Genomic DNA, 230,686 nt, shown 5'->3' with positions numbered 1-230,686 from the left:
ATCAAAAAGCCTATATAAGCTTTCGGGTCATTTAAAGGGATGGACACCGCTGTATTCCTGGTATTATTAGGCTCTATCTCTTCATTATTTGCAACATTAAACGAGACGGGCATCCCATAAATCCCATGATAGGAATCATTCCCTTGACCCCTTATATAGTACGTCCCCGGTTCAAGATCCACATGTGTTTCCCATTGTATTAGCGGTCCTTGGTAGAAACCTAAAGTATTCCAAAAAATCATAGTTCCTTTCAAATCGTATACATAGACAATTCCATTCACTTGAATTGGCATCCCTTCTGTGAATGTTTAATTCGGTTCAACTTCCGTGTTGTGGGCAGGATCAAGTGTTACTTTCAAGTCATGATTCCCAAAACTGGTTTTATTAAAATCTTTGACAAAAACAGTATACACACCGGGTTCTATATTAACATCTTTGTGAAGAAGTCGGACGTTCCGGGCGACCGTGAAAAACGCCTTCAAAATTACCGACTAGCGCGTTATTCGAATCTCTTAACTCAATTAAAGCAGCAGAAAAGTACACGTTAACATCAATTGATAAAACCCCTGCTTCATTGATAGATACAGTGTATGCATCCATTGGCTCCTGCTCTGATATAGAGCCTGAAACGATCGAATCCAGTGACAGAATGGTATCCGCCTGAACGATTGCGGGTATAGATGCCCCTGATAAAAACAGTAAAAGGTTGTAATAATGATGTTAGTTTTCTTCAATATGTGCCCTCTTCCATATAAAGTCTTCTATCATTTTTATAGTACAGCACACTTTTACTAGTCAGCAATAGACTAATTGTCTTTTTTTAGTGGCCCCCTGTCTAAACACTATGGATATATCCTATTGGTCTCCTTTTCTACTTGGATCTCCACAGTAAACGTATTAAAACCTACAAGTTACAGGTGTAATCGGATCTTTTTACCTATAGATATTCGACTGTTTTAATGAAAAGTTTTAACGGACTGCGACATAATAATTTTATTTTTCTTTCCTATTTAAGACTTTATAATGTGTATAAATGGGGGTGTTGAAATGAAAAAAGAAAGTAAATTATCTAAACTCAAGAGTTATGCAAGAAAATTAAAACAAAATTTATTCGTTCTATATTTATCTTATAAAGACAGTAGAACACCATGGTATGCAAAAGTCGTAGCAATTTGTGTTGTCGCTTATGCATTTAGCCCAATCGATTTAATTCCAGACTTCATTCCGATTTTAGGATATTTAGATGATTTAATCATTGTCCCCCTTGGTATCTCATTAGCTTTAAAATTAATTCCACTTCATGTTATAGAAGATAACAGAGAAAAGGCTGAAGAGATGAAAAAGAACGGTAAACCTAAAAATTGGTTTGTTGGCATTCTCTTTCTGCTAATTTGGTTATTAGTTGTAGTTTGGATCTATAAACTTGTTATACAAGCGTTTTATTGAAAAATGCTTGTTTTTTATTTAGTTAACTAACCTCCTTGTTACACATTATGAGTTAACTGTCGATTATAACGATAGGTTACTTAAACATTAAATCTAGAATATAAAGAACGGAGGAGTATTAGGTGTTAACAGAAGGAAGCATAGTCAAACAATAAATGCCCTAAAAAAGCGCCTTGAGCAAAATGATAATGTAATTGATGTCCAAAGCGAACAGGGGCATATATATAATAAAAGGAGGCGGTAGAAATGGGCATTATCAACGGAAAAGATTTTATTGAACGGTTAAATAAGTTAGAAAATGAAATTTGGCTAGAAGGTGAAAAAATAAACGGAAAAATTTCTGCACATCCTGCCTTCAAAGGAATTCTTCAGTCAAAGGCTTCCCTATATGATTTACAACACGATCCCACCCTAAAAGAAGTTATGACTTACTTTTTACCAGATAAAAAAGAATTGATTGGAACCTCTTATTTACAGCCAAAAACAAAAGAAGAATTGAGGAAAAGAAGAAGGATGACAGAACAATGGGCGAGAGTCACTCATGGAATGATGGGAAGAAGTCCTGATTATATGAATACGGCTGTCATGAGCCTTGCCTCTTCTGCCTCCTTGTTGAAAGACAGAGAAAACTGTTTTCCTGAAAATATCACTTCCTTATATGAACGGGCGATCAAACAAGACCTCTCGTTTACACATACTTTTATTGCTCCGCAGGTAAATCGTTCCCAACTTTACTTGGGATTTTCGAAGGAACCTATCTCAGCCAGGATTATTGATAGAAATCAAGAAGGAATTATCATAAAAGGTGCCCTCCTCCTAGCAACTCAAGGCGGTTTAACAGATGAAATATTAGTTATTTCTTCTCCGCGTGTATTATTTAATAGTGATGAAGCATTTTCCTTTTCCATTCCTTCAAATACAAAAGGATTAAAATTTATTTGTAGACAATCGTTTGTGGGTGGGGAATCGCCTTTTAATCATCCACTTAGCTCAAGATATGAAGAAATGGATTCGATTGTTGTCTTTGACAGTGTATTAGTACCGTGGGATCGAGTGTTTTTACATGATAACGTTGAAGCAGCTGTTGATCTCAAAAATCAAAGCTCCTTTCATACCTTTGCATACCATCAAGTAGTCACCAGACAAATTGTAAAAACGGAATTCATTTTAGGCCTTACCGAGCTTCTTATCGAGACGATTAATGTTAGTGAGTATCAGCATATACAAGAAAAATTCTCTGAAATAATTATTGGTCTTGAAACAATGAAAGCTCTAATAGAGAAGTCAGAATATGATGCGGAGATTGATCAGTTTGGATTAATGTGTCCTAGTATGGTTCCCCTTCAGGTTGCCAGTAACATATTCCCTAAAATTTATCCCCGCTTCTGTGAAATTATTCAATTAATTGGAGCTAGCGGTATGGTTTCTTTGCCTACCGAAAAAGACTTTAATTCTGACATAAGGGCTGATTTAGACAGGTATCTTCAAGGAGTTAATCAAAATGGTGAAGAACGAGTTAAAATATTCCGTCTTGCATGGGATCTTACGATGAGCGCATTTGGCACAAGACAAACCCAATATGAAAGATACTTTTTTGGCGATCCTATTCGATTATCCAGCAGCTTATATAACAACTATCCAAAAGACAGATATGTAAAAGAAATAAGCACATTTTTAGATCTAAACAATTAAGAGTGTCAGATCCAAAAAAACTCCATTTGTATTTCAGATTTTTATATTACTAAATTTTAAATATCTGCAAACCACATATACCCTACATTTATCTCTTGTTTTAACATTGTCATAACCAAGAGAAGCAATTCATTCATATGATTAAAAATAAAAAAGCACCTTCATCAATTACAGAACTTTCTTCATATCTATCTATAATTTTATCTAGAGTTAAAATTGCAAAAAGAAGTTTAAAAATGCTATCTAGACCTTCTTAACAGCCAATCGCTCTACCCGGGGTTCCACAAACAAAACACGGTTCGCTGGCGGTACCTCAGAAGACTTATTCACCTAACTTTACCATTTAAACTGTTCTCTTTTCCAAACATAATCGTTATTTTTGAACCCTTCTAATAATGTTGTTATAATTTTCTAAAACTATTATCAGGTGAAACCATGCGAAAACGATATACGAATTTAGACGGTGTGACAAATAATAAATCATTTAAGGATATGCTCAAGTGGAACAAAGAAAGACGCAGCAAGGTTAAAGATTTATCTGTCAATATCCCGCATTGCCCGAATAAACAAGTTAACGCAATACGTGCAAATCGATCCCAAACCTCTTATACCTGGATCGGCCATTCCACATTTTTAATTCAAATGAACGGGCTGAATATTTTGACCGATCCAGTGTGGGCAAAGCGAATGGGCTTTCAAAAAAGATTAACGGAACCGGGGATTTCACTGACTGATTTACCTGAAATTGATGTAGTTGTTATATCACATGGCCACTATGACCATTTGGATTTCCCCACTTTAAAAAAATTAAAAGGTAATCCTCAGTTCTTTGTACCTGCGGGGTTAAAGTCTCTATTTGAAAGAAGGGGCTATAAAAAGATAATTGAAATGAACTGGTGGGATTGTGTAGAGTACAAGGAAATTGCTATTCACTTTGTCCCTGCCCAGCATTGGACACGAAGAACGATGACCGATATGAATACTTCTCATTGGGGCGGCTTTATTTTTCAAAGCCTTAGTGAAACAATGTATTTTGTTGGAGATACGGGTTATTTTTCAGGGTTCTCAGAGATTGGTCGGCGATTTAATATTGACACAGTGTTTATGCCAATCGGAGCCTACGAGCCTGAATGGTTTATGAAAGAATCTCATATTAATCCAGAGGACAGTGTGAAAGCTTTCTTAGAACTTGGGGCAAAGCTGTTTGTCCCGATGCATTACGGGACCTATTGGCTGGCGGACGACACCGGCACCGAGGCATTGGAGCGGTTATACCGTGAATGGGAAAAGCAGCAGCTGCCAATGAAACAACTAATGGTTCTATTGCTTGGAGAAACGGTGATTTCGTAATTTGTTCAAGGCGCATCCGCCCGGTATGTTACCGACACCAGCTTGAGAGCAATCGGGTATGTACTCCAAGCAATATACCCTCATTTATTTTTTTGAACTACCTAATTTTTACTGCTAGCTGAGGATCAATTTTTAATCTTGTTTTCTTACGTGGCCGAACAGGAGCGCAAAAAGAATAAACAACATGTAACACTTTGTCATTAAACTGTTTTGTAGGATCCCGGAATAAAATGTTTACACTTCTTTAAACCATCACAATATGCAATTAACACCAAATACTTATAATAAAAACCAGGTGAGATAGCACGCGTGGCTATCACAGTATCTGGCGAAAGTGGGGCCGATACTCTTTTGCTGTTTGCTTATCTATTTTTAATCGCTTCCAATTGTATATTGCAACCCTCCCAAGTGATAAAATAATCACTGAAACTCGAAAGAAAGGCGATCAGCATGGAAGAGAAATAAATATAGCCTAACAATCGTTTACGACTATAAAGAGCATCTTGATATCGTTTCTTGCTGACAATTACAGGAACGCTCAATTTAAAAGCTCAATGAACAATAAAATTTGAGCAAACAACAGATAGCCATCCAACTGATTTTCATATACCTACGATGAATCCTGGCTCTGCCTAGTCCCTATGTGATAGCACTTATGCTCTTCTCTATTTTGAAAACAAAAAGCTGAGTACCTTTTAGATACTCAGCTTTTTGTTTTCTCTTGCTTAAAGTATAACCCTTTAGGAGATATTCAAGCTCTCGGTTAAATAAACTGATCAACCTCTAATCCGATAACGCTAACCCTCTGCGCGCAAAAAAACAAGGTAAAGTAAGTGTACTTTGGCGAACATTCTGATAGAAGCTCTTGATAATTAACAATAACATGGTTTGATCACTATAACTATATTACCTGTGAATTTTTCCAAAAGAATGTAAATTCCCTCTGGAAATTAAGCATGCGTTAATAAAAGTTTTGATACACAAAGACTTGTAATATTGATTTTCTTAATAAAGATCCTAAGAATACTGCATTTGAAAGTGTCGATAAATTCATCTCAATATTTTTATAAATGTACAAATTTGTCTAACAACATACATTCAGTAAAAAAGAGGATCCAGTCAAAAATTAGGATCCCCTTTCTATTACTTTTTATCTTTCCTGCCTGCCAAGAAGTTACACCTTAAACTGCCCAACAAGTATTTGTAACTCTTCCGCCATTTTAGACAATGACGAAGCGGAAGATGCGATCTCCTCCATAGACGCCAGCTGTTCTTCTGAAGCCGATGCCACATTTTGAGTATTAGATGCGGAAGACTTGGCTATGCCAGCCATTTCTTCTATAGAAGCATTAACCTGTTCCGCGCCAGCCGCTATTTCTTCCGATATGGCCGAAACCTCTTGCACCTGAGAAGCCACCTGTTCAACCGAACTTAGAATCTTTTGAATTCCTTCACCTGTCTTATAGACAATATCCGTCCCCATTGCCACTTCTTGGCTCCCTTTATCCATTACATCTACTGCTTGTAGTGTATCTTCTTGTATTTTTCCAATAAAACCAGCTATTTGATCGGCAGATTCCTTCGATTGTTCGGCAAGCTTTCTCACTTCATCCGCCACCACAGCAAAGCCTTTTCCATGTTCACCGGCTCTAGCCGCTTCAATTGCGGCATTAAGTGCCAACAAGTTCGTTTGATCAGCTATCCCTGTAATGATTTCAGTAATTCTTCCGATTTGTTGCGAGTGTTCTCCTAACCGTTTAATAACATTAGCAGCCTCTTCCACAGACATGCTTATATGATTCATTTGTTTCGTCACTTGTTGAAGTGACTCATTTCCAAGACTTGCTTCTTTACTCGTTTCTGTCGCTGCTTCCGACACAGTGGCAGCCGTTTCAGCAACTTGTTGGATATGAATCGTTATATCTTGCATCGCCCTTGAACTTTCCATTGCCCCATGCCCCTGGTTCTCTGCACCTATGGATACTTTCTGGATAGATGTAGCGATTTGGTTCGTTGCTTGTGTTGTTTGTTCCGCACTCGCCGTCAGCTCCTCAGAAGATGCAGCCATCTGTTCAGATGTCAAACTGATTTGACGAATCATCTCCCTCAGATTATTAATCATTTTATTAAATGAACCAGCTAGTTCACCAACTTCATCTCGCGATTTGATAGAGAGTTCTTTCGTGAGATCTCCTTCTCCCTCTGCAATCTCCGCTAATTGTTTGTTTATATCTAAAATGGGACGTACTATAGACCGGGTGAATAATACGCTACAAGCAATAGCAACTACTCCTGAAATCACCAACACGGTAACTATCATTGAAAGCAATGTTAGTATACTCTTATCAATAACCTCGATTGGTGCTCCTACGAACCACATGCCAATAACCTTCCCATTTTGATCATTTATAGGTTGATACATTGTTAAATATTCCTGCCCGACAACATCAGCTTTTCCTATATATGCTTTTCCTGTTTTAAGTACAACTTCCGTTACTCTGGGATCAGCTTTTGTACCAATTGTTCTTTCTCCATTGTTCCTTACGTTAGTCGCAACTCTTGTATCTCCCTGAAAAATCGTTGCTGCTCCCTCAGTGATCTGCCCTATTTGGTCAACTAATTCATTATTATCATTAATTTTTACATTTCCTTTGTACAATTCTCCCTCTTTAATAGACCACTTACCTTGATGAGTTTCATTTAACCAATTATAGCCTAGCCCCGAAACAGCCTTTATCCGTTCCGTAAACACCTGCATCATCGCTTTTTCGATTTGATACTTAGCTACTAAACTGATATTGACAGATAAAAAAAGAATAATTCCAAGTACCAGAATGTTAAATTTACTACTAATTTTGAGTCCTCCAAGTTTCATTAGCCTTTATCCCCTTATTTGCTTAGTCTTTATCTTAAATTGTTCCCCTTCACTTTTTATCATTTCAAGGTCCATGGGTTACCGATATGTATGTCATTCCTCCAAAAAAATCATATCACAGACCTATTCCCCATGCATATCTATCTACCTAGCCTCTCTAAATATTCAGTCATATGATATAAGACAAGTCAAGTGATACATTTTATCCTTCTTCAATCAGCACTTTTCCTGATGGAGTCAACAAATACATCGCTTTCTTCAACTTTTAAGAAACGACAGTTTCTAAACAAACAAAAAGGACGCAGACTGCGCCCCCTTTACTTAACCATTTATTTGTCCATTTTCCCTAGCGTTCATTTCATCTTGTATTTCTGCCTGCATACCGGCAATACTTTCTTCGCGGCGTGCATTTTTCTCTCTAATTGCTTGTTGCTCTGCTGGTGCAGCATTCATCATTGTTTCTTCTGCCTTTCTCATGTTTTCCTTCGTATTTTCTACCGCATTTTGAAGTCTTTCTACATTGTTAGATCTGTCATCTGGATTTGGTTTGTTGTACATATCATTTTCCTCCTTTTAATCATCGTACAAGCGATATCTTTTCCTATTTCTATTGTTTTTAATGATGTCATTTATAGGTAAAATAATTTTGAATTTTGCACATAGTTTTATTTTCATTAAAGTCACGAAAAAACCTTTGTTTTTTTAGCATTTTCAGCCAGTTTATTCGTTATTCCACTTAACGGTTTTTTTAATAACAGAGCGAATAGAATCGTGATAATAAAGAAAAACAGAAGAGCTAATAAATCTTTTTCCACAATGTCCGATACGATCCCTCCGACAGCTTCACGCAGCAAACTGACTGCATAGGTAAATGGAACAAATGGACTAATTTGTTGAAACAATGGAGGGGTTAAACTAACTGGGAACGTCCCCCCTGAACTTGAAAACTGCAGAACAAGCAAAATAATAGCCACCCCTTTCCCAATATTTCCAAAAACAGAGACAAGCGTATATGTCACAGTAACAAAAACAATGCTTATTAATACAGCAAATACAACAAACCAAAATTTCTCTGCCACATAAGCATGAAGAAGAAAAATATCACCTATGCTGACAATGATCGCTTGAAACACACCTATTGTTAAAAACGTCAGCAGCTTTCCAAAGTACACGTGATAGCTTTTGTAACTGTTATCTGGATCCTCTACATCCGTTCTGAACAAGGAAATCAGCAGTGTCGCGCCTACCCAGAGTGAGAGCGTTGTGTAAAATGGCGACATAGCTGATCCATAATTTGGGATAGGAAATACTTTTTCTTCTTTCAATTTAATTGGATTAGCTAAAAAGTCACTTTCTTTTTGGACATCATGTTTCAAGCGTTTAACGAGGTCCTCCAAATCTCTCTCCGCTTCAAATTTTCTAATCTTATCAGCAGCCTGTCGAATCGATTTTTCTAATTCGGGCAAATCTGATCTAACGAGATGAGCAGCTTGATGAACCGCATCTTCTACCGCAGGCAGTTTCTCTTGAATAAAATAAGAAGCCTGCTTAATATCCTGTTCCACAGCAGGCAAATCACTCCTCACAAAATCTGCCGCTTGATGAACCTTCTGTTCAGCTGAGGGCAAATCATTCTGCACAAAGAAAGCCGCTTTATTTACAACTGTTGTAAATGTGTCCATCTTTTCTTCTATATTGAGAACAGCTTCATGAATGTCCGCTTGTATTCGCGGAAATTCTTTTTTTTCCGCTTCCAGCTCTTGTAGGCCGAACTGTACTCCTTCTTGCGCATTCAGTAAAGCCGATTTTACATCCGGCAGTTTTTCTTTTCCCTCTTTTGAAAATTCCTGCTGGGCAGCAGTGATCATGTCACTCGCTCTCTGAGCGCCTTCTATCCCCTCCTCTAATGCTTTTGCGGCTTTATCAAAATTCCGATCGACTTCTGCGGCCTTTTCGGCTGCCAATTGAACAGCAGGAAGTTTGTTTTGAATAAATAATACGTCATTTCCTACTTCCTTTAGTTGAGACATTCGTTCTTCTACCTTTAAAATATCGTTGCCTGCCCCATTAATTTTTGGCAGTTGTTTTTCAAGCTCGACAATTTTTTGGCTTTTCTCTTTGATTTTCGGCAGCTTTTCTTCAAGCACCAATACCGTCGTGCCCATCTCTTTTAAATGAGGGAGCCGCTTCTCCAGCTCTAAAATTTTACTTTCAATATTTCGTATGGACGGAAGTTCCTTTTCAAGTTCAATTCCCGCTTCATTAAACGCTGTTAAAACAGCTTTATCGACTGCTTTAGTAAAGTGACTGCTCACTTTTTCGACGACACCCGCAGCGCCCTTTTCTGTAATTTTCGGGGCAACTGCGTTTAGCTTTTCATTTACCATATAATCAATTTCTGCCTGCTCGGGATTTTTAGATAAAATACTTGTCATTTTCTTTGAAAAATCGGCAGGAATCAATAAACCGGCATAATATTCTCCGTGCTTCACTCCCCGTTCCGCTTCTTCCTGACTGACAAATGTCCAGCCCAATTTTTTATTTGTATTCAAATGGTTCACTAATTCTTTTCCAATGTTTAACTCTTCCCCCCGCGCTGCAGCTCCTTGATCAAGATTTGTCACCGCTACCTTTATTCCAGACGTATCTTCATACGGGTCCCACATTGCCTTTATATTGACCCATGCATAAATAGCAGGTAAAAACATAACGGCTGCGGCAAGCATAATCCCTGTTGAAACACTAAAAATCCTTCTCCAGTCTGTTTTATAAATTTGAAAAACTTTCCTCATAGTTTTCTCATCAACTCTCTATCAAATGGTTATTTGTATTTTGGATATGAATAGAAAATCTATTCCTTCTGCTTTTTCATAAGGCTATGTTAATAATTATTGTTGATAGACGAGGGGTCTTCCGGACCGCCCGCGGAAATCAACAGAAAAGTGTAACAAAGCCTTTTATAAAGTAAAATAACCCTTTGTTACGACGTTGAATGAACGAAGGGAAAATGAGAGCTCTGCCTATTATGTATGATCACAAATCTCACTTCCCCCTCCCAAATATACTCATTAATCACGATAAATAATTATTAAATTCTTCATTTTGACAAAAAATACATTACTTTTCACCTATTCATCTATGAGTTTAAATGCTTATAATTAATATATACATCATGGAAGGAGCTGAAGTGAGTGGAAACAAAGTCTAATTTAATGAAGAAGCTTTTTCCGCTGTTCGCTTTAATCGTCGTCCTTGTAGGAATGATCTCCTGGTCATTGCATAATTCAGACAAAGCGGTCACTGTTTCTTTTTCGTCGATGGAAAAAATTATTAAGCAACAAAATGGGACACCTGTTTCATTACAGGAAAAATCAGATGGAACTCTTTACCTCACAACAAAAGATCATGAATATGTCTCCTATATTTCTCCTGGGAGTTCATCAATAGATAGATTGGTTGAAACATATAATATCCGTTACTCCTATTCCAATAAAGGACCATATGACCGTTGGATTATTGGCGGTGTCGTTCTATTGCTCGCTATTGCAGCAGCTGCTCTTTATAAAAGGGGACAAAGCGGTACTAGCGGAGTAAAAACGATGAAGAATAGTTTATCGAAAGCACAGCCTCTGCCTTCTATTACCTTGCAAGATGTCGGCGGACTTTCAATAGAAATGAAGGATGAAATTAAACAGACGCTTTCTATTTTAAAAAACCCTGAGGATGTGGCAAATATCGGGGTAAAACCGCCAAAAGGCATTTTATTCTATGGTCCTCCAGGAACGGGGAAAACACTGCTTGCCCAAGCCATGGCTAAAGAGCTCAATGCGAACTTCTTTTCAGCAAGCGGATCTGCATTTACTGAATTATTCGTCGGTGTTGGCGCCTCTCGTGTACGCAGCCTTTTCCAGCAAGCGAGAAAGCAAAAACCCGCTGTTATTTTTATTGATGAAGTAGATGCACTTGCTGGCCGCCGTAAAGCTCATGGCGGCGAAGAAGCAGAGAAAACGTTAACTGAACTCCTTGTTCAGCTAGATGGCGGACATGCAAATGATGATATATTATTTATTGCTGCTACGAATAGAAAAGATATGCTTGATGAAGCTTTCTTGCGTCCAGGACGAATTGACTTTTCTTTCCTTGTTCCCCTGCCGGATACAAAGGGAAGACGAGAAATCATTGATATTCACATTAAAGGAAAACAACTCGCTGACGATGTACGATCTACACTTAGTGATTTAGCGGAAAGTACATCTGGATTTTCAGGTGCCGAGCTAAACTCACTTTTTGAAACAGCCAGTCGAAGTGCTATCCGTCAGAATCGAAATACGATCGAAAAGAGCGACCTTGATTATGCATTGGATCGTATTATACTGGGCAGTACTTCCCGTACACTGCATGATCCGGAAACAAAACGGCGGGTAGCCATTCATGAGGCAGGCCACGCGTTAGTCGCTGCAGCTACAAAACCCGGTTCAGTACGAAAAGCAACCATTATTCCAAGAGGACAAGCCCTTGGATATGTCGCGCCCATTCCTAAGGAGCTTCACTTGTCTACTGCTAGTGAATTGCTTGATCAAATAGCAATGATTTTATCAGGTGGTACAGCAGAGCGAAGGTTTCTTGGGGAACATAGCATCGGTGTAAGTGGAGACGTTCAGCAGGCGAAACAAATAATTGAACAAATGGTGGATATGGGTGTGCTGCAAGACGGCTTTACGTTAACATTTGTTAACCAAGAACGTGAGACGAAAATGCAAGAGTTATTCCAGAAAGCATTATCGATATCCGAAAGTTTAATACAAGAACACGAAAAACAATTCCATCAATTAGTGGATGCTTTACTGAAAAAGGAAACGTTGGAAGGATGGGAAATAGAACAAATTGTGAATGGTACGTATACATCAGAAACGAGAGAAGCCGTACTCGTCTAATTCCCCCTTTCTTTATTTAATACTTAAGAGGCTGACTCGAAGTGTCTAACCTCACCCGCCGTATATTGCGAGTGAGGTTAGACACATGGGAGTCAGCCTCTTTTCATTGCATAGCTTGTCCTATTTAGAAGCATCCAGTTTGAATTCTGCTAACGCTTCGTCTTCCGTACGATTATTTTCCGCAGGTCTCTCTTTTCCAAGAATATAGTAATCAAGAGTTTCTTTAGACACCTTTTGGAAATCTTTTGCTTTATACATATAGAATGCTATTCCCATCAATACCCAAGCTGCCAAAGCAATAAGTGATGGGGTGCCAAGAGCCGATGGAGAACCTGGTACAAGAAGCAAAGCGAGAAATGCTACACTTGATAGTACCCCTAAAAGACAGATGAGTTTCTTTACAGGAGAAACCGTTCTTTCATCTTTACCTTGCGCTCCTGCTCCCCCTTTAGAGTAACCGCTTTCAAATCTCCAGACAAATTGTTTGAATGCAGTTAGACACGTATATAAATAAGCAATGGTTACACCAATTGCGGACATGTCCACAATCCACAATAAAACGGGACGTCCAAACCAAGGGGCAATTAAGCATAAGATGCAAGTAAAAATGATCCCGTTGTGAGGGGTTTTATGTTTACTATGCAGTTTGGTGAATGCTGCTGGAAGAATTTGCGCTCTTCCCATCGCAAACATTAATCGGCTTGCCGAAACGTAAAAACCGTTTAATCCTGTAAAGATACCCATACAAACTGAGATCGCAAGACAAACGACTCCAATCGTTCCTAAACTTTGAGAAACCACGTCTCCTGTTCCCCAAATTGGCTTACCTGCAACTAGCTGCTGCCATGATCCTCCGGCAGCTGTAGCGATAACCATGAACGCATACAAAAATATAGCAACAAGAATTGAATAAATGATTAAGGAAAAAGCTTTCTTAGCTGGAAAGTTAAACTCTTCTGCAGCCTGAGGAATGTTATCAAAGCCGACAAAGGCCCATGGTGCCACAGCCAATATGGCTATAATACCTGTGATTGGTGCAATGCCCGGCTTAAAAGCAGGAGTCATGTAGCTAAAGTTGAAATCCGGATGTAAAAGCATGCCCGCCGTTAAGAAAATGATACCCAGGACAAGAATGACGCAAAAAATAAATTGTAGCTGACCTGATAATGAAGCACCTTTAATATTAAACCAGGCAAAAAAGATAAGAGCAGCACTTGCAATCAGCACTTCTCCTAAATAAACTTCCCATCCATTGATTTCATAAAGAAACATCGTATTCGTTATGGAAGGAAAAAGAAATTTTCCGAGAAGCGCCATGGCTGATGCATTTAAAGCGACGATACAAATATATCCTAATGTTAAAAACCATCCGCAAAAATATGCATGAGTCCTGCCAAAACCAAGATAAGCATAAGTAAATCCTCCGCCTGACACCGGGAATTTATTTATGAGAATGCCGTAGCTTACAGCGATCACCATCATGATTAAACCACCGATGAACAGTCCGGTGATTACACCAAGCGGACCTGCTTTCGCCATCCACTCCGTTGGCAAAATAAATGCCCCCCAACCGATAGCCGATCCTAGCGCAATTGCCCAAACCCAGTGCTGCTTAAATGTTTTGTCGAGCTGAACCCTTTCTTCCATCATATACCTCCTGTATTGCGGGATTTCCATTCAAAACGTCACTTGGCTCTTCTATTAGCATCTACAATCCCATATTAGCCCTTCAGAAAGACCTTCTTTTTTAGGCAGGGGGACATTTTTTTGAAAAAAAAGGGGCTTTTTTAAAAAGCCCCTTTTTCTTTTTACCAGTTTTTATGATCAAGATGTGCATATTTTTCAAGAAGGCGAGTTGGCATTTGCAGGGCATCTTTTCTAAATGGAGGTGCCAGCTGCGTACCGTCTACTAAAATATCAATAACTGTTGGCTTTTTAGAAGCAAGTGCAGTTTCAATCGCTTTTCGCAGATCTTCTGGATTATCTACGCGAATGCCTTCTGCTCCCATGCTTTTTGCTACTTCAGCAAAGTTTGGTCCCTCAATGTCTGCTCCTACAAAGCGGTTGTTATAGAAGTCCACTTGGTTTTTCTTCTCCGCACACCAAGCTCCATTATTGAATACACAAGCAATAACAGGAAGCTTTTGCTCTACAGCTGTGCTCACTTCATGAAGGCTCATGCCCCATGCCCCATCCCCAACAATACAGAAGGCTGGAGAAGACGGATCAGCAAGAACAGCACCCATTGCAGCCGGATAAGCAAATCCGCAGTTTCCAAATGTCAAAGCAGCTAAGTGTTTACGCGGTTGATTAAATGTTAAATACGCGTTAGATGTAGATGATGTATTACCGATATCAGAAGCCACAACAGCGTTATCTGGAAGAGCACGGTTAATTTCAAGGAGTGCTCGTCTAGGGTTCATCGGATTGCCTGGTACCATTGCCAAGTCAACAAGTTCTTGTTCCCATTTTTCTTTTTCAGCAGCGATTTTTTGCAGTCGTTCTTTATTAGGTGCAAAAGAAGCTCCGCTGTCTTGTAAGCGCTTTAAGATTTCTGCTGTAGAATCATACGCATCACCTAGAATACCTACCTCCACCGGATGAGTTCTCGCAATATTCCGATGATTAATATCAATTTGAATAATTTTAGCATTTTTAGGGAAATAGTCAATATCATAGCATGGTAAAGTTCCAAATACAGATAATCTTGTTCCAATAGCTAGAAGCACATCAGCGTCTTTCAAAGAGTGCATCGCTGCTTTTGATCCCATGTAACCGATTGGACCAACTGCCTGCGGATGATCTGCTGGGAAAGCATCATTATGCATATAAGAAACAGCAACTGGTGCGCTCAATTTCTCTGCCAATTCTTTCACTAGTTCAATAGCGTCAGCGTCAACGGCTCCTCTTCCAGAAATAATGGCAGGATTTTTCGCTTGTTTCAACAATTCTACTGCTTGATCAATAGCTTGAGAATCTCCGAATCCTTTTTTCTCTACACGGTATTGAGATGGCTTTAAAATATAATCTTCTACTTCGCCATAGAAGTAATCACGTGGAATATGATAAAGAACCGGGCCGCGTTCTGCATAAGCAAGACGGAATGCTGTGCGCAAACAATCTGCCACACGGCTTGGATGAGTTACTTTCACTGTCGCTTTTGTAATTTTGTCGAATACAGAAGCTTCATCACACTCTTGGAAACCATCCCATCCAATTGTTTTTGTACCGGCAGACGGCGCAATAACGATCATCGGCGTATGTGCCATGTTTGCAGCGGCAACTGATGTGACCATATTTGTAACACCCGGTCCATTCTGTCCGATTACTACGCCTGCTTTTCCAGTGACACGTGTAAATGCATCTGCCATATGAGCAGCACTTTGCTCGTGGCGAACCGGAATGAATTTAATGCCTGCTGTTGGCAGTAAATCCAGCATATCCATGAACGCTGATCCTAAAATTCCGTACATTTGATCAATGCCCTCTGCAAGCAATGTTTCAACGATTGCCTCACTCGGTGTCATTTTTAATTTCTTTCCTTGCATAACCTTTAATTCTTTTTCTGCTTTAACCATTTGAACCCAACCTTTCTGTCCAGTTATTTTTTATTTTGTATGATTAAAAATTATTTCGTGCTTTCAAAAACCTCAACAATTGTATTAACTAAGAAATGCAAGTCATCTTCCGTAGATGAGAGCGGCGGCGCTACGATCAGTACATTGTTAAAGCCCGGAACAGTGTCGCCATTGCGGCCAATGATTAATCCCTTTTCCTTGCACTTGGCAATAATACCGCCAATGATCTCATCTGAAATTGGCTCTTTCGTTACTTTATCTTTTACCAATTCCAGTCCATATAAGAATCCTTTTGAGCGCACCTCTCCAACAAATGGATGGTTCTCTAGCTCATTCAACTTGCCTAAAATGACTTCTCCGAGCCGTGCTACTCTTTCTACGATGCCTTCTCTTTCAATAATTTCGATATTTTTCAATGCAACCGCGCAGCTTGCTGGATGTCCCCCGTATGTCGATACGTGACGAAGATGATTGTCTGCACCCTTCTCTTTAAACTTTTCATAAATTCGGGAATGGACAGCCGTCGCCCCGAGCGGCAAGTATCCGCTTGTCAGCCCTTTCGCCATCGTAACAATATCTGGCTGAACACCTTCTGAATGCATAAAGCCAAACATTTTACCTGTACGGCCAAACCCAGAAACGACTTCATCAATAATCAAGAGCACGTCATGTTTCTTACATATCTCTGCTACTCGCTGTAAATATTCGCTGGAAGGAATAATGACCCCTCCTCCGGAAATAAACGGCTCCATAATTACTGCAGCTACTGATTCGGCACCTTCCCATGTAATCATTTGATCAATTTGATCAGCCGCCACTTTGTCACAATTTGTCACTTCTTCACCAAATGGACAGCGATAGCTATATGGAGGCGGAACATGAAGGAATCCTGGTACACCCGGATCGTATTTTACCCTTCTATTTGCTTGTGCTGTTGCACTCAGAGCTCCTAGAGTTGATCCATGATAAGCACGATATCTGGAAATGAATTTATATTTACCTGGATTTCCATTTTGCTGATGATACTGTCTGGCAATCTTGAAAGCTGTTTCATTGGCTTCTGATCCGCTATTCGAGAAAAATGTTTTATATGAGGCCCCTAATAATTCACTTATTTTCGCGGATAATTCAATAGCCGGCTGATGGCTTAACGTAAGAGGGAAATAAGAAAGCCTTTTCATTTGTTCTGCTGCAGCTTCGACAATTTCCTCACGTCCATGTCCTAAGTTCAAGCACCATAACCCCGAAACACCATCTAAGTATCTTTTGCCTTCAAGGTCTGTGAACCATGCACCTTCGCCTGACTCAGCGATCATCGGCTGGCCGCCTTCTACGTGACGGCTCATCGCGTGCCACAAATGCTCATTATCTTGTTTAACCAGCTTTTGATTATCTTGCACCTTCAATTGAGTCATCATGTTTGCCCCCTTTAACTAGTATTTATAAGTGACTAATTATCTATTAAACTCAGCTGCATCAACAGCGAATTTACTAGCACTTAACTTTTTAAATTGATCGTTGTTTATGGCTCCCCTTTCTTCTTCTCTTCTTTCATGTGTACTCTTTTGTACTCTCTTGTCGTGTCATGTCGTGTCGTCGTGTCATCCGTACCAGTTTGTGTTTGTCTCTTGGTGTTAACCTTATTAAAACACATGTTTTTAAAATATTCAATAAATTCTAAAAATATTACTTATTACTTTTTTAATTCATACTTATTTACATTCTTGATAAAAGATAGTCTATTTACTAATTGACAGATTCATCGTTAGGAAGCAGCCTTATGTTATCCTAGCTGCTCCTTAACTAGTTGCTTTTTTTACTTAGTTTTATTCGGAAAGAATACATATCTGATCTAAAAAAGGCAACATAATACTCAATCAGCCGCCCCGAATGATCCATAAGCTTCCGCTCCGTATTTAATACATTAAACGAATCCGAAACACCTAATAGCTCCGCATCTTCTTTACTTAAAAAGCTACTTGTAATCAGCTGTTCTGCTTCCGCTAATTTGATGCCGAGATTTTCTTCTATCAAGTCAAAAAGAGTCCCTTTATCAATATCTAGTTGAGCCAGCTTCTCGCCAATTTCAACCGGGTAATATTGTAGCTCAATAGCCAGTGGAATATCGTTTGCATATCGGATTCTTTTGATAAAATAAGCTTTTTCAAGCCCTGTCGCTTCTACAATCTCATGAGGAGGAATAATCGTTCCATGCGTAACAAGTCTGGCCCCTGGCTCCATCCCCATTTTCCTGATGGTTTCGGTTGTACTTGTTAATGATCCCAGCCAATCTTGAATAGCTTTCGATGAAATAAATGTCCCCTTGCCATGCACTTTCTCCACAATACCTTCCCGAACGAGATGGGCTACTGCTTCCCTCACTGTACTTCTACTTACCTCATACTCATCCATCAATTGCCGTTCACTCGGAATTTTATTACGGTAATGGCCCTCGTTAATTAATCCTTCTATTTTATTTCTCAATTGAATATGAAGCGGTATGGGGTTTTTAGGATTTAACTTTTCCATATAAACACCTCTTTCTCTTTTTTTCATCTTATGATGATTTATCCCTCTTGTAAAACAATTATATAACAAAAACGAGTACCGATTGGGTTCTTCTTAAGAATCCTGATCAATACTCGCTGTTAGAACTAACTGCCAGCCTGAGAGAAAACAAGCTCAATCAATTTTTCGCTTGTCAGCTGTAGTGCTTCTTCAAAATACACCATATAAAATTGTCTTATTAGTTTGACTCCATCAATCTCTATCTCTTTTAATGTTCCCAGCTGCAATTCTTTTTTCACAGCTGATTTCGAGATAATAGAAATGCCAATGTCGGCTTCTACTGCGCTCTTAATCGATTCTGTATGTTCCAGTTCCAGCACAGTCCTTAAAGCTGCAGGATCAACCCCGCTTTTTCTTAAACTTCCTTCAATAACCTGTCTTGTACCAGATCCTTTTTCTCTAATGATAAACGGCAGAGAAGTAAGTTCTTCCTTGGATACACTATGCTCACTAATTATTTTGGAACGGCTTGAAGCGATTAAAACTAATTCATCTTCTTGAAACGGAATTTGTTTTAAATTAGGGTAGGACAGCATTGATTCAATAAAACCAAGATTTAATTCATGTTTATACAGCTTTTCAATAATTTGTTCTGAATTACACATTCTCAAATGAATATCCACAAGCGGATAATTCTTTTTATATTCCGCAATTAGGAATGGCAGAACATGCTCGCCAATTGTTAAACTGGCTCCAATATTTAAATGGCCTGCTACCTCTCCTTTAAGCTCTTGTAGTTCATTTTGAATTTCATTCATTAAGAAAAGCATTTTTTCTGCTTTTTTGTATAGAATTTGTCCTGCTGGTGTTAAATCTACCTTCTTAGTGGTACGGTCAAATAATTTTGTTTGCAGCGTCTCTTCTAAATGCTTAATTTGCAGACTGACAGATGATTGAGATATATGTAGTTCTTTTGCCGTCTGTGAAAAGTTTTTATTATTTGCCACTGCATAAAATAAGCGTAAATATTCTAAATTCATTTTCCTTCTCCCCTCTGATCCCCCTTTCATTATAAAGGAGTGAGAGGAGATTTTTTAGTTAAATCATGCGAAAGATGAATAAAATCAGCGGAGCAAGTGCCAATAAACCCACGAAACCAACAACAGCAACTCCCACTGGCTTAATACCTTCTTTTGCAAAGTCTTTATAATTGACATTCAGTCCAAGACCTGCCATGCCCATAGCGAGCAAATAAGTGCTTAATAGAAGTAGATAGCCAACAACACTATCTGGGATAAAATTTAATGTGTTAATAAAGCTGGCAAATAAAAATCCGAAAATAAACCACGGAATTGGCAGACCTTTCAAACCTTTCTCTGTCAATTCTTTTCTGTTAATAACAAAACTGATCAATAAAGCAACTGGTATTAACAAAAGCACTCTGCCTAGCTTCACAATGACAGCTGATTGACTGCTTTCTACTCCTCCCGGAACAGCTGCTGCAACAACATGAGCCAGTTCATGGAGGGTTGCCCCTGTTAAGACGCCATATTCATAGTTGCTAATTGGCAGATAAGGAAATAGGAAGATATAAATAAGTGCACCTATTGTTCCTAAAATAGCGATACAAGAAACAGCAATCGCTGTATGCTCTTGTCTATTTTTAATGATCGGTGCAACAGCAATGATCGCTGCAGCGCCGCAAATAGCTGTACCCGCTGCTATTAACATTGACAAATGCTTGTCTAGCTTAAATACTTTTCCTAGCAAAAGAATAAACGACATCGTAAAAGCAATAACAAGTATATCTGTTACTAGAACCGCGTAACCTGCTGCCACAATATCTAACAGATTCAAGCGGAAGCCTAATAAGATAATTCCCGCCCGCAGCAGTACTTTACTGCTAAATTGAATTCCCTCCTGATAGCCGGGCTTTACTTGAAGTGTATTTTTCCAAGCCATCCCAATTAAGATGGATAAAATCATAATACCCATTATGCTAAAAAAAGGTAGTTTAGCAATTAAGCTGGCAGTAACCGCAATAAATAAAGTTAACATGACTCCTTTTACAACGGTGCGGGACTTCCCTTCTTTTCCTGGCCCGGCTTGTTTGTACGTTTGTATTTTTTGTGCTTCCAACCCAATCACCTCCACATTAATTAGATTAAACGTAACATAGTTTTTGTTAATTATTATTTTGATTATGTGATAAGTGTTATTGCATTCTCTCATGGAAAGAAACATTCCTTGTTTTCAGATCTGCCGCCAAACAAAAAAAACGACCTAAAAAGGCCGCTTTTTTTGTTATGTTCTACTTCCTGTCTCTACAATTTCCTTGCCATCCCTTACAATTCTTTTCACTTTCTTTACAATCATCTTCTCTTTTTTTACAACTTTCTTCTCTTCTTGGACAGCTTCCCCACCAAAACTCGTGAATACGCCGCATTCTTTCTTCACGTTCTCTATCCGTCATGCCACATCTTTTTTCCTGCTTACGATAATTATCCATTTTTTACTCCTTCCACAGTCAGTGATTAACACATTTTATGTGCGAAGGAGAAAAAAGTGCGGGCAACAGACAGGCTAATAGAAGGTTGTTCGCCCTTTTATCTTTTAGCTGCCCTAAATCCGGCTGCTTCTGCTTCCTCTTTTGTACAAAATATTTTCTCTGGTTTAGTTACCTCGTATGACTGATTGCCGGGCATATGATAGATTTTCTCTCCTGAACTTGAGATGTTCCCTTTAATCTCACAATCACCTGTTGGGGCAGCAGCCTTGTCTTCTTTCTTTATTTCCGTATTATACCCGCGGTCTGTTACATAGTCTTCTAGTGACCAAATTCCCATCCTTTGTTCGCGGGCCTTTTGCTGTACTTCTTCGAAACGGTCGACATATTTCGTATTCGGTGGAAAAACAGCTACACGTGCCAGTCCTTTCCTAATCAGCTGCTCATTCACTAATTGACCATCAAGCCACACATAGGCAAGAACACGTCCATAACGGTCACGCTCTTGTACATCCAATTCTAAAGATACCTTCTTATCAGTTAATAACTTTTTAGTAAAAGCAGAGGCTTCAGGACCAAAAGGCTGAACACCGAGACGCGGATGTTTTGTTTCCGGTGTATCAATGAGTGTCATGCGAACGCGCTCTTCCTGTCCATTCGACAGCTTGATATCGAATGTATCCCCATCTACCACATAAGTAACAATACCTGTCAACTCTTTTTTCTCTGCTATATCCGAATCAGACGAATCAACTGCAGAAGAGAGATTCTCCCTCTCTTCTGTTGCATGGTCGCTCACCATTTCGGACGATTGATTTACCGTTTTTTCCGGCTGTTCTACCGCTGTACAACCCCCAAGTAACAGAAAAACGGCAATCAATAAAGACCCTTTCTTTTTGATCACCATACATTTCTTCCCCCTGACTCTTATTCTTTTGATGTGTATGTGTAAAAATAATGAAGCACTTCGTCTACATATTGCTGACTATGATTATAAGCATAGATCGCTTCCTTCAACTCACCATCGGCAGCTCCGTGTGCCTTTAAATAGGAAGCTGCACTAAAAACAGCGTCTTCCAAATTGTAAGGATCTGCTTTTCCATCACCATTGGCATCGACACCGTAGCCGCCATATTTCTCAATAACAGCTGGGTTGACTTTATCTTCATCAGAAATGTCTCCTTTTCCGAGGCCGCTGCACGTCGGATGACTCCAACCCACAAAAGTACATGGCATAAACTGCAAAGGTCCTTCTGCGCCGACCGGTGACACCATAGGATCCATTTTGGAAAACCTCGTTTCTACCCGGTGATGGGCAGCCAATAGTTCCCATGGCACACCGTATTCTTGCTCCGCTGCTTTATATATTGGAATGAATTCCTGTGGGACAGGTGATTCAAAAATGAGGTTGGCCGATCCATTCTTTTGACTGACCGCCACGTACAATATAGCAAACATAAATAACAGAAAGAACAATTTTCTTTTTACTGATTTCTTTAATTTTCTTCTTTTCATGTTGTTCTCCTAAAATATAAAATCGGTTCGCATCTATATTAGGGAAGTAACAGAGAATACGCAAGCACTAATGATATATTCTAAAAAAAGACCGCCCTGCGCCTGGCAGGACAGCCTGTCTAAAGTCTTATTTCATGGAAAGCTTCTCTTCATCAACTGTCTCTGTTGTTCCAGCTCCACCCTAAACGTACAATAGGATTCAAACCTGTCTGTGCTGCACAATTACGGATGATTAACATAAGAAGTTGTTTCTTTTTCCATCTCACTTCTATATATTTGCGACAATCCATATGTCCGTTTTTCAGCTGCTGAAATATTCTCTCTCATTTCCTTTTCCTGACGCTTTACTTCAGCCAATTTTTCTTCGAACTTTTCAATTTTACGCTGTATTTCCTGTTTATTGCGATCGACTTCTGCCAGTTGGTCGTTTGAACGATGTATTTCATAAATCAGCTGCGGTTCGTAGTCGTGGTATTTTTCTAACACTAATAGAGTCATCTCGTTGAAAACTTTATCAATTTTCTTTTCAAGCTGGACTTTCTCAGTCTGATAATAACCAGATTTAATAAACGAGGAGACAGACTTGATCACTCCCCGCTTTGCGTTCTGCTGCTTCGCTAACTTCACTTCAAGCTTCATTAAACTTTCCTGCAGCCGATTATTTTTCACACTAAGCTCGCCGAAATACGGCCGCGCCGGATCTTTTTTTAACAGCTGCGTCAGCTGATGATATAGCTGTTTATTATAAGTATCTATTTGAACAAATGCTGCCTCTTCCTCTTTCAGCTCTTCCTTAAGAATCGCTAGTCCCTTTTTCCAGTCGTTTTGCTTCTGCACCATTTCATTCACTGAGCGAAGCATCTTCTTATAATTAATCAAGCGCTTGTTCCATGAATGAGTAATAACTGCAAGCTCTTCATGATCTTCTGATTCTGTCCTGCTGTCTGCCAAATAGGGCAATATTGTTTCAAGTAATACGACAGGCAGCAAACCTTTATTAAAAAGAATGTTCTGGTACCGATAAAACAAGCCGCCACTTTTAAAAATAAGGGATAAAAGCAAATCGGGATTGGTCATCCACGAAAAATAAGCTGGCTCTTGTGATTCTTGAGAAGCCGATGGGCTTTCGCTTGAAAAACACTGAAGCAAATATTTATAAAAACCAAATCCTGTTTTTTCCACAATGGCAGTAAAAACAAGGAATGTATCTTCCATCAAAGACTTTTCTAATTCGCTTGTCGTCCACTCATCTATGTGCATTTGCTGTTTAATTTGCTCTTGCTGATAAGATGGGAGCCGCTGGATAAAACTCAAAATCTCCTCCACCCAAATCATAGATGGTAGTTCTTTCTCCTCTTTTTGCTGTCGGGCATTGATATGAGAGTATAATTCCGTCATTTCCCAATGAACGAGAAACTCTGTTTGATTACTTGCAGGAAACCGTTCAAATGTTTGAGAGAACCCTTTATATTGTTTTTGTAGTTGTTGAAACATCTCTTCGATGATCTCTTCACATTGTCTAATCGTTCTATAATGATCATCAAGTGAACGCATCGGAAGTTTTAAGGCTCTGCTTAATTCAAGTAATAAATCAAGCTGCAGCTCATGGTCTTCCACTACGTTTAATTTATCTGCTTCCCGCTTGATCCAGTTATAAAAATGAGCAGACTGCTCTCTCGAAACAAGTTCTTTCGTTTTTGAAGAAATGAGATCCCAAAAGTTTAAATCATGAAGCATAACATACACAAAACGTAAATGTGTCCCTTTTAGGGATACGAGTGAATGTGCTAATTGCCTGCCTTCTATCATAGTTAATCCGTCCAATCTGTTCAAATCATTTATGTATCATTATATACCAAAACAGTGGAAGAATGTATGCACGCAAAGGAAGTCTCTCATAAAAAAAAGAAAATTGTCGGATATTGTTTAAAACTAATTAAGAGGTTTTTATATTAATAATTGCATGTATGGGGAATTTTCTTATTGGAACTGTTATTATTAGCACCATAGGCAGACGAACATAAGCATTTGGCAACAATCCGATAGAGTGCCTCGGCAGACCATTCTTTATTAGCATTTATCCCCCTACCCAAAAATAGACTGTCCCGAAAATTAGTGATTCACTAATTTTCGGGACAGTCGTTTACACATATATTTATAAAAACACTTTCCTCTGTTTACAAGTTACTGTGCACCGTACAAGTCAATTCATCGATCGCTTTGTATTCATATCCAAGATCCTTAGCTACTGCTTCATATGTTACATAGCCTCGATAAGTGTTGACACCCAGTTTCAATGCAGGGTTGTCCTTAATTGCTTTCTCAATCCCTTTGTTAGCAATTTGCAGAGCGTAAGGAATTGTCACATTCGTTAAAGCGACCGTTGACGTACGTGGAACAGCTCCTGGCATGTTCGCCACTGCATAGTGAAGAACACCATGCTTTACATATGTTGGATTATCATGTGTTGTTACGTGATCAACTGTTTCAAAAATACCGCCCTGGTCTACTGCCACATCGACAATGACAGAGCCTGGAGACATTGTTTTTACCATTTCTTCTGTGACAAGCTTAGGCGCTTTAGATCCCGGGATTAATACTGCACCGATCACAAGGTCAGATTCCTTGACCGCTTCCGCAATATTAAATGGGCTGGACATTAACGTTTGGACACTGGAACCAAAAATTTCTTCAAGCTGACGCAGACGATCCGCATTTAAATCAATAATTGTTACATCCGCTCCAAGTCCCGAAGCAATTTTCGCTGCGTTAGCTCCAACTGCACCACCGCCGATCACTGTTACTTTCCCCTTTTTAACCCCTGGTACTCCGCCAAGAAGGATACCTTTGCCACCTTTGTTCTTTTCAAGGAATTGTGCACCAATTTGTGCTGACATACGGCCAGCTACTTCACTCATTGGAGAAAGTAAAGGAAGAGTACGATTAACCGAAACTGTTTCATATGCTACGCCTGTTACACCGCTCGTTACGAGCGCTTCTGTCAGATCAGGCTCTGCTGCAAGGTGAAGATACGTAAATAACAATAAGTCTTTACGGAAGTACTGATATTCTGATTCAATTGGCTCTTTTACTTTTAGTACCATATCAGCTTTACCCCATACATCTTTAGCTGATTCAATCAGTTCTGCACCAAGCTGTTGATATTCCTCATTAGTGAAACCGCTTCCAATTCCTGCGTCTTTTTCTACTAACACTTTGTGTCCTGCTCCAACTAATGTACTAACGCCAGCGGGTGTGATAGCAACGCGATTCTCATTGTTTTTAATTTCTTTAGGAACACCAATAATCATATGAACATCCCCCTTATTTTCGGTATAAGTACATAATAGGACATATTCCATTTCATGTCATCATTATAAAAGAAAAATTCAGGGAGATGTTTTTGTGATTTTTTACAAGTTAGCTTTTTCCAGCTGTTGAATGAGTAAATCCAAATATAAAGTAATTTTTTGATTGGCATCCTTTAAATTAAGCTGGGCTATTTCCGATATCCTTTTCAGCCGGTAAGCGAGTGTATTCGCATGGATGTGCAAAGCTTTGGCTGCATCATTCATATTGCCATCGTGCTGTAAAAAAATAAAAATCGTTTCTTGTAAATTGGAATGATGGTCACGGTCATATGCTGCCAGCTTGTTAATCATTGGATTTTCATAACCTGATTTCTTTCTGCTGACAGCGAGATCTTCAATAAATTGAAATACACCTAACTTTTCATAACTATAAATAGAAGCTGCAGCCACCGGAAATTGCTGTTTCATTTTTAAAACGGACAGCGCTTCTTGATAGCTTCTGGATAACTCAAGCGGATTGTCAGTCACGCTTCCTAAAGCGGCTGAAACCCCCTCTATTTGCTGGCGTTCATTGATTTTAGTAATAAAACTTTCAACAAAATCGGACAAGCTTCCTGTCTGCTCTTTTTCCGGCAGCCTTGCAAGCAGGATCATCTGATTGTTATCAAACGTTCTTGCGATCACAGGCAGCTGCTGGATGGTTTCCACTAAATAATTCATTTGCTGTTCAATGGATTGATTAATTGGCTGTGGAAAATCAATCACGATAACAACGAGTGATCCTTTTAAGCTTAAATGATGGCGCTCGCTCACTTGCTCTAAATCTCTCAGTCTAGTAAAATGACCCGTTAATAGCTTCCAAAAAAGTTCTTGATAATTCTTTTCCGTTTCTTTTTTTTGCTTTTGATGTTGGATTAACTGGTTTTTAACAGCTTTTGCGGCTTCCTGTAAAATCATAATCTTCTCTTCAGTAAAGGGTACACGCGGCTGTGCCCAAATAAAACCGACCACTTCATTATATTTGCGCACGGAAATAGCTACCCGTTCACCGAGTCCAACTTGGTCAATCCGGGGAATAATGACCGGTTTTTCATTCTCAAACAGCTTTGGGATCGCTCCAGCTTTCCATAAGCTATTGATGATGTTTTCTGGCACACGCCTGCGCATAATTGTGGCAATTCTAGCAGGATCAACTTCATCTTCATGCCGGCTGTATGCAATGATGCGATGGTTAGCATCCTCTATTGTAATAGGACATTCAAGCTCCTCACTGATCAAATCAGCGAGTACCTCAAGAGATTCATACTCTTTAGAAAAGAAATTTCCGGTTACTTTTTGCATATGACCACTTTCTTTCATTGATTTCATTTTGTATAAACAATTATAGTATTGAAGCGCCCAACTTGAAAGCTATTTTTAGTTTATTGACAGCACATGTATAGATAAAGAGGCAATTATGCAAAAACATCAATATACTTCCCCTTTAATAGGAAAACGGAGCCGCCATGAATAGGCACACTCCGTTTAAAAGACTGAAAGTAAGAAATCGGCAGGCAATCTAATAGATTGGCAGGCATATGGGAAATGAATACTAGAAGGCAATTGATCGGGAGATTGATTAATACTTTCTTGAATCGCAATTCGGGCAAATATATACGTCTTCTGCGTCAAAAATGGAGCCGCACTTCGTTTGCTCAAGAACCACGAACGCTTTCTTTAAATCAGCGCGGACTCCTTCCCACCCGCATTCACACTTAATATGGTTAAATGATCCGAATTTGTAAACACCATACTTCATAAGTTTCACCCCTTTTAAAATTTTCAGAAAAGTTCCTGTGTAATTATATTATACAAATTAGGCGAAAAAATCAATTAAATGATTGTGAATTTTTTGTTAAATTTCAAAAAAGTCAAGTACTTTTTTTATCTTTTACTATCCTATATTTCGACAATAACCCCCTTATGAAAGAAAGAGCTGTCTTACCGTTCTTGGAAGACAACTCTTTACATAAAAATAATTACTCTTGTTCAACCAACGTTTTTACATCTTGAACAATTTCTTCGAAAGGAACATCTGCTGCTCCATCATAATTTTTCACAACGGTTCCCTCTTTATTAACTAAATAAAAACTCGTACCATGCATCACCTGATCAGAATTAGGATCAGGTATAGCAAGTGTTTGAAAATTTTTCTCCGCAAATTCTCGAATGTATTCTTGCTCGTAGCCTGTAAGCAGGTCCCATTTGCTTTCATTAGCCTCAAAGTAAGAAAGATATTCTTTTAACTTTTCAGGTGTATCGACCTCGGGATCAACGCTGAATGAAACGATGCGATAGTCGTCCACTCCTTCTTTTTCAAGCATCTTTTGAATGTCTGCCATGTTTTTTGTCATCGGCTGGCAGACCGTCGTGCAATTCGTAAAAATCAAATCAGCAAGCCAAACCGTTCCTTTTAAATCACTAAGATTGACTTTCTCGTTATTTTGATTGGTATGTTCAAAATCTTGCATTTTGACATCCATATTGCTTTCGATCGTTTTATTGCCGCAGCCAGCTGCAAGCAGAAGCATGGATAGAGCAGCAAATAATAGTAAAAAACGCGCGTACGTCAAATATGGTCCCTCCTATAATATTATAATGCATTTTTAGTAATGTTATTCCATGTAGGTGGTAATTACAACAGCAGGTCATTGTTTATTCTGAATAATTTATGAACGATCTCGCTGGTTCATGCCTTGTATCCCGGATTAACTAGGAATAAGTCCCCCATCTCAGGACTTCAGATTATTTCCATTGGCTCTGTTCCCCCCCTGTTGATTTCCGCTGCAGGCGCTCGCCTTCCGCCCTAATCAGCAAAGCGGCAAAACTAACACTCGTCATTAATATAATCTTTCCAATAGGAAAAGGCAGCAATGCATTTTCCATAACTGCCCGATCCATTTGACTAGCTATCAGCCCTCACTGATGGCAGTTTCATTTTAAATGAAGGTAGAGGATAATTGAAATCGTGTATGACTGCCGCTTTGTGTCGAAATTACTTCTAATCTAGCATCAATTCTTTCCTTCAACTCTGGTACGTGAGAAATAATACCGACAAGCCGGCCTGAATCTTGTATTTCCATTAATGCTTCGATCGCCTGGTCCAATGACTCCGGATCAAGTGTACCGAATCCTTCATCAATAAACATCGTTTCTAAAGACACGCCGCCTGCGTACCGCTGAACAATTTCTGCCAATCCAAGCGCCAGTGCAAGGGCTGCTTTGAAGCTTTCTCCTCCTGATAATGTCTTCACATGTCTTTCTTGACCCGTGTACTGATCAAAAATCAATAATTCCAATCCGCTTTGTGCATTCCCTTTAGCCCGGTCAGTTTTACGGTGCATCGTATAACGCCCGCTCGTCATTTTAGCAAGCCGCTCATTCGCCACTATTAAAATGTCATCAAGAAAAGAAGCGAGTACATATCTTTCAAATGTTAACTTGTGTACATTTTTCCCATGAGTGATGGCATAAAGATGGCCAATCGCACTGTATTCTTCTTCTAATCCAAGCAGCTGCTCATTAATCATTTCCACTCTATCTTTAATCCGCCGACAATTGCTGATTAAATTGTTGACAGCAAGCCGCTCTTGATCTTTTTCAGCGATCTGCTTATCGATGCTCTCTTTTTTAGCTATCAATGAGGGAAGATCAGGTTTCTCCATTCCAGCAAGGCTTTCCGTAAATTCCTGCAGCAAATCTGATACCGAACGGAATTGCTCGTTAAACGCGTTAATATCCTCCTGCAGCGTCTTCAATTCAATGACAGTTCTCTTACTGCCTATGTAATGCTTGAAATCGTGAAATCCATTTTCCTCCATCAGTTGTTTAAACTGTATGCGTTCCGCTGCCAGCCGTTCCTTTTGCTGTGCGATGATGCTGCATATTTCGTTTAATCCCGCTTCCGCTGCCGCGAGCGCCGTTTCTGCAGCTTGTTTTCCTTGTACAGCCGCTTCTAATTGTGCCGCTAATTGACGCTTCTTTTCTTCGGCCTGCTTGACGGCACGTTCATACGCTGCCTTTTGTCGAATGGATTCAGGGATATTCTTTAACAGCTCTTTTACCTGCGACTGCTTGCCTGCATATAACTCACGCGCTTTCGTCTCATGATGCTGACAGTCAGCTGCTTCCTCGCGCAGTTTTTTCCATTGTCCGTTCAACTGACTCCGTTCTTCTGTCCACTCCCTTTTTTGCTGCAGCTTTTGTTGAGCTTGTTGAATCATCTTTTCTGCAGCTGCTTCCACAGCGGATAACTGCTCTTTTTGGCCGGCTGTATTGATCCCATTTATTTCGAGATCGGCCTCTGCAGCTTCTTTCATCAGCTCCGCCAGCACCTCTTCTTCCTTTTGTACATGAATTTGAAGATGAGAAAGTTCATGTGCATTTTTTTGCTGTTCTGTTTCCAGACGTGCCGCTTCCTGCTTGGCCGCTTCGATTTCATCTTTTGTCGGTGCATCTGCATGAGCTTCCGCTGGGTGGGGATGATTGTCAGAGCCGCAGACGGGGCAGGGCGCTCCCACAGCTAATAACTGGGCTAGAATGCCTGCTTGTTGTTTCTGCCAGTTTACTTCTAGTTTTTCCACATATCGCTTAGCCACTTCTACCTGCTGCACCTTCTGTTCATTGAGCTGCTTCTGCTGCTGTTCCTTCTCTGTTAAATGACGGATTCGCTCGTTGACTTTTTCGATCTTATCAATAATCTTTCCCTGCATCTCAGCTAGCTGTTTTCTTTTTTCTTCGTTATAAACAACCTGCTGCCAATGATCAAGTGAAGCTAATTCTGCGTCCAAATGCTCCAGTCTTGTTTCCATTTGTTCATATCGAGCGGAAAGTGCCGCTCTCATTTGCTCGTACTCTTTCACCTGCATGCTCAGACGGTGAAGGACAGCTTTTTCCTCGTCAAGCGAACATACAGCTTCTTTTAATGCTGACAGCCTGCTCCAGTCTTCTGCAGCCTGCTCTCTCTCTTCCTCTTTGGCATCTTCTTCTTTCCATCGTAAAAGAGCCTTTTCAAGCACTTTTTGATTATTTACATATGTTAGACGTATTTCTTCTGCTCTTTTTTCGTCTTTATCTAGATTTATTTTCATTTTCATACATAAGTCTTCTTGCTGTTCAAGCTTTTGAGATTTTCCAGCCCACTCTATTTCTTCCTCTTTTTTCTTGATTTCAGACTTTTTGTATTCTAGTTCCTTTTTCTCCGCTTCTAATTCTTCCTTGCGGGTCATTTGTTGAATAATATGCTTCGCCTGATGAATATTTTTAGTCAGCTCATCCCGGACCGCCTGCTGCTGATCCATTTTCTCTTTCATTTCCTCTAATTTGTTCACTAAAAAATGAATGTCTATTTTTAATTGAGCCAGCACCGCTGTTTCATTCCGAGGCTCTTGCTTAAGCAAGTCGATCATTTCCGCTGTTGCCGGCTCGATGCTGTCTACTAATTGAGACCGTTCTTTTCGTTTACTCTCCACTTTCTTTACTAAGTCATCTGCTTCTTGCTTCAGCTTATCTTCTATTAATTTATAAAACTGAGTATGGAACAAACGCTGCAGCACTTTTTCCTTCTCCTTGCTGTCAGAAACGAGCAGTTTCCTGAACTCCCCTTGGGGAATCATTAATATTTGTCTAAATTGATTAGCATCAAGCTGAATGATTTCTTTGACTTTCTCATCAACATCGCGAACGTTCGCTGCAAGCAGTTTTTTTTCTCCTTCGCTGCTGATTTCATATAGTTCCGCTTTCGCTGTCACGATTCGAAACCCATCTCCCCGCTCCTTTTTCTTTTCCTGCTGCGGAGAGCGATAAATTTCATAAGTACGGCCTTTTAGCGAAAACTCCAGTCCGACTTCCGTTAATACATCATCTTTAGCAAATTGACTGCGCAAATCACTTCCTGCTCTTTCCTCACCGCTCGCTCGGCCGTATATAGCAAAGCTAATTCCATCAAAGATTGTCGTTTTACCGGAACCTGTTTTTCCGGAAATGACAAACATCTTCCGGCTTTCCAGTTTTCTAAAGTCAACCTCTTCCTTTCCAGCATACGGACCGAATGCCTGCATCGTTAATTTAATTGGTTTCATTTCTGATTCACCTCCAATAAGGCCTCCTGAATCACTCTTTCCATCACTTTTCTTTTTTCAGCCGTAAACGAATCCGTCGTCATCTGGTAATAGAAATCAGCAAACAGATCGAGCTCGGATTTTTTTTCTTCCCGTTTCATCCCATAGCTTTCTTTTTTACGCTCATCTATCACATCTAATTGTCTTTCTAAATGCAAAACATTAGGATACGCTTGACGCAGCTTTCCCATCGGGTCAACGATCGCTCCACGGTCAAGGAGAGTTACCTTTAAATAGTCCTCGGTCTGCTCGCTTTGAATGCGGACAGGATCTAGCAATTCTTCCATCGTTCCTTCGATGATCCGCATATCTCTCTTTGGTTTAAGTACTTTTTCTTCAATAGAGAAGACACCCTTTTCATCGATTGTCACGATAGAAATACTCTTGCGCTGTTTCGCTTCAGAAAATGAATATTTTAATAATGACCCAGAGTAACGAACCGTCTCATGTTTAATGGCATCTGGACTATGCAAGTGACCAAGCGCTGTATAATGAAAAGGAGCGAATAACTCAGCTCCGACGCATCCAGACCCTCCAACCGATAATGTTCTTTCCGATTCTGACGTTTTCCCGCCTAGAACAAATGCATGACCGACAAATACATTCACTTCCCGATGATTGATTTCTTTTTCTATTTTTCCTATTAAGGCCTTCATGGCATCTTGATGAGAGTGAATGGAATCATCTCCAAGCAGCTGCCGGACGATCCCTGGCTCTGCATATGGGACACAATAAAAATTAACCCCATTAATCCGAACAGGCGAAAATTGGTCGTCTACCTTTCCTTTTAAATAAAACTGACTGTGCTGAAACCAAGAAGATCCAAACGACAGCCGCTCAGCACTGTCATGATTTCCGGAAATTGCTACAATGGGTGTTTTCAATTCTACGTTTATTTTAAATAACATCTCGTTTAATAATTCCACCGCACCTGTGGGCGGCACAGACCTGTCGTATAAGTCACCGGCAATCACAACCGCATCGGGCTTCTCTTCTTCTACTATGTTAACAAACTGGTACAGCACTTCTTTTTGTTCTTCTGTCATATAAACTCCATGAACGAGCTTCCCTAAATGCCAGTCCGCCGTATGTATAAATTTCACCTATTTCACCTCTATTAATGTCTGTCTCTTCCATAGTATCGAAAATTAATCAGAAAGCAAATCGCTTTAAATTCTGGTAGACTAGGAGAAAAAGGAGAATAGGCATGTCTTATTTGTTACTAGCCGTTGCTATTGTGAGCGAAGTAATTGGAAGTTCTATGTTGAAAGCTTCAGAAGGATTTACGAAATGGCTGCCTTCGCTTATCGTAGCAATCGGCTACGCTGCCGCTTTTTATACTTTATCACTAGCCTTAAAAACCATCCCCTTAAGTATAGCTTATGCTATCTGGTCTGGCGTTGGTACGGCACTCACTGCTATTATCGGAATACTTATTTGGAAAGAGGCATTCACTCTTCAAACTTTTTTGGGTCTGTCTGCCATTATTTTAGGTGTGGTAATTTTGAATTATCCTCTGAAAAGTTAGTTTATTTATAGATACACACCTGGTCTTTATTGTTGTATCCACTTTCCCCTTTGTCTATAATGAGTAGCGATAGAAGAGAATTTTGGAGGTTGCTATCATGCTGCAAGGTTGGTTTTCTTATTTCATACTTTTTTGGGTCATCATATTGGTCGGAAGTTTCGCCATTGGCGGTTTTTTCATGTTTCGTAAGTTTTTAAAAAGACTTCCAAAAACAGATGGAAAATCAGATATGGACTGGGAAGAATATTATGTTGCTCAAACCCGAAAGCTGTGGGAACAACCGGAGAAAGACTTGCTTGAAGAACTAGTCAGTCCTGTTCCTGAGCTTTTTCGAGATGTCGCCCGTCAAAAAATCGCTGGAAAAATCGGTGAGCTGGCATTAAAAGAAGAGTCTGGAAGAGTTACACAAGATTTAGTCATTCGAGGATACATCATTGCCACGCCGAAGAGAGACCATAAATTTTTGCGTAAAAAATTAAATCAGATGGAAATTGATGTGTCACCATATGAACATCTGTTTTAAAAGAAAGGCTATGTTAATAATTATTGTTGATTGGAGCGGAAAGTGGGAGACCTTAGCGGAACCAGCAAGCAAGTTTAACAAAGTCAAAGGAAAAGAGCCTGCGGTATCCGCAGGCTCTTTTCTTTATAGAACAGTATTTTTATTAACTGGCTCCTTACCTAGCTTCGCACGTAGGCTGCGGTACTTCCAATACATAGAAATACGCCATGGAACAATCATCGAAAACGCAAGAATAAAAAACATCCCGCTTAATTCACCAAGATGAACAGTTGAGCTCAAAACAACCTTACCTATAATCCGAATAATGAGAAGGCTGATTAGAATGATTGGAAACGCTTTTGAACGTTTTAAATAAATATCTTCATCACGAATCTCAAAATTCGATGTTTTGATTAATAAAATCGAAAATAACATGCCCACTATCATGGCCTCTAGCAATTCCATTGAGGTAATTCTGAACTCGGGTATAACAAACATCAAAGCCCCTGTACTCATAAAAAGCGGAGGCAGCATAATCTTAGCAGCTGACGTTGGCTTTTTGGCAGCTTTCATGCGAACAAATATAGCCGCAATTCCCATAACAACCGCCAAAACCGATGAGGCAGCAAGCAGCATCTTCATCATCCCTTATCTTAATACGTTTGCTACGTTATTATAATCGATTTTCTCCTCAAATACAAAGAGCGTGACTCGAAACTTCGTTGAAAACGGCTGTTTGACTCACACTCTAAAAGATTAAAATCCAGTAAAATCACCGAAAAGCGGGCTTAAGAAAATGATGATTTTTGTCATCCAATCAAAAAATAGCACGACACCCATGACAATCATAACATAGCCGCCCACTTTCATAATCGTTCCGCTATGTGTTCGAATCCATTTCATGCGGCTGATAAAGAAAGAAAGAATAAAGAAAGGAATGGCGAATCCAAGCGTATAAGCAATCATATATATAAGCCCTGACCCCGGATTGCTTGCTGCAAGTGCAAAGACCGATAGTAAAATAGGGCCAGTGCAAGGCGTCCAGCCAGCAGCAAAAGCGAGGCCGATTAACAGTGAGCCTGCATAGCCGCTCGGCCGGTTCTTAAATTCGAATCGGCGATCAGTCATCATAAACTTCGGCTGAAGAATCCCCGTAACGACAAGACCGAAAAATACGATAAAAATGGCGCCAATCTGCCTAATTAAATCCTGATATTGTGACAGCAAACTGCCAATAAAACTTGTAGCAAAACCTAGTGATATAAATATTAGCGAAAACCCCAACAAAAAGAACAGTGTATGCAGCATGCTCCTTCTTTGCAGCATTTTATTCTCTTGTTTTAATTCATTTACACTCATGCCGGTAATATAAGAAAGAAATGCGGGATACAGCGGCAAACAGCATGGTGAAATAAAACTGAGAAATCCTGCTCCAAAAGCTAGAAAAAGATTAAGATCACCCAATAAAATCTCCTGCCTCTCCATTGATATTGTAGCAAAGATTAGAACAGGAAGCGAAAAAAACGATATGAATACTTTGTGACTTTCCAGACAAAAATGAAAATGACTTTCTTTTGAAAAAATTGATTTTATTTTTGAAAAAAAGTAAAAGTTTGGGTATACTAAAGAAACTGACAAGGGCTAGCTTATTATTACATAGAAAGGATTTTCTCCTGTGCACAAAGACGATTTACTAAATGCGATCGAAAAAAAACGGTTGGAATTATTTAACATTGTCGCGGTTAATGGATTAACTTCTCCGTTCGCTGTAAAATGCAGTCAAGAGCTTGACCTTTTATTAAATGACTATGACCGTCAATATATTCGCCCTCTTCCCCCTTCTTCTTCAAAAAAAAATACTCAATTAAAAATGAGCAGAGTTCGATGAATCGTCTGCTCATTTCCTGTTTTACCAACATCGTACAGTGAAAAGAACACTAAACCCTATATACTTTTCAAAACTCGATCATTAAGATAAAATACAAAATCAAGTTTACATAATAAAGTTATGTTAAATATAAATATTCCAAATTGCGGAAATCTCTCGCTATGATCGTTTTGTTACGACCTCTTTACAGTCTTTTTCTTCTTTCATCATTTCTTTCTAATGTTTCATTCATACGAGTGGCAGCGAAAACACCTGCAATTAAAGGGACAAGGGCAACTAGACCAATCGACCAATTAACATTAAGCATATCTGCAATAACTCCTCCCAGCAGGGCGCCAAAAGCATAACCGCTATCACGCCAAAAGCGGTAAATTCCCACTGATGTAGCCCTCCAATTAGGATGAGCTACATCAGTAATGGATGCTATTAACGTCGGATAAACCATAGCTGTACCGACTCCTAAAAGAATAGCTCCCATTACCCATAATACATAACTATCCGCAAATAAGATCCACCAAAGGGAAACGGCCTGTATCCACATTCCAATCGTGATTAACCATTTGCGGCCAATACGATCGCTCAATACACCTGTAAACAATTGAAAGAATCCCCATGCTGCTGGATAAACCGCTGTAATGGTTCCAATTTGTGCCATCGATAATCCACTAGAGATAAAAAATAAGGGAAACAATCCCCAGACCATACCATCCTTTAAATTAGTTGATAGTCCTGCAAAACTAACACTTGATAAGTTCTTATCTTTCCAGGTTGTCTGTTGAAAGACTTCCTTTACATCAACCGATTCATTGATTTTTTGTTTTTGGGCTTGAAGTTTTAAATGTTCTCCCGTATCTTTAACCATTAATGAAAGAATAAATCCAACAATTACAATACCGAATCCCACATAAAATGGTTCAGGTCGTAAAGAATAAGTTGATGCAATATACCCTGAGATAACAGCCATTAGCGCCACTCCAATATAACCAGCAAATTCATTTAATCCAACAGCTAGTCCCCTTTGTTTGGATTTGGCTAAGTCTACTTTCATGTTGACCGTCATCGACCATGTTAACCCCTGGTTAATTCCTAAAAGAATATTTGCCAACACAATAACCCACCAAAATTGAGCAGAAATTACAAGCAATGGAACAAGCAAACCAACCATCCATCCTAACAATAGAACCCGTTTTCTTCCAATTCTATCAGCAATATTTCCTGCAAAGAAGTTAACGATTGCTTTTGAAAATCCAAAACTAATGATAAAAGACAGGGCCGCACTTGCTGATGTAAGTGCAAAGTTCGCTTCCCCAATAATAGGAAGAATCGTTCTTTCAAGCCCGACCATTGAACCAACAAATAAGTTAATCATAACTAATAATGAAAATTGAATACTATTTTCTCTTATTCCTATTTGTACTTTATTGAATGATTTTCCCAATATAATCACCTCTCATTAAAAACAACCATACCTTTTCATCCGTTCCTCTCCTGTATTAAATAAAAGGATGTCATTATATTGGCACCCTTTCATACTAATTAATATGCATGGTGAACCATACAACGGTTTAGTCTGATTTTCAATTCCTGTTGTTCTCTCCTTTTGTCTATCTTTCATAACACACCAAGCTTTTTCTCATAACCCTTATGCGTATATTATAATACCATATAGGGTATGTAAATTGTTTTTTAACCGATACAAAAATAAACGGTGACTTAGCACAAAAGAAACCCGCATTAATGATTAAACATTAATCCTTTAAGTCATTAGTTCAGTGATATTGTTATTTAGCCCTTACTTCTAACCACAACAAAAAACCACCTTTCCCATTGAAATTGAACCTTTCAACAGAAAAAGTGGTTTTGGTTTGATTGAAAAATAAAGAAACTTTCGGATGTATGGACAAAAAAGATCAACTTCTTTGACCTTTTTTCGTATAGGCTCGTCCGAAAAAAATATATTAAATCAAACAAGAATCCCTTAAACGGTAAGGGTTCAGCCGTTTATTTTTTATCAAACTGCTTGTTCATTTGTGACATCATTTGATTTATTTTTTTCTGCGACGGCTTTTGCCCCATTTGCATCATCATCATTCGCAGCATTTGTTCATTGATTGGCGGATTCTTTTTTAAATAGTCCATCATATATTTACGGGCTATAAAAAATCCAAGCGCAACTCCGGCAGCTAAAGCCAGAATTCCGACGAGTACATATAACATAAAATACTTCCTCCTTCATGTCGTCTACTAAAAGTTTACTAAACCAAAAGCCATTATACAACATGAAAGAGAAATTTTCCTTATCTAAATAAATTTTCTTTTCTGATCGGCTCAAGCCAACCGTAATTCTTGCGTTCAAAATCGACAGCAAACAAACAAGCATTTAATTTCTTTAATGAAGAGAAGAAAATCGTTTCAGCCTCATAACTTCCCAATGCCTTTAAATGAAGACATTTAGATTCGGCAGATAAAAACGCTTTTCCCTTCTTTTCCGGAAGTTCAATGATGAAGAGATTATTTTTTTCAACTGAAAAGCTATCCCTGCCCGTTAAAGATTCTTTCAATACAGAACAAAGTGACCGTACAGGGAATTCTTTTGTAATGTATTGAATTTGTTTTTCAATGACACTTTTTTCTCCATCTTTATTCGTAAAGCTTTCAAAAAACAACTGAAAAAAGTTCTGCTCACGCCCATAAAAATAATGAGCAAACTCATCCCCAATCCAGTAAATTTGATAGCTTCTCATTCATTCTACCCCCTGCTTGTCCTTTTCTTTATTATAATAAAGAATAGTTGTCAAAGTTGTTGAATTTTAGGAAAAACTACCACTAGTTTTGTCGATTTAACATCAATAGGTATAGACAACATCCTGTACAAGTAGAATACAGCCTTCCAAATATCGCTTTATACATGCCCAAAAGACCGGTTAGCTAAATAGCAAAAACGGTCTTTTGGCTTATAATTTATTAATTATTTACTAACGCTTTTGCACGTGAAACAACGTGGTCGACAGTGAATCCATATTCCCTCATCACTGTTTCTCCAGGAGCAGAAGCACCAAACTGGTCAATGGCAATAATATCCCCTTCGTCACCTGTGTAACGCTCCCAGCCAAAAGAAGATCCCATTTCGACAGCGAGACGTTTTTTCACATCTTTAGGAAGGACTGACTGTTTATATTCCTTACTTTGTTTTTCAAAACGATCCCACGATGGCATGCTGATCACAGCTGCATCGATTCCGTCTTGTTGAAGCACCTGCTGAGCCTCTACTGCCAAACCTACTTCTGATCCCGTAGCCAATAACAATAGGTCAGCTGTGTCTTTCTGAGCCGGCGAAATAACGTAAGCCCCTTTCGCTACACCTTCCTCCGCAGTTTGAGGAGTTCCTTTAATGGTCGGCAAGTTTTGACGAGTCAGTACAAGTGCAGTCGGTGTTGATTTAGAAGAGACCGCTAGTTTCCAAGCAGCAGCTGTTTCATTGCTGTCTGCCGGCCGGATGATTGATAAGTTAGGCATCGAACGCAGGGCAGATAACTGTTCAATTGGTTCATGTGTCGGCCCATCTTCCCCTACGGCGATGCTGTCATGTGTAAATACATACGTGACAGGCATACCCATTAAAGCAGCTAGACGAATCGCTGGGCGCAAATAATCAGAGAACACGAAGAATGTACCGCCAAATACTTGAAGCCCACCGTGAAGAGCCATTCCATTCATAGCAGCTCCCATCGCAAACTCCCGTACACCGAACCAAATATTTCGTCCTTCATACGTGCCCGGTTCAAAATCCTGTTCATTTTTGATCGTTGTTTTGTTCGAACCTGCCAAGTCAGCAGAACCGCCGATAAATGTAGGCAAGTTCTTGGCAATCGCATTTAATACCTCACTTGATGAAGCACGGCTTGCCAGCGACGTGCCTTCCTCATACACCGGTACGTCTGCATCCCATCCTTCAGCCAGCTCCCCATTTATTGCTGCCTCTAGCTGATGTCCGAGTTCAGGAAAATGTTTTTTATAATCTTCAAACAATTGATCCCATTCCTGCTCTGTCGCTTTCCCTTTTTGAACAATGAGTTCTTCAAAACGGCTATAGACTCCTTCAGGAACATGGAAATCCTGCTCGAATGTCCATTGATAATAGTCTTTCGTCAATTTCAATTCATCTGCACCAAGAGGAGCACCGTGTACGTCTGACTTGCCTGACTTATTAGGAGATCCGTACCCAATGACTGTCTTTACTTCAATAAGGGTTGGACGTGTCTCATCCTGCCGTGCTTCGTCAATGGCTTTAGCGATCTCTTCCATATTGTTTCCATCTTCTACACGGAGATATTGCCACCCATAAGAAGTAAAGCGGCCTTCCACACTTTCAGAAAAGGACTTGTCTAGATCACCATCAAGAGAGATATCGTTGGAATCATAAAGAACAACTAAACGGCCTAATTTTAAATGACCAGCAAGAGATGCGGCTTCAGAAGCAACACCTTCCATCAAATCTCCATCACCGCAAAGCGTATATGTAAAGTGATTCACGACCTCATAGTTATCTTTATTGTAGACAGCAGCTAAATGTCGTTCAGCCATCGCCATACCTACAGCCATTGCAATTCCTTGGCCTAGTGGTCCAGTCGTTGCTTCTACACCATCTGTATGTCCATATTCTGGATGCCCAGGTGTTTTACTTCCCCATTGGCGGAAATTTTTAATTTCATCCATCGATAAATCATAACCTGACAAATGCAATAGACTATATAAAAGCATGGATCCATGCCCCGCTGATAAAATAAAACGGTCACGGTTAAACCACTTTGAATTTTTAGGGTTGTGGTTCATATACCGAGTCCAAAGTGTATAAGCCATAGGAGCCGCTCCCATTGGCAGACCTGGATGTCCAGAACTTGCTTTTTCAATCGCATCTATAGAAAGCGTGCGGATCGTATTCACTGCTAATTGATCAACTGTATCAAACATGGCAAACTTCCTTTCCTCAACAAATATGATTCTTTCTTAATATTATAGGTGTTTATCAAAATATACAAGATTTCTATGAATATCTATTTAGGTTCTTTTTAATTTTTAGAAAATACATTCAAAATAGACTTTATCGACAAATAAAAAAGGCCGATGAAACCGGCCTTTCAGACTGTAGACAAACTTGAAGTGACCCCTAAAAGTTTGTCCGCAGTCTTTTTATTTTGCTTGTGGATGGGGGCTGTTGATTTCCATTCCAGGATGCTTCGTTTTCCGCCGGGCGATGAGCCTCCTCGCCGCAAAAGTGCCTGCGGGAGTCTTCGCGCCTTCCATTCCAATCAACAAGGTTTACAAAGTTAGAGCAGCCGTATAATGATTACCTGTTTTAAAATAAACAGATAAAATGCTTGAGGGATAAAGATGCTGTCGAGACACAATCTAATCCAACGGGACCAACTAGAAATGATCTCTCTAGATCACCTTGTACCAGAGAATCACCTGGTTCGTAAAATGGAAGCAGCGATTGATTTCTCTTTTATTTATGACTTGGTGAAAGAGTTGTACCCGGAAGCGGGCCGCCCAAGCATTGATCCTGTTATTTTAATTAAACTAACTCAATATACTTTTGGCACCCGCTCTATGTGCAAGACGATTGAAGAAGTAGAAACAAATATGGTCTAAATAACGGACTCAGAGAGATCTATCCTTCTCTCAAACAGCTTTAAAACCAATAAAAAATCAAAAAGGGGTTCGGAATGAGACCATTCTGAACCCCTTTTGTCGACAAACTGAAAGGCCGGTGAAACCGGCCTTTTAATGCATTTTTTTCCGTTTTTGAATGTCCTGAACTTTCTTCGGTGTTACTTCATTGCCTTCCGGATCAAAAATACGAACAGTTTCCACTGTATTTTTCATAGATGAACGAAAAACTTTTAAATATTCTTGACGCAGATTGGCCTGCTCTGTTGCTTCTTCAGCGGTCAATCCTTCCGCTTTTGATTTCTTTGAAAGTTCATTAATACGGGCAAGTTTATCTGGAGAAAGCATAAGTAGTTGCTGCTGAGTGATTCATCTTCTTACTATTAAGAAGCACGCAGCAGACTCTCCTTTCGTTATTTTTCATTATGACCTCTATTCTATAAAAAAAGAAATAGAGAAACAAGAAGGTTGCCTATTTAATTGTTTCATCCTCTTGCTCCATATACTCCTTAAATCGTCTATGTACAGTTGCTTTTGATACTTGATAGCCGAATCCTCTTAGTGTAGCCGCAATCTCATCAAAAGTAAGATCATTTCGGCGCAGACGGATGATCTCTTCCATCGGTACTTCTTTTCTTTCCCTGCCAGCTGGATTCCCCCTATTTTTCAGGTTCTCCTCAGGACGAAAGCCATTTTTCACCGCTCGTTTCATCCCGCGCTTTATTTTCAAATTGTGAATTTTCCGCTGATATTCCTCTACCATACTAACAATTTGCATCACCATCGAATCTGATTCAGACAGCTGTAATTCCCCATCGTCCGCAATGCTGAAGACTTTCACTCCTTCTTTAAACAGACAATGCAATAACGCTATTTTTGCGTTTCCCCTTCCAATTCTTGTTTCATCTTGGATCAGCACAGCATCAATGGGCTCTTTTTTAATTAAATCCAGCACATGGAGCATACCCGGTCTGTCCAAGTCATAGCCGCTGATTTGATCTTTTACGATAGCAGCTACTTCATATCCTTTTCTCGAAGCAAGACTGAGCAATTCCTCCTCCTGCCGTTCAAGCGACGTTGCCTGTGCCTCTTTCTTTGTGCTGACACGACAATAAATAATAGCTCTCACCTGAAATTACTCTCCTTTAAATGCAACTTCTTTGTCTAGATAGGCTGAGGATGAAGCGATTGGTATAATCAGCGTATCTCCTGGGACTATTTTAGCAGAACGCAGCTTATTTTCTTTTTGTACCCACATAATAAAGTCCTCTTCATCCATTCCATTCACTTTATTGTATTGTCCGGCGATGCTCCACAGAGAATCCCCTTCCTGCACGACAATTTCTTTATAAGAATGCTGTTCTTCACTTATGCTAAAGATTAGTATGATTCCTGCTATTATTGTAACAGCCATAAATAAAAGAACAAAAGAATTCTCTTTAACAAATGCTTTCATCATTAGGAATCTCCTTTCAAACGAATGTTCGTTCGCTTATTGATATTATTGTAATAAGAACATTTGTTTCAGTCAAGGTTTCATTCGAACTTATGTTTGTATCCTAAAAAGTGTCATGTTATAATATAAAAAAAGAGATAAACTCACGAGGTGCAGAAGAATGCTAAAATTATCGAAAAGGCAGCAGGATATTTTGAACTTTATAAAGCTTGAGGTCAAAACGAAAGGCTACCCTCCTTCAGTACGGGAAATAGGTGAAGCAGTCGGGCTGGCATCTAGTTCAACTGTTCATGGGCACCTTGCCCGCTTAGAAAGCAAAGGCTTAATCCGCCGTGATCCAACTAAGCCGCGTGCGATTGAGGTATTAGAGATGGAGGATACAGTTCCGAAACAAAATGTAGTCAACGTCCCTTTAATTGGAAAAGTCACAGCCGGAATACCAATTACAGCAATCGAAAACGTTGAAGAATACTTTCCATTACCAGAGCGTCTTGCACCGGCCGATGAACATGTATTTATGCTTGAAATTATGGGTGACAGCATGATTGAAGCAGGTATTCTAAACGGTGACTACGTAGTCGTCCGCCAGCAGCAGACCGCAAAAAACGGCGAGATTGTCGTGGCAATGACGGAAGAAGATGAAGCAACTGTAAAACGTTTCTTTAAAGAAAAAGATTACATTCGTCTTCAACCCGAAAACTCATCTATGGAGCCGATTATTCTTCCGTCCGCTACCATTCTTGGAAAAGTGATCGGTGTCTACAGACATATCCATTAATACCCTGTCAAGGAGCGGCCTCCTAATGGCCTAACAGTTTTGTTTTGGGCAGCTCCTTGTTACTTTTCAAAGGTTAATAGAATGATAGGTTAATGTATCATATGAACGTGCACGATAGGATATGAGTATTTTCATAGAAATCATTCTATAATCAAAAAAAACCCTTTGTGCCTTTGAAGCCAAAGGGAGTGTAACGCCTGTTACATTTAACATTACATATAATCGCATAATACTCGTCTACTACTCCCTTTTTCTATCCCCATTTTCGTTCCTTATCCACACTCTTACTATTTATTTTTTGGGGTTGTTTTGTCTTTGTATCTCCTTTAATTGTACCTGCATGTCGAGCAGTTTTGCCTTAAATGGATATGGGACAGAAAACGACAGTGCATAATGAATAGAAACCAAAGCCTGATCGAATTTTCCATTCCTTATTTGTGCATCCGCTAAATAATACCAGGCTAGATAATCATTCATCATTTTCTTCATACCGCACCTCTCCCCTCTATCTTTCAGTACATTATTATATGCAAGAAAAGGAAAAGAGACTTTCTGTCACTTGCTCACAACACTAAAAATCCCCGCCAACACATGTGACAGGGATAAAAACAGCTTATTCTCCTCATTCATCGGATATTTCCTTTGTTTACGCAATCGTTTCCCGTTTATTTTCAAACTGTTTATACTGCCCTTCTTCCATGATTCTCTTTAATATGTGAACAGCTCTCCATATCTCGTCATACGTATTATAAAGGGCTGCTGGTGCAAGTCGAATGCCGTTTGGTGCCCGAAAGTCAGGAATGACTCCATTCTTTTTCAACGCTTTGCAAATTCGTGCAGCTTCGTTATGCTCTAAATAAATATGCCCTCCGCGCCGCCCGTCTTCCAGAGGATTTCCAAATACAAACCCCATTCCTTTTAATTCATATGAGATGAGGTCCATCATATATCTCGTCATGTCTAAAGATTTTTTGCGAAGATTCTCCACTCCAGCCTCTTCAAAGATTTCGAGTGAACCAAGCAACGGTGCTGCGCTTAATATGTGAGGTGTCCCCATTTGATAAGCCCCTGCATGTTCAGCAGGCGTCCATGTATGCTCCATGTCAAATTGCTTATCTTTGCGGGAACCAAACCAGCCGGCAAGCCCAGGTGTCCTTCCAAAATGTTTCTTGTTCACATACAATCCCCCAACACCGCCCGGCCCGCTGTTTAAGTATTTATAGCTGCACCAAACTGCAAAATCAACGTCCCATTCATTAAGCTTGTGGTCAATTGCCCCGATGGAATGACAAAGATCAAAGCCGATGACAATTCCTCGCTTATGGGCCGCTGCCGTTACGCGCTTCATGTCAAGAATTTGTCCACTCCGATATAGAACACTCGGCAAAACAATTAAAGCGACTTCATCTGTCATCCCTTTAATCACATCATCCTCCTCAATCATACGGCCATCTCTGCTTTTCACCTGAAGTAAATGTGTTCTTGGGTCATATCCCTTTAATTTCAGCTGACTTTGAAGAGCATAAATATCTGAAGGAAATGTAAGCTCATCAGCAAGGATCTTGACCTTTTTTCCTTTCGGTTCATAAAAGGCGGCCGTCATCTGATGAAGATTAGCTGTAGTAGAACCGGTCACAATGACCTCTTCAGGCGCCGCACCAATCAGTGGAGCTGTCTTAGCTCCCAAATGTTCAGATAGTTCGTACCATGGGTACTCTCCCTTCATCCATCCATCAATCCCAAACTGCTTCCAAGAATTCAGCAGTGTTAATAATGATTTTTCTGCTCGTTTAGATAATAGACCGAGGGAATTGCCATCAAAATAAATGATTCCCTCTTTCATATAAAACTCATCCCGAAATGACGCTAACCGATCCTGCCTGTCCAGCTGACAAGCATAATCATACGAAGAATTAAATGTACTATCGTTCATTTGTTTATTCCCCCGTCCTGAGTCTATTCTGTGTATCCATCTGCCGCCGCAATCACACCATTAATCATTTCATCCTATTATCATAACAGTAAAAATAGTATCATCTGTAAAGAAACCTTCCTTAGAAAAAAGTTTTAAAAAGCAATTCCCATTCATTCTTCCTATAAAAAAACAGACTGCCCTCCGTCAGTGAATCACCGACAGAAAGCAGTCCTGTAAAAATATTAATACATTTGCAGATATTGTTCACGTTCCCACGGATGGACTTGCGTGCGGAACATTTCCCATTCAATCTCTTTCGCTTCAATGAAGTGTTCGAGAATGTGTTCACCAAGTGCTGTTTTGATAACTTCATCTTCCTTCAACATGCGAAGTGCTTCCGCCAATGTTCCTGGCAGATCCTCTACACCTTCTTGTTGTCTTTCCTCTTCGTCCATTGTGTAAATATTTCGATCCACAGCAGGCGGCGGCGTCATGCTATTTTTGATGCCGTCGAGCCCTGCTTGAAGCAGAACAGCCATTGCCAAATATGGATTCGCTGCAGGGTCAACACTGCGCACTTCCACACGTGTACTCATGCCGCGGGCAGATGGAATCCGGATAAGCGGACTACGGTTTTGACCAGACCATGCAACGTAACAAGGCGCTTCATAACCAGGTACAAGACGTTTGTAAGAGTTCACCGTTGGATTTGTGATCGCTGTAAATGCTTTTGCATGTTTCATTGTACCGGCAATAAATTGATAAGCAGTTTCACTTAGTTGCAGTTCACCGCGCTCATCATAAAAGGCGTTATCGCCATCTCTAAACAAAGACATGTTACAGTGCATACCTGAGCCGCTCACTCCGAAAAGCGGTTTCGGCATAAACGTCGCATGCAAGCCATGCTTTCTCGCGATTGTTTTAACGACGAGCTTAAACGTTTGAATTTCATCACAAGCCGTTAAGGCATCAGCATATTTAAAGTCAATTTCATGCTGGCCTGGAGCGACTTCATGGTGAGAAGCTTCAATTTCGAAGCCCATTTCTTCTAATTCCAGCACAATATCACGACGGCAGTTTTCCCCAAGATCTGTTGGCGCCAAGTCAAAATAACCGCCATTATCATTCAGCTCTAACGTAGGTTCGCCGTTTGCATCTAATTTAAACAAGAAAAATTCCGGTTCAGGCCCTAAATTAAAGTTAGAAAAACCAAGTTCCTTCATTTCATTCAAAATACGCTTTAAATTACTTCGCGGATCTCCCGAAAAAGGCGTTCCATCCGGCATATGAATATCACAGATTAAGCGGGCAACTTTGCCTTTTTCTGCTGTCCACGGAAAGACTACCCACGTGTCAAGATCTGGAAATAAACGCATATCAGATTCTTCAATGCGTACGAATCCCTCGATAGAAGATCCGTCAAACATCATTTTATTATCAAGTGCTTTTGGCAATTGACTCACTGGGATTTCCACGTTTTTAATCGTTCCTAGAATATCCGTGAACTGCAAACGGATAAATTTAACGTTTTCTTCTTTCGCTAAGTTCAAGATGTCTTCTTTTGTGTACTTGCCCATAAAAATAAATTCCTCCTCAAGATCGTTGGATGTTTCTTTCTTTTTTAATGAAAATAACGAAATTTTTCTCCTGACGGAAAATCATCTCGGTGAAAGCGGCCAGCATTAATCAATTCTCTGCGCAGAAGTTTCCTCACTTCTTCATTCGTAAATTCTTTCTTCTCTTTCTTTAGATGGTCCTTCACATTACTATATACGGGCTCATCTTCTTTCAACAGGATTTTTTTCACTCCTGCCATATTAATGCCTTCGTCAAGCAAATCTTTAATCTCCAACAAACGATCAATATCGTATAAAGAAAAGAGCCGGCGGTTGCCTGCAGTCCGTTCAGGACGAATCAATTGATGTTCTTCATAATAGCGTATTTGCCTGGCAGATAAATCTGTTAGTTTCATTACCGTTCCCATAGGGAATAATGGCATCGAACGCCGAATTTTACTGCTCATCAATGACCCTCCTTTCTTCACGTCGTTTATTATATACCCTGTTATTTTATCTGTCAAACCCATGTAAGGTTTCCTTACATCACTATTCTTTATAAACAGATTCAGCCGTCAACTTTTGTCGTTGACGGCTGAATGTCCTATAATAATTTTTTTTCAATTAACTCATTTAAGGCATAACAAACCGCAATTTTCACATGGGCGTACGTTAATCCTCCCTGTACATAAGCGGCAAAAGGAGGTCGCAGCGGTCCGTCAGCAGAAAGTTCAATACTTGCTCCTTGGACAAATGTTCCTGCCGCCATAATAACATCATCTTCATACCCCGGCATGTAGCTTGGATAAGGAGTGACATGAGAATTCACAGGGGAAGCATATTGAATAGCTTGACAAAAGGCAACCATCTTGTCACGATCATCAAATTGAACCGCTTGAATCAGATCCGTTCGTTTTTCATTCCATTTCGGGGATGTGTTCATGCCCATCTTCTCTAGCATAGCTGCAGTGAACACAGCTCCTTTTAAGCTTTCAGCTACTACGTGAGGAGCTAGAAAGAAACCTTGATACATCTCTAGAAGACTGTATAGGCTCGCTCCAGCCTCCGCTCCTATGCCAGGAGATGTCATCCGGTAGGAACAGCTTTCCACATGTGCTGCTTTACCGACGACATAGCCGCCCGTTTTAACGAGGCCGCCTCCTGGGTTTTTAATTAATGAGCCGGCCATTAAATCGGCTCCCACGTGGCAAGGTTCTCGATCTTCCGTAAATTCACCGTAGCAATTATCAACGAAAACAACGACATCGCTTTTTATTTCTTTCACGAACCCAATCATTTCTTCGATTTCAGCAATAGAGAAAGAAGGGCGGACAGCATATCCTTTAGAGCGCTGGATACCAATCATTTTTGTGTTCGGCTTAATGGCCGCTTTAATCGCCGAATAATCGGGCCGGCCATTCTCATTAAGCGAAACACTTTGATAGGAAATGCCAAATTCCTTTAACGATCCGTTTCCCTTACCAGAAATACCGACAATCTCCTCTAACGTATCATACGGATTTCCCGTAATATAAAGAAGTTCGTCACCAGGGCGCAATATGCCGAAAAGAGCAATCGAAATGGCATGTGTCCCCGAAATAATTTGCGGCCGAACGAGCGCCGCCTCCCCGCCAAATACGTCTGCATATATCCGTTCTAACGTATCACGTCCACTGTCATCATAGCCATATCCAGTAGATGGAGTAAAATGAAATTCGCTGACTTGATGTTTCCTGAAACTTTCAAGTACCCGGAATTGATTGAATTCGGCCATTTTTTCGATGCTGCGGTGTACATCTGCGATTTGCGCTTCAGCCGCTTCAGCAATGGGCTGGATTTTTTGTCCTTGTGTAAGTAATTCAAACATGAAAATTCTCCCTTTATGTTATATGTATTTATTAATTTCCCCTGCGATTGGGTGATCTTTGAAAGCAAATCCTTTCACATGATAAAATTGCTCTTCTTCATCGAAAACAATAGAATCTACGATCGTTTCCGTTCTCAAAAGAGCAATCAGCTTCCCTTCAGATGATGGAATGCGGCCATTGTAAGGAGACATTTGGTCTTTCATCATTTTTTCAATCGCTTCTTTTAATATCAGCCGGTCACCTTCAACAAGCGCGCTGATCAATATGTTCTCTGAATCGGATGACGGAACAAACTCTTCATGCCTCATATCTTTTTTGTTATACACAGTCAACTCCGGCAAGTGATCCATCTCCAGCTGATGCAGCAGATTTTTAACTGTTTTCTGATGCTGGGCAAAATCAGGATTAGAACTGTCTACAACATGCAGCAGCAAATCCGCTTCACTGACCTCTTCCAGCGTCGAACGAAAGGCAGCCACAAGTGTTGTCGGCAAGTCTTGAATAAATCCAACTGTATCCGTCAAAATCGCCTGGTACCCGCTTGGAAGAACAAGCTTTCTCGTTAATGGATCGAGGGTGGCAAACAGCTGATTTTCCTCGAGCGATTGGGCAGCAGTTAACCGGTTAAACAGCGTAGATTTCCCCGCATTTGTATAACCAACAAGTGCTATCTGAAAGGTTTTATTCTTTTTCCGGCGGCTGCGGTACCGTTCGCGGTGATGAACAATCGTTTGAAGCTGCTGTTTAATTTCATCTATGCGGCGGCGAATGTGACGGCGGTCGCTCTCGAGCTTCGTTTCCCCCGGGCCTCTCGTACCAATTCCTCCGCCAAGACGGGAAAGCTGGACTCCCTGCCCCGCCAGCCGCGGCAGTAAATATTGCAGCTGAGCAAGCTCCACTTGCAGCTGACCTTCACGTGACCGGGCACGGCGGGCAAAAATATCAAGAATTAACTGTGTCCGGTCAATCACTCTAGCATTCAGTTCAGCAGACAGGTTTCTAATTTGGCTCGGAGATAATTCGTCATTAAAGATAATAAGATCTGGCTCCAATTCTTCCTCCAGCCTTTTTAGTTCTTCTACCTTTCCCTTGCCAATATATGTCCCTGGGTGAACACGTTCTCTCTTTTGGGTGATCATCGCTGCTGATTCACCTTGCGCTGTTTCCGTCAGTGACTTTAATTCCTCCATTGAATATAAAAACTGTTCCGTGTCCTCTGTTAGTTGACACCCCGCAAGAATCGCTCTTTCTTTTTCATGTTTTTTCAATCTATACCCTCCTTTTCCTGCGATTTTCTACCCCTCATCTTACCAAAAAGGCAGGCATATTACTAATACTCAGGCAATAACCGGCAAAATTCACAGCTGTTTTTGTTCACTATCAAAAATCCTACAAAATAAAAAATCACAAACATTGATCTATCAACGTTTGTGACCTACAAAAGGAATTGTTCTCAGCCGGAATGTCAGCTAGGCCAATCATCCATTAAAATGCATGCAGCTTTACTTTCTTCGAAACTGTTATATCTGCTTCTGTGCATCGGATAATGTCATCGGCTGAATACCCGACTGCTGTTTCTATCAGAACAAGGCCTTTTGGGGTGACATCCATCACTGCCCGATCCGTAATGATGCGCTGGACGACTCCCTTTCCAGTTAAAGGCAGTTTACATTCTTTTAAGATTTTGGATTGTCCATGTTTGTTAACGTGTTCCATAATCACGATCGTTTTACGGGCTCCATGGACAAGATCCATCGCCCCTCCCATCCCTTTCACCATTTTCCCAGGAATCATCCAGTTGGCCAGATCACCGGCTTGTGACACTTCCATTCCACCAAGAATAGCGACATCAATATGACCGCCTCGAATCATAGCAAACGACTCGGAGCTGTCAAAGTAAACGGAACCGGAAAGGGCAGTGACCGTCTCTTTGCCGGCATTGATTAAATCAGCGTCCACTTCTTCTTCACGAGGATAAGGCCCAATGCCAAGCAAGCCATTTTCTGACTGCAATACGACTTGCTTATTATCGGAAATAAAGTTGGCAACGAGTGTCGGCATTCCAATTCCTAAATTTACGTAGTTGCCATTCTCAATTTCTTTTTCTGCCCGTCTTGCAATTTTCTCTCTCGTATCCACCTCTTTCCCCTCCTCTATGGACGAACTGTCCGTCTTTCAATTCGTTTTTCTTGCTCTCCTTGAATCAATGCCTGCACATAAATACCAGGCGTATGAATCACATGCGGATCTAAATCGCCTGCTTCTACCATTTCTTCGACTTCAGCGATCGTCACTTTACCGGCCGCAGCGATCATCGGATTAAAGTTACGGGCCGTTTTGTTATAAACCAGGTTCCCCATCTTGTCGGCCTTGCACGCGCGGACAAGGCTGACGTCAGCTGTTAATGCCTTTTCGAGCAAATACTCCTTGCCTTCAAACTCTCGAACTTCTTTCCCTTCAGCAATCGGAGTTCCTACGCCAGCCGGTGTGAAAAAGGCGGGAATACCGGCACCGCCCGCACGAATTTTTTCCGCCAACGTTCCTTGAGGGGTTAATTCTACTTCGATTTCTCCCGCAAGCATTTGCCGTTCAAATTCTTTATTTTCTCCCACGTAAGAGCCTATGATTTTTTTAATCTGCTTGTTTCTTAATAACAATCCGAGACCCCAATCATCTACTCCACAGTTGTTTGAAATCACTGTTAAATCTTTCACTCCAGAATCAGCTAAAGCTTTAATTAAATTTTCTGGTATCCCGCACAATCCGAAACCGCCAACCATAATCGTCATTCCATCTTTAATGCCAGCTACTGCTTCATTAAAACTAGCATACATTTTTTTCATCCCGTTTTCCCCCTTTTTTAAACAGGATTCACCCCATGTTTACGATCGGTAAAGACGACATATTTGGACATATACACATCGAGTCGGGCAGATAACTCTTCACGCAGGCGGTTTGGCTCTACGACGTCATCTATAATCATCTCGGAAGCGAGACGGTACACATCAATATCCCGGCGATATTCTTCTCTCTTCTCATGAATGAAAGCCGCTCGTTCTTCTTCTGGCAGAGCCGCAATTTTATTCGCATACACCGCATTGACTGCTGCTTCTGGTCCCATCACAGCAATTTGCGCCGTTGGCAGGGCCAGGCAGCAATCCGGTTCAAAAGCCGGGCCCGCCATGGCATAAAGGCCCGCACCATAGGCTTTACGAACGATGACGGTAATCTTTGGCACAGTGGCTTCACTCATTGCAAATATCATTTTTGCCCCGTGACGGATAATACCGGCTTTCTCTACATTCGTGCCGATCATAAAGCCGGGTACATCGGCTAAAAACAAGAGCGGAATATGAAACGCATCGCAAAGACTAATGAATTTAGCCGCTTTATCAGCCGAATCATGGAACAGCACGCCGCCTTTAACGCGCGGTTGATTCGCAATGATGCCGACTGGTTGTCCGTTGATCCGGCTGAGGCCGGTAATCAGTTCGGGGGCAAATAATTTTTTAATCTCGCAAAAACTGCCTTCATCAATTAAACGTTCAATGAGCTGGTACATATCAAATGGTGTATTTTGATTTTGAGGGATCAATTCTTCAATTGACTTATCGAGGACAGCGGGTGCTCTATGCTCCTTAGGAACCGGCTTCTCCGTGTAGTTATCTGGAAAATACGTTAAATACTTTTTAGCATATTCGATGGCTTCTTCTTCTGTTTTGACAAGAACGTCCCCACAACCGGAAACGGAACAATGCATCTTAGCACCGCCCATTTGTTCGAGCGTGACTTTTTCGCCAATCACCATTTCTGCCATACGCGGCGATCCAAGATACATAGAGGCATTTCCTTCTACCATCACAACGATGTCACAAAATGCCGGAATATAAGCACCACCAGCCGCTGATGGACCGAATAACAAGCAAATTTGCGGCACTTTCCCGGACATCTTTACTTGATTGTAGAAAATCCGGCCCGCTCCCCGGCGGCCGGGGAACATGTCAAGCTGATCGGTGATCCTCGCTCCTGCCGAATCCACGAGATACAGCATGGGACAGCGAAGTTTTTCTGCTGTTTCTTGGATGCGGATGATTTTCTCTACTGTTCGTTTACCCCATGATCCTGCTTTCACAGTTGAATCGTTGGCCATTACACAAACTGTCCGCCCATTGATTTTCCCTATGCCAGTGACCACACCATCGGCTGGTAAATCCCCAGCTGACACATTGGCAAATAGACCGTCTTCTGCCTGCAGTCCGTTGTCAAAAAGCAATTGAAGGCGGTCGCGGACGAATAATTTTCCCTGTTCTTTATTTTTTTCATGATATTTTTCTCTTCCGCCTTTTAAAACCGTGTCCTTTTTTTGCTGATAGCTTGCCTTGTGCTCTGTTTCATTCATTGCAGATTTCCTCACTTTCTTTTGTCTGTTGATAGATACTTTTCAACCAATCTCACAATAACGAAACCGATCAAGCTGACGATTCATTTCGCCGCAAGCTTTATCACTTGCCTCCCCTGCGGTGTATCTCCATTTGCCTGCTTTTCAGCGGTTTTCCTAAAATAGATTCCATCAGTTCACCCGCTGCGATCAGCCCTTCCATGCGTACGCCTGATTGTATGCCCATTGCGTCGAGCATATACAGCAAATCTTCCGTCGCCACATTTCCGGATGCCCCTTTAGCATATGGACAACCTCCGAGACCTCCTAAAGAACTATCAAATATCGTAATCCCCATTTCAAGAGATTTTGAGATGTTCGCAAGCGCCAGGCCCCTCGTATCATGAAAGTGCATTGCGAGACGCTCAGCAGCGAACTCCGGCAGAAGCACTTCAAGCAGCCGCTCTACTTCCGGCGGTACAGCCACTCCTATTGTTTCACCGAGCGATAATTCATCAATGCCCATATCAAACAGCCGGGCGGCAATATCCTTTACCTGCTCTGGTGATACCTTTCCTTCATACGGACAAGCAATAATCGTCGACAAATAACCGCGTACTGTTTTTCCTGAAGCTTTTGCTTCTGATACGACTTCTTTAAGCACGGGAAGCGTTTCCGTGATCGTCTTATTAATATTGTTTTTGTTATGTGAGTCACTTGCGGACATGAACACACTAATTTCATCTATATTCGCTTGAAGCGCTCTCTCCAGCCCCTGCCTGTTCGGTACAAGGGCGGCATATGTAATGCCGGGCTGCCTTGTAATAGAAGAGAGCACCTCCGCAGCATCAGCCAGCTGCGGAATCCACTTCGGATGAACAAAAGAAGTGACTTCAATGTAAGACAAGCCGCTCTTTGACAAACGATCAATCCAGGCTGCTTTATGTTCTGTACTTACTTGCTGTGGTTCGTTTTGCAAACCATCCCGGGGACCTACTTCCTTAAGCGTCACTTTTTTTGGCAGCTTCAAAAAGGGCTCCCTCCTATTTCACATCAACGAGTGCATCTGCTTCGTTGACAAAATCTCCTTCATTGACGTAGACTTTTTGGACGATCCCATCTTCCTCTGCCGAAATCGGTATTTCCATTTTCATTGATTCCAAAATGACGACATCCTGACCAGCCTTTACTTCCTCCCCCTCTGATACAAGTATTTTCCATACACTTCCTGCCATAGTTGCCTGTACTGTTGCCAATGGCCTTTCCCCCTTTTACTTTGCTGCCGTTCATCCCGGCAAATAATATTCATTGACAAAATGAGTCGTTGTTGAGCCTTTTAAAAACTGCTCATGGCCGATAATTTTTCTGAGCATCGGCAGATTGGTTTTAATGCCCTCAATTTTATAGCGTTCAAGCGCATGTCTCATGCGGGTGCATGCTTCCTCTCTCGTTGAACCCCAGGTAATAAGCTTGCCGATCATCGGGTCATAGAAGGGGGTCACAACCGATCCTGCCTCAATCGCATGTTCATTACGAATCCCTTCTCCCTGTGGCGGTTCAAAAGCGGTAATTCTCCCCGGCGACGGGAAAAAGCTTTGTGGATCTTCCGCATAAATCCGTACTTCGATCGCATGACCTTTACGCTGAACCGTGTCCCGTGTAAGCACCAGCTTCTCACCAGCAGCTACTTTTAATTGCTGCTCCACAAGGTCAAGACCGGTAATTTCTTCCGTCACCGGATGCTCGACTTGCAGCCGGGTATTCATTTCTAGAAAATAAAAATCTTCTTCATCATCCACTAAAAATTCAATCGTACCGGCATTCGTATAGCCGATATGACGGGCTGCTTTCACAGCCGCATCAAGCATTTTCGTCCTCGTTTCTTCACTAATAAACGGCGAAGGGGCTTCTTCCACTACTTTTTGGTGGCGGCGCTGAATAGAACATTCCCTCTCCCATAACGGAATCACTTGACCGTGAGCATCAGCCAGTATCTGCACTTCAATGTGATGAGGTTTGTGAAGATACTTTTCAAGAAACATCGCTCCATCCCCGAAAAAGGATTCCGCTCTCTTTTTATTGCCGGCAAATGCCTTTGCAAGCTCTTCATCGGAATGAACGAGCTGCATGCCAATCCCCCCACCGCCAGCCGATGCCTTCAGCATAATCGGATAGCCGATTGTTTTTGCTGCGAGTTTTGCCTCCTCTTCATTTTCTAGTGGTATATTGACTCCTTCAATGATTGGAATACCCGCCTGCTTCATCGTTTTTCGTGCGGCGATTTTGCTTCCCATTGCTGAAAGAATATCGGGGGCAGGGCCGATAAATACAATCCCTTCGTTCATACACTTTGTTGCAAATGAAGCATTTTCAGATAGAAGCCCGTATCCCGGATGGATCGCCTCAGCGCCGCTTTCTTTCGCTGCACGGATAATTTCATCCATATTTAAATAGCTGAGATGCACCTGCGATTTGCCGACATAGAAAGCCTCATCCGCCTGACGGACAAATAAAGCATCCTTATCCGCCTCCGAATAAATAGCTGCTGTCTTGATCCCTAACTTTTTACATGTGCGAATCACACGTGAGGCTATCTCCCCACGGTTGGCAATTAAGATTTTTGAAAACAAACGGATCGCTCCTTTAGCTATAACATATAATTATTTCCTCTTGGTACCGTTTATTCCTTATAGCTTTTATGATTTTCATCCATTCGTTAGACCTCACCCTGTTCGTTCAGATCTTTTAACAGCCAAGATGCCTGGCAATGACTAAACGCTGAACTTCCGATGTTCCTTCACCAATCTCAAGCAGCTTCGCATCACGTAGGAACCTTTCAACGTCATATTCACACATATAACCGTAACCGCCATGGATTTGAATCGCTTCATTGCTCGTGCGAAAACTCATTTCTGATGCGAAAAGCTTTGCCATCGCTGCTTCTTTTCCAAATGGTTTTCCCTGATCCTTTAACCAGGCAGCCTTATACACGAGATTGCGGGCGAGCTCTACTTCAGTTGCCATATCCGCCAGTTTAAATTGTATCGCCTGGAATTTAGAAATAGGCTGACCAAATTGTACCCGCTCTTTTGCATATTGCAGCGCTTTATCTAAAGCAGCCTGGGCAATACCGACAGCTAGAGCTGCGATCGAAATACGTCCGCCATCAAGCGTGTATAAAAACTGGCTAAATCCTTTTTGGCTGTCTCCTAAGAGATTTTCCTTTGGTACACGGACATTGTCTAACACAATTTCACACGTATTTGAAGCACGGACACCCATTTTGTCATAGTTGCATGAAATCGTCACACCCGGTGCATCAGCCGGCACAATAATAGCAGAAATGATATTTTTTCCATCTCCCCTTTTTCCTGTGACAGCGGTTACAATAATTTGACGCGCATAACCGGCATTCGTAATCCAGCACTTCTCGCCATTGATTACATATTCATCACCATCAAGCACAGCCTTCGTTCTCGTGCCCCCTGCATCCGATCCAGCATTAGGCTCTGTTAAACCAAAGGAGCCTAGTGCTTCCCCTTTTGCCATCGGTATGAGCCATTTCCGTTTCTGTTCTTCCGTTCCAAAGTAAAAAATAGGACTGGCTCCAAGGCTGATCGCGGCTGCATAGCTTAAACCCGTACCGCCGCACGCTTTCCCAACTTCTTCTACTGCAATGGCATAGGAGACGGTGTCACCGCCGGCACCGCCGTATTCTTCTGGAAATGGAATTCCGAGCAGTCCGAGTTCTGCCATTTTGTCAAACGTCTGTTTGCGAAACTGTGACGTTTGGTCAAGTTCTTGAGCATACGGCTTAATTTCTTTTTCGGCAAAACTTTTCACCATTTCTTTTAACATTTGCTGCTCTTTTGTTAATTCGAAATTCATGTGAAATCCCCCTTGTTTTTGCCATTTACCGAAAGACAGACTAGTCGGTCTGTATCTATCATTCTTATTTTTTAATAGACTGACTTTTTAACAAATAGAATGGAGTCTCTTGATTTGCCATCCCTTTTTCCGTCACTAGTGCATGTATGAGGAGATCATTGAATATTTCCCCAATATTCTCAATCGACAGCTCTCCTTCTTTCTTAAACCATTTATACGTCCAGTTCACCATGCCCATAATAGCCATTGTCGCAATCTCAGCAGAAACTTCAGAGCGAAACTCTCCACTTTCCTGGCCTTCCTCAATCACTCGTAAAATGATTTGACGATATTCTTCCCGTTTTCCGTTAATTTTCTCTTGAAAATGATCTTTTAAATACGTACTCTCCTGATAAAAAACAGTAATGTATGGCTTATACAAATCAAATACTTTTGTAAAAGACAAGATCATCGCGCAAAGCTGCGATACTGGTGTACTGTAATTAGCATATGCTTCCTTGGCGCGGTCAAGTACATACGAAATAAACACATCATGAATATGATATAGAAGCTCGTCTTTAGATTTAAAATTGTGGTAAAATCCTCCCTTAGACGTCCCGCATTTTTCCACAATCTGGTCAACCGTCACCCCATGATATCCATGCTGTTCGAACATAACGAGTGAAGTTTCTATGATTCTTGCTTTTAATGTTTTTTTCTCCATTTTGATCACCTTAAAAAAATAGTAGCACAATACATATCACAGCGCTATAGTTGTTAGAAAATTCGAACACGTGAAACGAAATGTCAATGCAGCAGCAGAAAAGCCAGGAGTGTATATGTAGATAAAAAGGTGACTCAACGATAGAATTCATCTTAGCTTCTCTGCTTACTGCCTGCCTTTTTAAATGAGCTATTTAAATTGAATATCTTGTGATTGAATCATCATTAATTCTTCATGTTGATAGCTTCCTTCATTAAGCAGACGAACAGCTTGCATTCGCACCGCTTTCTCAATTAAGTTACGAACATATCTGCCATTCGAAAATGGCTGGTAGTTTTCCTGTTTCACTCGAGTAAAGTGGTCACGCAGTTTCATTTTTGCTTCTTTACTAAATACATATTCTTTTTCTGCCGCTATTTTTTCAGAAATAGCCATCAATTGCTCAGGCCGGTAATCGGGAAATTGAAAAACGAGTGGAAAACGGGACTCCAGTCCTGGATTCAGTGTAAAAAAGTGATTCATTTCCCTTGGATACCCGGCTAAAATTAAAATAAAATCATTTTGCTTATCTTCCATATGCTTGACAAGGGTGTCGATGGCTTCTTTTCCAAAGTCTTTCTCTCCTCCCCTGCCAAGCGAATACGCTTCATCAATAAACAAAATGCCCCCCATCGCCTTTTTAATTAAATCTCTCGTTTTCTGTGCCGTGTGGCCGATATATTCACCGACAAGGTCGGCACGCTCTGCTTCTATTAAATGCCCTTTCGATAATACTTTCATTTCAAAAAACAGTTTCCCTATAATGCGGGCAGCTGTTGTTTTGCCTGTTCCCGGATTTCCTTTAAACATCATATGCAGTACTTGCTTTCCCGCTTTCAAACCGCTTTCTTCCCTTTTTTTGTTCACAAAGATCCAGGCGTAGATTTCCCGGATCATCTTCTTTAAATCTTCAAGTCCAACTAAGGCATTTAATTCACTTTCTACTTTCTTTAATATCGCGTGCTCAGAGGAGCTGGACCATGCATAAGGCCGCTCTTCACGAACAGGCTGCTGAATGCGGTCATTTTTGGTATGCAGCACAACATTAATTTGGCCGTTGTCTTTCATTCGAATTGGCTGCTTCATTTCTATCACCCCATCAAACTTGACGTAGGCCGTCGCATATTGTCTTTTTTTGCGCTTTCCCAAGAAATAATTTCCCTCTCTACATTCTATTCATGCCAAAGGCAAACATACGTCTTTCCACATATAAAAAACGTGTACAAAAGTATGTACACGTTTAAATCAAGCTGTTGGCAAACGTTCGCTTTCTACGTTGCTTGTCTGTCTGCGGTGCTCATGACCCTTTCAGCCACTCCGCTTCTCACCAGGTTTCACACCTTGAAAGACAAGCATTTTCAATCAGCCTGGGAATATCTAAACTAGGCATTGTCTACAATCTGAATTAGAAGATGTTTATTCCTGTTCTTCCAAAGATATTTGTACGTTTCGTTGAGGAGCGAAGGTAGAAATGGCATGTTTATAAACAAGCTGCTGTTTTCCATCTGACTCAATTAAGACGGTAAAGTTATCAAATCCCTTTATATAACCCTTCAATTGAAATCCATTTAATAAAAATACAGTAACGAGCGTCGCATCTTTTCGAATTTGATTCAAACATTGATCTTGAATATTGATCCCTTGTTTCATATCTTTTCCTCCTCTTTCTATCTGTACTTATAACTAATTCTATTTCAACTGCAGCTTTCCTGCTATAAAATCTGAAATTTCATTTATTTTCTCTTGACGATTCTCCTCATCCGACAAATCAAACCAGTCTACCTGCATTTTATTGCGGAACCATGTTAGCTGCCGCTTAGCATAATTTCTCGAGTTTTGCTTTAATTGCTCGACAGCTGTTTCCAGCGTTTCTTCCCCTCTTAAATAGCCAAACAGTTCCTTATACCCAATTGCCTGTACAGCCTGACCGCTTCGAATGCCTTGTTCCCAAAGTGTTCTTACCTCTTCAAGCAAGCCTTCTTTCATCATCATATCCACTCTTGTATTGATGCGGTTATACAACTGATCCCGTTCCATCATCAGCCCGATCAAAACGGTCTCATATAACAATTCATTAGGCTGTCTCTCTTGCTGCTCGGACATCCGTTTTCCTGTCGTATAGTACACTTCAAGTGCGCGAATGACTCTTCTTACGTTATTTGGATGAATCCCACCCGCTGCTTGCGGATCAATCTGCTTAAGCTTTTCATAAAAAGCCTCATTTCCTAATTGCTCCGCTTCTTTTTCCAGCTTTTCACGCAGTGATGTCTGACTTCCCGCCTCGGAAAATTGATAATCATAAATCACCGATTGAATGTATAATCCTGTACCGCCGACAATAATTGGTACAGCTCCTTTATTCGTAATTTCCGTTATCTTCTTTCTAACGAGCTGTTGAAATTCAGCGGCTGAAAAAGATTCATTCGGATCTTTAATATCGATTAAATGGTGAGGGATGCCTTCCCTTTCTTCGAGAGTGGCTTTTGCTGTACCGATATCCATTCCTTTATAAATTTGCATGGAGTCTCCGCTGATGATTTCTCCTCCGAACCGTTTAGCTAGATGAATGCTTAATGCCGTTTTGCCGACCGCTGTCGGACCGATGATCACGATAAGTTTTTCTCGCTGACGCAATTTCTTCACTGCCTTTGCCGATTTTTTCTTATCGTACCATACGGATCATCATTGATTAAAGCTAATACTTCATTCTCACCTTTTTTTTCATTTTTAAACGTCATTTTACATTTTAAATATTGGCTTTGTTAAACTCCCTCTGTTGATTTTCGCTGGAGCGCTTCAATCAACAAAGAGGCAGAATCAACACTAGTCATTAACATAGCCTAAATTTTAAATGTTAAAGCCGCTTTTATGGCTTTTTTCCAGCCTTTATATAACTGTTCTTGCTCTACTGTGTCCATATGAGGACTAAAGCGTTTCTCCATTTGCTGCTTAGCAGAAATTTCATTTCGATCCTTCCAGAACCCGACAGCGAGCCCGGCAAGATAAGCTGCACCTAGAGCCGTTGTTTCGTTAATCATCAGCCGTTCAACCGGCACTTGCAGCATATCGCTTTGAAACTGCATGAGAAAGTTGTTTTTCACGATTCCGCCGTCGACACGCAATGTTTTTAATGAAATACCAGCATCCGCTTCCATCGCATCCAATACATCTTTCGTCTGGTAAGCAAGGGACTCAAGCACAGCACGGATAAAGTGTTCTTTTTCTGTGCCTCTCGTCAAGCCGAATACAGCACCTCGTACGTCACTGTCCCAGTAAGGAGTACCGAGCCCGACAAAAGCTGGAACAACGTATACTCCTTGGGAAGAAGCGACTCGAACAGCGTATTTCTCCGTGTCGGCCGCCTTCTTGATCATGCGCAGACCATCCCGAAGCCATTGAACAGCTGCACCTGCGATAAAAATACTGCCTTCGAGAGCATATTCTATCTTTCCATCTATTCCCCAGGCAATGGTTGTCAATAAGCCATGATCGGAAACAACAGCTTTTTCGCCTGTATTCATTAGCATGAAACAGCCGGTGCCGTATGTATTTTTTGCCATGCCTTCTTCATAGCAGGCTTGTCCGAATAAAGCTGCCTGCTGATCACCGGCCGCTCCGGCAATTGGCACTTCTTTTCCAAAAAAATGATCAGGAGCCGTCTTTCCGTAAATTTCCGAAGAAGGACGCACTTCTGGAAGCATCTTTTTAGGAACGGTTAATATGTTTAATAATTCCTCATCCCATGCTAAGTCGTGGATATTGTACATGAGCGTTCTCGAAGCATTAGAATAATCGGTTACATGGGCTTTCCCGCCGGATAGCTTCCAAATAATCCATGTATCTATCGTGCCGAATAACAGTTCGCCTTTTTCCGCCTGTTCACGGGCACCGCTCACATTGTCTAAAATCCACTTCACTTTCGTCCCTGAGAAATAAGCATCAATAAGCAAACCTGTTTTGTGACGAAACAAAGAATCATAGCCTTGTGATTTTAACTCATTGCAAATGTCCGCTGTCTGTCTTGACTGCCAAACAATCGCATGATAAATCGGCCTTCCTGTTGACTTTTCCCAAACAACGGTCGTCTCCCGCTGGTTCGTAATACCGATTCCGGCAATTTGCTCGGGACTGATATTATTTTCTGACAAAACGGTTGCAATACAGGCAAGAATCGTTCCCCATATTTCGTCCGCATTGTGCTCAACCCATCCTGGATGAGGGAAATGCTGAGTGAACTCTTTTTGTGCAACATGTGCTATTTCACCCTTTTGATTGAAAAGAATGGCTCTTGAACTTGTTGTTCCTTGGTCAAGCGCTAAAATAAATGATTCCATCTTCTTTCTCTCTCCCTTTATTCATTTTAGCTTGAGCGATGCGAACTCAAACAGCTTTCAACTAACGAAGCGGCAGCATTTCTTTCTTTTCCTCTGCCTTTCCCTTCCTTCCGTAAGACAAAAAAGTAAGGGTAACGAGCAAAAAGACACCGCTGACTATTGTAAAAAAGCTGACATCTTTAAAGATTTGTAAGACAAGCCCTCCTACATACGGGCCACTGAGGCTGCCCATGCTGAACGCCATGCCACACAGCAAATTGCCTGTCGGCAGCAGCTGCCTTGGCATCAAATCGGTCATAAAACTGATTCCTAAACTAAACGTAGAACCAACTAACATGCCAGCTATAAAAATACAGACCAACAACAGAGTATAAGAATGATCAATCAGAGAGGCGGCGGCAAACAGGATTGTACCAGCTGACAACACAATAAATAATACGCGTCTTCGTCCATACTTATCACTCATCATTCCTAAAGGAAATTGAAAGACAATGCCTCCAATGGCAAATGACATGAGAATAATAGAAATCTCTTGAACAGACCAGCCTGTTCGAATGCCATAAATAGGATACACCCCATTAAAAGAGGTTTCGAGAAACCCATAGGCGAACGGCGGTAAAAACGCAACCCAGCCATATCGGGAAGCTTCTCTAAAACGCTTTAATGTTTCCCACATGGAATTGGTTCCTGCTTGCTGTTCAGGAAAATCGTTCTTCAGAAGAAATAAAAACCCCCAACAAATGAGACACAGTACCCCTGAAGCAATAAACGGTAAAGATTTACCATAATGAAGCAGGCCAGTCATAAGGGGGCCGATAGCAAATCCCAGGCCGAAAAATAATCCGTACAGGGAAATATTCCGGCCGCGGCGCTCTGGTGAAGAAAAGGATGTAATCCACGTCTGCGTACCGAAATGAAGTGCATGATCTCCTATTCCGACTAACAGCCGCAGTACAAACCAAAACCAGAACGATTGCCATAAAGGAAAAGAAAAGAGAGCAATAATGACGAGCAGCCCTCCTCCAATAATGATCCACTTATAACCAAACTGCCGCAAAGGCCTTTCCATAAACGGGGAAACAAGCAAGATCCCTATATATAAACCAGTTGCATTCAATCCATTTAACGAAGCAGGCATCCCTTCCTGCTCAAACAAAACAGCGATCAACGGCAGCAGCATCCCTTGGCTAAACCCTGAAATCGCGATAATACTAACAAGCACACGAAATCGAAAAGCTTCCCCTGCATTTATCATAACAACCTTCATTCACCTCTTAACATTAAAGCATCAGACCCGGCGGCAACATACGAACATGTTTAACATTGGCGATATATATCGTTTATCCCAAGCGGGGTCAGACCTTACATTCATTTCTTTTCCCATCCCCTGCGAACCTCTTTACATGATGCGCTTGAACATTTTTTCGATTTCAGATGTAGAATAGTGAATAATGATCGGGCGTCCGTGCGGGCAGGTGAATGGATCACTGCTGCAGCGCAAATCATCGAGCAGCTGCTGGATTTCATCATTGCGAAGATGATGGTTCGCTTTTATAGATGCTTTACAGCTCATCATAATGGCAGCTTCTTCCCTCAATTTCTTAATATCTACTTTTTTCATAGACAGCATCTGCTCAATAATGTCTTCAATCATTTGCTGTTCTTCTCCTTTAGGAAACCACTGAGGGTGTGTGTTGACAATAAAAGCTCTCTCACCGAATGCTTCTAGAAAAACCCCGACATTTTCTAACTCTTGAAGATGCTCACTAATTTTAATATAGTCATCAGCGGAATATTCCAATGTAAGCGGCACGAGCATATCTTGCAGTTCTTTTCCCACTTGTCCTACTTTTTCACGGAAAAATTCATACTTCAGCCTTTCCTGGGCAGCATGCTGATCGATCATATACAGTCCTTGTTCGTTTTGGGCAAAAATATACGTCCCGTGCATCTGTCCAATGGGATAAAGAGGAGGAATGCGGCTCTTGCTTTCCTCCCTTGTCCCGTTCTCTTCTTTCCGTTTGTCAGATGGCGGTGCCGGCATAGATTCTGAAAACCTCTCCTTTTCTTCCCTTGCCTCCATCGGAACATACTCTTCCTGCTGATCAACATCCGTTTCATAAAGTTCTCTCGTATACAATTCTTTCATTTTATCTGCAGGCAGCAAGTTTTCCCGCCTTAATTGTGGAGGAGACGACATCGTTTTTATAGGAGATGCTTCTTTTTTGTCCTGTTTATCACCATTATCAAAAGAAAATTCCTGCTGACTAGATACCGTTTTTGTTTGCTTAGGTGCTGGCGCCGCAGCAGGGATTAATGTTTCTTTTTGAAAGGCGGACCGAACCGCCTCTGTTACTAACTCCTGCAGCTGCTGTTCCTTACTAAAACGCACTTCCAGCTTAGCTGGATGAACATTGACGTCCACTAACATAGGATCCATTACGACATTTACTAACGCAATAGGATATCTTCCAATCGGCAGCAGCGTGTGATATCCTTCTTGGATGGCCTTTGCCAAGCTGTAATTTTTGATAAAACGCCCATTCACCATGACAGACAGATAATTTCTAGAAGCCCGCGTCACTTCAGGCAAAGAAATCCAGCCGCTCACTTGAAAATCCAGCGAAGAAGCAGAAAACGGGATCATTTTTTTTGCTGTGTTTAACCCGTAAATCGCTGTCAGTACTTGACGGACATCGCCATTCCCTGTTGTCTGTAAAAGTTCTCTTCCGTTGTGACGAAGGCGTATTGCTGCTTCCGGATGAGCTAAAGCAATCCTGTTCACCACATCTGTGATATTTCCAAGCTCTGTATGAATCGTTTTCATATATTTAAGGCGTGCTGGTGTATTAAAAAACAGCCCTGACACTTTTATATCTGTTCCTTTGCGGCTTGCCGCAGGCTCATGAGACTGTACAACGCCTCCTGAGAGAACGACTTTTGTACCTGGTCCTTCACCTGTTCCGGTCGTCATCGAGAGTTCAGACACAGAGGCAATGCTTGGTAATGCTTCGCCCCGAAAGCCAAGCGTCCGAATGCGAAACAAATCATTTTCATCTTTAATTTTGCTCGTCGCATGGCGGGAAAAAGCTTTCAATACATCATCCGGCTCAATCCCTGCTCCGTTATCCAGAATACGAATGCTTTCAAGCCCCGCTTCTTCTACATCAATTTCAATGACTGTACTGCCGGCATCAATCGCGTTCTCCACAAGTTCTTTAACGACAGATGCAGGACGTTCCACTACTTCTCCGGCCGCAATTTTATTCGAAAGGATGTCATCCAGCTGAATAATTTTCCCCATTTGATCACCCGCTTTCCTCTATCTAACTATTTCTTCACCTTTTTTTGCAGCGCATACAGCACATTCATGGCGTCTAGAGGGGTCATTTCCAATAAATCATATGACTTCAATTCTTCAAGCACTTTTCTTTCTTTTCCCTGCAGCTGAGGTGGAGCCGAGACGGACTCATGGAAAAAGGATAGCTGCTCCAGAGGCTCAGCGGTTTGGCTCGGCTGTTCCTTAGGCTTTGCCTCTTGTTCTTTCACATTGGGCTTTCCTTTCTTCTCCAGTTCCATTAAGATTTCATTGGCTCGTTGAATTAATTCCCGCGGAAGCTCTGCCAGCTCTGCCACATGAATACCATAGCTTTTATCTGCAGCCCCTTCTTTTATTTTATGAAGGAAAACAACGCGGCCATTTTGTTCTACTGCACTAACATGCACATTTTTCAATTGTGGCAGAGTTTCTTCTAGAACAGTCAGTTCATGATAATGGGTAGAAAATAGCGTTTTCGCTTCAATCTGTTCATGAATATATTCAATGATTGCCTGGGCGAGAGCCATTCCATCATAAGTGGACGTACCGCGGCCGATTTCATCAAATAAAATTAACGATTGATTCGTTGCATGGGCAATTGCATTTTTTGCTTCCAGCATTTCTACCATAAATGTACTTTGTCCAGAAATTAAATCATCTGCTGCACCAATCCTCGTAAAGACTTGATCAAAGATAGGCAGCTTCGCTTCGCTTGCAGGAACGAAACAGCCAATTTGAGCCATAATAGAAGTTAAGGCCACTTGTCTCATATAGGTGCTTTTCCCCGACATATTTGGGCCAGTAATCAGCAGCATTTCCCGTCTGACGTTCATCGTACAATCATTCGGTACATATTCTTGTGAATCCATTACTTTCTCCACGACGGGATGGCGCCCGTCTTTAATTATGAGCTCACGGTCCTCTGTCAATCCCGGTTTGACATACTTCCGCTTTTCACTCACTTCCGCAAAACACTGCAGCACATCCAGCTCACTGACAAGCTGCGCCAGCTTTTGCAGCTGCGGGATAAATGTTTTCACTTGTTCTCGAATTTCAATAAACAACTCATATTCGAGCTCGATGATTTTTTCATTTGCCTGTAAAATAAGCGCTTCTTTTTCCTTTAATTCCGGTGTAATAAAACGTTCACAGTTTGCTAATGTTTGCTTACGTTCGTAACGATTGTCCTCAAGCAAATGCAGATTTGCTTTCGTAATTTCAATATAATAGCCAAAAATACGGTTATAGCCTATCTTTAATGATTTGATGCCTGTTTTCTCTCGTTCTTCTTGTTGCAAATGAGCAATCCAATCCTTTCCGTTTCGGCTTGCGTCCCTGTATTCGTCTAGCGCTGCATGAAAACCGTCTTGGATCATACCGCCTTCTTTAATCGACAGAGGCGGATTGTCAATGATCGCCTGCTCAAGAAGATCGGTTAATTCTTCACAGGGATTCATCTTGTTAGAGAGAGTTTGAATGGCTTCACTTTTAATTTGCAGCAATGCCTCTTTCAGCATAGGAATTTGCTGGAGCGACTTTTTCAACTGAACGAGGTCACGGCTGTTCACATTTCCAAAAGCAACCCGGCCCGCCAGTCTTTCAAGGTCGTAAACAGATTTAAGCATTTCCCGAATTTCCTGACGTTCAAAAAAAGACTGAATCAATACTTCTACCATCGCCAAACGCTCATTTATTTGCTTTTTATTAATAAGCGGCCGATCAATCCATTGCTTTAACATTCTTCCGCCCATAGCTGTCATTGTTTCATCTAGCAGCCATAGCAGCGACCCTTTCTTTCCTTTCGAACGAATGGTTTCTGTCAGCTCCAGATTGCGTTTAGAATAAACATCGATTTTCATAAATTGATGAATTTCATAAACTGTAACGGGCTGCAAATGCGACAAACTCCGCTTTTGCGTGCGATGCAAATACTGAAAAAGAAGATGAACTGTTTCACGTAAACTAGGAATCACTGCCTCTCCCATTAAAGCACCAAATTCACCCTGTTCCGCCGTTTGCTCTTCATAAGAAAGTGTCACACTCAGTCTCTCTTGTAACGTCTTCTTCACTTCTTCATCTAGATCCCGTGTCGTAACAACTTCTTTCACACGCAATGTAGACAATTCATTCACTACTTCATCTAAAGTCGTGAGTGCAGTTGTTCGGCTTTCACCCGTTGATAAATCACAAAAAGCGATGCTATATGTTCGATCAATTTGACAGCAAAGAGCCGCAATATAATTGTTTTCTTTTTCGTGAAGCCCTTTTCCTTCCATCACTGTTCCCGGGGTAATCAACTGCACTACTTCCCGTTTAACGACTCCTTTAGCCTGCTTAGGATCTTCTGTTTGTTCACAAATCGCTACCTTGTGTCCAAGTTCAATGAGCCGTTCAATATAAACTGGAGCTGAATGATATGGCACTCCGCACATCGGGATGCGTTCCTCTGTTCCTCCTTCTCTGCTCGTCAGCGTAATCTCAAGAAGCTGACTTGCTCGTGTTGCATCCTCGAAAAACATTTCATAAAAATCACCTAAGCGAAAAAATAAAAAGGCATCCTCATATTGTGCCTTTACAGATAAATATTGCCGAATCATCGGCGTATATTGTTCCATCTATGTCCAATTCCTTTCAAGAAAACCTGTCTATTTTCAACTTTACATTATATCATATTTCCCCTTTATCCGCTTCACTCATGCCATCAAAAAAAGTGCAGGCCTTATTGATTTGGCCTGCACTTCCTTTATTTTTTCTTTTTATGATCTATAAAAGCTGTATCCAATTCCTCATAGTCTTCATCCTCAATACCGCATCCCCAATCATCTTCGCATCCATGAGGATGGACAGCTACACAAATTTTCGTTTCCCCGACTACTTCGACTAAAAATTCCCGCTCGGCCTGGACGATTATTTTGTTGTCCTTTGATGAACAGATCGCTTCACAGCAATTAGGCTGCTGCAGCACACGCGCTAATACTTCGTTGTCATCAAAACAGTTTTCGTCACGATACTTTAACTTAATAACATCTTTATAGCTTACCTTCTCCGTTACGACGGAAGTTTTCGTATTGTCATGATGCGAATACCATACGTTAATATCATATGTTCCATGAACCTCCACCTTTTTCCCCATCTTCTTTGCTTTATACTCATGATTAATAATCCAGCAGCCTAAAATGCTCGATGGGTGGTGTGGCGGACAAATGGTGTGGTGCGTCTGAGTAAACTTCCGGCCCTTAGCAACGACCGACTTCGTAATAATCTCTCTATATTCTGCCATTCGAGCGTCCCTCCTCACGTGTTCTCTATCTATACATATGCAGCAAAACCAAGACATGTGCCTAGAACATATAAAAAATAATAAAACAAGTTAGAAAAGCGGAAGCGACTCGATTAGACCCGACAAGCAAATGTTCTTTCCTCAACGAAGTCTGCTCTTTGCCTTCTTTGAGGAAAGGTTATTTGACCTCGAGGGACTAGTCGCTGCAGCTGGACAATTGAAAAGCGAAGACGACTGCCTTGAAGTGACAGCATAAGATGGGCTGGCGAAATGGCGCCTTTCAGCCATGCAGCCAGAACAGATTATGACTCGAGCTTCAAGGAGGCGGAGCTGGACAATCGAAAAGCGGAGACGACTTGATAGCATTATATGGCTCAATCCTAAAACAATGAATAAAAATAACACTTTCCTATTAAATCCAAAAAAGCACCAGCGAAAATCGCTGATGCTTCTTGATTTAACGACTATTAGCTGCAGCTTCCAGGTGTGCTATGCCTTACTTGAGCACCCGTTTCCCCACGAAGCACATCTCCCCCAGTGGATTCAATAATCTGATCTGTCACTGTATTAGAGATCGCAGATGTAACAATTTGCAAAATATCATTGACTTCTACTTGCGATTCTTTAAATTGCTGTACAACAGGTATTTCATCTAACTCCTGTTCGATCTTCAACATTTTCTCTTCTACCATTTTCAACGCTTCTGTTTTACCATAGTGTTGAAAGTTCACCGCTTGCTTTTGCAGACTTTTTAAGCTGGCAATTTTTTCTCGAACTTTTTGGTTCTCGTGGATTTTTGCTTCTGCTTCTTTGAAAAATTCCACTTCGCTTGTTTCTGCAATCATTTTGGCAAGCTCTGTAGCTTTTGCAAGAATATCATCTTTTGTATACTTTGCCATTTCACTCCACCTCAGCCAATTGATGTTCTTCAATCATTTCTCCGTCTAAAGACCACGTTTTTGCTTCTGTAATTCTTACATTCACAATTTTTCCGATCGCTGTCTTTGGACCTTTAAAGTTCACGAGTTTATTTTTATTCGTATAACCTGCTAAAACGTCAGGGTTATTTTTACTTTCCCCTTCAACGAGTACAGGAACGATTTTGCCGTTATATTTCTTCAACGCTTCAGCCGATAGTTCGTTCACAACTGCATTTAGACGCTGTAACCGCTCTTTCTTCACTTCCATCGGAACATTGTCTTTCATTTTCGCCGCTGGAGTCCCTTCACGCGGAGAATAGATAAATGTATAAGCCGATTCAAAGCCAACTTCGCGGTATAACGAAAGTGTTTCTTCAAATTGTTCTTCCGTTTCGTTTGGATAACCAACAATAATGTCCGTTGTTAATGCTACATCAGGAATCGCCGCTTTAATTTTACGAACAAGTTCGAGATATTGTTCGCGGGTATATTTACGCGCCATAATTTTCAGTACGTCTGTTGATCCAGATTGAACAGGCAGATGAATATGATCCATGAGATTCCCTTTTTTCGCTAACACTTCAATTAAGTGGTCGTCAAAGTCACGCGGATGGCTTGTCGTAAAGCGAATGCGTGGAATATTAATCTTTCTAATCTCGTCCATTAAATCTCCAAGACCATATTTCATATCATCAAAATCTTTGCCGTAGGCATTAACGTTTTGCCCTAGCAGCGTGATTTCCTGATAACCTTGCGCAGCTAAATGACGAACTTCCTGGATGATTTCTTCTGGACGGCGGCTTCTTTCTTTGCCTCGTGTGTAGGGAACGATACAATACGTACAGAATTTATCACATCCGTACATAATGTTTACCCATGCTTTGATGTTGCCGCGGCGTACTTTTGGCAGGTTCTCTATCACGTCGCCTTCTTTTGACCACACTTCAATGACCATTTCTTTAGACATGTAAGCGTCACTCAAAATGTATGGCAGACGATGAATATTGTGTGTACCAAAAATCATATCAACCTGGTTATACGTTTTTAAAATTTTATTAACGACTGATTCTTCTTGGGACATGCATCCACATACACCTAAAAGCAAATCAGGACGCTGCTGCTTCAAATGTTTTAAATGTCCAAGTTCGCCGAACACTTTATTTTCAGCATTTTCACGAATCGCACATGTATTCAGCAAAATCACATTGGCATCTTCCACTGTGTCTGTTGCCTCATAGCCAAGAGCCATAAAAATACCAGCCATGACTTCCGTATCATGCTCATTCATTTGACAGCCATATGTCCGGATATAAAACTTTCTACCGTCACCCATACCACGGAACTGCTCATCAATTTTAAAATCGTTATGGTATTTTACTTCCTCTTTTCCCCGCTTTTTCGCTTCCTTTAGAGATGGAGGAAGAAACACCGTTTCAAAATATTTGCTGTAATCCTTTTCGGATTTTTTGTCCGCTGGATTGTTCTCTTTCACTTGCTGTCCTTGCAGACGCTGATCTTCATTCATCAAAAAAACTCCTTTCTTTTATCATGACTTTGTTAAATTTCCCTGTTGATTTCAACTGGGGGTACTCGCTTTCCGCTCCAATCAACAATGGGCATTAACATAGCCCTTATCATAAAAGTCCAAATAAAAATATTTAAATAAGGAAATACCTTTTATTAAGCTGCGCACATTATTTTAGTATATAGCTTTCTAATTGATTAAACAATAGATGATTATGAACATTTAACATACAAAAAACCAGCTTCTTGATCCGCTGGTTTTTCATTCAACCGTCTTTTAAAAGCAGTCCTATTTGCGGCATTGACTGGCACTGCTAAACCGCAAAATTTACCAATGACGGCTTTTTTATTGTTATGCATTTTATATTACATCGTCACATTTTGCTGACCTAGTATGGAAATCTGCTTGAAAAGTTAGTCCATAGAAATTTTTCTACCTGTCTCGCTGAATAGTAGTTTTGAAGGAGCTCAGCCCATTTTTCATATCCCTCATACGATTGCAGACCTCCAATGGTTTCATCAATGCCGTCAAAGTCTGAGCCAAAGCCAAGGTGATCTTCGCCGCCGATTTCACAAACGTGCTCTACATGTTTTAACAAATCAAGGACGTTTACTTCTCCCTTCTCTTTCACAAAGAATGGAACAAATGATAATCCAACCACTCCATTCTTTTTAATTAATGCTTTCATTTGATCATCCGTTAAATTGCGCGGATGCGGACAAAGTTGATAACAATTGGAGTGGCTGGCGATAGGATAGTCTGCCTTTTCGATCACATCCCAAAAGGATTTCTCTGACAAATGAGATACATCCGTCCAAATCCCCCACTCATTCAGCAGCTGGATCATTTGACCGCCAAATTCTGTTATACCGCCAGCTCTTTTCTCCATGACTCCGTCCGCTAACGCATTAGCATGATTCCACGTCAGTCCCACCGACCTTACACCCAGCCGGTACAAAGTGGTTAATTTCAATGGATCTTCTTCGATCGCTTCGCAGCCTTCAAGAGTGAGCACTGCCCCGATTTCTCCTTTTTTCAGTTCATCTAATTCCTGCCTTGTCTTAACCACTTTCATATCTGGATATGGTTTGATGATTTTTTCATAAAATAAATCAATTTGCTCCAATGCCGATCTAAACCGATCATGCGGCTTGATCGATGAAGATAAAAAGATGGCAAAACATTGCACCTTTGCTTGCGCTTGCTTTAGACGACTATATGTAACGTGCAAAGAAGGATTGTTGAAATCTTTTCGCTGATCTTTTTGCAATTGGTATAATACATCACAATGCCCATCAAAAATCATCTTTTTCATCCTCTCAGGGAATTTAATTACAGCTGTGAAAATAGACATCGTAAATACATAAAAGGCTATGTTAATGACTAGTATTGATTTTTCCCTTTTGTTAATTGGAGCGATAGTGACGAAGAAACTCTCAGGCCACCCTTGGAAAGCGACAGAGACCTTCAACAAAGAATAAAAAAAAGAAAAACCCGCTTCAAGAAAGCAGAATAAGTGAGCAGTTTTTGCTCCTTTCATGCTGTCAAAAAGCAGGGTTTATTCACATTTTATCGCCTCACCTAGGTTCGACGATCAACTTGATAGCTGTTCGTTCTTCTTCCTCAATCATGATGTCTGTAAAGGCCGGGATACATATTAAATCCACTCCACTCGGAGCAACAAACCCCCGAGCAATCGCTACTGCTTTCACTGCCTGATTAAGTGCTCCAGCTCCGATCGCCTGAATTTCAGCGGCCCCTCTTTCCCTCAGAACACCGGCAAGTGCACCAGCTACAGAATTAGGATTAGACTTTGCCGAAACTTTTAATATATCCATTTCTTGTCCCCCTTTTGTTAAGCGATACCGAATGCTCTTACTAACGAACATAGTCGTTCGCTATCCTTCCATTCCTACTATATTCGAAGACAAGCTTCTGTATTACTTGTCTTGTTAAACAAAAGAGGGCGATCTTCTATTCAGCAATAAATGGATGATCTTCGTTAATTAACAGACGATGAATGGCTTTGGCTGTTCCTGTCTTCTTATCAACGTCAATTAAACAAGCGCTCAGTTGAGTCCGGCCGCTGTTTGGCACCTCAAATCGGACTGGCAGCCCTGTTATGAATTTTTTTAACACAGCCTCTTTCTCCATACCAAGAATACTATCGTATGGTCCAGTCATACCAACATCAGATAAGTACGCGGTTCCTTTTGGCAAAATACGATTATCTGCTGTTTGTACATGTGTATGAGTACCTACTACAGCAGTGACTTTGCCATCTAGAAACCACCCTAGTGCCTGTTTTTCACTTGTAGCTTCTGCATGAAAATCGATGAAAATAATAGGTGTCCGTTCACGCGCTTTTACCACGAGCTCCTCAGCCTTCTTAAACGGACAGTCCAATGCAGGCATAAACGTCCGTCCTTGTAAATTAATAACAGCCACTTCTACACCAGCCCGTTTAGTAAATAATAAACCTGTTCCAGGAACATCTTCCGGAAAATTCCCAGGACGAACGAGCGCTTTTGCTTCGTCAATGAATTCAAAGATACCTTTATTATCCCAAGCGTGATTGCCCAGTGTCACTACATCAGCACCATCTTTTAAAAACTGGTGGTAGATCTTATCTGTAATCCCCCTGCCAGATGCAGCATTCTCTCCATTCACAATGGTGCATTCAGGACGATATTTGCTTTTAAGCATCGGCAAATACTGACTAATCATGTCTCTTCCGGGGGCCCCAACGACATCTCCTACAAATAATATTTTCATATATGTTCCTTTCTTTCTCTTTATTTCCCCATAGGGAAAGCGGTGTGATTCATCACACCGCTTTACTTTGCATATTCTACAGCACGAGTTTCTCTTATGACTGTTACTTTAATGTGTCCCGGATAATCAAGTTCTCCTTCAATTCGTTTGCGTATGTCACGCGCTAATCGATGTGCTTGAAGGTCATCTACTTGTTCTGGTTTCACTATGATACGCACTTCACGACCTGCTTGAATAGCAAATGATTTCTCTACACCATCATATGACTCCGAAATTTCCTCGAGCTTTTCTAAGCGGCGTATATAGTTTTCCAACGTTTCACTGCGTGCACCTGGTCTTGCAGCTGATAGCGCATCGGCTGCAGCTACGAGTACTGCAATAATGGACGTTGGCTCGGTATCACCATGATGGGAAGCAATGCTGTTAATGACAACAGGATGCTCTTTATATTTTGTAGCGAGCTCTACACCAATCTCTACATGACTGCCTTCCACTTCATGATCGACTGCCTTACCGATATCATGTAGCAAACCAGCACGACGGGCGAGCGTCTCGTCTTCTCCAAGTTCTGATGCCAGCAAACCTGTTAAATAAGCAACTTCCATGGAATGCTTAAGTACATTTTGACCATAGCTTGTTCGATACTTTAAACGTCCGAGAATCTTAATTAAGTCTGGATGCAATCCATGAACACCCACTTCAAAGGTCGTTTGTTCACCAACTTCACGGATATGCTCATCTACTTCTCTACGTGCTTTATCCACCATTTCTTCAATACGAGCCGGATGAATACGTCCATCCTGTACTAGCTTCTCAAGTGCAATTCTTGCGGCTTCCCGACGAATCGGGTCAAATCCGGAGAGAATGACCGCTTCTGGTGTATCATCAATAATCAAATCAATACCCGTTAATGTTTCTAATGTACGGATATTTCGTCCTTCACGTCCGATAATCCGGCCTTTCATTTCATCATTTGGCAGCGTAACAACGGAAACCGTCGTTTCTGCCACGTGATCAGCTGCACAGCGCTGAATGGCAAGAGATAGGATTGACTTTGCTTTCTTATCTGCTTCTTCTTTCGCACGGTTCTCTTGCTCTTTGGTCATTACAGCAATGTCGTGTGCAAGCTCTTGCTCCGTTCGATCTAAGATAATGGAGCGAGCTTCATCCCGGGTCAGACTGGCGATTCTTTCTAGTTCCGCCTGCTGCTTTTTGATCATCTCTTCCACTTTGCTGTCCATCTCTTCAATATGTTGTTGTCTCTCAGTAAGAGCTTCCTCTTTTTTCTCAAGCTGCACTTCGCGTTTATCAAGCGATTCATCTTTTCGATCGAGGTTCTCTTCCCTTTGTAATAAACGATTCTCTTGTTTTTGCAATTCGTTTCTTCGTTCACGTAGCTCTAATTCCGTATCTGTACGAAGCGTGTGAATTTCATCCTTTGCTTCAAGCAGGGCTTCTTTCTTCAGTGCTTCTGCTTCACGATTCGCGTCATCAATAATTTGATCTGCAACGCTTTTTGCCCCTGCAATCTTTGATTCTGCAATGGATTTCCGAACAAAATAGCCAACAACTACACCGACGATTAGGCCAAGCAAAATGGAGATGATTGTAATGGCTCCCATTCTTCCACCTCCTCTTGCTATAAACTTTTGCCATGCTTTTAACATGTCGGCTGATACATTGTGTGTCCACATTTCAATATACAGCTTCTAATTTCCAGTTTTACAGAGAAAAAAATATAAAATACACATTTCAATTTTATAGTTGTGAAAATTTGTTGTCAAGGGTTTCCTCTTCTAATTACTTTATTCAAGAACTTCTAAAGGATTTATTCCCCAATATATACAAAAGAGCGATGTATTTCGACATCGCTCCTGCTTAATTATTCATCGATCAAGTTAAACTCTTCCGGAATTTCCTCTTCGTTCGTTTCAACAAAATCCGCATCCAAACCATAATGCTGGCGTATTTTCATCATCACTTCCTGGCGGATATCCGGATTCTCCTTCAGAAACTGCTTCGCATTCTCACGTCCTTGTCCTAAACGCTCTTCGTTATATGAGTACCAGGCACCACTCTTTTGAATAATGTCGACTTCTGATCCCATATCAATGATCTCGCCTTCTCTAGAGATCCCTTCTCCATACATAATATCCACTTCTGCTACACGGAATGGAGGAGCTACCTTGTTTTTTACAACCTTAATTTTTGTTTTATTCCCTACAATGTCATTTCCTTGCTTTAATGCTTCAGCACGGCGGACTTCAAGTCGGACAGAGCTATAAAATTTCAATGCACGTCCCCCTGGTGTCGTTTCAGGGTTCCCAAACATAACTCCAACTTTTTCACGAATCTGATTAATAAAGATTGCGATGGTTTTAGATTTATTGATTGCTCCCGACAGTTTACGAAGCGCCTGCGACATTAAACGCGCCTGCAAACCAACGTGAGAATCTCCCATATCCCCTTCAATCTCCGCTTTTGGCACGAGTGCAGCTACCGAGTCAATGATTAAAATATCAACGGCTCCACTTCGCACGAGGGCTTCGGCAATCTCAAGTGCCTGCTCTCCTGTATCTGGCTGAGAAAGCAGCAACTCATCAATATTTACCCCTAATTTCTGAGCATAAACAGGATCAAGTGCATGCTCAGCATCAATGAAAGCTGCCTGTCCCCCATTTGCTTGTATTTCCGCAATAGCATGAAGGGCTACCGTTGTTTTACCAGAGCTTTCCGGCCCGTAAATTTCAACAATACGTCCACGCGGATATCCGCCGACACCAAGTGCCGCATCAAGAGCGAGCGAACCACTTGGGCTAGTGGAAATTTTCCGATCTGTTTGTTCTCCAAGTTTCATTATCGACCCTTTACCAAATTGTTTTTCAATTTGCTTTAAGGCCATATCTAAAGCGGCTTGACGATCACTCACTAAAATTCCTCCTTAAAATTACCAATCTATCAGATCAAATGCATATCAACATGTTGTTTCAGAATCTACAATAACTATACCTTTTTATTGAGACAATTTCAAGTAAAAAGCGAACATTTATTCGGTTTTTATTATTCCAGAGACTTTGTTAAACTCCCCTGTTGATTTCTACGGAGGAAGCTCCGTTCAATCAACGAAGCAGCACAATCAACAACAATAAGCACTAACATAGCCATTACGGAAAGAAAAAGGGCGATAAAAAAACAGAAAAATAAGAAGAGAGAATAGTGGAAAATAAGAAGATGAAAATAACTCCTGCTTCTTTATTTTATCACAAAGAAACAGGAGCAGGTAATTTTAAGAATATAAAAATAGTCTAGCCATACTTAAGGTTACGCTCTCACGTACTTCAAAAATTAGATGATGGAGCGAAATGAAAGATCAGGCTCTTCATTCTATTACACTCCTACTTTAGACTCCAGCAACCACACCAGTTGCCTTTTCAATTGCCTGATTCAAATCAGCAATCAAGTCTTTTGGTGATTCCAGTCCAATCGATAAGCGGATCATTTCTTCTTTCGTTCCAGATTTCTCTAAGTCCTCGCTGCTTAATTGCTGGTGAGTGGTAGAAGCCGGATGAATAATCAGTGACTTGCCATCTCCAACGTTGGCCACATGCGACCATAGTTTAATGTTGTCGATCACTTTTTTCCCTGCTTCCCGTCCGCCTTTAATACCGAAGACAACGATAGAACCAAATGTATTATTTAAATATTTTTTCGCTAGTTCATGAGATGGATGGTTCTCAAGGCTTGGATGGGATACCCATTCCACACCTGGATGATTGTTTAAATAATCAACGATAGCGAGCGCATTTTCGTGATGGCGCTGAATACGCAGGTGCAATGTTTCTAATCCTTGAAGAAGCAAAAAGGCACTGTTGGCACTTAAAGACGGACCAAAATCTCTCAACAGCTGTACACGTAATTTAATAGCGAATGCTGGGCCTTCAATGTCTGCATATTTTAGCCCATTATAAGACTCGTCGGATTCCGTAAATCCAGGGAATTTTTCACTATTCCAGTTAAACGTACCACCGTCTACTACTACACCGCCAATAACCGTTCCATGGCCGCTGATCCACTTTGTAGCAGAGTGGACAACAATGTCAGCTCCCCGCGTAAGCGGCTTCGCTCCATAAGGAGAAGCAAACGTATTATCTACAATCAATGGAATCCCGTGTTCATGAGCAATATCTGCTACTTTTTCCACATCAAGTACATTTAAAGATGGGTTGCCAATAATTTCTCCAAAAATCGCCTTTGTTTTCGAAGTTATTGCTGCACGGAAATTTTCCGGATCTGTAGAATCAACAAACTTCACATTAATTCCGTATTTAGGAAGAGTGTTAGCGAATAAGTTATATGTACCGCCATACAAATTCGCCGCCGCCACAATTTCATCCCCTGCATGAGCCAGATTCAATATAGAAAAAGAAATCGCAGCCATACCTGATGAAAGAGCAACAGCTGCAGCTCCCTCTTCTAACAAGGCAATTCGTTTCTCAAACACATCTACTGTCGGGTTAGTAATACGTGTATAAATATTGCCGGGCTTTTGCAAAGCAAACAAAGCATTGGCATGATCTGTATCTTCAAAAACATAAGAAGTCGATTCGTAAATCGGCACAGCGCGGGCCCCTGTCGTTGGATCAGGCACCTGTCCTCCATGAAGCAAAATTGTTTCTTGACCCCAGTTTTCTTTCGTCATTGTCAATCCCTCCTGATTTATTAAATAACTTATCATTAATGATCGTGAGGTATATAAAAAGCCCTCTTCTCGTAAAAGAAGAGGGCTTTATTATAAAATCCTCCTCTTATCTTTCAGGCTCAACACCTGCAGGAATTAGCACCGTTTCAGACATTTCTGCCTGAAGGTTGCCGGGCTTCATCGGGCCTAATCCCTCCGCCGCTCACAATAAGAGTGTTCACTTTGAATTAAACTTCTAGCTTAATTATACAGCATATTCATCAGAATAATCAACAATATTCTGAACGTTTCTACTTATTATTTGCAAGTTCCACCAGCAGATAGTGGCAGCCATACTTGACTGACCTCTTTCTAATGCCTGCACGGCTGCCAGCCAATTGGAGCTTAAACGCCTTTGACCCAGTAAGTTTAGAAGATAAGCCGATCCACACCGTTCCAGACGGATGCCCTTCTGCTGCATCCGGGCCGGCAACACCTGTAAAACTAATACCAAAATCAGCATCCAGCAGCTGACGGACATTTTCTGCCAATTCAATGGCACACGCTTCACTTATTGCCCCGTGATCAGCCAATGTCTCTGTTTTCACTTGTACAAGTTTTTCTTTTGCGCGGTTAGAATAACACACAATACCGCCATTAAAAAACTGGCTTGCTCCAGGTACAGCAGTCATTTCACTTTGAAATAGACCTCCCGTCAAACTTTCAGCCGCAGCCACCGTCTGTGATGACTCCACTAAGCGATCTGCAAGTTCACGGACAATGGTCGTATCATTGTATCCATAAAAATAATCACCTACCCGGCGGAGAATCTCTTCCTCCACTTCTTGTATCATCCGTAAAGCCGTTGCCTCTGATTCGTGCTTAGCCGTAATCCGGAGCGTCACTTCCCCATCCCCTGCTAATGGAGCGATAGTCGGATTTTGCTGTGCCAGCAGTAAATCCTCTACTTCTGTTTCTAATGCCGATTCACCAATGCCAAAAAATCTTAATACGCGCGATTCTATTTTTTCGACTTTCTCAAGGATATTTAGCAGTGCGGGTTTCGCGTAGTTAGTAAACATCGGCTGCATTTCCCGAGGAGGTCCAGGCAAAAGCATATAGAAATTCTTTGTCCCTTTGACCATCATGCCAGGTGCCATGCCGTGATCATTCGGAAAAACCGTGCTTCCTTCCATCACGAGCGCCTGTTTTTTATTATTTGGAGTCATCGGACGTTTCGTTTTTACAAAGTAATGTTCAATACTTTTCAACGCCTCTTCATGATAGACAAGCGGCCGGCCGATATGGGAGCCGATCGCTTCTTTCGTCAAATCGTCTTTTGTAGGACCAAGCCCTCCAGTAAAGATCAGCAAGTCTGCGCGCTTTTCAGCCTCTTTTACAACGTCAAGAACCCGGCTGCTGTTATCGCCAACGACCGTATGATAATACACATTGATACCAATTTCCGCTAACTGCTGCGACAGAAATTGGGCATTCGTATTCGTAATCTGTCCAAGCAGTAATTCAGAGCCTACTGCAATAATTTCTGCATTCATTCTTCTTACCCCTTCTTTCCCTTCAAAAAGAGGCTATCCTGTAAATGCCCTGTTCCCTATAGTATTTGATCAACTATTTATACTATATATGATAGGGATGCCCGGCTCTTTATTTCAGGATAGCCTCTTACTATTATTTAGAATGTTTAAATACACCACGGTTGAGATAAAAATAATCCCATCCCGACCAAACCGTGAAGAAAGCAGCGATCCAAAGAGAGAAATCTGCAAATGGAATTCCCCAGCTTTCGAACGGAGCATTGTAAAGCAACAATGCTGAAATTGCAATAATTTGCGTCCATGTCTTAATCTTTCCAAGCATATTAGCCGCAACGACCTCGCCTTCCCCTGCCAGGATTAACCGCAGCCCTGTAACTGCAAATTCGCGGCTAATGATGACAATGACAATCCAGGAAGCAGCCATTCCAAAATCAACGAGCACAATTAATGCTGCTGATACGAGCAATTTATCGGCAAGCGGATCTAAAAATTTTCCTAAGTTTGTAACCATATTTAATTTCCTTGCATAATAACCGTCAATCCAATCCGTTGTCGATGCAAAAATAAACAGCATCGCCCCCCAGAAGTGCGCAGCCGGCATTGTTGTGCCCAAAAAGTTCATCTCTCCCCAATCAAAATCAGCCAGCATAATGACTAAAAATATTGGGATCATTAAAATTCTTGAAACAGTAATCTTATTCGGTAAATTCACAATGGACCCTCCACCTATTTATCACCACCGGACAGCTTACAAAAACGGTCCGGAAACACTAACGAATTATTGTCCAGCCGGCTGCACTTGGATCATGATATCCTGCCTTACCTGCTTATCAGCTGGAAGTTGATACGCCAGCGTTTCGCCATTGATTTTAATTTCCGTATCAGGTGCAAAACCAACGACAATCTTCGCTTCTGTTTGTCCTGTTAAATCGAACGTTTGCGTTTGTCCTTTAGTAAGTATATTGCCAAAATAGCTTTTCCCGCTTCCATCGGTTACTCCTATCCATGTTTCTCCTTTGGATAGAATAGATACTTCAAATTTTTCCGCATCCCCGAGCTGATACGTTGCTTTCCGGCCGCTCGCTCCAGCCGCCGTCAGCGTTTGCTTCACAGGCTCTTCTTTTTTGACTTCCTCTGGCGCTTTTACTTGTTGTTTTGTTTCTTTTTTCACTTCTGTTCCTTCGCCTGCCTGCTCTTTTGGCTGTTCAATGACCGTTTCTTCTTTCACTGCTTTATCGTTCGAACCACTTTTCGGGATAAGAACCCACACTAGAAAAATAGCCCCAATCACGAAAGCCGTCACTAAAATCTTCGGCAGATATTCCAGAAGCTTCGATGGTTCAGCAGGTACGGTATTTCGTACTGTCTCTACCTTCGTCGCTCTTTGCGGAATTTCATCTTCATGAGAAGAAGGAATTTCACTTTTGTATTCTTCAAACAATTGCTCGTGATCAAGCCCGACCGCTTCAGCATATTGCTTAATGAATGCCCTAATATAAAACTTGCCGGGCATCATGTCGTAATTGCCTTCTTCAATACCCGTTAAATATCTTTTTTGTATTTTAGTTATTTCCTGCACATCTGCTAAGGACAGCCCTTTTGCTTCTCGCGCTTCTCTTAAGCGGTTTCCTAATTCTGTCACCCATAACACCTTCCATAATTAAAAGTTAAAGCCGCCAAAATCCGAATCCTGAAATAATCTATTTTTTTCCACTGGTTCATATGTAATTTCTTCGTCAGGATGATTGCGAATCTCAATAATATAATCAAAGTCCTCCAATTTGTACTCACTATTTTGAACGAAAATATCTGGATGTTCTATTACTTTAACTGCAGGAAGCCTCATAATTTCCCGTACAAGCTGCCAATGCTTTTCACTGGCTCGTTTCGTTGAAACTACCCCGTCCATAATAAATAGGTGATTCGGGTTATACTCATCACGGATTAACTGATCGCGGACCGTTTGCTTAATCATCGTTGACGAGACGAACAGCCAGCGTTTATTCGCACATACGCTTGCCGCCACAATAGATTCTGTCTTTCCGACCCTCGGCATCCCGCGAATACCAATTAATTTGTGCCCTTCCATTTTATACAATTCTGCCATAAAATCAACGAGAAGTCCAAGTTCATCCCGGACGAAACGGAATGTTTTTTTATCGTCCGCGTCCCGCTGAATGTAACGGCCATGTCTCACGGCCATACGATCTCTTAATTTAGGTTCCCTTAATTTGATAATTTGAATCGTATCCATTGTCACTAAAATAGACTCCAGCCTTCTGATTTGATCTTCACTTTCTGCCAAAATTAACAGACCGCGGCTCGCTTCATCCACACCATTAATTGTCACGATATTAATGGAAAGCATACCAAGCAGTGAAGATATATCACCTAACAGCCCTGGACGGTTCTTCACAATTTTATATTCCAAATACCATTCTTTTTTGGACATAAATAACGCTCCTAGCGGCTTTATTGAAAAGCCTGTTAATGATAGTGTCTAGCTACTATCATATATGATTTGCTCTTTTAATGAAAGAAAAAAGAGAGGGAAAAGATCCCTCTCTTAACGAGTTCCATTATTTTGTACTAACTTTACCATCATACTGGCAATCGCTTTTTGTTCTTCTTCTGAAGCAACAGACCATAAATCAGAAAGTACTCTTTCCTGCTCATTTTTCGGGTCCACTTTACTAGCAAGATAATCGCCCACTTGGTAGGCCAGGTTGTTAATCGTATCGTTATTCATTCCTGCACCTGCCGCTTGATTCAGCTTATCTCCAAGAAAGTTTTTCCACTCATGCCAATTCTCAAGTACTGACATATCATTTTTCCTCCTTTATTGAGTAATGACATTAGTTTGTTTCTTTGAAAAGAAATTATACATTTAAAATTATGTGTACCAGCCGCCATTCACCGCAAGCACTTGTCCTGTAATATAAGAAGAGGCAGGAGAACAAATGAAATAAACCGCTTCTGCTATTTCTGCCGCAGATCCGAGGCGTCCCATGGGAATATCAGCTTCTATGTCCATTTTTTCCTCCGTGGAGAACTGGGCCATCATCGGTGTATCGACAGCACCTGGAGCAATCGCATTAATCCGGATATTAGAGGGAGCCAGCTCCTTTGCTAATGCCTTCACAAAAGCAAGCTGAGCTCCTTTTACAGTGGAATAAGCAACTTCACAAGCCGCCCCAGTCTGTCCCCATACAGAAGAAACTAAAACAATGGATGGAAACACAGCCTTCCGCAGTTTTGGGAGAACCTTCTGCACGATGATCATAGGGCTTTTTACATGAAGATGCCATAATTTATCTATTTCTTCTTCCGCAATTTCTTGAAATAAACTGTAATGAGCTGTTCCTCCTGCAAATATGACGCTGTCTACCGCAAAGAGCTGGCTTGTCAGGAAAGCCGCCCCAGCAGTTAAAGTTAAGTCTGCCTGAATAATGATTACTTCCGACCCGATTAATTCCAGTTCTTTTTGCAGACGTTCAATTTTTTCTTTTCCTTTATAATATTGAAGATAAAGATTCCAGCCTTCTCTCGCCAGTTTCTTGGAAATCTCTTCTCCAATTCCTCCGCTCGCTCCGATCACGAGTGCATATCTTTTCATATCTTTATTCCCCTCGGTTCATTTTTTTGTCTATGTTACTGACTATGATTGATTTTGCCCCTTTATTGATTGGGGCGGAAGGCACGGGACTCCTGAAGGAAAAGTGTGTCTAAGGGAGACCCCGCAGGAGCGATAGCCACGAGGAGGCTCTCGGACCGCCCGAGAAAATCAACAGGTACGTTCAACATATCCTTCTTTTTAAACAGGGAAAAGCCAGACTCTATACCTTTCATTCTTACATGAAAGAGTAGAATCCGGCTGCTTCTTTCAGCCTTTATGCCTGTTTTGGTAAAATGTGAAAAGCGGTCATTCGGTTTTCTGAAATGATTTTCTCCGCTGTACTCTTTATATCATTTAGCGTGATTCCTTCTAAGAGAGGGACGACACTAAATAAATTCATTTCATTAAATGTGTAGCGGGTAAATTGATTCGCGATATATTCAGGAGAATTGACCGCTCGCAGAAAAGAACCGATTTTTTTCCTAACCGACCGCTGTAAAGCTTCTTCCGTTAAATGCTGGCCTGCTTTTGCTTCAAGCAAAATCGTAAAAATCCGTTTTTCAAGTTCGTCAGGCTTCCTCGTATCACTGCCGACCATAGCAAAACCATAGCTTTTTTCTTGAGTAAAATCATAATAAAACGTTTCATCAATTAAACCTTCCCGGTAAAGCTGATAATAAAGTGGAGAACTTTTTCCGAATAACATATCTAATAATACATTCATCGTTAATTCCCGCTTTTGCAGCTCTTCTCCCTGCAAATCTGTGTCGATGGCTTTTACACCGACTTGACATTTCGGCATCTGAACATTCATTTGCAGCGCTCGCTTTTTCTCTTTTACCTCTTCCGGTTCCGTTTCTAGACGGCGGTTAATCTCCGGCCGGTTTTGATACTCTTTTTTCGATTGATTGTTCCGAACAAATTCAATAATTTCCTGCGGATTAACGGGGCCAACAACAAACAGAAGCATGTTGCTCGGATGATAAAATGTTCGGTAACATTCATATAAATGATCTTTTGTAATCTCGGCAATCGATTCTACCGTACCAGCAATATCAATGCTGACCGGATGATGATGATACATGCTTTGAATGAGACCATAATAAGCCTGCCAATCTGGATTATCGTCATACATTCGAATTTCCTGGCCGATAATGCCCTTTTCTTTCTCAACCGTTTTCTCAGTGAAATAAGGATCTTGAACGAAATTGATGAGTGTTTCTAAATTCTTCATCACTTGATCCGTACTAGAGAACAAATAAGCGGTTCTTGTGAAAGAAGTAAACGCATTTGCAGAAGCGCCTTGGTGGCTAAAATGTTGAAATACGTCCCCATCTTCTTTTTCAAACATTTTGTGCTCTAAAAAATGAGCTATGCCATCCGGCACACGAACGTAGTCACTGCCTCCCTGTGGAATAAACTGATTGTCAATTGAACCGTACTTTGTAGTGAAAGTGGCGTATGTTTTATTAAACCCTTTTTTGGGAAGCACATACACATCCAGACCATTGTCCATCTTTTCAACAAATAACTCTTCCTGCAGCTGATCAAATTGGATCTTCTCCATTATTCTCCCTCCATTCCCGACAAAAAGTACACTGTATCCAGCTCTACTTTCGCGGCCGCTGCTTTAATTTCTTCAATGGTCATCCGTTCTATGGCTTCCAGCCAATCATCAATCGCTACCTCTTTATGAGCAACGACATTGTGGTAAAGCATTTCAATCACACCTCTAGCCGTATCAAGCGTTTCAAGCACCTGGTTGCGGATGACTGCTTTTGTCTGCAGTAATTCATCTTCAGAAATATCACCATTTTTCATTGCTGCCAATTGCTGACCAATAATTTCTACGGCTTTCGAGTAATTTTTACTGTCAATACCCGAAAGGACCATTAAAAAGCCTTTGTGACTTTCCAATCGGCTGGCGGCATAGTAAGCCAGACTTTCTTTCTCGCGTACGTTCATGAATAGCTTAGAGTGGGAAAAACCGCCGAAAATACCGTTAAACAACTGCAGGGCAAAGTAATCCTCATCTCCAAAAGTGGTATGCGTTCGGTAGCCAATATGAAGCTTCCCTTGATTAATGTCCTGTTGTTCCTTAATTTCTTTCGGCTCCATAGGCGATGAAGAGGCTTCGGCTGCTTTGGACGGCAGAGGTGTTCTGCTATTGAATTGAAATAAGTGGTCAACCATTTTTTCTACATGATCAGCCTCTACATCTCCGACAATATACAAATCCATTTCATCTTGCGCGAATGCCTGCTCATAATAACTGTATAGCCCAGCTCCATTAATTTGATCTACTTCTTCGAGAGTTCCATTTGCTTGAAGGGCATATGGATCTCCTTTATACATTTCTTCAAGAAGACGCGCACTGGCAAATCGCATTTTATCATCATAAATCGATTCAATTCTCTGTTTTAAATTTCGTTTTTCATCTTGTACAATGTCTTGATTGAATTCTCCGTTTTCCGCATTTGGCTTTTGCAATATTTCGTTTAAACATTGCAGCGCTTTTTCCAGCAGCGGCTCGCCGCCTTTCAAAAACTTTTCATTGGCGACTTCCATAGAAAAAGTCATGATGTGAAAATTTCCTTTTTTCGCTAAGTCAACATAAAAGCTGGCACCATATAATTCATCAAGATAAGAACGCAGATCTGTTGAGGTAGGATACTTTTCTGTTCCGCTTTGCAGCACATACGGAAGCAATGCCCTTTTCGTCACCGTTTCTTTTTCCAGCGGGGCCTTCATTCTCCATACAATTGTATTCGTTTTATATTTATCCGTTTGCACAATATGCAAATTGTACCCTTTTTTCTTTATAATATTTTCATTGATCAATGTCACTAAAATACCCTCCTTTTCCCGCAGCTATGTCTATATTTTTATCCGTTTATCTCTAGATTCATGCTTGTATTTATGAAAAACTTATTTTTACTATACCTTAAGCCTTATTAATTGAAAATTGAAACGCTTAAACCTTTTAAAATTCCCCATAAAAAAGCTGCCGGATACAAAACATCCGGCAGTTATTTGTCATTGTATATGCTCTTCTGTTTGCTTAGCAATTAAAACGGTCCGCGGCTTGCTGCCTTCATATGGACCAACGATGCCGCGCATTTCCATTTCATCGATCAGCCTGGCCGCGCGGCTGTAACCAATGCGGAATCGTCTTTGCAGCATCGAAACAGAAGCCGTCTGCATGTCCGCTACAAGCTGCACCGCTTCCTCATATAACTCATCCTCTACTTCAGATGTCGTTTCCTGAACGTCCTCAGGGATCATATCTTCCTGGTACTGTGCTTTTTGCTGTGAAATGACGTAGTCAACCACTTCTTCTACTTCATCGTCAGATAAAAATGCGCCCTGAACCCTCACTGGCTTAGATGCACCCGCAGGAAAGAAAAGCATATCCCCGCGGCCCAGCAGTTTCTCTGCACCGCCCATATCAAGAATCGTTCTTGAATCTGTCATAGAAGACACAGCAAAAGCAATTCTTGATGGGATATTTGCTTTAATCACACCAGTAATAACATCCACAGAAGGACGCTGGGTGGCAAGAATTAAATGAATGCCTGCTGCCCGCGCCATCTGAGCAAGTCTCATAATCGAGTCTTCTACATCTCCGGAAGCGACCATCATTAAATCCGCTAACTCATCGACAATAACAACTATATAAGGAAGGAGCGGCTGCTTTTCTCCTGTCTCCTCATTGTGTCGTTTAATATGCGTGTTATAACCTTCAATATTTCTCGTTCCGCTATGAGAGAAAAGATCGTATCGGCGTTCCATTTCTCCCACTACTTTTTTCAGTGCCTGGGAGGCCTTTTTCGCATCAGTGACGACCGGAGCTAACAGATGAGGAATTCCATTATAAACATTCAATTCTACCATTTTTGGATCAATCATCATTAACTTCACTTCATGAGGTTTCGCTCTCATTAAAATACTGACAATAATCCCATTTATACATACACTTTTTCCGCTTCCTGTTGCTCCAGCTACGAGTAAATGCGGCATTTTATTCAGTTCGGCTGAAATGGCTTCGCCAGTAATATCACGCCCGAAAGCAATCATTAACTTTGAGCCCGGCTTTTCATTCGTATTCGCTTCCAGCACTTCCCGAAGTGATACCATGGCTACTTCAGAATTAGGCACTTCGATTCCAATGGCCGATTTCCCCGGAATTGGAGCTTCCATTCGAATATCTTTTGCTGCGAGTGCGAGTGCAAGGTCATCACTTAAACTAACAATCTTGCTTACTTTGACTCCAACATCAGGATGCACTTCATATTTTGTCACGGCAGGTCCAAGATGAACTTGTGTCACTTTTGCTTTTACGCCAAAACTTTGAAACGTTCTCTCAAGCTTTGCTGCATTTGCATGGATTTGCTTATATTCTCTACTTTGATCGGTTTGTTTTGGTCTCGTTAACAAGTTAAGCGTTGGAAGCTTATAATCTTTATTTTCCACTTCTGTGAAAGTAATAGCAGGTGCCTGATGATCTTCTGTTTCGCTTTCATCCACATGAACCGGCTTCGCTTCTTCCCCTTGTTTTTCCTCCACTGGATCCATCTCTTCCTGATAGGCCCTCTCTGTAAAACTAGAAATAATTGGATCCGGAGCGGTATAGCTGTCCCCGCTGATTTCTGTGCGGGAAAATGTTTCACTGTCCGCTGCAATAGAACGTGCAGCCGGTTCATCATTCTCAGGTGTGTTCATCCGTTTGGATTTTCTTTCAGCTTTCCAATCTTTCATATCTTTCAGAAAAGCATCCCATTGCTTTTTCAAGCCTTTCTTTCCCGATGTAAACACATTATTAAACACTTCCCCAAATGATCGGCCGGTAATGAGAATAAGGCCAATCATAATAAGAACGAAGCTGAGGATCTTTGTGCCAAGCGCATCAAATAGAAAATAGGAAACAGCAAACAGCATAGCACCAATCATTCCGCCTCCAAGATCATTGCCGCTCGTCATTCCTTCTTTCACTTCAAGCCAATATAATTCCCACGTGTTAATCAACACACTGGGTTCGTTAAACGGCCGGTCACTGCTAAGCAGTTCAAACAGTTTGACGTGACTTAACAGCAGGATGCTAGTTAAAATAATGTACAGCCCCACTTGTTTCCTTTGAAACAGCAGGGGACTTTTGCGCTTCATCATTATGTAAATTCCATATGCAATCGTACCAATCAGGCCAATCATATACCATTCACCAAGAAAAAAACGAAAAAAGTAAACAAATGCGCTTCCGACCGCTCCAAGCTGTATAATTCCAATAATACTTAGAGCAATGATCGCAATGCCGATTAATTCTAACTTGATCGCTTCTTTGATTTGTGCTGACTTTTTTGTTCGTTTGGACGATTTTTTTTTCTTTTTACTTGTCATAGCTCCCACCTAATCATTAGACTAAAACAAAAAGTAAGAAAGCAGCCGTTGTGGCTGCTTTCTATATTATAGCATATTTGTTCGCACCGATCTAATTGTGTTTAAAATGAAATGAATTGACCAGGTGTTACTTGCTCATTCAAATAATGGGAAGGATCTGTACTGATAATACGGACTACTTTATATCGATGTTCTTCTCTTTCTGCAAAAAGGGGAATGCCATTCCAAGAAACAAGTTCTAAGCTGCTGGCTTGTTCGGCTTGAGGGTAAATATGCTCATGAGGCATAACCGTATATAAAATCATTGGATCATCGTTCCATTCTCTCCAGAAGCAATCATTTCATTCAGCTTTTTCATCGCTTCCCCAATGCCTCCCACTTCATGGATCAACCCGTACTTCACCGCGTCTTTGCCAACGACGTTTGTTCCTATATCCCTCGTTAAATTCCCCTTTGCCAGCATTAACTCTTTAAATTTTTCTTCTGAGATAGAAGAATGCTTCGTCACAAAATTAACTACCCTTTCCTGCATCTTATCCAAGTATTCAAAGCTTTGCGGCACACCGATCACGAGGCCCGTCAATCGGATCGGATGAATCGTCATCGTTGCCGTTGAGGCGATGAAAGAATAATCACATGAAACGGCAATCGGTACACCAATGGAGTGACCTCCGCCAAGAACGATAGAAACGGTTGGTTTAGATAATGAAGCAAGCATTTCTGAAATAGCGAGTCCGGCTTCTACATCTCCTCCTACTGTGTTTAAAACAATAAGCAGTCCTTTAATAGAAGGGTTTTGTTCAATAGCAACGATCTGTGGAATCACATGCTCATATTTTGTTGTTTTATTTTGCGGGGGCAGCTGCAAATGCCCTTCAATCTGACCGATAATCGTCAAACAATGTATAGGTGAGTCACTTGAGAGCTGAGGCACACTCGTCTGGCCAAGCTGCTGAATTTTTTCCATTAAAGAGGACTGTGACTTTTCAGTGGATTCTTCCTGTTCTGCTTCTTCTGACATTTTCTTTTCCATATCCATGTCCATTTTCTCCTTTCAAGAACGCCTATCTGGTACATATGAATATTCTCCTCATCCTGGACGATATTATACAGAGGAACGAATGATGACCAACCGAAAAAAAATAAGCCCGGAGGCTTATTTTTTTTCGGTTGATGTATTATGTTGTGAGCGCCGTTTCGCCACCTCATCTTATGCTGTCGCTTCAGGACAGTCGGCTCCGCTTCTCTTGGCTAGCTACAGGCGCTAGCGCACTGAACGAATGCCTTCCGCTTTTCTTGTTCAGCTGCAGCGCCTTGCTCCTTGGGTCAAATAACCTTCTCCCAAGGAAGTCAAAAAACAGACTTCTTTGGGAGAAGAACATTTGCCTGTCGGAGCAGACCAGGCGCTTCCGCTTTTCTATACTTCCATAATAATTGGAAGGATCATTGGACGGCGTTTGGTTTTTTCGAATAAGAATGAGTTAAGTTGATCTCTTATGTCTTGCTTAATGCTTGACCAGTCGAATGATTCGCCTGCCATGTTTTTTTCAACGATGTCTGTAATTAACTTTGTCGATTGCTCCATTAACTTTTCAGACTCCCTGACATAGACGAAACCGCGTGAAATAATTTCCGGACCAGAGACGATTCTTTTTTGTTTTTTGCTTAACGTAATAACAACGATAAAGATACCATCTTGGGATAAAAGTTTGCGGTCGCGCAACACAATATTGCCCACGTCTCCTACTCCGATCCCATCGATTAACACATTGCCTGCTGATACTTTAGAGCTGACACGCATTTTTCCATCTTTATATTCAATGACATCTCCTTTTTCAGGAATATAAATGTCTTCCGCTGGTACGCCCGTTTGCTCAGCAAGTTTCGCATGAGCTTTTAACATGCGGTATTCTCCTTGAATCGGAACAAAATAGCGCGGTTTCATCAAATTCAACATAAACTTCAAATCTTCCTGAAAACCATGCCCGGAAACGTGCACTTTACGGTTCCCCGTTACGACGTTGGCACCGGAACGATAAAGAAGATTTACTGTTTTTGCCATAAGCAGCTCTAACCCTGGTGAAGGTGTAGCTGTAATTAAAACGGTATCCCCTTCTTTAATTTTTACTAGCTTGTTCGTGCCTTTCGCCATTTTTTGTAATGCCTGAATCGGTTCACCTTGCACACCGGTTGTTAAAATGACGATTTCATGTTCAGGATAATTCGCCATCTCTTGTAGACTGATTAATACATCTTCTTGAACATTTAAATAGCCGAGCTTGATCGCAATATCATTCACGCGCTGCATACTTTTTCCGCTGACCGCTACTTTGCGTCCATTCTCGTAAGCTGCGTCAAATACTTGCTGGATTCTGATTAAATTGGAAGCAAATGAAGCAACAATGATTCTGCCTTTTGCCATGTGAAATGCATCCGACAGCTGGCTCGCAATGACTTCTTCAGATGTGGTATGACCCGGCCGCTCAGCTTCTGTCGAGTCGGACATGAGCATAAATACACCATTCTGGCCAAGCTGTGCCATCTTCCCGATATCCGGTGCATAGAGCCCTTTGGCAGCCTGATCAAACTTAAATTCACCTGTATGCACGATGGCTCCTTCTGAAGTATGGATCGCGACACCAACAGAGTCTGGAATGCTGTGGGTTGTGCGAAAGAAGGTCACCTCTACCCCGCCAAAACGCAGGCGTGTATCGGAATGAACCGTATAATACTTCACTTCCTCTTTTACATTCTCTTCACGAAGCCTCATTTTTGCCAAAGCAATCGTCAATTTTGTTCCATATACAGGAGCTTTAATTTTTTGCAGCACATAACTTAATGAACCAATGACATCTTCATGGCCATGTGTTAAAAAGATTCCTTTGACCCGTTCTTTATTTTCAATTAAATACGTAATATCTGGAATGACAATGTCAATTCCAAGCATTTCATTTTCTGGAAACATCAGCCCGCTGTCGATGACAAAGATTTCTTCATCCACTTCCACCACTGTCATATTCTTTCCGATTTCACCTACACCGCCAAGCGGAATTACTTTAATTATTTCATTTTTTTTCTTACTCACTATAAACTTCCTCCTATACTTAAGAACAACCCGTCCCATCACATTATGTTTATTATAAGGGATGAAGGAAAGTAAAGCCAATACTATCTATCATGATGTGTGTGTGCATACGTGCTTTTTATTTTTCACAAAAATCCCCTGTTAATTTCCCCTGCAAGCACTCGCTTTCCGCTCCATTCAACAAAACTGCAAAATCTGCAATGATCGTTAGCATAGCCATTACAAAAAAAATGCCCGGATAAGCGATCGCTCGTTAAAAAGCGATCAAAAGCTTATCGGGCATTCTTTATATGTTTTATATTAACTTTTGCAAAGCTGCACGTTCTTCTTCTGAAAGAGGGACTAGCGGCAAACGGACAGAGCCCATATCCATACCTTTTAACTGCAAAGCCGTTTTTACCGGCACTGGATTTGGAGCGGCAAATAAGCCTTTAATCAGCGGTAAAAGCTGCTGATGGATTTTGGCCGCCTTCTGATAATCCCCGCTCAAAAAGGCAGAAACCATTTGCTGCATTTCATTACCGGCTACGTGTGAGGCAACAGATACAATTCCAGTCCCTCCAATTGAAAGAACCGGAAGCGTAAGACTATCGTCCCCACTGTACACTTGAAAGTCGCTATCCGTACCTGCAATAATCTCTGTGGCAGCATCTAAATCTCCGCTTGCTTCCTTTACAGCGACAATGTTAGGCACTTTAGATAATCGAATAATTGTTTCTGGCAAAATATTAATGCTTGATCGGCCAGGAATATTGTAAAGCATGACAGGCAATGTAGTTGCTTCAGCGATGGCTTTAAAATGCTGATACATTCCCTCCTGGTTTGGTTTATTATAATAAGGAGCGACAAGCATAATCGCGTCAACGCCCGCTTCTTCCGCTTTTTTCGTTAGTGCAATCGACTGGCGTGTATTGTTGCTGCCAGTCCCTGCAATGACAGGTACTCGTCCATCGGCTACTTTAACCGTATGTCGAAATAAAGCAACTTTTTCTTCCGTCGTTAAGACCGGAGATTCCCCAGTCGTCCCAGCTACAACGAGTGAGTCTGTACCGTTGTTGATTAAATAATTGATCAATTGCGTTGTTTTTTCAAAATCAATGTTTTCTTTAGAGTCAAACGGTGTCACCATGGCTGTTGACACCCGCCCAAAAGAAATCATACTAATTCCTCCTTCAAACAGCCCACTTAATTATTTTTCATATTCAAATTGATCCTCATGTAAAAGAAACGCATCGTGAAGCGCATTAATCGCTGTAACGAGCTCTTCATTTTTCACGAGCACCCAAATGGTTGTGTGACTGTCGGCGGATTGCAAAATGCCGACTCCCTTCTCTGCCAATGCTGTAACAATTTTAGACGTAACACCAGGTACACCTGTCATGCCAGCACCTACAACGGATACTTTGGCACACCCTTTTTCGACTTCGGGTTCATACCCCAGCTCTTTTAAAACGTGAACTGCGTGATCCGCCATTTCTCCAGCAACCGTATAAACGACTCCTGTTGGAGAAATATTGATAAAATCTACGCTGATCTTTTCATTAGCCATCGCTTTAAATACTTCTGCCTGCAAATTATAGTGATCTTTTTTAGCTTTCACTTTAATTTGAGCCACGTCACTCACATGGGCAATACCTGTTACCGTACGCTCACGAATATCCATTCCTTGATTCGGCTTTGTAACCGCAGTGACGAGCGTACCTACCCCATCAGACTGAGTGGAGCGAATACGCATAGGCACCTTTGCCTGCATAGCGATTTCGACAGCCCGCGGATGAATCACTTTTGCCCCCTGATAAGCCATATTACATACTTCGTTATAAGTAACAACAGAGAGCGGCCGCGCTTTATCTGTAATACGCGGATCTGCCGTCATCATCCCCTCAACATCGGTAAAGATATCGATCCATTCTGCACTTAAAGCAACACCTAGGGCTGCTGCTGACGTATCGCTTCCTCCACGTCCGATTGTCGTCGTATCGCCCGTTTTGGTCGCTCCTTGGAAGCCGGCAACTACCACTACTTCATGTGAATGAAGTGCCTTCAGCAGCCGATCACACTTCATTTCAAGAATCTTAGCATTCGTATGGTCGTCATTCGTTACAAACCCTGCCTGAGCACCATTCATCGCACAGGCAGTGATATTACTTTCTAATAGCATGTTTGTGAAAACAAGGCTGGATATCACTTCACCACAAGACAGAAGCATATCCTGTTCCCTTGCCGCCAACTTCGTCTCTGCTCCATTCACCAGAGATAATAGAGTATCCGTTGCATAAGGGTCTCCCTTACGTCCCATTGCGGAAACGACAACAACGACTTTGTACCCCTCTTCAATTGCTGATTTGATATGCCGTTTTGCATACTGCCTTGATTCTTCATTACGTACAGATGTACCACCAAATTTTTGTACAATAACTTTCACTATAAACACCTCTGTATTTCTGTGGTGAGATCATCCAACCATTACTTTTCTGTTACAATCTCCATCTCAATCAGCGTTTCTGCGATTTGCACAGAGTTCCATGCAGCGCCTTTTAATAGGTTATCAGAAACAACCCACATATGAAAACCTGTATCTTGATCTAAATCTTTACGTACACGTCCGACAAAAACCTCTTTTTTACCAATGCAATCAGCCGGCATTGGGTATACTTGCTCCTCAGGATTATCTTCTAATACGACGCCTGGTGCATCTTTCAATTTATTTTTCACATCAGCTGCTGAAAGACCTGGCGTTTCTACTTCAAAATAAACAGATTCTGAATGGCCCGTTTCTACCGGAAGACGCACGCATGTAGCAGCAACGCTAAGTTCAGGCATATTCATAATTTTCTTTGTTTCGTTGATCATTTTCATTTCTTCGAATGTAAATCCATTTTCTTCGAATTTATCGATTTGTGGAATGACATTAAAAGCGATTTGATAATGCTTTTTGTCAGATCCGACTGGCAATATCTCTGGCGTTACTTCCTTGCCCTCTAGAATATCTTTTGTTTGACTGTACATTTCGTTAATGGCCTGTGCTCCCGCTCCAGACACAGCCTGGTAAGTGGAAACAATGACTTTTTTCAAACCGTATGATTGGCGAATTGGTTCAAGTGCTGCCACCATTTGGATCGTTGAACAGTTTGGATTCGCAATAATTCCTTTGTGTTTTCTTAAGTCTTCTTTGTTTACTTCCGGTACAACGAGCGGAACTTCCTCATCCATACGGTAAGCGCTCGTATTATCTACAACGACAGCACCGCGTTTCACTGCTTCTGGAGCAAGCTGTTTTGAGATGCTTCCTCCTGCACTGAACAAGGCAATATCCACCCCTTCAAAGCTCTCAGGCTTTGCCTCTTGTACAATAACTTCCTTGCCTTTATAAAGAATCACCTTTCCTGCTGAACGAGCAGATGAAAGCAATGTTAGTTTACTAATTGGAAATTCTCTTTCTTCTAATGTGCGAAGCATTTGTTGGCCAACGGCTCCCGTTGCACCGACAAGGGCAACATGAAATCCTTTTTTACTCATTCTCTTTTTCCCCTTTCAACATTCCCTATGAACAAATAAACTTGTGCATATGTAATAGTTTTCAAATCGTATCTAATAGTAAAAAGAATAGCATAACACTTCTAATAGCTATTATTTTATCACATTAAATTCGGAAAAGAGCAAGAAAATGTTGAGTTCTATAAAAAAAGAGAAAAAAGAGGGAGATATTAACTCCCATCCCGAAATCGTTCAATGATCACCGGCTGCACTTGCTTTCCTTGCAGAGCCGCTTCGATCGTTTCAGGTATACTGGCCAGCCTTGCAATCATCGAATTAGGCTTCTTAATTGGATCATCCTGGCCAAAAGGAATAAAGTATATATTTTTTACGGACATGAGCCTCATAATGTTTAACCCGCTTAGCCCCAGGGCATCATTTGTCGATATCCCAAGAACAACTGGTTTTAAATTACGGAGTGTCGCTTTTGCGGCCATTAACACTGGAGAATCCGTCATCGCATTGGCGAATTTGCTAATTGAATTGCCAGTGATTGGGGCGATGACCATACAATCAAGCGGAGCTTTCGGACCAAGCGGCTCAGCGTCCACAATAGAATCTATGACCTCTTTGCCAGTCACTTCTTCAATCTTTTTCACCCACACGCCGGCTTCACCAAAGCGTGTACCCGTTCCTTTCACAGTAGCGGTAACGATCGGCACTACATCAGCCCCAAGTTGAACAAGCTGCTCAATCTGAGGAAATACCTCTTCATACGTACAATGAGAGCCGGTAATACCAAAGCCAATCCGCTTCCCTTTTAATGACATTTTTCAATCCCCTTTCCTGTTATCCATCTTTCTTAATAGTTCCGCAAGCACACCTGCCAGTACCTGGCCTGCTGTTTTAGGAGCAACAATTCCGGGCAGCCCTAAAGCAAGGATCGCTTTTATACCCCTTTTTTTAGCAAATTGAAAATCAGTTCCCCCTGGTTTGGAAGCTAAATCAATAATTAATGTGTTCGGCTTCATTTTTACGATCGCTGGAGCCGTAATGACTCGAGAAGGGATTGTATTAATCACAATATCAAGAGTCTCTGCTTCTTGAGGAAGCTGTTCAATGGAAAATGGTGTCAGCCCCATTTCAATCGCCCGAGCCAAATGCTCGCTTTTTCTTGCACCGAGCCTTACATTTGCTCCTAAGTTTTTAAACGTTCTAGCTACACTCATCCCTACTCTCCCCATCCCGAGAACAGCGACAGATGAGCCATGTATTGTAAAATCGGTATGCTGAATCGCCATCATAACTGCTCCCTCGGCTGTCGGGATCGAATTATAAATAGCTACATCATCACGGTCAAATAATCGAATAAGCGTTTTTCCTGTTTGCTCTGCCAACTTCGTGAGAACCGGTGGACTGATCCCAGTAAATATGACACAGTGAGCCGGTGTTCTTGTGAGCATTTCTTCCGTTAAGCGAAGAGGTGCGGATGAAAACACTGTTTCAATTTCACCTGTCGGCTGTAAGCCCGCTACAGGAAGTATGATGGCGTCTAATTCATCAAAAGGCAGCTCTTCTAGTTTTTCTTTTACAGCACCAGTAAAGCTTTGTTCCAGCTGTTCAAATCCTGCCAAATATACCTTGGCATCAAGCTCTGTTAGTTTCCTGATGATTTCAAGCTGCCGGGCATCTCCTCCCAACACCGCTATTTGGAATTCTGTCAGCATCGCCTTCACCACCCTTTTCACACTCTCTACTGCCTTACTTCTACATTGTATGAAGAAATAAAGTTTCGGTGAAATGAATAGGGAAATAGTTTCTTTTTCATAAAAAAAATCCCCTGCATTATGCAGGGGAAATCATCTTAAACACTTTGATTACATATTAATAGGAAGCTTTCCATCAGGGCTGATCAAAGCTGCTGAATAGTCGCTGTCGAAAATTTTATTACCAAGAACATTGACGCTTTCTAACGTGACCTCATCAATCAAACTCACGATCTCATCGAGAGAACGGTGCTTTTTCAACAATAGTTCATTTTTTCCATTACGGCTCATTCGGCTGTTCGTACTTTCTAGACTTAGCATCAGGCTGCCTTTTAACTGCTCTTTGCTATTGCGCAGTTCTTTTTCACTGATTCCTTCTGCTTTCAGAACCGCAAGTGTTTCCTGAATCGTTTCGAACAGTTCATTCACCTGATTCGCCCCTGTACCGCCGTAAATTGTCACAAGGCCGCTGTCTTGGAAAGAGGAATGATAGGAGAAAACGGAATAGGCAAGGCCTCTCTGCTCACGTACTTCTTGAAATAGCCGAGAAGACATACTTCCTCCTAAAATATTGTTCAGAACAATTAAACTGTATACATTCTGATGGCCGATCGGCAGCCCTTCGAATCCAAGACAAAGATGTGCTTGTTCTGTTTCTTTTTTTCGAGATACCTTTTCTGTAAATGTTTCTGGAGCAGTATGATTCGTCAAACGGCTGCCGCCTTCATACGAGCCGAAAAGCTTTACCGCCTGTTTGATTAACTGTTCATTAACATTGCCCGCAATAGAAATAACAACGCGGTCAGGTGTATACATATTATGCATGTACTGTTTTAGCTTTTCTCTAGTAAAGGAAGCCAATGTCTCTTCCGTACCAAGAATCGGATACCCTAGCGGATGATTTTTATAAACAGCTTTGCTCAGCAAATCATGAACAATGTCATCAGGTGTATCTTCATACATTTTAATTTCTTCCGCTATGACGCTTTTCTCCTTATTCATCTCTTCTTCAACGAAAGAGGAGTTAAAAAACATATCAGCAAGTGTATCTAAAGCATAAGATGCATGATTGTCAAGCACTTTCGCGTAGTAACACGTATACTCTTTTGAAGTAAATGCATTGACCTGCCCTCCGATGCTATCGAAGCTCTCAGCAATTTCCTTTGCTGATTTCGTGTCCGTTCCTTTAAAAAACATATGCTCTAGAAAGTGGGAAATCCCATTATTTTCAGGCGTTTCATCTCTTGAGCCTGTGGCAATCCAAATACCAATCGCTGCTGATCGTACAGTTGGTATCTCTTCCATTACTATTGTAACTCCATTATCGCAAGTAAACTTTTTTATCAATGTAATCCTCCTACTTCAGCTGCTGTGAAAAAAGCCGAGGTTCGTTAATGACTAGATGTTTTATGAGAAATAATTCTAGTTTCATTTAGCAGATTAGACACAGTGTCTATTTTTAATTGTTTAGCTTGTATTTCTGTGATCAATGTATTTAAGGAAGCTGATGACGCTTCAGTCGGATGCATTAAAATAATCGCCCCCGGATGAACGCGGCTTATTACCCTATTAATAAGGACATCAGGCGCCGGCTTCTTCCAGTCAATCGTATCTACTGTCCACAACGTTGTCTGCATTCCTAGACGATGAGCCGTTTTCACTGTCACATCAGTGAAACTTCCGCTCGGAGGAGCAAACAAGACAGGACGTGTCCCTGTTGCGGACTCAATGACGCTATTCGTTTTTTCCATTTCTTCTGCCGCACGTGCTTCACTTATACGCGCCATATCAGGATGAGTATAGGAATGATTTCCCCCCTCGTGACCGGCCTCAATAATCATTTTTGCCAGATCCGGGTGATTTTTTACCCACCGTCCTTCGAAGAAAAACGTAGCATGAATTGAATGTTTTTTCAATACTTCTAACATGTCTGGCAAATATTCTTCTCCCCAAGCCACATTAATAGCAAAACTAACCATCGTTTTGTCTGGGTGGCCGCGATAGATCGGGGCAGGAGGCAAGTCCTTTAAATGAACCTCAGGCGGTACCTGTTTGTATATTAAACGGTTTTCTTTAAACACTCCATCTTTTTTCATCATTTTATATGATTTTTTTTCATCTACTTCCAGTCCATTATACCCTGGAATAGCTTTCCACACACGGTCTATTTTAGCGTCCTGCGGCTGAATCCGCCGATCTTTCGCTTCTTGTTTGATTCGGTCCCTTAATGACGGAACACTTTGATGTGTAAACACGGCTTTATGTTTTAACTGCGCAAGATAAGCACTGACTGCCTGGTTTTCTACGAAAAAAAATAGGATGATTCCCATCACTAATATACTAATCATATGTTTTATTTTCCACATTGTCTATGCCTCCTTCTATTGTTTTAAAATTATGAACAACGAGAAGGATATAGAACAATCGAAAAAACCAGAGGATTTCCCCTCTGGTTACACGATTACGATTGCTGTTCTTGTTTTTCAGCTGCTTCTTTCTGCTCTTTAAGCACAGCTTTGCGTGAAAGGTTTACCCGTCCTTGTTCATCAATTCCGATGACTTTCACGAGTAGCTTATCACCAAGTGAAACCACGTCTTCCACTTTACGAACACGCTCTTCAGCAAGCTCTGAAATATGGACAAGTCCGTCTTTGCCAGGGAACAGTTCCACAAATGTACCAAATTTCTCAATCCGTTTCACTGTACCGTCATACATTTGTCCCACTTCGACTTCACGTACGATGTCAGCAATAATTCTCTTCGCAGCCTGGTTCTGCTCAGCATTAATAGAAGAAATAAAGATCGTACCATCCTGTTCGATATCAATCTTAACTCCTGTTTCCTCGATAATTTTATTAATTTGTTTTCCGCTCGGCCCAATAACATCACGAATCTTATCCGGATTAATCGTCATTGTTAAGATTTTCGGAGCATAATCTGAGAGTTCGCTGCGCGGTTCGGCGATGACAGAAATCATATGATCTAAAATATGCATACGGCCTTTCTTTGCTTGCTGAAGGGCTTCCTCTAAAATTTGACGGCTCAACCCTTCAATTTTAATATCCATTTGCAGCGCTGTTACACCTTTAGCTGTACCAGCTACTTTAAAGTCCATATCTCCTAAATGGTCTTCCATTCCTTGAATGTCTGATAAAACCGTATAGTGCTCACCAGACTTTACAAGTCCCATCGCAATTCCAGCTACAGGAGCCTTAATCGGAACACCTGCGTCCATTAGAGCCATTGTACTGGCACAAATGCTTGCTTGCGAAGAAGAGCCGTTTGATTCAAGCACTTCGGATACGAGTCGAACGGTATATGGAAATTCCTTCTCATCTGGAATAATCGGCTCGAGCGCTCGTTCTCCCAGGGCTCCGTGTCCAATTTCACGGCGGCCTGGTGCACGCAGCGGACGAGTTTCTCCCACACTAAAGGAAGGAAAATTATAGTGGTGCATAAAACGTTTAGACTCTTCAATACCAAGCCCGTCCAGAATTTGGACATCTCCCAATGCCCCAAGTGTACAAATGCTGAGCACTTGTGTTTGCCCGCGGGTAAACATCCCAGAACCATGTGTACGCGGCAGTAAGCTGACTTCAGAAGACAGCGGACGAATCTCATCAATTTTTCGGCCGTCGGGTCTTACTTTTTCTACTGTAATTAAGCGGCGGACTTCTTCTTTTACAATCTTGTCCAAAATTTGTGAAACTTGTTTCATCGTTGCTTCATCCGCTTCTTCAGCCGTAAATTTTTCAATAACGTCTGCCTTTACTGCGTTGATCGCATCTTCACGTGCATGCTTCTCCTGCACCTGTATCGCTGCAATCATCTCTTTTTCACAGATAGCGCGAACTTGTTGTTCGGCCTCTGCATCTAGTTCGTATAATTCAACTTCAATTTTTTCTTTACCTGCTGCCTTTACAATCTCTTCTTGAAAAGCAATTAACCGCTTAATTTCTTCATGACCAAACATGATCGCTTCAAGCATGACTTCCTCGGTTACTTCATCCGCACCCGCCTCTACCATGTTGATTGCGTCTTTCGTTCCGGCTACAGTTAAATGCATATCGCTTGCCTCAAGTTGTTCAACGGATGGATTAATGATAAATTCTCCATTGACACGGCCAACGATGACACCAGCAATCGGTCCTTCAAATGGAATATCAGAAATGCTTAATGCCAGAGATGAACCGAACATCGCTGCCATTTCAGAAGAGCAGTTCTGATCGACGCTCATTACCACGCTGATCACTTGCACCTCATTACGAAATCCTTCTGCAAACAACGGACGGATCGGGCGGTCGATCAGACGGCTTGCGAGCGTTGCTTTCTCACTCGGACGGCCTTCTCTCTTAATAAATCCGCCTGGGATTTTCCCAACAGCATATAAGCGTTCCTCATAATTAACTGTCAACGGGAAAAAGTCAAAAGGCTTTGCTTCTTTTGAAGCAGTTGCTGTACTCAATACGACCGTATCTCCATAACGGATTAATGCCGCTCCATTAGCTTGCTTAGCGACCTGGCCAACCTCAACAGTCAGCTGGCGGCCTGCCCATTCTATGGAAAACGTCTGCTTTCTTTGCTCCATAAATGAACCCCTCTCTATACCATAAAATGTGATCATTACGTATTATTCTAACTATTAGCATAACACTCGTGTCGATTCATGCAAAGTTATATCTTTTAATGAATTTATCTATCCTATGTATTTTTCGCTAAAAAACATAAGTTACTCATTCTATTTTTATTTAACCTTGGAATTAAATCCCAAATGTTTTTCTCGTAATAAAAAGAGGATGCCCCAAAAGTACAGGGCTTGGCACCTCTAGCGCCCATATAGTAATAACTTTCGGTCATCTACATATATGGACGTATAAAGAAGGAGCCAGGCACTTAAGGGACAACCTCTTTGAGCTGCTTAGCGACGCAAGCCTAATTTTTGAATCAATTCACGATAACGTTGAACATCCTTGTTACGTAAATATGATAACAAGTTACGACGACGTCCAACCATTTTTAACAATCCACGACGTGAATGATGGTCTTTTTTGTGAGTGCGCAAATGCCCATTTAACGTGTTGATTTGCTCTGTAAGTACAGCGATTTGCACCTCTGGAGAACCAGTATCACTTTCATGAGTTTTGTATTGGTTGATGATTTCGTTCTTGCGTTCTTGAGTTAAAGCCATTGTAATTCCTCCTTATTTTTATAAAATCCCCTGTTACCAAGCATGCGTCGGAGTGGCGCGATGCCGAGCAAAGGTTCAAATAATGCACTTGTTATCATAACTTATTCTACAGAAAAGTGCAACCTTTTTACCCTTGTTCTTTAAGGTAAGAAGCAGCAGCCTGCTTATCCTGATTGATCTGAGCAATAAGAGCATCAATTCCATCAAATTTCTGTTCACCGCGCAGACGAGTATACCATTTGATAGAAACCTCTTCTCCATAGATCGACCGGTGAAAATCAAAAACATGCACTTCTACCGACAGACTGTGTTCATCCGGATGCTTAAACGTTGGACGGTAGCCGATGTTGCACACACCATTATGCCACTGTTCCTTTACCTTTAATTTCACCGCATATACCCCTGTCTCAGGAATTAATTGATCCTCATTCACTTCAATATTAGCCGTCGGAAAACCTATTTTCCGGCCGCGTTTATCTCCGTGAATCACCGTTCCTTTTATTTCATACAACCTGCCAAGCAAACGGGCAGCTTCTCCCACACTTCCCTCACTAAGCAGCCGGCGGATCTTTGTAGAACTGACTTTTTCTTTATCATGCTCAAATCTATCCACTGTTGTAGAGGTAAATGCTCCACGCGAATGAAAGGGGAGTGTTTCCATCGTTCCTTTTCCAAGGCGGCCATATGTATAATCAAATCCTGCCACGACATGCTTCACGTGGAGACCAATAATGTATTCATCCACAAATTGCTGCGGTTCGAGCGCGGCAAAATCAGAAGTGAAGCGGACGATAAACAAGTAATCCACTTCTAACGATTCAATTTTTTCAATCTTTTCATCAATAGGAGTGATATATTTTATTTGCTTATGCTTATTGCCAAGGACGACGGATGGATGAGGGTCAAACGTCATCACCGCACTTTTTATCCCTTGACTCTTTGCTTTTGCTACCGCCGCACGAATCACTTGCTGATGCCCAGTATGAACCCCATCAAAAAAACCAAGGGCCATCACTATGGAAGGAAAATTATTCTTTTGAAGGTTATGCGGATGACGCAACATATACACTTTCATCGTTTTCACCTATCTTCCCATCAATCAACTAATACCTTAATCGGCTTCACTTTTCCCGGCTTGGCCGGATGGAGCTGATAAATTGCCAGCAAGTTCTCATTCTCAAATACTGCAGCTTCTTGTGCTTTTCCAGGCCAATCTGCTGGAACATCCAGTACAGAACCGTTCATCACTTTCTTTGCTAATGTATCATTTATTGGCCATTTCGGCAAATATTCGACTCCCTTTTCAAGAGGATGAAGAACGGAGGGAACGGCTTCATTTTCTTGAAGCTGTGCAAGTGTATCCAGCGTCACACATTGCTGTTTCACAAATCCTCCTGAAGACGTTCGTACAAGTTTTGACATATGTGCTGGATACCCAAGCTTTTCGCCGATCATCACAGCCAATGTCCGAATATATGTTCCTTTGCTGCAGGATACACGAAAGGAAAAGCGGATCGTTTCCCCTTCAAACCACTCTCGATCGTCCAAAAGCTCTAATTTATCAATCCTTACTATTCTTGAAGGCCTTTCTACTTCTATCCCTTGGCGAGCATATTCATACAGACGCTTGCCATTTACCTTCACAGCCGAAAACATTGGAGGAGTCTGAGTGATTTCTCCAGTGAGCGAACGGAAAATATCTAGAATCTCCATTCTTGAAATGCGTGAATAAACAGGCTTCCTTTCTACGACTTCTCCCGAAGCATCTTCTGTAGTCGTTGAATACCCGATCGTCACTTCCCCTTCATACATCTTTCCGGAATTCATAATATATTCAGACAGCTTTGTTGCACGGCCAAGACAAATAGGAAGCACTCCTTCTACGTCCGGATCAAGCGTTCCAGTATGTCCGACTTTCTTCATTTTTAAGATTTTACGCACTTTAAATACACAATCATGAGAGGTCATGCCTTTTTCTTTCCAAAGAGGAAGTATTCCATTCATTCGTTATCTCTCCTTTTCAAGCATAAAAAAGGCCCCGGCATCTCAAAAGAAAATGAATATAGATGTGCGAACAAGCGTCTATATCACATTCACTAAAGAGGCCAGAACCTTACGATCCTTTGATGTTTATCATTGGTCTATTGATCGGCTGTCGATTTCCCTTAACAACGTATCGATTCGATTGCCATATTCAATCGACGCATCTATTTCGAAAAGCAGCTCCGGAGTTTTACGCAGGCGGATTCTCTGTCCAACCTCTGAACGGATAAACCCTTTTGCTTTTGTTAAAGCTTTCAATGTATCCTCACGCTCTTGCTCGTTTCCCAGCACTGTAATATACACCTTTGCCTGTTGCAGGTCGCCGGTCACTTCTACATCTGTGACAGTGATAAAGCCGATGCGGGGATCTTTTACTTTCCGATTTAAAATATCTGTCAGCTCTTTTTTCATTTGTTCGCCGACACGATTCGAACGAAGACTCATCTTTCTCACCTCACTATAGCCATTCATAGGAAGCAGCAAGCCGTTCCCACTCAGGGAAAGAGTCTAGAAAATGCAGGGCATTTTCCAACTCCCTTTCCGCTGCCTTCTTAGTGGAAGCGACAGTAACAACAGCAAGTTTTGTACGCTGCCAAACGTCTTGATGGTCTATTTCTGCCACAGAAACGTTTAACTTTTGCTTAAGACGCGTGATTGTGCGCTGCAGCACTGCCCGTTTTTCCTTCAACGAGTGTGAATCGTAAATGACGTACTCTATTTCAACATAGCCGATCATTTGCGTTCGATTTCTTCCTCAATAAAGGCTTCGATAATGTCGCCCTCTTTCACATCGTTAAAGTTTTTGATCGTCACTCCACATTCATAACCTTGGCTGACTTCTTTAGCATCATCTTTAAATCGTTTGAGTGCATCGATCTCGCCTTCGAAGATCACGATGCCATCGCGAATTAAGCGTACACCGCTGTCACGAGTAATCTTTCCTTCTGTAACATAAGAGCCGGCAATCGTTCCCACTTTAGATACTTTGAAGGTTTGACGCACTTCCGCCTGGCCAATAATCTTTTCTTGGAATTCAGGATCAAGCATCCCTTTCATGGCTGCTTCAATTTCCTCAATGGCTTTATAGATAATACGGTGCAGACGAACATCTACTTCTTCTGTATCTGCTGCCCGCTTTGCGTTGACATCCGGACGAACGTTAAAGCCAATGACAATAGCATCTGATGCAGAAGCAAGGATAATATCAGACTCAGTGATCGCACCGACTCCTGTATGAATGATCTTCACATTGACACCCTCTACTTCTAGCTTTTGAAGGGCTGCAGCGACTGCTTCAAGCGTTCCTTGAACATCCGCCTTCAATACGATGTTTAATTCTTTCATTTCCCCTTGTTTCATATGTTCGAACAAGTTATCTAAGCTGACACGTGTTTTCTCGCTGCGCTGTGCCTGTAAGGCCTCCTGAGCACGAGCCTCACCGATTTGACGAGCTGTTTTCTCATCCCCAAACACAACAAAACGGTCGCCAGCATGCGGAACATCATTTAAACCAGTAATTTCAATCGGAGTAGAAGGTCCAGCTGTTTTTATACGGCGCCCCAGGTCATTGACCATTGCACGAACACGCCCAAACGTATTTCCGACAACAATAGGGTCGCCAACGTTTAATGTTCCATTTTGCACAAGTAATGTCGCAACAGAACCGCGTCCTTTATCAAGCTCCGCTTCAATAACTGTACCAATGGCCCGGCGGTCTGGGTTCGCTTTTAGCTCTTCCACTTCCGCTACAAGCAAGATCATTTCAAGAAGCTGTTCAATGCCTTCACCTGTCTTAGCTGAAAGCGGAACAAAGATCGTGTCGCCGCCCCATGCCTCAGGAACAAGATTTTGTTCTGTTAATTCCTGCATCACACGGTCCGGATTCGCTGTCGGCTTATCAATTTTGTTGACGGCCACGATAATCGGTACTTCAGCGGCTTTCGCATGGTTAATCGCTTCAATTGTTTGCGGCATCACTCCATCATCCGCTGCAACGACAAGAATTGTAATATCTGTGATTTTTGCCCCCCGGGCACGCATTGTAGTAAATGCAGCGTGTCCTGGTGTATCAAGGAAAGTGATCTTCTTGCCACTTTCTTCAATTTGGTATGCACCGATATGCTGAGTAATTCCTCCAGCTTCACCTTCTGATACTTTCGTATGACGAATAGAATCAAGAAGCGTTGTTTTCCCGTGGTCAACGTGACCCATAATCGTTACAACAGCTGGACGTTCTTGCTGATTACCTTCCTTATCTTCTTCAAAGTACACTTCTAGATCTGCTTTATCGATCAAGATTTCTTCTTCTACTTCTACGCCGTATTCGCCCGCGATCAGTTCAATAGCATCACTGTCAAGCTCTTGGTTAATCGTAGCCATCACACCGACCATAAACAGCTTTTTAATAATTTCGGAAGGCTCACGGTTTAATTTTTTCCCCAATTCTACAACCGTTAATGAGCCTGTAAACGTAATTTTTTCAGGAAGTTCTTTTACTTTTGATGGCTGAGGGACAGCAGCTGGTTTTGTTTGCCGCTGTTTATTCCCCTGTTGTTTGCCTCTCCCTTGATTCTTATTGTTCCCTTTTCCCTGATTAAATCCTTTTTGCTGGGAGTTTTTCTGTCCAGCTGATCCTTTGTTTCCTGCTTTTCCTTTGTTAGCAGACTGGCCTGTTCCTTGGGAGCTGCCAGCAGGTTTGTTAGATGAATTTGTGTTGTTTTGTTTATTTGTATTAGTGAAAGATTTTTCCAATTTTTGTATAGCCTCCTCGTCAATAACAGTCATGTGGTTAGAGACTTCTACATTTAACCCTTTAAGTTTTTCAATGACCACTTTACTTGACACGTTTTTTTCTTTCGCATATTCATGTACTCTTTTTTTACTCATATGTTCACCCCCGCATAGTATCATCGAGGAGGGCGGAAAGCTTTTTAGCAAACCCTGCATCTAAAACAGCCGCGACTACCCTTGCCTCTTTGCCGATTGCCTGGCCGAGAACATACCTATTATCAATCCACTTTAATGGTACTTGATAAAAGTTGGCTTTGTCCTGGATTTTTTTCCTTGTGTTTGGCGACGCGTCCCCTGAAAGCAGTACTAGCTCTGCCCGGCCTTTTTGAATTTCTTTTATTGTCAGTTCTTCACCCGAAATAATTTTGCGCGCTCTATTGGCTAATCCCAGCAACTTTGCCCACTGTGGCTCATTCATCTATTAGTCCGTCTCCTTTTCCACATAAGAAAGGAGTTCCTCAAACACACTGTCTGGCACAGCCGCATCTAACTGTCTTGATAAAATGCCTTTTGTTTTCGCAATCTCCACTGCTTCTTTTGTCTTTGATACATACGCTCCGCGGCCGGATTTTTTTCCGGTCAAATCGACAGATACTTCTCCTTCTTTTGAGCGGACAATGCGCACCATTTCTTTTTTGGCCTTCATTTCACCCGTTGCTACACATTTTCTGAGCGGCACCTTTTTTGGCTGAGCCATGTTTCTTCACCTCTTATTCAATTTCTTCGGAGGAAAAGTCGTAAGCCTCTTCGTCTTCAATAGCGGATACCGCGTGATCACGGGGATAGACTCCAGCTTCGCGGGCATCCGTTTCACTCTTAATATCAATCTTCCAACCTGTCAACTTTGCTGCGAGGCGGGCATTTTGCCCCCGCTTCCCAATTGCAAGGGACAATTGATAGTCTGGAACAACGACCGTTGTTGCTTTCGCTTCTTCATCGACTTGTACATCCACCACTTTCGATGGACTTAATGCATTCGCAACGAAAATAACCGGATCTTCGGACCATTTTACAATATCGATTTTTTCCCCTTTTAATTCATTCACAATCGCTTGAACCCGATTTCCTTTCGGCCCTACACAAGCACCAACCGGATCTACTTCAGGATTTTCCGCATAAACCGAAATCTTCGAACGATCGCCTGCCTCGCGGGAAACAGAACGAATTTCTACAGTTCCGTCAAAGATTTCCGGTACTTCTAGCTCAAACAGTCTCTTTAATAATCCTGGATGCGTTCTTGAAACAAAGATTTGCGGCCCTTTTGTTGTCCGCTCCACCTTCGTAATATAGACTTTGATACGGTCATGCGGCTTATAGCTTTCATTAGGCATTTGCTCAGAAAGCGGCAAAAGCGCCTCAATTTTCCCGAGGCTGACATAAATAAAACGGGAATCTTGACGCTGGACAATTCCCGTCATAATATCTTCCTCACGGTCGATAAATTCCGAATAAATAATTCCTCTTTCAGCTTCCCGTACACGTTGGGTAACGACCTGCTTCGCTGTTTGTGCGGCAATACGGCCAAAATCCTTCGGTGTCACTTCAAGCTCGACGATATCGCCAATCTCATACGCAGGGTTAATCCCGCGGGCATCAGCCTCAGAAATTTCTAAGCGGGAATCAAATACTTCATCCACCACTTCTTTACGGGCGAACACACGCATCGTACCTGTCTCAAGGTTCAAATCAACACGAACATTTTGCGCCTGATTAAAATTTCGTTTATATGCGGAAATAAGTGCGGCCTCAATTGCTTCAATGATTAAACCTTGTTCTATTCCCTTTTCTTTTTCCAAATATAAAAGAGCATCGTATAGTTCAGTGCTCATCGGACTTTTCGCTCCCTTACGTAATGATAAACAGTCATTTCCACTTACAGTCAAGCAATCCGCATGAAAAAAACCGCTATAGCTGATTTTACTTTACGAAAATGTAACAGCCAGCCTAGCTTTTGCCACTTTTTCCAACGGAATGACTACTTGTTTTTTCCTCGTTTTGATTAAGTATTCAATCAATAACTCTTTTTGTTCGAATGATAATAATGTGCCTTCGAATGCTTTTTCCCCTTCGATCGGTTCGTATGTTTTTACGTTTACGCGCTTTCCGACGGCGCGTTCATAGTCCCTGATCGTTTTCAAAGGACGCTCTGCCCCTGGAGAAGAAACTTCTAAAAAGTAGTTATAAGGAATTGGATCTGTTTCGTCCAGCTTTTCACTCAATCGTTCGCTAACGATTCCACATTCCTCGATGTCTACTCCTTGCTCTTTGTCAATATAGATGCGCAGGAACCAATTCTTGCCTTCCTTGACGTACTCGATATCAACAAGTTCCAACTGTAGGTCTTCCACAATCGGCTGTGCCATTTTTTCCACGATTTCAATAACTTTGCTCATATATACCTCCATCTCACTGGTTCCCAATGAAGAATGACAAGAGCAGTATAAAGTCGTTAATCTGCCGCCCGCATCCCCGCGAAGCAGGATGATGAACTTCCAGCTGGCTTTCTGTTGCTCCGTACTTTTTGCAGCTGTTTTCACTGCTCTTGGTTGAATGAAATCTCTGATTCACATTGAAACCCTTTTATAAACACGAAAGAGTGGGGATGCCCCACTCTTTCGAAAGAGAGTTATCAATTAGTATTTCCATTAAAATATACCATATTCCTTTATTTTATGCAACTCAGCTCCCCTTCCGCTTAAAAGAGAGAGAGCTGATTCTGGTCAGGCAGTGACGCAAGACAGCCATGATTATCTAAATACTCAATAATGGTTTTAGATACTTTTCCACGCTGCTGCAGGTCTTCTTTTGAAAGAAATTCTCCCTCTTCCCGCGCCTTCACAATATTGTAAGCAGCATTCGTGCCAAGACCCGGAATAGAGTTAAACGGCGGAATAAGCGAGTCACCATCAATAATAAACTGATCAGCATTCGAACGATATAAGTCCACTTTCTGGAACTTAAACCCCCGCTCACACATTTCAAGCGCCAGCTCTAGTACGGTCAACAAGCTTTTCTCTTTTGGAGAAGCTTCCAGGCCTTTCGCATTAATCTCCTCTATAAGCGACTTAATGGCAGCCGATCCTTTCACCATCGAATCAATATCGAAATCCTCTGCACGCACTGTAAAATAGGCCGCATAGTAAAGAAGCGGCAGATGAACTTTAAAATAAGCGATCCGAACAGCCATTAATACATATGCTGCAGCATGCGCCTTCGGGAACATGTACTTAATTTTCTTACATGAATCGATATACCATTCAGGCACTTCCTTACTGCGCATTTCTTCTTCCATTTCATCTGTCAGCCCTTTGCCTTTCCGGACAGATTCCATGATTTTAAAGGCGAAGCCAGGTTCAAGACCTTGGTAAATTAAGTACACCATAATATCGTCCCGGCAGCCGATTACATCGCTCAGTTCGCAAATGCCATTATGAATCAATTCCTGCGCATTTCCAAGCCACACATCAGTTCCGTGAGACAATCCTGAAATCTGAACAAGTTCGGAAAAGGTCGTCGGCTTTGTATCTTCGAGCATCTGCCGGACAAAACGTGTGCCGAATTCCGGAATACCAAGTGTACCAGTCTTGCACATGATTTGTTCCTCTGTCACACCAAGTGATTCCGTGCCGCTGAAAATCTTCATCACTTCTGGATCATCCGTCGGGATGGTTTTCGGATCAATGCCGGACAAATCTTGCAGCATCCGAATAACCGTTGGGTCATCGTGTCCAAGAATATCGAGCTTCAGTAAATTATCATGAATAGAATGGAAATCAAAATGAGTCGTTTTCCACTCCGATTTATCACTGTCTGCCGGATACTGAATGGGAGAGAAGTCATAAATATCCATATAATCCGGTACGACAATAATCCCGCCCGGGTGCTGCCCCGTTGTTCTCTTTACACCGGTACAGCCTTTAGCAAGCCTGTCTACTTCCGCTCCCCTCAGCTGCAAATTATTGTCTCCCGCGTAGCCTTTTACATAACCAAACGCCGTTTTATCCGCCACCGTTCCAATCGTCCCGGCACGGTACACATACTCTTCACCAAATAACACTTTCGTATAATTGTGAGCAATCGGCTGATACTCCCCCGAAAAGTTGAGATCGATATCAGGCACCTTGTCTCCTTTGAATCCGAGGAAGGTTTCGAATGGAATATCGTGGCCGTCTTTCGTGTATCTGATTTGACAATCTGGACAGTTTTTATCGGGCAGATCAAACCCTGAGCCGATGGAACCGTCATTAAAAAACTCTGACCTTTGGCACTGCGGACAAACATAATGAGGCGGAAGCGGATTCACCTCAGTAATTTCAGTCATTGTCGCAACAAATGATGAACCGACAGACCCCCTTGAACCAACAAGATAACCGTCATCGAGCGATTTTTTCACAAGCTTATGAGAAATAAGGTAAATAACAGCAAAGCCGTGGCCGATAATACTTTTCAGCTCTTTTTCCAGCCTTGCTTCCACGATTTCCGGCAAATTCTCCCCGTAAATATTTCTTGCTTTTTCATAACTCATATTACGAACTTCTTCATCGGCCCCTTCAATTTTTGGCGTATAAAGATCGTCCTTGATCGGCTTAACCTCATCTGTCATATCTGCGATTTTATTCGTGTTTTCTACTACTATTTTCTCTGCTGTCTCTTTTCCTAAAAAGCTGAACGCATCCAGCATTTCATTCGTTGTACGGAAATGGACATCAGGCAGTTCATGCCGGTTGAGGGGATTCGCTCCCCCTTGGGAATTGATCAAAATTTTACGATGTACTTTGTCCGTCGGGTTTAAATAATGAACATTCCCAGTAGCCACTACAGGCAATCCCATTTTTCCACCGAGCTCCACCATGTTTTTAATGATATCTTCAAGGGCCTGTTCATCCCGGACAAGCTCAAGCTCAAGTAAGTGGGCATATACCTCTTTTGGATGTACCTCCAAGTAGTCATAAAACCCGGCCGCTTTCTCCGCCTGTTCTATTCCTTTTTGCATCATGCTTTCAAATACTTCGCCCTTGTCGCATCCTGAGCCGAGGATTAATCCTTCTCGATGCTTTTGCAGCACAGACCTTGGTATTCGCGGCACCCTGTAAAAGTAGTCAATATGCGAAATAGAAATAAGCTTAAATAAGTTCTTCAATCCAGTTTCATTCTTGGCCAGGATCGTACAATGGAATGGACGAGCCCGTTTATACGCGCTTCCTTCTCCCATATGAATGTTAAAATCATCATGATACGAAATATTTTTCTCAGCAGCATCTTTTAGCATTCTTACGAATAAATACCCTGTTGCTTCCGCATCATAAATGGCCCGGTGATGCTGCGTCAATTCCACATCGAATTTTTTCGCCAAGGTATTAAGTCTGTGATTTTTCAATGTTGGGTACAAAAATCTAGCTAATTCAAGTGTATCGATTACGGGATTTACAGACTTGCCAAGCCCATAGCGAGTATATCCCGCATTTAAAAACCCCATGTCAAATGAAGCATTATGGGCCACAAAAATCGCATCTTCTGTCCAGTCTTTAAACTTCTTCAGCACCTCTTCCACTTCCGGTGCATTTTGAACGAGATCGTCCGTAATGCCAGTTAAGTTAATCGTCGTGGCAGAAAGAGGATGATGGGGATTAGCAAATGACTCAAACCGATCAATAATGTCCCCATCTTTTATTTTGACAGCAGCTAGTTCAATAATTGTGTCATAAACCGCAGAAAGGCCGGTCGTTTCCACATCAAAAACGACATACGTTTCATCTGCGAGCAAGCGGTGAGCATCATTGTAGGCGATAGGCACACCATCATCTACTAAATTCGCTTCGACACCGTACAACACTTTTACACCATGCTTTTTGCCCGCGCTGTATGCATCCGGAAAGGACTGAGCAACAGCGTGATCCGTAACAGCAATCGCTTTATGGCCCCATTTAGCCGCTTGAGCAATTAAGTCCCCGATAGGTGAAACGGCATCCATTTGGCTCATCGGCGTATGAAGATGAAGTTCCACGCGCTTTTTTTCTTCCGGGGCCATATCTTGACGCATCACGGGGGTAATTTCGTTTACATCATTTGCAATCATTACAAGATCCCGTACGAACGTATCGTTCTGCACCGTCCCTCTTGCTCTTACCCACATGCCTTTTCTCATCCGATTGTAAAGAGCCGCATCTTCTTTATCACGGGAGAACATTTTGACTAATATGGAGTCCGTGTAATCTGTAATTTTAAACGTTAACAGCGTGCGGCCGCTTCTAAGTTCTTTCGTTTCCGCATCAAACACATAACCTTCAATAGCAATTCGGCGCTCTTCATCTTGAATTTCTTCCAATTTTTTAAATTCAGCATCATCTTTAATCTTTAAGCCGATCATAAGAGGTCCGCTGACCGCCTCTTCCCCTTGATCTGTACTCTCTTCCCGTTTCTGCATTTCAATAACAGCCTGCATCGCCCGTTCAGCGTCTTCTTGCTGCTTCTCTTTAAGAAACTGCTGAAACTCATCATTTTTTTCCTGCTCTGTAACGGACACGTCAAACATCATTGGCGGAAAGCCATAATGTTGATATGTTTGGCAAATCCAATCGCCGTATTTATTCTTCAGCGTCATGCCTTCCGCATCATTACCGACACTGACGATTAATTTATTTCCTTTCACCATAGGCTTGCGGCCGTTTAACAGCGCAAGCATCGGGGGAGAAATGCCTTCAAGCTGACTGACACAAAAAGTCCAGTATTCGCCGATCAGCTCCTCCGAAACGGCTGCATTCCTTACTGTGATCGAAAAAGTAACACGGGCAATCTCTTTAAATGCATAGTTTAGCGCATTTGCAAATGTTTCAAGTACCCGGCCAGGAATAATCGTTTCCGTTATAAAAGAAAAATGCCATCGCTTCGTCTGGCGTTCAACAGTTAACTTTGAAATTTCAGCTCCCTCAAAATATCTAACAACTGCGTCTTCCGTCAACTTCAGCTGCTGCAAAAGCAACTGGAACCGCTGTCGTCTTCCTTGGGATTCTTCATTCATTTACATGCCTCCATTCATCGTTCCTTCCTATTTTAACAGAAAAAAGGCACCTGAATCAGGTACCTTTTCAATTAACGGGGTTTCCGTTAGATCGCTTGAAAAATCTCGTGAATCTTCGCAGCTAGTTCGTTTTTGTGAACTTCTATCATCTCACCTGTTTTGCGTACTTTCACTTCAACGATGCCTTCCGCCGCTTTTTTGCCGATTGTGACCCGGATTGGTAAACCGATTAAATCACTGTCAGCAAATTTCACTCCCGGACGCTCAGCCCGATCATCCATTAACACATCGTACCGGTTTTCCCGAAGCACACTGTAAAGTTCTTCCGCCAGTGCATGCTGACTTTCGTCCTTCATATTGATCGGAACTAAATGAACATCAAAAGGAGAAAGGGCTTTAGGCCAGACAAAGCCTTGATCATCATTAAACTGTTCAGCAACTGCCGCCAACGTCCGTGAAACACCGATGCCGTAGCATCCCATAATCATTGGCTGCGTTCGTCCATTTTCATCTAAATAGGTCGCGTTCATCGCTTCGCTGTAACGTGTGCCTAATTTGAAAATATGGCCTACTTCAATACCTTTGGCGAACTGAATGGTACCTTTTCCGTCAGGAGATGGGTCGCCTTCCTGAATGAAACGCACATCTGCATATTGATCAACGTGATAATCCTTTTCAACATTCACATTAATAAAATGGAAACCTTCTTCGTTAGCGCCGCACACACCATTCGTGATCGCCTTTACAGCATGATCCGCAAGAACTTTTACGCCTTCTTTCACGTTAACCGGTCCAAGCGAACCAATCGTGCAGCCAAGTACTCTGCTTACTTCCTCATGTTCAGCAAGCTCAACGCTATCCGCCTGGAACAAATTCTTCAGCTTAATATCATTTACTTCGTGGTCTCCGCGTACAAGAACAAGTACATACTCTTCGTCTATTTTGAAAAGCAGAGATTTCAGACACTGTTCAGCCGTAACATTCAAAAGCTCTGCTACGCTGCTGATTGTTTTCGCATCTGGCGTGGAAACCTTTTCCATTTCGCGTTCTTCTTCTCCACTTTTTTCATAAACAGCGACAACAGGAGCCATCTCGATATTAGCAGCATAATCGGAAGAATTAGAGTAAGCAATTGTATCTTCACCAATCTCAGAAAGTACCATAAACTCATGCGTATCTTTACCGCCCATCGCTCCTGAATCAGCGATAACTGCTCGGAAATCCAAGCCACACCGGCGAAAAACATTCGAATATGCCGTAAACATCCGATCGTATACGTCTCCTAAACTTTCATGAGATGTGTGGAAAGAGTATGCGTCTTTCATCACAAATTCTCTTCCGCGAAGCAAACCGAAACGCGGCCGTTTTTCATCACGGAATTTTGTTTGGATTTGATATAACGTTAATGGCAGACGCTTGTACGATTTCACTTCATCACGAACTAAGCTTGTGATGACCTCTTCGTGAGTCGCTCCCAGCGCAAACCCGCGTTCATGGCGATCTTTTAAGCGCATGAGCTCTGGACCGTACGTATACCAGCGGCCTGACTCCTGCCATAATTCAGCTTGCTGTAAAGCAGGCATTAACAGTTCTGCTGCACCGGCATTGTCCATTTCCTCCCGGACAATGTCCTCTACTTTACGCAGTACTTTTTTACCGAGCGGCAAATAGCTGTAGATTCCGCTCGCATTCTGACGAATAAAGCCCGCTTTTAACAATAACTGATGGCTCTTTACATCGGCATCGGCTGGTACTTCTCTTAATGTAGGAATTAACGTTTGGCTTTGTTTCATTACACACACCTCAAACTATTTTATTGTAAAAAGAATCGTTGAATATCATTCCACGTTACGACAATCATTAACAGCATCAACAAGGCAAATCCAACGAAGTGGACGACCCCTTCTTTTTGCCGGTCAATTGGCTTGCCTCTTAACGCTTCAATAAGGAAAAATAACAGGCGCCCGCCATCTAGTGCTGGAAGTGGAAGCAAGTTCATAATCCCTAAGTTAATACTTAGCACACCGGCCCATTTCATTAAATTCATCACACCTGATTTGGCTACTGTATCAGTAGATACATAAATACCGACAGGACCAGAAAGCATATCAATTGAAAACTGGCCAGTGACGAGCTTGCCGAGCAAGCGGATAATTTCTACTGTCCAAAAATATGTTTCTTTTGCTCCATACGTAATAGAACCGAAAAACGACTTTTCCACCGGACTGTGCACGCCGATAATACCTATTTTCTGTCCCTCTACTTCATGAACTTTTGGTGTTACAGGTATATCTAATGTGCCCCCGTCCCGCTCTACGGTAAAATCCATCTTCGTTTGCGGGTTTTTCTGAATAATTGTGACAATGTCGTTCCAGCTTGCGACTCCTTGTCCGTTAATACTAATGACTTTATCGCCTGCCATCAAACCAGCTTCTTTCGCTGCTCCATCAGGTGTCAGCTTACCTAGTTCCGGCTCATCCGTCGGAATCCCCTGCATAACAGCAATCAGAACAAAAACAACAAACGCTAGAATAAAGTTAAAGAGAGGACCTGCAAAAATAGCCATTGACCGCTGTCCGAGTGTTTTTGAAGCAAACTGACGATCCCACGGTGAGATCTGACTTTCAATCCCTTCCTCCGAAATAACCGCTTCACGATGAATAGGGAACGTCTTTATCTCCTCTTCACCATCTTCATAGCCTCTAATTGTCAGCTGATGCTCAAGGTCGGCTGTTTCCACTTCAATGACCCGCGCCTCTGGATAACGATCCCTGCCGTTTATAATAATTTTAACGATTTCTTCACGATTGTTAAATACAGCGCCGATACGATGTCCAGCTTTTAAATCGACCATTTCCGGGTCTTCTCCTGCCATTCGGACATACCCTCCTAATGGAAGAAGGCGCAGTGTATAGATCGTTTCTCCTTTTTTATGAGCGAACACTTTCGGTCCAAATCCAATAGCAAACTCTCTGCAGAGAATGCCGGCCCGCTTGGCAAAAATGAAGTGGCCCAACTCATGAAAAAAAACAAGGGCACCAAATATAACGATAAACGCTATAACAGTATTCAATATAAATAACCACCTTTTTTATAAAAGTGAGTGGACGAAATTTCTTGCCTCTTTGTCGGTTTGCTGAATCGTTTCCAAGTCGGGATTTGAAAGAGGCTGATGTTTTTCAAGGGCACGTTCAACCATTTCATCAATTTGCAAAAATGTGATTTTCCCGTCAAGAAAAGCAGCCACCGCAGCTTCGTTGGCAGCATTCAGAACTGTCGGCACTGTCCCGCCCGCTTTTCCTGCTTGATAAGCAAGTGCCAGCATGCGAAAACGCTCGCGATCGACCGGCTGAAAATGAAGCTGGCCCACTTCCAGTAAATTGAGCCGCTGAGCAGCTGGCAGCGGCAGACGATCCGGATAGGTAAGTGCATATTGAATCGGCACACGCATATCCGGCGTGCCAAGCTGAGCTATAACCGAGCTATCTTGAAATTCGACCATCGAATGGATAATACTTTCTCGATGTAAAATAACATCAATTTGCTCATATGGCAAATGAAAAAGCCAATGTGCCTCAATCACCTCTAACCCTTTATTCATCATTGTTGCCGAATCGATCGTAATTTTTGCACCCATTGACCAGTTTGGATGGTTTAACGCTTCTTGAACAGTCACGTGCTGCAAGTCTTCCCGCGTGCGGTCTCGGAAGCTGCCGCCGGATGCTGTCAAAACAAGCCGTTCAATATTTTTCTCCTTTTCCCCTTGCAGACATTGAAAAATAGCAGAGTGTTCACTATCTACCGGCAACAGAGCAACATTGTGCCTTTGGGCGGCCGCCATCACGAGATGCCCCGCAGTGACAAGCGTTTCTTTATTAGCAATCGCAATCGTTTTTCCGGCTTCAATCGCCTGAAGTGTCGGGTTTAGCCCCACACTGCCAACCACCGCATTCACTAAAATCTCTGCTGACTGGAAAACAGCTGCTTCCATGAGTCCTTCTTCTCCATAAAGAATGGTTACTGCAGGGAATTCAGCCTTTAGCTTCTCTGCATCTTCTCTGCGTTCCACAGATACTAATTCTGGCTGGAAGTTAAGAATGATTTTTCTCGTTTCCTCTATGTTTCTGCCAGCTGAAAAAGCCGCCAGCGAAAACTCTTCGCGGTGCTGCTGAATCACATCCAGTGTCTGCTGGCCGATAGAACCAGTCGCACCTAAAAGACTTAATTTCTTCACAACTTTCATCTCCTCAAACAAACTATGCTGTTACACTAGGTGAAGTAAATGAACGAGCGGGAATACAAACAGCCAGCTGTCTGTCCTATCCAAAATACCGCCGTGGCCGGGCAATAAAGTGCCTGAATCTTTCACTCCATAATAACGTTTAAGAGCAGACTCCGCCAAATCGCCAAGCTGGCCGAATATAGACAGGATTGCGGTAGCAATGAGCAGTTTTAATAAAGGTGTGCCCATGTCTGCTAATAATGCTATGATGCACGCTACGATCACAGCTGAAAGAATCCCGCCAATAGAGCCCTCGACCGTTTTTTTCGGACTGATTTCAGGCCATAATTTGCGCTTTCCAAATGACCGTCCGACAAAGTAAGCACCGGAGTCCGTTGCCCATGTAATAAACAGAGCAAAAAAAACAAATATAGCCCCTGCTTCCCTTGTTTCTATAAAGTAATAAAAACCAAACCCCACATATAAAGCAGCTAAAACACAAAAACCGGCATCTTCAAAATGAAAGCGATTTTTCGAGACAACGGTGTAAACTAATAAAAGCAAAGCAAATAAAGCTGCCAGCTGAAGCTTATCATATCCAGCCTGCTCAACCGCCGCTGTTAAGCGGTCTGGCATTAATATGATACAAAGCAAAAAAATAGAAAGCAGCCCAGGCATAGAAACAGGAGCAATCTTCTTCATTTTTAATGCTTCAGTCAAACCGATCACAGCCATGAAATAAGCCAATAAAATAAATGGCCAGCCGCCGTACAAAACAATTGGCAAAAAAGCTGCTGCTGCAATAACGGCGGTCACTATACGTTGTTTCATTTCTCATACTCCTAACTTTTATCCTGATGAATACCTACGACAAACCGCCAAATCGGCGGGAACGCCTTTGGAAAGCTTCTACCGCTTCGAGCAAATGACTTTCTTGGAAATCCGGCCAGTTCACATCAGTAAACCAAAACTCGGTATAGGCCAGCTGCCAAAGCATGAAGTTACTTAAACGGATTTCACCGCTCGTTCGAATCAGTAAATCCGGGTCCTTTAAATGCTCCGTCATAAGGTAGCGGGAAAAAATCTCCTCATTTAAACTTTCCTCTAATAGTATACCATTTTTTGCATCATTGATTATATTTTTTACAGCCGTTAAAATCTCTGCGCGGCTTCCATAATTTAATGCAAAATTTAGGATTAAACCATCGTTGTCTTTTGTTGCTTCCATTGCTTTTTCCACAGCACTAAGTGTATGGCTTGGAATTTGACTACGCTCCCCCATCATTTGCACCTGTACATTTTCTTCAATCAACTCCGGTAAAAAAGTTCCAAGAAACTCTTGTGGCAATTTCATTAAAAATTCTACTTCCGTTTTTGGACGTTTCCAATTTTCTGTTGAAAACGCGTAAAGGGTTAAAGCTTTCACGCCAAGTTTGTTTGCCAACTTGGTTATCTTTTTGACTGTTTTCATCCCTTCGTGGTGACCAGCTATTCTCGGCAGTGCCCGTTTTTTCGCCCATCTGCCGTTGCCATCCATAATAATAGCAATGTGTTCTGGAATTGGCTCTTGTTTTATTTGCTCTATTCGATCTTGAGTATTATGGTCGTCTGCCGTTTTCCATAATTTCTTTTTATTGATCATAAAATATCCTCCACGTTGTAGCATCACGAAATTAAAAGTGAATCATTATCTATTATAATACCAAAATTGACCGTTGATTACTGTGTAGAAATGGATGTATTTTTTTATTCAATAAAAAAAGAAGAAAACCCTCTTACAACCAAGAGGGTTCACGCATTAGACTTCCATAATTTCTTTTTCTTTATCTTTGGAAATACCATCAATTTTACTGATGAAATCATCTGTGTGCTTCTGCACATCTTCTGTCAAGCCGCGCAGTTCATCTTCCGTAATATCACCGGACTTTTCTAACTTTTTCAATCCTTCGTTCGCATCGCGGCGAACATTACGAATGGCTACTTTGGCTTCTTCTCCTTCTTTTTTCACAAGCTTCACTAATTCTTTACGGCGTTCTTCCGTTAAAGCTGGGAAAGCAAGACGGATCACTGAGCCGTCATTTGAAGGTGTCAGGCCAAGATCTGACTTTAAGATCGCTTTTTCAATATCACTCATCACTGTTTTGTCATAAGGCTGAATGACAAGAAGTCTTGCCTCTGGCACAGATACAGAAGCGAGCTGATTAATCGGCGTTGGCGCTCCGTAATAATCAACTGTTACACGGTCTAATAAAGATGCATTCGCACGGCCAGCACGAATAGATGCTAATTCTCTCGTATATGCTTGAATCGCTTTTGTCATTTTTTCTTTCAATTGCTCAATTACTTCATTGGCCATTATTTTTCCCCCTTACAATTGTTCCGATATTTTCGCCCATGACCACTCGTTTAATATTGCCGCTTTCCATAATGGAAAAGACAATAAGCGGTATATCATTATCCATACATAATGATGACGCTGTCGAATCCATCACAGCAAGTCCTTCTTTAATTACATCAAGATAAGACAAATTGTCATATTTCACTGCCGTTTTATCGATGCGCGGATCGGCTGAATATACACCATCCACATTGTTTTTCGCCATTAAAATGACTTCTGCTTCAATTTCGGCTGCTCTCAGCGCGGCTGTCGTGTCGGTAGAGAAATATGGATTGCCTGTACCCGCAGCGAAAATAACGACTCGTTTCTTTTCAAGATGTCGAATCGCCCGGCGGCGGATATAAGGTTCTGCTACCTGCCGCATTTCGATCGAAGTCTGGACACGCGTTTCAATGCCAAGCTGTTCCAGGCTGTCTTGTAAAGCCATTGAGTTCATGACTGTGGCAAGCATCCCCATATAATCGGCTGTTGCGCGGTCCATTCCCATTTCACTGCCAATCTTTCCTCTCCAAATGTTGCCGCCGCCTACTACGACTGCTACCTCTACATCCAGCTCAGCAATTTCCTTTACCTGCTCAGCAATTGATTTAATGACGGTCGGATTGATGCCGAATCCAGCTTCACCTGCCAGTGCTTCCCCGCTTAACTTTAATACTACCCGTTTATATTTTGGAACGCTCATGTAAACCTCCGTATGTATGGTTGTTGGTTTGCTCAACCTTAATTTCCTAAAAAATTGTTAAACTCTATATGAAATCCCTCACCAACAGCCGGTAAGGGATTTCTATTTCATAACGACTTCTTTCTATTTGATATAGAAAAGAATTATTTTTTGACTTGGTTCATTACTTCTTCAGCAAAGTTGTCTTGGCGCTTTTCAAGGCCTTCGCCCACTTCATAACGGACAAGCTCCGTTACTTCTGCTCCTTTAGATTGAACAAATTTACCTACTTTTTCATCTGGATTTTTAACGAAAGCCTGGTCTACTAAACAAATATCTTCAAAGAATTTACCAATGCGGCCTTCGACCATTTTCGCTACGATATTTTCAGGTTTGCCTTCATTTAAAGCTTGTTGTGTCAATACTTCACGCTCGCGGGCTACTTCTTCTTCTGAAACCGCATCACGGGAGATGTATTTAGGCTTTAAAGCTGCTGCGTGCATTGCAACATCTTTCGCTGCACTTGCATCTGTTGTTCCCTCAAGAACAGTAAGAACTCCAATGCGGCCGCCCATATGAAGGTATTCTCCAAATGCAGCATTGTCGCTTTTTGTTTTAATTTCAAAACGGCGAAGAGTTAACTTTTCACCAATTTTAGCGATTGCTTCATTGATGTATTCACCTACTGTGCTGCCGTTTTCCATTTTTTGTTCAACTGCTTCTTCCACGTTTGCAGGCTTATTTGCTAATAAATGGTCAGCAATATCTTTTACAAGCGTTTGGAAACCTTCGTTTTTCGCTACGAAATCAGTTTCTGAGTTCACTTCTAAAATAACAGCTGTATTGCCTTCACTTTTAATGAAAGTTGTCCCTTCTGCAGCAATACGGTCAGATTTTTTCGCAGCTTTTGCGATCCCTTTTTCACGAAGGTAATCAATTGCTTTCTCCATGTCGCCGGCTGTTTCTGTCAGCGCTTTTTTACAATCCATCATGCCAGCGCCAGTTTTTTCACGAAGTTCTTTAACCATTTGAGCAGTAATTGCCATAATTGTTGTTCCTCCTTTAAGTCATGTGCTTCTTCATACGCTATATTGTTTTTCTCTTTTAAAAAAAGGTGATAAGAGAAATTCCACTTATCACCTTTTCATTCATTCTTACTCAGCTGCTGCTGCTTCTGGTGTTTCTTCTACTTCTGTTACTTCCGCTGTTTCTTCTCCTTGCTTTGCTTCAAGGATGGCATCTGCCATTTTTCCTGTTAAAAGTTTAACAGCGCGGATTGCATCATCGTTTGCCGGGATAACATAATCGATTTCATCTGGATCACAGTTCGTATCAACAATACCAACAATCGGAATATTCAATTTGCGTGCTTCCGCAACAGCGATACGCTCTTTACGCGGATCGATAATGAATAGTGCATCTGGAAGACCTTTCATATCTCTAATTCCGCCAAGGAATTTCACTAAGCGTTCATGTTCTTTTTTCAGTTGTACAACTTCTTTTTTAGGAAGTACGTCAAATGTGCCGTCTTCTTCCATTTTTTCGATATTCTTTAAACGTTGTACACGTTTTTGAATAGTTGAGAAGTTCGTTAGTGTACCACCTAACCAGCGTTGGTTTACGAAGTACATGCCTGAACGTTCAGCTTCTTCTTTTACAGACTCTTGAGCTTGTTTTTTTGTTCCGACGAAAAGAACTTTCCCGCCGTTTTCAGCTAATTCTCTTACAAATTTATAAGCTTCTTCTACTTTTCTTACTGTTTTTTGAAGGTCGATAATATAAATTCCGTTACGCTCCTGGAAAATATATTTCTTCATTTTTGGGTTCCAGCGGCGTGTTTGATGACCGAAATGGACACCAGCTTCAAGCAGCTGCTTCATTGAAATAACTGACATGTTCTGTTTCCTCCTAAATGGTTTTTAAATTTTTCCTCCGCTCCCGTCATTTCTGATCAGAAACTGCCTTTTTGACAGCACCATCTGTTCAAATCAGCGAGCGTGTGTAATAACACCGTTAGTAACTATACCATAGCTAGACGATGCAATCAACCATTTTTGCCAGCACTGGCAAATTTCAAAGCCAATTCCACTTCTGTCTTTCCTTTATTCAATTTCTTGGCAATGTCCTCGATACTTAAACCTTGCTCTTGTAATGAAAAGATGTTGTGAAGCTGATCTTTCTCTGCCGGCGGTACAACAGGTTCTTGAAGCTGATCAGCCTGAACAGCGGCGGGCTTTTTGTTGTTTGCATTGTATACTTTAGCCGCCCGGTTTCGCTGCATGGAAGGAGCGGTAATCGACGCCGGCTTGTCTTCGGGTTTGCTCATTATCGGAAGAGGGATTTCTAGATTCTCTGCTGTTTCTGGCTTTTTTATCGTAGCGGTTCCTTGTTGACCAGCACCAGAAAACTCTTTCATAAACCTCTCGTTCTCTTCTTTCATTTCAAGCAAATAAGCAGCCATCATTTCCTCCATATCTTTTACAAGCTTTTCCTGCTGATCTTTCACAGCATACAAACGATTTTGCCTTGTAAACAGCAAGACAATCGCAAAAAGAGAGACTGCATTGAGCACAAATGAAATAAATATAAATAGAATAACCATCGGATCTCCTTGCTAATGAAACATTTTTCAGACTGTTAACAATCAATTTTAATCAGCCTGAGAGTGTATAAAATTGATTTTGTTTATGAGCTTTTGATCAATATGCACGGCCATTGATTTTAATGAGTTGGTTTCTCAGCTTAAATAATGCTTTTGAATGAATTTGTGAAATTCTCGAAGTGGAAAGGTTCATCACTTCCCCAATCTCCGTCAATGTAAGCTCCTCGTGATAAAATAAACTCAAGACAAGTTGTTCTTTTTCCGACAACTTGGAAATTTCCTTCGTCAGCTCCTGAACAAGTTCGCTCTTAATGAGAACTTCCTCTGGCAAAGCCGCTTTTTCATCTTTTAACACGAACCTCTTGCCCTCTGACTCCTCTTGATCATGTACCTGTTCATCCATGGATAACACATTGGAAAATAAATGTTCTGTCATCGTCTGGTGCACTTCTTCTTCCGTCATATCAAGCTGTTCTGCCACTTCAGCTGCCGTTATTCTTCGAAGATACTTTTGTTCAAGCGCTTCCATCTTCGCTTCGATTTTTTTCGCCCTTTCTCTCGTTCCCCTTGGCAGCCAGTCTTCTTTCCGAAGACCGTCTAAAATAGCGCCGCGAATGCGAAAAGAAGCATATGTATCAAACTTCAAATCACGTGCCGGATCAAATTTTTTCAGCGCATCATACAGCCCCATCAACCCAAGACTTTTAATATCTTCTTTGTTCACACTTTTCGGAAGGCTTGCTGAGATACGCTGCGCATGAAAGGATACGAGCGGCATGTATTTCTCTACGAGCAGATTCCCCGCCGCTGGGTCCTCTGATGCTTTCCAGGCAGCCCATAATTTTTGTTCCTCAGTCCTATTCGTTTTGGTCATAGCTTACATTTCTCCTCCTCGGATTGACTTCTCAGAGAAGTTTTTCTAAAAAGACGGTCAGGCTGTTTATTCTTTATCTTCCATATTCTATAAAAAAGTGCTGCCAGAACGCAAATAAATTTTTTCAATATAGAAAAAGGGACAAAATGACATGTCCCTTTCCTTCTTTTATATCGTATGATTTCCCTTATTGACTGTCCTTATGTGAAGCTGGCAAGTATGGGGATCAAATTCGATCGTACGCCCGCTGCTTCCTCCCACGTCCTCTCCAATAATAGGGATACGGTGTGCTTGCAGCGCCTGTTTGACTGCTTCAACATTTCTCGGGCCAATTTTAAATGAGCTATTTTGCGAATTAAATTGAAACATCTGAGCACCGCCGGCCAATTTGGCTCTCAATCTGTATGATTGTGCCCCTTCCGCTTTCAGACGTGCCGCTAATTCTGCGATCCCTGTATCCGCATATTTCGCCTTATTGATATGCCCCGTTTTAGCAAGCTTGGAATCCGGCAGCATGACATGAACCATGCCAGCGACCGTCATTCGCTCATCATAGATGACCACTCCAACACAAGAGCCAAGTCCAGACGTACGAATCATGTCAGGCGAACGAACAATATTCATATCGGCAATCCCTACTTTAACAACCTGGCTCGTGCTACTCATTTAATCCGACCCCAAGCGCCTCGAAAATCGGACCAAACGATAACGGATCAGGAAGCAAAAAGAAATGACCTTTCATTTCATCCGTTTGTTCTGCATCCAGTTCTTTCAAAATGGTTTCAATGACGATCGCATAATCTCCATACTGAGAAGACTCAACAAGTCCATAACTAATAATAGCTCCAAACATATCGATAGCAAGTTCCGGAACAGAAGGATAAATCTGCATACGAGTAAAGTCCCCAAGCGCAGATAAGTAGGATCCAGATAAAATATTCCCCAGCTCCTGCATAGCCGACAGCCCCATGCTTTGTTCTTCCTCTCCTTTAAAAGAAAAATCATCATTGCCGATCATACCGCCAATGAAACGTTCCGCTTGCTGCAGAGAAAGAATAAAGAACATACTGCCGGTTACTTCTCCTTCAATTCTCAAGCTTACACCGACTACACTCTCTTCCGACCCGCCTGCCATTTCCATCATATCGTTAAATGACACAATCCGAGCGCTCGGCACTCTCATATCAATTTTTTTATCCAACAACGTAGAGAGTGCCGTAGCAGCATGGCCGGCACCGATATTTCCAAATTCTTTTAAAATATCTAAGTGGAGTGTACCGAGTTTCTCTATGTAATCCATCTCACTCCCGCCTCTACTTAAAAACTCTTTCTAAATTTAATAAAATTAATAGCCTTTTCTCCAGTTTTGCCACACCAGTAATATATTCTGCTTCCACTGTACCGGCAATGTCCGGCTGAGGTTCGATCGTGTCTTTTGGAATATCAAGTACGTCATTGGCACTATCTACTACAAGACCGACTTCGATATCACCGGAAGAGGCAATAATAATTCTCGTTTGCTCATCATACTCTTCTTCCGGCAGGCCAAATCGTTTACGCAAATCAATAATCGGAGTAACGACCCCGCGAAGATTAATCACACCCCTAATAAAAGGGACGGTTCCGGGCACACGCGTAATATGCATTAACTTTTCAATCGAATGCACCTGATGGACAGGGAATGCATATTCTTTATCCATTAATTGAAAAGCAATCACTTTGATCATTGACGGAGCTGCTGCTATTTCACTCATTTATTTTCCACTCCTTTTCCCATCCGCTCATTATTTTATTAAAGCATTGCAGTCGACGATTAGAGCCACTTGTCCGTCCCCAAGAATAGTCGCGCCAGAGATAGCAAACACATTAGATAAATAATTGCCGAGCGATTTCAACACGACTTCCTGCTGACCGATAAAGGAGTCCACAACAAGGCCCGCCATTTTATCTCCTTTACGTACAATCACAATGGAATAAAAATCATCCCCTTGATTTTCTCTCGGCACTTCGAATATTTGTTCTAAAAAGACGAGTGGTACAATTTTCCCACGGAAATCAATCACTTGTTGAGTATGGGCGTTTAAGACATCCTCTTTCTTCACAATGGCCGTTTCAATAATAGAGGACAGCGGGATAGCATATTTTTCTTTTTCAATTTCTACAAGCATGACAGAAATAATAGATAATGTCAGCGGCAGCTGAATTAAAAAGACTGACCCTGCTCCTTGTCCTGCTTCAATGCCGATAGATCCGCCAAGAGATTCAATCGTTGTTTTTACGACATCCAACCCGACACCGCGGCCAGAAATATCAGATATCGTATCAGCCGTTGAAAAGCCGGAAGCTAAAATCAATTCGTAAATTTGATTGTCTGACATCGTTCCAGCCTGCTCTTCTGTCACAATACCTTTTGACAATGCCTTGTTCAGTACTTTTTCTTTGTTAATTCCCGCTCCATCATCTTCAATTTCAATAAATACATGATTGCCGCTGTGATAAGCTTTTAGCTTCACCGTGCCCTCTTCCGATTTTCCTTTCGCTTTACGGTCTGCAGGCATTTCTATTCCGTGATCAATGGCGTTCCTGATTAAATGAACGAGCGGATCGCCGATTTCATCAATCACTGTCCGATCCAACTCTGTTTCTGCACCTATAATTTCCAATTTAATTTGCTTATTTAAATCGCGTGCAAGCTGGCGAACCATACGAGGAAAACGATTAAACACAGTCTCCACCGGCACCATGCGCATATTTAGAATAATCGCTTGTAAATCTCCTGAAATTCTTGACATTCTTTCAACCGTTTCATTCAACTCAGGATTATTTAATTCACCCGCAATCTGTTCAAGGCGGCCCCGATCAATCACAAGTTCTTCAAATAAATTCATTAAAATATCAAGCCGTTCAATATTTACGCGGATAGTTTTATTAGAAACTGCTTGCTGTTTCTTCTGTTTTGTCTCTTCTATTTTTTCTATTTTTTCTGTTTTTTTAGGTTCGACGGCCGGTGCAAGGGCTGCCGCTATTTCCTTCGCCGCCTCTTCTGCTTCCAATGGCTGCAGGCTGACTTCCGTAACAGTAACACGCTCCACTTCAGAGACTTTTTTCACTTTGGCTTCAATATCCGAAGCCTGCTCCTGAGTAATCAGCGTTACTGTAAACATCTCATCAAATTGTTCTGCTTCCAGCTGTTCCGTGGAAGGTGTTGATTTAATCACTTCTCCACACTTTTCCAACACTTCAAACACCATAAACACACGGGCTGCTTTTAAGACGCAGTCGCTGCGCAATTCAACGCCAATTTCAAAACAAGTAAAACCTTGCTCTTTGGACTGCTGAATCACTGTGCGTTCAAACTCGTCATATTCAGCGCTCGCATAATCGCCGGAAGGAGCAGCATCCTCTTGTATAGGTGAAGGTGCTTCACTTACCATTTCACCCTTTTCAATTTTCAATAACCTGTCAACAACTTCCGTTACGTCCCGTTTTCCTTCGCCGCCGGAGGCAATGTCATTTACCATGGCTTCTAAATCATCAATGGAAGCGAAAACCACATCCAAAATACCGGGGGAAACTTGAAGTTTGTGGTTGCGAATGGCATCAAGGACATTCTCCATTTTGTGAGTTAAGTTTGCTAAGTCTTCATATCCCATCGTCGCAGACATTCCTTTTAACGTATGAGCAGACCGGAAAATTTCATTGACAATTGCAAGGTCTTCAGGGGTCTTCTCCAATAGCAATAAGTTTTCATTGATGGCCTGCAGATGCTCTTTACTTTCATCAATAAAAATTTCTAAATATTGATTCACTTCCATCAGCCACTCGCCCTTTCTATCTTATATACTTTAAAATATTTTCAGCAATGCGTTCTACGGAAACTGTACAATCAACTAGACGGGTAGCAATAGCGGCTCTTGGCATCCCAAACACCACACATGATTCTTCCGATTCTGCGATCGCCTGTACGCTCTCTGTCTTTGTTTCTTTTAATTTAATGAGACCGTTTGTCCCATCCGATCCCATTCCCGTCATGATCACAGCCACTTTATCTACATCTGTTAGTTGACTAACCGATTTGAACATCACATCAACCGCAGGCCGGTGCCCATTGACAGGCGGTGACTGATCAAGATGCGCTATCAGCGTTTCGCCGGCTTTTTTCACTTTCAAATGATAGTTCCCTGGACAAATATAAGCCGTTCCTTTTTGCAAAATCTCTCCGTCTTCAGCTTCTTTTACGTGAATGGCTGATATGGAATCTAGTCTTTGAGCTAATGATTTTGTAAATCCGGCAGGCATATGCTGGACAACAAGAATAGGTGCGCTTGTATCCTGCGGCAGCTTCGTCAGCACTTGCTGAAGCGCCCGCGGCCCTCCTGTTGAAGTACCAATGACAACGATGCTTTTATCGTTTTTCTTCTTTTTCCCTTTACCGAACGCAGGAACCTTGATTTCTGGATGCTGCTGTTGCTGGTTAACTCTAGCTTCTGCTGTACAGGAAGCAGGATGAACAGACGGCAGGACAGAGCGTAAGTTGGCTTTGCTCGCAGCCAATACTTTTCCGATCAGTTCATCTTTGACTTTGTGCAAATCAAGCGAAATGGTGCCAGAAGGCTTTTCAATGAAGTCGACCGCCCCTTTTTCCATTGCCTGTAATGTTGTTTCGGCTCCCGCACCTGTTAAGCTTGACAACATGACAATGGGAGTAGGCATGTGCTCCATAATATAGCTTAAAGCATCAAGACCATCCATTTCGGGCATTTCTACATCCATTGTAATGACTGCCGGTTTGAACTTCTTAATTTTTCCAATCGCGTCTTTTCCATTTCTCGCAGTCGCTACAACTTCCAATTCAGGATGGGAAGATAAAAACTCGGTAATTAACTTTCGCATAAAGGCCGAGTCATCAACGACAACGACTTTTTTCCCTTTCATTTTAGCCCCTGCCTTTCGCAAAGAAGTAACGAAGCCTAGATATAAAGCTTTTCGGTTCAGACTTATTTGATGAATCCCAGTATCCTTCAGCATATGCTTTCACAGCCGCTCTCAGCGCTTGGGATATGTTTGTATTCGGATAGGCAATAAGAAAGGGGGTTTGTGCAATAACCGCTCTTTTTACAATGTTACTTTCAGGTAAGACCCCTAATTCAAAACTTTCTCTCTGCAAAAACTTTTGAACGGCCTGCCGCAGCCGGTTAACTGCTTCCCTGCCTTCTTTTTCCGATTCCGTCCGGTTACATACTAGATAAAATGTGTTTTCTCCACCGTGAGAATGAATATATTTCATCATAGAATAAGCATCCGTGATCGATGTCGGTTCTGGTGTCGTTACAACTATAATATCGTCTGTCGACATTAGAATATTAAGCGTTTCTTTCGTGGCACCTGCTCCCATGTCAAACAATAAATAATCGTACTGCTGCTGAAGTTCTTCTATCTCATACAGCCACCGATTAAAATGACTGCTGTTCCATTCAACTAACTGGTTGAGACCCGAACCACCCAGAATGTAAGAAACCCCTTCTTTATCCTTGAAAATCAGCTCTTTAAGGGACCGTTCTTGTTCAAAAAAATCAGCGATAGAGCGTCCCCATGCCTGTCCAGTCAATACATGGATGTTCCCCATTCCGATATCCATATCAAATATTAGCACTTTTTTCCCACTACGGGTTAGCTCAATAGCAAAATTTAGTGAAATGTTTGATTTTCCTACTCCGCCTTTTCCGCTCACTACAGCAACCGTTTTGGCCCTGCCTCCTTCGAGACGATTCAGTCTTTGCCGCAATGCTGCTGCTTGATCATTGTGCATCATAAGTGGTCACCCAAAATAATATCAGCTATTTCTTTCGCATTTGGCTGAATCAAATCGTCCGGTACGTTTTGCCCATTCGTTAAGAAAGCTGCTCCTTTACCGTATCGGCACATTACGTTCACAATCGCCCCGCGGCTCGTCGTTTCATCCACTTTCGTGAAAATAAACTGATCAATCGGCACATCAGAAAATTGCTGGATCATTGCATGGATATCCGGCTCCTTGGCAGTAAGGGACACGACTAAATAATTTTTCATTCGATCGAAAGGGATCATCGTTTTTAATTCTTCGATAAATGGTTTTTCCAAATAGTTACGCCCGGCCGTATCAATATAAACTATTTCATACTCTTTAAATTTCTCGATTGCCCGCTTCATTTCAACTGGCTGATAAACAATTTCTACTGGAACTTTCAATAAATCGGCATATGTTTTTAACTGCTCAATGGCTCCGATTCTGTACGTATCTGTTGTAATAAAAGCCGTTTTAAACTTTTGTTCCAGCACACTTCCAGCGGCCATTTTGGCGAGCGTCGTCGTTTTTCCTACTCCAGTCGGCCCTACAATATTAATAAACTTTTTCGAAATGGCCGGCTGCTTGTCTTGAATAGGCTTTATTTTTTCAATGAGCCACTCTCTGCTCCATTCATCCGCGAGCGCTTCACTGACCTGTCCTTTTTCTTCTTTCCATTTATCAAGCAGCTGCTGTTTCAATTCAGAAACAAACTCCTCCGCCACTTCTTGTTTTTGTAATTTTATGATTGGGCGTCTCAGTTCTTCCGGGTAAGTATCCGATGAAAAAGGATCTGCCTTAGAAATCTGTTTAACGATTTCTTTTAACTCATTCAATTCCTTCGTGAGAGCTTCTCCATTATGTTTTTCTTTCTTCAGCTGCAGAGGATGCTCGTTGAAAACAGCTGATTTTTTCAAATGAGGAGCCGTGTGAGGGTTCGGATCAATCGCTGCTACCACTTCTATACTCTTCTTTTTAAATAGGCCGAAAAACCCTCCCGTATACACGGTTTTCGTTTGCAGAAGCACCGCTTGCTCTCCAAGCTCGGCACGAATCTGTTTCATAACTTCAGGCATGGTTGCCGCCGTATATTTTTTTACTTTCAATCTAAACTCACCACCCCTGCACTTTGAACTTCCACGTTCGGTTCCAGCTCATTATAGGATAAAATCGGCAATTGCGGAAAATATCGTTCAGCAAGCTGCCTAATATACATCCGAACGGCCGGTGAACATAAAATAATTGGTGTCTGCTGCATAAAAGATACTTGTTCCACTTGGGCAGCCATTGCTTCTAGTATTCGCTGCGAGTCCATCGGATCAAGCGACAAAAAGTTGCCATGTTCCGTTTGCTGTACATTGTCAGCGATAAGCTTCTCAATTTGTCCTGAAAGCGTAATGACCTTTAACGCTTCTCCTGCCTCTGTGTACTGTCCAGTAATTTGTCTGGCAAGCGCCTGGCGGACATATTCCGTCAGCAAGTCAGTATCAGAAGACATCTTTCCAAAGTCAGCCAGTGTTTCAAAAATAATCGGCAGATTTCTGATCGAGATGTGTTCCTTCAATAATTTAGCGAGCACCTTTTGAACTTCCCCTACTGTCAGCGGATTCGGGGTAACTTCCTCTGCTAAAATAGGATAGGATTCCTTCAAATGATCAATTAACTGCTGTGTTTCCTGACGGCCAAGCAGTTCATGGGCATTCGCTTTAATCACTTCTGTCAAATGAGTAGAAACAACACTCGGGGGATCAACGACCGTATAGCCTAAAATTTCAGCCTGTTCTTTCATTTCCTCCGTAATCCATTTAGCCGGCAGACCGAAAGATGGTTCGATCGTATCAATTCCTTCAATCGTATCATCGTCTTCCCCTGGACTCATTGCCAAATAATGATCGAGCAATAGATCTCCGGAAGCCATGACACTTCCCTTTATCTTAATTCGATATTCATTCGGCTGCAGCTGAATGTTATCCCGAATACGAACAACTGGAATCACAAGTCCGAGTTCAATGGCGAGCTGGCGGCGGATCATCACGACCCGGTCCAGTAAATCCCCTCCCTGTCCTGCATCGGCCAGCGGGATTAATCCGTACCCAAATTCAAATTCGATTGGATCAATATTAAGTAAATTGACCACACTTTCTGCACTTTTCAATTCTTCTGTTTCTACTTCCTCTTCCGCTTGGAACATGTCCACTTCTTCTTTTTTCGGTGGACGCTGAAGCATATAGCCGCCTAAAGCAAGCGCACCGGCAATAGGAATAGTCAGCACATCATTGATCGGTGTAGCGACACCAAGCAAAAAAATCGTGCCAGCTGCTACATAAAGCATCACAGGAAAAGCAAGAAGCTGTGTCATAATGTCTTCTCCAAGGTTTCCTGTAGAAGCCGCTCTCGTGACAACAATACCAGTTGCGGTTGAAATTAAAAGCGCAGGCACCTGGGATACAATTCCGTCCCCTACCGTTAACAGCGAATAACGGGCAGCGGCCTCTGCCATTGGAAGCCCTTGTTGGACGACCCCAATGATCATTCCAAAAATCAAGTTAATAATGACGATAATAATCCCGGCAATGGCGTCCCCTTTGACGAACTTCGTTGCCCCATCCATCGCCCCGTAAAAATCGGATTCGCGGCTTACTTTTTCCCGCCGTTCTCTCGCTTCTTGTTCAGAAATCATACCTGCATTCAAGTCCGCATCAATACTCATTTGTTTTCCCGGCATAGCATCCAGCGTAAAACGGGCAGCTACTTCAGATACCCGTTCCGACCCTTTCGTAATGACCACGAATTGAATAATAATCAAAATAAGGAATACAACCATTCCCACAATAATATTCCCGCCGACGACAAACGTTCCAAATGTCTCGACAACGCCGCCAGCCTCGCCTTTACTTAAAATTGAACGCGTTGTCGACACATTTAGCCCGAGACGGAATAACGTCAATAACAAAAGTAAAGACGGGAAAACGGAAAACTCCAGCGCTTCTCTCATATTCATCGAAATGAGCAGCACTAAAAGAGCAAGAGAAATATTTATTATAATTAGTACACTCAACAGCCATGATGGCAGCGGAACAATCAGCATCGCAACGATTAAAATCACACTTAGCAATACGGAGATGTCTCTTGCTTTCATTTCTTTCTCTCCTAACAACAAAACTTACAATTTATTTTTTATACGGTACACATAAGCTAAAATTTCAGCCACCGCTTTAAAAAACTCTTCAGGAATAGGCTGGCCCACTTCCACCTGATCATAAAGAGCTCTTGCCAACGGCCTGTTTTCAATCAATTCCACTTCGTTTTCACCAGCAACATATTTAATTTTTTGCGCCAGATAATCGACACCTTTAGCGACGACCATAGGAGCATCTGACTGCTTTTCATCGTATTTCAAAGCAATGGCATAATGAGTGGGGTTTGTAATGACCACGTCGGCCTGCGGTACTTCCTGCATCATCCGGCTCATCGCCATTTCCCGCTGACGCTGCTTAATTTTTGATTTAATGAGCGGATCGCCCTCAATGTTTTTATACTCATCTTTAATATCCTGCTTCGACATTCGGATACTTTTTTCAAAGTCATACTTTTGGTATAAAAAATCGAGTAACGCTAAAAAAAGAAGCGCTCCTGAAGCGGCTGCTCCCATTTGCAGAGTCAGCATGCCGACCGTCCCCAATGCATCATTGATCGACTTGAACGATAACTTCAATACTTCTTCAATGTTAGACCAGAGAATAAAAAAGGTAATGGCACCTACAAATGAAATCTTTAACATGGATTTCAGCAGCTCCACAAGTGCTCGGACAGCAAAAATCCGTTTGAATCCTTTAATAGGATCCAGCTTCTCAAGCTTTGGTTTGAGCGGTTCTCCAGTCAGTAAAAAACCAACCTGAAAATAATTAGCTGTTACCCCTGCTAAAAGTGCAATTAGCATAACAGGGCCTAGTATGTAGATCAATTGTTCCATGATTTCAAGAACAATCACTTTCAAATTTGATTCTGTTACAGGCATGACTAGATAATATTGCAGAGAATGTTGAAACAAATGAACAATACTTTTGCCGATAAATGAAGCGCCGATAAATAAGAACCCGAACAGAGCTAATAAACTAATGGCCGTTGTGACATCCTGACTTTTTGCCACTTGGCCTTTTTTACGGGAATCTTGCCGTTTTTTCGGAGTTGCTTTCTCTGTTTTTTCTCCAGCGAAAAACTGAAGATCCAGCTGCCAGTTCTCCACTTTACGCCCCCCCCATCAGCGCCATCACATCGCGCATCGTATACAGCATCATTTCAAACAGCTTTTGAACGACTGTCAACATCACTCCTAGGACGACCGTCATGACGAGAAAGGCCACACCAATTTTAAGAGGAAAGCCGACAACAAAAATATTGAGCTGCGGAACCGTTCTCGCGACAATTCCTAGTGCCACATCGACTAAAAATAAAGCAGCAACAACTGGCATCGCCATTTGGAAAGCGATTAAGAACATTGAACCAAAGGCGCGGCTCATATATTCAGCAAGGCGGCCGTTTTCGAAATGAAGTGACAGCTGATCGACAGGAATATATTGATAACTGTAAAAGATGCCGTCCAAGATGAGGTGGTGGCCGTTTAATGCCAGCAGCATCAATAAAGAAAACATATACAGATATTGCCCCATCAGCGGACTTTGCGCTCCCGTTTGCGGATCGATAACATTCGCAATGGCAAACCCCATTTGAAAGTCAATCAATCCTCCCGCGATTTGGATAGCGGCGATCACTATATATGCCGACAGACCGATAAGCAGCCCGACAATCGCTTCTTTTAAAATGAGTAAAAAATACTCTCCGTCAACCTCAAGCGGAGCGGCATCGATCGTATAATACATCATCCAGGACAACAAAACGGCGAAACCAATTCGATGCATAGCGGGAATCGTCCGGTGAGAAAACAGCGGCATCGTCACAAAAAAAGCAGAAACACGGACGATAATTAATAATAAAACGGACAAATTGGGTACGATCTCTTCCATTCCATCAACCTACAAATCTCGTTAAATTCGTAAAAATATCAAACGTATAGGAAAGTATTTTACTCAGCATCCATGGTCCAAAGAAAATCAAGCCAATTAATACAGCGACAATCTTTGGAATGAAAGCAAGCGTCTGTTCTTGAATTTGTGTCGTTGCCTGAAAAATACTGACCGCAAGACCAACGACAAGGGCGACAATCAAAAGCGGTCCACAAATAATGAGAGTTGTATAGACGCCTTTCTCGGCTAAGGAGATTACCATTTCTGAATTCATTGTTACACCTACTTAAAAGCTTTTCAGCAAAGATTCAATGACTAAATACCAGCCATCTACAAGAACAAACAACAAGATTTTAAAGGGGAGGGAAATCATAACCGGCGGGAGCATCATCATCCCCATCGACATAAGAATGCTGGCAACGACCATATCAATGACGAGAAACGGAATAAAAATCATAAAGCCGATTTGAAACGCTGTTTTTATTTCACTTAGAGCAAAAGCCGGCACTAAGGAAGTAAGTGGAATGTCTTCCACCGTTTTTGGGCGTTCAGCCCCTGAATAATTTAAAAATAAGTCCAAATCCTTCTGCCTTGTATGTTCACTCATAAAATCCTTTAACGGAATACTTGCTTTGTCATATGCCTGCTCTAGATTGATTTCTTCATTAAACAATGGCGTCAGCGCTTCATCGTTTATTTCTTGAAAGACAGGCGCCATAATAAAAAAGGTCAAAAACAAAGCGAGACCGATCAATACCTGCGTGGGCGGCATCTGCTGTGTCGCCAGCGCTGATCTGACGAATGAGAGCACAATAATGATACGTGTAAAACACGTCATTAAAATCAAGATACTCGGAGCGAGCGATAAGACCGTCAACAGGAGGAAAAGCTTAACAGACGTCGACACTTGATCGGGAGCGCTTTGATTAAAAAACTCCATAAACTCATTCATTACGCTTCTTCTCCTCGCTGCTCATTTTCGAAATCATCTGCTTTCTTGACTGTTTGATCTCACCTAATTGCCTCTCAAACATTTGTTTAAATTGATCTTGTTTTTCAACATTTTGTGTTTCTTTGCTTTTCCACTTGCTGATCAGTTTTGTAATAACGTCCTGCGGCTGAAGCATTTGATCCATTTGATGACTGTAATGCTCGATAAATCTAGTCAATTCCTGTTCATCATCAATTTCTTTAATCAATTGAATGTTTTCGCCGACACCGAGCACTAATACCCGATCACCGACTTTGACGATCTGAAGCGACCGATTGCCGCCAAGCGGCGAGCCGCCTAAATGCTGAATCATTTTAGATTGCTGATAAGAGCGGCTTTTCTGGTTGACGAAGCGCAATAAAAAATAAATAAGGGCAAGGACAAAGGCAAGCGCTCCTATCATTTTGATAAAATCCCAGATCGTGACGCCCACTGCTCTTTCTTCTGTTCGTTGCTGACTTTGGCCGTCCGGCTCTTCCTTCTTCGTTTTTCCTGTTTCCTGCCCGCATTGATCGGGGCTCTCTAAACAGTCTTTCACATTATTATTAAATGGCTCTGCTTGGGCAACAGAGAAATTGCCTGCAAACAGAGCCATGCTGAAGAGGATGAAAGCGAAAGGCTTAAAAAGTTGTTTAATCAAAGAACGCACCTTCTTAAGCTTATGCTAATGTTTTTGAGATTGCTTCAATGACACGGTCCGGCTGGAACGGCTTTACGATAAAGTCTTTAGCTCCTGCTTGAATCGCGTCAATGACCATCGATTGCTGGCCCATAGCGGAACACATGATGATTTTCGCGTTTGGATCATCCGCCTTAATTTCTTTCAAAGCAGAAATGCCGTCTTTTTCAGGCATTGTAATATCCATTGTCACTAAATCCGGCTTCAATTCTTTATATTTTTCAACCGCCTGAGCACCGTCAGCTGCTTCTCCTACGACATCAAAACCATTTTTAGTTAAAATATCTTTAATCATCATACGCATAAATGCCGCATCATCTACGACTAGAATACGATTTCCCATTGTTACTAACCCCCTGAATAAATTAGTTTAATTTTTTTAAACGGTCGCCCTGACTTAAAATATCTGTAATCCGAACGCCGAAGTTTTCTTCAATGACAACAACCTCGCCTTTAGCAACCAGGCGGCTGTTTACGAGAATATCAACAGGTTCTCCAGCCAGCTTGTCAAGTTCGATAATCGATCCGGCTGATAAGTCCAGAATGTCTTTTACAGACCGATTTGTTCTCCCAAGCTCTACCGTCACCTGAAGCGGGATATCTAAAAGCATGTTTAAATTCCGCGCTTCGTGTTCCTGCAGCGGTGCCCGTTCAAAGGAAGCAAAAGAAGCAGGCTGAACATTCACAGCCGGCTGTGGCGGCGGTGTGCTGACTGATTGATATTGAGGCTGAGGTTCCTGATACATCCCCTGTACGGCTGCTGCGGCCTGCGGTTCAGCTGGCTGCGGCTGCTCATGAACAACAGCTGTTGGAGCGGCTGGCTGTGCTGCTCCCGCTGTCTCTTGTTCCGCTATCGATGGATTCATTAACTCGTATACTAGTTCTTTAGCAAACTCAAGTGGGACAAGCTGCATAATATTCGAGTCAATTAAATCTCCGATCGTTAAACGGAATGAAATCTTGACGAGCAGCTCTTGTTTATTCAGCTTTTCTTCCCCTTTGCCTAAGTATAGGTCCATTAAGGCAATAGACGGTGGTGAAATATCAACTCTTTTATTAAAAATCGTCGACATAGACGTAGCTGCCGAACCCATCATTTGATTCATTGCTTCTTGGACCGCACTGAGCTGAATTTCGCCTAATGTTGGATCCGGATTCGTGCCGTCGCCGCCAAGCATTAAATCTGCGATAATGGCCGCATCTGTTTGTTTAATAACGAGCAAATTTGTCGCACTCGTAAAACCTTCCGTATATTCCACTTCAATCGCTACGTAAGGATGCGGGAACTCATCTTTTAAGTTTTGACGGTGTATAATAGTCACTGTTGGAGTTGTAATTTCTACTTTTTGATTTAACAAGCTGGAAAGTGCTGTCGCCGAGCTGCCAAAGGAAATGTTGCCGATTTCACCGAGGGTATCTTGTTCAAAAGCATCTAAATACATCCCTGTCTCTACTTCAGCCGTTTCCTTCACTTCTTCACTTTCTTCATTGTTATCTGCCGTGCCTCTTAACAAAGCATCAATTTCTTCTTGAGAAAGCATGCCGTCACTCATACTCTTCGTCTCCCCCCTTAAAATCATCTAAAATTTGCACTGCCATTTTTTTATTCATTTTTCCCGGCTGTGCAATAAATTTTGGCACATCGCCAACTTTTACAATTAACGGCTCATCAATACTCTTTTCAAGTTCAATAACATCACCGTTAGCAAGAGCTAGGAAATCTTCTATCGTAATCGTTGCGCCGCCAAGTTCCGACACAACAGAAACTTCTGCTTTTTGAATTCGATTTTGTAAATTCTCTACTTCTTCCGGTTTTCTTTCTTTTCTATCCGGATTTTGCATCCAATAATGAACCGAAAGCTGTGGAATAATCGGCTCTAAAACGACGTGGGGAATACAAATGTTAATCATTCCCGTCGTTTCGCCAATAGTCGTATCTAATGATATCACAACTACCGTTTCATTCGGAGATACCATCTGCAAAAATTGGGGGTTTACTTCAAAATTTGTCATAAGCGGATCAATTTCTACAAGATTCACCCAAGCTTCACGGTAATTTTCAAATGCCCGTTCAAACACATTGGACATGATCTTCGTTTCGATTTCTGTCAATCCTTCCACATGGTTCACACTTTCCCCGCGGCCGCCGAGCAATCTGTCTAAAACAGCGTAGGCGATATTCGGATTGACTTCCATTAAAACATGGCCGTCAAGCGGAGGAACTTCAAATACGTTCAACACCGTCATATTTGGGATAGAACGAATAAATTCCTCATAAGGAACTTGATCCGTTGATGCGACTGAAATTTGAACGAATGTTCGAAGCTGGGCCGAGAAAAAGGTCGTTAAGATGCGGGCAAAGTTGTCATGCATCCGTGTTAAACTGCGGATTTGATCTTTAGAAAACCGCAGCGCTCTTTTAAAGTCGTAAACTTTTACTTTTTTCTCCTGCTCCGCTTTTTTCAGTTCATCCGCATCCATCTCCCCTGTCGATAGGGCAGACAATAAAGCATCTATTTCGTTTTGCGATAAAACCTCTCCTGACATGCTGCCACCTCCGTCAAATAGATTGTTCCGTATTATTGAATAATATAAGAGGTGATATAAACGTCCAGCACTTTGCCATCTTGCATAATTTCATTCAACTGATCTTTCAGCTGACTCGTCAATTGTTCTTTGCCCTTCTTGCCTTTTAAGTCTTGCGATTTCATTTCAGACAACTCTTCAATGATAATGTTCTTTGCCTGAAAATCACGCTTCGTCAATTCCTCTTTTGCTTTTTTGCTGTCTGTCTGAATTTTGAACGAGATGCGGATATATTCATCCGAGGCGAGATTCGTTGTCATCTCTGGAATGTCTACTGACGATTCAATGACTTCGTCAATACTCGGTGCTCCAGCGCTTCCTTCTTTAGAAGACTTTAAAATGATGATAACCGCCGTTGTACCGATCAATAAAATAACCGTCATGATGACAAACATAATCGTCAGCAGCTTATTGCTGCTCTTCCCAGACTTCGCTTCAGTCTCCATTCTCTCTCTCTCCTTGCTCCAATTTCCCTAACACATGCACCCGGCGGTAAAACGCCTCTATTAGCTTCCTCACTTCCGCCTCCGATTCGCGGACGAGGTACTTCTTCCCATTGGAAAGCGTAATCGTCGTATCTGGGAAACTCTCAATCGTTTCAATATAAAGGGCATTCAGCGAAAAAGACTTGCCGTTTAACCTAGTCACAGTGATCAATCTATTTTCAGGGCTGAAGCAGAAGCCTCACCCCTGACACCCCCTTTATCTACGAATCAATCATTAACGTTTCAAGTTTACAAGCTCCTGCAAAATCTCATCCGACGTCGTAATAATCCGCGTATTCGCCTGGAACCCGCGCTGCGCCACGATCATCTCCGTGAACTCTTCGGAGAGATCAACGTTGGACATTTCGAGTGTGCCGGCGACGATTTTGCCCGCTCCACCTGCACCGGGATCTGATAATACTGGTGTACCAGAGTTATTAGTAGATATGAACATATTACTCCCAACTTTCTCCAAACCATCAGGATTGGGAAACTTAGCAATTTGTACTTTCCCTCCTGTTAATGTTCCACCTACAACTGAAATACTTCCATCAGCCCCAATACTGAAACTTTGGGTATCTGTTGAAATATTAATTTTCTTATTAGCACCACTACCAGTAGCACCTTGTAAATAATAACCATCACTGTTAACAATATCGCCATTAACATCAAGATAAAAGTTACCTGACCTTGTGTATAAGGTGTCGCCTGTATTATTTTTAAGTACAAAGAAACCGTCTCCCGAAATTCCTAAATCTAATGGTCTTGCAGTAGTCTGTAAGCTTCCTTGGGTATGAAGCGTATCTATGGTACTAATTTGAGAACCTAATCCCACTTGTTTAGGATTCGTTCCACCTAATCCCCCAGCAGCCGCACTAGCCCCCGAAATCTGCTGACTCACCATATCCTTAAAAGTAACCCGTCCTTTTTTAAAGCCGAATGTGTTAACGTTGGCGATGTTGTTGCCGATCACGTCTAGTTTATTTTGAAAGCCTTTCATGCCGCTGATTCCTGAGTACATTGAACGTAGCATTGATTTCTTTCCCCTTTCGAATGAACCTGATCCGTGAAATTCAGGCCGTTAGTTTTCTATCGAAAAATCCATTGATTTATTTTTTCATTATATCGGGTATTCTGTCTGTTTTATCCGGTCTATTTTGTGACAGTTGCACATTTTATCGAAAAAAGTCATAGATTATTCAAATTGTAGACTCTCTCAGACCTTCAGGCTGATTGAAAACGTTTGTCTTTCAAGGCGCGAAGCCTGGTGAGGAGCGGAGTGACCAGAAGGGTCATGAGCACCGCAGACAGGCGAGAATCGAAGAAAGCGAGCGTTTGTCAACAGACTGAGTTTATTTTTCAATTTTTGTCAAAGAAGAAGAACTGATTTTTTCACCGTTATCAAGTTGAAGCCAAATTGTGCCGTCTTTCATGGAAACAGATTGGACAGTAGCCGTTTGGTCCGTTCCATCTTTACTCCAAGTGACTTTATGCCCAATTAAATGACTCGCTTCAACGAGCGAATGGCCGCCGCCGGTTGTGCCGCCTTTCACTTCAGAAATGTTGGCCGGTTCAAGAATCGTACCGTCTGCCATGACAAATTGAACACCATTGCCTTTAAACTGGACAGATGTAATTGTTCCCGTTCCTGTCTGCACGACCGGTTCAGCATTCGGGTCGCTGTTTTCTACAATTTTATGCCAAGTCACTTCTTTGCCGACAAAGGAATTATAGCTGATCATCTGTGTAGCTTGCTGCATTTGCAGAAACTGATCGAAAGACGAGGCCATGTTCGTCATTTGTTCAAGGGACGAAAACGTCGCCATCTGTGCAATAAAGTCTTTATCTTCCATCGGGCTGAGCGGGTCCTGGTTTTGCAGCTGCGTCATTAAAATCTTTAAAAACTCATCTTTTCCAAGCGCACTATTTCCGGTTCTCGGCTGTTTTTGATAGTTTTCTAAATATAAGCCCGGATCAATTTTAGCCATGTACTGTTTAAACCTCCATATTGATTAATAAGTCTTGAAAGTTTTCTGTTGGCTCTTCAGCTGAGTCGGCCGCATCAGCCGTTTCCTCTCCCCGCTGATGTTGGCGGGACTGATGCTGTTGTTGCTGGCGGTCAAATTTTTGCGTGTCTGGCTGGCTAAATGTCAACTCGATTTTATCGACGGCTACATTTTGCTGGGTGAAGGCGTGCTTTAAGCTGCTCATGTTTTGTTCAAGCAGCTCCTTCACTGCAGATGTCGAAGAAAGAATCCTAGCAGTCATAACGCCATTTTGCTGCAGCAGTTCAATACGCAGACTGCCGAGCTGCTCTGGATAAAGTCTAAGCAGCAGCTTCGTTCCATTCGGTGTTTTCATTACGTTCGAATTCCCGAGAATTTGTGAAAACTTCTCGATAAACTGTTCCATATTCATCGGCCGCGGATTCGTCCCAACGATCATAGAAAACGTTTCTGTCCGTCCGAAGGGATGAAAAAATGGCGGCAGCTGTACTGTATTTTCTTTTCCCGATGTTATAGAGGAGACATTCTGACTGGTTACTCCGTCGACAGCTGCCCCTTGCAGAATCGCTTTCGTACTGTGCTCAGCCTTTAGTCCAGCTGCTGCAGGCTGCAGAAAATTTTGAAACGCTTTTTGTAAAATGACTGCCCGATTGTCTGTCGGCGGCTGAGACAAAAATTGGTCCAGTTTTCCTGCTATTTCTTTCATCAACGCTTTTACGGCTGTTTGCAGAGGCACGTCTTTCACGTTCTGATCTGCTCTCCCGCTAAACAATTCCCAAAGCTTCCCGGCCTGTAAAATGGTTTGGACTGTTTTTTCATCAAGCTTCATCCACTCTTGTTGGGGAGGAGATGCCAATAGTTGAAGCACCTGAAGCAAGGCTGTCAGATCTCCGTTTTTATCCTGTTCAACAGCAGAAAAAGATTCTTCAACTGCCGGTTTGGGGTGACTCGTATCCGTGGAAACCGTCATTTTACCTTCATCTATTAAAATAGTAAGCTGTTCACCAAGTTTGTTTATCATTTGCCTTAACTGTTCTGTGCTCATTCCGAGAAAAGCAGCGAGTTCTTCAAATGAAGGCTGTTTTCCATCGGCCATCCACTCTTTTGCGATCATTTGAACTGCTCCCGGTATGTTCGGCACGTCTTCTATCATACTCGCTTCAACGAGCTGCTTTTCCAGCATGAGCCGCTCCTGTGCCGGATGGGACGTTGTTTCTTCAAAAGACACACCGCTTTGTCCAGTAAGGATCGATTTAAAATCTGAACCTAAAGCAGCCGGCTGTTTTCCATCGGCCTGCTTCACATTCGTCTGGGCTGGGAGCGCATTTACCAATTGCATCATGACCTTGCCATCCCCTTGATCTTATAATTACCGTTATCTCCTTATTGCTGGAATGAGCCAGAAAGTAATTTCGTATATTTTGCGGCTTTTTCAGGTGGCAGCTTCTCTAATATGTCCGCTTGCTTCTCTGTGCTCATTTCCGCTAAAATTTGTATCGCTTCATTATCAGATAAATTGACTAAAATATGAGCGATGTTTTTTGGAGACATCGATTCGTATGTATTGATTAACTTGTTGTCTTGTGTGTTTTCCTTAACGGCTGTTTCTTCTTGTTTTTTCAGCTGCTCAATTTCCAATTGCAGACGATCTTTTTCTGTTAACAGTTCCTCTACCTTCGCGGCGGATGTTTCCAGCTTCTTTTCAAGCTGTTCAATTTTTGCTTCTTTATTTTTTATTTCCGCTTGCAGGGAAATTACTTTTTCCTTGTCTGTTTTCGCATCTTCAACGGCTCCTCCACTGCCCATCATATTCGAAACGATCGGAATATCCTCTCCCCACTCTTTTGCTTTTTCGAATATATTAACACCGGCCACTGTCATAACGATTAATGCAATCGTGATGGCAAACAGCAATGGAATGACGAGAACAAAAAGAATCCATTGAAAGACACCATATCCTTTTTCTTCTTCCACTTCCACGAATTCTTTTTTCATTTTCTTTGCCAAGTCCCTCACCTATTTTCCGCGGTTCATAAATTGAATAGCTGAAATTTCGTCCATTTGCTTATTTTCATCTTCTAATAAGCCTGCTTTAAATCTTGCAAAATCTTTTTCTTTCATTTTCTCATATTTTTTTACTTCTATATTTCTCTCCTGCAGCTGCTGCTCACACCACTGCATTTTGCTGCGGGCATTGATCACAACTTGCTGCTGGTATCGGATCATTTCCTCAAGGTTAGAAACAAAGAGCTGATAATGCTGGATTTCATGGATGGAAAAGCCGCTGACCATTTTCGTTTCTTGAAAATCAATCAGCCCCTCTTTTTTCTTTAAAAGGGTGTACAGTTTTTCGGCGGCTTCTTCAAAGTTTTTCAGCGCTTCATTGTAAACGGTCTGCGTTTCTTCCTTTTCCCGTTCCCGCAGTTGCAATATTTTTTGAAACTTATAATTGTATGCCACGTTTATCACGTCCCTTTTTCAGCTAACCCAATCAGTGATGCTACACTTTCCTCCAGTGTTACTTTTTCATCTGTCCGCTGTTTTAAATAAGAAATAATTTTCGGATAATAGTCAATCGCACGGTCAATTTCTGGGGAGGACCCCTTTTTGTATGCGCCGATATTAATTAAATCTTCAGAGTTTAAATATGTACTCATCATCTCTCTCACTCTAATAGCTGCCTGCTTATGCTCTTCGGAAGCCAAATGACTCATTAACCGGCTGACGCTTTTTAACACATTAATTGCCGGATATTGTCCTTTGTTGGCAAGCGCACGATCAAGCACAATATGACCATCAAGAATTCCCCTGACGGCATCAGCGATCGGTTCATTCATATCGTCACCATCAACGAGCACTGTATAAAAAGCTGTAATGGTTCCGAGCGCATTCGTTCCTGTGCGCTCTAGTAATTTAGGCAGGATCGCAAATACAGAAGGCGTATATCCCTTCGTCGCCGGCGGTTCCCCAACAGCAAGTCCAACTTCCCGCTGCGCCATCGCTACCCTCGTCACAGAATCCATCATAAGCATAACGTTTAATCCTTTGTCTCTGAAGTATTCAGCGATCGCTGTTGCAGTGAATGCCCCTTTAATTCTCATTAAAGCAGGCTGATCCGATGTTGCGGCTACAACAATCGACCGGGCTCGTCCTTCCGGCCCAAGGTCACGTTCAATAAACTCTCTTACTTCCCGGCCGCGTTCACCAATTAAAGCGATAACATTCAAGTCCGCTTTCGTATTGCGGGCGATCATGCCAAGCAATGTACTTTTACCTACACCGCTCCCTGCAAAAATTCCGATCCGCTGGCCTTTACCAACCGTCAGCATGCTGTCAATTGCCCGCACACCTACTTCGAGTCGTTCATCGATTGGCGGCCGGCTGAGAGGATTGGGCGGACTTTGCTCTGTATCAACAGGAGTGAGTGTTTTCGGCAGTGAAGAACCATCCATCGGCTCCCCCATTGAGTCTACTACTTTTCCGATTAACGAAGGGCCGACTTTTATCGTCAGCGAACGGCCTAAAGATTCCACCAGGCTTCCCGGCGAAATATCGCTGATGTCCCCGTAAGGCATGAGGACGACCATTTCGTCTTTAAAGCCAATCACTTCCGCCCGAATCGCCTTCTCTTTCGGAGAACCATTCGGGTAGATAAAGCAAACGTCACCAATGGATGATTCCGGCCCTTGGGATTCAATCATTAACCCGACTACCCGCTTAATTCGGCCATAACGTTTATATGTATCAAGGCTGTCAATTTGTTGAATGAGCTTGGTTAGCTTCAATTCTCTTCACCTTCAAGGAGTTCAAATAGTTGTTTTCTCAGTTGCTGCAGCTGGCTGTCCAATCCTACTTCAATTCGGCCATGGCTCGTTTCGATGTAGCACCCTTCCTCCTCCAGCTTTTCATTTGGATAAATGTAGCATAAAGTGTCGATTGGAAAGATCGCATCTATTTCTTCTTTTTGACTAACAACTAACGAATAATGAGATGGATGAACATGAATTTGAATTTCTTTTTGATCGGGCATATCTTTTAACGCCTGCTTGATCATTGCCAGAAAGAACTGTTCGTTTTCATTAAACTTTTCACCAATGATTTTTTCAGCTGACTTCAACGCTAAATCTAAAATCGTCTGATCTGCCCGCTGAATGTTCATTTCATACTCTTCTTTCGAGGAAGCAACCGTCTCTTTTGCCATTTCAATCAGTTCGATATAATCGCCGTAGCCGGCTTCATGTCCTTGTTGTTGGCCAGCTAGGAACCCTTCCTCATGCGCTTGTTCCACTAATGCCTGCTTCTCTGTTTCCCATAATTGTTTTTTTTCTTCTATTTCCTGTTCCATTTCTTGACGATATCGTTCCGCCTGCTCCATAATAAACCGTGCTTGAGCTTCAGCCTCTTCTATAATCTTTTTCTTTTCTTCTTCGAAATAAATGGCTTGAGCAGATGCGGTCTCCTCATGGTCAGATAACTGCACTGGCGGATGAAACAATTTTATGTGGATCGCGCGGTCTGCTTCTAGGGCACTTTCCGTTCGATAAGATTTGATCACTCTAGACAATAATGTCATCTCCCCCGCCGCGGGCAATAATGATCTCACCGGCTTCTTCGAGTCTGCGAATCGTACTTACGATACGTGACTGTGCCTCTTCCACATCGCGCAGGCGTACGGGTCCCATAAACTCCATTTCCTCTTTGAATGTTTCCATCATCCGCGCCGACATATTGCGGAAGACAATTTCTTTTACCTCTTCACTAGACACTTTTAATGACAACAATAAATCTTCATTTTCACAATCACGTATTACACGCTGGATCGAACGGTTATCCAATGTAACAATATCTTCGAAGACGAACATCCGCTTTTTAATCTCTTCAGCGAGCTCTGGATCTTGAATTTCAAGTGAATCCAAAATGGTTTTTTCCGTCGCGCGGTCCACTCCATTTAATACTTCCACAACCGCTTCTACCCCGCCCGTCTGCGTATAATCTTGCGTAACCGTTGCACTCAGCTTACGTTCAAGAATCGCTTCCACTTCATTAATAATTTCAGGAGAAGTGCTGTCCATAATGGCAATTCTTCTAGCAATATCTGCCTGGACATCCTGTGGCAGTTCAGAAAGAATCTGACCGGCTTGCTGCGGATCGAGATAGGAAAGAATTAATGCAATCGTTTGCGGGTGTTCATTTTGAATAAAGTTTAAAATTTGGCTCGCTTCTGCCTTGCGCGCAAAATCAAATGGTTTGACCTGCAAGGAAGATGTAAGCCTGTTAATAATATTTTGTGCCTGGTCTTTGCCAAGGGCTTTTTCAAGCACAGTCTTGGCATAGCCAATCCCGCCTTGGGTAATGTAATCCTGTGCAAGCGCGATATGATGAAACTCCTCAAATACTTCTTCTTTCGCTTCGGCATCCACTTTCTTGACTCCCGATATTTCCAGCGTCAGCCGTTCAATCTCTTCTTCTGATAAATGTTTGTACACAGAAGCAGATACGTCTGGACCGAGAGAAATAAGAAGAATGGCGGCTTTTTGTTTTCCCGTTAATTTTTTCTCCCTAACGGCCACAATGAAATCCTCCTATTCAAATACTGTCATTCAGGCTGTTGTCAAAGTGCGCATTCCACTGTACATCTTGAAAGACAAATCAGCCTGAGTGTGTCTACAATAAACTTTATCTATCATCTTATTCATATAGAAACAGCTGTTACTCTTCAGATAGCCAGGAGCGCAAAATCTTCGCAAACTCTTCTGGCCTCTCTTTCGCCATTTTCTCCATCTGTTTTCTGCGGACTGTCGCTTCCGTTTCCACTTCATTAATATCCGCAAGCGGCTCAGCCAGTTCTTCTTCTTCGAAGTCCTCTTCTTCCGCCTGGCGTCGTGCGCGCAAGATGAAGAACACTAGCACTCCAATAACGACAAGCATGACAGCACCGATGGCATAAGCCCACCAAGGCAGAACGGTCTGCTTTTCTTCTTCAAATTTAACTTTTCCTTTAAATGGCTGAACAGAAACGGCAACCTTGTCTGCTACATCCTGATCAGTTAATTGCTGATTGTACCCTTTATCAATAGACGTGCGGACAATTGTACCGAGCATTTGCTGAATATCGTCTATGCGCTCTTGCGGCAGGGAATCAGGATTATTCGCTGTAGGCGGCTCCACCATAACTTGAATGCCTAAATCACGTATTTTATAAGGACTTTCAGTAATTTTCTTACGAATACGATTCACTTCATTATTGATCGTTTCCTCTGAACGCTCATAATCCCCAGAGCCCCCTGCTCCTTCCATGTAAGTGGACCCTTGAGCATCAGCCGGATCTTCTCCTTGAGGAATACCGCCTGCCGCCGCTCCATCACCTGTAAAGGTTTCCGTAATTCGCTGCGCACTGATCTGGATGCCTTTCATGTTTTCTTCATCGACTGGAACAACGAGATTTTCTTCCCTGTTCTCTTCAGTGAAATCAATATCGGCCGTAACAGAAGCCACAACTTTATCTTGTCCCATCAACGTACCTAGCATATTTTGAACTTGCCGTTGAATGTCCCGTTCAATTTTTCTCTTCACTTCCATTTGCTGAACTATACTGTTTCCAGATAAAGAGCTGCCATCGTTCTGTTGATCGTAATACTCAAAGTTTTGATTCATAATCACAATATTTTCAGTTGGCAGATTGGGTACACTTTTTGAAACGAGATGATAAAGCGATTTAATTTGCTTGTCATCAAACTGATAGCCGAGCTCCGTATTCAGTACAACAGAGGCGGAAGCTTTTTCAGCATCCTCTCTTACAAATACATCTTTTTCTGGAAGATTGATCATGACTTTGGCATCTTTGACCCCTTCAATCCCCTTGATCAGCTGAGCGAGCTCCGTTTGCATAGCATCGAGCTTTAAAACGTTAAACTCGTTATCAGTCATTCCAAAACCAGCATTTTCACTGAAGAAACTGTAGTCAATGCTGCCCGACTTTGGCAGCCCTTCCGCAGCTAGATCTACTTTCAGCGAATTGACTACTTCCTCGGGCACCAATATTCCGGTTCCCCCGCTCGTAATTTCGTATTTAATTCCCCGTCCGTCTAAATTTTCTTTGATCGCTCCTGCCTCTGTAGGAGAAAGCTCACTGTAGAGCGGAACCATCGTATCTCTTGTCATAAATAGAACAAGAGCGCTAATGGCCGTGACAAACAGCAGAAAAGCTCCGATGCCGATCCACTTTTGCTTCTTCGTACGGCTAGTCCAATATTCTTTTATTCTTGTTAATTGTTGGCGTATCGTGTCATTCATTACAATCCCCCGGTTAAGTTGCTGCTAATAAAAAAGGTTGGGCTGTTTTTTATATTTGCATTCTCATGATCTCTTGATAAGCTTCTACCGCTTTATTTCGTACCTCCATCGTCAATTGCATCGTTATGCTTGCTTTTTGACTGGCAATCAGCACTTGATGAAGATCGACATTTTCTCCGCGGATCAATTTATTCGTCATGTCATTTGACTTTGCGTCAGCCCGGCTGACCTCGTTCAATGATTCTTTTAAAAACTCCGCGAAATTTTTCTGAGCCTCATACGGTGTAACAGACGGCTTTGCTTCTGCCATGTCTGTCTTTAAAAAAGGGGAAGCGCCTTGTACAGCTTGAATAGCCATTTATCTATCTCCTTTACTTACCAATCTCAAGTGCCTTCGTCATCATTGCTTTAGATGCATTAAATACAGTTACATTTGCCTCATAAGAGCGGGTAGCAGCCATTAAGTCGACCATTTCTCTTAATGGATCTACATTAGGCATTCGTACATACCCTTCTTCATTCGCATCTGGATGCACAGGGTCATAAACCATCTTAAAAGGCGTCAGATCATCTTCTACAATCTTTGTCACCTTAACACCATTCCCCGGTCCATCATTTTGGCGGCCGATCGCTTGGTTTAAATACGAGGAAAATCCCCCTTGCTTAGGCTGCAGGACAACGGCCTTTTTCCTATATGGCTCCCATTCGCCATTTACGATCCGTCCCCGCGTGGATTCCACATTCGCCATATTAGAAGAGACAACGTCCATCCGCAGGCGCTGAGCAGTTAGGGCAGATGAAGTAATATTCATTCCGTGGAATATAGACATCTTACCTTCCTCCTTTAATGATGTTTGTTAAGGAGTTGAATTTTCCACTCATCCGATCCGTCAGGGCATTAAAATAAATTTGATTCTTTGCCAGCTCGGCCATTTCCTTATCTACATCGACACTATTGCCATTTTGATTATAAGAAAGCTGTCGATCTGCTGCGATTGCTGGATGCCCTTCATTCATACGAAAGGAATAGTGCCGGGAATCTGTACGATAAGCTGTTAGTTCGTTTGTTAATGTTTCTTTAAATATTTCTGTAAATTTGACATTTTTCGACTTATAGTTTGGTGTATCCGCATTTGCAATATTATTAGCAATCGTTTTTTGCTTTAAAGCAGCATAATCAAGCCCTTTTTCAATGTTGCTAAATGAACTCGAAAAGATCTTCATTTCCCACCACTCCGTCTATCTCTATTAATAAATTTTTACCGTAACTAACCTAATTTGGAACACACCTAAAAACATTCCATTTAATTAAAAACATTGTCATCTTTCATCCTATTTTCCCTCTTTTTCTAATCCATGTTAAAAACTATAGCATAATTCCTCTACAAAACTCACCTGATTTTACATTTTTGCTAAAAAATTGACACATTTTTAACTAATTTAACAAACATAGGTATATGTATCTATATAATGCGACAATTAGAAATCACCACCACATATTTAATCACAATTTAATGAAACGAACAAATGACAAACATACTATTTTCTTGAAAATAATGAAAAAACCGCCTGTCGAAAACAGGCGGTTTCTTAGTTTGTATTTTATTAGTTTGACTTTAGTTTTTCCAATTCCATCAAAAACTTATCGTTCAACACTTTAATGTATGTGCCTTTCATTCCAAGAGAACGGGACTCAATAACACCGGCACTCTCTAGTTTACGCAATGCATTCACAATGACTGAGCGGGTAATACCAACGCGATCAGCAATTTTTGAAGCAACGAGCAAACCTTCTTTTCCATCTAACTCTTCAAAAATATGTTCAATTGCTTCTAATTCACTATATGAAAGAGAACTTATAGCCATTTGAACAACAGCCTTGCTTCTGGCTTCTTCCTCAATTTCTTCCGTCTTCTCTCGAAGGATCTCCATTCCAACAACTGTTGCTCCGTATTCAGCTAAAATTAAATCTTCGTCGTGAAACTTCTCTTCCAACCGAGCGAGAACTAATGTACCAAGGCGTTCACCTGCTCCTTTAATCGGCACAATAGTCGTATGACCATTTTTAAACAGCTCTTTGTTTTCGTATGGAAAAGCTGTATATTCACTATCCACACCGATATTAGAAGATGTTTCTTCTAAGCTAAAAAGTTTTTTCGTATACTCTTCAGGAAATTTTCGTTCGGCAAGCATTTGTTTCAGCCGATCGCTTTCAATTATCCGATTCAGACCGACGCCAAGCAGTTTTCCTCGTCGGCTGACGACATATACATTGGCCTCAATTAATCCTGATAATGATTCTGCCATTTCCTTAAAGTTTACGTGTTTGCCCGCCGCATCTTGCAGCATTTTGTTGATTTTTCTTGTTTTTTCTAGTAAATTCATGATTACTTCCTCCTACAATGACTGGTTCATCTATTGCTGATCCACATGTCATTCTTTGCAATTAACATTTGTTGTTTGATTTATGGCAAGCCATTGTTTCCGCTACTATAAAATAAACTGACTGACATCCTTGTTACGTGAAATCGCCTTTAACTTTTCATCTACATATTGCGAAGTAATAGTGATTTTCTCCAGCGTAATATCAGGTGCTTCAAAAGATAAATCTTCCAATAGCTTTTCCATAATAGTATGAAGCCGCCGCGCACCGATGTTATCTGTGCTTTGATTCACTTCAAAGGCAATTTCTGCTATTCGTTCAATAGCATCGTCAGAAAATTCAATTTCTATACCTTCTGTTTCTAATAAAGCAATATATTGTTTCATTAAAGCATTGTCCGGCTCAACTAAGATGCGCACAAAGTCTTCAACAGATAGTTTCTTCAGCTCCACGCGAATTGGAAAACGCCCTTGCAGCTCTGGAATAAGATCCGATGGTTTAGCCATATGAAAAGCGCCTGCTGCAATAAATAGGATATGGTCTGTTTTCACCGAACCGTATTTTGTCACAACGGTTGAGCCTTCCACGATCGGCAGGATATCTCTTTGGACACCCTCTCTTGACACACTGGCTGATGAAGATGCTGCACCTTTAGCTGCTACTTTATCAATTTCATCAATAAAGATAATGCCCGTCTGCTCTGCCCGTCTAACTGCCTCCTGCGTTACATCGTCCATGTCAATCAGCTTTTGGGCTTCTTCATTAATTAACACTTGACGCGCTTCCTTTACTGGCAATTTCCTCTTCTTCTTTTGCTTTGGCAATAGTCCACCGAGTACATCCTGCATATTCATGCCCATCTGTTCCATGCCAGAACCTTGGAACATGTCGAACATAGATGGCGGCTGCTCCTCGATTTCAATCGTGACTACTTCATTTTCCATCTCACCGCGCGCCAGCTTATCAGCAATCATTCTTCTCCGCTCGCGAATGGATGATTCTTCTTGAGAGTCCTCCATGTCTGCCTGCTGATCCTGGCCGCCCCCGCCAAATAGCATTTCAAATGGGTTTTTCATATTACCTGTTTTCTTTTTTTCAGGAACGAGCAGTTCAACAAGACGGCGATTAGCCGCTTCTTTTGCCGGCTCTTGTACAGATTGTACCTTTTCTTCTTTCACAACTCTTATCGCTGTTTCAGCCAAGTCGCGGACCATCGACTCTACATCCCGTCCAACATAGCCGACTTCTGTAAATTTTGTTGCTTCTACTTTAATAAAAGGAGCTCCTGACAGCTTCGCAATCCGCCGGGCAATCTCTGTCTTCCCGACCCCTGTCGGTCCGATCATTAATATATTTTTAGGAATGACTTCATCTCGAATCTCATCGCTTAATAGACTCCGCCGATAACGGTTGCGCAGAGCAACGGCCACCGCTTTTTTTGCGTCTTTTTGGCCGACAATGTATTGGTCAAGCCGTTCCACAATTTGTCTCGGTGTCAATTGTAGTGATTTTCTCTCCACGTTTTTCACTCCTTTACTCCAGTTCTTCCACTATGATTTGATCATTCGTATATACACAGATCTCGCCGGCAATTTCTAAGGAAGCTTTAGCGATTTCTCTTGCTGTCAAATATTCTCCCGAATAAGTTTTCAATGCGCGGCCCGCTGCTAAAGCAAAATTGCCTCCAGAACCAATCGCTAAAATGCCATCATCCGGTTCAATGACTTCTCCTGTTCCGGAAACGAGCAAAATATTTGAGCGATCCATCACGATCAGCATCGCTTCCAGCCGGCGTAACACTTTATCAGAACGCCATTCTTTGGCAAGCTCTACCGCTGCACGCTGCAAATTGCCGTTATATTCTTCAAGCTTGTGCTCAAATAGTTCAAACAGCGTGAACGCATCAGCAACAGACCCGGCAAAGCCGGCAAGTACTTTTCCATTAAATAATTTACGTACTTTTCTCGCTGTATGCTTCATAACGACGGCATTCCCGAACGTCACTTGCCCGTCACCAGACATTGCACACTCACCTTTATGATGAACAGCAAAAATCGTGGTTGCATGAAACTGTTCCATAAATTCCAATTCCTCCTTTACTTACGCACGGGGATGATGAATTACATACGTCTTTCTCAAATGTTCTTTCGTCACATGCGTATATACTTGAGTAGAAGATAGATGATCATGTCCAAGCAGTTCCTGAACCGTTCTCAAATCTGCTCCATTGTTTAACAGATGAGTAGCAAATGTGTGGCGCAGCATATGAGGATGAATCTTTCTTGTTAAGGAAGCTTTCTCGATCAATTTTGTTAAAATATGGCGAATGCCTCTCGGAGTCAGCGGTCTGCCTCGGTGGTTAACGAATAAAAAAGAATGGCTGTCTGCGGACTTCATGAGAAAGTGTCTCGCGGTTGCTATGTATCGCTCTATTGCCTCATGGGCAAAGCTTCCGAAAGGCACGTACCGTTCTTTATTCCCTTTTCCTTTTACGAGTAACACAGAAAGATCAAAATCAATATGCGTTAATTCGATCCCTGTACATTCACTCACACGAATGCCTGTTGCATATAAAAGCTCCAATATTGCTTTGTTGCGGATCTGTAAAGGCTCTTCTCCTTCACACACAGCAAAAAGCTCTTCCATCTCTTCTTCGTAAAAAAAGGATGGGAGCTTCTTTGCCCCTTTTTGCTGCTGCACGAGCAAGAAAGGATTCTCCGTTATGACCTGTTCCCTGGATAAAAAACGAAAAAAGCTGCGTAAACTGGAAACCCTTCTAGCAATAGTAGAGCGGGACAATTGTTTTTCATGTAAGGCCGTTAAATACAAACGCGCGTCCGAATACTCGACATCTTTCAAATCCTCAATACTTTGTTCATTAGTGAACTTAAGAAATTCTTCAATATCGTATTGATAATACTCGATCGTGTAATTAGAGTACTGTTTTTCGATTTGTAGAAACTCGATAAAAGATTGTAAATATTCATTGGAAGTTTTTGTCATATGCACACCCCGTTAAAGCTACTAAATAGTATCACAATCAATTACCCCTTGCAAGAAAGTTTACAAACTTTTCGAAAAAGTGTGAATTGTTTCCAATGCCCGCTTAGCGTGTGCTTCATACCTTTCTTTCTTATTTCTAATTTTAACCGGAAGATCAGGAAATAAACCAAAGTTCGCATTCATCGGCTGGAAGTTTTTTTCGTTCGTTGTCGTAATATAATGAGCCATACTGCCAAGAGCTGTTTCTGCCGGCACCACTACTGGCTCCTCTCCTAAGGCAAGACGCGCTGCATTTATTCCAGCAACTAAACCGCTTGCTGCGGACTCCACATAGCCTTCAACACCTGTCATTTGTCCAGCAAAGAATAAGTCATTGCGATCTTTAAACTGATATGTCGGCTTTAATACTTTTGGAGAATTAATGAATGTGTTTCGGTGCATCACTCCATAACGGACAACTTCAGCCTGTTCAAGACCTGGAATCAGCTGCAGCACCTCTTTTTGCGGTCCCCATTTTAAATGTGTTTGGAAACCAACGATGTTGTAAAGCGTTCCGGCTGCATCATCCTGGCGCAGCTGCACGACTGCATACGGTCTTTTACCTGTTTTAGGATCTTCTAATCCAACTGGCTTCATCGGTCCAAACAACAGCGTTTTCTTTCCACGCTTAGCCAGAACTTCTACAGGCATACATCCTTCAAAGAAAATTTCTTTCTCAAATTCTTTTAAAGGAACCGTTTCCGCTGTAATGAGCGCCTCATAAAATCTGTCAAACTCTTCTTCTGTCATTGGACAATTTAAATAAGCGGCTTCCCCTTTATCATAACGCGATTTTAAATAAGCCTTATTCATATCTATGCTGTCTTTCTCAATAATAGGAGCGGCAGCATCATAAAAATAGAGATATTCTTCACCAGTTAATTCTTTCAGTGTCTGCGACAAAGATTCACTGGTCAGCGGGCCGGTAGCAATAACGGTAATGCCTTCTGGAATATCGGTCACTTCTTCGTTAAATACCGTCACGTTCGGATGATTTTTCACGCGCTCCGTAACATTGCCGGCAAATTCATGGCGATCAACCGCAAGCGCCCCCCCGGCTGGAACAGAGCAATGGTCTGCTGACGAAATAATGACTGAATTTAACACTCTCATCTCTTCTTTTAATACGCCAACCGCATTGGTGAGAGCATTTGCCCGCAGTGAATTGCTGCAAACAAGTTCCGCAAACTTATCTGTATGATGAGCAGGGGTTTGTCTGACTGGGCGCATTTCAAATAAATTCACTTTCACGCCCCGCTCAGCGATTTGAAAAGCAGCTTCACTTCCCGCCAGGCCCGCTCCAATCACATTAACGAATGGTTCCATTATGTTCAGCCTCCTGAATAAATAGTAGTACGTACAATTATATCCCTAAAGCATTGTACAATAGACGTTCGTATAAAAAAAGCATTATATACGAAAACAAATAAAAAAAGCGGGAACATCCCGCTTTTAGACTTGCGTTTCTTCTTTATAGTCACACGCTGTGCATTGAATTTGCACACCTTTTTTCAACTTTTTCTCAACGAGCATCTGTTCACATTTCGGACACTTCCGCTCAATCGGCTTATCCCACGATAGGAAATCACACTCTGGAAAACGGTCACATCCGTAAAAGATCCGCTTCTTTTTACTTTTTCTTTCTATTATATTTCCTTCGTTACACTTCGGACATTTCACACCGATTTCTTTCACAATTGCTTTTGTATTTCGGCAGTCAGGGAAATTGCTGCAAGCCATGAATTTACCGTACCGGCCCATTTTGAATACCATTGGATGGCCACAGCTTTCACAATCCTCGCCTGCAGGTTCATCTTTGATCTCTACTTTTTCCATTTCTGCTTCTGCTTTCACTAAATGCTGCGCGAAGCCTTGGTAGAATCCATCGATGACTTCTGCCCACTCCACTTGTCCATCTTCTACGTTGTCCAAGTCTTTCTCCATTTTCGCTGTGAATTCCACATCAATAATATCTGAAAAGAATTCTGCCATTAGTTCATGGACAATTTCACCAAGTTCTGTCGGTACAAATCGTTTATTATCTAAAGCGACATACCCCCGTTTTTGAATCGTATCCAGTGTAGGAGCAAACGTGGAAGGTCGGCCGATACCAAGCTCTTCAAGGGTTTTAACGAGCCTCGCTTCTGTATAGCGGGGAGGCGGCTGAGTAAAGTGCTGTTTTGGATCAATCGTTTCGGACGTTACTTTGTCCCCTTGTTCAAGGTTAGGAAGCTGTTTTTCTTTCTCTTCCTGACCATCGTCTGATCCTTCTACATACACTTTCATAAATCCTTGGAATTTGACTTTCGAACCAGTTGCCCGAAAAGTAATCTCTCCATTCACAAGGTCAGCACTGACTGTATCCATAACAGCTGATGACATCTGACTGGCAAGAAAACGTTCCCATATGAGCTTATACAGCCTTAACTGATCACGCGACAAAAATTCTTTTAATGCACTAGGTTCCTTCCACACACTCGTTGGACGGATCGCTTCATGTGCATCTTGGGCGTTAGACGGTTTTTTTTCTTTTTTCTCTTTCTTTTCTTCTACTTGTTTCGTGTATTCTTTGCCATGGGTAGATTCAATGAATTCGTACGCTTCTTTTTGGGCGATTTCTGAAATTCTCGTGGAATCTGTTCTCATGTACGTAATTAATCCGACTGTGCCTTCCTTGCCTAAATCAATCCCTTCGTATAATTGTTGGGCAAGCATCATTGTTTTCTTGGCTCTGAAGTTTAGCTTACGGGCTGCTTCCTGCTGAAGAGATGATGTAGTAAACGGCGGTGCCGGATTTCTCTTCCGCTCTTTCTTTGTGACACTAGCAAGTTCAAATTCATTTCCTTTGATCGCTGCAAGAATCTCTTTTACTTCTTCTTCTGATTTCAATGCGACTTTCTTTCCATTTTTCCCGTAAAAAGACGCGGAAAATGAACTTGTCTCTTTTAAAAACTGCGCATCAATCGTCCAGTACTCTTCTGGAATGAATTTGCCAATTTCTTTCTCTCTATCGATGATCAGGCGTAAGGCAACGGATTGAACACGGCCGGCGCTTAATCCTTTCTTCACTTTCTTCCAGAGCAGCGGGCTAATATTATAGCCGACGAGTCTATCAAGAATACGGCGGGCTTGCTGAGCATCAACAAGATCCATATTAATCGGCCTTGGATGCTTAAATGATTCTTTAATCGCATCTTTCGTAATTTCATTAAAGACGACACGGCAATCTGATGTCGTGTCTAGATCCAGACTATGTGCCAGATGCCACGCAATGGCTTCTCCTTCTCTATCGGGGTCAGCTGCGAGATAGATCTTTTTCGCTTTCTTAGCAGCTGCCTTTAACTCTTTCAGCACAGGTCCTTTTCCGCGGATCGTAATGTATCTTGGTTCGTATTTATTGTCTATATCAACACCCATTTGACTTTTTGGTAAATCGCGCACATGGCCCATGGATGCTTTTACTTTATACTTCTTCCCCAAATAACGCTCAATGGTTTTCGCTTTTGCAGGGGACTCTACTATTACTAAGTACTCTGACATGTATAAACCTCCCCCTAGAGGTAAAAATAAATAGATGTAACAAACATTATTAGCCGGTTTGATGACAGTTGTCAATCAAATACACATATGTTTTTCTATTTGTTTTTCTCTATCCGGTTATATATTTTACTTTTTTAAAGGATTGATTCTTTTGCAAAATTTAATACAGTTTACAAATAAAAGCAACCTTTTTTTATAAAAGAAGGAAAAATAACAGAAAGATCACCATAAAAAACTGACCTTTTCCTTCTAGGGTTTCTGCTTATTTTTTGATAATTTCTGACAATATGTCTGCACTCGTCTGCACCAATTTTGCCCCGTCGCTGATTAATTCATTCGTCCCAGCAGACAGCGGATCATCTATTCTTCCAGGCACACAAAATACTTCCCGCCCTTGCTCCAATGCATAATGAGCAGTAATTAACGAGCCGCTTTTTTTACCAGCCTGTACGACTACGGTACCAAGGGCTAAGCCGCTAATGATGCGGTTTCTAGCAGGAAAGTGCCATTTCTCCGGTTTCACTTCTGGCGGATATTCCGACAAAATCAGACCTGACTGTAAAATTTTTTTCGCTAAAGGAATATTTTCTCTGGGGTAAAAATGATGAAATCCGCCAGCTATTACAGCGATCGTTTTCCCTCCTTTATATAATGCCTCCTCATGTGCAAAAGCATCCACCCCTTTTGCCAATCCACTGACAATGACACAGTCGTTTTCAACAAGCAGCGGCATCAACAATTGAATGACTTTACGCCCATATTCATCAGCATCCCGGGCTCCAACAATCGCAAGCTTCCTATCATCAGCAAGCATGGCGGTGCTGCCTGATGCATAAAGAACCCACGGAGGCTGCGGCAGTGTTTTTAACAGTGGCGGGTAAAATGAGCTATAAATGGGAATCACAGAAATCCCCTGATCTCTATATTTTCTTAATAAAGGCTGGGTCAGGCTTGCAGCGAGTTGTTCAACAATCGGAATGGAGCGGGAAGAAGGAATAGCAAGTACGCTGGAGATATAGGATGCGGAATATTGATAGAGGTTTTTCAAGTCAGGCTCCTGCTTTAAAAGCAAGTAGATAGCTTTCCAGCCAAGCCCTCGGCAATGCTGCAGACGGATGATTTTTTCTGTTAATTCATCCAGTTTAAACGCCCCCTTTTTATGAGAAAGGCTGTCCCCCAAGCGTCTGTTTCTTTGCTTTGGAGACAGCCTTTTAATTATTTACATAAATTAATGAGTTTTACACTCTTCGTAAATGCCTTTTTCTTTGATCACTTCGATCAATGTTTCACCCATAACAGATGGAGTTTCAGCTACTTTAATACCGCATTCGTTCATAACACGGATTTTTTCGTCAGCTGTTCCTTTTCCGCCAGAAATGATCGCACCAGCATGGCCCATGCGTTTTCCTGGAGGAGCCGTACGGCCGCCGATGAAGCCTACGACTGGCTTCGTCATATTTTCTTTTACCCAAAGAGCAGCTTCTTCTTCAGCTGTTCCGCCAATTTCACCGATCATAATGACAGCTTTTGTTTCTGGGTCTTCATTGAATGCTTTTAACACATCAATAAAGTCTGTACCGTTTACTGGGTCTCCACCGATACCAACAGCTGTTGATTGGCCGATACCTGCTTGTGACAATTGGTGTACTGCTTCATATGTTAATGTACCAGAACGGGAAACAACACCGACATGGCCTTTTGTATGAATGTAACCAGGCATAATACCGATTTTACATTCACCAGGTGTGATCACACCTGGGCAGTTTGGCCCAACTAGACGAGTTTTCTTGCCTTGCATATAACGTTTTACTTTTACCATATCCAATACTGGAATGTGTTCAGTAATACAAATAACAAGATCCAATTCTGCATCTACTGCCTCAGTGATTGCATCTGCTGCGAATGGAGCTGGAACGTAAATGACAGAAGCGTTCGCGCCTGTCGCTTTTACCGCTTCTTCTACTGTGTTGAATACCGGAACGCCTTCTACCTCTGTTCCGCCTTTTCCAGGTGTTACCCCGCCAACGATTTGTGTGCCATATTCAAGCATTTGTTTTGTATGGAATAAAGCGGTAGAACCAGTAATACCTTGAACGATTACTTTTGTGTCTTTATTAACAAATACACTCATGACTATACCTGCCTTTCTCTGGTCAACTCTAAAATTATTTGCCTACAAGCTCAACGATTTTTTGTGCGCCGTCAGCCATGGACTCAGCTGCAACAATTTGAATGTCGGATTCATTTAAGATTTTCTTACCTAAGTCAACGTTTGTTCCTTCTAAACGAACAACGAGCGGTACAGATAAACCGACTTGTTTCGCTGCTTCTACTACACCAGTTGCAATAACGTCACATTTCATAATTCCACCAAAAATGTTAACGAAGATTCCTTTAACATTTTTGTCAGAAAGGATAATTTTAAATGCTTCTGTTACTTTTTCAGCTGTCGCGCCGCCCCCAACATCAAGGAAGTTCGCTGGATCGCCGCCATAATGTTTGATGATGTCCATTGTAGCCATAGCAAGGCCTGCCCCATTAACCATACAGCCAATGTTGCCATCAAGGGAGATATAGCTTAAGTCATATTTGGATGCTTCGATTTCTTTTGGATCTTCTTCTTCTAGATCGCGATATTCTACAATATCTTTATGGCGGTATAATGCGTTAGAATCAAAGTTGATTTTCGCATCAAGTGCCATAACATTTCCGTCACCCGTAACAACTAATGGGTTGATTTCAGCAATAGAAGCGTCTTTGTCAATAAACGCTGTGTAAAGACCCATCATGAATTTTACCGCTTTGTTGACAAGGTTAGCTGGAATGTTGATATTGAAAGCGATGCGGCGTGCTTGGTATGGCATTAAGCCAGTTACCGGATCAATGTATTCTTTGAAAATTTTCTCCGGAGTTGCTTCCGCTACTTCTTCAATTTCTGTTCCGCCTTCTTCGGAAGCCATTAATACGACTTGAGAAGTTGCACGGTCAAGAACAAGACCAACATAATATTCTTTTTGAATATCGCAGCCTTCTTCGATCAGCAAACGCTTCACTTCTTTACCTTCTGGACCCGTTTGATGTGTGACGAGCGTCTTACCTAAAATTTCTTCAGCATATGTACGCACTTCATCAATATTTTTCGCAACTTTAACTCCGCCCGCTTTTCCGCGGCCGCCTGCATGAATTTGCGCTTTAACAACGCAAACTTCCGTGCTAAGTTGTTTCGCTGCTTCCACTGCTTCTTCTACAGAAAAAGCAACTTTACCGTTTGGAACGGCTACCCCATAATTTCTGAGGATTTCTTTCCCTTGATACTCATGGATATTCATACTCCATCCTCCTATCAATCTCAAAAAAGTGGACTGCGTTACCATTGTATATAAACTCGGTATGCCTGTCTAGATGTTGAACATAAATTTGTTATTGTTCGTCTCTTTTATGACCATGATTCCTTGTTTACATGTTCAAAGCTCTTTTTTTTGCTAAAAATGGATATTCTTTCACAGTCCCTGCTATTTATTACCCTTCCCCTGAATTGTTCACATCATTCATTTATTTTTTTGTTGATCCAGACGGTAAATAAACGCAAATACTTCTGCTACCACTTGATAAAGTTCTTCAGGAATCGATTCGTTAATTTCCAGCTTGCCTAATAGTTCGACGAGGCTTGGGTCTTCCTGAATAGGGATATTGTGTTCCTTCGCTTTTTCAAGAATGTTCTCCGCTATTTTCCCTTTTCCTTTAGCGATCAACGCAGGGGCTTGACTTTTATCCGGCCGGTAAGAAAGAGCCGCCGCCTGCTTTCTCTTTATCTCTTTGTTCATATCCGAATATCTACTCCTTCATACGGCAATGCTTTCATTACCTGAACGAGCGGAAGCTGTGCATCCTTTTTTGGCTGTTTAAATTGGACGCTCGACAATTGATAGCCCTTTTCCTCTATTCCTGCTTTTAATGCCGGTATAAGGGCCTCGGCCATCGCTTTCAATCCGGGGGTTTCATTAAATACTTGCAGCTGTATAATCCGATTTTGCACTTGCATATCAATAACCGTTTCTTTAAGCTGTTCCAAATTTAAATAAAACAACACTCGACAGTAATCCGCATCCAGTTTGCCGCTGGCTGTTCTTTTTCCTGACCATTGCAGCGTCAATTCCGTATGAAAACCGAACAAATTGACCGGCACTTGCATGACTAGCTGCTGCAGCGGCCCCTGCTCGGCAGAAAGCAGCTGCTGGACATTCATCCGCCCAATCAGCTGTTCCGCAAGCTCTCTTACTTGGATAGGTATATTTTCGCTGAGCAGGCGCAGAAGCTGGGGCTTAAGCATGCTTTCTAGTTCCGCTTGTTCAGCCTTCCCAGCCTGAAGAAGTCCTTCTAAATCAACCCCAAGAAGTTGAAACGTATCTTTAATGAATGCATGTGCCTCTTTGGCAGACAAATGAAGCCGCATATCGTTTTCTACAGCAAATGCAACTTTCTGAAAAAGAATTTCTTTTCCTGTAAGTGATGTAATAATAGCTGAAGAATGAATCTTTGCCCCTTCATTTTTAACCGCATTCATCAATTCATCCGCTTCCTTGTTAAAAAGCGATGCTAGCTGCCGGATGGCCTCCTGCGGCTGCTCTTGGTGAATGCTCACTTTCGCAGCAGTTTTGAAAATAGCTGCTAATTGTTCATTTGTCGCTTTTACATCTTTTAGCCCAGCCATTAGTTGCTTGATTTCTTCTGTCAACGACTGGCTCACACCCTTGTCGGCCGTTCGGGTACTTTGCATTAGAGCGTTCTCTAATCGCTGCTGGGGCTCTTTTCCGGACGGCTGATGAATGAACTGGCTGATCACTTCTTTTAAAGACATTGATCCGCTTTCAGTACGCATTTGTCCCTTTATATCAGGCGGCTGCCCCCCTTCTTTCTTCCACTGGCGCATCATTTCAACGAGCATATCATCTATGCTTTCTGCCTTTTCCGGAATCATCCCCCACGATTTAACTAGATCAACGGCTGGTGTTCTTGCAGCTGCGGTCTTTTCTGAAAATAATAACTGATCCATCACGGCAGAAAGCACTCTTTGAACCGTATGCTTTTCAAGAGGGCTTTGCCATTCTTTTAATAGTTTTAAGAGCGTATTTGCCGAATCTGAAGGCTGCTTCAACTGGTGAAGCTGATTTATTAACCCTTCTGTTAATTTACTGATGGTCGCTGGAGATTGCGCTGTCATTAATGATTGAAATACATCCTTCGTCAGCGGAAGAGAGCGCTCAGCCATCATTTTGATCACTTGTATTCCTTCTGTGACTGATCCCTTTGCAAGCCACTCTGCAGCCTTCACAATCGCCTCCTTTGATAAAGGCCGATTTTCTTTCATCATCATTTCCACGAACGCTCTATTTTCTTCTGTCAGCGGCAAAGATAGCTGTAGCAATAAACTCCGGGCCATCGTTGACACATCTCCCTTTGCAGCTGCCGGCGATGTCACAACGTTCAATTGCAGCTGTTCGGCGTTCGACACGACGCGAAACCAATATCTTTCTCCTGACTGGAGGGGCACTTCTAATTTCGCAATCATTGTGGTTGTTCCCGTTGACAGTTCAGCCATTCCATTCGGCAGCATTTTCACCACTTTAGCTGGAAACACCTCTCCTTCCCGCATTTGTGTCACTCTTTCTTTTCCAAGAAGGCCTTGTGAAAGAGCAGCTTGTTGGATAAACACTGTATTCACCTCCGTTATTTTTCTGCTGTTAAACCATTTCCTTTATAGGTGAAAAACTGCGTCGATGAATGGCACAGGGACCGTGAAGCTCAAGACCTGCTAAATGCTCTTTTGTGCCATATCCCATATTTTTTTCAAACCCATACGATGGATAAAGAAGGGCATATTCACTCATTAATCGATCTCTCGTTACTTTTGCTACGATGGATGCCGCAGCGATAGACACACTTTTTTCATCTCCTTTTACGATAGATGTCTGGGGTATGTCTACCGTTAATTTCATAGCATCAATTAATAAGTGTTCCGGTGTCTGCCTAAGTTGACTAATAGCAGATATCATCGCTTTTTTCGTTGCCTCATATATATTTACTTCATCTATTTTTGAAGCATCTACAATGCCAATTCCTATGTCTGCCTTCTCCATTATTTCTTTATAAAAGTACTCTTTTTTTACTTGACTGAGTTTCTTTGAATCATTGATTCCTATCAGGTCAAGACCCTGGGGCAGAACGACTGCAGCAGCCACAACCGGACCAGCAAGCGGCCCTCTGCCCACTTCGTCAATCCCTGCTGTGGATGTTACCCCCTGTTCCAGCAATTGACGTTCAAATATAAGCATCTGCTCATAATTCAAACGCTCCTCCTCACGTTTCTTTTGCAGACGGTACCATTGCTCAATCGCCTGCTGGACACCTTTACGCGGGTCTTTGAGCCACTCTTGGAACCGGGGATCACTTTCTAATTGAACTTCTCTTATTTGCTTTTTAATATCTGTTACTGACTGAGTCATCGCTGTATCCTTTCATTTGTTATGGATTAATGATTAGAGGTTTAATTTTGAATTTTGCACATTTTGTTTTTATAAAAAACAGGACTTGCACTTCCGCTTTTTTCTTATATCGTCCTTTTTTGGATAAAATAAATAGGGTGTCCCAAAAGTATAACTTTTGAGACCCTTCCGTTTTGTTTAAACTTGCCCGTTGATTCCTGTTCCAGGTGCTCTGCTTTCTGCGGGGATTTACCTGTTCGTTTTCCCTACAGAAGTCTTCACATTTCCCGCTACAATCAACTCAATGCAAAATAATCGTTTGAACGTTGTCAAAAAAATCTAAAGAAAGACTGACCCTAAAAAGTCGTTTTTAACGACCTTTTGAATCAGCCTCTTCATTAGTTATTGTATTTGTTCTTCTGGAAAGTCCAATGTCAGCTTTCCTAGTCTTTCTCCCCGTACGTCACGGATGATCAGATCGGTTGTTTTGTCGTAGTCAATTTCGGCACGCCCAGCGTAGCAGCCGCGGAGCCTGCCGATATGGTTAAAGAGATCCAAGATATCCTCTGGGATTTCGTCGAGTTCATATCTTTCTCTTAAGCGCTCTGGATAGTATGCTTCTAAAAAGCGGAGAGCAAACACTGCCACATCTTGCAGGTTGAGAATCGCATCTTTAATGGCTCCTGTTAAGGCGAGTTTAAAGCCCGTGTCTTCATCCTCAAATTTCGGCCAAAGAATGCCGGGTGTATCAAGCAGCTCTATTTCTTTTCCTGCTTTGATCCATTGCTGAGCTTTCGTTACACCTGGCATGTTGCCCGTTTTAGCAATATTCCTTTTCGCTAACCGATTAATTAACGTTGATTTTCCAACATTCGGAATACCAACGATCATTGCACGGATAGCCCTCGGCTTGATCCCCCGGGATTTCATTCGGTCAAATTTCTCTTTCAATATTTCTTTTGCCGCTTTTTGAATAGCTGCTAGACCGTTTCCTGCATGGGAATTGATCGCTAAGGCAGGGATTCCTTCCTGCTTGAAATAAGCCAGCCAGCGATTCGTGATGACGGGATCAGCCATATCTGCTTTATTTAGAAGCACGAGTCTTGGCTTCTGCTGAATAATTTCATCAATCATCGGATTTCTTGAAGAAATCGGCAGGCGGGCATCGACTAATTCAAAAATAATATCAACTAACTTTAATTTTTCTGTGACTTCTCTTCGTGCTTTGGCCATATGACCTGGAAACCATTGAATCGTCATAGGTTTCACCTCCGTTCCATCTGGGGGTCCGTTTAATCTACTAGCCTTATCTTATTTAATGGCCAGAAAACAACACCTGTATCCCCCACTACCTCATCTATTCTAATTGTGCCGATATGACGACTGTCTTTACTAAACAAACGGTTATCGCCAAGTACAAAAATTTCTCCCTCCGGCACCGTTTCTCTTCCTGTAATTTCTTTCAGTGTAAAATCAGGAGTCAGAGGCCCGTTTTCTTGTTTTTTATACTCCTCCAAATAAGGCTCCTCATAATACTTTCCATTAATATATAATTTATCATCTTTATACTCTACTTTATCCCCGGGAAGACCAATTACACGTTTAATATAATCCTTATGTTCAGGGGCATGAAACACGACAATATCAAAGCGTTTCGTTTCACCAATCTTATTAACAATCATCCAATCACCGTCATTTAACGTCGGCATCATTGATTCTCCATCTACGACAATCGGCGCAATAATAAAGTATCGAATAATTGCTGCGAGTCCGATTGCGATCAAAAAAGCCTTTGTCCATTCCCAAAACTCATTTTTTTCCTTTGCCACGTTTGCCACCACCTCATTTAGTATGTATGTATCATATCATTTTGATTAGCTATGAGAAAAGCACAAGCACCTTATTCATCCTAAACGCATAAGACAGGCCTCATAGAAAGTTGTATCTAACCTTTCTAGAAGGGGTGGCTCGGACCTAAGCAGAAAGGCAGCTTATGCTAGATTGAGACATTTACTTCTCCATTCATTTGAAAAAGGAGCTTGTCCCCAAGCTCCTTTCACAAATCGTCTATCATTATCGAATTTCTTTAATACGAGCTGCTTTACCACGAAGGTTACGCAAGTAGTAAAGTTTCGCACGACGAACTTTACCGCGGCGAGTTACTTCGATTTGAGCAATTTTCGGTGTATGAAGCGGGAATGTACGCTCAACACCTACGCCATAAGAAATTTTGCGGACAGTAAATGTTTCGCTTACTCCGCCTCCGCGGCGTTTAATTACAACGCCTTCAAAGATCTGAATACGCTCACGTGTTCCCTCAACAACTTTAACGTGTACGCGTACTGTATCTCCAGGACGAAAAGCTGGAAGATCTGTGCGAAGCTGTTCCTTAGTAATTTCTTGAATCAATTTGTTCATCAATATTCCTCTCCTTCTAACCGATGCTCAATACAGCTTGATCAAGCTGCAGCGGAACACCGTTTTAATGAGGTTTAGCCTTTTCGGCAAACCACTAAAAAATTCTATCATATATAAATCAATAAATCAAGCGTCCCGTTCTTTTCCCCACTTTTCCACCCAGATGCGCTGCCGTTCGGATAATGGATAGTTCTCCAGCAGGTCCGGGCGCCGCTCCCACGTCCTTCTTAAAGACTTTTCATCCCGCCATTCATCTATTAAACGATGATTGCCAGAAAGAAGAACATCGGGAACCTTTAAACCACGAAACTCCGCCGGTCTCGTATACTGTGGATGTTCAAGCAATCCTGATGAAAAAGAATCTAATATGGGAGAGTTCTCATTTCCAAGCACGTCAGGCAGAAGACGCACCACACTATCTGTAATGACCATGGCTCCAAGTTCGCCGCCTGTCAGCACAAAGTCTCCGATCGAAATTTCATCTGTGACAAGCTGCTCCCGGATTCGCTCATCGTAGCCCTCATAGTGACCACAAATAAAAATTAAGTGTTGTTCCGCGGATAATTCTTCTGCTTTTTTCTGCGAATAACGTTCTCCTTGCGGACACAGTAAAATCACACGCGGGCGGGCCGATGGAGAAGACGCTGTTACCTTTTCAACCGCATCAAAAACAGGCTGCGGTTTCAGCACCATCCCCGCTCCGCCGCCATATGGATAATCATCTACAGTCTTATGCTTTCCTTCTGCAAAATCCCGAAAATTGATGACATTGTACTCTACTTTTCCTTTTTCAACCGCTTTTTTCAGCATAGAGGAGGTAAGGACACCTTCAAACATTTCAGGAAAAAGGGAAAGAATATCAATTTTCATCATGATAATAACCCTTCCATCGGTTCAATAAAAATAAGTTTTTCTCCTGGATCCACTTTTTTCACGACTTGTTCAATGTACGGAATGTAGTGGCTCTTCCCAGACTTTCCGTTTACAACCCATACATCATTTGCTCCTGGAGTGAGAATTTCAGTCACTTTTCCGACTTCTTCCCCGTCAATCGTCTTTACGAGGCAGCCGATAATTTCGTGAAAGTAATATTCTCCTTCACTCAATTCACCAAGCTGGGATTCTTTTATTTTTAACAGCCCGCCTTTTAGAGGTTCGACTGTATTTAACCCTTCAAATCCTTCAAATGTTAGCAAATCAAATGATTTATGCGTGCGATGCGATGCCACAATAACGGGTTTGCCCTCCGTCTCTCCAGGCATAAACAAATACAGCATATTCCCTATTTGATACCTTTCATCAGGAAAGTCTGTTCTTGAAATGACCCTGACTTCACCGCGAAGACCGTGTGTATTAACAATTTTTCCTACGTTAAACCATTTTTCCACTTTTGATTCACCTCTAACGAATCTCAATAACAATGCCATCTTTAATGACAATTGTTTTTTCTGCTTCTTCCCACTGATCGCCAACGTTTATATCAACAAGTGTCTGCAGCTCTTTTTCCTTCAGTTCACTGCCGAGAGGTAAAAGCTCCAGCTGACTTTGTTGAAAATCAACATTTTTTATCTTTTGCAGGCGCTGCTTCATTTCTTTTTCATAAAAGCTCACAGTTTGTTGACGGCTGTTTTGTTGCAGCCTTTCTGCTTTTTTTAACTCAAAACGTAATTGCTCATATTCTTTTTCAAGCTGCCTTTTTTTATCCTGATAAGATGAAAACAATGATTGTTTCATCGTCTCTGTTAATATTTGCTTAACAATCACCGTCCGCAAGATCTGCATGCCACCGCCTCCTTGGAACCTTAAATGATCAGTTCATTCTGTTGTCTAGGCGCTTCCGCTTTTCTACTATCCAGCTCCACCGCCTTGCCCCTCGAGGTCAAATAACCCTCACTCAATGAAGTCACAGAACGACTTCTTTGAGTGAAGAACATTTGCTTGTCGGGGCAGATCAGGCGCTTTCGCTTTTCTACTTAAAAATCCGTACGAAAAAAGGGAGGTTATCCCTCCCTACTTTTCTTATTTGCTGTATTTAGCGTTATGGAATTTTTCCATAATGCCTTGTTTAGAGAATAGGTTGCGAACAGTGTCAGATGGTTTCGCACCATTTTGAAGCCATTTTAATGCAAGCTCTTCATCGATTTTCACTTCAGCTGGTTGTACAACTGGATTGTACGTTCCAACTGTTTCGATTTGACGTCCGTCACGTGGAGAACGAGAATCTGCTACTACAATACGATAGAATGGGGATCTTTTAGAACCCATGCGTTTTAAACGAATTTTTACTGCCATTTTTAAAGCACCTCCGAATAGTTTTACACAAGATAGAATAATAACAAATAACAGGGTTGTTTGTAAAGGTTTTTTTCTTTACATTTTATCCAACAGCAGATCAGGCGCTTTCGCTTTTCTGCTGTCCAGCTGGAGCGCCTTGCCCCTCGAGGTCAAATAACCTTCACTCAATGAAGTCAAAGGACGACTTCTTTGAGCGAAGAACATTTGCTTGTCGGGGCAGATCAGGCGCTTTCGCTTTTCTTTACATAAACGGGAATTTGAACGGCATTCCTTTTTTCTTGCCTTTTTGCTGCATGCCGGACATTTGTTTCATCATTTTTTTCATTTCTTCAAATTGCTTAAGCAGGCGGTTTACTTCCTGAATTGATGTTCCGCTTCCTTTGGCAATTCGTTTTTTTCGTCCAGAGTTAATGATTTCTGGATGTTTTTTTTCCTCAGCCGTCATCGATTGGATAATCGCTTCGACATGGGAAATTTGTTTTTCATCTACTTGAACGTTCGTTAAGCCTTTAATTTTATTGGCTCCAGGAAGCATTTTAATAATCTCATCCAATGGACCCATAGACCGAACTTGCCCAAGCTGATCAAGAAAGTCATCAAATGTGAACGACATCGTCCGCATTTTTTGTTCAAGCTCTTTCGCTTTCTCTTCATCGATGTTTGTTTGCGCCTTTTCAATTAGCGTTAATACGTCTCCCATGCCAAGAATCCGCGAAGCCATCCGTTCTGGATGAAATGGCTCTAGTGCATCCAACTTTTCACCCATACCGGCAAACTTAATCGGCTTTTCTGTCACCGCACGGATGGACAAAGCTGCCCCGCCGCGCGTATCTCCGTCAAGCTTTGTTAAAACGACACCAGTCACACCGAGTTGATCATTAAAACTTTGTGCAACGTTGACCGCATCCTGCCCGGTCATAGCGTCAACGACAAGAAAGATTTCATCTGGACTCGCCAGCTCTTTAATTTCTTTTAGCTCGCCCATTAAGTTTTCATCCACATGAAGGCGGCCCGCTGTATCAATTAACACATAATCATGATGATCGGCTTTCGCTTTTTCAATAGCCTGCTTGGCAATCTCCACGGGACTCACTTGATCTCCTAAAGAAAAAACAGGCATACTCAGCTGCTTGCCGAGCGTTTCTAGCTGCTTGATTGCTGCCGGGCGGTAAATATCCGCGGCTACAAGCAGCGGCTTGCGGTTATAGCGCTTCCGCAGCAAATTAGCGAGCTTGCCTGTAGTAGTCGTTTTACCGGCCCCTTGCAGACCAACCATCATAATCACTGTTGGTGGACGTTTCGCCACTGCGATCTGACTCTGTTCGCCGCCCATTAGTTCCGTTAATTCTTCTTTAACGACTTTAATGACTTGCTGACCAGGCGTTAAGCTTTGCATAACCTCTTGACCGACAGAGCGTTCACTAACTTTTTTGACGAAGCTTTTTACGACTTTAAAGTTAACATCCGCTTCAAGCAGGGCAAGACGCACTTCCCGCATCATTTCTTTGACGTCCGCCTCTGTGACTTTTCCTTTTCCGCGGATTTTTTGCATCGTATTTTGCAGTCGGTCGGCTAATCCTTCAAATGCCATCGTGCCGCCTCCTAATCTAATTTCTCAAGCGTTTCAATAATAGACAGCCCTTCATTAGAAGTACAGGATTTCAGCTCCTTCAACAAACGACTGCGCTCTTGAAATTTCTTAAATAACAACAACTTACTTTCATACTCCTCCAACATCACTTCTGTGCGTTTAATATTATCATAAACCGCCTGACGGCTTATTTCATATTCTTCCGCAATTTCACCGAGGGAGAAATCATCCAAATAATAAAGGGACATATAACTGCGCTGCTTATCCGTTAACAATGAATGATAAAAGTCATACAAATAATTCATCCTTGTCGTCTTCTCAAGCATGGACAGCCCCCCTTGTTAAGTTAAAAACCTTTACATTAAAACAGTCTACCCATTTTCAAGAACAATGTCAAGAAAATATCTTTACGCATCTAAAAGCGGATGGCGCCCGCTTATCAGCGACAAGCATAAGACGAGCCGACTGGGAGGTTGTTCTTTAATCTTCTGAACAGATTCCCTTATGACCGAGAGGCTGGCCGCTGCAGCTAGACACCTCAAAAGCGGAAGATCTGTTCTGCCTCGACAAAGATGGATGGCGGGTAATTTTTAAAAACTGGTCAGTAAATCTGGCGATTCGACCAACCTCCTAAGAAAGATCCTATCTCAAACTAAAATAGTTAAATCTGGCACGCTTGGAATACTGCTATTCCTCGTCTTTCTCTGCCTCATCTGTCTGTTCCTCAAATGCAGAAGAAAATAATCCATACACATATTTCTCAGCATCAAACGGCTGTAAATCATCCATTTTTTCGCCAAGACCAACAAATTTGACAGGGATCTCGAGCTCTTTACGAATAGCCAGCACGATTCCCCCTTTAGCTGTTCCATCAAGCTTTGTCAGAACAATTCCGCTTACATCTGTTGCTTCTTTAAATGTTTTCGCTTGAACCATAGCGTTTTGTCCTGTTGTCGCATCTAGGACAATGAGTACTTCATGGGGAGCTCCCGGAATTTCTCTTTCAATGACCCGCTTCACTTTTTCCAATTCTTTCATTAAATTGACCTTATTTTGAAGACGGCCTGCTGTGTCGCACAATAATATATCCACTTGACGGGATTTAGCTGCTTGAACAGCGTCGTACATTACGGCAGCCGGATCAGACCCTTCGCCTTGTTTAATTACCTCTACGCCTGTGCGTTCTCCCCAAACTTCCAGCTGTTCAATCGCTCCGGCCCGGAAAGTATCGCCCGCAGCCAGCAGCACTTTTTTGCCTTCTGACTTAAATTTATGAGCCAGCTTGCCGATTGTCGTTGTTTTTCCAACACCATTGACACCGACAAAGAGAATAACAGTCAGTCCTTCTTCTTGAATATTTAGTTCATTTGAGGATTCTTCACCGCCCTGATAAATGGCTACTAGTTTTTCAGTAATAATATCACGTACTTCTGCCGGGTCTTTCGTATTGCGCCGCTTCACTTCATGCTTCAATTGCTCAATGAGTTCCATTACTGTATCGAATCCAACGTCTGCACCGATCAGAATTTCCTCAAGTTCTTCAAAGAAGTCTTCGTCAATCTTGCGGTAGCGCGCAACAAGATCATTTACTTTGTTGGAAAAGTTATCTCGTGTTTTTGCCAAGCCTGATTTAAATTTTTCTGTTGCCTGATCTGTTGAAACAGTTAATTTTTCTTTTAACTTCTTAAAAAAGTTCATCTTTTTCCTCCTGTAAACTTAAGAATCTATTATGACAGCTGCTCGAGGTCATAAGTTAAACTGGCAGCATGGCTAAATGCGCCATTTCATCTTATGCTTGTCGCGGCTATACAGATGCTTCTGCTTTTCTTTCATCCATTTTGACGGATACTAGTCTGGATACCCCTGATTCCTGCATCGTGATACCGTAGAGAACGTCCGCTTCTTCCATCGTTCCTTTTCTGTGGGTGATGACGATGAATTGGGTATCTTGGCTAAACCGTTTTAAGTATTGGCTGAAGCGGAAGACATTAGCTTCATCTAATGCCGCTTCAACTTCATCGAGTACACAAAACGGAACAGGGCGTACTTTAAGTATAGCAAATAATAGAGCGATGGCTGTTAATGCCCGTTCCCCGCCGGATAACAGACTTAAATTTTGCAATTTCTTGCCGGGCGGCTGGGCGACAATTTCTACTCCAGTTGTTAGTAAATGTTCGGGGTCCGTCAGTTTCAATTCTGCTTTGCCGCCGCCAAACAACGCCTGAAACACAGGAAGAAATTGCATACTTACGGCCTGAAATGTTTCTTTAAATCTCTTCGTCATTTCTTCGTCCATTTCCTCTATCACTTGAAATAATGTATCCTTTGCCTCCTGCAAATCCGTCCGCTGTTCTTCTAAGAACGTATAGCGTTCAAATAGACGTTCGTACTCTTCGATTGCCCCAATATTTACATTGCCAAGCTCCTTGATGGACAGTTTGATCAAGTGAAGTTTTTTCCGTACTTCTTCAATGTGAAAAGGCAGCGGGTATTTTTCTTTCGCCGCTTCATACGTCAACGTGTACTCTTTGCTTAAATGCTCAAGACGATTTTCAAGCTCTACGTCTAAACGATTAATTTTGACTTCTTCATCTTGAACGGCTTCACTCATTGCTTTATGAAGCCGTTTGATTTCCTTTAATTCCTTCTCATCGTTTTCCAGCCTTTGGAGTTTGTCCGCTCGTTCACTTCTGCGCATCGTAATGAGTTGAGCAATATCTTCTTTGTCCTGCCGTTTCTTTCTCGCTGTTTCCTCTAATTCTTCTTCTCCTTGTCCGCTTGCCGACATTTCTGTTTGCAGCCAATTTAAGTCTTCTTCCCACTGTGTATATTTCCGCTGGGAAGCAGTCAATTCTGCAAGCACTTGTTCAAGCCGCTCGGCCCCTGCTGTTAATTGCTCGCTTTTTACAGCCAGCTTGGCCTTTAGCTCACTTATGTCTTGTACGATCGTTTCTTTCAATGTACTTTCTTGCGCCTTTTGTTTCGTTAATTTCTTGATTTTTAAATCAAGTGCTGTAATTTCCTGCTGGCTGCCGGCAAGTCGATTTTCCGCGTTTGTAAAGAGCTTTTGCAGCCTCCCATGTTCCTCTTCAAACTCACGCTTTTCTGTATCATAAATAGACAAACGGTTGTTGATTGTTTGATAGGAGAATTGCCATTCTAGCTGCTCGTTCTTCCGCTCCTGTTCTTTCACTCTTATTGTTTCTATGTCGTTTCGCATTTCTTCAAGGAGCGCTTCTTTTGAGGCAATGTCTTCTTTTAATTTTTTTACTTCCCGCTCTGCAGCTGACGTTTTTACTTCCATCACGGCGAGCTTTTCTTTTAACGTTTCCAACTCATTTTTCCGGCTGATGAACGAGCTTCCTTTTTGTTTTAAAGCGCCTCCCGTCATGGAACCGCCTGGATTCACAACATCGCCATCCAGCGTCACAATCCGATAACGATAGTTCATTAGCTTAGCTAGTTCATTTGCGCCTTCCAAGCTGGCCGCTATGACAGTGTGTCCAAGCAAATTGGTGACCGCTGATCGATACTTATCCGAAAATTGAATGAGGCTAGAGGCAATGCCGATAAAGCGGCTGTCATTTTCCAGCTGTGCAGAAAGTGAGGATGGGAAGGCTTTTTCTTTCATCGATGTTAAAGGTAAAAACGTTGCCCGTCCAAATCTATTTTTCTTCAAATAATTAATCGCGTCACGGGCTGCCCGCTCGTCGGCAGTAATGACATGCTGCATACTGCTGCCAAGAGCGACTTCAATGGCTGTTTCATACTTCTTAGGCACATCAATCATTTCGGCAACGGCCCCTTCAATTCCTGACAGGTTCCGATCTCTCGCTTTCAACACTTCCTTAACCCCTTGAAAAAATCCTGAATAATCTTCTTCTAAAGATTCAAGCATCTCTTTACGGGATTTAGCATCCTGAAGAATTTGATACGCTTGATATAAATTTGATTCCTGCTTTTCATACTTCGCTTTCATCGTCTCCAAGACTTGCTGTTCTTGGCGCAAAATATCCGTATGAGCTGCTACACGCTCTTGCTCATTAGCAAGGGCTGCCTCTGCTGCCGCCTTCTTCTCTTCAATTTCCCGCCGTTCTGCAAGATGCTTTTCGTTCTCCGTATCGAGCCGTTCTTTTCTGCGTACTAACTGTTCGATTTGCTGCTTTATATGCTGCTGATCATTTTTAGCGGATGCCTGCTCGTTTAAACTTTCAATGTAGTCTGATTTTAGTGACTCAATTTCTTCTTCGAGGTTTTTGGAAAGCTGTCCCATTTCCCCCTGTTTCTCTGCCAGCAGCTGCTTCAAATCCGCAGCTTCTCTTTTATCCTTTCCCAACTTGATCTTCAATTCATCTGCCTGTATGGAAAGCGCCTGTAGTTTTTCTTTTATTTCTGTCAAATTCTCAGCAAGCTGCCCTTCATTTTGGGTGGCGTTTTTTCGTCTTTCCCGTAAAACACGCTTACGGCCTTCCAGCTTTTCAAGTTCTTCACTCGCAGCTAAAAGTACGGCCTGCAAATCATTTACCGATTCGTCAATAGCCGTAATTTGTCCACGCAGCTCGTCTGCTTCAGCTTCTTTTTTTTGCAGACTTAAAAAAAGACGGGCTTCTTCACGATCGTGTTCGTCGTGGCTCGCCTTTAATTTTTCCCATTGAGCATGTAGCTCGTCAATTTCATAAACGATCACGGCAATGTCATAGCCTGTCATTTCTTCCTTTTTTTCAAGGTAATCGCGTGCAATAGACGCTTGTATGCGTAAGGGCTCTAGCTGGCCTTCCAGCTCATGCAGAATATCTTGAACACGCAAAAGATTCTCCTGTGTTTCATCAAGTTTCTTCTCCGCTTTCTTTTTACGGTTTTTATATTTCAATACACCAGCGGCTTCTTCAAAAACTGTACGGCGTTCCTCGGATTTACTGTTCAAAATTTCGTCTACTTTTCCCTGGCCAATAATGGAAAAGGCTTCTTTACCAAGACCCGAATCCATAAATAAATCGACAATATCTTTTAACCGGCACGGTCTTTTGTTAATAAAGTACTCACTATCACCGGAACGATACACTCTTCTCGTTATACACACTTCATTGTACTCAATAGGAAGTGTTTCCGATTCATTATTTAACGTCAAAGTCACTTCAGCCACATTGGATGGCTTTCGGCTATCACTGCCGGAAAAAATTACATCCTCCATTTTCCCGCCGCGCAAGCTCTTTGCTGATTGCTCCCCGAGTACCCAGCGTATCCCATCAGTAATATTGCTCTTTCCTGATCCATTCGGCCCGACCACGGCCGTTACACCATTAACAAACTCAACAGAAACCCGTTCAGCAAATGATTTGAATCCAGCAATTTCTAATTTTTTTAGGAACATCTTCCTTTCCCCTGCCTTCTATTCTGTATGTTGTTTCAATGCTGTTAAAGCCTTTTGAGCGGCCAGCTGCTCGGCTTCTTTTTTTGATTTTCCCTGTCCGCTGCCAAGCACTTCTCCGTTCAATGACACTTGAGAAACAAATTCTTTGCTGTGAGCAGGACCTTTCTCTTGTAAAATCTTATATTCAAGCAAACCTTTCGTCTGGCGCTGCACAAACTCTTGCAGCTGGCTCTTATAATCCATCATATGAGAAAAAGCACCGGAGTCGATCTTTGGAAAAATGATCTTTTCCAGGAAAGAAAGGACAGCATTCATACCTTGATCCAAGAAAAGCGCGCCTACAAATGCCTCAAATACATCGGCTAAAAGAGCTGGTCTCGTACGTCCGCCAGTTAGTTCTTCTCCTTTACCTAAAAGAACATATTTTCCAAAGTCGGATTCATTAGCAAACATCACAAGTGACGGCTCACAAACGATGGCTGCTCTAAGTTTTGTTAAATCACCTTCTGACATTAGGGGATATTTGTTAAACAAATAGTGGGAGATCGTTAATTCAAGGACGGCATCCCCTAAAAATTCCAAGCGCTCATTATCTTCATATGGCTTTTTCCGATGCTCATTCACATAGGATGAATGAGTAAAAGCATGCTTTAACAGTTCTTCATTATGAAACTCAATATTCATTTTTTCTTGAAGCTGTTTAAACTGCCGATCCCTTCTAGAGAAAGGCTTTTTGAATTCTCTATGTGTTTTTGTCATTGATTTCCTCCAGTAATCAAACTAATTTGCATCCACACACAGTGTAGTCGAAATTAAAAAAAATCGCAAAAGAAGAAAGAGGCTGACTCAAAAGGGTCTGACCTTATCAACAACATGTTGTTGATATTAGGCCTGACACTTTGGTTTGAGTCAACCTCCTGTATTCTTCTAACGATTAGTTTTTGCTGTTTATGTAAGTCACAGCGTCACCCACTGTAGCAATCTTTTCTGCATCATCGTCAGAGATTTCCATATCGAACTCATCTTCCAATTCCATTACTAGTTCAACTACGTCTAGAGAATCGGCTCCAAGATCTTCTTTAAAAGAAGCTTCAAGGTTAACTTGAGATTCTTCTACTCCAAGACGATCTACGATAATTTTCGTTACACGATCTAATACATCTGCCATACTCGTTCACCTCCCCTCAAATCATTATAGACGATTTTTGATAAAGTTAAAATAAAATTTAAATAGGCGCTTCCGCTTTTCTTTTCCAGCTCTGCCTTCTTGGGGCTCGAGGTCATATGTCAGTCCGACTGTATGGCTGAAAAACGCCATTTTGCCAGCCTGTCATATGCTTGTCGCCCCAGAACAGTCGGCTCCGCTTTTCTTGTCCAGCTGCAGCGCCTAGCCCCTCGAGGTCAAATAACCTTTTCCCAATGAAGTCAAAGAGCGGCTTCCTCGGGAAAAGAACATTTGCTTGTCGGGGCTGATCAAGGCGCTTCCGCTTTTCTTACATCACCATGCCGCCGTCGATGTTGAGGGTTTGGCCGGTAATGTATTTGGAGTCGTCGGATGCAAGGAACAGAACGGCTTTTGCGATATCTGCAGGCTCGCCGAAACGATCAAGCGGTATTTGCTTTAGCATCGCTTCTTTGGCTTCTTCTGGCAGAGCGTCTGTCATATCTGTTGTAATGAAACCAGGCGCTAATGCATTAACTGTGATGCCGCGGGAAGCAAGCTCTTTGGCTGCGCTCTTTGTCAAGCCGATTACCCCGGCTTTTGCAGCAACATAGTTTGCTTGCCCTGGATTTCCACATACACCCACAATAGATGCAATGTTAATGATCCGTCCGTTTCGCTGTTTCATCATTGGCCGCGTGACCGCTTTCGTGCAAAGGAATACACCTTTTAAATTCGTGTCAATGACATCTTCCCACTCTTGTTCCTTCATACGCATAAGCAAATTATCGCGTGTGATGCCTGCGTTGTTGACCAAGATGTCAATTTTTCCAAATGCTTCAATTGTTTGTTTAACCATCTCTGCAACAGACTCACTATCAGACACGTTGCATTGTACGGCAAATGCTTTGCGTCCAAGCGCTGTAATCTCCGCTACTACTTCATTTGCCTTTGTTTCACTTCCAGAATAATTGACCGCAACGTCTGCTCCTGCACGAGCGAGTTCAAGCGCAATTTCCCGGCCGATCCCGCGCGATGCACCTGTGACTAAAGCTGTTTTTCCATCCAATTTCATTGTGCCGCCTCCTTTAATGCTTTAACTGTTTCTTGAATAGATGCTGCGTCTTGAACAGCATATGTTGTGACTTGACGGTTAATTTTTTTGATCAGGCCCGATAAAACTTTTCCAGGACCAATTTCAATAAATGTATCGACACCCGCTTCAATCAGCGCTTCTACACTATCTTCCCATAGAACCGGAGAGTACAGCTGCTGCAGCAATTTTTTACGAATATCTGCTGCTTGTACAACGGCCTGAGCATCTACATTAGCGATAAGCGGCGGTTCGCAGTCTTTGACTTCTACTTCATCGAGCACTTTTTCCAACTGTTCTGTTGCCGGCTTCATTAATGAAGAATGAAAAGGACCGCTGACGTTCAATGGAAGCACCCGTTTCGCTCCTTTTTCTTTTGCCAGCTCTCCCGCTTGAGCTACACCATTTCTCGTTCCCGAAATAACAATTTGGCCTGGACAATTTAAATTAGCAAGGCCGACCGCTTCACCAGACGCTGTTACAGTTTCTGCTATTTCTTGTAAAAGCTCACGATCCATTCCAAGCACAGCTGCCATCGTTCCTTCTCCGGCTGGTACAGCCTGCTCCATAAACTGGCCGCGCTTATGTACGACATAGACGGCATCTTCAAATGTAAGGGCCTTGGCAGCGGTAAGTGCTGTATACTCTCCTAAGCTGTGGCCGGCAACAAAATCAGGCGTGATGCCTTCTTTTTCAAATATTTTCAGAGCCGCTATACTTGCCGCCAAAATCGCCGGCTGAGCATTCATCGTTAATGTCAACTTCTCCTCTGGCCCATTAAACATCAATTCACTCAATGAAAAACCTAATTTACGATCAGCGGCTGCAAATAACCCGCCGATTTCCTCGTAATCCTCAGCAAGCGATTTTCCCATTCCCACCGCTTGTGATCCTTGTCCCGGAAAGACGAACGCAATTTTCCCCATTTTCTATTCCTCCTCACTTATCGGTGATGACATCGCATTTGCTGCTTCCGCAATCTTCAAAGGCACATTTGCTTCTGCCATCGTATATGCTTGCTTTAATGCATTATAAAACGCATTGGCATTTGACGAACCATGCGCTTTAACGACCGGTGCTTTCAAACCAAATAATCCAGCACCTCCATATTCCGTGTAATCCATTTTATCTTTTAATTGATAAAGCTCACTTTTGAGCAAACCTGCTCCAATTTTTGCTTTTAGAGAAGATGTCAAGGCCGATTTCAACATGGAAAAAACGGACAAAGCCGTTCCTTCGATGGCTTTTAACACCATATTCCCAGTGAACCCATCTGTTACAACCACATCTGCGGCCCCGTTTAATAAATCGCGGGATTCCACATTCCCAACAAAATGAATGTCCTTTTGCCTGCTGAGCAGCTGAAAAGCTTCTTTTGTTAAATCATTCCCTTTTTTCTCTTCTGTTCCAATGTTCAGAAGACCAACACGCGGACGCGCCATGCCCCTTACTTTTTCCGCATAAATGGAACCCATCATCGCATATTGAAGCAAATGCTCTGCCTTCGCATCGACATTCGCACCAAGATCAAGCATGACAAATCCCTTTCCGTCCACAGTCGGCAATGTAGGGGCTAGAGCTGGGCGCTGAATACCATCAATTCGACCGACAATAAACAAACCGGCAGCCATTAAAGCGCCTGTATTTCCAGCAGAAACACAAGCGTCCGCTTCTCCATCAGCGACCGCTTGTGCCATCATCACCATCGAGGCGCTTTTTTTACGGCGCACCGCCCGCACCGGTTCATCTGTTCCAAGAATAACTTCCTCTGTATGTATAACCTTCACCCGGCTATTCGGTATGATATGGGGGGCAATCTTATTTTCATCACCAAAAATCAGCACTTCTAGGTCCTGTATTTCCGCTAGTGCTTGATTCGTACCTAGAATAATCTCCTTCGGTGCATGATCGCCGCCCATAGCATCTACCGCAATTTTCATATCATTTCATCCCCTGCTCTGTTATTGGAGCGATACATCGTAAAATCCCCTTGAAATACAAGTTCCTGTCCGACGTAACTGCTCACTTCCACTATTGTGCGCTCATTCCCCGCTTTTACATTTACTACCCGTGCTTTTGCCACCACACGCTCTCCTTCACGAACAGATCGTGTAAAGCGAATATTTGCTTTAGCGGTTAAAGCAAGCTCATCATTGATGACGGCCACAGCAAGGGAATTCGCCTGAGCAAATAAATGATGCCCTCTAGCAATTCCGTTTCTAACAAATACATGATCTTTTTTTACATCAAATATAGAAATTGCACTCTTATCAAGTTCAATATCAATAACATCACCGATGACTTCTTCAATCGGCAGCGAACGAACTTCATCCGTTAGCTTCTTTTCTGCTACGTGCTTAATTCTTTCACGCAGCTCCGGAATGGACAATTCCATCCGATCTAACCGGATCGTCTGCACGCTCACTTGAAAATGTTCCGCTAGTTCTTCGTCCGTTACGAAAGGATTATCTGCAATCGTTTCCTGTAACTGTATCTGTCTCTCTTTTTTTGTACGCCTCATGATCTCACACCATCCGATATTAGGACTAGGTACTAACAGTAGTATAAAAGTTAAAAAAAAAGAATGCAAGGAAAAACTTGCATTCTATATTCTAGTTTAATCCAATTTCTCTCCTGATAATGCTCCCGATTTATCAAGCTGGCGGCGGAGCACCTCGTACTCTTTCTCTTTCCAAAAAGCATCGGATTCAATCAGCCGTTTGGCATCTTCCCTTGCTACTTCAAGCGCCCGGTAATCATGCACCATATCAGCCACTTTGAATTCTGGCAGACCGCTTTGTTTTTTGCCGAAGAAATCACCCGGTCCTCTTAGTTCCAGATCTTTTTCACTTAAAACGAAACCATCATTCGTTTCAGTCATAATTTTCATTCGTTCCTGGCCGATTTCTGTTTTCGGATTGGCAAGCAGAATACAATACGACTGCGCGCTGCCCCTTCCGACACGGCCCCGCAGCTGATGGAGCTGAGAAAGGCCGAACCGTTCTGCATCATAAATGACCATCATTGTCGCATTTGGCACATTAACACCGACTTCTACAACTGTGGTAGACACAAGAATGTCGATTTTCTGCTCCGTAAAAGCTTTCATCACCGCTTCCTTTTCTTCAGCTGAAAGCCGCCCGTGCATCAATCCCACTCCATAGCGGCCATGAAAGTATTGGACGAGCTGAGCATGGACATCGAGCGTATTTTGCAAATCTAGTTTTTCAGATTCTTCTATCAGCGGGCAAATGACATATGCCTGATGCCCCTTTACTAATTCTTTCTCCATAAAACCAAGAACACGATCAAGCATTTCTTCTTTTGCCCAATACGTTTCGATTTCTTTTCTCCCCGCTGGCATTTCATCAATGATGGAAACGTCCATTTCTCCGAATACAGTAATGGCAAGCGTTCTAGGAATCGGTGTAGCTGTCATAAAGAGCACATCAGGACTTTCTCCTTTCTCACGGAGAATGCGACGCTGCTGAACGCCGAATCGATGCTGTTCATCTGTAATAACAAGGCCGAGACGGTGAAAATTGACATCATCCTGGATGAGCGCATGCGTGCCGACTAAAATATCAATTTCCCCTGATTCCAAACGTGTCAATAGTTCCTTTCTGCGCTTTCCTTTGACTGAACTCGTCAGCAAGGCGACATTAACATCCATTGATTCAAACAATTGGCCCAGTGATTCTGCATGCTGCTCAGCAAGTATTTCAGTCGGCACCATCAACGCCCCTTGAAAACCTGCTGTGACACTCCCATACAGGCAAACAGCAGCTACTGCCGTTTTGCCGCTGCCGACATCCCCCTGCAGCAGCCGATTCATCCGATAGGGAGACTTCATATCAGCACAAATGTCATTCACTACTCTTTTTTGCGCGTTTGTCATCGTAAAGGGCAGAGACTGGATAAAATGCTTCAATTTATGATTATCGTAAGCCTGAACCGTCCCTTTGGAGTGTTCTCTTTCAAACTTGCGCAGCGCCTGCATTTTCAGTTGAAAACAAAGAAACTCCTCGAAGACAAAACGCCGCTTTGCCTGCTTCATCTCAGATTCGGATGCTGGAAAATGGAGCGAACGAAGGGCATCCCGCCGATTTAATAATTTGTATTGACAAAGAAGATATTCTGGAAGAGTTTCTTCTAAGTATTCACTATACTGAGACAGCGCAAGTCCAACGAATTTGCGAAATACCTTTTGTGAAAGGGTCGCTTTCAATGAATAAACAGCTTCAAAATCACCTTGTTTATTGTGCGGACCTGTATGAATTTGCTGGCCGGCAATGGTCTGCCGATGTTTATCCCATTTTCCGGTAATCGTTACTGTATCATTTATATGAACCTTGCTTTTTAAATACGTTTGGTTAAAAAAAGTCACGTTGACTAAATAGCGGCCAACAAGCACTTTAAACGTTAAACGCGATTTTTTCTTTGAATAAAACATAACAGATGGCTGACTGTGTACTTTCCCCTCTACTGTCACACGATCTTCATGACTGACATCCGCTAAGTCTTTGAGCCGATAGTCTTCATAGCGGGAAGGAAAAAACTCGATCAAATCTTGGATTGAATAGATACCAAGACCGTTCAATGATAGAGCTGTTTCCTTGCCGACTCCTTTCAATGTGTCTACCGGCTGCATAAGCGGCGACGGATTACTGACGAGGGTGGAGCGGTGTTCCATAAACTTTCTCCTCCAATTTACGCCCGGTAGGTGTAGCGGCCAAACCGCCGCCAGCTGTTTCCCGTAGGGCGGATGGCATCGTTTGGCCTATTTTATACATAGCATCAATGACTTCATCACAAGGAATCCGGCTCGTCACACCGGCAAGAGCCATATCAGCTGCAACAAGAGCATTAGCAGCCCCCATTGCATTTCTTTTCACGCAAGGGACTTCCACAAGTCCGGCAACTGGGTCACAAACTAATCCAAGCATATTTTTTAGCGTGATCGCCATTGCCTCTGCACATTGCGCTGGTGTGCCGCCTGCCATTTCTGTCACTGCGGCTGCTGCCATTCCTGATGCGGATCCTACTTCTGCCTGACAACCTCCAGCAGCACCTGAAATGGATGCATTATTAGCGACAACATAACCGAAAGCTCCCGCTGTAAACAAAAAGCGAATCTTTTCCTCACGGGATGGTTTAAACTTCTCCTGAACGGCAAACAACGTACCCGGTACAACGCCTGCGCTGCCGGCCGTCGGTGTGGCGCAAATCGTGCCCATAGCCGCATTTACTTCGTTCGTGGCTACCGCTTTACTGACAGCATCAAGCAAAAGCGTGCCCGATAATGTATTGCCTTGTTGTATATACCGCTGCAACAGCACCGCATCTCCCCCCGTCAAACCCGAAAGAGATTGAACGCCTTGTAAACCGCGCTCTACCGCCTGTTCCATGACATCTAAGTTTTTCCCCATTAGCTCCATCACTTCTTTATGGGACCTGCCCGATACTTGCATTTCCTGTTCAATCATCATGCTAGAAATTTTCTTCTGGTTTTTTTCAGCCAACATGACGAGCTCAGCTATATTTTTAAACAAACCGATCCCTCCTGTTTTCCGCTTTATATTAGGGGCTTATTAATCAGCTATTCTGACTACTTGCGTAATATGGGGCAAACGGCGGATTTCGTTGAGAATCTCTTCACTAATCGCCTGATCCACCTCAATGGTCATTAAAGCCATTTTCCCCACGCCTTTTCGAGAAACTTGCATATGTCCAATGTTAATATCGTGCTGCGCCAATTTATTAGAAACAGTTGCAATGGTTCCCGATCGATCGTCATGGATAACAAGGATAGCAGGATGATGTCCGGTAAGTTTCAGTTCAAATCCGTTTAATTCAATGATTTCAATTTTGCCGCCTCCGATTGAAATGCCAATCAGCTCTAATTCTGATCGATCGTCTCCGATGCGGATCTTGGCTGTATTCGGATGAGCCGGCACACTCTGTTCCGCTATAAACTGGATGTTCATTCCCCGTTTCTCGGCAATTTCCACTGCATCCTTAATTCGTTCATCGCATGTATCAAAATCAAGAAGACCCCCGACAATCGCTACATCCGTGGCATGACCTTTAAATGTTTGGGCAAAGGAACCGTAAAAAGAAATCACTGCCCACTTCGGTTCCCTTCCAAACAAGCTTCTTGCCACCCGGCCAATTCTGGCCGCTCCCGCTGTATGGGAACTTGAAGGTCCGATCATAATTGGTCCGATAATGTCAAATACACTTTTGTATTTCACCTTGCCGCCCCCTTCAATTGATTTCTTTCTGATACAATCCTTTTAGCAGCGGCTGTCCACCCTCAAACACCGCCTGAGCTCATGAATCATCATTGATAATAAACGTCTATTCTCTTTATTTTACTATGGACAGCAAAAAAATGCACAAAAAGGAAGGGTTCCCCCTTCCTAGGTTATTCTACAGCTAAAATAAAAGAATAGAGCGGCTGCCCGCCACTATGAATTTCTACTTCTGCCTCTTCGAAGTGCTCCTCAATAAAATGAGCAATTTCATCTGCTTCTTCTTGTGAAGCATCTTCTCCGTAAATAATCGTGATGATTTCTGATTCTTCATCCAGCATCGCTTGAAGCAGTTGTTTTGCCGCATTTATTTTATTTTTATCTGTTAACAAAATCTTTCCATCAGCAATGCCCATAAAGTCACCTTTGGCAATTTCAATGCCGTCAATATTCGTATCACGGACAGCAAAGGTGATTTGGCCTGTTTTCACATGAGCAAGGGCTGCTGTCATAGCCGACTTATTTTCTTCAAGATCCGCTTCAGGATTATAAGCAAGCAATGAGGTCATTCCCTGTGGAACTGTTTTGGAAGGAATGACAACTGCCTCTGTCTTCCCTACTTGTGCTGCTTGTTCCGCTGCCATAATAATATTTTTATTGTTCGGTAAAATAATGACCTTATTGGCATTCACTTCTTCAATTGCTTTCACGATATCTTCTGTACTCGGGTTCATCGTTTGTCCGCCTTCAATAACGACAGATGCACCGATACTTTCAAACAGCTTCGCCACACCTTCACCCATGCAGACAGCAACAATCCCAATTTCCTGTTTTTCCGTTTGTACAGCCGCTGCCGCCGGCACTTTGTTCGGACGGTCAATAATATTACTATGCTGCTGGCGCATATTTTCTATCTTCATGTTGATTAAGCTTCCATACTGCTGACCGTAAGTTAACACTTCTCCCGGCTGTTCCGAATGAATATGCACTTTAGCTATTTCATCATCTGCAATAACGAGCAGAGAATCTCCATACTTACTTAAATCAGCTCGAAACTTCTCTTCTGAAAATGGGTTGTTTTTCACTTTATCTTCTTCAAAACGAACCATAAATTCTGTACAATAGCCAAACTCAATATCAGCCGTATCCATAAAACTTTGAACGCTTTTATGATGCTCTGCACTAACCAGCTCGTCCATACTTATCATGATTCCCGCGTTCTCTGGCAGGCCTTCTCCCTTGAGTTCCGCTAAAAATCCTTCATATACAAGCAGCAGCCCCTGTCCCCCGCTGTCGACAACACCCACTTCTTTCAATACAGGCAGATGATCAGGTGTACGTGCTAATGAAGCCCTTGCTTCTTCAACGAGCGCTTCCATTACAGCGATCACATCTGTTTGACTTTCTGAAAAGTGAACGGCTTTTTTTGCCGCTTCTTTTGCGACAGTCAGAATGGTTCCTTCCACCGGCTTCATAACAGCCTTATAGGCTGTTTCAACACCTGCTTCGAAAGCTTGAGCGAGCTCCACACTTGTTACTTCCATTTTATTCTCAACCGCTTTAGAGAACCCGCGAAACAGCTGAGACAAAATCACGCCTGAATTGCCGCGTGCTCCCATAAGCAGCCCTTTTGATAGAGACGCTGCGGTTTTTCCGAAATGGCTGCTTGTGTTCTGCTGTACTTCTTTTGCTCCAGACGTCATAGACAAATTCATATTGGTTCCTGTATCTCCATCTGGAACAGGAAATACATTCAGCGCATCTACCATATCCGCATGGGCTGATAAATGAGCAGCCCCCATGGCCACCATACTGGCAAACCGCTTTCCATCTAATGAAGTAATTGACACAAACCTTTCCTCCTTAACAACTACAGATTCGTTACCCGAACCCCTTGCACAAAAATATTGACTGCATCAACGGAGAGACCGACTGTCTGATCAAGTGTATATTTCACTTTTGACTGTACGTTATTGGCTACTTCGGATATTTTTGTTCCATAGCTGACAATGATATACATATCGATAAACACCCGTTCTTCTTCTTGACGGACGATGACACCGCGGGTAAAATTTTCCCGCCGTAAAATTTCAGTAATTCCATCTTTTATTTGCTTTTTGGACGCCATTCCTACAATTCCGTAGCAGTCAACGGCTGCGCCGCCGGCAATCATGGCGATTACATCGTTTGAAATATCAATTTGTCCATACTTGGTTCTAAGCTCAATAGCCATTGGGACTCCCCCTTAAAATTGGTTCTAAGCTACAAACATTTTACTATACTTATTACTGTTTTAAAAGGAACTGCTATTGGGACAACCCCTTTTCAGCCCGTCCCACATCTTGTCAAGGCATTTTTCTTGAAAGACTTAATAAGAACTGTTGCAATTAAAAAATTTGTATGGTAAATTATTAAGGTATCTTTTAGAATATCATGAAGTGTTGAAACCATTTTATTTTCAGCTTCAACGGTGAGGAGTGAATAATATGCCAAAAAAATGTGTTGTAACAGGCCGTAAAGCTCGTTCCGGCAACACTCGTTCCCACGCTATGAACGCCAATAAGCGTACTTGGGGGGCCAACCTGCAAAAAGTTCGCATTTTAGTAGATGGCAAGCCTAAACGTGTTTGGGTTTCTGCAAGAGCATTAAAATCCGGAAAAGTAGAGCGCGTATAATACTTTTTAACAGAAAAAGCCGGCTGTCAACAGCCGGTTTTTTCTGTTTTTTTATCTATCTCCTGTTATGGCCTGCCTTCACTTTTTCAGTGTTCCGAGCATCGCCCGGACAAGACCGCCGAGAAACTTAGGCAGTTTAATGGTATAAAATTTCATGATTGCCACCCCTCCAATTTAAAGCTGCTTCAATTATCGGAACTTCTTATCACCATTAATATGCCGTCTGTAAACGAAAAAGTACCACTTTCTTCTCTCAATTCATTACTTGTATACAACGTTGAACCTAACCGGACAGTATGATTAGCGAGCGGATATTTAAATCCTTCCAGCGTAAAACCTGTCACTTCATTGGTAATAGGAAAAAATGAAAAATATTTATAATCCAGGTCTTTGTATACGTTTTTCCTGCCCGGTCTGTAAATCGCCAAACAGTTTAAGCGGTCAATGACTTCGATTTCGATCTCTTGGAATAACCCTTGACAGTTCGTAAGCAAACTGACTGTACCAAAAAAATGATCTAGCCTGCCGCCTGTTGCACCAAGAATAATGATTGTCTGCGGTTTAAGCGTAGCAGCCCACCGTAAAGCCAGCTCCAAATCTGTCTCGTCCTTTTCAGCGGGAAACGTATGTATGTTTTCTACCTTCTGCTGAATATAGTCCCATTCCTCCGCGGAAATAGAATCAAAATCACCGAATGCTGCCTGGGGCTGAATCCCTCTATTCAATAAATACAGCGTACCCCGATCAACTCCTATCCAGTAGACACCTTCTCGATTAAACCTCTCTACATCAGCCAGTTCTCTCTCTGGCCCGCCGGCTGCTACGATCACTTTCAATCTCTTTTCCCCCTCTAAAAAAACAGAGGTTGACTCAACGAAAGCGTCAGCCTCCGCTCCAACAATATGCTGTATATTATCGGGACAGTCAGACACTTTTGAGTCAACCTCCTTATTTGTTCTTATATAGCTGCTGATTGTCTCATGTCAGCAATTGCCTGCTTCCGATCTGCTTTTCCATACACTGCTGACCCGGCCACTAATACGTCCGCGCCTGCCTCTGTACAAAACTTGGCTGTCTTTACGTTTACACCGCCGTCTGCCTCAATCAAAACATCTAATCCTTTTAATTCAATCATTTCTTTTACTTCCCTTATTTTCGGGATGACTGATTCAATAAATGGCTGGCCGGCAAATCCAGGGTTGACAGTCATTAAAACGACAAGGTCAACCTCTTCTATCACTGATTGGAGCACATGGACCGGCGTCGCTGGATTTAACACAACTCCCGGCTTCGCTCCAGCCGAACGGATCGTTTGAATCGTTCGATGCAGGTTCGCACAAGCTTCCGCATGCACAGTAATATAATCGGCACCAGCCTTAGCAAATGCTTCAATATAAAGGTCCGGATTTTCGATCATCAAATGAACGTCTAAGGGCAGTTTCGTAATCGGACGAATCGCTTTTACAATAAATGAACCAACTGTAATATTAGGTACGAAATGCCCGTCCATTACATCAATATGAATCCAGTCAGCCCCGCCGGCTTCTACTTCTTTAATCTCCGCCCCTAGTTTGACAAAATCCGCTGATAAAATGGAAGTGGCTATTTTCACCATATTAATACCTCGGCTTCCTCTCTTTAATCTCATCCATGAATTGCAAATAATGTTCATATCGATACAGGGGTACTTCCTCTGCATCAATAGCCGCTTTCACTGCACATTTCGGTTCATTGATGTGTAAGCAGCCTCGGAATTTGCACGAATGGCTTCTTTCCGCCATTTCTGGAAAATAGTAAGGCAAGTCTTCAGCCTCAATTTCCGTTAATTCCAAAGAACTAAAGCCTGGAGTATCAGCTACCAGACCATTTTCAACACTGATTAATTCCACATGCCGTGTCGTATGCTTCCCTCGGCCGAGAGATTCAGAAATGTCATCTGTCTTTAACTCCAATTCCGGTTTAAGCGCATTTAATAATGATGATTTGCCGACCCCGGATTGTCCGGCAAAAACAGATGTCTTTCCTTGTAAATGGCTGCTTAACTCCTCGAGATTGGCAAGCTTCTCTGAAGATGTCAGAATGACTTTATAGCCGAACGAACGATAATCGTCTGCATAACGTGTAATAGCAGCTTCGTCTTCTTCATTTAACAGATCGATTTTCGTAATACAAATGAGCGGCTCTATTTGCTTTGATTCAATTAAAACGAGAAATCGGTCGAGTAAAGCCGGACTAAAATCGGGCCGGGCAGCGGAAAAAACAAGAATCGCCTGATCTACATTTGCGATCGGCGGCCTGATGAGTTCATTTTTTCTTTCTTCAATCGCCAAAATGTATCCTTCTAAGTCGTTTTCCGCCTGGTATTCAACAAAATCACCGACGAGCGGGAATACTTTTCGTTTTCGAAAAACACCCCTGCCCCGGCATTGAAGGATACGCCCGCCATCCGCTACGTAATAAAATCCGCTCAGTGCTTTCACTATTTTTCCTTCAGGCATGGGATTCCTCCTTAAGTTTCTTCTGCGCTTGTTTCCTCTGCATCTTCCGGATAAGGAATGGTTTCATCAATAATAACCCTTTGGTCACGAATCACTTTATAACCCGCTTTGTTTTCTTTTGTTACGATAAATTCTAATGTTTTCTTTAAGTCTTCCTGAATCGTTAACACTTCAAACGGTTCTGTCATACTGTGATTCATATCTTCTATATAAATTTGCACTTCCTGAGGCTCATCCCCTTCATCCGGCTCGTAAGGAATAATAATTTCTTTGGAGACCGTCTTCGGAGGGATTTCCTTCTTACCTTTAGAAATCGTTACTTGCACCTCATCACCTTTATCGAGTGTGGCACCCCGGTCCGGATATTGAGAGATCACAAGTCCTTTTGAGACTATATCTGAATATATTTCACGCACGATTACAATATTCAAACCAGTAGAAGCAGCATAGTCTTTTAAACTTTTTTCATTGTAATCAGTTAAATCAATCAGCGATATCTTTTCAGGTCCCTCACTGACTGTAAACGTAACAGTTGTTTCCTCAGGAATCAGAGTCGTTTCTGGGGCTGGGTCTTGATCAATAATCGTACCAGCTATACTTTCGTCATGTGTGGCGTTTTGCTGAATGCTTTTAAAGCCGGCCTTTTCAAGCTCCTCTTTTACTTCATCAAAGGATTTGCCGAGATGATCAGCAAAAGTGACGGTTTCTTTCCCTGAACTAATGTAAATATTTACAGTACTTCCTTCTTTCATCATTCTGCCAGCCGCTGGAACCGTTTTAATGACGGTCCCCTCTGCCACTTGATCGCTAAACCGTTGTTTTGTTTCACCGACTTTAAACCCTTTTGTTACAAGCTCAGATACCGCTTCGTCCAGCTGACTGCCGCTGACATCTGGAATACTTACTTCCTTTGGACCGAGCAAAGAAGGAACGAGAACGGCGGCCGCTATCGATAAAACAGCAATTAGAGCAAAAACGAGCAAAATGATCGGCCATTTTTTTCTTTTTTTCGTTACTTTTTCTGTCTCCTGCTGCTCCTGTCCGTTTGTTGATCCTGCCGGCCGAACAATGGTCGCATCAAGATCTTCCGGGGTTCCGCTGTTTGTAATGACAGGAATCGCTTTTGTTTTTTCTTCATCTTCCCTAATAAAAAATTTCTCTTCATTTACTCTGTCTGGATCCAGCGCAGTGGTTAAATCCTGTCCCATCTCCTCTAGGCTTTCATATCGATGAAATGGGTCTTTCGCTGTCGCTTTGAGAACGATATTTTCCACGCTTTGCGGAATAGCTGGATTCCACCTTTTCACAGATGGTGTTTCAGCCTGCAAGTGTTTTAAAGCAACAGACACAGCGGACTCACCAGAAAATGGAAGTTGACCCGTCAGCAGCTCAAACATGACGATGCCTAACGCATATATGTCGGACTTTTTTGTAGCCATGCCGCCCCGAGCCTGTTCGGGAGAAATATAATGGACAGATCCAAGAACAGCATTCGTTTGGGTAATCGATGTCGCACTTAATGCCATGGCAATGCCAAAATCCGTTATCTTTACATTTCCATCTTGATCCATTAATATGTTATGCGGTTTAATATCTCGATGAATAATAGAATTATGGTGAGCAAAGGCAATCGCTGAAACAAGCTGCTTCATAATATCAATTGTTTTTTCCACAGGAATAGGAGAGTGCTGCTGAATGTACTGCTTTAGTGTCATCCCTTCCACGTACTCCATGACAATATAATTAATGCCTTCTTCTTCTCCTACATCGTAAATATTCACTATATTGGAATGAACAAGGCTTGTGGCGGATTGTGCCTCTCTTTGAAAGCGTCTCAGAAACTCATCTTCATTCACAAAGTCAAGCCGCAGTACTTTAATAGCGACTTCTCTTTCCAAAATGATATCCTGTGCCAAATATACATTGGCCATTCCGCCGCCGCCAATCATTTTGATGATTTTATAGCGGCCGCTTAATCGCTTTCCAATTAACATGTTGCTCTCACTCGCTTTCAAGGCCAGCAGAATGTTCGAGAATAACAAGGGTAATATTATCTTCCCCGCCATTTTCATTTGCCATTTGGATGAAAGATTCGGCTTTTTCCTCAATGGAAATCGTTGCTTCCAAAATCTGCTGCATTTCTTGCTGTGCCAGTTTATTGGATAAGCCGTCTGAACAAAGCAGGAGCGAGTCCCCTTGTTCAAACATAACTGTATAATAATCGGCCGCTACATTTGGTTCTGTGCCAAGTGCGCGGGTTAATACATTCTTGCGGGGATGATGCTCCGCCTCTTCTTTCGTAATTTCACCTGACTTGACGAGTTCATTTACGAGTGAGTGATCTTCCGTAATTTGAGCAAGACCGCTCTCATTAAACAAGTAGCCGCGGCTGTCTCCAATATTAGCAATGGTGCAAAAACCAGCCGTACACACAGCAGCTACAAGCGTCGTGCCCATACCGCTGCATTCAGAAAAATTTTGGGAATGCTCTAATACCTTGCCATTGCTTTCTGAGATCGCTGTTTTCAGCCACTGTTCTGCCTGACTCGCTGTTTGAATCCGGTCGATTTGCATCCATTGTGATTTCATCGCCTCAATGGCCATTTGGCTTGCCACATCTCCTGCGTTGTGGCCGCCCATCCCATCAGCAACGATGGCTAGGCGGTCACCCGCTGCATTTGCAAATACTCCGCCATGGTCTTCATTGTAGGGGCGGACTCGGCCTTTATCTGTCCGAAAGACAGAAATCATAGGGGCTCACCTCGTTTCTTCTGAACGTTCTTTCGCTCGCAGCTGTCCACAGGCCGCATCAATATCGTGGCCCTGCTCACGGCGAATCGTTACGTTGACACCATGATCTTTCAGCGTCTTTTCAAATTCAAAAATTTTGTTTCGCGGAGTACGAACATAGTTGCGCTCCGGTACATAGTTGACTGGAATTAAATTGACGTGGCACTTAATTTCTTTTATTAGCTGCGCCAGCTCGATGGCATGTTCAACAGAATCATTTTCCCCTCCGAATAGACCGTATTCAAAGCTGACACGGCGGCCTGTCTTATTCACATAGTATCGAACAGCCTCCATTAAATCTGACAATTTATATGCCTTATTGATCGGCATCAGCTTCGTCCGCAGTTCATTATTCGGAGCATGAAGAGAGATCGCAAAATTAATTTGCATATTCTCATCTGCAAACTTATAAATTTTTGGAACAATTCCACTCGTCGAAACAGTAATGTGGCGTGCGCCAATGTTTAATGTTTTTTCATGTTTGATGATTTTCAAGAAGGAAAGCATCTGATCATAGTTATCAAATGGTTCCCCGATCCCCATAATCACAATGGAGCTGACACGCTCTTCTGTTTGATCAAGTGCCTGTTGTACTTTTACGACTTGCGCCACAATTTCTCCTGCTTCCAAGTGGCGCTTTAATCCGCCAAGCGTAGAAGCACAAAACGTACAGCCGATACGACAGCCGACTTGTGTAGTCACGCAAACAGAGTTGCCGTATTCGTGGCGCATTAAAACAGTTTCAATCGAATAGCCGTCATGAAGCTCAAATAAAAACTTGATGGTGCCATCTGAAGATTCTTGCTGAATCAATGTTTTTAATGTTGTCATTTTAAAATGTGCAGCAAGTTTTTCTCGCAGCGTTTTTGACAAATTAGACATGTCTTCATAGGAGGAGACTCTTTTTTTATATAGCCAGTCAAAAATCTGTTCTGCCCGAAACGGCTTTTCATTATTTTCCTTCAGCCAATCCTTTAACTCCTGCAGCTGCAATGAGTAAATGGATGGGAGCTGCTGCTCATTTCCTGCTTCGTCTCTCGTTGTTGTTGCTTGCTCCATTATTGCACCTTCTTTCTTAGTTTGCTGATAAAGAATCCGTCTCCGCCAAAGTCCTGTGGAAGAACCTGGAGCATATGATTGTCTGCCATCGTCTGTATGACAGGCGGCAGGCTGGTGAGCACTTCTGGTTCAAAATCAGTATGGGTTTCCAGAAACTTTTTAACTGTTCCTTCATTTTCTTCGACATCCGCTGTACACGTGCTGTAAACAAGTACACCGCCGCCTTTTAAAAGCGGTGCCGCCGCAGATAAAATAGCTAGCTGTATCGTTTGAAGGGCAGATAAGTCTTTCTCTTCTTTTACGTATTTGATATCGGGTTTTCTTCGCAAAACACCAAGCCCTGAACACGGCGCATCTACTAAAATCCGGTCAAAACTCTCCGGTTCAAACATCTCTTCTGCTTTTCGGCTGTCCCACGCTTTTGCTTCAATATTCGTTAACCCGAGTCTGTCTGCATTTTGCCTAATAAGCTTAATTTTGTGTTCGTGTAAATCCAGAGCGGTCACAACACCGCTATTATTTAACTTCTCTGCTATGTGAGTCGTCTTGCCGCCCGGCGCTGCGCAAGCATCAAGAATAACTTCGCCGGGCTGTGCATCGAGTGCATAGGCAACGATCATCGAACTTTCATCCTGAATCGTAGCTAAGCCGCTTTCGAATACATTGGAACGGGCTGCGTTCCCTTTTAAAATACGGATCCCTTCCGGCAGGACGTCACTCGGTTCTGCCTCGAATCCTTCTTCCCACAATCTTTGCAGCACTTCTTCCCGGCTTGCTTTCGTTTCGTTCACACGGATCGTCTGCATCGGTGCAGTTAGATTCATCGCACACATTTCTTTCGTTTTCTCCGCTCCAAATTGACGTAACCACCGTTTAACGAGCCACAAAGGATGACTCGTTTCAACCGAAATCCGCTCAGCCTCATCCTTTATGGCCTCAAAACTGCGCAGGTCATTTCTCTGCACAGAGCGAAGAATCCCGTTAACGAGCCCTGCAATCCCTTTATGTCCTCTTTTTTTAGCAATTTCCACTGCCTCATGAATAACGGCACGCTCTGGTACTTTGTCTAAATAGACCATCTGATATAAAGAAAGACGAAGCAGCTGCCGCACCCACGGCTCAAGCTTCTTTTTAATAAAAGGAGCTAAATAAAAATCTAATGTTAACTTTCGTTGAATCGTTCCATACGTGATTTCGGTCAAAAGTCCAGCGTCTCTGCCCGGCAGATCGTGTTTTTCAATCGCGGAATGGAGCAGTAAATTGCTATATGATTGATTTTTTTCCACCGCTTCAAGCAGGTCAAGGGCGATTTCCCGCACTTGTTTCTTTTTTTGATTCATGTTAATTTTATTCTCCTAATTTCTGATCAAGGGTTAATCCGGAACCGGCCCCTCTCAAATATTGCTCCGCAGACATGCGTTTTTTCCCAGATGGCTGTAAATCGGTTATTTTAATCGCCGTTTGGCTGCCGGTTGCTGCAACAAAACCATCTTCGGCTATTTCAATGATCGTTCCCGGCTCTGCTCGTTTCACCGCTTGTACTTTCTCTCCCCACCATATCTTCATCACTTGACCGTCAAGCGTCGTATAAGCAACTGGCCACGGATGCAGCCCGCGGATATGGTTATAAATCTCTTCTCCCGTTTTTGACCAGTCAATTTTTTCTTGATCCCGTTTTATGTTTGAAGCAAACGTTGCTTTTGACTCATCCTGTTTCACTGGGTTTGTTTTACCCTCGATAAGTCTTGGCAATGTTTCTGACAATAATGCAGAACCAGCTGCACTTAATTTATCATGCAGACTGCCGACATGGTCTGTTTCCTCTATTATAACCTCTGCCTGGCTGATGATATCCCCCGCATCCAGCCTTTCTGCCATGTACATAATTGTAATACCCGTTTTTTCCTTCCCTTGCAGAATGGAATAATGAATAGGCGCTCCACCACGCAGTTCCGGAAGCAGAGAAGCATGAACATTGATACAGCCAAACCTCGGCGCTTCTAACAGTTCATTCGGCAGAATTTGGCCATATGCGGCTGTAACAATCACATCCGGCTGCAGCCCAATGATTTGCTGCAATTCTTCCGATTCTCTTAACTTCTCCGGCTGAAGGACGGGAATGTCGTGTTTTACTGCTTCAACCTTCACTGGAGGAGGTGTCAGTACTCGCTTTCTGCCGACCGGCCGATCCGGCTGAGTGACAACCGCTAAGATCGAATAGCCGTCTTCGATTAATGTTTTTAATACCGGAACAGAAAAGTCAGGTGTACCCATAAACACAAGACTCGTCATGACATCTCCCCCATCTCTAATTCTTCCTCAGATACATATTGCTCTACTTTTGACGTAAACAACACGCCATGAAGATGATCAATTTCATGCTGAATCGCCCGGGCTAAAAATCCTTCTGCTTTTAATATAAAAAAGCGCCCTTTCACATCTTGTGCTTTCACTTTCACATAAGAGGAACGTGTCACTTGACCGTACAAACCCGGGAAGCTCAAACACCCTTCAATATCTGTTTCGCTTCCTTTCGTATCTTCAATAACAGGATTTATGAGCGTAATCAATCCGTGTTCATCTTCAATGTCTACAACAGCCACCTGCAGATCTATTCCAACTTGAGGAGCTGCTAGTCCGACTCCATCTGCAGCGATCATCGTTTCATGCATATCTTTTATGAGTTTTCTTAACTTTTTATCAAATTGTGTAACCGGCTCGCATTTCTTTTCAAGAATAGCATCCGGGTAACACACGATTGGTAATTGTGCCAAAAATAATCCTCCCTGGTCTTCTCAGTCGTGCAACACTTTATTCTACATCATAATAAAAGGATTCACATCTACAGTCACTTGTAAACTTTTATCCTTTTGCTGTTTCGTATAATGTTCCATCACTGTTTTCAACACTTCATTTAATTTTGGTTCCCGTTTGTATTTTATCAAACATTGGTAACGATATCTATTATTGATCCGGGGAATGGGGGAAGCGACGGGTCCAAGAGTAATCGCCTCTTTCGATATATGCCCTTGAATATATTGAGTAACTTTTTCTGTTACACGAGATGCTGTCATCACATCTTCATGGCTGACAGTCACAAGAGCCAAATAATAAAACGGAGGATAATTCCCGAGCTTCCTCATCATCATTTCCTGGTTGTAAAACTGATCGTAATCCTGCTTACCGGCCAGCTGAATGCTGTAATGTTCCGGGGTGTATGTCTGAATGACTACCTCCCCATGAAGCTTGTGCCTTCCTGCCCGTCCGCTGACCTGTGTCAGCAGCTGAAACGTTTTTTCTGAAGATCGGAAATCAGGAATGTGAAGCATCGTGTCCGCGCTCAATACCCCGACAAGCGTAATATTAGGAAAATCAAGCCCTTTAGCGATCATTTGCGTTCCAAGCAAGATGTCCGCCTTTCCTTCTTCAAATTGTCGAAGCAGCTGTTCGTGAGCACCTTTACGGCTCGTCGTATCCACGTCCATACGCACCACTTTTGCGTGCGGGAGCAGTTTGCCAAGTTCATCTTCTACTTTTTGTGTACCCGTACCAAAATAACGGATATGCTCACTCTCACATTCGGGACATCTCGAAGGCACAGGTTCTTCCAAACCGCAGTAATGACATTTCATTCGATAACTGTGCCGGTGGTACGTTAACGAAATATCACAATGCGGGCATCCGGCGACGTATCCGCAATCACGGCACATAATAAATGAGGAATGGCCTCGGCGGTTTAAGAAGAGAACCGTCTGCTCTCCTTTTTCAATCCGATCCGTCAGCTTTTCAAATAGATCACGTGAAAACATTGATCGGTTGCCATTTCGCAGTTCTTCGCGCATATCAACAATTTTCACGTCCGGAAGCTGTTGATTATTCATTCTGTTTGGAAGAGTGAGAAGATGATACACTCCTTTTTGCGCGCGGGCAAAACTCTCTAAAGACGGGGTCGCACTGCCTAAAATAACGGGACATTGATAGAATTCTGCTCTTTTTATCGCCGTTTCCCTTGCATGATAACGAGGATTTTCTTCTTGCTTATAACTTGTTTCATGCTCTTCATCAATAATAATAATGCCTAAGTTTTCAAAAGGAGCGAACACCGCGGAACGGGCACCGACGACTACCTTCACTTCTTTCCGCTGAATTTTTCGCCATTCATCATATTTTTCGCCTGTGGACAAGCCACTGTGCAAGACAGCGACATCGTCGCCAAAACGACCTTTAAAACGATGAACCATTTGCGGTGTCAGCGAAATTTCAGGAACGAGAACAATCGCTTCTTTGCCTTTTTCCAATACCCGCTGGATCGATTGTAAATAAATCTCGGTTTTTCCACTGCCTGTTACTCCATAAAGCAGAAATGTTTCGTGCCGAACCTCTTCGACTGCATCGAGAATCGGAATAATCACTTCTTGTTGTTGAGCAGTCAGCGGAAGCGGTTCTGTTCGCGCAAAGTTTCTATTTTCATAGGGATCGCGATATGTTTCCTGATGGCGCTCGAATAAAAACCCCTTTTCAATCAGACTTTTTAACGTACTGTTTGAGGCCCCCGTTTGATCCATAACTTCTTTTGCTGAAAGAGGTGTACTAATATCCATGAAATAACGCAATACATCTTTCTGTTTCCGGGCATTGACCGGGAATGTTTCCAGACATTCAGCCAGTTCTTCCTGTGATAAAGAGCGGCCAATCACGCGTATACTCTTTTTCTTTCCTTTGCTTTTGACTTTATAGACAAGCTCAATCCGATCCGCTTTTACTTCCTGCCGCAGAGACTGAAGCATGCCTGCTTCCTCTGCTTCCTCCCACGTCGTTTCATCCCGCTTATTAAATAGACTGGCAACCTCTTGATGAACGAGGGAAGCTCCTTCCCTCAGCCGAAATACTTTTTCATATTTCGCCTTCATCGCTGCAGGCAGCATCGCCTGATAAGCTGAAATTTTAAAGCATAGAGTGGTTTCTGTCAGCCAATCGGCTAGTTCAAGCAGCTCTTGGTTTAACACCGGCAGTAAATCCATTGGCTCGATGATTGATTTCAGTTTCTTCACGCTGGATCCGCTTTTTATTTCCGTCACAAAGCCTTGAATGTTTCTTGGACCAAACGGAACGACGACTCTCATGCCAGGCTGAATGATCCCTGTCCATTTTTCTGGAATGGTATAGTCAAATGCTTTGTCGGTCTGCATCGCTGCTACATCAACGATGACACTGGCTACTTGCATTCACTTTCACCCTTTTTAAAGTCGGCGGCTGCCTCTTGCAAAATTTCTCTTGCAGCTGCTTTTTTCGTCATTAAGTCAAAGTCTTTACGAGATCCATCTTTTTTGAATATGGTGATGATATTCGTATCACCGCCAAATCCTGCACCGGCTGCCTTCACATTGTTAGCCACGATCATGTCTGCATTCTTCGTGTACAGTTTCTTTTTAGCATATTCTTCCACATTCGTCGTTTCGGCAGCAAAACCAATAAGCATTTGATGCGTTTTTTCTTCCCCTAGTGTCTTTAGAATATCCCGCGTACGCTCCATTTCAATGACTAAGCCGCCTTCTTGCTTTTTCATTTTTTCTTCATGGATCACTTTTGGCCGGTAATCAGCAACCGCAGCCGTTTTAATGACAATATCACTCTCTGAAAACTTCTCCATGACTGCCTGGTACATCTCTTCTGCACTTTGGACATGTTTTACTTGTACTCCTGCCGGCGGATGAATCGTGACTGGCCCTGATATTAAATACACTTCAGCACCCATATCACGGGCTGCCTCTGCTAAGGCATAGCCCATCTTTCCAGTCGAATGATTCGTTAAAAACCGGACCGGGTCAATGCTTTCCCGCGTTGGCCCCGCCGTTACAACCACTTTTTTATTTTTCAGCGGCAATTCTTCTTTTCTCTTGAAAAACGCTTCCATTAACTTGACTATGTTTTCAGGTTCCTCTAAACGGCCTTTGCCAACGTATCCACAGGCAAGGTATCCTTCGCTAGGCTCGACAAACTGCCAGCCAAAGTCAGCCAGTACGGCAAGATTTTTTTTCACTGCCGGATGGTCATACATATGAACATTCATCGCAGGCGCTACCCAAATAGGTGCTGTAGCCGCTAACAGCGTTGTAGAAATCATGTCATCCGCAATTCCATTGGCCAGCTTGCCAATGATATTCGCTGTAGCTGGTGCGATCAAAATTAAATCAGCCCAGTCTGCTAAATCAATGTGCGCGATCACTTCAGGGTGCTTTTCATCAAATGTGTCGGTATATACATCGTTTCGTGACAATGCTTGAAAAGTGAGCGGTGTCACAAATTCACGGGCCGATGAAGTCATGATGACCTTCACTTGGGCCCCTGCCTGCACTAGCTTACTCGTCAGGGCAGCCGCTTTATAAACAGCAATTCCACCAGTTACACATAGCAGAATCTTCTTTTCACTCAACATGGTGAATCCTCCCATTCTTTGTTGAAACAAGGCAGCCATACCGCTGCTTTCGTTCGATTGTTTCTATCAGTAAAAAAATAACAACCTTCCAAAGGTTGTTATTCTTCATTACTTTATACTTCGTCCGTGTAAACTTCGTCTTTATCTTTTTCTTTCATTGTCAGCTGATCTGCATAAATTTCTTCAAGCGCACGGCCGACATATTTGTGGGAAACATAGGAATCCAACATTGGCGAAGAATCGCCTTCTTGAAGGCTGCGGGCACGTTTAGCAGCAATGCTCACTAATGAGTATTTAGAATCAATTTTTGTTAGTAAATTATCAATGGATGGATATAACATCTTAATCACTCTCCAACATTTTTTTGTAACGGTGCTGTACGCGCTCTCTGCGGCAATGTTCCGCCACAATAATGGATTGTATGCGAGCGCACGCTTTTTCTACTTTATCATTTTCTACAACATAATCATACAGATTCATCATTTCAATTTCTTTGCGGGCTTTGTCCATCCGCCCCTGAATGACTTCATCACTTTCAGTTCCCCGAGTAATAATGCGGCTATGAAGTTCAGAGAGGCTAGGTGGTGCCAAGAAAATAAACAACCCTTCTGGAAACTTTTCCCGCACTTGTTGAGCTCCCTGCACTTCAATTTCTAGAAAGATATCCCTGCCGTTATCAAGAGTTTCCCTAACGTAGTCAACAGGAGTACCGTAATAATTGCCAACAAACTCTGCATATTCCAACAGTTTTCCTTCAGCAATTAACCCTTCAAACTCTTCTCTTGACTTAAAGAAATAGTCGACTCCGTCCACTTCTCCCGCACGCGGTGCACGTGTTGTCATTGAAATGGAATACTCAAAACTTACATCTGGCTGTGAGAAGACTTCTTTCCTTACCGTTCCTTTTCCCACTCCAGAAGGCCCCGATAAAACAATCAGCAAACCTTTTTCTTTCATGCCTTTCCCTGCCCTTCTTCAGTTACTTCTTCTTTGGAGAATATTCGCTGGGCAACCGTTTCCGGCTGGACAGCAGATAAAACAATGTGATCACTATCCATAATAAGCACTGCTCTCGTCCTTCTTCCATGCGTAGCATCAATGAGCGTTCCTGCCTCTCTTGCTTCCTGCACGAGCCGCTTCATCGGCGCCGATTCCGGACTGACGATGGCTACAATTCTGTTCACTGATACGATACTGCCAAATCCGATATTAATTAATCGAATGGACATACTGCCCCTCCATTATAAAAGCTTTTTTATAAACATGACAGACTGTTGATAAACGCTTTCTTCAATGACTGACCGCCTGCCTGGTGTGCGTAAAAATGAACTTTGTCTACAATCTGAAGCTTTTCATAAACATATAGCCTTGCTTATTCGATATTCTGCACTTGCTCCCGCATTTTTTCAAGAATTGTTTTCAGCTCAACAACACCTGAACTGATTGCGGAATCATTTGCTTTCGAACCGATCGTATTCACTTCACGATTCATCTCTTGAATCATAAAATCCAGCTTACGCCCGATAGGCCCTTCATGTTCAAGCGTCTGACGAAACTGCTGCATGTGGCTTTCAAGCCGGATACACTCTTCATGTATGTCCGATTTGTCTGCAAATATAGCGGCTTCTGCTGCCAATCGATCCCTATCTAAATGGACTGCTGCCATTTCATTCATTCGGCGTGCAAGCCGTTGTCTATAGGCTTCAACGACTAGAGGTGCTCTTCTTTTAATTTCGTGCAGCCTTTGTTCTAAGTCCACCGACAAAAGAAGCAGGTCTTTCTTCAATTCCTTTCCTTCTGTCCGGCGCATTTCATATAAATGACACGCTGCCGATGTAACGGCCTCAAGAACGAGTTCTTCTAGTGCCGCGTTCTCCTCTTCCTGTTCTTCGATGACAACGAAATCCGGACGCTGCAGCAGGTCTTTTAAATCAGGCTTTCCTGACAGTCCGTACTTTTCTGAAGCTTCCCCCATTATATGAACGAATTCGTCTAGAAGCTTCCAGTCCACTTGGAGCGTGCGATGTACGAGATCTTCGCCTTCGATTGTAATAAATAGTTCGACTCGGCCTCTTTGTATGTATTTTGACAGTTTCTTTTTTATTTTATCTTCAATCTTCATCAACTGTCTTGGCATTCTTATTTGAAATTCACTAAACCGATGATTGACCGACTTCATTTCTGCAATAACTGCACAATCGACTGATTTTATTTTACTTCTCCCAAATCCTGTCATGCTCATTACCATCGGCCGCTCACATCCTATCGACATAATAAAAAGGCAATAGAGGGCACTCTATTACCTTTAAGATTGTATCATATTTTATCTTCTTTTTCTTGCATAAAATGATCCGGCGAGCAAAAATGTCGGGATCGCACCGATTCCAAAAATAAGCAGCCACTCTCTCGGATCGAGAGCTGTTGTATGGAAAATCGTTTGGAGCGGCGTAATGTAAATAACAGCGATCATTAATAGGAACGAGGAAATAACAGCTGCTATTAAGTACATATTGCCAAAGGGATTGCGTGCAAGCACCGATTTTTCACTGCGGCAGTCAAATACATGAATAAGCTGAGCAACAACCAGTGTTGCAAAAGCAACCGTCTGTGCATATACGAGATTATTCGGATGCTGTTGATAAGCAATGATAAAGGCGATGAGTGTAGCTGCTCCGACTAAAAACCCACGGGAAACAATTTTCCAGCCAAGCCCTCTCGCAAATACGCCTTCTTTCGGGTGTCTTGGCGGCCGCTTCATCACGTCTTCTTCCGCCTTATCGAGCCCAAGAGCCAAAGCCGGAAGACCATCCGTCACTAAGTTGACCCATAAAATCTGAATCGGGACGAGCGGCAATGGCAGCCCCATAATCATCGCAAATAGCATTACTAAAATTTCTCCAACATTGGATGTCAACAAATAACGGATAAACTTGCGAATGTTTTCATATATATTTCTTCCTTCTTCTACAGCTGCTTTGATTGTAGCAAAGTGGTCATTCGCTAAAACTAAAGAAGAGGCTTCTTTTGCGACATCTGTTCCCGTTATTCCCATCGCTATACCGATATCAGCTGCCTTAATAGCCGGTGCATCATTGACACCATCGCCAGTCATCGCAACGATATGCCCCTTTTTCTGCAAAGCTTTCACGATTTTTAATTTATCTTCCGGAGAAACACGGGCATACACAGCTGTACGTTCTGCCGCTTCTTCCATCTCCTGATCTGTCATTCGGCTGAGTGACTGCCCATCTACAATATCAGATTTCTTTTTGGAGAGTCCCAAATCACCGGCGATCGCCGCCGCCGTTTCTTTATGATCTCCAGTAATCATAATCGTTCTAATTCCTGCACGGCGGCAATCTGCGATAGCTTCTTTCACTTCTGGCCGCGGCGGATCAATCATTCCTTCCATACCAATAAACGTCATACCTGTTTCCACATTCTCTGCATCATGAAACTGATCTGTTGCACGAAGCGGTTTATAAGCAACAGCAATGACCCGCAGCGCTCTTCCCGCTAGGGTTTCCAGCATCTCCTCTGTCTGTTTTCTATACGGTTTGGAAAAGAGCTGTCTTTTGGCATCCCACAAAACGTAATCACTTCTGCCCAATAACACATCTGGAGCTCCCTTTGTAACCGCAAAGCGCTGGCCTTGTGCATCTCGAACGATGACTGTCATCATTTTTCTTTTTGAGTCAAATGGAAATTCTTGTTCTATTGTAAATGTTTCCGAAAGCTGTTCGCGGCTTAGCCCGGCTTTTAATGCCGCCGTCAGCAGCGCTCCCTCCGTTGGATCACCTTGAATGACAAATTCTTTCTCTTTTCTTTTTAATTCCGCATGATTACAGAGCAAGCCAAATGTAAGAAGCTGATATAAACTTTTTTCTGCAGAAGGGGTAATTTCTTTTGTCTCTTCGAAGAACTTCCCTTTAGGTTCATACCCTTTCCCACTGATGCTCCAATGCCGGCCGCCGCTCCAAGCGTCTGTAACTGTCATTTGGTTTTGAGTCATCGTTCCCGTTTTGTCGGAACAGATTACTGTCGTACATCCCAGGGTCTCTACAGCGGACAGCTGCCGCACGATCGCTTTTTGTTTAATCATGCGCTGGACGCCGAGTGATAACGCAACTGTGACGATCGCTGGCAGTCCTTCTGGTATTGCTGCTACGGCAAGTGACACACCGGTTAAGAGCATCGTATATAATTCATGGCCTTGAATGATACCGACGAAAACGACAAGAACGGTCAACAGCAGAGCTACACCAATTAAGATTTTGCCAAGCTGTTCAAGCCGGCGCTGCAGCGGGGTTTCCGACCTCTGTGCCTCCTGAAGCATAGAGGCAATGTTCCCCATCGCTGTTTTCATCCCAATAGCTGTCACAACGCCTATTCCGCTTCCCCTAGTAGCGAGTGTACCCATAAAGGCCATATTTTTCATATCTGCGAGAGCAGGCGTTTCTCCTCGCAATGGAGCAGCGTGTTTCTCAACTGGAACAGATTCTCCCGTCATCGCTGACTCCTCAATTTCTAAGTTAACTGCCTCAAGTAGTCTGATGTCTGCTCCAATCCGATCTCCTGCTGTAAATTTCAGTATATCTCCCGCCACAATGTCAGATGACTGTATTTTTTTCCATTCCCCATCGCGCAAAACGAGTGACTGCGGAGCTGATAACTGCTTCAATGCCTGCAGAGACTTTTCCGCTCTTCTCTCCTGCAAAAACCCGAGCACTCCATTGATCACAATAATGGCAAAAATAGCAGCTGAGTCAATGTACTCTCCCATTACAGCAGAAATGACCGTTGCTGCAATCAGCACGAGAACCATAAAGTCTTTAAACTGGCGGATAAAAACAAGCCAGGCGGAAGGAAGCTTTTCCTCCGTTAATTCATTTCTTCCATGTTCCTCCCTCCGCCTCTCGGCTTCTTCTGTTGTTAAACCGCGCCGAATACTTGTCCGAAGTTTTGTTTCCACTTCTTCTTGTCTCAGCTCGTGAAAATTCATCTCCTCACTCCCTTTAACGAACAAACTTGTCCTTCTCATAGCAAGGTTATTCAGCAGCAAGCCAAAACATGTTATGATTTATGTAAGTTTTCGGTTTTTCTCCATCATGTTATGGACGTTCCACTCGTTCTTCTTTTGCCCATAGCTCAAAAGGATGCTAGGTGCGGGATGAACATGAATGAATCAGAAGTTATCCAGGAAACTCTAAGCTACATTTAATTAATGTTAACGAAAAGGAAGACAGCCTATGTCATTTGACGGTTTATTTACAAGAGCAATCACAAAGGAATTATTAGAAGCGCTTCAAGGAGGACGTATTAATAAAATTCACCAGCCCTACAAAAATGAAATCATTTTACTCATTCGGGCAAAAGGCAAAAACCATAAGCTTTTGCTTTCTGCTCACCCTTCCTATGCAAGAGTTCAGTTGACAGAGGAAACGTATGAAAATCCAAAAGAACCCCCTCTCTTTTGTATGATGATGCGCAAACATTTAGAAGGGGCTGTGTTAGAATCGATCGAGCAAATCGGCCTGGATCGATTGATTATCTTTCACTTTAGAGGAAAAAACGAAATTGGCGATGTGGCCTACAAACAGCTTTATGTGGAAATTATGGGCCGCCACAGCAACATTATTCTTGTTGATCAGCAAAAAGGAAAGATCATTGACAGTGTAAAACACGTCTCGGCGGCCGTGAACAGTTATCGAACAGTACTACCAGGCTATGATTACGTCTTTCCGCCTGCACAAGACAAAGCAAATCCACTGACAGCCCATACAGAGGATGTCCTCCGCCAAGTGGACTTTAACAGCGGCCGCCTGGACCGCCAGCTCGTAGCTGGATTTTCCGGTTTTTCACCTCTTATCGCTAAAGAAATTGTCTTTCAAAGCGGATTAGCTAACCGGGAAACGCTGCCTAACGCCTTTATTGAGGAGATGGCGCCTATTCGGGAACATCAATATACTCCGACTATTATTGAAAACGAGCACAAATCCGCTTTTTATGTAAAAGACCTGCAGCACCTCTCTGGCGAACGGAAACATTTTGACTCATTAAGTGAGCTATTGGACCGTTTTTATGTTGGGAAAGCCGATCGTGATCGAGTCAGACAACAGGCGAATGATGTCGAACGTCTGTTAAAAAATGAAAAAGAAAAGAATGAAGCGAAGCTGATTAAGCTGGCACGTACATTAGAAGAGGCAGAGAATGCTGATCGCTTTCAACTATACGGTGAGCTATTAACTGCTCATTTGTACGCCGTTGAAAAAGGGATGAAAGAAATAGAGGTCGTCAACTATTACGATGAAAATGGCGGAACAGTGACCATCCCTTTAGATCCACAAAAAACACCTGCAGAAAATGCTCAAAAGCTATTTTCAAAATATCAAAAAGCGAAAAATGCTATTTTGGCTGTCAATGAACAAATCCGGCACACAGAAGAAGAATTGACCTATCTGGATCATTTGCTTCAGCAAATTGAGTCTGCCTCGCCGAAAGATATCGAAGAAATTCGAGAAGAATTGATAGACGAAGGATATATGAAGGCACGAGCATCTAAGAAAAAGAAGCCTGCCAACAGCAAGCCCGAACTGGAAACATACGAAGCAAGCGACGGCACACTCATTTTCGTCGGTAAAAACAATAAACAAAATGATTATTTGACAAATAAATTCGCCCGCAGGGATGAAATTTGGCTGCATACGAAAGATATTCCCGGCTCCCATGTCGTCATTCGCAGTGAAGCCCCGGCAGAAGACACGATCTTAGAGGCAGCTGCCCTTGCTGCTTACTTCAGCAAGGCGAAGTCATCTAGTTCTGTTCCCGTTGATTTTACGAAGGTACGGCACGTGAAAAAACCGAGCGGCGCCAAGCCTGGATTTGTTATTTATGACAATCAGCAGACAGTGTATGTGACACCTAACGAAGACCTCGTATTAAAAATGAAAAAGTAACACGCAGCTTCTCTAAAGTAACTGACAAAAGGGGGCAGCCGAAAAAGCTAGTAAATGACTAGCTTTTTCGGCTGCCCCCTTTGCTATTTCTACTTCCAGTCAGCAGGATTTTTCTGCCATTGGCGGAGTGTTTCCATTTCACTTTCTTTAACGTATTCTTTTTCGACAGCTACTTCAATCAATGTAGAATAGTTGCTTAAGCTGTGAGCAGTAATGTCCTCTGCTTTCAGTTTTTCGATTCCGGACTCCAGCTCGTATGTAAAAATGGCAACGATGCCGAGTACTTCACAGCCAGCTTCACGGAGAGCCTTCACGGCTGTAATCGCGCTGCCGCCTGTAGAAATTAAATCTTCCACAACAACGACTTTTGTTCCTGGAGCTGCTTTTCCTTCAATTTGATTGCCTTTGCCATGTCCTTTTGCTTTGGAACGTACGTAGCACATTGGCGCATTCATCAGATCGCTCACCCAAGCTGCATGAGGAATACCAGCTGTCGCAGTACCAGCAATTATTTCCGCCTCCGGATAATGCTCCTCAATCAACGACACGAGCCCTTTAGCAATTGCTTTTCTCGTTTCAGGATAAGACAATGTCAGCCGATTGTCGCAATAAATAGGCGACTTAATTCCTGATGACCATGTAAACGGCTCATTCGGCTGTAGAAAAACCGCTTTAATCTCTAATAGTTGTTCTGCAATTTCCTTATTTAGCATAGTTGTTCTCTCCCCATTGCTGCTTTACTTTTTGATAAGCTTCGAGCGGTTCACTCGCTTTCGTAATTGAACGGCCGACAACGATCATGGAAGAACCAAGAGATTTAGCGCCCGCAGGATCAGCTACCCGCTTTTGATCATTCGCATCGTCTTCTTTCAAGCGGATGCCCGGCGTTACTTTTAGAAAATCGATTCCGCACGCCTCACTGATCGCTGCCGCTTCGTATACAGAACAGACGACTCCATCACAGCCTGCCGCTTTTGTCAATTTCGCATAATGAAGCACCGATTCTTCTAAGGAAACCGGTATCAGCTGCTCACTATGCATCTGTTCTTCGGAAGTAGACGTCAACTGCGTCACTGCTAAAAGCAACGGTCTCTTTCCAGACGTTCCTTGTTCTAGTCCTTCTCTTGCAGCCGCCATCATTTTCTGTCCGCCAGCCGCATGTACATTGATCATATCTACACCGAGATTTGCGAGACCTTTCATTGCCTGCTGCACTGTATTCGGAATATCATGCAGCTTTAAATCTAAAAAGATGCGGTGATTCATTTCTTTTAATTTTTCGATCACGGCTGGACCATTTTGTAAATAAAGTTCCATGCCTACTTTCACATACAGCGATTCATTTGAGAAAGTTTGTAAAAAACGTTCTGTTTCTTTCCATGTTGGGAAATCAAGAGCAATGATAGGTTCTCTTTCCATCCTTATCCCAGCTCCTTCCTGTCAATTCACTTATATGATCAATCTTATTCGCCGCTAAATAATGATCCAGTTCTTCAATGAGTTCAGGACAAATGAACGGATTCGCAAAATTCGCTGTTCCAATTGCTACAGCACTAGCACCCGCCATGTAAAACTCAATAATATCCTCTACTGTGGAAATACCGCCCATTCCAATGATTGGAAGGTTCGTTTGCTGACTGACTTCATACACCATGCGGATAGCAACAGGCTTAATGGCTGGTCCGGATAAACCACCTGTCCGGTTTGCAAGGATTGGCTTGCCTGTTTTTAAATCGATCCGCATACCAAGCAGCGTATTGATCATTGTTAATCCGTCTGCACCGCCGTCCTCTACTGCTTTCGCCATCTCTACGATGTTCGATACATTTGGAGAAAGCTTGACGTACACTGGTACATCTGATACTTCTTTCACTTTTTTCGTTAAATGTTTCGCTGTTTCCGGAACCGTTCCGAAAGCAATTCCACCTGTCTTCACGTTCGGACAAGAAATGTTTAACTCGAGTGCTTGAACGTGTGCTGATTTAGAAAGAGTACGCGCTACTTCAACATAATCTTCCACTTGTGAACCAGCGACATTTGCAATAATCGGTACATCATATTGTGAAAGCCACGGCAGTTCTCGATCCATGACTTTTTCAAGCCCCGGATTTTGCAGGCCAATGGCATTCAACATGCCGCCCGGTGTTTCTGCTACACGCGGAGTGGGGTTACCATAGCGAGGTTCCTCCGTCGTTGCTTTAATCATGATGGCCCCAAGAACACTCAGATCATAAAGGCTGCTGAATTCACGGCCAAAACCGAAGCATCCGGATGCAGGCATAATCGGGTTTTTCAACGTCAAGCCCGGCAGTTTTGTTTGTAATCTACTCATAAAGCCACCTCTCCCATCGGGAATACGGGTCCATCACTGCAGACTTTGCGGTATTCAGTCCCTGTCGGATCATTTTGTGTATGGCAAACACATGCAAAGCAGGCACCGATGCCGCATCCCATTCGCTCTTCCAGCGAAATGAACCCTTTTTTTGTGAGCTGCAGTTCTTCTAATGCTCTAAGCATAGAGATCGGGCCGCAAGAATACAAAATATCTGCCTGTAAATGAAACTGGCGAATAGTATCGGTCACAAACCCTTTTGTGCCAAGAGAGCCATCAACCGTTGCAACATATGTTTCCCCAAGCTCGGAAAACTTATCCATATAAAAGACTGCATCTGCGGATTGAAAACCGAGTACGTGAATGGTTTTTACACCTTTTGCATTCAATCGCTTAGACAATTCATACAACGGCGGGACACCAATACCGCCTCCAACTAAAATAGCCGTTTCCCCCGTCTGCGCTTCATCAACTGGAAACCCATTTCCAAGAGGACCCAGCACGTCTACTTGATCTCCAGGCTTCTTTTCAGCAAGCAGCTTCGTTCCTTCACCTTCTGCCCGGTAAATCATAGTGAAGCGTGAGTTTGCTTGATCAATATTCGCAATACTAATCGGCCGGCGAAGCAGCGGCATCATTTGTCCGTTTACTTTAAGATGAACGAACCGGCCCGGTTCGTTCATCTCTTGTACGAGCTCACCTTGGAGAGTGAGCTCGTATATATTTTTAGCAATACTTTCTTGTGAAAGAACGGTCATCCATTCCTTTTTAATCATGAAAGCACCGCCTCCGATTCATTTTTTGGCATAGACTCTGCTGAGAAAATCATCGATTCCAACACGCGCAAAATTGCTTCTGCTGTATCTAGTGAAGTTAAGCATGGGATACCATTTTCTACTGTTTCGCGGCGGATACGGAATCCGTCACGTGCAGGCTGTTTGCCTCTTGTTAATGTATTGATCACAAATTGTGCTTCTCCTGAGCGGATCGTATCGAGAATATCCGGCCCTTTTGCACCAATTTTTGCAACTGTTTCTGCAGGTACGCCTGCATCCTTTAACGTTTGCGCCGTTCCATGTGTCGCAATCAATTTATAGCCAATATTGTGAAAGCGTTTAGCAAGTGCCAGTGCTTCCTCTTTGTCCTTATCAGCCACTGTCATTAAGACTGTGCCTTTCGTAGGAATCGTAATCCCTGCTGCAACGAGACCTTTATAAAGTGCCTTTTCAACTGTTGTATCTTTCCCCATTACTTCGCCTGTTGATTTCATTTCAGGTCCAAGTGTTGTATCTACACGGCGCAGTTTAGCAAATGAGAACACTGGTACTTTAACAAATACGCCTTCTTTTTCTTCAGCAAGCCCTGTGCTGTAGCCCTGGCTTTGCAGCGAATGGCCAAGAATCGCTTTTGTTGCAACATTCGCCATTGGGATGTTCGTAATTTTGCTAAGGAATGGGACTGTCCGGCTGGAACGAGGGTTCACTTCCAGTACAAATACTTCTCCCTTAGATACTACATATTGAATATTCAATAAACCGATAATGTTTAAACCTTTTGCCAATCGAATCGTATAATCAATAATAGTTTCTTTTTGCTCTTTTGTCAGCTGCTGCGGCGGATAAACTGCGATAGAGTCACCAGAGTGGACACCCGCGCGTTCGATATGCTCCATGATTCCAGGGATAACAACATCTGTGCCATCAGAAATCGCATCCACCTCGATTTCTTTTCCTGTTAAATAACGGTCAATTAAAACAGGGTGTTCCGGATTCACTTTTACGGCATTTTTCATATAATGAAGCAGCTCAGCTTCTTTGTAGACAATCTCCATTGCCCGGCCGCCAAGCACGTAAGATGGACGTACGAGAACCGGATAACCGATTTCGTTAGCAATTTCTACAGCCGTTTCTACAGAGAAAGCTGTTTTTCCAAGCGGCTGCGGAATATTAAGTGCTTGTAGTGTTTGTTCAAATTTGTCTCGGTTCTCCGCTCTGTCCAGATCCTCGACTGTTGTTCCTAAAATCTTCACACCATGCTCTACCAATTTCTCCGCTAGGTTAATGGCTGTCTGTCCGCCGAATTGCACGACAACCCCTTCCGGCTGTTCTAAATCAATGATGTGCATAACATCTTCAATTGTCAGCGGTTCGAAGTACAGCTTATCAGATATACTGAAGTCTGTCGAAACTGTTTCAGGGTTGTTATTAATGATAATCGCTTCATATCCCGCTTCTTTAATCGCCCAGACAGAGTGAACCGTCGCATAGTCAAATTCAACACCCTGACCGATACGGATTGGTCCAGAACCAAGAACAACTACCTTTTTACGGTCTGTTACCACTGATTCATTTTCTTCTTCATACGTTCCATAATAATATGGAGTAGCTGATTCGAATTCAGCCGCACACGTATCTACCATTTTATAAACTGGAACGATATTATTTGCTTTGCGCCAGTCATATACTTCTTTTTCTGATGCTCCCCAAAGCGTTGCAATGATAGAGTCAGCAAATCCCATTTCTTTTGCTGTTTTAGCCGTTTCTGTATTAAACGGGTTGGCAGCTACTTCTTTTTCAAACTCAACGATATTTGAGAATTTCTTCAAGAAGAATAGGTCGATTTGAGACCATTCATGAATCGTTTCGATTGTAATGCCGCGGCGCAATGCTTCGCCGATATAGAAAAGACGCTCGTCTCCAGCTTTTCTGATGCGCTTTTCAATAAAAGAATTTTCCATTCCTTTAATTTCTTCTAGTTCTAAATGATGTACGCCGCTTTCAAGAGAACGTACGGCTTTTAACATGGATTCTTCAAAAGTCCGGCCGATTGCCATAACTTCCCCTGTTGCTTTCATCTGTGTGCCGAGTGTGCGGTTTGCTGATTCAAACTTATCGAAAGGCCATCTCGGTATTTTTGAAACAATATAGTCAAGTGCTGGTTCAAAGCAGGCATACGTTTTCCCTGTTACTGGGTTTTTCATTTCATCTAGCGTTAATCCGACAGCAATTTTCGCCGCAAGCTTCGCAATTGGGTAACCTGTCGCTTTAGAAGCGAGAGCGGATGAACGGCTGACACGTGGATTCACTTCAATGATGTAATATTGGAAGCTGTATGGATCAAGCGCCAGCTGTACGTTACATCCGCCTTCGATACCGAGAGCGCGGATAATTTTTAATGATGTATTTCGCATCATTTGATATTCGCGGTCGCTCAGCGTTTGGCTTGGCGCCACAACGATGGAATCCCCTGTATGAACGCCGACTGGATCGATGTTTTCCATGTTACAAACAACAATCGCATTATCATTGGAGTCACGCATGACTTCATATTCAATCTCTTTAAACCCGGCAATGCTTTTTTCTAGCAAACATTGCGTAACTGGGCTGTACTTTAATCCGCTTGTTACCGTTTCAATGAGCTCTTCTTCATTCGTACAGATCCCGCCGCCTGTACCGCCTAGCGTATAAGCTGGACGCACGATCACCGGATAGCCGATTCTCTCAACGAATGTGTAGGCTTCTTCAAGCGTATGAATGATGTCACTTTCTGGTACTGGTTCATTTAATTCATTCATTAGCTGGCGGAACAAGTCACGATCTTCTGCTTGTTCAATAGCTGACAGCTCTGTTCCAAGCACTTTTACATTGTATTCTTCAAGAATGCCGGCCTTTGCTAATTCCACAGCCATGTTTAACCCTGTTTGGCCGCCAAGCGTTGGTAAAATAGAATCTGGACGCTCTTTTTGAATAATACGGCTGACAAACTCCAGTGTAATCGGCTCAATATAAACTGCATCGGCAATTTCTGTATCTGTCATGATTGTTGCCGGGTTAGAGTTTACTAGTATGACGCGGTACCCCTCTTCTTTCAAAGCTAAGCAAGCTTGTGTTCCCGCATAGTCAAATTCCGCTGCCTGGCCGATCACGATCGGACCTGATCCTATTACTAATATGCTTTCAATATCTGTACGTTTAGGCATGTTGTTGAAGCTCCTTTCCAGCGTGTTCTTTCATCATGTTGATAAAGCGGTCAAATAAATGATTGTCATCTTCTGGGCCCGCCGATGCTTCCGGATGGTACTGGACAGTAAATGCCGGATATGTTTTATGGGCCAGTCCCTCAATTGTGCCGTCATTCAATGCTACATGAGTTACTTTTAAGTCTGTTTTTGCCAATGTTTCTTCATCAACTGCATAACTATGGTTTTGGGCAGTCAATGCTGTTTTTCCAGTTGCCAAGTCTTTTACCGGGTGATTGGAACCGCGGTGGCCAAATTTTAATTTAAATGTGTCTGCACCCGATGCAAGTGCAAATAACTGATGTCCAAGACAGATCCCGAAGATTGGCACTTTTCCGATTAACTGTCTAACTGTTTCAATGGCATGTGGAACGTCTTTCGGGTTTCCAGGTCCATTTGACAGCATGATGCCGTCCGGATTGAATTGTAAAATCTCTTCAGCTGTTGTATCGTGCGGAACAACAACCACATCACAATCACGATTATTCAGCTCACGTAAAATGCCATGCTTCATCCCAAAGTCCATTAGAACCACGCGATATCCGCGTCCTGGATTTGGATAAGCAGATTTAGTTGAAACTTGGGCCACCTGATCTGTCGGCATTACCGTTGCCTTCAACTGATGAATCATTTCTTCTGCGTTTGCTTCAGCAGAAACAATCGCGCCTTTTAATGTTCCATACTGGCGGATGATTCGCGTCAGCTTTCTCGTATCGATGCCGCAAATAGCGGGAATTTGTTTCATTTTCAAAAACTCGTCAAGTGACATTTCACTGCGGAAATTCGACGGGTATTCAGCTGCTTCCTTTACGATTAATCCTTTTACTGCAGGATGAATCGTTTCAAAATCATCACGATTGATGCCATAGTTCCCAATTAAAGGATACGTAAAAGTAACAATTTGTCCACAGAAGGACGGATCAGACAACACTTCTTGATAGCCTGTCATCCCTGTTGTGAAAACGACTTCTCCAATCGTATCTTTTTCGCTGCCAAAACCCTTGCCGATAAACACTGTTCCATCTTCTAAAATGAGCTGTTTTTTCATGATTGCACCTTTCCTTCCTGCCATACGAGTTTACCCTCTAAGATAGTGGCCGTGGGCCATCCACTGCACTTCCAGCCTGCAAATGGTGTATTTTTTCCTTTTGAATAAAATACTTCTGGATCAATTTCTTTTTCACTCTGTAAGTCAATTAAAGCAATGTCCGCGATCGCTCCTTCTTCAAGCTTTCCATAAGGCAGGCTAAACGCTTCTGCCGGCTTAATCGTCATCCACTCTACGAGCTGGTGTAGTGTAATGACTTCCTTTTTTACAAGGTGCGTGTATAAAAGCGGGAATGCTGTTTCCAACCCAACGATGCCAAACGGCGCAGTCTGCATACCAGCCGCTTTTTCTTCAGCTGTGTGAGGAGCATGGTCCGTTGCGATAAAATCAATTGTTCCATCCAACAGCCCTTCAATCAGCGCCTGCTGATCCTTTTTCCCACGCAGCGGCGGATTCATTTTAAAGTTTGTGTCTGCTCCTGGAATGTCTTCATCACAAAGCAGCAAATGGTGCGGTGTCACTTCTGCTGTTACACGAATGCCTGCCTTTTTGGCATCTCTGACCGTTCTTACAGAGCCTTCCGTACTAATGTGGCATACGTGATAGTGACATCCCGCTGCTTCAGCAATCAACACATCCCGCGCAATATGTACGGATTCACAAATCGATGGGATGCCGGGAATGTTGTTCTTTTCTGCGAACTCGCCATCATGAACTGCTCCCCCATAAATAAGCGAATTATCTTCACAATGGGCAACAACCGCTGCATCAATCGCCGCTGCCTGCTTCATCGCCTCGTACATCATGCCTGCCTGCTGAACGCCAACCCCATCATCTGTAAAAGCGAAAGCACCCATTTCCTTTAAGCTCGCAAAGTCTGTTAATTCTTTTCCTGCTTCCCTGATCGTAATAGAGGCGTATGGGAGAACACGGACATGGGCCGTTTCTTCAATACGCTTATTTAAATTGGCTAAGTTTTCTACTGTATCTGGCACTGGACGCGTATTAGGCATTGGGGCAATAGTTGTGAAGCCGCCTGCTGCTGCTGCCATCGTTCCCGTTTCGATCGTTTCTTTATGTTCGCCGCCAGGCTCGCGTAAATGGACATGTAAATCAATGAGTCCAGGGACGATCAGCTGTCCCTTTGCGTCTAGCACATCTTCGCCGTTTTCTATCAAGTACTCGCCCATTTCGGCAATTTTATTTCCTTCTATACGAATATCCTGCTTTTTTAGTGCCCCGTCTTCAGCAAGAATGCTGCCATTTTTTATTAGTAAATTCATTTGATAATCTCCCTTCCAGCACTTCTTTTAATACAGCCATTCTCACATAAACACCGTTTTCCATTTGTTTGAAAATACGTGACCGTTCGCATTCCACGAGGTTGTCTGCGATTTCAACCCCTCGATTGACTGGACCCGGATGCATAATAATGCTGCCGTTTTTCATCCGCTCTTCTCTCTGTGGTGTGAGACCATACATTTGATGATATTCTTCTTTCGTCATAGCTGTTCCGCTATCATGACGTTCATGTTGAATACGGAGAAGCATTAAAACGTCGACCTCTTCCACAAGTTCATCTAGGCTGACGAACTCCCCTGCTGCTAGATAATCATCGGCGAACCACTCAGGCGGTCCGGAAAAACGGACATCCGCTCCTAGTTTTCGAAGAGCCTCTGCATTAGATCGAGCTACTCGGCTATGGGAGATGTCGCCGACGATTCCCACTTTCAATCCCTCAAACCGTCCAAATTCCTGATGAATCGTGAACAAATCAAGCAGGCTTTGCGTAGGGTGCTGCCCGCATCCATCTCCTGCATTAATAACAGGGATGTTTACTTTATTAATGAGCTGTTCATAATACTGATCTTCTTCATGACGGATAACGACAGCATTTACACCAATGGATTCAAGCGTCCGAACCGTATCGTATAATGTTTCTCCTTTTAAAACACTGGAAGTTCCTGCTTCGAAGGGAACGACATCTAGGCCTAATTTTCTCTCGGCTACTTCAAAGCTTGTCTTCGTACGCGTACTTGCTTCGAAAAATAGGTTCGCTACAAACATTTGCGTGCCAGCATTCCATTTCTCTCCTTGAGAAAACTTTTCTGCCTGCATTAATATTAACAGAATTTCATCTTTATTCATATCTTTAATTGAAACTAAATTTTGCATCATCTGTTTTCCGCCTCCATTTTCATAAAAAAACACCCTTTTTTTCTAAGAGTGTTTAATGTACAGACGATATTTCTAGCAGTATACCTGCAGTTTCCATTGTCTGTCACCCTTAAATGCTTCTCTGAACATTTTTAAAAGGCACATATGAAATTATGCATATTTATAAATCGTACATGTATATTATGTGCATTCATGCTATGGCTATTCTTTGCGCTCTCGGCGACATCTAAGAATGTTCTTTTATTCATGAATAGTTACCTGATCGATCCCATCTACTTCCTCTAAGGAAACAACAATTCGCTCACTGCTGGACGAAGGAATGTTTTTCCCAATATAGTCGCCCCGAATCGGCAGCTCCCGGTGACCTCGGTCAACTAATGCAGCCATTTGAATATGAGAAGGACGGCCGATGTCCATAAGCGCATCCAGCGCGGCTCTAACTGTTCTGCCCGTATACAGCACATCATCGACAAGGATAACAATTTTATTTGTTACACCCACCGGAATATCTGAACCCTTTACTTCCGGATCATTATTTGCTGTTTTGACGGATAAATCATCCCTATATAGCGTTATATCAAGATCACCGACTGGTATATCTTGTCCTTCTATTTGTTTAATACGTTCTGCCAAACGTTTCGCCAAATAAATTCCTCTTGTTTTGATTCCGACGAGTACGCAGTGTTCAACACCTTTATTCTTTTCAAGTATTTCGTGAGCGATTCTTGTCAATGCCCGGCGGATCGCCTGCTCATCCATGACTATTGCCTTTTCCATTCGATCACCCCTTTTTACTATAAAAAAAGCCCCCCGCCGCGTGGGCGAGGGGATAGGTATACCTATATACAGAAAAAAGAAACAGTCTTTTCCCTGAATATAATCCGATACCTTTCCAGCCTCACGGGACTGTATTTAAAGGTCTTATTCAACTGATTACAGTTTACTGCAGACTCTACAGATTGTCAATTACTTTTCGACAATAACTTTAATAGTTGAGTGAATTCTTCTGGAAGCGGTGCTTCAAATTCCATATATTCATCTGTACGCGGATGCACAAAACCGAGCACACCTGCATGCAGTGCCTGGCCATCAATATCAAGTGTTTTCTTCGGTCCGTATTTTGGGTCACCCGCCAGCGGATAACCAATATACTTCATATGCACTCTAATTTGGTGAGTTCTGCCTGTTTCAAGCTCACACTCAACAAACGTGAAATCTTTAAATCGTTCAATAACCTGGAAATGGGTAACAGCATGTTTCCCGCCGTCTACAACCGCCATGCTTTGACGCTCTTTCTGATCGCGTCCAATCGGCGCGTCAATCGTACCATGGTCATGGGAAATGATGCCGTGGACAATCGCTTTATATTTGCGTGTGACCGATTTATCTACAAGCTGCTGCACAAGTTTTTCATGAGCCATGTCATTTTTTGCTACCATTAATAATCCCGACGTATCTTTATCAATACGGTGAACAATGCCCGGGCGCATCACGCCGTTAATGCCTGATAAATCTTTACAATGAGCCATCAATCCATTAACTAGTGTACCGGATAAATGCCCCGGTGCCGGATGAACGACCATTCCCCGCGGTTTATTTACAACGAGTACGTCTTTATCTTCATAATAAATATCAAGCTGTAAATCTTCCGCTTCAATGTCAAGCGGCTCAGGGTCTGGAATTTCTATGAACAGCTGATCACCAGAAAGACACTTATAATTGGATTTGACCGGTTTGCCATTCACTTTCACCAATCCCGCTTTGATCCACTCCTGCACCTGTGTCCGTGACCACTCTTCATTTAATTCCGCTGCTACTTTGTCTATCCTGACGTTGTTTTCCTCTTCACGAACGATATGCTCCATGCTTTCCATTCAAATTCCTCTTTTCTTTCCTGTCTTCAATCAACATCGCAATAATTAACAAAATGACTCCGATCGTCAGAGCAGCATCAGCAATGTTAAAAATCGGGAAGTCATAGCCGAAAATATACGTATTGAAAAAATCGACGACTTCTTTTCGGAAGACACGGTCAATAAAGTTTCCTATCGCGCCTCCAAGCAAAAAGCCGAGAGCGCTTTTCATCAACGGCTTGTTTTTCGCTTCTGTTTGCATATAATACACAATTCCAGCCACAACAACGATCGTAATCATATAAAAAAGCCAGAATTGCCCTTCAAGCATTCCCCAGGCAGCGCCCCGATTACGATGGGAAGTGATGTAAAAAAAGTTTTTGATTACTTCTATACTTTCCCCAATTTCCATACTTTTAACGATCAGCCACTTTGTCCACTGATCTAATAAGATCACCAACAGTGCTAACAAATAGTACAAGGGGTTTCCTCCATTCCTGCACGTCTTGTTTAATCCATTGGCTTTGTCAGCTCCCCTGTTGATTTCCTCGGGAGCACTCACTTTCCTCTCTAATCAACAAAAGAGGAAAGTCAACAATTTAACATAGCCAATCCATTAAAAAAGCTGTCCTGCGCGTGTATACATGCTCCCGATCATTATTCCAAACGGCATAGTGATCGGAATAGACACTTACAGGACAACCTCCTAATCACACAAAATCTATCTCATTATACCTCAGTATAATGATCTGAAACGACTTGTGCACAGCGCGGGCAAAGTGTTGGATGAGCTGGATCTCCTCCCACTTCGGCAGAAACAATCCAACAACGCTCACACGTATCACCCTCCGCTTTTTCAACGACAACAGCCACATGGTCAAACGTCAAAGCATGATCTGGTGCTTCCGTTTTTGATCCACCACGTTCAAACCCTGAAACGATTAACAGCTGTTTCATTTCTTCATCAATGGAATCAAGCAAGGCTTTCGTTTCATCATCCGCGTATAACGTCACTTTCGCTGTTAATGATTTCCCGATGACCTTTTCATTACGGGCTTCTTCAAGTGCTTTTAAAATGTCATCACGAAGATTCATAAATCTTGTCCATTTTTCTATCAATTCAGCCGCACCGTCTAACTCTTTCCATGTCGGCATATCTGTTAACTGCACACTTTCTTCTGCCGCACCTGGAACATAAGCCCAAACTTCATCAGCCGTATGCGCTAAAATTGGTGCCAGCAATTTCGTTAAAGCAAGCAATGTTTCGTACAGAACCGTTTGAATTGCGCGGCGGTCCGCGTGGCTTTCCGGTTCAATGTATAAAATATCTTTCGCAAAGTCGAGATAGAAGGCACTTAAATCCACTGTGCAGAAATTATTAACAGCATGATAAATGGCTGCAAACTCATAGTTTTCATAATGGTGGTGCACGTCTTTAATCAGTTCATTTAATTTTACTAGCATGAACTGGTCAACTTCTCGAAGGTGTTCATAAGCAACAGCATCTGCTGGCTGGAAATCCGCTAAGTTGCCAAGTAAGAAACGGAATGTATTTCGAATTTTACGATAGACCTCAGCTACTTGTTTTAAAATCGCATCAGATACACGAACGTCTGCCTGGAAATCAACCGAAGCCACCCATAAGCGTAAAATATCAGCACCAAGCTGTTTCATTACCTTAGATGGGACGACGACGTTTCCTAGTGATTTACTCATCTTGCGTCCTTCTCCATCGAGGGCAAAACCATGGCTTAGCACCCCCTTATAAGGCGCTTTGCCGGTAACCGCTACGCCCGTCGTTAACGAAGAGTTAAACCAGCCGCGGTATTGATCCGAACCTTCAAGATAAAGATCAGCTGGACGCTGTAAATCATCACGCTCTTCAAGGACTGCCTGATGAGAAGAACCAGAATCGAACCAAACATCCATAATATCTGTTTCTTTCGTAAATTGGCCGTTCGGACTGCCCGGATGTGTAAAGCCGGCTGGCAGAAGATCCTTCGCTTCTCTTTCAAACCAAATATTCGAACCGTGTTCACGGAACAATTCTGACACGTGCGCAATCGTTTCATCTGTAATAATCGGCTCGTTATTTTCCGCATAAAATACAGGAATTGGTACACCCCATGCACGCTGGCGGGAAATACACCAGTCTCCACGGTCACGCACCATGTTGAAGAGCCGCGTTTCTCCCCAAGCCGGCACCCATTTTGTTTCTTTTACCGCCTGGAGCAGCTCGCTGCGGAATTTATCAATGGACGCAAACCATTGCGCCGTCGCCCGGAAAATAACCGGTTTTTTCGTACGCCAATCATGCGGATAAGAGTGTGTGAAGAATTCAAGTTTTAAAAGTGCACCCGCTTCTTCCAATTTCTCTGTAATCGGCTTATTCGCTTCATCATAAAATAACCCTTCAAAACCTGGGGCCTCAGCCGTCAGTACTCCGCGGTCATTGACTGGACAAAGAACGTCTAAACCGTATTTCTTTCCGATGTTAAAGTCATCTTCCCCGTGGCCCGGTGCTGTATGTACGCATCCTGTACCGGCATCTGTTGTGACATGTTCTCCAAGCATAACGAGAGAATCACGATTATAAAGCGGATGCTTCGCTACGACATACTCAAGATCCGCCCCTTTTACCGTTTTTACGATCTCTTTTGTTTCCCACTCTAACTTAGAAGCCGTTTCTTCCACTAACTCTTGAACTACGACATACTTTTCCCCGGATGCTTCAACAACGGCATATGTCAATTCCGGATGAACCGAAATTCCAAGGTTGGCCGGAATCGTCCAAGGTGTCGTCGTCCAAATAATGATTTTTGTACCTTCTTCAAGTACTCCTTTGCCATCCCTTACATCAAATGCGACATAAATAGACGGTGAACGCTTATCTTGGTACTCGATTTCAGCTTCAGCAAGAGCCGACTCACTCGACGGTGACCAGTAAACTGGGCGCAAGCCCTTATAAATATAGCCTTTCTTCGCCATCTCGCCGAATACTTTAATTTGCTGCGCTTCGTATTCCGGCTTTAGGGTAATATAAGGATTATCCCAATCGCCGCGCACACCTAAATGCTTAAATTGTTCCTTCTGATTTTCCACTTGCTCATAAGCATACTGTTCACACAGCTGGCGAAACTCGACAATTGTCATTTCTTTTCGTTTGACACCTTTATTCGTCAGCGCCTGCTCAATCGGCAGTCCGTGCGTATCCCAGCCGGGTACATACGGAGCATGAAAACCGCTCATTGACTTGTAGCGAACAATAAAGTCCTTTAAAATCTTATTAAGCGCATGTCCCATGTGAATATCGCCATTCGCATACGGAGGACCGTCATGCAGCACAAACATCGGCCGCCCTTTCGTCCGCTCCTGAACTTTCTCATAAATATCCATTTCAGCCCATTTTTCTTGCATAGCCGGCTCACGCTTCGGTAAATTCCCACGCATCGGAAACTCTGTTTTAGGCATTAATAATGTGTCTTTATATTCCACCATAATTGATCCTCCTTTTTACAATTGCAGCTTTGCGATTAGATAAAACGACGCTTTCATCAGTGAAAACTTGACTGTCAGTTAAGACAAGATAAATAAAAAAACCTTCTCATCCCTAAAAAAGGGACGAGAAGGTTTCCCGCGGTACCACCCTGTTTAACATGAATAAACATGTTCACTTAAGCATTCGTATCGTGAATGATCCGCTCTTCTCTACTTGATGCACTCGTTTGAGAAGAGAGCTCCAGGGTGATCTTCCATTTTTCGCTTATACCGGGCTTGCACCGTTCCCCGGCTCGCTTCAAAAGCTATAAAAATGTACTTTCCCTATCATCGCATTTCTTTTATTCGCTTTTTGTAATGTTTCAATTATAAAAATTGTCAGGCTGTTCGTCAAGCTTACAACTCTTCTTCGTTTAATTTTTGCAGTTCTTCATCATCTACTTCAAAATCCATTAACGCATCCCAATCATCATTGTTGAGTAAATCAAGCTGAGCTTCCATTAACATTTTAAAACGTGTACGAAACACCTTAGATTGCTTTTTCAGCTCTTCAATTTCAACAGCAATCTTTCTCGCTTTTGATAACGATTCATTGACGATACGATCCGCATTCTTCTCTGCTTCCCGAATGAGGAGCTTCGCTTCTTTATGAGCATTTCTTTTTACTTCTTCCGCTGTTTCTTGAGCAATGACAATGGATTTATTTAATGTTTCCTCGATGTTTGAAAAATATCCCAATCTTTCAGTTTGGCTGTTCAGCTGATCTTCCAGCTCTTTCTTTTCTCGAATAATTAACTCATAGTCTTTAATAATCTGATTTAAAAAGTTATTAACCTCATCTTCGTCGTATCCGCGAAATCCCCGGCTGAACTCTTTGTTATGTATATCTAACGGCGTTAAAGGCATACGCCCACCTCCATTGCAAATCTTTCATTGACATTTTTTTTATCCATTGTGTAATATTATAAAGGTTTTTCAGCAGCTTGTGGTAAAATTCCTGTGATTTTGCGAATTTATTTTATAACACCTAATATAATCCGCCATTTTTCTTTCTTCGTTTTGCCGTCAATCGTCGAAATCTTCACCCTTCCTGCTCCCCTGATGGACAATACATCTCCCTCAGTACATTCGAGCGCTGGATTCTCCTGCTGCTTCCAGTTCACTTTCACAAGTCCGCCCTTAATCGCCGCTTGAGCTTTCTGTCTGGATTGCTTCGTAAATGCAGTAATAATCGCATCAAGACGCAGAGAGCTGACAGTCACACTTACTTCTTTCCACTCTTCTTCCTGTCTAATCGCTTGATCATAGCCTATCTGGCGAAGGGTGACAGCGGCTTTTCCAACATGATGAAAATTCAATTCGATATAGCTGCTCACTTCTTTTGCTGCTATAAATTGAATCACTTGGCCATCCGTTAAAATATCACCAAATTTCCCGCGGCGCAGCCCGAGCCCCATCAAACTGCCTAGCACTTGTGGATGCGTAATGGTTACAAATTTATCAGGGTAATTGAGTTCATACAGTACAATATCAAAATCTTTTTCTTTCGGGGCAAAATAGTCAGGACAAATATAGGCTCTTTTCCTTTCTGATGGATCTGTTCCCCCAAAGAAGAAAACAACTGCGTCATTGTGTGTCCCTACAACGGATTGAACAATTTCCTGCTCTCTGGGATCAAGAAAATCCGTCAGCTTAGGCACGTACATTTCAGCCGCCTCTCTTCTCCATTGGAGTACTTGATCGATGAACTCTTTTTCTTCCGGACGAAAATGCTGATAAATAGATGACACCATTTATCCTCCTTTCCTTAACAAGCGATAAATGTAAAAAAAGGAAGCAGCTGCTTCCTCTTTCAATCAAATGATCCCTATAGTTAGTTGAGATACCCACCTATTTAACTGAAACAGTCCCTGTATAGCCATCTTTAACACTAAAAAGGCAACAAGCGGTGAAATATCGATCATGCCGAGCGGAGGAATAATCTTTCTGAAAGGTTCCAAATATGGCTCGCAAATTCTGGAAAAAAATTGACCAATAGAGGTTTCACGTGCGTTTGGAAACCAAGACATTAAAATATAAATGATCAGAGCATAGGAATAAAGTTGAATAATCTGAACTAATAAACCAACTACGATTGACATATCGTTTATGACCACCCCGTGTTATCAATATCGTCTTCTTTAATAAATTGTGTGATGCTTCCATCTACTTCTACATTATCCGGCGTACAAAGCACGATTTTCTGGCCCAGCTGTTGAATTTCTCCCCCGATTGCATAAACCGTACCGCTTAAAAAATCAATCACCCGCTTTGCTTGATCATGCTGAATCCGCTGCAAATTAACAATGACAGCCCGTCTATTCTTTAATTGATCAGCAATTTCCTGCGCTTCTGCAAATACCCTTGGTTCACTCAGAATCACTTTAGACGATTTCTGTACACTTTGCAGACTGACTATATTTTTTTTGGATGATTTTGGATTCTTTTCTTTTTCTACATCATCGGTCTCAGTTTCTTCCACCAACTGATAGTCCTCTTCATCTAAAAGAAAGAAAGCTTTGAACTTAGACTTGATTCCCACCATTTCACCTCCTGGGATTATTCACCAACAAGAGCTGTGCCAATTCGTACCATCGTTGCCCCTTCTTCAATCGCAATTTGATAGTCATTGCTCATCCCCATTGACAATTCAGTGCAGGGAGCATAGGACAGCCTCATAGTTTGTACTTCAGTTTGAAGCTGTTTCAGCTGTTTAAAGCAGCCTCGCAGCACCTGTTCATCATCCGTAAATGGAGCCATCGTCATTAAACCGCTTACGATAATTTTCTCGTATTCAGCCAGCTGATTCACGAATGGAATCACTTCTTCAGGTGTTAAACCATGCTTAGATTCCTCTCCTGACACATTCACTTGGATGAAACAATGAATCGGCCGTTCGGCCCGCTTATTAATTTCCTGTGCAAGTGAAAGCCGATCGAGTGAATGTATGTACGATACTTTGTCAATAATACTTTTCACTTTTCTCGTCTGCAGACTGCCGATAAAATGCCAGACAGGCTCTCCTTCTAGCTTGTCCCATTTATTCAAAAGCCCATCATCCCGGTTTTCCCCGAGATGAATGAGTCCAGCTTCAAGTGCTTCCTGCGCTCTCTCTGTAGATACGTACTTCGTTACCGCAATGATTGTTACTTCCTCTGGATGCCGGCCCGCAATTTCGCAAGCCTCCCCAATCCGCAGCTGTATATCTTGTAGTTTATCTGCTACTTTCACGATGAAACTCTCTCCTTCCAACCAATGAATCCTACCATTCTTCCAGTTTTTCCATGATCACGCCGATGAGAAAAAAACTCAGTGCTGCAGCTCGTACATCGTTTTGTCGAGCGAATATTTTCTTTAGGAATTCCCGCTTTGATTAATATCCATTCATTCAGCTTTTGCAGTGACAAGTAAAATTGTCCAGATTCTCCTGCAGCAGGCGAGTAAGGAAGGGCACTGCCATCTGTCCAGCGTCGTACCTCATCAATCACTCGTTGATCCACTTTGTAGCATGTCTCGCAAATAGAAGGACCGATCACCGCTTCTATTTCCTCCGGCTCAATCCCTTCCTGCTTCCACTGGCTGACCATATTCGCACCAATGCCGAGAACCGTGCCCTTCCAGCCTGCATGGGCTGTTCCTACTCTTTCATGCTGTCTAGATAAAAAGTAAAGCGGTACACAATCCGCATAACACAGCGTTAACAAGATGCCTTTATCTTCTGTATATAAACCATCCGTATCAGCGAAGCTTGTATCGTAGCATAGAGCTCCTTTGCCGCTATCTGATTTTTTAACAGCAGCAATACGGTTTCCATGTGTCTGACAAGCTCCAATCCATGTCTCAGCCGGAAAACTAAGAAGCCCGCCAATCATCTGTCGATTGGCGCATACATCCTCTAGGCGGTCATTTACATGAAAACCGGTATTTAAGCTGTCGAAATGTCCGAGGCTGCTTCCTCCGACTTTAGTAGAGAACCCGGCAACAAGACCAGGAACGGCTTCATGCCAATCCTTTATTATATAAAAACTATCATGTGCAGAAACAAAGGGTTCCGTCATTTTTTTCTACTCCCGAGCATTTTCTTTTAGTGTAACACAACCAGGCAAGAAACGTCACTGAAAAACAGATTATTCCTCTTTTAGTCCATTTTCCGAAACAAGCGGCTGCGTAGAATGTCGAACTAATATAACGTCTTCTCCAATCTTAATGATTTGTGTCCATGGAATGACAATTTCCTCTTCTTTTCCAAAGAGGCCAAGAATTTTCCCAGACCGGCTAATAACAATTGATTCAATCGTTCCCGCTGTCAAATTTAAATTAATATCAGAGATGTTTCCAAGCTTTTTGCCGTTGGCTACATTGACAATATCTTTCAGCTGAAAGTCGGATATTCTACTCAATGCCGTGCCTCCTTTGATTCTTAGTTGCCGATATATTACTATATGCAGAAATAAAAAAATAAGACTCTTTCAGCTTCTTCAGCAAAAGAGTCTCATTTTACATTTTTTAATTAATGTTTTTATTCATTTGTTTGATCGCTGCTTTTTCGAGCCTTGATACCTGCGCTTGCGAAATCCCGATTTCCTCAGCGACCTCCATTTGTGTTTTCCCTTGGAAAAAGCGCTTGCGAATAATCATCTTTTCCCGATCGTTAAGTCTTTTCAATCCTTCTTTCAACGCAATCTCTTCAATCCAATTCGTATCTTTATGGCTGTCATCACTCAGTTGATCCATGACAAAGATCGGATCTCCGCCATCGTTATAAATCGGTTCAAACAATGAAACAGGATCTTGAATCGCATCAAGCGCAAACACAATTTCTTCCTTTGGTACATCAAGTTCTTTACTAATCTCTTCAGCTGTCGGTTCCTTTGACGTTTCTGCGATCAGCCTCTCTCTTACTTGCAGCGCTTTATAAGCAATGTCCCGCAGCGACCGGGAAACTCTAATCGGATTGTTATCACGCAAATACCGCCGAATCTCACCGATGATCATTGGCACAGCATATGTAGAAAAGCGAACATTATGACTTAAATCAAAATTGTCAATCGATTTCATCAGTCCAATACAGCCTACTTGAAACAAATCATCCACGTACTCACCGCGATTATTAAATCGCTGAATCACACTAAGGACAAGCCGTAAATTCCCGTTCACAAGTTTTTCTCGTGCACTTAACTCTCCACCTTGAAGACGACAGAACAAATCACGCATTTCTTCATTCTTTAATACCGGCAGTTTCGAAGTATCTACACCACATATTTCCACCTTATTACGTGCCATTATGACATTCCCCTCCTCGCAGGAACTGCTGTACAACAAACAGTATCCCCCCGCAAAAAGAAAACTATGCATCAAAGAAAAGCGGAAGCGACTGTTCTGCTCCGACAGGCAAATGTTCTTCACACAAAGAAGTCTGCCCTTTGACTTCCTTGGGTGAAGGTTATTTGACCTCGAGGAGCAAGGCGCTGGAGCTAGACAATAGAAAAGCGGAGACGACTGTGCTGAGGCGACAAGCATATGACAGGCTGACGAAATGGCGCCTTTCAGCCATGCAGTTAGACTGGCATATGACCTCGAGCCCCAAGGAGGCGGAGCTGGACAAAGAAAAGCGGAAGCGACTGTTCTGTTCCGACAGACAAATGTTCTTTTACCGAGGAAGTCGCTCTTTGACTTCATTAGGAAAAGGTTATTTGACCCGAGGAGCAAGGCGCTGGAGCTGGACAATAGAAAAACAGAGACGGTTGTTCTGAGGAAGCGAGGTTAGTGGAATTGATGAATAACTTCTCTAAATTGATGATCAACATCTAAGCTTCGTGAATAACTTTTTTACTTTTCCAATCGGCTCCTATACTACATAATAAAAATGTTCTCAAAAAATTTCCCACGGCTCATTCAGCTTATATTTACAAGCTGAATGAGCCGTGGGAAATGCAGGAAGGTTAGATCATTTTATTAAATTCTTTTTGCAGGCGCTGAATAATTCTTTTTTCAAGCCTGGAAATATAGGACTGTGAAATGCCAAGTAAATCAGCGACATCCTTTTGTGTTTTTTCTTCTCCGCCTTTCAAACCGAAGCGGAGCTCCATAATTTGTTTTTCTCTTGGCGATAAGTGTTCCATCGCTTTAAATAAAAGACTTCTGTCTACTCCAGCCTCAATATCTCTCGTAATAATATCGTCGTCCGTTCCGAGTACATCAGAAAGCAGCAATTCATTGCCATCCCAGTCAACATTCAGCGGTTCATCGAATGACACCTCTGAACGAATTTTATTATTGCGGCGTAAATACATTAAAATTTCATTTTCAATACATCTCGAAGCATACGTAGCCAGCTTAATCTTCTTTTCAGGATTAAACGTATTAACCGCTTTAATTAAACCGATTGTACCAATACTGATTAAATCTTCGATGTTGATACCTGTGTTCTCAAATTTCCTGGCAATATATACGACAAGCCGGAGGTTTCTTTCAATCAACAGAGCTCTGGCTGCCTGATCGCCTTTTGGCAGTTTCACTAACAATTTTTCTTCTTCATCTCTTGTTAATGGCGGCGGCAGTGCTTCACTGCCGCCGATATAATAAATCTCATCGGTTTTCATTTTTAACTTAATGAGCAACTTGTACCAATAGTAAGTGAATTTCAACCGTAAACTTTTCATAAAGCAACCTCCTCAGTAATAAAAATAAATACCATAAGTGCTACGATACTTCTTCATAAGATAGAGGCAGTACCATCTTCGGATGCAATATACATGAGAATTGATCATCAGACGATAAATTCATAGATGTAAACGTGACGAGAGCCTTCGAAACGACCGCTTTGTTCTTTCCATTGCTGATTTCCATGTAATCTGGTTTAAAAGCAGGCAATAATTGGTGCGACTTCCCGACAGACTTGGCAGGAATTAATCTCATTTTTTCCATCCACTCTGGTGGCAGCTGCTCGTCTTGAAAAAGTAAGGTTTCCGGCTGATCCGCTGCTTTCACCACTTCATCAGGCAGTTGTTCTTCTAATCCGGCGATAGAAATAAACATAACAGGTGATTTGGAAATCGGATCCTGCAGCTGATTCCCCGTATCTACAAGCCCTTTCAATATAAACTCCACTCCGTTCACTGCTACCTTTACATCGAGCAGCTGATCATACTGCAATTTTGCTGTTTGAAAATCAGCAGCCCGGCTTTTGGCAAAATAAGACGCGATCGGCAGTCCAAACATAAC

215 protein-coding genes, 3 pseudogenes, 1 riboswitch and 1 other annotated feature (2 of these 220 cut by a window edge) are annotated in these 230,686 nt (G+C 42.3%); of the genes and pseudogenes, 11 read left to right on the top strand and 207 right to left on the bottom strand.

Annotation, left to right across the window (positions count from 1 at the left end):
- Positions 1–281: the 5' portion of a hypothetical protein gene (locus QYG89_RS05455; RefSeq protein WP_404315362.1), read on the bottom strand. 34 nt of this gene lie to the left of the window's left edge; 281 of the gene's 315 nt are visible here — the first part of the coding sequence; the start codon lies at positions 279–281; its stop codon lies beyond the left edge, outside the window.
- A 145-nt stretch (positions 282–426) separates the two neighbouring features.
- Positions 427–600 carry a hypothetical protein gene (locus tag QYG89_RS05450; RefSeq protein WP_404315360.1) on the bottom strand — a complete coding sequence of 58 codons (174 nt, stop codon included), beginning with the start codon at positions 598–600 and terminating at the stop codon, positions 427–429.
- Between the two features lie 447 nt (positions 601–1,047).
- Here QYG89_RS05450 and QYG89_RS05445 point away from each other — a divergent pair, with 447 nt between their 5' ends.
- The 3 genes from QYG89_RS05445 (at position 1,048) to QYG89_RS05435 (ending at position 4,488) form a co-directional block, all read left to right on the top strand.
- Positions 1,048–1,446: a YkvA family protein gene (locus QYG89_RS05445; RefSeq protein ID WP_404315358.1), complete on the top strand. Its 399-nt coding sequence runs from the start codon at positions 1,048–1,050 to the stop codon at positions 1,444–1,446.
- Positions 1,447–1,692: 246 nt separating this feature from the next.
- Positions 1,693–3,138: a 4-hydroxyphenylacetate 3-monooxygenase, oxygenase component gene (gene hpaB / locus QYG89_RS05440; protein ID WP_404315356.1), complete on the top strand. Its 1,446-nt coding sequence runs from the start codon at positions 1,693–1,695 to the stop codon at positions 3,136–3,138.
- A gap of 435 nt (positions 3,139–3,573) precedes the next feature.
- Positions 3,574–4,488: an MBL fold metallo-hydrolase gene (locus tag QYG89_RS05435; protein ID WP_404315354.1), complete on the top strand. Its 915-nt coding sequence runs from the start codon at positions 3,574–3,576 to the stop codon at positions 4,486–4,488.
- A gap of 1,174 nt (positions 4,489–5,662) precedes the next feature.
- Here the strand turns inward: QYG89_RS05435 and QYG89_RS17370 are convergent.
- The 4 genes and pseudogenes from QYG89_RS17370 to QYG89_RS05420 all read right to left on the bottom strand — a co-directional run.
- Positions 5,663–6,304: pseudogene (locus tag QYG89_RS17370) on the bottom strand (methyl-accepting chemotaxis protein); the annotation flags it as partial.
- A gap of 297 nt (positions 6,305–6,601) precedes the next feature.
- Positions 6,602–7,246, bottom strand: a pseudogene (locus tag QYG89_RS17365) (cache domain-containing protein); the annotation flags it as partial.
- Between the two features lie 438 nt (positions 7,247–7,684).
- Positions 7,685–7,921 (bottom strand): small acid-soluble spore protein Tlp, encoded by a 237-nt coding sequence (gene tlp / locus QYG89_RS05425; RefSeq protein ID WP_404315350.1) that lies wholly within the window; start codon positions 7,919–7,921, stop codon positions 7,685–7,687.
- Between the two features lie 122 nt (positions 7,922–8,043).
- A complete protein-coding gene (locus QYG89_RS05420; protein ID WP_404315346.1) occupies positions 8,044–10,155 on the bottom strand; it encodes a YhgE/Pip family protein in 2,112 nt (703 codons plus the stop codon).
- Between the two features lie 399 nt (positions 10,156–10,554).
- On the opposite strand from QYG89_RS05420, the gene QYG89_RS05415 reads away from it, so the two are divergent.
- The gene (locus tag QYG89_RS05415) at positions 10,555–12,297 is read left to right on the top strand and encodes an AAA family ATPase (protein ID WP_404315344.1); all 1,743 of its coding nucleotides are present in this window, start codon (positions 10,555–10,557) and stop codon (positions 12,295–12,297) included.
- Positions 12,298–12,417: 120 nt separating this feature from the next.
- Here QYG89_RS05415 and QYG89_RS05410 read toward each other — a convergent pair whose 3' ends face one another.
- The 17 genes from QYG89_RS05410 to QYG89_RS05330 form a co-directional block, all read right to left on the bottom strand.
- Positions 12,418–13,944 carry an APC family permease gene (locus QYG89_RS05410; RefSeq protein WP_404315342.1) on the bottom strand — a complete coding sequence of 509 codons (1,527 nt, stop codon included), beginning with the start codon at positions 13,942–13,944 and terminating at the stop codon, positions 12,418–12,420.
- Positions 13,945–14,105: 161 nt separating this feature from the next.
- The gene (gene xsc, locus QYG89_RS05405) at positions 14,106–15,875 is read right to left on the bottom strand and encodes a sulfoacetaldehyde acetyltransferase (RefSeq protein WP_404315340.1); all 1,770 of its coding nucleotides are present in this window, start codon (positions 15,873–15,875) and stop codon (positions 14,106–14,108) included.
- 50 nt (positions 15,876–15,925) lie between these two features.
- The gene (locus QYG89_RS05400; RefSeq protein WP_404315646.1) at positions 15,926–17,290 is read right to left on the bottom strand and encodes an aspartate aminotransferase family protein; all 1,365 of its coding nucleotides are present in this window, start codon (positions 17,288–17,290) and stop codon (positions 15,926–15,928) included.
- Between the two features lie 388 nt (positions 17,291–17,678).
- On the bottom strand, positions 17,679–18,404 hold the full coding sequence (locus QYG89_RS05395) for a GntR family transcriptional regulator (RefSeq protein ID WP_404315338.1): 726 nt from the start codon (positions 18,402–18,404) through the stop codon (positions 17,679–17,681).
- Between the two features lie 125 nt (positions 18,405–18,529).
- Positions 18,530–19,423 (bottom strand): selenium metabolism-associated LysR family transcriptional regulator, encoded by an 894-nt coding sequence (locus tag QYG89_RS05390; protein WP_404315336.1) that lies wholly within the window; start codon positions 19,421–19,423, stop codon positions 18,530–18,532.
- 58 nt (positions 19,424–19,481) lie between these two features.
- Positions 19,482–20,522: a YeiH family protein gene (locus QYG89_RS05385; RefSeq protein WP_404315334.1), complete on the bottom strand. Its 1,041-nt coding sequence runs from the start codon at positions 20,520–20,522 to the stop codon at positions 19,482–19,484.
- Between the two features lie 172 nt (positions 20,523–20,694).
- Complete coding sequence (locus QYG89_RS05380) at positions 20,695–20,892, bottom strand: hypothetical protein (RefSeq protein WP_404315332.1); 198 nt, start codon at positions 20,890–20,892, stop codon at positions 20,695–20,697.
- A gap of 97 nt (positions 20,893–20,989) precedes the next feature.
- Positions 20,990–21,796 (bottom strand): thermonuclease family protein, encoded by an 807-nt coding sequence (locus QYG89_RS05375; RefSeq protein WP_404315330.1) that lies wholly within the window; start codon positions 21,794–21,796, stop codon positions 20,990–20,992.
- Between the two features lie 20 nt (positions 21,797–21,816).
- Positions 21,817–22,404, bottom strand: a complete 588-nt coding sequence (locus QYG89_RS05370; protein ID WP_404315328.1) for a lytic transglycosylase domain-containing protein — start codon at positions 22,402–22,404, stop codon at positions 21,817–21,819.
- A 222-nt stretch (positions 22,405–22,626) separates the two neighbouring features.
- Positions 22,627–24,213, bottom strand: a complete 1,587-nt coding sequence (locus QYG89_RS05365; RefSeq protein ID WP_404315326.1) for a hypothetical protein — start codon at positions 24,211–24,213, stop codon at positions 22,627–22,629.
- A 368-nt stretch (positions 24,214–24,581) separates the two neighbouring features.
- Entirely contained in the window at positions 24,582–25,715 is a 1,134-nt protein-coding gene (ald, locus tag QYG89_RS05360; RefSeq protein WP_404315324.1) for an alanine dehydrogenase, read from the bottom strand.
- A 102-nt stretch (positions 25,716–25,817) separates the two neighbouring features.
- A complete protein-coding gene (locus QYG89_RS05355; protein WP_404315322.1) occupies positions 25,818–27,056 on the bottom strand; it encodes a PucR family transcriptional regulator in 1,239 nt (412 codons plus the stop codon).
- A gap of 277 nt (positions 27,057–27,333) precedes the next feature.
- Positions 27,334–27,513: a hypothetical protein gene (locus QYG89_RS05350; protein WP_404315321.1), complete on the bottom strand. Its 180-nt coding sequence runs from the start codon at positions 27,511–27,513 to the stop codon at positions 27,334–27,336.
- A 220-nt stretch (positions 27,514–27,733) separates the two neighbouring features.
- The gene (locus QYG89_RS05345; protein WP_404315644.1) at positions 27,734–28,285 is read right to left on the bottom strand and encodes an SCO family protein; all 552 of its coding nucleotides are present in this window, start codon (positions 28,283–28,285) and stop codon (positions 27,734–27,736) included.
- Positions 28,286–28,499: 214 nt separating this feature from the next.
- Positions 28,500–28,640 (bottom strand): hypothetical protein, encoded by a 141-nt coding sequence (locus tag QYG89_RS05340; RefSeq protein ID WP_404315319.1) that lies wholly within the window; start codon positions 28,638–28,640, stop codon positions 28,500–28,502.
- 53 nt (positions 28,641–28,693) lie between these two features.
- On the bottom strand, positions 28,694–31,834 hold the full coding sequence (locus tag QYG89_RS05335; RefSeq protein ID WP_404315317.1) for an AAA family ATPase: 3,141 nt from the start codon (positions 31,832–31,834) through the stop codon (positions 28,694–28,696).
- Entirely contained in the window at positions 31,831–32,976 is a 1,146-nt protein-coding gene (locus QYG89_RS05330) for an exonuclease SbcCD subunit D (RefSeq protein ID WP_404315315.1), read from the bottom strand. Before QYG89_RS05330 ends, QYG89_RS05335 begins: the two co-directional genes overlap by 4 nt.
- A gap of 104 nt (positions 32,977–33,080) precedes the next feature.
- On the opposite strand from QYG89_RS05330, the gene QYG89_RS05325 reads away from it, so the two are divergent.
- Both QYG89_RS05325 and QYG89_RS05320 read left to right on the top strand, forming a co-directional pair.
- A complete protein-coding gene (locus QYG89_RS05325) occupies positions 33,081–33,401 on the top strand; it encodes a DMT family transporter (protein WP_404315313.1) in 321 nt (106 codons plus the stop codon).
- A gap of 97 nt (positions 33,402–33,498) precedes the next feature.
- Positions 33,499–33,924: a DUF2621 domain-containing protein gene (locus tag QYG89_RS05320; protein ID WP_404315311.1), complete on the top strand. Its 426-nt coding sequence runs from the start codon at positions 33,499–33,501 to the stop codon at positions 33,922–33,924.
- A 123-nt stretch (positions 33,925–34,047) separates the two neighbouring features.
- On the opposite strand, the gene QYG89_RS05315 is transcribed toward QYG89_RS05320, so the two are convergent.
- Positions 34,048–34,539 carry a CcdC family protein gene (locus QYG89_RS05315; protein WP_404315309.1) on the bottom strand — a complete coding sequence of 164 codons (492 nt, stop codon included), beginning with the start codon at positions 34,537–34,539 and terminating at the stop codon, positions 34,048–34,050.
- A 120-nt stretch (positions 34,540–34,659) separates the two neighbouring features.
- Positions 34,660–35,367 (bottom strand): cytochrome c biogenesis CcdA family protein, encoded by a 708-nt coding sequence (locus QYG89_RS05310; protein WP_404315307.1) that lies wholly within the window; start codon positions 35,365–35,367, stop codon positions 34,660–34,662.
- A gap of 211 nt (positions 35,368–35,578) precedes the next feature.
- On the opposite strand from QYG89_RS05310, the gene QYG89_RS05305 reads away from it, so the two are divergent.
- Positions 35,579–35,791 carry a Spo0E family sporulation regulatory protein-aspartic acid phosphatase gene (locus tag QYG89_RS05305; protein ID WP_404315305.1) on the top strand — a complete coding sequence of 71 codons (213 nt, stop codon included), beginning with the start codon at positions 35,579–35,581 and terminating at the stop codon, positions 35,789–35,791.
- Between the two features lie 184 nt (positions 35,792–35,975).
- On the opposite strand, the gene QYG89_RS05300 is transcribed toward QYG89_RS05305, so the two are convergent.
- The 4 genes from QYG89_RS05300 to tkt form a co-directional block, all read right to left on the bottom strand.
- Entirely contained in the window at positions 35,976–37,160 is a 1,185-nt protein-coding gene (locus tag QYG89_RS05300) for an MFS transporter (protein WP_404315642.1), read from the bottom strand.
- A 632-nt stretch (positions 37,161–37,792) separates the two neighbouring features.
- Positions 37,793–38,008: a YneF family protein gene (locus tag QYG89_RS05295; RefSeq protein WP_404315303.1), complete on the bottom strand. Its 216-nt coding sequence runs from the start codon at positions 38,006–38,008 to the stop codon at positions 37,793–37,795.
- Positions 38,009–38,088: 80 nt separating this feature from the next.
- The gene (gene sirA / locus QYG89_RS05290; protein ID WP_404315301.1) at positions 38,089–38,535 is read right to left on the bottom strand and encodes a sporulation inhibitor of replication protein SirA; all 447 of its coding nucleotides are present in this window, start codon (positions 38,533–38,535) and stop codon (positions 38,089–38,091) included.
- A 220-nt stretch (positions 38,536–38,755) separates the two neighbouring features.
- Positions 38,756–40,762 (bottom strand): transketolase, encoded by a 2,007-nt coding sequence (tkt, locus tag QYG89_RS05285; RefSeq protein ID WP_404315299.1) that lies wholly within the window; start codon positions 40,760–40,762, stop codon positions 38,756–38,758.
- Between the two features lie 420 nt (positions 40,763–41,182).
- Between tkt and QYG89_RS05280 the strand changes: the two are divergent.
- Positions 41,183–41,437: pseudogene (locus tag QYG89_RS05280) on the top strand (IS5/IS1182 family transposase); the annotation flags it as partial.
- 138 nt (positions 41,438–41,575) lie between these two features.
- Here QYG89_RS05280 and QYG89_RS05275 read toward each other — a convergent pair.
- The 3 genes from QYG89_RS05275 to yneA all read right to left on the bottom strand — a co-directional run bounded on the left by QYG89_RS05275 (position 41,576) and on the right by yneA (position 42,920).
- Positions 41,576–41,809: a DUF896 domain-containing protein gene (locus QYG89_RS05275; RefSeq protein ID WP_404315297.1), complete on the bottom strand. Its 234-nt coding sequence runs from the start codon at positions 41,807–41,809 to the stop codon at positions 41,576–41,578.
- A gap of 124 nt (positions 41,810–41,933) precedes the next feature.
- Positions 41,934–42,590, bottom strand: a complete 657-nt coding sequence (locus QYG89_RS05270; protein ID WP_404315295.1) for a YneB family resolvase-like protein — start codon at positions 42,588–42,590, stop codon at positions 41,934–41,936.
- A 6-nt stretch (positions 42,591–42,596) separates the two neighbouring features.
- A complete protein-coding gene (yneA, locus tag QYG89_RS05265; protein ID WP_404315293.1) occupies positions 42,597–42,920 on the bottom strand; it encodes a cell division suppressor protein YneA in 324 nt (107 codons plus the stop codon).
- A gap of 157 nt (positions 42,921–43,077) precedes the next feature.
- On the opposite strand from yneA, the gene lexA reads away from it, so the two are divergent.
- Complete coding sequence (gene lexA, locus QYG89_RS05260) at positions 43,078–43,695, top strand: transcriptional repressor LexA (protein WP_404315291.1); 618 nt, start codon at positions 43,078–43,080, stop codon at positions 43,693–43,695.
- 291 nt (positions 43,696–43,986) lie between these two features.
- Here lexA and QYG89_RS05255 read toward each other — a convergent pair whose 3' ends face one another.
- From QYG89_RS05255 to QYG89_RS04580, 136 genes are all read right to left on the bottom strand, one after another.
- Positions 43,987–44,184: a hypothetical protein gene (locus QYG89_RS05255; protein WP_404315289.1), complete on the bottom strand. Its 198-nt coding sequence runs from the start codon at positions 44,182–44,184 to the stop codon at positions 43,987–43,989.
- 157 nt (positions 44,185–44,341) lie between these two features.
- On the bottom strand, positions 44,342–45,628 hold the full coding sequence (kynU, locus tag QYG89_RS05250; RefSeq protein WP_404315287.1) for a kynureninase: 1,287 nt from the start codon (positions 45,626–45,628) through the stop codon (positions 44,342–44,344).
- A gap of 224 nt (positions 45,629–45,852) precedes the next feature.
- Positions 45,853–47,187 carry a type I glutamate--ammonia ligase gene (glnA, locus tag QYG89_RS05245; RefSeq protein ID WP_404315285.1) on the bottom strand — a complete coding sequence of 445 codons (1,335 nt, stop codon included), beginning with the start codon at positions 47,185–47,187 and terminating at the stop codon, positions 45,853–45,855.
- Positions 47,188–47,231: 44 nt separating this feature from the next.
- Positions 47,232–47,633 (bottom strand): MerR family transcriptional regulator, encoded by a 402-nt coding sequence (locus tag QYG89_RS05240; RefSeq protein WP_404315283.1) that lies wholly within the window; start codon positions 47,631–47,633, stop codon positions 47,232–47,234.
- A gap of 137 nt (positions 47,634–47,770) precedes the next feature.
- A complete protein-coding gene (locus QYG89_RS05235) occupies positions 47,771–49,033 on the bottom strand; it encodes a methionine gamma-lyase family protein (protein ID WP_404315281.1) in 1,263 nt (420 codons plus the stop codon).
- An 18-nt stretch (positions 49,034–49,051) separates the two neighbouring features.
- Positions 49,052–50,302, bottom strand: coding sequence for a GTPase HflX (gene hflX, locus QYG89_RS05230; protein ID WP_404315279.1), 1,251 nt, complete (start codon positions 50,300–50,302; stop codon positions 49,052–49,054).
- Positions 50,303–50,519: 217 nt separating this feature from the next.
- On the bottom strand, positions 50,520–51,173 hold the full coding sequence (locus QYG89_RS05225) for a CoA transferase subunit B (protein WP_404315277.1): 654 nt from the start codon (positions 51,171–51,173) through the stop codon (positions 50,520–50,522).
- 14 nt (positions 51,174–51,187) lie between these two features.
- Positions 51,188–51,877: a CoA transferase subunit A gene (locus QYG89_RS05220; RefSeq protein ID WP_404315275.1), complete on the bottom strand. Its 690-nt coding sequence runs from the start codon at positions 51,875–51,877 to the stop codon at positions 51,188–51,190.
- A 17-nt stretch (positions 51,878–51,894) separates the two neighbouring features.
- Complete coding sequence (locus tag QYG89_RS05215) at positions 51,895–53,433, bottom strand: acyl-CoA carboxylase subunit beta (protein WP_404315273.1); 1,539 nt, start codon at positions 53,431–53,433, stop codon at positions 51,895–51,897.
- Between the two features lie 103 nt (positions 53,434–53,536).
- Positions 53,537–54,442, bottom strand: a complete 906-nt coding sequence (locus QYG89_RS05210; RefSeq protein ID WP_404315271.1) for a hydroxymethylglutaryl-CoA lyase — start codon at positions 54,440–54,442, stop codon at positions 53,537–53,539.
- A 13-nt stretch (positions 54,443–54,455) separates the two neighbouring features.
- Positions 54,456–54,668: an acetyl-CoA carboxylase biotin carboxyl carrier protein subunit gene (locus tag QYG89_RS05205; protein WP_404315269.1), complete on the bottom strand. Its 213-nt coding sequence runs from the start codon at positions 54,666–54,668 to the stop codon at positions 54,456–54,458.
- A gap of 30 nt (positions 54,669–54,698) precedes the next feature.
- A complete protein-coding gene (locus QYG89_RS05200) occupies positions 54,699–56,042 on the bottom strand; it encodes an acetyl-CoA carboxylase biotin carboxylase subunit (RefSeq protein WP_404315267.1) in 1,344 nt (447 codons plus the stop codon).
- 115 nt (positions 56,043–56,157) lie between these two features.
- Complete coding sequence (locus tag QYG89_RS05195; protein ID WP_404315265.1) at positions 56,158–57,300, bottom strand: acyl-CoA dehydrogenase; 1,143 nt, start codon at positions 57,298–57,300, stop codon at positions 56,158–56,160.
- 64 nt (positions 57,301–57,364) lie between these two features.
- Entirely contained in the window at positions 57,365–58,003 is a 639-nt protein-coding gene (locus QYG89_RS05190) for a TetR/AcrR family transcriptional regulator (RefSeq protein WP_404315263.1), read from the bottom strand.
- 189 nt (positions 58,004–58,192) lie between these two features.
- The gene (gene spoVK / locus QYG89_RS05185; RefSeq protein ID WP_404315640.1) at positions 58,193–59,128 is read right to left on the bottom strand and encodes a stage V sporulation protein K; all 936 of its coding nucleotides are present in this window, start codon (positions 59,126–59,128) and stop codon (positions 58,193–58,195) included.
- Positions 59,129–59,458: 330 nt separating this feature from the next.
- Complete coding sequence (gene hfq / locus QYG89_RS05180; RefSeq protein WP_404315261.1) at positions 59,459–59,692, bottom strand: RNA chaperone Hfq; 234 nt, start codon at positions 59,690–59,692, stop codon at positions 59,459–59,461.
- A 39-nt stretch (positions 59,693–59,731) separates the two neighbouring features.
- Positions 59,732–60,676 carry a tRNA (adenosine(37)-N6)-dimethylallyltransferase MiaA gene (gene miaA, locus QYG89_RS05175; RefSeq protein ID WP_404315259.1) on the bottom strand — a complete coding sequence of 315 codons (945 nt, stop codon included), beginning with the start codon at positions 60,674–60,676 and terminating at the stop codon, positions 59,732–59,734.
- A gap of 206 nt (positions 60,677–60,882) precedes the next feature.
- The gene (glpK, locus tag QYG89_RS05170; RefSeq protein ID WP_404315257.1) at positions 60,883–62,376 is read right to left on the bottom strand and encodes a glycerol kinase GlpK; all 1,494 of its coding nucleotides are present in this window, start codon (positions 62,374–62,376) and stop codon (positions 60,883–60,885) included.
- 61 nt (positions 62,377–62,437) lie between these two features.
- Positions 62,438–63,643, bottom strand: a complete 1,206-nt coding sequence (locus QYG89_RS05165; protein ID WP_404315255.1) for an MFS transporter — start codon at positions 63,641–63,643, stop codon at positions 62,438–62,440.
- Positions 63,644–63,775: 132 nt separating this feature from the next.
- Entirely contained in the window at positions 63,776–65,680 is a 1,905-nt protein-coding gene (mutL, locus tag QYG89_RS05160; protein WP_404315253.1) for a DNA mismatch repair endonuclease MutL, read from the bottom strand.
- Positions 65,681–65,706: 26 nt separating this feature from the next.
- A complete protein-coding gene (mutS, locus tag QYG89_RS05155; RefSeq protein WP_404315251.1) occupies positions 65,707–68,310 on the bottom strand; it encodes a DNA mismatch repair protein MutS in 2,604 nt (867 codons plus the stop codon).
- A gap of 128 nt (positions 68,311–68,438) precedes the next feature.
- Positions 68,439–68,975: an outer spore coat protein CotE gene (locus tag QYG89_RS05150; protein WP_404315249.1), complete on the bottom strand. Its 537-nt coding sequence runs from the start codon at positions 68,973–68,975 to the stop codon at positions 68,439–68,441.
- A 467-nt stretch (positions 68,976–69,442) separates the two neighbouring features.
- Positions 69,443–69,874, bottom strand: a complete 432-nt coding sequence (locus QYG89_RS05145) for a RicAFT regulatory complex protein RicA family protein (protein WP_404315247.1) — start codon at positions 69,872–69,874, stop codon at positions 69,443–69,445.
- A 1-nt stretch (position 69,875) separates the two neighbouring features.
- Positions 69,876–71,420: a tRNA (N6-isopentenyl adenosine(37)-C2)-methylthiotransferase MiaB gene (miaB, locus tag QYG89_RS05140; protein ID WP_404315245.1), complete on the bottom strand. Its 1,545-nt coding sequence runs from the start codon at positions 71,418–71,420 to the stop codon at positions 69,876–69,878.
- A 388-nt stretch (positions 71,421–71,808) separates the two neighbouring features.
- The gene (locus tag QYG89_RS05135) at positions 71,809–72,726 is read right to left on the bottom strand and encodes a dipeptidase (protein ID WP_404315243.1); all 918 of its coding nucleotides are present in this window, start codon (positions 72,724–72,726) and stop codon (positions 71,809–71,811) included.
- 271 nt (positions 72,727–72,997) lie between these two features.
- Positions 72,998–73,258, bottom strand: coding sequence for a stage V sporulation protein SpoVS (gene spoVS / locus QYG89_RS05130; RefSeq protein WP_404315241.1), 261 nt, complete (start codon positions 73,256–73,258; stop codon positions 72,998–73,000).
- Between the two features lie 136 nt (positions 73,259–73,394).
- Positions 73,395–74,195, bottom strand: coding sequence for a TIGR00282 family metallophosphoesterase (locus QYG89_RS05125; RefSeq protein ID WP_404315239.1), 801 nt, complete (start codon positions 74,193–74,195; stop codon positions 73,395–73,397).
- Positions 74,196–74,257: 62 nt separating this feature from the next.
- Positions 74,258–75,817: a ribonuclease Y gene (gene rny / locus QYG89_RS05120; protein WP_404315237.1), complete on the bottom strand. Its 1,560-nt coding sequence runs from the start codon at positions 75,815–75,817 to the stop codon at positions 74,258–74,260.
- A 260-nt stretch (positions 75,818–76,077) separates the two neighbouring features.
- Entirely contained in the window at positions 76,078–77,124 is a 1,047-nt protein-coding gene (recA, locus tag QYG89_RS05115; protein WP_404315235.1) for a recombinase RecA, read from the bottom strand.
- A gap of 471 nt (positions 77,125–77,595) precedes the next feature.
- Entirely contained in the window at positions 77,596–78,894 is a 1,299-nt protein-coding gene (locus QYG89_RS05110; protein WP_404315233.1) for an O-acetylhomoserine aminocarboxypropyltransferase/cysteine synthase family protein, read from the bottom strand.
- Positions 78,895–78,997: 103 nt separating this feature from the next.
- Positions 78,998–79,108: riboswitch (SAM riboswitch) on the bottom strand.
- A 76-nt stretch (positions 79,109–79,184) separates the two neighbouring features.
- Positions 79,185–80,429 carry a competence/damage-inducible protein A gene (locus tag QYG89_RS05105; protein WP_404315231.1) on the bottom strand — a complete coding sequence of 415 codons (1,245 nt, stop codon included), beginning with the start codon at positions 80,427–80,429 and terminating at the stop codon, positions 79,185–79,187.
- A gap of 133 nt (positions 80,430–80,562) precedes the next feature.
- A complete protein-coding gene (gene pgsA, locus QYG89_RS05100) occupies positions 80,563–81,141 on the bottom strand; it encodes a CDP-diacylglycerol--glycerol-3-phosphate 3-phosphatidyltransferase (protein WP_404315229.1) in 579 nt (192 codons plus the stop codon).
- Between the two features lie 66 nt (positions 81,142–81,207).
- Positions 81,208–82,071, bottom strand: a complete 864-nt coding sequence (locus QYG89_RS05095) for a helix-turn-helix domain-containing protein (RefSeq protein ID WP_404315227.1) — start codon at positions 82,069–82,071, stop codon at positions 81,208–81,210.
- 18 nt (positions 82,072–82,089) lie between these two features.
- Positions 82,090–82,881: a YmfK family protein gene (locus QYG89_RS05090; protein WP_404315225.1), complete on the bottom strand. Its 792-nt coding sequence runs from the start codon at positions 82,879–82,881 to the stop codon at positions 82,090–82,092.
- Between the two features lie 114 nt (positions 82,882–82,995).
- On the bottom strand, positions 82,996–83,253 hold the full coding sequence (locus QYG89_RS05085) for a DUF3243 domain-containing protein (RefSeq protein ID WP_404315223.1): 258 nt from the start codon (positions 83,251–83,253) through the stop codon (positions 82,996–82,998).
- A 69-nt stretch (positions 83,254–83,322) separates the two neighbouring features.
- Positions 83,323–84,045: an elongation factor P 5-aminopentanone reductase gene (ymfI, locus tag QYG89_RS05080; RefSeq protein WP_404315221.1), complete on the bottom strand. Its 723-nt coding sequence runs from the start codon at positions 84,043–84,045 to the stop codon at positions 83,323–83,325.
- Between the two features lie 274 nt (positions 84,046–84,319).
- Positions 84,320–85,612, bottom strand: a complete 1,293-nt coding sequence (gene yfmH, locus QYG89_RS05075) for an EF-P 5-aminopentanol modification-associated protein YfmH (RefSeq protein WP_404315219.1) — start codon at positions 85,610–85,612, stop codon at positions 84,320–84,322.
- Positions 85,612–86,892, bottom strand: a complete 1,281-nt coding sequence (gene yfmF, locus QYG89_RS05070; RefSeq protein WP_404315217.1) for an EF-P 5-aminopentanol modification-associated protein YfmF — start codon at positions 86,890–86,892, stop codon at positions 85,612–85,614. The genes yfmH and yfmF overlap by 1 nt, the downstream gene beginning before the upstream one ends.
- 189 nt (positions 86,893–87,081) lie before the next feature.
- Positions 87,082–89,439 carry a DNA translocase FtsK gene (locus tag QYG89_RS05065; RefSeq protein WP_404315215.1) on the bottom strand — a complete coding sequence of 786 codons (2,358 nt, stop codon included), beginning with the start codon at positions 89,437–89,439 and terminating at the stop codon, positions 87,082–87,084.
- A 101-nt stretch (positions 89,440–89,540) separates the two neighbouring features.
- Positions 89,541–89,744, bottom strand: coding sequence for a YlzJ-like family protein (locus QYG89_RS05060; protein ID WP_404315213.1), 204 nt, complete (start codon positions 89,742–89,744; stop codon positions 89,541–89,543).
- The gene (locus QYG89_RS05055) at positions 89,741–90,472 is read right to left on the bottom strand and encodes a ClpP family protease (RefSeq protein ID WP_404315638.1); all 732 of its coding nucleotides are present in this window, start codon (positions 90,470–90,472) and stop codon (positions 89,741–89,743) included. Before QYG89_RS05055 ends, QYG89_RS05060 begins: the two co-directional genes overlap by 4 nt.
- A 384-nt stretch (positions 90,473–90,856) precedes the next feature.
- Positions 90,857–92,524, bottom strand: a complete 1,668-nt coding sequence (locus QYG89_RS05050; protein ID WP_404315211.1) for a ribonuclease J — start codon at positions 92,522–92,524, stop codon at positions 90,857–90,859.
- 295 nt (positions 92,525–92,819) lie between these two features.
- Complete coding sequence (gene dapA, locus QYG89_RS05045) at positions 92,820–93,683, bottom strand: 4-hydroxy-tetrahydrodipicolinate synthase (RefSeq protein WP_404315209.1); 864 nt, start codon at positions 93,681–93,683, stop codon at positions 92,820–92,822.
- A 30-nt stretch (positions 93,684–93,713) separates the two neighbouring features.
- A complete protein-coding gene (gene dapG, locus QYG89_RS05040) occupies positions 93,714–94,949 on the bottom strand; it encodes an aspartate kinase (RefSeq protein ID WP_404315207.1) in 1,236 nt (411 codons plus the stop codon).
- Positions 94,950–94,990: 41 nt separating this feature from the next.
- Positions 94,991–96,043 carry an aspartate-semialdehyde dehydrogenase gene (gene asd / locus QYG89_RS05035; protein ID WP_404315205.1) on the bottom strand — a complete coding sequence of 351 codons (1,053 nt, stop codon included), beginning with the start codon at positions 96,041–96,043 and terminating at the stop codon, positions 94,991–94,993.
- Positions 96,044–96,231: 188 nt separating this feature from the next.
- Entirely contained in the window at positions 96,232–96,831 is a 600-nt protein-coding gene (locus tag QYG89_RS05030) for a dipicolinate synthase subunit B (RefSeq protein WP_404315203.1), read from the bottom strand.
- A 3-nt stretch (positions 96,832–96,834) separates the two neighbouring features.
- A complete protein-coding gene (gene dpaA, locus QYG89_RS05025; RefSeq protein WP_404315201.1) occupies positions 96,835–97,728 on the bottom strand; it encodes a dipicolinic acid synthetase subunit A in 894 nt (297 codons plus the stop codon).
- A gap of 150 nt (positions 97,729–97,878) precedes the next feature.
- Positions 97,879–99,114: a M16 family metallopeptidase gene (locus QYG89_RS05020; protein ID WP_404315199.1), complete on the bottom strand. Its 1,236-nt coding sequence runs from the start codon at positions 99,112–99,114 to the stop codon at positions 97,879–97,881.
- 44 nt (positions 99,115–99,158) lie between these two features.
- Positions 99,159–100,133, bottom strand: coding sequence for a polysaccharide deacetylase family protein (locus QYG89_RS05015; RefSeq protein ID WP_404315197.1), 975 nt, complete (start codon positions 100,131–100,133; stop codon positions 99,159–99,161).
- Positions 100,134–100,228: 95 nt separating this feature from the next.
- Positions 100,229–102,355 carry a polyribonucleotide nucleotidyltransferase gene (gene pnp / locus QYG89_RS05010; protein ID WP_404315195.1) on the bottom strand — a complete coding sequence of 709 codons (2,127 nt, stop codon included), beginning with the start codon at positions 102,353–102,355 and terminating at the stop codon, positions 100,229–100,231.
- A gap of 330 nt (positions 102,356–102,685) precedes the next feature.
- Positions 102,686–102,955, bottom strand: coding sequence for a 30S ribosomal protein S15 (rpsO, locus tag QYG89_RS05005; protein ID WP_404315193.1), 270 nt, complete (start codon positions 102,953–102,955; stop codon positions 102,686–102,688).
- A 127-nt stretch (positions 102,956–103,082) separates the two neighbouring features.
- Positions 103,083–104,030, bottom strand: coding sequence for a bifunctional riboflavin kinase/FAD synthetase (gene ribF / locus QYG89_RS05000; protein WP_404315191.1), 948 nt, complete (start codon positions 104,028–104,030; stop codon positions 103,083–103,085).
- A gap of 20 nt (positions 104,031–104,050) precedes the next feature.
- Positions 104,051–104,959: a tRNA pseudouridine(55) synthase TruB gene (truB, locus tag QYG89_RS04995; RefSeq protein ID WP_404315189.1), complete on the bottom strand. Its 909-nt coding sequence runs from the start codon at positions 104,957–104,959 to the stop codon at positions 104,051–104,053.
- 129 nt (positions 104,960–105,088) lie between these two features.
- Positions 105,089–105,442: a 30S ribosome-binding factor RbfA gene (gene rbfA / locus QYG89_RS04990; RefSeq protein WP_404315187.1), complete on the bottom strand. Its 354-nt coding sequence runs from the start codon at positions 105,440–105,442 to the stop codon at positions 105,089–105,091.
- A gap of 13 nt (positions 105,443–105,455) precedes the next feature.
- Positions 105,456–105,734, bottom strand: coding sequence for a DUF503 domain-containing protein (locus QYG89_RS04985; protein ID WP_404315185.1), 279 nt, complete (start codon positions 105,732–105,734; stop codon positions 105,456–105,458).
- Positions 105,731–107,884 carry a translation initiation factor IF-2 gene (gene infB, locus QYG89_RS04980; protein ID WP_404315183.1) on the bottom strand — a complete coding sequence of 718 codons (2,154 nt, stop codon included), beginning with the start codon at positions 107,882–107,884 and terminating at the stop codon, positions 105,731–105,733. Before infB ends, QYG89_RS04985 begins: the two co-directional genes overlap by 4 nt.
- 4 nt (positions 107,885–107,888) lie before the next feature.
- Positions 107,889–108,206, bottom strand: coding sequence for a YlxQ family RNA-binding protein (locus QYG89_RS04975; protein WP_404315181.1), 318 nt, complete (start codon positions 108,204–108,206; stop codon positions 107,889–107,891).
- Positions 108,207–108,209: 3 nt separating this feature from the next.
- Positions 108,210–108,485: an RNase P modulator RnpM gene (gene rnpM, locus QYG89_RS04970; RefSeq protein WP_404315179.1), complete on the bottom strand. Its 276-nt coding sequence runs from the start codon at positions 108,483–108,485 to the stop codon at positions 108,210–108,212.
- A 13-nt stretch (positions 108,486–108,498) separates the two neighbouring features.
- Positions 108,499–109,617, bottom strand: coding sequence for a transcription termination factor NusA (nusA, locus tag QYG89_RS04965; RefSeq protein ID WP_404315177.1), 1,119 nt, complete (start codon positions 109,615–109,617; stop codon positions 108,499–108,501).
- Positions 109,618–109,710: 93 nt separating this feature from the next.
- Positions 109,711–110,181 carry a ribosome maturation factor RimP gene (gene rimP, locus QYG89_RS04960; RefSeq protein WP_404315175.1) on the bottom strand — a complete coding sequence of 157 codons (471 nt, stop codon included), beginning with the start codon at positions 110,179–110,181 and terminating at the stop codon, positions 109,711–109,713.
- 302 nt (positions 110,182–110,483) lie between these two features.
- Positions 110,484–114,806, bottom strand: a complete 4,323-nt coding sequence (locus QYG89_RS04955; protein WP_404315173.1) for a PolC-type DNA polymerase III — start codon at positions 114,804–114,806, stop codon at positions 110,484–110,486.
- 86 nt (positions 114,807–114,892) lie between these two features.
- Complete coding sequence (locus QYG89_RS04950; protein WP_404315171.1) at positions 114,893–116,599, bottom strand: proline--tRNA ligase; 1,707 nt, start codon at positions 116,597–116,599, stop codon at positions 114,893–114,895.
- Between the two features lie 20 nt (positions 116,600–116,619).
- Positions 116,620–117,879 (bottom strand): RIP metalloprotease RseP, encoded by a 1,260-nt coding sequence (rseP, locus tag QYG89_RS04945; RefSeq protein WP_404315169.1) that lies wholly within the window; start codon positions 117,877–117,879, stop codon positions 116,620–116,622.
- Between the two features lie 18 nt (positions 117,880–117,897).
- Positions 117,898–119,040 (bottom strand): 1-deoxy-D-xylulose-5-phosphate reductoisomerase, encoded by a 1,143-nt coding sequence (gene dxr, locus QYG89_RS04940; protein ID WP_404315167.1) that lies wholly within the window; start codon positions 119,038–119,040, stop codon positions 117,898–117,900.
- 30 nt (positions 119,041–119,070) lie between these two features.
- Complete coding sequence (locus QYG89_RS04935; RefSeq protein WP_404315165.1) at positions 119,071–119,859, bottom strand: phosphatidate cytidylyltransferase; 789 nt, start codon at positions 119,857–119,859, stop codon at positions 119,071–119,073.
- A 34-nt stretch (positions 119,860–119,893) separates the two neighbouring features.
- Complete coding sequence (locus QYG89_RS04930; RefSeq protein ID WP_404315163.1) at positions 119,894–120,670, bottom strand: isoprenyl transferase; 777 nt, start codon at positions 120,668–120,670, stop codon at positions 119,894–119,896.
- 156 nt (positions 120,671–120,826) lie between these two features.
- On the bottom strand, positions 120,827–121,384 hold the full coding sequence (gene frr / locus QYG89_RS04925) for a ribosome recycling factor (protein ID WP_404315161.1): 558 nt from the start codon (positions 121,382–121,384) through the stop codon (positions 120,827–120,829).
- On the bottom strand, positions 121,374–122,108 hold the full coding sequence (gene pyrH, locus QYG89_RS04920) for a UMP kinase (protein ID WP_404315159.1): 735 nt from the start codon (positions 122,106–122,108) through the stop codon (positions 121,374–121,376). Before pyrH ends, frr begins: the two co-directional genes overlap by 11 nt.
- Positions 122,109–122,251: 143 nt before the next feature.
- Positions 122,252–123,133 (bottom strand): translation elongation factor Ts, encoded by an 882-nt coding sequence (tsf, locus tag QYG89_RS04915; RefSeq protein ID WP_404315157.1) that lies wholly within the window; start codon positions 123,131–123,133, stop codon positions 122,252–122,254.
- Between the two features lie 108 nt (positions 123,134–123,241).
- Positions 123,242–123,982 carry a 30S ribosomal protein S2 gene (gene rpsB / locus QYG89_RS04910; RefSeq protein ID WP_404315155.1) on the bottom strand — a complete coding sequence of 247 codons (741 nt, stop codon included), beginning with the start codon at positions 123,980–123,982 and terminating at the stop codon, positions 123,242–123,244.
- Positions 123,983–124,131: 149 nt separating this feature from the next.
- A complete protein-coding gene (locus tag QYG89_RS04905) occupies positions 124,132–124,689 on the bottom strand; it encodes a hypothetical protein (protein ID WP_404315153.1) in 558 nt (185 codons plus the stop codon).
- A 97-nt stretch (positions 124,690–124,786) separates the two neighbouring features.
- Positions 124,787–125,563: a FliA/WhiG family RNA polymerase sigma factor gene (locus tag QYG89_RS04900; RefSeq protein WP_404315151.1), complete on the bottom strand. Its 777-nt coding sequence runs from the start codon at positions 125,561–125,563 to the stop codon at positions 124,787–124,789.
- A 168-nt stretch (positions 125,564–125,731) separates the two neighbouring features.
- Entirely contained in the window at positions 125,732–126,229 is a 498-nt protein-coding gene (locus tag QYG89_RS04895) for a chemotaxis protein CheD (RefSeq protein WP_404315148.1), read from the bottom strand.
- Positions 126,222–126,863: a chemotaxis protein CheC gene (locus QYG89_RS04890; RefSeq protein WP_404315146.1), complete on the bottom strand. Its 642-nt coding sequence runs from the start codon at positions 126,861–126,863 to the stop codon at positions 126,222–126,224. The genes QYG89_RS04895 and QYG89_RS04890 overlap by 8 nt, the downstream gene beginning before the upstream one ends.
- A 13-nt stretch (positions 126,864–126,876) precedes the next feature.
- Positions 126,877–127,317 (bottom strand): chemotaxis protein CheW, encoded by a 441-nt coding sequence (locus QYG89_RS04885; protein ID WP_404315144.1) that lies wholly within the window; start codon positions 127,315–127,317, stop codon positions 126,877–126,879.
- Between the two features lie 30 nt (positions 127,318–127,347).
- Entirely contained in the window at positions 127,348–129,378 is a 2,031-nt protein-coding gene (locus QYG89_RS04880; RefSeq protein ID WP_404315142.1) for a chemotaxis protein CheA, read from the bottom strand.
- 16 nt (positions 129,379–129,394) lie between these two features.
- Positions 129,395–130,498: a protein-glutamate methylesterase/protein-glutamine glutaminase gene (locus QYG89_RS04875; protein ID WP_404315140.1), complete on the bottom strand. Its 1,104-nt coding sequence runs from the start codon at positions 130,496–130,498 to the stop codon at positions 129,395–129,397.
- 1 nt (position 130,499) lies between these two features.
- Entirely contained in the window at positions 130,500–131,375 is an 876-nt protein-coding gene (locus QYG89_RS04870; protein WP_404315138.1) for a MinD/ParA family protein, read from the bottom strand.
- The gene (gene flhF / locus QYG89_RS04865) at positions 131,372–132,493 is read right to left on the bottom strand and encodes a flagellar biosynthesis protein FlhF (protein ID WP_404315136.1); all 1,122 of its coding nucleotides are present in this window, start codon (positions 132,491–132,493) and stop codon (positions 131,372–131,374) included. Before flhF ends, QYG89_RS04870 begins: the two co-directional genes overlap by 4 nt.
- Complete coding sequence (flhA, locus tag QYG89_RS04860; protein ID WP_404315134.1) at positions 132,490–134,526, bottom strand: flagellar biosynthesis protein FlhA; 2,037 nt, start codon at positions 134,524–134,526, stop codon at positions 132,490–132,492. Before flhA ends, flhF begins: the two co-directional genes overlap by 4 nt.
- Before the next feature lie 24 nt (positions 134,527–134,550).
- Positions 134,551–135,633: a flagellar biosynthesis protein FlhB gene (gene flhB / locus QYG89_RS04855; RefSeq protein ID WP_404315132.1), complete on the bottom strand. Its 1,083-nt coding sequence runs from the start codon at positions 135,631–135,633 to the stop codon at positions 134,551–134,553.
- A gap of 1 nt (position 135,634) precedes the next feature.
- Positions 135,635–136,411 (bottom strand): flagellar biosynthetic protein FliR, encoded by a 777-nt coding sequence (fliR, locus tag QYG89_RS04850; RefSeq protein WP_404315130.1) that lies wholly within the window; start codon positions 136,409–136,411, stop codon positions 135,635–135,637.
- Positions 136,412–136,415: 4 nt separating this feature from the next.
- Positions 136,416–136,685 (bottom strand): flagellar biosynthesis protein FliQ, encoded by a 270-nt coding sequence (gene fliQ / locus QYG89_RS04845; RefSeq protein ID WP_404315128.1) that lies wholly within the window; start codon positions 136,683–136,685, stop codon positions 136,416–136,418.
- 12 nt (positions 136,686–136,697) lie between these two features.
- Positions 136,698–137,363 carry a flagellar type III secretion system pore protein FliP gene (gene fliP / locus QYG89_RS04840; RefSeq protein WP_404315126.1) on the bottom strand — a complete coding sequence of 222 codons (666 nt, stop codon included), beginning with the start codon at positions 137,361–137,363 and terminating at the stop codon, positions 136,698–136,700.
- Complete coding sequence (gene fliO, locus QYG89_RS04835) at positions 137,356–138,042, bottom strand: flagellar biosynthetic protein FliO (protein WP_404315124.1); 687 nt, start codon at positions 138,040–138,042, stop codon at positions 137,356–137,358. Before fliO ends, fliP begins: the two co-directional genes overlap by 8 nt.
- A gap of 19 nt (positions 138,043–138,061) precedes the next feature.
- On the bottom strand, positions 138,062–138,424 hold the full coding sequence (locus QYG89_RS04830; RefSeq protein ID WP_404315122.1) for a response regulator: 363 nt from the start codon (positions 138,422–138,424) through the stop codon (positions 138,062–138,064).
- A 22-nt stretch (positions 138,425–138,446) separates the two neighbouring features.
- Positions 138,447–139,634, bottom strand: a complete 1,188-nt coding sequence (fliY, locus tag QYG89_RS04825) for a flagellar motor switch phosphatase FliY (protein ID WP_404315120.1) — start codon at positions 139,632–139,634, stop codon at positions 138,447–138,449.
- Positions 139,627–140,628, bottom strand: a complete 1,002-nt coding sequence (gene fliM, locus QYG89_RS04820; protein ID WP_404315118.1) for a flagellar motor switch protein FliM — start codon at positions 140,626–140,628, stop codon at positions 139,627–139,629. The genes fliY and fliM overlap by 8 nt, the downstream gene beginning before the upstream one ends.
- 32 nt (positions 140,629–140,660) lie before the next feature.
- Positions 140,661–141,113, bottom strand: coding sequence for a flagellar basal body-associated protein FliL (gene fliL / locus QYG89_RS04815; protein ID WP_404315116.1), 453 nt, complete (start codon positions 141,111–141,113; stop codon positions 140,661–140,663).
- The gene (locus QYG89_RS04810) at positions 141,103–141,324 is read right to left on the bottom strand and encodes a flagellar FlbD family protein (RefSeq protein WP_404315114.1); all 222 of its coding nucleotides are present in this window, start codon (positions 141,322–141,324) and stop codon (positions 141,103–141,105) included. Before QYG89_RS04810 ends, fliL begins: the two co-directional genes overlap by 11 nt.
- Positions 141,325–141,387: 63 nt before the next feature.
- Positions 141,388–142,185: a flagellar basal body rod protein FlgG gene (gene flgG, locus QYG89_RS04805; protein ID WP_404315112.1), complete on the bottom strand. Its 798-nt coding sequence runs from the start codon at positions 142,183–142,185 to the stop codon at positions 141,388–141,390.
- Between the two features lie 319 nt (positions 142,186–142,504).
- Positions 142,505–143,140, bottom strand: coding sequence for a flagellar hook assembly protein FlgD (gene flgD, locus QYG89_RS04800; RefSeq protein ID WP_404315110.1), 636 nt, complete (start codon positions 143,138–143,140; stop codon positions 142,505–142,507).
- A gap of 7 nt (positions 143,141–143,147) precedes the next feature.
- Entirely contained in the window at positions 143,148–144,500 is a 1,353-nt protein-coding gene (locus QYG89_RS04795; protein ID WP_404315108.1) for a flagellar hook-length control protein FliK, read from the bottom strand.
- Between the two features lie 41 nt (positions 144,501–144,541).
- A complete protein-coding gene (locus tag QYG89_RS04790; RefSeq protein ID WP_404315106.1) occupies positions 144,542–145,165 on the bottom strand; it encodes a MotE family protein in 624 nt (207 codons plus the stop codon).
- Positions 145,166–145,174: 9 nt separating this feature from the next.
- Entirely contained in the window at positions 145,175–145,618 is a 444-nt protein-coding gene (gene fliJ / locus QYG89_RS04785; protein ID WP_404315104.1) for a flagellar export protein FliJ, read from the bottom strand.
- A gap of 5 nt (positions 145,619–145,623) precedes the next feature.
- Positions 145,624–146,943: a flagellar protein export ATPase FliI gene (fliI, locus tag QYG89_RS04780; RefSeq protein WP_404315102.1), complete on the bottom strand. Its 1,320-nt coding sequence runs from the start codon at positions 146,941–146,943 to the stop codon at positions 145,624–145,626.
- A complete protein-coding gene (fliH, locus tag QYG89_RS04775) occupies positions 146,940–147,713 on the bottom strand; it encodes a flagellar assembly protein FliH (RefSeq protein WP_404315636.1) in 774 nt (257 codons plus the stop codon). The genes fliI and fliH overlap by 4 nt, the downstream gene beginning before the upstream one ends.
- Position 147,714: 1 nt before the next feature.
- Positions 147,715–148,731, bottom strand: a complete 1,017-nt coding sequence (gene fliG / locus QYG89_RS04770; RefSeq protein ID WP_404315634.1) for a flagellar motor switch protein FliG — start codon at positions 148,729–148,731, stop codon at positions 147,715–147,717.
- Between the two features lie 136 nt (positions 148,732–148,867).
- Positions 148,868–150,451 (bottom strand): flagellar basal-body MS-ring/collar protein FliF, encoded by a 1,584-nt coding sequence (fliF, locus tag QYG89_RS04765; RefSeq protein WP_404315100.1) that lies wholly within the window; start codon positions 150,449–150,451, stop codon positions 148,868–148,870.
- Between the two features lie 49 nt (positions 150,452–150,500).
- A complete protein-coding gene (gene fliE, locus QYG89_RS04760; protein WP_404315098.1) occupies positions 150,501–150,809 on the bottom strand; it encodes a flagellar hook-basal body complex protein FliE in 309 nt (102 codons plus the stop codon).
- A 13-nt stretch (positions 150,810–150,822) separates the two neighbouring features.
- Positions 150,823–151,281, bottom strand: a complete 459-nt coding sequence (gene flgC / locus QYG89_RS04755) for a flagellar basal body rod protein FlgC (RefSeq protein WP_404315096.1) — start codon at positions 151,279–151,281, stop codon at positions 150,823–150,825.
- 1 nt (position 151,282) lies between these two features.
- The gene (gene flgB, locus QYG89_RS04750) at positions 151,283–151,675 is read right to left on the bottom strand and encodes a flagellar basal body rod protein FlgB (RefSeq protein WP_404315094.1); all 393 of its coding nucleotides are present in this window, start codon (positions 151,673–151,675) and stop codon (positions 151,283–151,285) included.
- A 381-nt stretch (positions 151,676–152,056) separates the two neighbouring features.
- Positions 152,057–152,836: a GTP-sensing pleiotropic transcriptional regulator CodY gene (gene codY, locus QYG89_RS04745; RefSeq protein ID WP_404315092.1), complete on the bottom strand. Its 780-nt coding sequence runs from the start codon at positions 152,834–152,836 to the stop codon at positions 152,057–152,059.
- A 105-nt stretch (positions 152,837–152,941) separates the two neighbouring features.
- On the bottom strand, positions 152,942–154,333 hold the full coding sequence (gene hslU, locus QYG89_RS04740; protein WP_404315632.1) for an HslU--HslV peptidase ATPase subunit: 1,392 nt from the start codon (positions 154,331–154,333) through the stop codon (positions 152,942–152,944).
- A 34-nt stretch (positions 154,334–154,367) separates the two neighbouring features.
- On the bottom strand, positions 154,368–154,913 hold the full coding sequence (gene hslV / locus QYG89_RS04735) for an ATP-dependent protease subunit HslV (protein ID WP_404315090.1): 546 nt from the start codon (positions 154,911–154,913) through the stop codon (positions 154,368–154,370).
- A 21-nt stretch (positions 154,914–154,934) separates the two neighbouring features.
- The gene (gene xerC, locus QYG89_RS04730) at positions 154,935–155,837 is read right to left on the bottom strand and encodes a tyrosine recombinase XerC (protein WP_404315088.1); all 903 of its coding nucleotides are present in this window, start codon (positions 155,835–155,837) and stop codon (positions 154,935–154,937) included.
- 60 nt (positions 155,838–155,897) lie between these two features.
- The gene (gene trmFO, locus QYG89_RS04725; RefSeq protein WP_404315086.1) at positions 155,898–157,202 is read right to left on the bottom strand and encodes an FADH(2)-oxidizing methylenetetrahydrofolate--tRNA-(uracil(54)-C(5))-methyltransferase TrmFO; all 1,305 of its coding nucleotides are present in this window, start codon (positions 157,200–157,202) and stop codon (positions 155,898–155,900) included.
- 126 nt (positions 157,203–157,328) lie between these two features.
- Positions 157,329–159,416, bottom strand: coding sequence for a type I DNA topoisomerase (topA, locus tag QYG89_RS04720; protein ID WP_404315084.1), 2,088 nt, complete (start codon positions 159,414–159,416; stop codon positions 157,329–157,331).
- Positions 159,417–159,678: 262 nt separating this feature from the next.
- Entirely contained in the window at positions 159,679–160,596 is a 918-nt protein-coding gene (gene dprA, locus QYG89_RS04715) for a DNA-processing protein DprA (RefSeq protein ID WP_404315082.1), read from the bottom strand.
- A 48-nt stretch (positions 160,597–160,644) separates the two neighbouring features.
- On the bottom strand, positions 160,645–161,547 hold the full coding sequence (sucD, locus tag QYG89_RS04710) for a succinate--CoA ligase subunit alpha (RefSeq protein WP_404315080.1): 903 nt from the start codon (positions 161,545–161,547) through the stop codon (positions 160,645–160,647).
- A 34-nt stretch (positions 161,548–161,581) separates the two neighbouring features.
- Complete coding sequence (sucC, locus tag QYG89_RS04705; protein ID WP_404315078.1) at positions 161,582–162,745, bottom strand: ADP-forming succinate--CoA ligase subunit beta; 1,164 nt, start codon at positions 162,743–162,745, stop codon at positions 161,582–161,584.
- 219 nt (positions 162,746–162,964) lie between these two features.
- On the bottom strand, positions 162,965–163,240 hold the full coding sequence (locus QYG89_RS04700) for an EscU/YscU/HrcU family type III secretion system export apparatus switch protein (RefSeq protein WP_404315076.1): 276 nt from the start codon (positions 163,238–163,240) through the stop codon (positions 162,965–162,967).
- The gene (locus QYG89_RS04695; RefSeq protein ID WP_404315074.1) at positions 163,237–165,129 is read right to left on the bottom strand and encodes a hypothetical protein; all 1,893 of its coding nucleotides are present in this window, start codon (positions 165,127–165,129) and stop codon (positions 163,237–163,239) included. The genes QYG89_RS04700 and QYG89_RS04695 overlap by 4 nt, the downstream gene beginning before the upstream one ends.
- Before the next feature lie 28 nt (positions 165,130–165,157).
- Positions 165,158–165,919 carry a ribonuclease HII gene (locus QYG89_RS04690; RefSeq protein ID WP_404315072.1) on the bottom strand — a complete coding sequence of 254 codons (762 nt, stop codon included), beginning with the start codon at positions 165,917–165,919 and terminating at the stop codon, positions 165,158–165,160.
- A gap of 381 nt (positions 165,920–166,300) precedes the next feature.
- Complete coding sequence (gene ylqF, locus QYG89_RS04685) at positions 166,301–167,158, bottom strand: ribosome biogenesis GTPase YlqF (RefSeq protein WP_404315070.1); 858 nt, start codon at positions 167,156–167,158, stop codon at positions 166,301–166,303.
- Between the two features lie 32 nt (positions 167,159–167,190).
- Positions 167,191–167,727 (bottom strand): signal peptidase I, encoded by a 537-nt coding sequence (gene lepB, locus QYG89_RS04680; RefSeq protein WP_404315068.1) that lies wholly within the window; start codon positions 167,725–167,727, stop codon positions 167,191–167,193.
- A gap of 244 nt (positions 167,728–167,971) precedes the next feature.
- Positions 167,972–168,316 (bottom strand): 50S ribosomal protein L19, encoded by a 345-nt coding sequence (rplS, locus tag QYG89_RS04675; RefSeq protein ID WP_404315066.1) that lies wholly within the window; start codon positions 168,314–168,316, stop codon positions 167,972–167,974.
- A 126-nt stretch (positions 168,317–168,442) separates the two neighbouring features.
- Positions 168,443–169,186 carry a tRNA (guanosine(37)-N1)-methyltransferase TrmD gene (gene trmD, locus QYG89_RS04670; protein ID WP_404315630.1) on the bottom strand — a complete coding sequence of 248 codons (744 nt, stop codon included), beginning with the start codon at positions 169,184–169,186 and terminating at the stop codon, positions 168,443–168,445.
- Complete coding sequence (gene rimM / locus QYG89_RS04665) at positions 169,186–169,704, bottom strand: ribosome maturation factor RimM (RefSeq protein ID WP_404315064.1); 519 nt, start codon at positions 169,702–169,704, stop codon at positions 169,186–169,188. The genes trmD and rimM overlap by 1 nt, the downstream gene beginning before the upstream one ends.
- A gap of 13 nt (positions 169,705–169,717) precedes the next feature.
- A complete protein-coding gene (locus tag QYG89_RS04660) occupies positions 169,718–170,098 on the bottom strand; it encodes a YlqD family protein (protein WP_404315062.1) in 381 nt (126 codons plus the stop codon).
- Between the two features lie 237 nt (positions 170,099–170,335).
- Complete coding sequence (gene rpsP, locus QYG89_RS04655; RefSeq protein ID WP_404315060.1) at positions 170,336–170,608, bottom strand: 30S ribosomal protein S16; 273 nt, start codon at positions 170,606–170,608, stop codon at positions 170,336–170,338.
- A gap of 244 nt (positions 170,609–170,852) precedes the next feature.
- Entirely contained in the window at positions 170,853–172,202 is a 1,350-nt protein-coding gene (gene ffh / locus QYG89_RS04650; protein WP_404315058.1) for a signal recognition particle protein, read from the bottom strand.
- A gap of 11 nt (positions 172,203–172,213) precedes the next feature.
- Positions 172,214–172,528, bottom strand: coding sequence for a putative DNA-binding protein (locus QYG89_RS04645; protein WP_404315056.1), 315 nt, complete (start codon positions 172,526–172,528; stop codon positions 172,214–172,216).
- Between the two features lie 361 nt (positions 172,529–172,889).
- On the bottom strand, positions 172,890–173,900 hold the full coding sequence (ftsY, locus tag QYG89_RS04640) for a signal recognition particle-docking protein FtsY (protein WP_404315054.1): 1,011 nt from the start codon (positions 173,898–173,900) through the stop codon (positions 172,890–172,892).
- Positions 173,901–174,006: 106 nt separating this feature from the next.
- A complete protein-coding gene (smc, locus tag QYG89_RS04635) occupies positions 174,007–177,573 on the bottom strand; it encodes a chromosome segregation protein SMC (RefSeq protein WP_404315052.1) in 3,567 nt (1,188 codons plus the stop codon).
- Positions 177,574–177,591: 18 nt separating this feature from the next.
- Entirely contained in the window at positions 177,592–178,332 is a 741-nt protein-coding gene (gene rnc, locus QYG89_RS04630) for a ribonuclease III (protein ID WP_404315050.1), read from the bottom strand.
- Between the two features lie 175 nt (positions 178,333–178,507).
- Entirely contained in the window at positions 178,508–178,741 is a 234-nt protein-coding gene (locus QYG89_RS04625; RefSeq protein WP_404315047.1) for an acyl carrier protein, read from the bottom strand.
- 325 nt (positions 178,742–179,066) lie between these two features.
- Entirely contained in the window at positions 179,067–179,810 is a 744-nt protein-coding gene (gene fabG, locus QYG89_RS04620) for a 3-oxoacyl-[acyl-carrier-protein] reductase (protein WP_404315045.1), read from the bottom strand.
- Positions 179,807–180,754, bottom strand: a complete 948-nt coding sequence (gene fabD, locus QYG89_RS04615; RefSeq protein WP_404315043.1) for an ACP S-malonyltransferase — start codon at positions 180,752–180,754, stop codon at positions 179,807–179,809. Before fabD ends, fabG begins: the two co-directional genes overlap by 4 nt.
- Positions 180,755–180,757: 3 nt before the next feature.
- Positions 180,758–181,768 carry a phosphate acyltransferase PlsX gene (gene plsX / locus QYG89_RS04610; protein ID WP_404315041.1) on the bottom strand — a complete coding sequence of 337 codons (1,011 nt, stop codon included), beginning with the start codon at positions 181,766–181,768 and terminating at the stop codon, positions 180,758–180,760.
- Positions 181,765–182,349, bottom strand: coding sequence for a transcription factor FapR (gene fapR, locus QYG89_RS04605; protein WP_404315039.1), 585 nt, complete (start codon positions 182,347–182,349; stop codon positions 181,765–181,767). Before fapR ends, plsX begins: the two co-directional genes overlap by 4 nt.
- Positions 182,350–182,445: 96 nt before the next feature.
- Complete coding sequence (gene recG / locus QYG89_RS04600) at positions 182,446–184,521, bottom strand: ATP-dependent DNA helicase RecG (protein ID WP_404315037.1); 2,076 nt, start codon at positions 184,519–184,521, stop codon at positions 182,446–182,448.
- Positions 184,493–185,380, bottom strand: coding sequence for an L-serine ammonia-lyase, iron-sulfur-dependent, subunit alpha (gene sdaAA / locus QYG89_RS04595; RefSeq protein WP_404315035.1), 888 nt, complete (start codon positions 185,378–185,380; stop codon positions 184,493–184,495). Before sdaAA ends, recG begins: the two co-directional genes overlap by 29 nt.
- A gap of 39 nt (positions 185,381–185,419) precedes the next feature.
- Entirely contained in the window at positions 185,420–186,082 is a 663-nt protein-coding gene (sdaAB, locus tag QYG89_RS04590) for an L-serine ammonia-lyase, iron-sulfur-dependent subunit beta (protein WP_404315033.1), read from the bottom strand.
- Positions 186,083–186,255: 173 nt separating this feature from the next.
- A complete protein-coding gene (locus QYG89_RS04585; protein ID WP_404315031.1) occupies positions 186,256–187,932 on the bottom strand; it encodes a DAK2 domain-containing protein in 1,677 nt (558 codons plus the stop codon).
- Between the two features lie 20 nt (positions 187,933–187,952).
- A complete protein-coding gene (locus QYG89_RS04580; RefSeq protein ID WP_404315029.1) occupies positions 187,953–188,315 on the bottom strand; it encodes an Asp23/Gls24 family envelope stress response protein in 363 nt (120 codons plus the stop codon).
- A 253-nt stretch (positions 188,316–188,568) separates the two neighbouring features.
- On the opposite strand from QYG89_RS04580, the gene rpmB reads away from it, so the two are divergent.
- A complete protein-coding gene (rpmB, locus tag QYG89_RS04575; protein ID WP_041099906.1) occupies positions 188,569–188,757 on the top strand; it encodes a 50S ribosomal protein L28 in 189 nt (62 codons plus the stop codon).
- Between the two features lie 78 nt (positions 188,758–188,835).
- Here the strand turns inward: rpmB and spoVM are convergent, their stop codons facing one another.
- The 17 genes from spoVM to QYG89_RS04490 form a co-directional block, all read right to left on the bottom strand.
- Positions 188,836–188,913, bottom strand: a complete 78-nt coding sequence (gene spoVM, locus QYG89_RS04570) for a stage V sporulation protein SpoVM (RefSeq protein WP_099098601.1) — start codon at positions 188,911–188,913, stop codon at positions 188,836–188,838.
- A 29-nt stretch (positions 188,914–188,942) separates the two neighbouring features.
- Positions 188,943–189,587, bottom strand: a complete 645-nt coding sequence (locus tag QYG89_RS04565) for a thiamine diphosphokinase (protein ID WP_404315627.1) — start codon at positions 189,585–189,587, stop codon at positions 188,943–188,945.
- Between the two features lie 128 nt (positions 189,588–189,715).
- Positions 189,716–190,372 (bottom strand): ribulose-phosphate 3-epimerase, encoded by a 657-nt coding sequence (gene rpe, locus QYG89_RS04560; protein WP_404315027.1) that lies wholly within the window; start codon positions 190,370–190,372, stop codon positions 189,716–189,718.
- 1 nt (position 190,373) lies between these two features.
- Positions 190,374–191,255: a ribosome small subunit-dependent GTPase A gene (rsgA, locus tag QYG89_RS04555; RefSeq protein WP_404315025.1), complete on the bottom strand. Its 882-nt coding sequence runs from the start codon at positions 191,253–191,255 to the stop codon at positions 190,374–190,376.
- 11 nt (positions 191,256–191,266) lie between these two features.
- Positions 191,267–193,249, bottom strand: coding sequence for a Stk1 family PASTA domain-containing Ser/Thr kinase (pknB, locus tag QYG89_RS04550; protein WP_404315023.1), 1,983 nt, complete (start codon positions 193,247–193,249; stop codon positions 191,267–191,269).
- 7 nt (positions 193,250–193,256) lie between these two features.
- Positions 193,257–194,006, bottom strand: coding sequence for a Stp1/IreP family PP2C-type Ser/Thr phosphatase (locus QYG89_RS04545; protein ID WP_404315021.1), 750 nt, complete (start codon positions 194,004–194,006; stop codon positions 193,257–193,259).
- A gap of 6 nt (positions 194,007–194,012) precedes the next feature.
- Entirely contained in the window at positions 194,013–195,104 is a 1,092-nt protein-coding gene (gene rlmN, locus QYG89_RS04540; protein ID WP_404315019.1) for a 23S rRNA (adenine(2503)-C(2))-methyltransferase RlmN, read from the bottom strand.
- Entirely contained in the window at positions 195,104–196,444 is a 1,341-nt protein-coding gene (rsmB, locus tag QYG89_RS04535; protein WP_404315017.1) for a 16S rRNA (cytosine(967)-C(5))-methyltransferase RsmB, read from the bottom strand. The genes rlmN and rsmB overlap by 1 nt, the downstream gene beginning before the upstream one ends.
- 7 nt (positions 196,445–196,451) lie before the next feature.
- The gene (fmt, locus tag QYG89_RS04530) at positions 196,452–197,396 is read right to left on the bottom strand and encodes a methionyl-tRNA formyltransferase (protein ID WP_404315015.1); all 945 of its coding nucleotides are present in this window, start codon (positions 197,394–197,396) and stop codon (positions 196,452–196,454) included.
- The gene (def, locus tag QYG89_RS04525; protein WP_404315013.1) at positions 197,393–197,878 is read right to left on the bottom strand and encodes a peptide deformylase; all 486 of its coding nucleotides are present in this window, start codon (positions 197,876–197,878) and stop codon (positions 197,393–197,395) included. The genes fmt and def overlap by 4 nt, the downstream gene beginning before the upstream one ends.
- 42 nt (positions 197,879–197,920) lie before the next feature.
- Positions 197,921–200,329, bottom strand: a complete 2,409-nt coding sequence (gene priA, locus QYG89_RS04520; RefSeq protein WP_404315011.1) for a primosomal protein N' — start codon at positions 200,327–200,329, stop codon at positions 197,921–197,923.
- Positions 200,320–201,540, bottom strand: coding sequence for a bifunctional phosphopantothenoylcysteine decarboxylase/phosphopantothenate--cysteine ligase CoaBC (gene coaBC, locus QYG89_RS04515; protein ID WP_404315009.1), 1,221 nt, complete (start codon positions 201,538–201,540; stop codon positions 200,320–200,322). Before coaBC ends, priA begins: the two co-directional genes overlap by 10 nt.
- Before the next feature lie 113 nt (positions 201,541–201,653).
- Positions 201,654–201,881, bottom strand: coding sequence for a DNA-directed RNA polymerase subunit omega (gene rpoZ / locus QYG89_RS04510; protein ID WP_404315625.1), 228 nt, complete (start codon positions 201,879–201,881; stop codon positions 201,654–201,656).
- A gap of 1 nt (position 201,882) precedes the next feature.
- The gene (gmk, locus tag QYG89_RS04505; RefSeq protein WP_404315007.1) at positions 201,883–202,497 is read right to left on the bottom strand and encodes a guanylate kinase; all 615 of its coding nucleotides are present in this window, start codon (positions 202,495–202,497) and stop codon (positions 201,883–201,885) included.
- Positions 202,494–202,769, bottom strand: a complete 276-nt coding sequence (gene remA / locus QYG89_RS04500) for an extracellular matrix/biofilm regulator RemA (protein ID WP_404315005.1) — start codon at positions 202,767–202,769, stop codon at positions 202,494–202,496. Before remA ends, gmk begins: the two co-directional genes overlap by 4 nt.
- A 143-nt stretch (positions 202,770–202,912) precedes the next feature.
- A complete protein-coding gene (locus tag QYG89_RS04495) occupies positions 202,913–203,788 on the bottom strand; it encodes a YicC/YloC family endoribonuclease (protein ID WP_404315003.1) in 876 nt (291 codons plus the stop codon).
- A gap of 75 nt (positions 203,789–203,863) precedes the next feature.
- A complete protein-coding gene (locus QYG89_RS04490) occupies positions 203,864–206,542 on the bottom strand; it encodes a cation-translocating P-type ATPase (RefSeq protein ID WP_404315001.1) in 2,679 nt (892 codons plus the stop codon).
- A 247-nt stretch (positions 206,543–206,789) separates the two neighbouring features.
- Between QYG89_RS04490 and QYG89_RS04485 the strand changes: the two genes are divergently transcribed.
- Complete coding sequence (locus tag QYG89_RS04485; protein ID WP_404314999.1) at positions 206,790–208,496, top strand: Rqc2 family fibronectin-binding protein; 1,707 nt, start codon at positions 206,790–206,792, stop codon at positions 208,494–208,496.
- Between the two features lie 89 nt (positions 208,497–208,585).
- Here QYG89_RS04485 and pyrE read toward each other — a convergent pair whose 3' ends face one another.
- From pyrE to spoIIGA, 22 genes are all read right to left on the bottom strand, one after another.
- Positions 208,586–209,209, bottom strand: coding sequence for an orotate phosphoribosyltransferase (gene pyrE, locus QYG89_RS04480; protein ID WP_404314997.1), 624 nt, complete (start codon positions 209,207–209,209; stop codon positions 208,586–208,588).
- Entirely contained in the window at positions 209,199–209,915 is a 717-nt protein-coding gene (gene pyrF, locus QYG89_RS04475) for an orotidine-5'-phosphate decarboxylase (protein WP_404314995.1), read from the bottom strand. Before pyrF ends, pyrE begins: the two co-directional genes overlap by 11 nt.
- A complete protein-coding gene (locus QYG89_RS04470) occupies positions 209,887–210,828 on the bottom strand; it encodes a dihydroorotate dehydrogenase (protein WP_404314993.1) in 942 nt (313 codons plus the stop codon). Before QYG89_RS04470 ends, pyrF begins: the two co-directional genes overlap by 29 nt.
- Positions 210,825–211,604 (bottom strand): dihydroorotate dehydrogenase electron transfer subunit, encoded by a 780-nt coding sequence (locus QYG89_RS04465; protein WP_404314991.1) that lies wholly within the window; start codon positions 211,602–211,604, stop codon positions 210,825–210,827. The genes QYG89_RS04470 and QYG89_RS04465 overlap by 4 nt, the downstream gene beginning before the upstream one ends.
- Positions 211,601–214,807 (bottom strand): carbamoyl-phosphate synthase large subunit, encoded by a 3,207-nt coding sequence (gene carB, locus QYG89_RS04460; protein ID WP_404314989.1) that lies wholly within the window; start codon positions 214,805–214,807, stop codon positions 211,601–211,603. The genes QYG89_RS04465 and carB overlap by 4 nt, the downstream gene beginning before the upstream one ends.
- Positions 214,800–215,894, bottom strand: a complete 1,095-nt coding sequence (locus QYG89_RS04455; protein WP_404315623.1) for a carbamoyl phosphate synthase small subunit — start codon at positions 215,892–215,894, stop codon at positions 214,800–214,802. The genes carB and QYG89_RS04455 overlap by 8 nt, the downstream gene beginning before the upstream one ends.
- Positions 215,891–217,177: a dihydroorotase gene (locus QYG89_RS04450; protein ID WP_404314987.1), complete on the bottom strand. Its 1,287-nt coding sequence runs from the start codon at positions 217,175–217,177 to the stop codon at positions 215,891–215,893. The genes QYG89_RS04455 and QYG89_RS04450 overlap by 4 nt, the downstream gene beginning before the upstream one ends.
- A complete protein-coding gene (locus QYG89_RS04445; RefSeq protein WP_404315621.1) occupies positions 217,140–218,069 on the bottom strand; it encodes an aspartate carbamoyltransferase catalytic subunit in 930 nt (309 codons plus the stop codon). The genes QYG89_RS04450 and QYG89_RS04445 overlap by 38 nt, the downstream gene beginning before the upstream one ends.
- A gap of 243 nt (positions 218,070–218,312) precedes the next feature.
- The gene (gene pyrR / locus QYG89_RS04440; protein WP_404314985.1) at positions 218,313–218,849 is read right to left on the bottom strand and encodes a bifunctional pyr operon transcriptional regulator/uracil phosphoribosyltransferase PyrR; all 537 of its coding nucleotides are present in this window, start codon (positions 218,847–218,849) and stop codon (positions 218,313–218,315) included.
- 185 nt (positions 218,850–219,034) lie between these two features.
- Positions 219,035–219,946, bottom strand: a complete 912-nt coding sequence (locus QYG89_RS04435) for an RluA family pseudouridine synthase (RefSeq protein WP_404314983.1) — start codon at positions 219,944–219,946, stop codon at positions 219,035–219,037.
- Positions 219,918–220,406 (bottom strand): signal peptidase II, encoded by a 489-nt coding sequence (gene lspA, locus QYG89_RS04430; RefSeq protein ID WP_404314981.1) that lies wholly within the window; start codon positions 220,404–220,406, stop codon positions 219,918–219,920. The genes QYG89_RS04435 and lspA overlap by 29 nt, the downstream gene beginning before the upstream one ends.
- Before the next feature lie 248 nt (positions 220,407–220,654).
- Positions 220,655–223,420 carry an isoleucine--tRNA ligase gene (ileS, locus tag QYG89_RS04425; protein WP_404315619.1) on the bottom strand — a complete coding sequence of 922 codons (2,766 nt, stop codon included), beginning with the start codon at positions 223,418–223,420 and terminating at the stop codon, positions 220,655–220,657.
- A 119-nt stretch (positions 223,421–223,539) separates the two neighbouring features.
- Positions 223,540–223,763, bottom strand: a binding site (T-box leader).
- A 56-nt stretch (positions 223,764–223,819) separates the two neighbouring features.
- A complete protein-coding gene (locus tag QYG89_RS04420; RefSeq protein WP_404314979.1) occupies positions 223,820–224,329 on the bottom strand; it encodes a DivIVA domain-containing protein in 510 nt (169 codons plus the stop codon).
- A 107-nt stretch (positions 224,330–224,436) separates the two neighbouring features.
- Positions 224,437–225,216, bottom strand: a complete 780-nt coding sequence (locus tag QYG89_RS04415) for a YlmH family RNA-binding protein (RefSeq protein ID WP_404314977.1) — start codon at positions 225,214–225,216, stop codon at positions 224,437–224,439.
- A 63-nt stretch (positions 225,217–225,279) separates the two neighbouring features.
- Entirely contained in the window at positions 225,280–225,564 is a 285-nt protein-coding gene (locus tag QYG89_RS04410) for a YggT family protein (protein ID WP_404314975.1), read from the bottom strand.
- A 5-nt stretch (positions 225,565–225,569) separates the two neighbouring features.
- A complete protein-coding gene (locus QYG89_RS04405) occupies positions 225,570–226,004 on the bottom strand; it encodes a cell division protein SepF (RefSeq protein WP_404315617.1) in 435 nt (144 codons plus the stop codon).
- 17 nt (positions 226,005–226,021) lie between these two features.
- Positions 226,022–226,693, bottom strand: a complete 672-nt coding sequence (locus tag QYG89_RS04400) for a YggS family pyridoxal phosphate-dependent enzyme (protein WP_404314973.1) — start codon at positions 226,691–226,693, stop codon at positions 226,022–226,024.
- The gene (gene pgeF, locus QYG89_RS04395) at positions 226,690–227,520 is read right to left on the bottom strand and encodes a peptidoglycan editing factor PgeF (RefSeq protein WP_404314971.1); all 831 of its coding nucleotides are present in this window, start codon (positions 227,518–227,520) and stop codon (positions 226,690–226,692) included. Before pgeF ends, QYG89_RS04400 begins: the two co-directional genes overlap by 4 nt.
- Before the next feature lie 69 nt (positions 227,521–227,589).
- Positions 227,590–227,862 carry a YlmC/YmxH family sporulation protein gene (locus tag QYG89_RS04390; RefSeq protein WP_404314969.1) on the bottom strand — a complete coding sequence of 91 codons (273 nt, stop codon included), beginning with the start codon at positions 227,860–227,862 and terminating at the stop codon, positions 227,590–227,592.
- 106 nt (positions 227,863–227,968) lie between these two features.
- Positions 227,969–228,745: an RNA polymerase sporulation sigma factor SigG gene (gene sigG, locus QYG89_RS04385; protein ID WP_404314967.1), complete on the bottom strand. Its 777-nt coding sequence runs from the start codon at positions 228,743–228,745 to the stop codon at positions 227,969–227,971.
- 659 nt (positions 228,746–229,404) lie between these two features.
- Positions 229,405–230,124, bottom strand: a complete 720-nt coding sequence (sigE, locus tag QYG89_RS04380) for an RNA polymerase sporulation sigma factor SigE (protein ID WP_404314965.1) — start codon at positions 230,122–230,124, stop codon at positions 229,405–229,407.
- 40 nt (positions 230,125–230,164) lie between these two features.
- A protein-coding gene (spoIIGA, locus tag QYG89_RS04375) for a sigma-E processing peptidase SpoIIGA (protein WP_404314963.1) crosses the window boundary here: on the bottom strand, positions 230,165–230,686 show its 3' portion. It continues 405 nt past the right edge of the window; only the last 522 of its 927 coding nucleotides appear in the window; the start codon falls outside the window, past its right edge — the gene reads right to left on this strand; the stop codon is at positions 230,165–230,167.

The sequence above is a fragment of the Bacillus lumedeiriae genome, from assembly GCF_044891285.1.
Lineage (GTDB): Bacteria > Bacillota > Bacilli > Bacillales > Domibacillaceae > Pseudobacillus > Pseudobacillus lumedeiriae.
The sequence above is the reverse complement of the archived record's forward strand: the minus strand, read 5'-3'. Positions and strand labels throughout refer to the sequence as shown.

Bases quoted from the DNA above. Each gene is read 5' to 3' on its own strand.
- QYG89_RS05450 (WP_404315360.1), bottom strand. From the start codon at position 600: ATGGATGCATACACTGTATCTATCAATGAAGCAGGGGTTTTATCAATT.
- QYG89_RS05445 (WP_404315358.1), top strand. From the start codon at position 1,048: ATGAAAAAAGAAAGTAAATTATCTAAACTCAAGAGTTATGCAAGAAAA.
- hpaB (WP_404315356.1), top strand. From the start codon at position 1,693: ATGGGCATTATCAACGGAAAAGATTTTATTGAACGGTTAAATAAGTTA.
- QYG89_RS05435 (WP_404315354.1), top strand. From the start codon at position 3,574: ATGCGAAAACGATATACGAATTTAGACGGTGTGACAAATAATAAATCA.
- tlp (WP_404315350.1), bottom strand. From the start codon at position 7,921: ATGTACAACAAACCAAATCCAGATGACAGATCTAACAATGTAGAAAGA.
- QYG89_RS05420 (WP_404315346.1), bottom strand. From the start codon at position 10,155: ATGAGGAAAGTTTTTCAAATTTATAAAACAGACTGGAGAAGGATTTTT.
- QYG89_RS05410 (WP_404315342.1), bottom strand. From the start codon at position 13,944: ATGGAAGAAAGGGTTCAGCTCGACAAAACATTTAAGCAGCACTGGGTT.
- xsc (WP_404315340.1), bottom strand. From the start codon at position 15,875: ATGGTTAAAGCAGAAAAAGAATTAAAGGTTATGCAAGGAAAGAAATTA.
- QYG89_RS05400 (WP_404315646.1), bottom strand. From the start codon at position 17,290: ATGACTCAATTGAAGGTGCAAGATAATCAAAAGCTGGTTAAACAAGAT.
- QYG89_RS05395 (WP_404315338.1), bottom strand. From the start codon at position 18,404: ATGGAAAAGTTAAATCCTAAAAACCCCATACCGCTTCATATTCAATTG.
- QYG89_RS05390 (WP_404315336.1), bottom strand. From the start codon at position 19,423: ATGAATTTAGAATATTTACGCTTATTTTATGCAGTGGCAAATAATAAA.
- QYG89_RS05380 (WP_404315332.1), bottom strand. From the start codon at position 20,892: ATGGATAATTATCGTAAGCAGGAAAAAAGATGTGGCATGACGGATAGA.
- QYG89_RS05375 (WP_404315330.1), bottom strand. From the start codon at position 21,796: ATGGTGATCAAAAAGAAAGGGTCTTTATTGATTGCCGTTTTTCTGTTA.
- QYG89_RS05370 (WP_404315328.1), bottom strand. From the start codon at position 22,404: ATGAAAAGAAGAAAATTAAAGAAATCAGTAAAAAGAAAATTGTTCTTT.
- QYG89_RS05365 (WP_404315326.1), bottom strand. From the start codon at position 24,213: ATGATAGAAGGCAGGCAATTAGCACATTCACTCGTATCCCTAAAAGGG.
- ald (WP_404315324.1), bottom strand. From the start codon at position 25,715: ATGATTATTGGTGTTCCTAAAGAAATTAAAAACAATGAGAATCGCGTT.
- QYG89_RS05355 (WP_404315322.1), bottom strand. From the start codon at position 27,056: ATGCAAAAAGTAACCGGAAATTTCTTTTCTAAAGAGTATGAATCTCTT.
- QYG89_RS05350 (WP_404315321.1), bottom strand. From the start codon at position 27,513: ATGAAGTATGGTGTTTACAAATTCGGATCATTTAACCATATTAAGTGT.
- QYG89_RS05345 (WP_404315644.1), bottom strand. From the start codon at position 28,285: ATGCTTCTGCTTGCAGCTGGCTGCGGCAATAAAACGATCGAAAGCAAT.
- QYG89_RS05340 (WP_404315319.1), bottom strand. From the start codon at position 28,640: ATGGAAAATGCATTGCTGCCTTTTCCTATTGGAAAGATTATATTAATG.
- QYG89_RS05335 (WP_404315317.1), bottom strand. From the start codon at position 31,834: ATGAAACCAATTAAATTAACGATGCAGGCATTCGGTCCGTATGCTGGA.
- QYG89_RS05325 (WP_404315313.1), top strand. From the start codon at position 33,081: ATGTCTTATTTGTTACTAGCCGTTGCTATTGTGAGCGAAGTAATTGGA.
- QYG89_RS05320 (WP_404315311.1), top strand. From the start codon at position 33,499: ATGCTGCAAGGTTGGTTTTCTTATTTCATACTTTTTTGGGTCATCATA.
- QYG89_RS05315 (WP_404315309.1), bottom strand. From the start codon at position 34,539: ATGCTGCTTGCTGCCTCATCGGTTTTGGCGGTTGTTATGGGAATTGCG.
- QYG89_RS05300 (WP_404315642.1), bottom strand. From the start codon at position 37,160: ATGATTAACTTATTTGTTGGTTCAATGGTCGGGCTTGAAAGAACGATT.
- QYG89_RS05295 (WP_404315303.1), bottom strand. From the start codon at position 38,008: ATGTTATATGTACTCGTCGGAATTCTGGCTTTAGCTGCCGGAGTTGCG.
- sirA (WP_404315301.1), bottom strand. From the start codon at position 38,535: ATGAGAAGCTATCAAATTTACTGGATTGGGGATGAGTTTGCTCATTAT.
- tkt (WP_404315299.1), bottom strand. From the start codon at position 40,762: ATGTTTGATACAGTTGATCAATTAGCAGTGAATACGATCCGCACGCTT.
- QYG89_RS05275 (WP_404315297.1), bottom strand. From the start codon at position 41,809: ATGCTTTCTCCAGATAAACTTGCCCGTATTAATGAACTTTCAAAGAAA.
- yneA (WP_404315293.1), bottom strand. From the start codon at position 42,920: ATGATGAAAGCATTTGTTAAAGAGAATTCTTTTGTTCTTTTATTTATG.
- lexA (WP_404315291.1), top strand. From the start codon at position 43,078: ATGCTAAAATTATCGAAAAGGCAGCAGGATATTTTGAACTTTATAAAG.
- QYG89_RS05255 (WP_404315289.1), bottom strand. From the start codon at position 44,184: ATGAAGAAAATGATGAATGATTATCTAGCCTGGTATTATTTAGCGGAT.
- kynU (WP_404315287.1), bottom strand. From the start codon at position 45,628: ATGAACGATAGTACATTTAATTCTTCGTATGATTATGCTTGTCAGCTG.
- glnA (WP_404315285.1), bottom strand. From the start codon at position 47,187: ATGGGCAAGTACACAAAAGAAGACATCTTGAACTTAGCGAAAGAAGAA.
- QYG89_RS05240 (WP_404315283.1), bottom strand. From the start codon at position 47,633: ATGAGCAGTAAAATTCGGCGTTCGATGCCATTATTCCCTATGGGAACG.
- QYG89_RS05235 (WP_404315281.1), bottom strand. From the start codon at position 49,033: ATGTTTGAATTACTTACACAAGGACAAAAAATCCAGCCCATTGCTGAA.
- QYG89_RS05220 (WP_404315275.1), bottom strand. From the start codon at position 51,877: ATGAAAAAAATGTATGCTAGTTTTAATGAAGCAGTAGCTGGCATTAAA.
- QYG89_RS05215 (WP_404315273.1), bottom strand. From the start codon at position 53,433: ATGAATGAAACAGAGCACAAGGCAAGCTATCAGCAAAAAAAGGACACG.
- QYG89_RS05195 (WP_404315265.1), bottom strand. From the start codon at position 57,300: ATGAATTTCGAATTAACAAAAGAGCAGCAAATGTTAAAAGAAATGGTG.
- QYG89_RS05190 (WP_404315263.1), bottom strand. From the start codon at position 58,003: ATGGAGAAAAAAACATTAAAAGCAAGAATCATAGAAACTTCACTCGTT.
- spoVK (WP_404315640.1), bottom strand. From the start codon at position 59,128: ATGAAGCAGCCAATTCGAATGAAAGACAACGGCCAAATTAATGTTGTG.
- hfq (WP_404315261.1), bottom strand. From the start codon at position 59,692: ATGAAACAAGGGATCAATATTCAAGATCAATGTTTGAATCAAATTCGA.
- glpK (WP_404315257.1), bottom strand. From the start codon at position 62,376: ATGGAATCATTTATTTTAGCGCTTGACCAAGGAACAACAAGTTCAAGA.
- QYG89_RS05165 (WP_404315255.1), bottom strand. From the start codon at position 63,643: ATGAAGGTTGTTATGATAAATGCAGGGGAAGCTTTTCGATTTCGTGTG.
- mutL (WP_404315253.1), bottom strand. From the start codon at position 65,680: ATGGGGAAAATTATTCAGCTGGATGACATCCTTTCGAATAAAATTGCG.
- mutS (WP_404315251.1), bottom strand. From the start codon at position 68,310: ATGGAACAATATACGCCGATGATTCGGCAATATTTATCTGTAAAGGCA.
- QYG89_RS05150 (WP_404315249.1), bottom strand. From the start codon at position 68,975: ATGGCAGAATATAGAGAGATTATTACGAAGTCGGTCGTTGCTAAGGGC.
- QYG89_RS05145 (WP_404315247.1), bottom strand. From the start codon at position 69,874: ATGGCAAAGTATACAAAAGATGATATTCTTGCAAAAGCTACAGAGCTT.
- miaB (WP_404315245.1), bottom strand. From the start codon at position 71,420: ATGAATGAAGATCAGCGTCTGCAAGGACAGCAAGTGAAAGAGAACAAT.
- QYG89_RS05135 (WP_404315243.1), bottom strand. From the start codon at position 72,726: ATGATTTTTGATGGGCATTGTGATGTATTATACCAATTGCAAAAAGAT.
- spoVS (WP_404315241.1), bottom strand. From the start codon at position 73,258: ATGGATATATTAAAAGTTTCGGCAAAGTCTAATCCTAATTCTGTAGCT.
- QYG89_RS05125 (WP_404315239.1), bottom strand. From the start codon at position 74,195: ATGAAAATATTATTTGTAGGAGATGTCGTTGGGGCCCCCGGAAGAGAC.
- rny (WP_404315237.1), bottom strand. From the start codon at position 75,817: ATGGGAGCCATTACAATCATCTCCATTTTGCTTGGCCTAATCGTCGGT.
- QYG89_RS05110 (WP_404315233.1), bottom strand. From the start codon at position 78,894: ATGACGAAAGAAAACTGGGGTCAAGAAACAATTTTGCTTCATGGAGGA.
- QYG89_RS05105 (WP_404315231.1), bottom strand. From the start codon at position 80,429: ATGAATGCAGAAATTATTGCAGTAGGCTCTGAATTACTGCTTGGACAG.
- QYG89_RS05090 (WP_404315225.1), bottom strand. From the start codon at position 82,881: ATGTCCAAAAAAGAATGGTATTTGGAATATAAAATTGTGAAGAACCGT.
- QYG89_RS05085 (WP_404315223.1), bottom strand. From the start codon at position 83,253: ATGTCAGTACTTGAGAATTGGCATGAGTGGAAAAACTTTCTTGGAGAT.
- ymfI (WP_404315221.1), bottom strand. From the start codon at position 84,045: ATGAAAAGATATGCACTCGTGATCGGAGCGAGCGGAGGAATTGGAGAA.
- yfmH (WP_404315219.1), bottom strand. From the start codon at position 85,612: ATGGAGAAGATCCAATTTGATCAGCTGCAGGAAGAGTTATTTGTTGAA.
- QYG89_RS05065 (WP_404315215.1), bottom strand. From the start codon at position 89,439: ATGACAAGTAAAAAGAAAAAAAAATCGTCCAAACGAACAAAAAAGTCA.
- QYG89_RS05060 (WP_404315213.1), bottom strand. From the start codon at position 89,744: ATGATTTTATATACGGTTATGCCTCATGAGCATATTTACCCTCAAGCC.
- QYG89_RS05055 (WP_404315638.1), bottom strand. From the start codon at position 90,472: ATGGAAAAGAAAATGTCAGAAGAAGCAGAACAGGAAGAATCCACTGAA.
- dapA (WP_404315209.1), bottom strand. From the start codon at position 93,683: ATGATTTCTTTTGGGCGGGTGTCAACAGCCATGGTGACACCGTTTGAC.
- asd (WP_404315205.1), bottom strand. From the start codon at position 96,043: ATGAGTAAAAAAGGATTTCATGTTGCCCTTGTCGGTGCAACGGGAGCC.
- QYG89_RS05030 (WP_404315203.1), bottom strand. From the start codon at position 96,831: ATGTCATTAAAAGGGAAGCGGATTGGCTTTGGTATTACCGGCTCTCAT.
- dpaA (WP_404315201.1), bottom strand. From the start codon at position 97,728: ATGCTGACAGAATTCCAAATAGCGGTGTTGGGAGGAGATGCCCGGCAG.
- QYG89_RS05015 (WP_404315197.1), bottom strand. From the start codon at position 100,133: ATGTGGAAAATAAAACATATGATTAGTATATTAGTGATGGGAATCATC.
- pnp (WP_404315195.1), bottom strand. From the start codon at position 102,355: ATGGAGCAAAGAAAGCAGACGTTTTCCATAGAATGGGCAGGCCGCCAG.
- rpsO (WP_404315193.1), bottom strand. From the start codon at position 102,955: ATGGCTTTAACTCAAGAACGCAAGAACGAAATCATCAACCAATACAAA.
- ribF (WP_404315191.1), bottom strand. From the start codon at position 104,030: ATGAAAGTGTATATGTTGCGTCATCCGCATAACCTTCAAAAGAATAAT.
- truB (WP_404315189.1), bottom strand. From the start codon at position 104,959: ATGAATGGAATACTTCCTCTTTGGAAAGAAAAAGGCATGACCTCTCAT.
- rbfA (WP_404315187.1), bottom strand. From the start codon at position 105,442: ATGAGTCTTCGTTCGAATCGTGTCGGCGAACAAATGAAAAAAGAGCTG.
- QYG89_RS04985 (WP_404315185.1), bottom strand. From the start codon at position 105,734: ATGATCGGCTATGTTGAAATAGAGTACGTCATTTACGATTCACACTCG.
- infB (WP_404315183.1), bottom strand. From the start codon at position 107,884: ATGAGTAAAAAAAGAGTACATGAATATGCGAAAGAAAAAAACGTGTCA.
- QYG89_RS04975 (WP_404315181.1), bottom strand. From the start codon at position 108,206: ATGAATGAGCCACAGTGGGCAAAGTTGCTGGGATTAGCCAATAGAGCG.
- rnpM (WP_404315179.1), bottom strand. From the start codon at position 108,485: ATGGCTCAGCCAAAAAAGGTGCCGCTCAGAAAATGTGTAGCAACGGGT.
- nusA (WP_404315177.1), bottom strand. From the start codon at position 109,617: ATGAGCACTGAACTATACGATGCTCTTTTATATTTGGAAAAAGAAAAG.
- rimP (WP_404315175.1), bottom strand. From the start codon at position 110,181: ATGAGCAAAGTTATTGAAATCGTGGAAAAAATGGCACAGCCGATTGTG.
- QYG89_RS04955 (WP_404315173.1), bottom strand. From the start codon at position 114,806: ATGAATGAAGAATCCCAAGGAAGACGACAGCGGTTCCAGTTGCTTTTG.
- QYG89_RS04950 (WP_404315171.1), bottom strand. From the start codon at position 116,599: ATGAAACAAAGCCAAACGTTAATTCCTACATTAAGAGAAGTACCAGCC.
- QYG89_RS04935 (WP_404315165.1), bottom strand. From the start codon at position 119,859: ATGAAACAACGTATAGTGACCGCCGTTATTGCAGCAGCAGCTTTTTTG.
- QYG89_RS04930 (WP_404315163.1), bottom strand. From the start codon at position 120,670: ATGATCAATAAAAAGAAATTATGGAAAACGGCAGACGACCATAATACT.
- frr (WP_404315161.1), bottom strand. From the start codon at position 121,384: ATGGCCAATGAAGTAATTGAGCAATTGAAAGAAAAAATGACAAAAGCG.
- pyrH (WP_404315159.1), bottom strand. From the start codon at position 122,108: ATGAGCGTTCCAAAATATAAACGGGTAGTATTAAAGTTAAGCGGGGAA.
- tsf (WP_404315157.1), bottom strand. From the start codon at position 123,133: ATGGCAATTACTGCTCAAATGGTTAAAGAACTTCGTGAAAAAACTGGC.
- rpsB (WP_404315155.1), bottom strand. From the start codon at position 123,982: ATGTCAGTTATTTCAATGAAGCAGCTGCTTGAAGCTGGTGTCCATTTC.
- QYG89_RS04905 (WP_404315153.1), bottom strand. From the start codon at position 124,689: ATGGTTATTCTATTTATATTTATTTCATTTGTGCTCAATGCAGTCTCT.
- QYG89_RS04900 (WP_404315151.1), bottom strand. From the start codon at position 125,563: ATGACCAAAACGAATAGGACTGAGGAACAAAAATTATGGGCTGCCTGG.
- QYG89_RS04895 (WP_404315148.1), bottom strand. From the start codon at position 126,229: ATGAGTAGCACGAGCCAGGTTGTTAAAGTAGGGATTGCCGATATGAAT.
- QYG89_RS04890 (WP_404315146.1), bottom strand. From the start codon at position 126,863: ATGGATTACATAGAGAAACTCGGTACACTCCACTTAGATATTTTAAAA.
- QYG89_RS04885 (WP_404315144.1), bottom strand. From the start codon at position 127,317: ATGAGTGAAATAGCAGCAGCTCCGTCAATGATCAAAGTGATTGCTTTT.
- QYG89_RS04880 (WP_404315142.1), bottom strand. From the start codon at position 129,378: ATGGAAGTGAATCAATATTTAGAAATTTTTATTGATGAAAGTAAAGAG.
- QYG89_RS04875 (WP_404315140.1), bottom strand. From the start codon at position 130,498: ATGAAAGGGAAAAAAGTCGTTGTCGTTGATGACTCGGCCTTTATGCGA.
- QYG89_RS04870 (WP_404315138.1), bottom strand. From the start codon at position 131,375: ATGATGCACAATGATCAAGCAGCAGCATTGCGGCAAAGACTGAATCGT.
- flhA (WP_404315134.1), bottom strand. From the start codon at position 134,526: ATGAAAGCAAGAGACATCTCCGTATTGCTAAGTGTGATTTTAATCGTT.
- fliR (WP_404315130.1), bottom strand. From the start codon at position 136,411: ATGGAAGAGATCGTACCCAATTTGTCCGTTTTATTATTAATTATCGTC.
- fliQ (WP_404315128.1), bottom strand. From the start codon at position 136,685: ATGAATTCAGAAATGGTAATCTCCTTAGCCGAGAAAGGCGTCTATACA.
- fliP (WP_404315126.1), bottom strand. From the start codon at position 137,363: ATGAATGAGTTTATGGAGTTTTTTAATCAAAGCGCTCCCGATCAAGTG.
- QYG89_RS04830 (WP_404315122.1), bottom strand. From the start codon at position 138,424: ATGGGAAATCGTATTCTAGTCGTAGATGATGCGGCATTTATGCGTATG.
- fliY (WP_404315120.1), bottom strand. From the start codon at position 139,634: ATGAGTGACGGCATGCTTTCTCAAGAAGAAATTGATGCTTTGTTAAGA.
- fliM (WP_404315118.1), bottom strand. From the start codon at position 140,628: ATGTCAGGAGAGGTTTTATCGCAAAACGAAATAGATGCTTTATTGTCT.
- fliL (WP_404315116.1), bottom strand. From the start codon at position 141,113: ATGGAGACTGAAGCGAAGTCTGGGAAGAGCAGCAATAAGCTGCTGACG.
- flgG (WP_404315112.1), bottom strand. From the start codon at position 142,185: ATGCTACGTTCAATGTACTCAGGAATCAGCGGCATGAAAGGCTTTCAA.
- flgD (WP_404315110.1), bottom strand. From the start codon at position 143,140: ATGGCTAAAATTGATCCGGGCTTATATTTAGAAAACTATCAAAAACAG.
- QYG89_RS04795 (WP_404315108.1), bottom strand. From the start codon at position 144,500: ATGATGCAATTGGTAAATGCGCTCCCAGCCCAGACGAATGTGAAGCAG.
- fliF (WP_404315100.1), bottom strand. From the start codon at position 150,451: ATGAATGACACGATACGCCAACAATTAACAAGAATAAAAGAATATTGG.
- fliE (WP_404315098.1), bottom strand. From the start codon at position 150,809: ATGGCTATTCAAGCTGTACAAGGCGCTTCCCCTTTTTTAAAGACAGAC.
- flgC (WP_404315096.1), bottom strand. From the start codon at position 151,281: ATGTCTATATTCCACGGAATGAATATTACTTCATCTGCCCTAACTGCT.
- flgB (WP_404315094.1), bottom strand. From the start codon at position 151,675: ATGAAGATCTTTTCGAGTTCATTTAGCAACATTGAAAAAGGGCTTGAT.
- codY (WP_404315092.1), bottom strand. From the start codon at position 152,836: ATGAATTTACTAGAAAAAACAAGAAAAATCAACAAAATGCTGCAAGAT.
- hslV (WP_404315090.1), bottom strand. From the start codon at position 154,913: ATGGAACAGTTTCATGCAACCACGATTTTTGCTGTTCATCATAAAGGT.
- xerC (WP_404315088.1), bottom strand. From the start codon at position 155,837: ATGACAAAAACTTCCAATGAATATTTACAATCTTTTATCGAGTTTCTA.
- trmFO (WP_404315086.1), bottom strand. From the start codon at position 157,202: ATGGAACCATTCGTTAATGTGATTGGAGCGGGCCTGGCGGGAAGTGAA.
- topA (WP_404315084.1), bottom strand. From the start codon at position 159,416: ATGTCAGAGTACTTAGTAATAGTAGAGTCCCCTGCAAAAGCGAAAACC.
- sucD (WP_404315080.1), bottom strand. From the start codon at position 161,547: ATGAGTGTATTTGTTAATAAAGACACAAAAGTAATCGTTCAAGGTATT.
- sucC (WP_404315078.1), bottom strand. From the start codon at position 162,745: ATGAATATCCATGAGTATCAAGGGAAAGAAATCCTCAGAAATTATGGG.
- QYG89_RS04700 (WP_404315076.1), bottom strand. From the start codon at position 163,240: ATGAACAAAGAGATAAAGAGAAAGCAGGCGGCGGCTCTTTCTTACCGG.
- QYG89_RS04690 (WP_404315072.1), bottom strand. From the start codon at position 165,919: ATGACTCAGTCAGTAACAGATATTAAAAAGCAAATAAGAGAAGTTCAA.
- ylqF (WP_404315070.1), bottom strand. From the start codon at position 167,158: ATGACGATTCAATGGTTTCCAGGTCATATGGCCAAAGCACGAAGAGAA.
- rplS (WP_404315066.1), bottom strand. From the start codon at position 168,316: ATGAACAAATTGATTCAAGAAATTACTAAGGAACAGCTTCGCACAGAT.
- trmD (WP_404315630.1), bottom strand. From the start codon at position 169,186: ATGAAAATTGATATTCTTTCCCTTTTTCCTGAAATGTTTGAAGGTGTC.
- QYG89_RS04660 (WP_404315062.1), bottom strand. From the start codon at position 170,098: ATGCAGATCTTGCGGACGGTGATTGTTAAGCAAATATTAACAGAGACG.
- rpsP (WP_404315060.1), bottom strand. From the start codon at position 170,608: ATGGCAGTAAAAATTCGTTTAAAACGCATGGGTTCTAAAAGATCCCCA.
- ffh (WP_404315058.1), bottom strand. From the start codon at position 172,202: ATGGCATTTGAAGGATTAGCCGACCGACTGCAAAATACGATGCAAAAA.
- QYG89_RS04645 (WP_404315056.1), bottom strand. From the start codon at position 172,528: ATGCTTGAGAAGACGACAAGGATGAATTATTTGTATGACTTTTATCAT.
- ftsY (WP_404315054.1), bottom strand. From the start codon at position 173,900: ATGAACTTTTTTAAGAAGTTAAAAGAAAAATTAACTGTTTCAACAGAT.
- smc (WP_404315052.1), bottom strand. From the start codon at position 177,573: ATGTTCCTAAAAAAATTAGAAATTGCTGGATTCAAATCATTTGCTGAA.
- rnc (WP_404315050.1), bottom strand. From the start codon at position 178,332: ATGACAAAAACACATAGAGAATTCAAAAAGCCTTTCTCTAGAAGGGAT.
- QYG89_RS04625 (WP_404315047.1), bottom strand. From the start codon at position 178,741: ATGGCAGATGTATTAGATCGTGTAACGAAAATTATCGTAGATCGTCTT.
- fabG (WP_404315045.1), bottom strand. From the start codon at position 179,810: ATGAAATTGGATGGAAAAACAGCTTTAGTCACAGGTGCATCGCGCGGG.
- fabD (WP_404315043.1), bottom strand. From the start codon at position 180,754: ATGGGGAAAATTGCGTTCGTCTTTCCGGGACAAGGATCACAAGCGGTG.
- plsX (WP_404315041.1), bottom strand. From the start codon at position 181,768: ATGAAAATTGCGGTAGATGCTATGGGCGGCGATCATGCACCGAAGGAG.
- fapR (WP_404315039.1), bottom strand. From the start codon at position 182,349: ATGAGGCGTACAAAAAAAGAGAGACAGATACAGTTACAGGAAACGATT.
- recG (WP_404315037.1), bottom strand. From the start codon at position 184,521: ATGGAACACCGCTCCACCCTCGTCAGTAATCCGTCGCCGCTTATGCAG.
- QYG89_RS04580 (WP_404315029.1), bottom strand. From the start codon at position 188,315: ATGGCTATTGAGCTTAGAACCAAGTATGGACAAATTGATATTTCAAAC.
- rpmB (WP_041099906.1), top strand. From the start codon at position 188,569: ATGCCAAAAAAATGTGTTGTAACAGGCCGTAAAGCTCGTTCCGGCAAC.
- spoVM (WP_099098601.1), bottom strand. From the start codon at position 188,913: ATGAAATTTTATACCATTAAACTGCCTAAGTTTCTCGGCGGTCTTGTC.
- rpe (WP_404315027.1), bottom strand. From the start codon at position 190,372: ATGGTGAAAATAGCCACTTCCATTTTATCAGCGGATTTTGTCAAACTA.
- rsgA (WP_404315025.1), bottom strand. From the start codon at position 191,255: ATGCCTGAAGGAAAAATAGTGAAAGCACTGAGCGGATTTTATTACGTA.
- pknB (WP_404315023.1), bottom strand. From the start codon at position 193,249: ATGTTAATTGGAAAGCGATTAAGCGGCCGCTATAAAATCATCAAAATG.
- QYG89_RS04545 (WP_404315021.1), bottom strand. From the start codon at position 194,006: ATGATTTCTGTCTTTCGGACAGATAAAGGCCGAGTCCGCCCCTACAAT.
- rlmN (WP_404315019.1), bottom strand. From the start codon at position 195,104: ATGGAGCAAGCAACAACAACGAGAGACGAAGCAGGAAATGAGCAGCAG.
- rsmB (WP_404315017.1), bottom strand. From the start codon at position 196,444: ATGAATCAAAAAAAGAAACAAGTGCGGGAAATCGCCCTTGACCTGCTT.
- fmt (WP_404315015.1), bottom strand. From the start codon at position 197,396: ATGACGAGTCTTGTGTTTATGGGTACACCTGACTTTTCTGTTCCGGTA.
- priA (WP_404315011.1), bottom strand. From the start codon at position 200,329: ATGCAAGTAGCCAGTGTCATCGTTGATGTAGCAGCGATGCAGACCGAC.
- coaBC (WP_404315009.1), bottom strand. From the start codon at position 201,540: ATGTTGAGTGAAAAGAAGATTCTGCTATGTGTAACTGGTGGAATTGCT.
- rpoZ (WP_404315625.1), bottom strand. From the start codon at position 201,881: ATGTTATATCCATCCATTGATAATTTACTAACAAAAATTGATTCTAAA.
- gmk (WP_404315007.1), bottom strand. From the start codon at position 202,497: ATGAAAGAAAAAGGTTTGCTGATTGTTTTATCGGGGCCTTCTGGAGTG.
- remA (WP_404315005.1), bottom strand. From the start codon at position 202,769: ATGTCCATTCGATTAATTAATATCGGATTTGGCAGTATCGTATCAGTG.
- QYG89_RS04495 (WP_404315003.1), bottom strand. From the start codon at position 203,788: ATGGTAATGAGCATGACAGGATTTGGGAGAAGTAAAATAAAATCAGTC.
- QYG89_RS04490 (WP_404315001.1), bottom strand. From the start codon at position 206,542: ATGAATTTTCACGAGCTGAGACAAGAAGAAGTGGAAACAAAACTTCGG.
- QYG89_RS04485 (WP_404314999.1), top strand. From the start codon at position 206,790: ATGTCATTTGACGGTTTATTTACAAGAGCAATCACAAAGGAATTATTA.
- pyrE (WP_404314997.1), bottom strand. From the start codon at position 209,209: ATGCTAAATAAGGAAATTGCAGAACAACTATTAGAGATTAAAGCGGTT.
- pyrF (WP_404314995.1), bottom strand. From the start codon at position 209,915: ATGGAAAGAGAACCTATCATTGCTCTTGATTTCCCAACATGGAAAGAA.
- QYG89_RS04470 (WP_404314993.1), bottom strand. From the start codon at position 210,828: ATGAGTAGATTACAAACAAAACTGCCGGGCTTGACGTTGAAAAACCCG.
- QYG89_RS04465 (WP_404314991.1), bottom strand. From the start codon at position 211,604: ATGATTAAAAAGGAATGGATGACCGTTCTTTCACAAGAAAGTATTGCT.
- carB (WP_404314989.1), bottom strand. From the start codon at position 214,807: ATGCCTAAACGTACAGATATTGAAAGCATATTAGTAATAGGATCAGGT.
- QYG89_RS04455 (WP_404315623.1), bottom strand. From the start codon at position 215,894: ATGAAAAAACAGCTCATTTTAGAAGATGGAACAGTGTTTATCGGCAAG.
- QYG89_RS04450 (WP_404314987.1), bottom strand. From the start codon at position 217,177: ATGAATTTACTAATAAAAAATGGCAGCATTCTTGCTGAAGACGGGGCA.
- QYG89_RS04445 (WP_404315621.1), bottom strand. From the start codon at position 218,069: ATGCAAAATTTAGTTTCAATTAAAGATATGAATAAAGATGAAATTCTG.
- pyrR (WP_404314985.1), bottom strand. From the start codon at position 218,849: ATGGAAAAGGCAATAGTCATGGATGAGCAGGCGATCCGCCGGGCATTG.
- QYG89_RS04435 (WP_404314983.1), bottom strand. From the start codon at position 219,946: ATGGAAAGCATGGAGCATATCGTTCGTGAAGAGGAAAACAACGTCAGG.
- QYG89_RS04420 (WP_404314979.1), bottom strand. From the start codon at position 224,329: ATGCCTTTAACGCCGTTAGATATACATAACAAAGAGTTCAGCCGGGGA.
- QYG89_RS04415 (WP_404314977.1), bottom strand. From the start codon at position 225,216: ATGGTGTCATCTATTTATCAGCATTTTCGTCCGGAAGAAAAAGAGTTC.
- QYG89_RS04410 (WP_404314975.1), bottom strand. From the start codon at position 225,564: ATGTCAATCGTAGTTGGTTTATTAGTTCAGATTATTCAACTTTATTCC.
- pgeF (WP_404314971.1), bottom strand. From the start codon at position 227,520: ATGACGGAACCCTTTGTTTCTGCACATGATAGTTTTTATATAATAAAG.
- sigG (WP_404314967.1), bottom strand. From the start codon at position 228,745: ATGGCACGTAATAAGGTGGAAATATGTGGTGTAGATACTTCGAAACTG.
- sigE (WP_404314965.1), bottom strand. From the start codon at position 230,124: ATGAAAAGTTTACGGTTGAAATTCACTTACTATTGGTACAAGTTGCTC.